At 66.5% G+C, this 225445-nt stretch carries 219 protein-coding genes, 2 tRNA genes, 3 pseudogenes and 1 riboswitch (2 of these 225 running past the window's edge); of the genes and pseudogenes, 103 read left to right on the plus strand and 121 right to left on the minus strand.

The window, feature by feature from the left end; genetic code table 11:
- Positions 1-817, plus strand: the 3' end of a protein-coding gene (gene ilvD / locus CKJ85_RS00260; protein WP_095553063.1) for a dihydroxy-acid dehydratase. 1022 nt of this gene lie to the left of the window's left edge; the window shows 817 of its 1839 coding nt (coding positions 1023-1839); its start codon lies off the left edge, out of view; its stop codon occupies positions 815-817.
- On the opposite strand, the gene CKJ85_RS00265 is transcribed toward ilvD, so the two are convergent.
- Positions 814-1590, minus strand: coding sequence for a DoxX family protein (locus tag CKJ85_RS00265; RefSeq protein WP_095553064.1), 777 nt, complete (start codon positions 1588-1590; stop codon positions 814-816). The two genes, ilvD and CKJ85_RS00265, sit on opposite strands and share 4 nt — an antisense overlap.
- A 105-nt stretch (positions 1591-1695) precedes the next feature.
- On the opposite strand from CKJ85_RS00265, the gene CKJ85_RS00270 reads away from it, so the two are divergent.
- Positions 1696-2757, plus strand: a complete 1062-nt coding sequence (locus CKJ85_RS00270) for a glutathione S-transferase C-terminal domain-containing protein (protein ID WP_095553065.1) — start codon at positions 1696-1698, stop codon at positions 2755-2757.
- On the opposite strand, the gene CKJ85_RS00275 is transcribed toward CKJ85_RS00270, so the two are convergent.
- Positions 2754-3236: a GNAT family N-acetyltransferase gene (locus tag CKJ85_RS00275; protein WP_095553066.1), complete on the minus strand. Its 483-nt coding sequence runs from the start codon at positions 3234-3236 to the stop codon at positions 2754-2756. The two genes, CKJ85_RS00270 and CKJ85_RS00275, sit on opposite strands and share 4 nt — an antisense overlap.
- A 308-nt stretch (positions 3237-3544) precedes the next feature.
- Here CKJ85_RS00275 and CKJ85_RS00280 point away from each other — a divergent pair, with 308 nt between their 5' ends.
- Positions 3545-4999, plus strand: a complete 1455-nt coding sequence (locus tag CKJ85_RS00280; RefSeq protein ID WP_095553067.1) for a hypothetical protein — start codon at positions 3545-3547, stop codon at positions 4997-4999.
- A gap of 85 nt (positions 5000-5084) precedes the next feature.
- Here CKJ85_RS00280 and gatB read toward each other — a convergent pair whose 3' ends face one another.
- A complete protein-coding gene (gene gatB, locus CKJ85_RS00285; protein WP_095276239.1) occupies positions 5085-6584 on the minus strand; it encodes an Asp-tRNA(Asn)/Glu-tRNA(Gln) amidotransferase subunit GatB in 1500 nt (499 codons plus the stop codon).
- 85 nt (positions 6585-6669) lie between these two features.
- On the opposite strand from gatB, the gene CKJ85_RS00290 reads away from it, so the two are divergent.
- Both CKJ85_RS00290 and CKJ85_RS00295 read left to right on the plus strand, forming a co-directional pair.
- Entirely contained in the window at positions 6670-7203 is a 534-nt protein-coding gene (locus CKJ85_RS00290) for a hypothetical protein (protein WP_143340105.1), read from the plus strand.
- Positions 7200-8021, plus strand: coding sequence for a PrsW family intramembrane metalloprotease (locus CKJ85_RS00295; protein WP_095553069.1), 822 nt, complete (start codon positions 7200-7202; stop codon positions 8019-8021). The genes CKJ85_RS00290 and CKJ85_RS00295 overlap by 4 nt, the downstream gene beginning before the upstream one ends.
- On the opposite strand, the gene CKJ85_RS00300 is transcribed toward CKJ85_RS00295, so the two are convergent.
- The 6 genes from CKJ85_RS00300 to CKJ85_RS00325 all read right to left on the minus strand — a co-directional run bounded on the left by CKJ85_RS00300 (position 7961) and on the right by CKJ85_RS00325 (position 14070).
- Positions 7961-8503 carry a mismatch-specific DNA-glycosylase gene (locus CKJ85_RS00300; RefSeq protein WP_095553070.1) on the minus strand — a complete coding sequence of 181 codons (543 nt, stop codon included), beginning with the start codon at positions 8501-8503 and terminating at the stop codon, positions 7961-7963. The two genes, CKJ85_RS00295 and CKJ85_RS00300, sit on opposite strands and share 61 nt — an antisense overlap.
- Complete coding sequence (locus CKJ85_RS00305; RefSeq protein WP_095276080.1) at positions 8504-9535, minus strand: 6-phosphofructokinase; 1032 nt, start codon at positions 9533-9535, stop codon at positions 8504-8506.
- Between the two features lie 70 nt (positions 9536-9605).
- On the minus strand, positions 9606-10952 hold the full coding sequence (locus tag CKJ85_RS00310; RefSeq protein WP_233126883.1) for an MFS transporter: 1347 nt from the start codon (positions 10950-10952) through the stop codon (positions 9606-9608).
- Positions 10953-10997: 45 nt separating this feature from the next.
- Positions 10998-12500 carry an Asp-tRNA(Asn)/Glu-tRNA(Gln) amidotransferase subunit GatA gene (gatA, locus tag CKJ85_RS00315; RefSeq protein ID WP_095553071.1) on the minus strand — a complete coding sequence of 501 codons (1503 nt, stop codon included), beginning with the start codon at positions 12498-12500 and terminating at the stop codon, positions 10998-11000.
- On the minus strand, positions 12501-12803 hold the full coding sequence (gene gatC / locus CKJ85_RS00320) for an Asp-tRNA(Asn)/Glu-tRNA(Gln) amidotransferase subunit GatC (protein WP_095276076.1): 303 nt from the start codon (positions 12801-12803) through the stop codon (positions 12501-12503).
- Positions 12804-12918: 115 nt separating this feature from the next.
- Positions 12919-14070: a cytochrome P450 gene (locus CKJ85_RS00325; RefSeq protein WP_095553072.1), complete on the minus strand. Its 1152-nt coding sequence runs from the start codon at positions 14068-14070 to the stop codon at positions 12919-12921.
- A gap of 87 nt (positions 14071-14157) precedes the next feature.
- Between CKJ85_RS00325 and CKJ85_RS00330 the strand changes: the two genes are divergently transcribed.
- The 4 genes from CKJ85_RS00330 (at position 14158) to CKJ85_RS00345 (ending at position 16738) form a co-directional block, all read left to right on the plus strand.
- On the plus strand, positions 14158-14847 hold the full coding sequence (locus CKJ85_RS00330; RefSeq protein ID WP_095553073.1) for an amino acid-binding ACT domain protein: 690 nt from the start codon (positions 14158-14160) through the stop codon (positions 14845-14847).
- A 63-nt stretch (positions 14848-14910) separates the two neighbouring features.
- Positions 14911-15942, plus strand: a complete 1032-nt coding sequence (locus CKJ85_RS00335; RefSeq protein ID WP_095553074.1) for a serine hydrolase — start codon at positions 14911-14913, stop codon at positions 15940-15942.
- On the plus strand, positions 15939-16199 hold the full coding sequence (locus CKJ85_RS00340; RefSeq protein WP_095548275.1) for a hypothetical protein: 261 nt from the start codon (positions 15939-15941) through the stop codon (positions 16197-16199). Before CKJ85_RS00335 ends, CKJ85_RS00340 begins: the two co-directional genes overlap by 4 nt.
- A gap of 5 nt (positions 16200-16204) precedes the next feature.
- Positions 16205-16738, plus strand: coding sequence for a winged helix-turn-helix domain-containing protein (locus CKJ85_RS00345; RefSeq protein WP_095553075.1), 534 nt, complete (start codon positions 16205-16207; stop codon positions 16736-16738).
- On the opposite strand, the gene ligA is transcribed toward CKJ85_RS00345, so the two are convergent.
- Positions 16735-18798, minus strand: a complete 2064-nt coding sequence (gene ligA, locus CKJ85_RS00350) for an NAD-dependent DNA ligase LigA (protein WP_095553076.1) — start codon at positions 18796-18798, stop codon at positions 16735-16737. The two genes, CKJ85_RS00345 and ligA, sit on opposite strands and share 4 nt — an antisense overlap.
- Positions 18799-18859: 61 nt before the next feature.
- The gene (locus tag CKJ85_RS00355; RefSeq protein WP_095553077.1) at positions 18860-19600 is read right to left on the minus strand and encodes a cyclase family protein; all 741 of its coding nucleotides are present in this window, start codon (positions 19598-19600) and stop codon (positions 18860-18862) included.
- 144 nt (positions 19601-19744) lie between these two features.
- On the opposite strand from CKJ85_RS00355, the gene CKJ85_RS00360 reads away from it, so the two are divergent.
- Positions 19745-20440: a 3'-5' exonuclease gene (locus CKJ85_RS00360; RefSeq protein ID WP_198947114.1), complete on the plus strand. Its 696-nt coding sequence runs from the start codon at positions 19745-19747 to the stop codon at positions 20438-20440.
- On the opposite strand, the gene CKJ85_RS00365 is transcribed toward CKJ85_RS00360, so the two are convergent.
- The 3 genes from CKJ85_RS00365 to mnmA are packed head-to-tail and all read right to left on the minus strand — an operon-like array spanning position 20437 to position 22680.
- Positions 20437-20748 (minus strand): hypothetical protein, encoded by a 312-nt coding sequence (locus CKJ85_RS00365; RefSeq protein ID WP_095553078.1) that lies wholly within the window; start codon positions 20746-20748, stop codon positions 20437-20439. The two genes, CKJ85_RS00360 and CKJ85_RS00365, sit on opposite strands and share 4 nt — an antisense overlap.
- Positions 20745-21590 (minus strand): methionine synthase, encoded by an 846-nt coding sequence (locus tag CKJ85_RS00370; RefSeq protein WP_095553079.1) that lies wholly within the window; start codon positions 21588-21590, stop codon positions 20745-20747. The genes CKJ85_RS00365 and CKJ85_RS00370 overlap by 4 nt, the downstream gene beginning before the upstream one ends.
- Before the next feature lie 10 nt (positions 21591-21600).
- Positions 21601-22680 carry a tRNA 2-thiouridine(34) synthase MnmA gene (gene mnmA, locus CKJ85_RS00375; protein ID WP_095553080.1) on the minus strand — a complete coding sequence of 360 codons (1080 nt, stop codon included), beginning with the start codon at positions 22678-22680 and terminating at the stop codon, positions 21601-21603.
- A 122-nt stretch (positions 22681-22802) separates the two neighbouring features.
- On the opposite strand from mnmA, the gene CKJ85_RS00380 reads away from it, so the two are divergent.
- From CKJ85_RS00380 to CKJ85_RS00405, 6 genes are all read left to right on the plus strand, one after another.
- Positions 22803-23981 (plus strand): sensor histidine kinase, encoded by a 1179-nt coding sequence (locus tag CKJ85_RS00380; RefSeq protein ID WP_095553081.1) that lies wholly within the window; start codon positions 22803-22805, stop codon positions 23979-23981.
- Positions 23978-24679, plus strand: coding sequence for a response regulator transcription factor (locus CKJ85_RS00385; protein ID WP_198947115.1), 702 nt, complete (start codon positions 23978-23980; stop codon positions 24677-24679). Before CKJ85_RS00380 ends, CKJ85_RS00385 begins: the two co-directional genes overlap by 4 nt.
- An 83-nt stretch (positions 24680-24762) precedes the next feature.
- Entirely contained in the window at positions 24763-25677 is a 915-nt protein-coding gene (locus CKJ85_RS00390; RefSeq protein ID WP_095553250.1) for an ABC transporter ATP-binding protein, read from the plus strand.
- Positions 25674-26420, plus strand: a complete 747-nt coding sequence (locus CKJ85_RS00395) for an ABC transporter permease (RefSeq protein WP_095553082.1) — start codon at positions 25674-25676, stop codon at positions 26418-26420. Before CKJ85_RS00390 ends, CKJ85_RS00395 begins: the two co-directional genes overlap by 4 nt.
- A 2-nt stretch (positions 26421-26422) precedes the next feature.
- Positions 26423-27172: an ABC transporter permease gene (locus tag CKJ85_RS00400; RefSeq protein WP_095553083.1), complete on the plus strand. Its 750-nt coding sequence runs from the start codon at positions 26423-26425 to the stop codon at positions 27170-27172.
- Between the two features lie 31 nt (positions 27173-27203).
- The gene (locus tag CKJ85_RS00405) at positions 27204-28034 is read left to right on the plus strand and encodes a spermidine synthase (RefSeq protein WP_095553084.1); all 831 of its coding nucleotides are present in this window, start codon (positions 27204-27206) and stop codon (positions 28032-28034) included.
- Positions 28035-28047: 13 nt separating this feature from the next.
- Here CKJ85_RS00405 and CKJ85_RS00410 read toward each other — a convergent pair whose 3' ends face one another.
- From CKJ85_RS00410 to CKJ85_RS00430, 5 genes are all read right to left on the minus strand, one after another.
- Positions 28048-29151 (minus strand): glycoside hydrolase family 25 protein, encoded by a 1104-nt coding sequence (locus CKJ85_RS00410; RefSeq protein WP_233126884.1) that lies wholly within the window; start codon positions 29149-29151, stop codon positions 28048-28050.
- 101 nt (positions 29152-29252) lie between these two features.
- Entirely contained in the window at positions 29253-30389 is a 1137-nt protein-coding gene (locus CKJ85_RS00415) for a cysteine desulfurase family protein (RefSeq protein ID WP_095553085.1), read from the minus strand.
- Between the two features lie 21 nt (positions 30390-30410).
- Positions 30411-31580 carry an SAM-dependent methyltransferase gene (locus CKJ85_RS00420; RefSeq protein WP_095553086.1) on the minus strand — a complete coding sequence of 390 codons (1170 nt, stop codon included), beginning with the start codon at positions 31578-31580 and terminating at the stop codon, positions 30411-30413.
- On the minus strand, positions 31561-32433 hold the full coding sequence (locus CKJ85_RS00425; protein WP_095553087.1) for an NUDIX domain-containing protein: 873 nt from the start codon (positions 32431-32433) through the stop codon (positions 31561-31563). Before CKJ85_RS00425 ends, CKJ85_RS00420 begins: the two co-directional genes overlap by 20 nt.
- A 52-nt stretch (positions 32434-32485) precedes the next feature.
- A complete protein-coding gene (locus CKJ85_RS00430) occupies positions 32486-33343 on the minus strand; it encodes an ABC transporter ATP-binding protein (protein ID WP_095548263.1) in 858 nt (285 codons plus the stop codon).
- 188 nt (positions 33344-33531) lie between these two features.
- Here CKJ85_RS00430 and CKJ85_RS00435 point away from each other — a divergent pair, with 188 nt between their 5' ends.
- A complete protein-coding gene (locus CKJ85_RS00435; RefSeq protein ID WP_095553088.1) occupies positions 33532-35556 on the plus strand; it encodes a maltotransferase domain-containing protein in 2025 nt (674 codons plus the stop codon).
- A gap of 38 nt (positions 35557-35594) precedes the next feature.
- Positions 35595-37799 (plus strand): 1,4-alpha-glucan branching protein GlgB, encoded by a 2205-nt coding sequence (gene glgB, locus CKJ85_RS00440; RefSeq protein WP_095553089.1) that lies wholly within the window; start codon positions 35595-35597, stop codon positions 37797-37799.
- Here glgB and CKJ85_RS00445 read toward each other — a convergent pair.
- The 19 genes from CKJ85_RS00445 to rho form a co-directional block, all read right to left on the minus strand.
- Positions 37796-38668, minus strand: coding sequence for a tetratricopeptide repeat protein (locus CKJ85_RS00445; RefSeq protein WP_095548260.1), 873 nt, complete (start codon positions 38666-38668; stop codon positions 37796-37798). The genes glgB and CKJ85_RS00445 overlap by 4 nt on opposite strands.
- A complete protein-coding gene (locus CKJ85_RS00450; RefSeq protein WP_095553090.1) occupies positions 38669-39013 on the minus strand; it encodes a thiamine-binding protein in 345 nt (114 codons plus the stop codon).
- Between the two features lie 25 nt (positions 39014-39038).
- The gene (locus CKJ85_RS00455; RefSeq protein ID WP_095276028.1) at positions 39039-39326 is read right to left on the minus strand and encodes a hypothetical protein; all 288 of its coding nucleotides are present in this window, start codon (positions 39324-39326) and stop codon (positions 39039-39041) included.
- A 16-nt stretch (positions 39327-39342) separates the two neighbouring features.
- Complete coding sequence (gene nucS, locus CKJ85_RS00460; protein WP_095276025.1) at positions 39343-40035, minus strand: endonuclease NucS; 693 nt, start codon at positions 40033-40035, stop codon at positions 39343-39345.
- Positions 40036-40109: 74 nt separating this feature from the next.
- Positions 40110-40568: a DUF2550 domain-containing protein gene (locus tag CKJ85_RS00465; protein ID WP_095535050.1), complete on the minus strand. Its 459-nt coding sequence runs from the start codon at positions 40566-40568 to the stop codon at positions 40110-40112.
- Between the two features lie 219 nt (positions 40569-40787).
- The gene (locus CKJ85_RS00470; protein WP_095276021.1) at positions 40788-41159 is read right to left on the minus strand and encodes a F0F1 ATP synthase subunit epsilon; all 372 of its coding nucleotides are present in this window, start codon (positions 41157-41159) and stop codon (positions 40788-40790) included.
- Between the two features lie 9 nt (positions 41160-41168).
- Positions 41169-42677 (minus strand): F0F1 ATP synthase subunit beta, encoded by a 1509-nt coding sequence (atpD, locus tag CKJ85_RS00475; protein ID WP_233126885.1) that lies wholly within the window; start codon positions 42675-42677, stop codon positions 41169-41171.
- A 3-nt stretch (positions 42678-42680) separates the two neighbouring features.
- Entirely contained in the window at positions 42681-43655 is a 975-nt protein-coding gene (locus CKJ85_RS00480) for a F0F1 ATP synthase subunit gamma (RefSeq protein WP_095553091.1), read from the minus strand.
- Positions 43656-43711: 56 nt separating this feature from the next.
- Entirely contained in the window at positions 43712-45376 is a 1665-nt protein-coding gene (gene atpA / locus CKJ85_RS00485) for a F0F1 ATP synthase subunit alpha (protein WP_095276014.1), read from the minus strand.
- A 10-nt stretch (positions 45377-45386) separates the two neighbouring features.
- On the minus strand, positions 45387-46220 hold the full coding sequence (locus CKJ85_RS00490; RefSeq protein ID WP_095276012.1) for a F0F1 ATP synthase subunit delta: 834 nt from the start codon (positions 46218-46220) through the stop codon (positions 45387-45389).
- Positions 46221-46225: 5 nt separating this feature from the next.
- The gene (locus CKJ85_RS00495; RefSeq protein WP_095536947.1) at positions 46226-46798 is read right to left on the minus strand and encodes a F0F1 ATP synthase subunit B; all 573 of its coding nucleotides are present in this window, start codon (positions 46796-46798) and stop codon (positions 46226-46228) included.
- A gap of 54 nt (positions 46799-46852) precedes the next feature.
- Entirely contained in the window at positions 46853-47098 is a 246-nt protein-coding gene (locus tag CKJ85_RS00500) for an ATP synthase F0 subunit C (RefSeq protein WP_095276007.1), read from the minus strand.
- Between the two features lie 101 nt (positions 47099-47199).
- Complete coding sequence (gene atpB, locus CKJ85_RS00505; protein WP_095276005.1) at positions 47200-47994, minus strand: F0F1 ATP synthase subunit A; 795 nt, start codon at positions 47992-47994, stop codon at positions 47200-47202.
- Between the two features lie 440 nt (positions 47995-48434).
- Complete coding sequence (locus CKJ85_RS00510) at positions 48435-48902, minus strand: hypothetical protein (protein WP_369825011.1); 468 nt, start codon at positions 48900-48902, stop codon at positions 48435-48437.
- An 8-nt stretch (positions 48903-48910) separates the two neighbouring features.
- Positions 48911-50113: a glycosyltransferase family 4 protein gene (locus CKJ85_RS00515; protein WP_095553092.1), complete on the minus strand. Its 1203-nt coding sequence runs from the start codon at positions 50111-50113 to the stop codon at positions 48911-48913.
- Positions 50114-50773 carry an L-threonylcarbamoyladenylate synthase gene (locus tag CKJ85_RS00520; protein WP_095275998.1) on the minus strand — a complete coding sequence of 220 codons (660 nt, stop codon included), beginning with the start codon at positions 50771-50773 and terminating at the stop codon, positions 50114-50116. It lies immediately after the preceding gene.
- A 24-nt stretch (positions 50774-50797) separates the two neighbouring features.
- A complete protein-coding gene (gene prmC / locus CKJ85_RS00525) occupies positions 50798-51628 on the minus strand; it encodes a peptide chain release factor N(5)-glutamine methyltransferase (RefSeq protein WP_095553093.1) in 831 nt (276 codons plus the stop codon).
- 10 nt (positions 51629-51638) lie between these two features.
- Positions 51639-52712: a peptide chain release factor 1 gene (prfA, locus tag CKJ85_RS00530; protein WP_095553094.1), complete on the minus strand. Its 1074-nt coding sequence runs from the start codon at positions 52710-52712 to the stop codon at positions 51639-51641.
- Complete coding sequence (gene rho / locus CKJ85_RS00535) at positions 52712-54535, minus strand: transcription termination factor Rho (RefSeq protein ID WP_095553095.1); 1824 nt, start codon at positions 54533-54535, stop codon at positions 52712-52714. The genes prfA and rho overlap by 1 nt, the downstream gene beginning before the upstream one ends.
- 393 nt (positions 54536-54928) lie before the next feature.
- Here rho and CKJ85_RS00540 point away from each other — a divergent pair, with 393 nt between their 5' ends.
- The 5 genes from CKJ85_RS00540 to CKJ85_RS00560 are packed head-to-tail and all read left to right on the plus strand — an operon-like array spanning position 54929 to position 60101.
- Entirely contained in the window at positions 54929-56701 is a 1773-nt protein-coding gene (locus CKJ85_RS00540) for a long-chain fatty-acid--CoA ligase (protein WP_095553096.1), read from the plus strand.
- Positions 56698-57726 (plus strand): GTP 3',8-cyclase MoaA, encoded by a 1029-nt coding sequence (gene moaA / locus CKJ85_RS00545; protein ID WP_095553097.1) that lies wholly within the window; start codon positions 56698-56700, stop codon positions 57724-57726. The genes CKJ85_RS00540 and moaA overlap by 4 nt, the downstream gene beginning before the upstream one ends.
- A 3-nt stretch (positions 57727-57729) precedes the next feature.
- Complete coding sequence (locus CKJ85_RS00550; RefSeq protein ID WP_095553098.1) at positions 57730-58992, plus strand: molybdopterin molybdotransferase MoeA; 1263 nt, start codon at positions 57730-57732, stop codon at positions 58990-58992.
- 8 nt (positions 58993-59000) lie between these two features.
- Positions 59001-59498, plus strand: coding sequence for a cyclic pyranopterin monophosphate synthase MoaC (gene moaC / locus CKJ85_RS00555; RefSeq protein ID WP_095553253.1), 498 nt, complete (start codon positions 59001-59003; stop codon positions 59496-59498).
- Positions 59499-59501: 3 nt separating this feature from the next.
- Positions 59502-60101, plus strand: a complete 600-nt coding sequence (locus tag CKJ85_RS00560) for a molybdenum cofactor guanylyltransferase (RefSeq protein ID WP_255395986.1) — start codon at positions 59502-59504, stop codon at positions 60099-60101.
- On the opposite strand, the gene CKJ85_RS00565 is transcribed toward CKJ85_RS00560, so the two are convergent.
- Entirely contained in the window at positions 60065-61351 is a 1287-nt protein-coding gene (locus CKJ85_RS00565; RefSeq protein ID WP_095553099.1) for an HNH endonuclease signature motif containing protein, read from the minus strand. The genes CKJ85_RS00560 and CKJ85_RS00565 overlap by 37 nt on opposite strands.
- Before the next feature lie 263 nt (positions 61352-61614).
- Between CKJ85_RS00565 and modA the strand changes: the two genes are divergently transcribed.
- Both modA and CKJ85_RS00575 read left to right on the plus strand, forming a co-directional pair.
- Positions 61615-62358: a molybdate ABC transporter substrate-binding protein gene (gene modA / locus CKJ85_RS00570; protein ID WP_233126886.1), complete on the plus strand. Its 744-nt coding sequence runs from the start codon at positions 61615-61617 to the stop codon at positions 62356-62358.
- Complete coding sequence (locus tag CKJ85_RS00575; protein WP_095553100.1) at positions 62355-64139, plus strand: ATP-binding cassette domain-containing protein; 1785 nt, start codon at positions 62355-62357, stop codon at positions 64137-64139. Before modA ends, CKJ85_RS00575 begins: the two co-directional genes overlap by 4 nt.
- 29 nt (positions 64140-64168) lie before the next feature.
- Here the strand turns inward: CKJ85_RS00575 and CKJ85_RS00580 are convergent, their stop codons facing one another.
- Positions 64169-64423: a MoaD/ThiS family protein gene (locus tag CKJ85_RS00580; RefSeq protein WP_095275974.1), complete on the minus strand. Its 255-nt coding sequence runs from the start codon at positions 64421-64423 to the stop codon at positions 64169-64171.
- Positions 64424-64463: 40 nt separating this feature from the next.
- Here CKJ85_RS00580 and CKJ85_RS00585 point away from each other — a divergent pair, with 40 nt between their 5' ends.
- Genes CKJ85_RS00585 through CKJ85_RS00600 form a run of 4 tightly spaced genes read left to right on the plus strand, consistent with a single transcriptional unit; the run spans position 64464 to position 67601 of the window.
- On the plus strand, positions 64464-65627 hold the full coding sequence (locus tag CKJ85_RS00585; protein WP_095553256.1) for a molybdopterin molybdotransferase MoeA: 1164 nt from the start codon (positions 64464-64466) through the stop codon (positions 65625-65627).
- A gap of 25 nt (positions 65628-65652) precedes the next feature.
- Positions 65653-66126: a MogA/MoaB family molybdenum cofactor biosynthesis protein gene (locus CKJ85_RS00590; protein WP_095553101.1), complete on the plus strand. Its 474-nt coding sequence runs from the start codon at positions 65653-65655 to the stop codon at positions 66124-66126.
- The gene (locus tag CKJ85_RS00595) at positions 66116-66598 is read left to right on the plus strand and encodes a molybdenum cofactor biosynthesis protein MoaE (protein ID WP_095553102.1); all 483 of its coding nucleotides are present in this window, start codon (positions 66116-66118) and stop codon (positions 66596-66598) included. The genes CKJ85_RS00590 and CKJ85_RS00595 overlap by 11 nt, the downstream gene beginning before the upstream one ends.
- Entirely contained in the window at positions 66591-67601 is a 1011-nt protein-coding gene (locus CKJ85_RS00600; RefSeq protein WP_095553103.1) for a ThiF family adenylyltransferase, read from the plus strand. The genes CKJ85_RS00595 and CKJ85_RS00600 overlap by 8 nt, the downstream gene beginning before the upstream one ends.
- 10 nt (positions 67602-67611) lie before the next feature.
- Here CKJ85_RS00600 and thrB read toward each other — a convergent pair whose 3' ends face one another.
- The 4 genes from thrB to argS form a co-directional block, all read right to left on the minus strand.
- Positions 67612-68541, minus strand: a complete 930-nt coding sequence (gene thrB / locus CKJ85_RS00605; RefSeq protein WP_095275963.1) for a homoserine kinase — start codon at positions 68539-68541, stop codon at positions 67612-67614.
- Positions 68542-68558: 17 nt separating this feature from the next.
- Positions 68559-69911, minus strand: a complete 1353-nt coding sequence (locus tag CKJ85_RS00610) for a homoserine dehydrogenase (protein WP_095546172.1) — start codon at positions 69909-69911, stop codon at positions 68559-68561.
- A gap of 85 nt (positions 69912-69996) precedes the next feature.
- Entirely contained in the window at positions 69997-71352 is a 1356-nt protein-coding gene (lysA, locus tag CKJ85_RS00615; RefSeq protein ID WP_095553104.1) for a diaminopimelate decarboxylase, read from the minus strand.
- 17 nt (positions 71353-71369) lie between these two features.
- Entirely contained in the window at positions 71370-73022 is a 1653-nt protein-coding gene (argS, locus tag CKJ85_RS00620; protein ID WP_095553105.1) for an arginine--tRNA ligase, read from the minus strand.
- Positions 73023-73310: 288 nt separating this feature from the next.
- Between argS and CKJ85_RS00625 the strand changes: the two genes are divergently transcribed.
- The 5 genes from CKJ85_RS00625 to CKJ85_RS00645 all read left to right on the plus strand — a co-directional run bounded on the left by CKJ85_RS00625 (position 73311) and on the right by CKJ85_RS00645 (position 78438).
- Entirely contained in the window at positions 73311-74987 is a 1677-nt protein-coding gene (locus tag CKJ85_RS00625; RefSeq protein WP_095553106.1) for an L-lactate permease, read from the plus strand.
- A gap of 57 nt (positions 74988-75044) precedes the next feature.
- Positions 75045-75830 carry a (Fe-S)-binding protein gene (locus tag CKJ85_RS00630; RefSeq protein WP_095536967.1) on the plus strand — a complete coding sequence of 262 codons (786 nt, stop codon included), beginning with the start codon at positions 75045-75047 and terminating at the stop codon, positions 75828-75830.
- A complete protein-coding gene (locus CKJ85_RS00635; protein WP_198947116.1) occupies positions 75827-77395 on the plus strand; it encodes a LutB/LldF family L-lactate oxidation iron-sulfur protein in 1569 nt (522 codons plus the stop codon). The genes CKJ85_RS00630 and CKJ85_RS00635 overlap by 4 nt, the downstream gene beginning before the upstream one ends.
- Positions 77396-77397: 2 nt before the next feature.
- Positions 77398-78051, plus strand: a complete 654-nt coding sequence (locus tag CKJ85_RS00640) for an LUD domain-containing protein (RefSeq protein WP_095553107.1) — start codon at positions 77398-77400, stop codon at positions 78049-78051.
- Positions 78052-78364: 313 nt separating this feature from the next.
- Positions 78365-78438, plus strand: a tRNA-Arg gene (locus tag CKJ85_RS00645).
- Between the two features lie 321 nt (positions 78439-78759).
- Here CKJ85_RS00645 and CKJ85_RS00650 read toward each other — a convergent pair.
- Both CKJ85_RS00650 and CKJ85_RS00655 read right to left on the minus strand, forming a co-directional pair.
- Positions 78760-79362 carry a cadmium resistance transporter gene (locus tag CKJ85_RS00650; protein ID WP_095535075.1) on the minus strand — a complete coding sequence of 201 codons (603 nt, stop codon included), beginning with the start codon at positions 79360-79362 and terminating at the stop codon, positions 78760-78762.
- Positions 79359-79718: a helix-turn-helix transcriptional regulator gene (locus CKJ85_RS00655; protein WP_095275948.1), complete on the minus strand. Its 360-nt coding sequence runs from the start codon at positions 79716-79718 to the stop codon at positions 79359-79361. The genes CKJ85_RS00650 and CKJ85_RS00655 overlap by 4 nt, the downstream gene beginning before the upstream one ends.
- A gap of 58 nt (positions 79719-79776) precedes the next feature.
- On the opposite strand from CKJ85_RS00655, the gene CKJ85_RS11710 reads away from it, so the two are divergent.
- The 4 genes and pseudogenes from CKJ85_RS11710 (at position 79777) to CKJ85_RS12140 (ending at position 82773) form a co-directional block, all read left to right on the plus strand.
- Positions 79777-80181, plus strand: a complete 405-nt coding sequence (locus CKJ85_RS11710) for a hypothetical protein (protein ID WP_143340106.1) — start codon at positions 79777-79779, stop codon at positions 80179-80181.
- Between the two features lie 20 nt (positions 80182-80201).
- Positions 80202-80555: a Shedu anti-phage system protein SduA domain-containing protein gene (locus CKJ85_RS00665; protein ID WP_095535077.1), complete on the plus strand. Its 354-nt coding sequence runs from the start codon at positions 80202-80204 to the stop codon at positions 80553-80555.
- 74 nt (positions 80556-80629) lie between these two features.
- Positions 80630-80719: pseudogene (locus tag CKJ85_RS12280) on the plus strand (hypothetical protein); the annotation flags it as partial.
- A gap of 1118 nt (positions 80720-81837) precedes the next feature.
- Complete coding sequence (locus CKJ85_RS12140) at positions 81838-82773, plus strand: hypothetical protein (protein WP_233126887.1); 936 nt, start codon at positions 81838-81840, stop codon at positions 82771-82773.
- A gap of 84 nt (positions 82774-82857) precedes the next feature.
- On the opposite strand, the gene CKJ85_RS00680 is transcribed toward CKJ85_RS12140, so the two are convergent.
- From CKJ85_RS00680 to CKJ85_RS00705, 6 genes are all read right to left on the minus strand, one after another.
- Positions 82858-83076: a PspC domain-containing protein gene (locus CKJ85_RS00680; RefSeq protein ID WP_095275938.1), complete on the minus strand. Its 219-nt coding sequence runs from the start codon at positions 83074-83076 to the stop codon at positions 82858-82860.
- Between the two features lie 106 nt (positions 83077-83182).
- Positions 83183-83707, minus strand: coding sequence for a MarR family winged helix-turn-helix transcriptional regulator (locus tag CKJ85_RS00685; RefSeq protein ID WP_095275937.1), 525 nt, complete (start codon positions 83705-83707; stop codon positions 83183-83185).
- A gap of 79 nt (positions 83708-83786) precedes the next feature.
- Complete coding sequence (locus CKJ85_RS00690; RefSeq protein ID WP_095553110.1) at positions 83787-86456, minus strand: AAA family ATPase; 2670 nt, start codon at positions 86454-86456, stop codon at positions 83787-83789.
- A gap of 3 nt (positions 86457-86459) precedes the next feature.
- Complete coding sequence (locus tag CKJ85_RS00695) at positions 86460-87647, minus strand: exonuclease SbcCD subunit D (protein WP_095553111.1); 1188 nt, start codon at positions 87645-87647, stop codon at positions 86460-86462.
- Positions 87648-87731: 84 nt separating this feature from the next.
- The gene (locus CKJ85_RS00700; protein WP_095553112.1) at positions 87732-88553 is read right to left on the minus strand and encodes a hypothetical protein; all 822 of its coding nucleotides are present in this window, start codon (positions 88551-88553) and stop codon (positions 87732-87734) included.
- Entirely contained in the window at positions 88554-91667 is a 3114-nt protein-coding gene (locus CKJ85_RS00705; protein WP_095553113.1) for a DEAD/DEAH box helicase, read from the minus strand.
- 149 nt (positions 91668-91816) lie between these two features.
- Here CKJ85_RS00705 and putP point away from each other — a divergent pair, with 149 nt between their 5' ends.
- From putP to CKJ85_RS00720, 3 genes are read left to right on the plus strand one after another with little or no spacing between them, the layout of a single operon-like run.
- Positions 91817-93385: a sodium/proline symporter PutP gene (gene putP / locus CKJ85_RS00710; protein WP_095553114.1), complete on the plus strand. Its 1569-nt coding sequence runs from the start codon at positions 91817-91819 to the stop codon at positions 93383-93385.
- 49 nt (positions 93386-93434) lie between these two features.
- Positions 93435-94094 carry a DUF1524 domain-containing protein gene (locus CKJ85_RS00715; protein WP_095553115.1) on the plus strand — a complete coding sequence of 220 codons (660 nt, stop codon included), beginning with the start codon at positions 93435-93437 and terminating at the stop codon, positions 94092-94094.
- 33 nt (positions 94095-94127) lie between these two features.
- A complete protein-coding gene (locus tag CKJ85_RS00720; protein WP_095553116.1) occupies positions 94128-94610 on the plus strand; it encodes a DUF2269 domain-containing protein in 483 nt (160 codons plus the stop codon).
- A gap of 61 nt (positions 94611-94671) precedes the next feature.
- Here the strand turns inward: CKJ85_RS00720 and CKJ85_RS00725 are convergent, their stop codons facing one another.
- From CKJ85_RS00725 to CKJ85_RS00735, 3 genes are all read right to left on the minus strand, one after another.
- On the minus strand, positions 94672-95589 hold the full coding sequence (locus CKJ85_RS00725; protein WP_095553117.1) for a trypsin-like serine protease: 918 nt from the start codon (positions 95587-95589) through the stop codon (positions 94672-94674).
- 58 nt (positions 95590-95647) lie between these two features.
- Positions 95648-96460, minus strand: a complete 813-nt coding sequence (locus CKJ85_RS00730; RefSeq protein ID WP_095548410.1) for a hypothetical protein — start codon at positions 96458-96460, stop codon at positions 95648-95650.
- A gap of 202 nt (positions 96461-96662) precedes the next feature.
- Positions 96663-98702 (minus strand): DEAD/DEAH box helicase, encoded by a 2040-nt coding sequence (locus CKJ85_RS00735; RefSeq protein ID WP_095535089.1) that lies wholly within the window; start codon positions 98700-98702, stop codon positions 96663-96665.
- A gap of 152 nt (positions 98703-98854) precedes the next feature.
- On the opposite strand from CKJ85_RS00735, the pseudogene CKJ85_RS12320 reads away from it, so the two are divergent.
- Positions 98855-99289 (plus strand): annotated as a pseudogene (locus tag CKJ85_RS12320) (SLC13 family permease); the annotation flags it as partial.
- Positions 99290-99496: 207 nt separating this feature from the next.
- On the opposite strand, the gene CKJ85_RS12325 reads toward CKJ85_RS12320, so the two are convergent.
- Positions 99497-99697 (minus strand): hypothetical protein, encoded by a 201-nt coding sequence (locus CKJ85_RS12325; RefSeq protein ID WP_369825004.1) that lies wholly within the window; start codon positions 99695-99697, stop codon positions 99497-99499.
- On the opposite strand from CKJ85_RS12325, the gene CKJ85_RS12330 reads away from it, so the two are divergent.
- The 4 genes from CKJ85_RS12330 to CKJ85_RS00755 are packed head-to-tail and all read left to right on the plus strand — an operon-like array spanning position 99690 to position 103085.
- Positions 99690-100211 carry a hypothetical protein gene (locus CKJ85_RS12330; RefSeq protein ID WP_369825005.1) on the plus strand — a complete coding sequence of 174 codons (522 nt, stop codon included), beginning with the start codon at positions 99690-99692 and terminating at the stop codon, positions 100209-100211. The two genes, CKJ85_RS12325 and CKJ85_RS12330, sit on opposite strands and share 8 nt — an antisense overlap.
- 54 nt (positions 100212-100265) lie before the next feature.
- Positions 100266-100937 carry a hypothetical protein gene (locus tag CKJ85_RS00745; RefSeq protein WP_133063998.1) on the plus strand — a complete coding sequence of 224 codons (672 nt, stop codon included), beginning with the start codon at positions 100266-100268 and terminating at the stop codon, positions 100935-100937.
- A gap of 42 nt (positions 100938-100979) precedes the next feature.
- Entirely contained in the window at positions 100980-101978 is a 999-nt protein-coding gene (locus CKJ85_RS00750; RefSeq protein WP_143340107.1) for a hypothetical protein, read from the plus strand.
- Between the two features lie 57 nt (positions 101979-102035).
- A complete protein-coding gene (locus CKJ85_RS00755) occupies positions 102036-103085 on the plus strand; it encodes a hypothetical protein (RefSeq protein ID WP_143340108.1) in 1050 nt (349 codons plus the stop codon).
- Here CKJ85_RS00755 and CKJ85_RS00760 read toward each other — a convergent pair.
- A complete protein-coding gene (locus CKJ85_RS00760; protein WP_095553121.1) occupies positions 103082-104152 on the minus strand; it encodes a HAMP domain-containing sensor histidine kinase in 1071 nt (356 codons plus the stop codon). The two genes, CKJ85_RS00755 and CKJ85_RS00760, sit on opposite strands and share 4 nt — an antisense overlap.
- Positions 104149-104817, minus strand: coding sequence for a response regulator transcription factor (locus CKJ85_RS00765; RefSeq protein ID WP_095553122.1), 669 nt, complete (start codon positions 104815-104817; stop codon positions 104149-104151). Before CKJ85_RS00765 ends, CKJ85_RS00760 begins: the two co-directional genes overlap by 4 nt.
- Positions 104818-104898: 81 nt before the next feature.
- On the opposite strand from CKJ85_RS00765, the gene CKJ85_RS00770 reads away from it, so the two are divergent.
- The 5 genes from CKJ85_RS00770 to CKJ85_RS00790 all read left to right on the plus strand — a co-directional run bounded on the left by CKJ85_RS00770 (position 104899) and on the right by CKJ85_RS00790 (position 111126).
- Positions 104899-105843, plus strand: a complete 945-nt coding sequence (locus tag CKJ85_RS00770) for a DUF418 domain-containing protein (protein ID WP_143340109.1) — start codon at positions 104899-104901, stop codon at positions 105841-105843.
- A gap of 2 nt (positions 105844-105845) precedes the next feature.
- A complete protein-coding gene (locus tag CKJ85_RS00775) occupies positions 105846-106745 on the plus strand; it encodes a trypsin-like serine protease (RefSeq protein WP_095553124.1) in 900 nt (299 codons plus the stop codon).
- Positions 106746-106836: 91 nt separating this feature from the next.
- Entirely contained in the window at positions 106837-108240 is a 1404-nt protein-coding gene (locus tag CKJ85_RS00780) for an amino acid permease (RefSeq protein ID WP_095553125.1), read from the plus strand.
- Positions 108241-108408: 168 nt separating this feature from the next.
- Complete coding sequence (locus tag CKJ85_RS00785; protein ID WP_233126888.1) at positions 108409-109401, plus strand: L-lactate dehydrogenase; 993 nt, start codon at positions 108409-108411, stop codon at positions 109399-109401.
- Positions 109402-109872: 471 nt separating this feature from the next.
- Entirely contained in the window at positions 109873-111126 is a 1254-nt protein-coding gene (locus tag CKJ85_RS00790) for an ATP-binding protein (protein WP_095536988.1), read from the plus strand.
- 492 nt (positions 111127-111618) lie between these two features.
- Here CKJ85_RS00790 and CKJ85_RS00795 read toward each other — a convergent pair whose 3' ends face one another.
- From CKJ85_RS00795 to CKJ85_RS00815, 5 genes are all read right to left on the minus strand, one after another.
- Positions 111619-112755: an ATP-binding cassette domain-containing protein gene (locus CKJ85_RS00795; protein WP_095553127.1), complete on the minus strand. Its 1137-nt coding sequence runs from the start codon at positions 112753-112755 to the stop codon at positions 111619-111621.
- Entirely contained in the window at positions 112746-113426 is a 681-nt protein-coding gene (locus CKJ85_RS00800) for an energy-coupling factor transporter transmembrane component T (protein ID WP_233126889.1), read from the minus strand. The genes CKJ85_RS00795 and CKJ85_RS00800 overlap by 10 nt, the downstream gene beginning before the upstream one ends.
- On the minus strand, positions 113419-114195 hold the full coding sequence (locus CKJ85_RS00805; RefSeq protein WP_095537063.1) for a glycosyl transferase family 9: 777 nt from the start codon (positions 114193-114195) through the stop codon (positions 113419-113421). Before CKJ85_RS00805 ends, CKJ85_RS00800 begins: the two co-directional genes overlap by 8 nt.
- Positions 114196-114365: 170 nt before the next feature.
- Entirely contained in the window at positions 114366-115361 is a 996-nt protein-coding gene (locus tag CKJ85_RS00810) for a nucleoside hydrolase (protein WP_095553128.1), read from the minus strand.
- Position 115362: 1 nt separating this feature from the next.
- Positions 115363-116577, minus strand: a complete 1215-nt coding sequence (locus CKJ85_RS00815) for an MFS transporter (protein WP_095553129.1) — start codon at positions 116575-116577, stop codon at positions 115363-115365.
- 117 nt (positions 116578-116694) lie between these two features.
- Between CKJ85_RS00815 and CKJ85_RS00820 the strand changes: the two genes are divergently transcribed.
- Positions 116695-117213, plus strand: coding sequence for a hypothetical protein (locus CKJ85_RS00820; RefSeq protein WP_233126890.1), 519 nt, complete (start codon positions 116695-116697; stop codon positions 117211-117213).
- A gap of 10 nt (positions 117214-117223) precedes the next feature.
- On the opposite strand, the gene CKJ85_RS00825 is transcribed toward CKJ85_RS00820, so the two are convergent.
- On the minus strand, positions 117224-118048 hold the full coding sequence (locus tag CKJ85_RS00825) for a hypothetical protein (protein ID WP_095553130.1): 825 nt from the start codon (positions 118046-118048) through the stop codon (positions 117224-117226).
- Positions 118049-118194: 146 nt separating this feature from the next.
- A complete protein-coding gene (locus CKJ85_RS00830) occupies positions 118195-119766 on the minus strand; it encodes a carboxylesterase/lipase family protein (RefSeq protein ID WP_095553131.1) in 1572 nt (523 codons plus the stop codon).
- A 160-nt stretch (positions 119767-119926) separates the two neighbouring features.
- Here CKJ85_RS00830 and CKJ85_RS00835 point away from each other — a divergent pair, with 160 nt between their 5' ends.
- From CKJ85_RS00835 to CKJ85_RS00845, 3 genes are all read left to right on the plus strand, one after another.
- Positions 119927-120886: a hypothetical protein gene (locus tag CKJ85_RS00835; protein ID WP_143340111.1), complete on the plus strand. Its 960-nt coding sequence runs from the start codon at positions 119927-119929 to the stop codon at positions 120884-120886.
- 4 nt (positions 120887-120890) lie between these two features.
- Complete coding sequence (locus tag CKJ85_RS00840; protein ID WP_095553133.1) at positions 120891-124607, plus strand: ABC transporter ATP-binding protein; 3717 nt, start codon at positions 120891-120893, stop codon at positions 124605-124607.
- Positions 124608-124722: 115 nt separating this feature from the next.
- Positions 124723-128502 (plus strand): multifunctional oxoglutarate decarboxylase/oxoglutarate dehydrogenase thiamine pyrophosphate-binding subunit/dihydrolipoyllysine-residue succinyltransferase subunit, encoded by a 3780-nt coding sequence (locus CKJ85_RS00845; protein WP_095553134.1) that lies wholly within the window; start codon positions 124723-124725, stop codon positions 128500-128502.
- A 91-nt stretch (positions 128503-128593) separates the two neighbouring features.
- Here CKJ85_RS00845 and CKJ85_RS00850 read toward each other — a convergent pair whose 3' ends face one another.
- Together CKJ85_RS00850 and CKJ85_RS00855 are read right to left on the minus strand one after the other, a co-directional pair.
- Positions 128594-129379, minus strand: coding sequence for a hypothetical protein (locus CKJ85_RS00850; protein WP_095553135.1), 786 nt, complete (start codon positions 129377-129379; stop codon positions 128594-128596).
- A gap of 51 nt (positions 129380-129430) precedes the next feature.
- Positions 129431-130003 (minus strand): general stress protein, encoded by a 573-nt coding sequence (locus tag CKJ85_RS00855; protein ID WP_198947126.1) that lies wholly within the window; start codon positions 130001-130003, stop codon positions 129431-129433.
- A gap of 79 nt (positions 130004-130082) precedes the next feature.
- Between CKJ85_RS00855 and CKJ85_RS00860 the strand changes: the two genes are divergently transcribed.
- Positions 130083-131219, plus strand: coding sequence for an Mrp/NBP35 family ATP-binding protein (locus tag CKJ85_RS00860; RefSeq protein ID WP_095275865.1), 1137 nt, complete (start codon positions 130083-130085; stop codon positions 131217-131219).
- Between the two features lie 19 nt (positions 131220-131238).
- Here CKJ85_RS00860 and tatB read toward each other — a convergent pair whose 3' ends face one another.
- From tatB to sigE, 3 genes are all read right to left on the minus strand, one after another.
- Positions 131239-131703 carry a Sec-independent protein translocase protein TatB gene (gene tatB, locus CKJ85_RS00865; RefSeq protein ID WP_095553136.1) on the minus strand — a complete coding sequence of 155 codons (465 nt, stop codon included), beginning with the start codon at positions 131701-131703 and terminating at the stop codon, positions 131239-131241.
- Positions 131704-131715: 12 nt separating this feature from the next.
- Positions 131716-132102, minus strand: coding sequence for an anti-sigma factor (locus CKJ85_RS12305; protein ID WP_304441672.1), 387 nt, complete (start codon positions 132100-132102; stop codon positions 131716-131718).
- Positions 132103-132242: 140 nt separating this feature from the next.
- Entirely contained in the window at positions 132243-132857 is a 615-nt protein-coding gene (gene sigE / locus CKJ85_RS00875) for an RNA polymerase sigma factor SigE (protein WP_095553137.1), read from the minus strand.
- 109 nt (positions 132858-132966) lie between these two features.
- Between sigE and CKJ85_RS00880 the strand changes: the two genes are divergently transcribed.
- Positions 132967-133653: an O-methyltransferase gene (locus CKJ85_RS00880; RefSeq protein ID WP_095546204.1), complete on the plus strand. Its 687-nt coding sequence runs from the start codon at positions 132967-132969 to the stop codon at positions 133651-133653.
- Here the strand turns inward: CKJ85_RS00880 and glgC are convergent.
- On the minus strand, positions 133650-134867 hold the full coding sequence (gene glgC / locus CKJ85_RS00885; RefSeq protein ID WP_369825006.1) for a glucose-1-phosphate adenylyltransferase: 1218 nt from the start codon (positions 134865-134867) through the stop codon (positions 133650-133652). The two genes, CKJ85_RS00880 and glgC, sit on opposite strands and share 4 nt — an antisense overlap.
- Before the next feature lie 132 nt (positions 134868-134999).
- Here glgC and glgA point away from each other — a divergent pair, with 132 nt between their 5' ends.
- Positions 135000-136154 carry a glycogen synthase gene (gene glgA / locus CKJ85_RS00890; protein WP_198947118.1) on the plus strand — a complete coding sequence of 385 codons (1155 nt, stop codon included), beginning with the start codon at positions 135000-135002 and terminating at the stop codon, positions 136152-136154.
- 17 nt (positions 136155-136171) lie between these two features.
- Positions 136172-137602, plus strand: coding sequence for a GH32 C-terminal domain-containing protein (locus CKJ85_RS00895; protein WP_095553139.1), 1431 nt, complete (start codon positions 136172-136174; stop codon positions 137600-137602).
- A 14-nt stretch (positions 137603-137616) separates the two neighbouring features.
- On the opposite strand, the gene CKJ85_RS00900 is transcribed toward CKJ85_RS00895, so the two are convergent.
- From CKJ85_RS00900 to dapE, 7 genes are all read right to left on the minus strand, one after another.
- A complete protein-coding gene (locus CKJ85_RS00900) occupies positions 137617-138513 on the minus strand; it encodes a methyltransferase domain-containing protein (protein ID WP_095548389.1) in 897 nt (298 codons plus the stop codon).
- Between the two features lie 65 nt (positions 138514-138578).
- The gene (locus CKJ85_RS00905) at positions 138579-138749 is read right to left on the minus strand and encodes a DUF3117 domain-containing protein (RefSeq protein ID WP_095275850.1); all 171 of its coding nucleotides are present in this window, start codon (positions 138747-138749) and stop codon (positions 138579-138581) included.
- Between the two features lie 94 nt (positions 138750-138843).
- Complete coding sequence (locus CKJ85_RS12060; protein ID WP_198947119.1) at positions 138844-139263, minus strand: cell division protein DivIVA; 420 nt, start codon at positions 139261-139263, stop codon at positions 138844-138846.
- Positions 139264-139273: 10 nt separating this feature from the next.
- Positions 139274-140029 (minus strand): glucosyl-3-phosphoglycerate synthase, encoded by a 756-nt coding sequence (locus tag CKJ85_RS00915; protein WP_233126891.1) that lies wholly within the window; start codon positions 140027-140029, stop codon positions 139274-139276.
- Positions 140026-140865 (minus strand): dihydropteroate synthase, encoded by an 840-nt coding sequence (folP, locus tag CKJ85_RS00920; protein WP_233126892.1) that lies wholly within the window; start codon positions 140863-140865, stop codon positions 140026-140028. The genes CKJ85_RS00915 and folP overlap by 4 nt, the downstream gene beginning before the upstream one ends.
- Complete coding sequence (locus tag CKJ85_RS00925) at positions 140858-141664, minus strand: TIGR00730 family Rossman fold protein (RefSeq protein WP_095275845.1); 807 nt, start codon at positions 141662-141664, stop codon at positions 140858-140860. Before CKJ85_RS00925 ends, folP begins: the two co-directional genes overlap by 8 nt.
- A 30-nt stretch (positions 141665-141694) precedes the next feature.
- Positions 141695-142822, minus strand: coding sequence for a succinyl-diaminopimelate desuccinylase (gene dapE, locus CKJ85_RS00930; protein WP_095553140.1), 1128 nt, complete (start codon positions 142820-142822; stop codon positions 141695-141697).
- 32 nt (positions 142823-142854) lie between these two features.
- Here dapE and CKJ85_RS00935 point away from each other — a divergent pair, with 32 nt between their 5' ends.
- The 5 genes from CKJ85_RS00935 to CKJ85_RS00955 all read left to right on the plus strand — a co-directional run bounded on the left by CKJ85_RS00935 (position 142855) and on the right by CKJ85_RS00955 (position 148200).
- Positions 142855-143799, plus strand: a complete 945-nt coding sequence (locus tag CKJ85_RS00935) for a succinyltransferase (RefSeq protein WP_095553141.1) — start codon at positions 142855-142857, stop codon at positions 143797-143799.
- A 109-nt stretch (positions 143800-143908) separates the two neighbouring features.
- Positions 143909-145315, plus strand: coding sequence for an amino acid permease (locus CKJ85_RS00940; RefSeq protein WP_369825012.1), 1407 nt, complete (start codon positions 143909-143911; stop codon positions 145313-145315).
- On the plus strand, positions 145312-146727 hold the full coding sequence (locus tag CKJ85_RS00945) for an amino acid permease (RefSeq protein ID WP_095553143.1): 1416 nt from the start codon (positions 145312-145314) through the stop codon (positions 146725-146727). The genes CKJ85_RS00940 and CKJ85_RS00945 overlap by 4 nt, the downstream gene beginning before the upstream one ends.
- Before the next feature lie 5 nt (positions 146728-146732).
- Positions 146733-147698, plus strand: coding sequence for a 2,3,4,5-tetrahydropyridine-2,6-dicarboxylate N-succinyltransferase (gene dapD / locus CKJ85_RS00950; RefSeq protein WP_095553144.1), 966 nt, complete (start codon positions 146733-146735; stop codon positions 147696-147698).
- An 88-nt stretch (positions 147699-147786) separates the two neighbouring features.
- Positions 147787-148200 (plus strand): GNAT family N-acetyltransferase, encoded by a 414-nt coding sequence (locus tag CKJ85_RS00955; protein WP_143340112.1) that lies wholly within the window; start codon positions 147787-147789, stop codon positions 148198-148200.
- Here CKJ85_RS00955 and CKJ85_RS00960 read toward each other — a convergent pair.
- The 7 genes from CKJ85_RS00960 to typA form a co-directional block, all read right to left on the minus strand.
- Positions 148189-148770, minus strand: a complete 582-nt coding sequence (locus tag CKJ85_RS00960) for a GtrA family protein (protein ID WP_369825007.1) — start codon at positions 148768-148770, stop codon at positions 148189-148191. The two genes, CKJ85_RS00955 and CKJ85_RS00960, sit on opposite strands and share 12 nt — an antisense overlap.
- Before the next feature lie 104 nt (positions 148771-148874).
- Positions 148875-149978 (minus strand): succinyldiaminopimelate transaminase, encoded by a 1104-nt coding sequence (gene dapC, locus CKJ85_RS00965; RefSeq protein WP_095553146.1) that lies wholly within the window; start codon positions 149976-149978, stop codon positions 148875-148877.
- Between the two features lie 4 nt (positions 149979-149982).
- Positions 149983-150306 (minus strand): ferredoxin, encoded by a 324-nt coding sequence (gene fdxA / locus CKJ85_RS00970; RefSeq protein ID WP_095546214.1) that lies wholly within the window; start codon positions 150304-150306, stop codon positions 149983-149985.
- 13 nt (positions 150307-150319) lie between these two features.
- Entirely contained in the window at positions 150320-150700 is a 381-nt protein-coding gene (locus CKJ85_RS00975; protein WP_233125514.1) for a hypothetical protein, read from the minus strand.
- Positions 150697-151578 (minus strand): N-acetyl-1-D-myo-inositol-2-amino-2-deoxy-alpha-D-glucopyranoside deacetylase, encoded by an 882-nt coding sequence (gene mshB / locus CKJ85_RS00980; protein WP_095275823.1) that lies wholly within the window; start codon positions 151576-151578, stop codon positions 150697-150699. The genes CKJ85_RS00975 and mshB overlap by 4 nt, the downstream gene beginning before the upstream one ends.
- A gap of 50 nt (positions 151579-151628) precedes the next feature.
- On the minus strand, positions 151629-153275 hold the full coding sequence (locus CKJ85_RS00985; RefSeq protein WP_095553147.1) for an ABC transporter family substrate-binding protein: 1647 nt from the start codon (positions 153273-153275) through the stop codon (positions 151629-151631).
- Positions 153276-153286: 11 nt separating this feature from the next.
- Entirely contained in the window at positions 153287-155203 is a 1917-nt protein-coding gene (gene typA / locus CKJ85_RS00990; protein ID WP_095275818.1) for a translational GTPase TypA, read from the minus strand.
- 239 nt (positions 155204-155442) lie between these two features.
- Here typA and CKJ85_RS00995 point away from each other — a divergent pair, with 239 nt between their 5' ends.
- Together CKJ85_RS00995 and CKJ85_RS01000 are read left to right on the plus strand one after the other, a co-directional pair.
- Positions 155443-156129: a hypothetical protein gene (locus CKJ85_RS00995; protein WP_095553148.1), complete on the plus strand. Its 687-nt coding sequence runs from the start codon at positions 155443-155445 to the stop codon at positions 156127-156129.
- A gap of 5 nt (positions 156130-156134) precedes the next feature.
- Positions 156135-156671: a DUF402 domain-containing protein gene (locus CKJ85_RS01000; protein ID WP_095553149.1), complete on the plus strand. Its 537-nt coding sequence runs from the start codon at positions 156135-156137 to the stop codon at positions 156669-156671.
- Here CKJ85_RS01000 and CKJ85_RS01005 read toward each other — a convergent pair.
- The 4 genes from CKJ85_RS01005 to CKJ85_RS01020 all read right to left on the minus strand — a co-directional run bounded on the left by CKJ85_RS01005 (position 156668) and on the right by CKJ85_RS01020 (position 159843).
- Positions 156668-157135 carry a hypothetical protein gene (locus CKJ85_RS01005; RefSeq protein WP_095537014.1) on the minus strand — a complete coding sequence of 156 codons (468 nt, stop codon included), beginning with the start codon at positions 157133-157135 and terminating at the stop codon, positions 156668-156670. The two genes, CKJ85_RS01000 and CKJ85_RS01005, sit on opposite strands and share 4 nt — an antisense overlap.
- Complete coding sequence (locus CKJ85_RS01010) at positions 157136-157897, minus strand: energy-coupling factor transporter transmembrane protein EcfT (protein ID WP_095553150.1); 762 nt, start codon at positions 157895-157897, stop codon at positions 157136-157138.
- Entirely contained in the window at positions 157894-159219 is a 1326-nt protein-coding gene (locus CKJ85_RS01015) for an ABC transporter ATP-binding protein (RefSeq protein ID WP_095553151.1), read from the minus strand. The genes CKJ85_RS01010 and CKJ85_RS01015 overlap by 4 nt, the downstream gene beginning before the upstream one ends.
- A complete protein-coding gene (locus CKJ85_RS01020) occupies positions 159220-159843 on the minus strand; it encodes an ECF transporter S component (protein ID WP_095535184.1) in 624 nt (207 codons plus the stop codon).
- Positions 159838-159951: riboswitch (TPP riboswitch) on the minus strand. It overlaps the preceding gene by 6 nt.
- A 112-nt stretch (positions 159952-160063) precedes the next feature.
- Between CKJ85_RS01020 and CKJ85_RS01025 the strand changes: the two genes are divergently transcribed.
- Entirely contained in the window at positions 160064-161008 is a 945-nt protein-coding gene (locus CKJ85_RS01025; RefSeq protein ID WP_095546220.1) for a DUF808 domain-containing protein, read from the plus strand.
- Between the two features lie 60 nt (positions 161009-161068).
- Positions 161069-162259, plus strand: a complete 1191-nt coding sequence (locus tag CKJ85_RS01030) for a hypothetical protein (RefSeq protein ID WP_095553152.1) — start codon at positions 161069-161071, stop codon at positions 162257-162259.
- An 11-nt stretch (positions 162260-162270) separates the two neighbouring features.
- Here CKJ85_RS01030 and CKJ85_RS01035 read toward each other — a convergent pair whose 3' ends face one another.
- The 4 genes from CKJ85_RS01035 to CKJ85_RS01050 all read right to left on the minus strand — a co-directional run bounded on the left by CKJ85_RS01035 (position 162271) and on the right by CKJ85_RS01050 (position 166653).
- Positions 162271-163347: an HNH endonuclease gene (locus CKJ85_RS01035; protein WP_143340113.1), complete on the minus strand. Its 1077-nt coding sequence runs from the start codon at positions 163345-163347 to the stop codon at positions 162271-162273.
- A 117-nt stretch (positions 163348-163464) separates the two neighbouring features.
- Positions 163465-165243: a selenocysteine-specific translation elongation factor gene (gene selB, locus CKJ85_RS01040; protein WP_233126894.1), complete on the minus strand. Its 1779-nt coding sequence runs from the start codon at positions 165241-165243 to the stop codon at positions 163465-163467.
- Positions 165240-166535, minus strand: a complete 1296-nt coding sequence (gene selA, locus CKJ85_RS01045) for an L-seryl-tRNA(Sec) selenium transferase (protein WP_198947120.1) — start codon at positions 166533-166535, stop codon at positions 165240-165242. Before selA ends, selB begins: the two co-directional genes overlap by 4 nt.
- A 23-nt stretch (positions 166536-166558) precedes the next feature.
- Positions 166559-166653: transfer RNA gene (locus CKJ85_RS01050), tRNA-Sec, on the minus strand.
- A gap of 24 nt (positions 166654-166677) precedes the next feature.
- On the opposite strand from CKJ85_RS01050, the gene selD reads away from it, so the two are divergent.
- Positions 166678-167670 (plus strand): selenide, water dikinase SelD, encoded by a 993-nt coding sequence (gene selD, locus CKJ85_RS01055; RefSeq protein WP_095553156.1) that lies wholly within the window; start codon positions 166678-166680, stop codon positions 167668-167670.
- Here the strand turns inward: selD and nrfD are convergent, their stop codons facing one another.
- The 3 genes from nrfD to fdnG are packed head-to-tail and all read right to left on the minus strand — an operon-like array spanning position 167671 to position 173055.
- On the minus strand, positions 167671-168762 hold the full coding sequence (gene nrfD, locus CKJ85_RS01060; protein ID WP_095553157.1) for an NrfD/PsrC family molybdoenzyme membrane anchor subunit: 1092 nt from the start codon (positions 168760-168762) through the stop codon (positions 167671-167673).
- Entirely contained in the window at positions 168763-169779 is a 1017-nt protein-coding gene (locus CKJ85_RS01065; protein ID WP_198947121.1) for a 4Fe-4S dicluster domain-containing protein, read from the minus strand. It lies immediately after the preceding gene.
- 6 nt (positions 169780-169785) lie between these two features.
- The gene (gene fdnG / locus CKJ85_RS01070; protein ID WP_198947122.1) at positions 169786-173055 is read right to left on the minus strand and encodes a formate dehydrogenase-N subunit alpha; all 3270 of its coding nucleotides are present in this window, start codon (positions 173053-173055) and stop codon (positions 169786-169788) included.
- A 168-nt stretch (positions 173056-173223) separates the two neighbouring features.
- On the opposite strand from fdnG, the gene CKJ85_RS01080 reads away from it, so the two are divergent.
- A complete protein-coding gene (locus tag CKJ85_RS01080; protein ID WP_233126895.1) occupies positions 173224-174693 on the plus strand; it encodes a DUF4185 domain-containing protein in 1470 nt (489 codons plus the stop codon).
- A 24-nt stretch (positions 174694-174717) separates the two neighbouring features.
- Here CKJ85_RS01080 and CKJ85_RS01085 read toward each other — a convergent pair whose 3' ends face one another.
- From CKJ85_RS01085 to CKJ85_RS01095, 3 genes are read right to left on the minus strand one after another with little or no spacing between them, the layout of a single operon-like run.
- Positions 174718-175743: a Dyp-type peroxidase gene (locus tag CKJ85_RS01085; RefSeq protein WP_095553160.1), complete on the minus strand. Its 1026-nt coding sequence runs from the start codon at positions 175741-175743 to the stop codon at positions 174718-174720.
- Positions 175744-175768: 25 nt separating this feature from the next.
- Complete coding sequence (locus CKJ85_RS01090; RefSeq protein ID WP_095553161.1) at positions 175769-176530, minus strand: MerR family transcriptional regulator; 762 nt, start codon at positions 176528-176530, stop codon at positions 175769-175771.
- A gap of 34 nt (positions 176531-176564) precedes the next feature.
- Positions 176565-177302, minus strand: a complete 738-nt coding sequence (locus CKJ85_RS01095; RefSeq protein ID WP_095553162.1) for a DUF429 domain-containing protein — start codon at positions 177300-177302, stop codon at positions 176565-176567.
- 41 nt (positions 177303-177343) lie between these two features.
- On the opposite strand from CKJ85_RS01095, the gene CKJ85_RS01100 reads away from it, so the two are divergent.
- Positions 177344-178786, plus strand: a complete 1443-nt coding sequence (locus CKJ85_RS01100; protein ID WP_233126896.1) for a DHA2 family efflux MFS transporter permease subunit — start codon at positions 177344-177346, stop codon at positions 178784-178786.
- Between the two features lie 94 nt (positions 178787-178880).
- Here CKJ85_RS01100 and CKJ85_RS11715 read toward each other — a convergent pair whose 3' ends face one another.
- A complete protein-coding gene (locus CKJ85_RS11715) occupies positions 178881-179243 on the minus strand; it encodes a hypothetical protein (RefSeq protein WP_143340114.1) in 363 nt (120 codons plus the stop codon).
- A gap of 91 nt (positions 179244-179334) precedes the next feature.
- On the opposite strand from CKJ85_RS11715, the gene CKJ85_RS01110 reads away from it, so the two are divergent.
- The 5 genes from CKJ85_RS01110 to CKJ85_RS01130 all read left to right on the plus strand — a co-directional run bounded on the left by CKJ85_RS01110 (position 179335) and on the right by CKJ85_RS01130 (position 185079).
- Positions 179335-179865, plus strand: coding sequence for a DUF1707 domain-containing protein (locus CKJ85_RS01110; RefSeq protein WP_233126897.1), 531 nt, complete (start codon positions 179335-179337; stop codon positions 179863-179865).
- Positions 179866-179916: 51 nt separating this feature from the next.
- Complete coding sequence (locus CKJ85_RS01115; RefSeq protein WP_095553164.1) at positions 179917-181017, plus strand: hypothetical protein; 1101 nt, start codon at positions 179917-179919, stop codon at positions 181015-181017.
- A gap of 139 nt (positions 181018-181156) precedes the next feature.
- Positions 181157-183139, plus strand: a complete 1983-nt coding sequence (locus CKJ85_RS01120) for a bifunctional UDP-sugar hydrolase/5'-nucleotidase (RefSeq protein WP_095553165.1) — start codon at positions 181157-181159, stop codon at positions 183137-183139.
- 26 nt (positions 183140-183165) lie between these two features.
- Complete coding sequence (locus tag CKJ85_RS01125) at positions 183166-183918, plus strand: spermidine synthase (protein ID WP_233126898.1); 753 nt, start codon at positions 183166-183168, stop codon at positions 183916-183918.
- 45 nt (positions 183919-183963) lie between these two features.
- Positions 183964-185079 carry an FUSC family protein gene (locus tag CKJ85_RS01130; RefSeq protein ID WP_143340115.1) on the plus strand — a complete coding sequence of 372 codons (1116 nt, stop codon included), beginning with the start codon at positions 183964-183966 and terminating at the stop codon, positions 185077-185079.
- Here the strand turns inward: CKJ85_RS01130 and CKJ85_RS01135 are convergent.
- The 5 genes from CKJ85_RS01135 to CKJ85_RS01155 form a co-directional block, all read right to left on the minus strand.
- Positions 185012-185512 (minus strand): 2'-5' RNA ligase, encoded by a 501-nt coding sequence (locus CKJ85_RS01135; protein WP_095553167.1) that lies wholly within the window; start codon positions 185510-185512, stop codon positions 185012-185014. The two genes, CKJ85_RS01130 and CKJ85_RS01135, sit on opposite strands and share 68 nt — an antisense overlap.
- A gap of 21 nt (positions 185513-185533) precedes the next feature.
- Positions 185534-185998, minus strand: coding sequence for a hypothetical protein (locus CKJ85_RS01140; RefSeq protein ID WP_143340116.1), 465 nt, complete (start codon positions 185996-185998; stop codon positions 185534-185536).
- A gap of 32 nt (positions 185999-186030) precedes the next feature.
- Positions 186031-186318, minus strand: a complete 288-nt coding sequence (locus tag CKJ85_RS01145) for a GNAT family N-acetyltransferase (protein ID WP_095553169.1) — start codon at positions 186316-186318, stop codon at positions 186031-186033.
- 102 nt (positions 186319-186420) lie between these two features.
- The gene (locus tag CKJ85_RS01150) at positions 186421-186870 is read right to left on the minus strand and encodes a VOC family protein (RefSeq protein WP_095278913.1); all 450 of its coding nucleotides are present in this window, start codon (positions 186868-186870) and stop codon (positions 186421-186423) included.
- Positions 186871-186917: 47 nt separating this feature from the next.
- Entirely contained in the window at positions 186918-187655 is a 738-nt protein-coding gene (locus CKJ85_RS01155; protein ID WP_233126899.1) for a type II CAAX prenyl endopeptidase Rce1 family protein, read from the minus strand.
- Between the two features lie 290 nt (positions 187656-187945).
- Between CKJ85_RS01155 and CKJ85_RS01160 the strand changes: the two genes are divergently transcribed.
- From CKJ85_RS01160 to CKJ85_RS01170, 3 genes are read left to right on the plus strand one after another with little or no spacing between them, the layout of a single operon-like run.
- The gene (locus CKJ85_RS01160) at positions 187946-189151 is read left to right on the plus strand and encodes an ABC transporter substrate-binding protein (protein ID WP_095553171.1); all 1206 of its coding nucleotides are present in this window, start codon (positions 187946-187948) and stop codon (positions 189149-189151) included.
- A complete protein-coding gene (locus CKJ85_RS01165) occupies positions 189152-190276 on the plus strand; it encodes an iron ABC transporter permease (RefSeq protein WP_095553172.1) in 1125 nt (374 codons plus the stop codon).
- 4 nt (positions 190277-190280) lie between these two features.
- The gene (locus tag CKJ85_RS01170) at positions 190281-191033 is read left to right on the plus strand and encodes an ABC transporter ATP-binding protein (RefSeq protein ID WP_095278917.1); all 753 of its coding nucleotides are present in this window, start codon (positions 190281-190283) and stop codon (positions 191031-191033) included.
- A gap of 22 nt (positions 191034-191055) precedes the next feature.
- On the opposite strand, the gene CKJ85_RS01175 is transcribed toward CKJ85_RS01170, so the two are convergent.
- Positions 191056-191418 (minus strand): DUF2200 family protein, encoded by a 363-nt coding sequence (locus CKJ85_RS01175; protein WP_095553173.1) that lies wholly within the window; start codon positions 191416-191418, stop codon positions 191056-191058.
- 177 nt (positions 191419-191595) lie between these two features.
- On the opposite strand from CKJ85_RS01175, the gene relB reads away from it, so the two are divergent.
- From relB to CKJ85_RS01195, 4 genes and pseudogenes are all read left to right on the plus strand, one after another.
- Entirely contained in the window at positions 191596-191811 is a 216-nt protein-coding gene (relB, locus tag CKJ85_RS01180; protein ID WP_165765475.1) for a type II toxin-antitoxin system RelB family antitoxin, read from the plus strand.
- A gap of 8 nt (positions 191812-191819) precedes the next feature.
- Positions 191820-192104, plus strand: coding sequence for a type II toxin-antitoxin system RelE/ParE family toxin (locus CKJ85_RS01185; protein ID WP_095553174.1), 285 nt, complete (start codon positions 191820-191822; stop codon positions 192102-192104).
- Between the two features lie 61 nt (positions 192105-192165).
- Positions 192166-192609 carry an alternative ribosome rescue aminoacyl-tRNA hydrolase ArfB gene (arfB, locus tag CKJ85_RS01190; RefSeq protein ID WP_095278927.1) on the plus strand — a complete coding sequence of 148 codons (444 nt, stop codon included), beginning with the start codon at positions 192166-192168 and terminating at the stop codon, positions 192607-192609.
- Between the two features lie 21 nt (positions 192610-192630).
- Positions 192631-193421 (plus strand): annotated as a pseudogene (locus CKJ85_RS01195) (alpha/beta hydrolase).
- 3 nt (positions 193422-193424) lie between these two features.
- Here CKJ85_RS01195 and CKJ85_RS01200 read toward each other — a convergent pair.
- Both CKJ85_RS01200 and CKJ85_RS01205 read right to left on the minus strand, forming a co-directional pair.
- Entirely contained in the window at positions 193425-193730 is a 306-nt protein-coding gene (locus CKJ85_RS01200; RefSeq protein ID WP_095278919.1) for a HigA family addiction module antitoxin, read from the minus strand.
- Positions 193731-193738: 8 nt separating this feature from the next.
- Positions 193739-194020: a type II toxin-antitoxin system RelE/ParE family toxin gene (locus CKJ85_RS01205; RefSeq protein WP_095535158.1), complete on the minus strand. Its 282-nt coding sequence runs from the start codon at positions 194018-194020 to the stop codon at positions 193739-193741.
- A 328-nt stretch (positions 194021-194348) separates the two neighbouring features.
- Here CKJ85_RS01205 and CKJ85_RS01210 point away from each other — a divergent pair, with 328 nt between their 5' ends.
- From CKJ85_RS01210 to CKJ85_RS01225, 4 genes are all read left to right on the plus strand, one after another.
- On the plus strand, positions 194349-194699 hold the full coding sequence (locus CKJ85_RS01210) for a VOC family protein (protein ID WP_095278920.1): 351 nt from the start codon (positions 194349-194351) through the stop codon (positions 194697-194699).
- 145 nt (positions 194700-194844) lie between these two features.
- Positions 194845-194952: an alkane 1-monooxygenase gene (locus CKJ85_RS01215; RefSeq protein WP_233126900.1), complete on the plus strand. Its 108-nt coding sequence runs from the start codon at positions 194845-194847 to the stop codon at positions 194950-194952.
- A gap of 82 nt (positions 194953-195034) precedes the next feature.
- Positions 195035-195394, plus strand: a complete 360-nt coding sequence (locus CKJ85_RS01220; protein ID WP_070828718.1) for a helix-turn-helix transcriptional regulator — start codon at positions 195035-195037, stop codon at positions 195392-195394.
- Positions 195391-197283, plus strand: coding sequence for a cation-translocating P-type ATPase (locus tag CKJ85_RS01225; protein WP_095535159.1), 1893 nt, complete (start codon positions 195391-195393; stop codon positions 197281-197283). The genes CKJ85_RS01220 and CKJ85_RS01225 overlap by 4 nt, the downstream gene beginning before the upstream one ends.
- A 78-nt stretch (positions 197284-197361) precedes the next feature.
- On the opposite strand, the gene CKJ85_RS01230 is transcribed toward CKJ85_RS01225, so the two are convergent.
- From CKJ85_RS01230 to CKJ85_RS01235, 3 genes are all read right to left on the minus strand, one after another.
- Positions 197362-198369 carry an NAD(P)-binding domain-containing protein gene (locus tag CKJ85_RS01230; protein ID WP_095535160.1) on the minus strand — a complete coding sequence of 336 codons (1008 nt, stop codon included), beginning with the start codon at positions 198367-198369 and terminating at the stop codon, positions 197362-197364.
- Positions 198347-198472 (minus strand): hypothetical protein, encoded by a 126-nt coding sequence (locus CKJ85_RS12285; protein ID WP_255395988.1) that lies wholly within the window; start codon positions 198470-198472, stop codon positions 198347-198349. Before CKJ85_RS12285 ends, CKJ85_RS01230 begins: the two co-directional genes overlap by 23 nt.
- A 183-nt stretch (positions 198473-198655) precedes the next feature.
- Complete coding sequence (locus CKJ85_RS01235; RefSeq protein ID WP_143340117.1) at positions 198656-202342, minus strand: hypothetical protein; 3687 nt, start codon at positions 202340-202342, stop codon at positions 198656-198658.
- Positions 202343-202935: 593 nt separating this feature from the next.
- Here CKJ85_RS01235 and CKJ85_RS01240 point away from each other — a divergent pair.
- A complete protein-coding gene (locus CKJ85_RS01240; protein WP_095535162.1) occupies positions 202936-203247 on the plus strand; it encodes a helix-turn-helix domain-containing protein in 312 nt (103 codons plus the stop codon).
- 344 nt (positions 203248-203591) lie between these two features.
- Here the strand turns inward: CKJ85_RS01240 and ychF are convergent, their stop codons facing one another.
- Positions 203592-204677 carry a redox-regulated ATPase YchF gene (gene ychF, locus CKJ85_RS01245; protein WP_095553175.1) on the minus strand — a complete coding sequence of 362 codons (1086 nt, stop codon included), beginning with the start codon at positions 204675-204677 and terminating at the stop codon, positions 203592-203594.
- An 87-nt stretch (positions 204678-204764) separates the two neighbouring features.
- Here ychF and CKJ85_RS01250 point away from each other — a divergent pair, with 87 nt between their 5' ends.
- Genes CKJ85_RS01250 through CKJ85_RS01260 form a run of 3 tightly spaced genes read left to right on the plus strand, consistent with a single transcriptional unit; the run spans position 204765 to position 207871 of the window.
- Positions 204765-206156 (plus strand): AI-2E family transporter, encoded by a 1392-nt coding sequence (locus CKJ85_RS01250; RefSeq protein WP_369825008.1) that lies wholly within the window; start codon positions 204765-204767, stop codon positions 206154-206156.
- A gap of 30 nt (positions 206157-206186) precedes the next feature.
- The gene (locus CKJ85_RS01255) at positions 206187-207230 is read left to right on the plus strand and encodes a DNA recombination protein RmuC (protein WP_095553176.1); all 1044 of its coding nucleotides are present in this window, start codon (positions 206187-206189) and stop codon (positions 207228-207230) included.
- Positions 207231-207241: 11 nt separating this feature from the next.
- A complete protein-coding gene (locus tag CKJ85_RS01260; protein ID WP_186439381.1) occupies positions 207242-207871 on the plus strand; it encodes a DUF6542 domain-containing protein in 630 nt (209 codons plus the stop codon).
- Positions 207872-207874: 3 nt separating this feature from the next.
- On the opposite strand, the gene CKJ85_RS01265 is transcribed toward CKJ85_RS01260, so the two are convergent.
- The gene (locus CKJ85_RS01265) at positions 207875-208846 is read right to left on the minus strand and encodes a 4-hydroxy-3-methylbut-2-enyl diphosphate reductase (protein WP_095276810.1); all 972 of its coding nucleotides are present in this window, start codon (positions 208844-208846) and stop codon (positions 207875-207877) included.
- Positions 208847-209000: 154 nt separating this feature from the next.
- Between CKJ85_RS01265 and xseA the strand changes: the two genes are divergently transcribed.
- Together xseA and CKJ85_RS01275 are read left to right on the plus strand one after the other, a co-directional pair.
- On the plus strand, positions 209001-210251 hold the full coding sequence (gene xseA, locus CKJ85_RS01270; protein WP_095553177.1) for an exodeoxyribonuclease VII large subunit: 1251 nt from the start codon (positions 209001-209003) through the stop codon (positions 210249-210251).
- A gap of 10 nt (positions 210252-210261) precedes the next feature.
- Positions 210262-210537, plus strand: coding sequence for an exodeoxyribonuclease VII small subunit (locus tag CKJ85_RS01275; protein WP_095276814.1), 276 nt, complete (start codon positions 210262-210264; stop codon positions 210535-210537).
- On the opposite strand, the gene CKJ85_RS01280 is transcribed toward CKJ85_RS01275, so the two are convergent.
- Positions 210534-211109 (minus strand): DUF4245 domain-containing protein, encoded by a 576-nt coding sequence (locus tag CKJ85_RS01280; RefSeq protein ID WP_095545708.1) that lies wholly within the window; start codon positions 211107-211109, stop codon positions 210534-210536. The two genes, CKJ85_RS01275 and CKJ85_RS01280, sit on opposite strands and share 4 nt — an antisense overlap.
- Positions 211110-211340: 231 nt before the next feature.
- Here CKJ85_RS01280 and glpX point away from each other — a divergent pair, with 231 nt between their 5' ends.
- From glpX to CKJ85_RS01305, 5 genes are all read left to right on the plus strand, one after another.
- Positions 211341-212360: a class II fructose-bisphosphatase gene (glpX, locus tag CKJ85_RS01285; protein WP_095553178.1), complete on the plus strand. Its 1020-nt coding sequence runs from the start codon at positions 211341-211343 to the stop codon at positions 212358-212360.
- A 122-nt stretch (positions 212361-212482) separates the two neighbouring features.
- Complete coding sequence (locus CKJ85_RS01290) at positions 212483-213883, plus strand: class II fumarate hydratase (RefSeq protein ID WP_095553179.1); 1401 nt, start codon at positions 212483-212485, stop codon at positions 213881-213883.
- Positions 213884-213940: 57 nt separating this feature from the next.
- Complete coding sequence (locus CKJ85_RS01295; RefSeq protein ID WP_095553180.1) at positions 213941-214456, plus strand: hypothetical protein; 516 nt, start codon at positions 213941-213943, stop codon at positions 214454-214456.
- 45 nt (positions 214457-214501) lie between these two features.
- Positions 214502-215146, plus strand: a complete 645-nt coding sequence (locus tag CKJ85_RS01300; protein ID WP_133064045.1) for a TetR/AcrR family transcriptional regulator — start codon at positions 214502-214504, stop codon at positions 215144-215146.
- Positions 215119-216696, plus strand: a complete 1578-nt coding sequence (locus CKJ85_RS01305) for an MDR family MFS transporter (RefSeq protein WP_095276826.1) — start codon at positions 215119-215121, stop codon at positions 216694-216696. Before CKJ85_RS01300 ends, CKJ85_RS01305 begins: the two co-directional genes overlap by 28 nt.
- A 74-nt stretch (positions 216697-216770) precedes the next feature.
- On the opposite strand, the gene CKJ85_RS01310 is transcribed toward CKJ85_RS01305, so the two are convergent.
- From CKJ85_RS01310 to CKJ85_RS01320, 3 genes are all read right to left on the minus strand, one after another.
- Positions 216771-217301, minus strand: coding sequence for a GNAT family N-acetyltransferase (locus CKJ85_RS01310; RefSeq protein ID WP_095276829.1), 531 nt, complete (start codon positions 217299-217301; stop codon positions 216771-216773).
- A gap of 113 nt (positions 217302-217414) precedes the next feature.
- The gene (locus CKJ85_RS01315) at positions 217415-218011 is read right to left on the minus strand and encodes an LGFP repeat-containing protein (protein WP_095535676.1); all 597 of its coding nucleotides are present in this window, start codon (positions 218009-218011) and stop codon (positions 217415-217417) included.
- A gap of 164 nt (positions 218012-218175) precedes the next feature.
- Positions 218176-218841: a LysR family transcriptional regulator gene (locus tag CKJ85_RS01320; RefSeq protein ID WP_095276833.1), complete on the minus strand. Its 666-nt coding sequence runs from the start codon at positions 218839-218841 to the stop codon at positions 218176-218178.
- Positions 218842-218865: 24 nt separating this feature from the next.
- On the opposite strand from CKJ85_RS01320, the gene CKJ85_RS01325 reads away from it, so the two are divergent.
- Positions 218866-219216, plus strand: a complete 351-nt coding sequence (locus CKJ85_RS01325; protein ID WP_095276835.1) for a DUF5997 family protein — start codon at positions 218866-218868, stop codon at positions 219214-219216.
- Between the two features lie 4 nt (positions 219217-219220).
- Here CKJ85_RS01325 and glyA read toward each other — a convergent pair whose 3' ends face one another.
- Positions 219221-220513, minus strand: a complete 1293-nt coding sequence (gene glyA, locus CKJ85_RS01330; RefSeq protein ID WP_095276837.1) for a serine hydroxymethyltransferase — start codon at positions 220511-220513, stop codon at positions 219221-219223.
- A 179-nt stretch (positions 220514-220692) separates the two neighbouring features.
- Between glyA and coaA the strand changes: the two genes are divergently transcribed.
- Entirely contained in the window at positions 220693-221628 is a 936-nt protein-coding gene (gene coaA / locus CKJ85_RS01335) for a type I pantothenate kinase (protein WP_095276839.1), read from the plus strand.
- A gap of 16 nt (positions 221629-221644) precedes the next feature.
- Here coaA and CKJ85_RS01340 read toward each other — a convergent pair whose 3' ends face one another.
- From CKJ85_RS01340 to mca, 3 genes are read right to left on the minus strand one after another with little or no spacing between them, the layout of a single operon-like run.
- A complete protein-coding gene (locus tag CKJ85_RS01340) occupies positions 221645-222433 on the minus strand; it encodes an isoprenyl transferase (RefSeq protein ID WP_186439380.1) in 789 nt (262 codons plus the stop codon).
- Between the two features lie 15 nt (positions 222434-222448).
- Complete coding sequence (locus CKJ85_RS01345) at positions 222449-222763, minus strand: hypothetical protein (protein WP_095535680.1); 315 nt, start codon at positions 222761-222763, stop codon at positions 222449-222451.
- Entirely contained in the window at positions 222760-223620 is an 861-nt protein-coding gene (gene mca, locus CKJ85_RS01350; protein ID WP_095553181.1) for a mycothiol conjugate amidase Mca, read from the minus strand. The genes CKJ85_RS01345 and mca overlap by 4 nt, the downstream gene beginning before the upstream one ends.
- A 133-nt stretch (positions 223621-223753) precedes the next feature.
- Between mca and CKJ85_RS01355 the strand changes: the two genes are divergently transcribed.
- The 3 genes from CKJ85_RS01355 to CKJ85_RS11950 form a co-directional block, all read left to right on the plus strand.
- Positions 223754-224239, plus strand: coding sequence for a DUF4307 domain-containing protein (locus tag CKJ85_RS01355; protein WP_233126902.1), 486 nt, complete (start codon positions 223754-223756; stop codon positions 224237-224239).
- 126 nt (positions 224240-224365) lie between these two features.
- A complete protein-coding gene (gene greA, locus CKJ85_RS01360; RefSeq protein ID WP_095276849.1) occupies positions 224366-224884 on the plus strand; it encodes a transcription elongation factor GreA in 519 nt (172 codons plus the stop codon).
- Positions 224885-224952: 68 nt separating this feature from the next.
- Positions 224953-225445, plus strand: the 5' portion of a protein-coding gene (locus CKJ85_RS11950) for a hypothetical protein (protein ID WP_095553182.1). The gene runs 23 nt beyond the window's last position; only the first 493 of its 516 coding nucleotides appear in the window; it begins with the start codon at positions 224953-224955; its stop codon lies beyond the right edge, outside the window.

Genomic DNA, 225445 nt, shown 5'->3' on the forward strand with positions numbered 1-225445 from the left:
CCGCGGGGGCCTGTTGCTTGACGACGTCCACTCGGTCGCCTACAACTCCCTCACCGATTGGCTCAGCGACTGGGACATTCGCGGCGACCACCCGCTCGACGAGGCCGTCGAGCTCTACCACGCAGCCCCGGGCGGCAACCGCACCACCGAGGCGTTCTCGCAGTCGGCCCGCTGGGACTGCCTTGACACCGACTCCGCCAACGGCGTGATCCACGACCTGGAGCACCCCATCACCTCCGACGGCGGCCTGGTCGTCCTGCGCGGCAACCTCGCCCCGGACGGCGCGATCCTCAAGACCGCGGGCGTCGAGGAAGGGCTCTGGGAGTTCACCGGCCCGGCTCGCGTGGTCGACTCGCAGGAGCAGGCGGTATCTATGATTCTGAACCGCGAGGTGCTCGAGGGCGAGGTCGTCGTGATCCGCTACGAGGGCCCGTCGGGCGGCCCGGGTATGCAGGAGATGCTGCACCCGACGTCCTTCCTCAAGGGCGCTGGCCTGGGGAAAAAGTGCGCGCTGATCACCGACGGCCGCTTCTCCGGCGGCACTTCCGGCCTGTCCATCGGCCACATCTCCCCCGAGGCTGCGCACGGCGGCCTGATCGGCCTGATCGAGAACGGCGACACCATCGCCATTTCGGTGGCGAACCGCGAGCTGAAGCTGGACGTGCCGGAGGAGGAGTTGCGGAAGCGTCGAGAAGCGATGGAGGCCTCAGAGCGCCCCTGGACGCCGAACCGCGTCCGAGAGGTGTCGAAGGCGCTGCGCGCCTACGCAAAGATGGCGACCAGCGCCGACAAGGGCGCGGTCCGCCAGGTGGATTAGTTCGCGAGCGGGTTCACGCCGGTGCCGAACCACCAGATCAACCCGGCGGCGACCACGCCGAGCAGCGCGCAGATCCAGCTCCACGCGATGGGGCGGCGCGCCCACGAACGGGTGGCGTCCACCCCGTAGAAGCCCGGGCCGGTGAATTGCAGGCCCAGTGCCAGGCCGAACAGGATGATCGGCAGCCACGCCTCGGCACCCCAGGCGAAGACGTTCCAAGAGTCGGTGGCGTCGACGATGCCGTGCACCGCCATGAACCCGGTCACGGCGACCGCCACCATCGACGCGATCGGCGAGAGCAGCCCGAGCACGAGGAAGACGCCGGCGGCGAGCTGCAGGATCGGCACCACGATGGCCAGGCCGTCGCCGTACGCGTAGTCGCCAAACGCGTCACGCAGCTCGGAGATGCCGTCGGAGCCGCCGAGGCGGAAGAGCGTGGTCACGGACGCGACGATGAGCCAGCCGCCGAGCAGGAGGCGCAGCAGCAGCAGCCCAAAGTCAATGGTGCCGCGCTTCGCCCGCGGCTCCTCGACGCGCACCGGCTCCGGTTCGGCCACGGCTGGGGTCGGGTCGAGGTGTACGGTCTCGGTCGGTGATTCGGGGAACACCTCGGTCGGTGCAGCCTTGCCGGTCAGTGTCGCGGGCTGTTCGCTTGTCGACGCCCCCACCGCCGTACTCCCGGCAGTGTCCTCATTGCCGAGCGGCGCGTACGGCAGGCCGTCGAGCGGATCGAAATCATCAGGAGTGACGTCGCGTGCGTTCTTCTTGTCCATGCCTGTAAATCTATGCCACGCGCCCCACGGCCGCTGGCAATCTCCTCGGCGCGCCCCCGCAAAACTTGGTTGACACGTCACTGTCTCGCGTGGATACTCGAGTCTATGAGCTCCAACCCAGCACGCAACGCGTCCCCGGACGGCGAGTTTGTCCGCGACACCACCTACATCGCCGACTCCTTCAGCGCCGACCTCGCCCCGGGCAGCGCCCCGCAGCCCGCCGACGACGGCACCTGCGCCTGGCCCATCGAGCCGGGCCGCTACCGGCTCATGGCGGCGCGCGCCTGCCCATGGGCGCACCGCGCGATCATCGTCCGCCGCCTCCTCGGCCTCGAAGACGCCATCTCACTCGGCCTGGCGGGCCCGACCCATGACGCCCGCTCGTGGACCTTCGACCTCGACCCGGACGGCAAGGACCCCGAGACGGGCCTGCACTTCCTCAAAGGCGCGTATGAGGCGCGTTTCCCGGGCTATCCGCGTGGGATTACGGTGCCGGTGATCGTCGAGAAGCAAACGCGCGCCGCGGTCACGAACGACTTCCGCCGCATCCCCGTCGATTTCCAGGACGCCTGGGCGGCCCACCACCGCGACGGCGCCCCCGACCTCTACCCGCGCGAGCTGCGCGCCGAGATCGACGAGGGCGCGGACCGCGTCTACCGCCACATCAACAACGGCGTGTACCGTGCAGGATTCTCCGGCTCGCAGGACGCGTACGAGGAGGCCTACGCCGACCTCTGGGAGCACATGGACTGGCTGGAGGACCACCTCTCGCGGCACCGCTTCCTCGTGGGCGAGCACATCACGCTTGCCGACGTCTACCTCTACCCCACCCTCGTCCGCTTCGACCCCGTCTACGTCGGCCACTTCAAGGCGTCACGCAACCGCATCGCGGAGATGCCCAACCTGCGCGGTTACCTCCAGGAGCTCTTCCAGCTCCCGGGCTTCGGCGACACCACCGACTTCCAAGAAATCAAGGAGCACTATTACATCACCCACGCGGAGATCAACCCCACCGGCGTCGTCCCCGCGGGCCCCGACATGCGCTGGCTTATCGACGCCCACGAGCGCCACCTCCTCCCCGGCTCCCCCTTCGCCGACGGGGTCACCCCGCCGCGCCCCGTCCGCGCCGGCGAGGAGGTTAAGCACCCCGCGCCGTTCCAGCGCTAGTCGCGCGTGCCGCCGAGGACGCGCAGCGCCGCCCCGTCGAGGCGCATCGTCGACCAGTCGCCCATGTCGTCGGCGCCCATCGCGTTGTAGAAGCCGATGGACGGCGTGTTCCACTTCAGCACGGACCACTCGACGCGGCGGTAGTCGTTCTTGACCGCGATGCGCGCGAGCTCCTGCAGCAGCGCCGTGCCGATCCCCCTGCCGCGGCACTCCTCGCGGACGTAGAGATCCTCCAGCCAGATGCCGTGGCGGCCCTCCCAGGTGGAGTAGCTCAAGAACCACAGGGCCACCCCCTCGAGTTCGCCGTCGTTGTCCGCCACCAGCGCGAACACACTCGGGTTCTCGCCGAAGAGGTGGTCGCGGACGTCCTGCTCGGTCGACGTCACCGCGTCGGGCTCCTTCTCGTAGAGCGCGAGCTCGTTGATCATGGCGTAGATGGCGGCAGCATCGGCGTCGGTGGCCTGGCGGATTGTCGTCATGGGTCGTTAGCTTAGGCGAGAGCGGGCGGATTCCAGAATTGGGAGACACCAACGACCCGGCTGCGCCCATAATGTCACGAGAAGGTCACGTTTTACTGTGCGAAACGATCCCGCGGCCGAGGCGGCGCTGTGCGCACGCTGGGCGCGCGTGCGGGGCGATACGCTGGCGTTTCTTGGGGTGGGTGGTGGCGTCGAGAAGCGAAAAATGCCCGTACACACGCAAAATGGCCATTCGCGGGGGCGAGCGTGCTTTGTTAATATCGCCCCGGTTCATTTTTATCGTACGACTATTTTTCTAGGATCATTCCATGAAACAGACAATTCAGGTGGCCATGGCGCTCGTCGGCCTGCTCGTCGGCGCCGGCTTCGCCTCCGGCCAGGAAGTCATCCAGTACTTCCTCGCCTTCGGCTACATCGGCATCGTCGGTGCCGTGATCTCCGGCATCATCATCTTCGTCGTCGGCACCACCATCTTCCAGCTCGGCTCGTACTACCTTGCCGACGACCACTCCGTGGTGTTCAACCGCGTATCCAGCCCGATCGTGTCCAAGTACATGGACTACGCCACCATGTTCAGCCTCTTCGCGTTCGGCTTCGTCATGGTCGCCGGCGCCGGCTCCAACCTCAACCAGCAGTTCGGCTTCGCCCCGTGGATCGGCGCGACCATCATGACGGTCCTGCTCGTCCTCTCCGGCTTCCTCGACGTGGACCGCATCACGCAGGTCATCTCCGTCATCACGCCGTTCCTCATCGTCGCCGTCTTCGTGGCGTTCGGCATCACCATCATGCACATGCCCGACAGCCTGCACGCGATGAACGACATCGCCCTGCAACAGTCCCCCGCCGACGGCGTGTTCAACAACTGGCTGCTCTCTGCCGTCAACTACGGCACCCTGGTCAACATCATGGCGGTGTCGATGATGCTGGTCATCGCCGGCTCGCAGATGAACCCGCGCACCGCCGGCGTCGGCGGCCTGCTCGGCGGCCTCATCTTCGCCATCATGCTGGTCATCCTGAACTTCATCCTGTTCTTCAACATGGACAAAGTCGCGGGCAAGGACATGCCGCTGCTCGCCGTGTTTGACTCGATGCACCCGGTTGTCGGCGTCATCGTCTCCATCATCATCTACATGATGATCTACAACACCGCCGTCGGCATGTTCTACGCCATGGCCCGCCGCTTGACCAACAAGCACCCGGAGCGCTTCCGCATGGTGTACTTCATCGTGGTCGGCATCGGCTTCCTGCTGTCCTTCGTCGGCTTCGCTGACCTGATCAGCTGGGTCTACCCGGCGATCGGCTACCTGGGCATCATCCTGACCATCGCCATCATCGTCGGCTGGTTCAACGACCGCGACAACATCAAGGAGGAGACCAGCCGCCGCGAGCGTCTCGCTGAGCTCGCCGAGACCGCGCTCGACCCGTCCGAGGACGAGCTGACCGCCAAGGAGCGCAAGGAAGTGGAGAAGCTCGCGTCCGAGTCCCACGTCGAGGACTCCAACCTGTGGCACTCCGTCCAGGAGGAGGTCGCGGCCAACCTCGACGCTGACGAGGAGAACAAGTTCAACCTCGAGGACGCCCCCTCCCTCGACCCGGATCACGACGACTACGAGGGCGCGCCGGAGTCCGACGGCGACGGCATCGACTGGGACGCCTACAAGGAGGTCTACGAGACTGGGAGCTTCCCCGCCGTCGACCCGAACTCACCCAACGGCGTCAAGGGCAACGACGACACCCCGGGCGGCAGCACCGCGGTGAAGTAGCAGCTTCTCGACGCCCCCGCGCACGCAAAAAGGCGCTCCTGGTCCAAGACCGGGAGCGCCTTTCGTCGTGAAGCGCGAACTGCGCCTAGGCGAGCTTCGCGGCGATCATCTTGTTGACCTCGCCCGGGTCAGCCTTGCCCTGGGTGGCCTTCATGACAGCGCCCACGATCGCGCCGGTGACCTTCTTGTTGCCCGCGCGGTACTTCTCCACGATGTCCGGGTTCGCAGCCAGCGCGTCGTCGATCGCCTTCTCGATGGCGCCGTCGTCGCGCACGACCTCGAGGCCGCGGGCAGCGACCACCTCGTCCACGGTGCCCTCGCCGGCGATGACGCCGTCGATCGCCTGGCGGCCGAGCTTGGTGGTCAGCTTGCCTTCCTTGACCAGCTCAACCACACGCGCGACGTCGGCGGGGGCGACGCCGATCGCGTCGAGGTCCTTGCCCGCCTCGTTCGCCTTCGCCTGGATGTAGGAGACCCACCAGGCGCGGGCCTCGTCCGGCGTCGTGCCGGCCTCGACGGTGTCCACCACCAGGTCGAGCGCACCGGCGTTGACCAGGTCGCGGAACTCCTTCTCCGGCAGCTGCCATTCCTCCTGGATGCGCGCGCGGCGCACCCACGGCAGCTCCGGCAGCGTCTGGCGGATCTCCTCAACCCACTCCGGCTTCGCAATCACCGGCGGCAGGTCCGGGTCGTTGAAGTAGCGGTACTCGCTCGCTTCCTCCTTCGGGCGCCCCTTGGAGGTGGAGCCGTCCTTCTCTTGGTAGTGGCGGGTTTCTTGGACGATCTCGCCGCCGTCGTCAAGCACCTGGGCCTGGCGCTGCATCTCGAAGCGCACCGCCTGTTCGACGGACTTCAGCGAGTTGATGTTCTTCGTCTCGGTGCGCGTGCCGAACTTCTCCTGGCCGATGGGGCGCAGGGACAGGTTGGCGTCGCAGCGCATCGAGCCCTGGTCCATGCGCGCGTCGGACACGCCGAGGGCCTTGACCAGCTCGCGGAGCGCCCCAACGTACGCCTTGGCCACCTCGGGGGCGCGCTCGCCGGCGCCAATGATCGGTTTGGTCACGATCTCAATGAGCGGGATGCCGGCGCGGTTGCAGTCCACCAGCGAGGCGGTCGCGCCCGTGATGCGGCCGGACGAGGAGCCGAGGTGTGTGAGCTTGCCGGTGTCCTCCTCCATGTGGGCGCGCTCGATCTCAACGCGCCACTCAGTGCCGTCCTCCAGCTGCACGTCGAGGTAGCCGTCGTGCGCGATCGGCTCGTCGTACTGCGAGATCTGGTAGTTCTTCGGCTGGTCCGGGTAGAAGTAGTTCTTGCGCGCGAAGCGGGAGCTCTCCGCGATCTCGCAGTTGAGCGCCAGGCCGATCTTGATCGCCCACTCGACGCCCTTCGCGTTGACCACGGGCAGCGCGCCCGGCAGGCCGAGCGAAACCGGGTCAATATTGGTGTTGGGTTCAGCGCCGAAGTGCGCGGAGGCGGTGGAGAACATTTTCGTCTCCGTGGCCAGCTCCACGTGCACCTCAAGGCCCATCACGGGGTCGTACTTTTCCAGTACTTCGTCGTAATCCATCAAGTCGTAGGCAGTCATGCGCCCCATTCTACTAATCCACGCGCACGTTCTCCCCGCCAGTGCACCATTGCGAGCGAACATACGCTTCCTTATCATCGTCGCCGTGCGTTACCCCGATTTCTCAGATTCCCCAACCAGAACGGGCGTGGTGATCGTAGTGCTCGTGGGCCTCCTCGTACTCGCGGCACCATTCGCCGCCCGCGCCGTGGTGAGCACCCCCGCCCCGCAGGCAGAACCGGTTTCCGCAGGCAGTGTCACGCTTGTCGACGCCCACGGCACCCCACTCGTCTGCCCGCGCACCGAGAACCGCCCGGCGCAGGACGACACCGGCGTCGGCGGTATGTGGACGTGGAACTGCGCCAATGACGTGAAGGCGAGCGCCCGCGTCGAGCTCTCCCCCGCCGACGGCGAGGCGCCCGCGGCCCTGACACGCTACTTCTGGCAGATGACCAGCGGCGAGGACCTCCGCCCGGACGACATCACCCACCCCGCTCCCCACGTCGCGGTGGGCCAGCGCGGTGACATCGCTGCCGCTTCCGTCCAACGCGGCAACACCACCACCTACTTCAGTGCGAGCGGTGGCGATGGCGTCGACCTCATTTCCCGGCTCGCCGCGGAGGAGGCGATGCACGAGTGAGTGGTTTCCGCCTCCCCCAAGTACTCGTCGGGCTGATCTTCACCGCCCTGCTGGCCTACTCCGGCTACAGCTACGCGCAGATCCCGTGGCGCCCCGTGTTCGCCGGTATTTCGGTGGCAATTGTCCTCGCGCTGCTGCTCATCGCATGGGTGTTGTTGCGCCGCCACCCCGGCCGCCCGGATTCGCGCTGGTGCCTCCCCGCAGCCGTACTCGTGGGCATGGCGCTCACCGGCCCCATGGGCCCGGTCAACTCCGCATTCCAGGAGGCTGCGGCGAGCCTGCCGAGCGTGGTCTTCTACGCCGTCTCGCCGTTCCCGGAAGAAACGGCGAAGCTGCTGCTGGTGCTTGCCACCGTGTCGGCGTTCGCGCCGGTGGCCCGCCGGATCGAGGTGGCGGTCGTCGGCATGGCCGTCGGAGCCGGCTTCTTTATCGCAGAAACCATGTCGTTTGCCGCAATTGCCGCCGCGACCGACCTGCAGTCTGATTTCGCCGACGGCACGTTGACCTACGCGGTACGGCTCATCATGTCGCCGTTCGCCCACGCGCTGTACACGGGGCTCGCCACGTGGGGCCTTGGCGCGTTGCTGTGCCGGACTGACCGCCCGCTGTCGTGGAGGCTGCAGCGCGTCGCTGGCTGGTTCCTCCTCGCGGTGTGCGTCCACGGCGCCTTCAACGCGTCGTCAGAACTCCCCGGGGCCGCGGGACTCATCGCGATGGTGGTCACCGTTGTGGCCAGCTGGTGCTTGCTGGTTTGGTGCTACCGACGCTCACGGGCAGTCGGCGCCGACGCGGCGACTGAGTCCCACACTTCGCGGTAGCTCTCGGCCAGACTGTCCACTGTTTCGTGGGCGTTGAGCCCGCTCGGGTTGCCCACCACCCACACGGGTACCCCGGCAAGGCGTTCGGGCTGCAGTCCGCGCTTGGCTTTCGGAGCACGGTAGGCGTCGCGAAAAGCACCGATGCCCACGACCATAACCACGTCAGGACGATGCCGCGCGACGCACGCTCGTACTTTGTCGCCACCCGCAATGAGCTCCTCGCGCGTCAGTGCTGAGGCTCGCGGCGTCATGCGGTCAACAAAGTTGGTAAAACCGATGCCCATTCCGGCGAGCATGGCGGCGTCTTCATCTGCGAGCCCTCGCTCGGCGTGCACCCGGTACGGCGTGATGCCGGCGCGCTCGAGCGCGGGCCAGAACCGGTTTCCGGGGTGGGCGAACGGGGCGTCGACCTCTTCCGTCAGCCGACCGGGGTTAATCCCCACCACCAGCAGGCGGCAGGGGTCCGGGATCCGATCCCGCATCTAGCCAAACATCGCCTTCGCCGTGGTGTAGCGGTGCTCCGGCACGCTCTTCAGGTGCGCAACCGCGTTCTCCAGCGGGACGAGGTCGATGTCCTCGCCGTGCAGCGCCACGCAGGTGTCAAAGTTGCCCTCGTGCGCCGCGCGCGCCGCGTGGACGCCGTAGCGGGTAGCCAGGACGCGGTCGTACGCGGTGGGCGTACCGCCGCGCTGGATGTGGCCCAACACGGTGGTGCGCACGTCGTAGCCCAGGCGCTTCTTGATCTCGTCAGCGACGATCTGGCCCATGCCGTTGAAGGTGATGTGGCCGAACTCGTCCTCCTCGCCCAGGCTGCCGTCCATGGTGCCTTCCTTCGGGGTGGCGCCCTCTGCGACGACGACAATGCCGTACTTCTCGCCCATCTGGAAGCGGCGCTCCATCGCCTTGCAGATCTCGGCGATGTCAAACGGCTCCTCGGGGATCACGGTGTAGTGCGCGCCGCCGGCCATGCCGGCGTGCAGCGCGATCCAGCCGACGTGGCGGCCCATCACCTCGACGATAAGGATGCGGTTGTGCGATTCTGCGGTGGTGTGCAGGCGGTCGATCGCGTCGGTGGCGACGGAGACGGCGGTGTCGAAGCCGAAGGTGTAGTCGGTCGCCGCGACATCGTTATCAATGGTCTTCGGCACGCCCACAACGGGGATGCCGTTGTCCGCCAGCCACTTCGCGCCCTTGAGGGTGCCCTCGCCGCCGATGGCAATCAGCGCGTCGATCTCCGCGTCGGCCAGGTTTTCCTTGATGGTGTCAATCCCGGCTTTGAACTTGTCCGGGTGCAGGCGGCCGGTGCCCAGGATCGTGCCGCCGCGCAGCAGGATCGAGTCGATGAACGCGTCGTCGTACAGGTCGACGCGGCGATCCTCCATGAGGCCGACCCAACCGTCCTGGTAGCCGACGACGGTCGAGCCGTACTCGGCGCTGGCAGTGCGGACAATTCCACGGATGACGGCGTTGAGCCCTGGGCAGTCGCCGCCGGAAGTTAGTGTCGCAAGTCGCATAACTGCCACCTTAGCGCGTTTGCCAGGAAGCTGGCCGACCGAGCTGGTGGCGTGGGCGTCGAAAAGCGAATTAGCGGTCGCTCTTGAGGAAAAACGAGCTGACCGCACCGATGAGCATCGCCGCGAGCGGGATGAGCACAGCCCAGCGCACCGACACTGCGATGTCGCCGGAGACGAGCACGGCGCCGACGAGCGCTACGCCGAGCACGCTGCCCACCTGGCGCAACGTGTTGTACAGCCCGGAGGCCGCGCCCGAGTCCTCCTCGGGCACCGAGCGCATCGTGGTCGTGGCATTCGGCGCCCACGTGAACGCGCTGCCCACGCCGAAGACCGCGGCGAGCAGCGCGACCCAGAGCGGGTTCGCACCGGTGCGCACGACGGCGTACGTGGCGAGCAGAGCGATGCTCATCGTGCCGAAGCCGAACACGCACAGCACCTTGGGGCGCATCTTGTCCGACAGCACGCCGGCCACCGGCGTGAGCACGAGCGCGACGATAGACATCGGGGCGGTGAGCAGGCCCGCGCGTGCCGACGACACCTCCATGACGGTTTGCAGCCAGTACATCATCGGGATGAACATCGACGCTGCCGTGAAGCCCAGGGCGGCGACCCCGAGGGTGCCCAGGGCGAAGTTGCTGTCGCGGAACAGCCCGACGGGCAGGAACCCGTGGTCGCGCCCGCTCACGCCGCGCCAGATGATGAGCGCGACGCCGCACAGGCCGAGCACGATGGCGACCACGTTGCCGTACTGAATGCCGTAGATGAGCAAACCCAGGCCGGCGAAGGAGAGCGCGACCGACGCCAGGTCTATCTGCGCGGGCGACGACGGCAGCCGCGGCACCCACGCGAACGCCGCGCACAGCGCGACGACGCCCAGGACAGCTTGGGCGATGAATCCGGCGCGCCACCCGCCGGCGTCGATGATCGCGCCACCGACCACCGGGCCGGTGAGCGAGGCGATGGAACCGATGACGCCCCACGCGGCGAACGCGCGGCCGCGCTTGTGCTGCGGGAAGACGCGGTTGATCATCCCGAAAGCCTGCGGGAGGAAAATCGCGGAGCCGACACCCTGGATGGCGCGCGCGAGGACGAGCCCCCACAGGTGCGAGGAGCCCGCGGCGATCGCGAGCGCCGCGACGTAGATGCTCAGGCCGGTAAGGAAGACGGGGCGTTGCCCGTACTTGTCACCAAGCCGCCCGGTCACCGGCATGGGCACGACGGTGCACAGCAGGTAAACGCTGGTGAGCCAGACCGCGTCGCCGACCTCGTAGGGCAGCCGCGGGGTGATCACCGGCATAAGGCCTTGGTCCACAAGGATGAGGAAGTAGCCCGCGGCGAGCGCCGCGAGCGTCACCCAGGGGTTGGGGCCAGAGTGGGGTGCCACCGAGCGCCCCGCCGACGTCACAGAAGTTGTCACGAAAGGGGTCCTCTCAGGGTCTCGGGGGTTGGGATGGGCGACGCGTTACTTGTCTGCGTCGCGGCCGGTCTCGTAGGCGGCGCCGACGCGGTAGAGGCGCGCGTCCTCGAACGCCGGGGCGATGAGCTGCAGGCCGACCGGCAGACCCGTGTCGTCCGCCTTGCCGGCGGGCACGGACATGCCCGGCAGGCCGGCGAGGTTCAGCGGCAGGGTGAACAGGTCGAAGTTGTACATGGCCAGCGGGTCGTCGACCTTTTCGCCGAGCTTGAAGGCGGTGGACGGCACGGCGGGGGCCGCGATGACGTCGCAAAGCTCGAATGCTCGGGCGAAGTCCTGCGCAATCAGGGTGCGCACGCGCTGCGCCTGCAGGTAGTAGGCGTCGTAGTAGCCCACCGACAGGGCGTAGGTGCCGAGGATGATGCGGCGCTTGACCTCGGAGCCGAAGCCGGCGCCACGGGAGGCGGCCATGACCTGCTCGGCGGAGTGCTCGCCGTCGTCGCCCTCGCGCAGGCCGTAGCGCATGCCGTCGAAGCGCGCGAGGTTGGAGGACATTTCGGACATCTGGATGATGTAGTAGGCGCCCATCACGTCGTCGAAGTGCGGGCAGTCCACCTCCACGATCTCCGCGCCCTGGGCCTCGAGCTGGGCAAAGGCTGCGTCGATGCGCGCGTTGACCCCGTCCTGGGTGCCGGGGCGCTGGAACTGCTTGACCTTGCCCACCTTGACGCCGGTGAGGTCGCCGCTGGCGCCTTCGCGGGCGGCGTCCGCAAGCGGTGCCACCGGGCGGTCCACGCTGGTCGCGTCGAACTCGTCGTGGCCGCCGATGATCTCGTGCAGCAGCGCGGTGTCCAGCACGTTGTTGGCGCAGGGGCCGACCTGGTCCAGCGAGGACGCGCAGGCTACGACGCCGTAGCGGGAGACGCCGCCGTAGGTCGGCTTCACGCCGACGGTGCCGGTCAGCGACGCCGGCTGGCGGATCGAGCCGCCCGTGTCCGTGCCGATGCCCAGCGGAGCCTGGCCCGCCGCGAGCGCCGCCGCGGTGCCGCCGCCGGAGCCGCCCGGCACGCGCTCGGTGTCGTGCGGGTTGCGGGTGACCTTGTAGGCGGAGTTCTCGGTCGAGGAGCCCATGGCGAACTCGTCCAGGTTCGTCTTGCCCAGGATCGGGATGCCGGCCTCGCGCAAGTGCTTCACGACGGTCGCGTCATACGGGCTCATGTAGCCCTCAAGCATCTTCGACGCGGCGGTCGTCGGCGCGTCGGTGGTCACGAGCAGGTCCTTCAGCGCCAGCGGCACGCCAGAGAGCGGAGACGCGGGCTCCTCCCCCGCCTTGACCTGCGCGTCCACGGCGTCGGCCGCGGCGAGCGCTTCTTCCGCGCCCACGTGCAGGAACGCGCCGAGGGTCTCGTCGGTTTCGGCGATGCGGTCCAAGAACGCCTGGGTGACCTCGCGGGAGGTGACCTCGCCGGCCTGGATCATGCGCGCCAGCTCGTGGGCGGGCGTGGCGATGAGGCCGTCACTGGGCATGGTGAAGCTGGTGTTCTCGCTCATTTACTCGTCTCCCTCCCCGAGGATCTGCGGCACGACGAAGCGGTCGTCTTCCACCTCCGGCGCCTGGTCCAGCGCCTGCGCCTGCGTCAGTGTCTTCTTCTCAACGTCCGGTCGCATGCCCGCCTCGATGGAGTGCGGGTGGCTCATCGGCTCAACGCCCTCGGTGTCCACGCTCTGCACCTTCGAGACAGCGTCGACGATCTGGTCGAGCTGTTGCGAAATCTGATCGAGCTCGTCGTCCTGCAGCGCAACGCGGGCGAGCCGGGCGATGCGGGCGACCTCCTCGCGTGAAATCTCAGCCAAAACGGTTCCAATCTTTTCGTGCTTGAGTTATCTAACGTTATCCAACAAGGTCAGTAAACCGACCCTCATCTTACGTCACGGCCCTCGCTTGCCGACGAGCACCGCCCGCGCCCCGCTAGCGCCGCGGGGTCAGCGTGACGGGCAGGCTCGCCCACCCGCCGACCGGGAACTGCTCGCGGCGGCCCGCGTCCGCGGCGACCTCACCCACGGTGAACGCTTGCAGCAACTCCTCGGTGAGGCACCGCAGCTCTAGCATGGACAGGTACTTGCCCGGGCAGGCGTGGGGGCCGGCTCCCCACACCAGGTTGCTCGGGTGTTCCGGGTCCCGGTTCGCGGCGGTCCAGTGGATCCGCACGCGCTGCCCCTCGTCGAGCTCGACGCCGTCGAGGTCCACCGGGCAGGTGGTCACGCGCCGGTTGCTCACAAAGGGCGAGTCCTGGCGCAGGATCTCGTCGGCGATCGCGGTGAACTCCCGCTCGGACACTCCGCTGCGCAGACGGTCCTGCAGCGCCGCGTCGTTGCCCAGCGCGTAGAGCAGGACGCCGACGCAGTAGGCCATCGAGCTCAGGTCGCCCGCGGTCCAGTTGCGCAGGACGGAGACCAGCTCGTCGAATTCGAGGTGGCGGCCGATGCTCGTGTCGTTGAGCAGCTGCAGGGTCACGCTCGGCTGGCCTGCGGCGTCTGCAGTCTTCGCAGTCTGCGACTCCTTCGCGGCATCGACGGCCTCGTGGATCATGGCGTCGAACGCCTCCGCCACCGCGGCGGTGCGCTCGAGCTGGCCGGAGCGGGTGGCGGCGTTGTTCTCCGCGACCCAGTCGACCAGGCGGTCCTCCATGTCTGCGGGCCAGCCGAGCCACGCGAGCATGGCGCGCACGGCGTAGCGAGCGCCGATCGTGGCCACCGCGTCCACCTCTCCCCCGTCAGCGTCCAATTGCGCCCCCTGCACGTCAGCGATGACGCTGCGCGCGGCCTCCCGGAACGCCGGGGCGTAGGGGGTGAGTGCGTCGGGGGTGAGGTAGGCGTCGATAAGCGCGCGGAAGCGCTCGTGCTCCTCCCCATCGAGGCCGTTGGGCAGCTGCATGAAGCGCGAGACCGCGGACGAGAAGCGGGCGGGGTCCTCCGCCACGGCGCGGGCCTGGGTGTTGCCGAGCACGACGACCTCGTTACCGCTGCGCACGATGCGCTCCCCGCGGCTGAGGTGCGCGTCGCCGTACGCGCGCGGTTCGGTATTGGCGGTGGGGGCGTCTGGAAGCTCGCGTGCGTGCACGGTGCATGGTCCTTTCTGCGTAAAGATTCGCCAGCCTATCACCGTTTTCACGGTCAGTTGTACGGGCTGACTGATATAACTAGGTGCATGTCTTACCTTATTCGCGTCTCTCTCCCTGATGTCCCGGGCAGCCTTGGCGAGCTGGCCGCGGCGTTCGGCATGGTCGACGCAAATATCCAATCCGTGGACATCGTGGACAGCGTTGCCGCAGGCAAAACGGGGGATTCGGCGAGCGGCCACGTGACCGACGACATTGTCGTCGAGCTCCCCACCGGCACGATGGTGGACACGCTGATTACCGCCGCGGCCTCGGTGGAGGGCGCGGAGGTGGATTCGATCCGCCCGTTCACGGGGCGCGTGGATCGCCGCGGCCAGATCCAGATGCTACAGCGCATCGTCGCGGCGTCCGGCGACGAGCAGCGCGCGATGGACGAACTGGTGGGCGCGATTCCGCGGTCGATGACCTCGTCCTGGGCGGTGGTGCTGCGAGCGACCGACCACGGCCTGGACCGCGTCGCCGCGTCGCAGGCGGCGCCGGAGGACGACGGCTCTCACCCCACAATGCAGGACGTGGACGCCGCGCGCATCCTCCTGCCCGACGCGGATACCTGGGTCCCCGAGTCGTGGTGGCTGTTGGACACCGCCCTGTCCATCACCCGCCTGCCCGGCACCGAGTTGGTCCTGGTGGTCGGCCGCGTCGGCGGGCCGGACTTCTTGGCCTCCGAGGTATCGCAAATCGGCGACCTAGGCAGCATCATCGGGGCGATCCTGAGCTAGTTGGCTTATCGACGCCACCGCCCCCCCTTTACAACTTTCTAGATTTTTGGAATTCTAGAAGGTATGAAACACGCATGCTCCCGACCTATTGCCGGTGCCATTGGCGCCGTCACCGCCGCCGCGACGGCTGCCCTCCTGCTCACCTTCGGCCCACAGCGCATCAGCCTGGCTACCGCGCACACCGGCGACGCGCAGCTCGCGGCCGCGCTCGAGCGCAGCGCCGCCGCCGAGCCGGGGCACCGCGCGCTCTCGGCGCTGGTGTACGACCAGGGCCGAGTCACGTTCGGCGGCCTCGGCGCCGACGAGCACACCGAGTTTGAGATCGGCTCGATCACCAAGACGTTCAACGCGGAGCTGGTGCGCCAGCTTATCGACGAGGACGTGCTCGCCCTCGACACCACCGTCGGTGACATCCTCGGCGCGTCCGGGGTGCCTATCGATACGGTGACCATCGAGGAGCTTCTCAACCACACCGCTGGGCTCCCGGCAATGGGCCACCTCGGGCTGCCGGACATCCTGAAGGCCAACGTCACCCAGGGCGGCAACGCGTACCGCACCGACTCCCCCGACGACATCCTTGCCGCCGCCCGGACCATGGAGCTCCACGGCCGCGGCGAATACGCATACTCCAACTACGGGCACGCGCTGCTCGGGCAACTGCTCGCGGTGAAAACTGGCACGCCGTACGAAGAACTTGTGCGAACGCGGATCTTCTTGCCTGCGGGCATGGACGAATCGTTCGTGGCGGGCCCCGGCGGGGTGGATACGCACGTGCTCGGGCGCGGCCTGCGCAGTAACGGGCGCGAGGCGGAGCCCTGGGACATGGACGGCTGGGCACCGGCGGGCGCGATCCGCTCGACCGCGTCCGACATGGCGCGATTCATCGAGTGGGTCGACGAGCACGGTCGGCCCGACTACGGCTGGGCCACGGCCGATCAATACACCTTCCACAACGGTGGGACCGGTGGGTTTCGCACGATGCTCGTGTGGGATCCGGACAACCCGCACCGCGCCGTGTACGTCGCCGGCGACACCGAAGCCTGGGTCGACGACCTAGGCATCAACCTCCTCGACACCACCAAGGAGCTCGCATGATCCCGCTCATCACCTTCGTTACCGCCCTCCTGGCGTGGGAGACGTTCCGCGCCGCGCGTCGCCCGCAGCGCGCGGGCCTCGCGCTTATCAACGCCACCCTCACCGCGCTCGTGGTGTGGTGGATCGCCACTCCACTTGATTGGAACGCAACGCTCCCCATCTGGCTGTGGTGGACCCTCGCGGTGTGGGCGGCGGTGCTCGTGGGCTTGAGCGCCGCGCGACTCGCTTTACAGCGTTCCACGGTTTTGGAACGCTAGAACGCATGACATCTGCTGACTCCTTCGCCGCCCCCTTTACCGCTGCGCGCCTGGACGCCCTCGAGGCGCGCGTCGCGGCGCTCGAAGCCGCGCGCTCCGGTGCGTCGGCAGCGCCCACCGCGGTCCCGCACGGAACCGACCTTCCCGACCTCCCCGCCGTGTTGCGCGCCCTGGAGGGCTGCGACGACGGCGCGGTCGCGTTCGGCGGCTCGGTCACCACGGACGGCGGCACCTACGAATACCAGTGGGCCCGGCCGACGGAGGTGGTGACCGAGCACGCCTGGTCGGACCAGATCGAGCGCCTGGCCGCGCTCGCCCACCCCGTGCGCGCCGAGATGCTGCGGCACCTGCTTTCCGGCCCCGCGACCCCGGCAGACCTGGTCGCCGCCGAGGTGGTCACCTCAACAGGGACGGCCTACCACCACCTCAACGCACTGCAGGCCGCGGGGTGGGTTGCCAAGGAAGCCGGCGCGTATGCCATCCGCCCGGCGCGCGTCGTGCCGCTGATGGCAATCATCATTGCCGCGGAGGCACACTAGCGTGACAGCGCGTCCGGCCCTTCCTCCAGCAAGGTCACGAACTGCTCCTCGGTGAGGATCGGGCGGCCCAGGTCGCGGGCTTTTTGTTCCTTGGACCCGGCATTCTCCCCCACGACGACATAGTCGGTCTTCTTGGACACCGAGCCGGAGGCCTTGCCGCCGCGGGTGAGGATCGCTTCCTTGGCGGAGTCTCGGCTAAAGCCTTCGAGGGTGCCGGTGACGACGACGGTGAGGCCCTCGAGGGTGTGCGGGGTGGCGTCGGCGTCGTGGTCGTCTTCCATGCGTACCCCCGCTTTCGTCCAGGAGTCCACGATGGCCTGGTGCCAGTCCACGGTGAACCAGTCCTTGAAAGATTCGGCGATGATCTGCCCGACGCCATCGGTTTCGGCAAGGTCGGACAAGGGGGCGTCGAGAAGCGCTTGCATGCTCTTGTAGCGGGCGGCGAGCGCGCGGGCGGCGGTGGGCCCGACGTGGCGGATGGACAGGGCGACGAGCACGCGCCAGAAGTCGACCTGCTTGGCGGTTTCGAGGTTAGCCAGCAGTTTCTTGCCGGCGGCGTTGACGTGGCCGTCCTTGCGCGTGTAGGCGTTGGACTTCTTCAGGTCGTCTTCGGTGAGGTCGAAGAGTGCGGCTTCGTCGATGAGCACGCCCGAGGCGATGAGGTCCTGGGCGCCCTTCTCGCCGAGCGCCTCGATGTCGAATGCGCCGCGCGAGGCGAGGTACTCCAGGCGTGCCGACAGCTGCGCCGGGCACGAGCGGGTATTCGGGCAGCGCCAGTCCGCGTCACCCTCCTTCGCCGGCGCGAGTTTGGTGCCGCATACCGGGCAGTCCTGGGGGTAGACGAACTCGCGCTCTGAACCGTCGCGAAGATCCGCGACGGGCCCGAGCACCTCGGGGATGATCTCGCCGGCCTTGCGCACTACGACCGTGTCGCCGATGAGCACGCCTTTACGCTTGACCTCGTGCTGGTTGTGCAGGGTGGCCATGGACACCGTGGAGCCTGAGACGAAGACCGGCTCGAGGACCGCGTACGGGGTCGCGCGCCCGGTACGGCCGACCGAGACCTGGATGTCTTTGAGCGTGGTGGTGACTTCTTCCGGCGGGTACTTGTACGCGATGGCCCAGCGCGGCGCGCGGGAGGTGGAGCCGAGCTGGCGCTGCGCTGCCACGCTATCGACCTTGATCACCAGACCGTCCATCTCGTGGATGGCATCGTGGCGGTGGTCCGCCCAGTACTTCACCGCGTCCTGGACGTCCTTGGCAGTCTTGGCGGGCTTGGTGTACTCGGACACCGGCAGGCCCCACTCCGCGAGCTTGAGGTAGGCATCGTGCTGCGTCTCCGGTGCGAAGCCGTCGCGGGCGCCGATGCCGTGGCAGATCATGTGGAGCTTGCGCTTCTTCACATCGTCCGGGTTTTTCTGGCGCAGGCCGCCGGCCGCGGTGTTGCGCGGGTTGGCAAAGGGCTTGCCGCCTTCCTTGATGCGCTGCTCGTTGAGCTCCGGGAAGTCCTCGGGGCGGATGAACACCTCGCCGCGGACCTCCAGCAGCGCGGGGGCGTCGCCGGCAAGCTCGTGCGGGATGTCTTCGATGACGCGGGCGTTGGCGGTGATGTCCTCTCCGACCGTGCCGTCGCCGCGGGTGGCGGCGCGCTCGAGGACGCCGTCGCGGTAGACCAGGTCGATGGAGAGCCCATCGATCTTCAGCTCGGTGAGGTACGGGCCGGGGGTCTTGTCCAGCCACTCAGCGAGCTCTTCGGCCGAGAACACGTTGTCCAGGCTGTACATGCGCTCCAGGTGCGTCACGTCCGCGAACGCGGAGGACGCGGCCGTGGGCGCGCCGACTTCCTTGGTCGGCGAGTCCGGCACGGCAAGCTCGGGGTGCTCCTCCTCGAGCTCCTGCAGCCTGCGGAACAGGGCGTCGAACTCCGCGTCGGAGATGACGGGCTGCCCGTTGTAGTACAGGTCGCGGTGGTGACGGACCTCGTCCGCCATCTCGCTCCACGTGCGCTGCAGGTCCTCGAGGCGCTCGGGCGACGGTACGTCTGGCTCAGGTGTAGTCATGCCGTTGGATTCTAGTTGCCCGCGGCGCCGACCGGGGTGCGCCGACTCTGTGGCGTGCTGGCTACTCCTGGAAGAGCGCATACACGCGCGAGGTAATGCTTGGGGCGCCCTTGATATTCGCCGGGCCGACCACGATCACGGCACCGGTGGCGGGCACCTGCGCGAGGTTGTCCAGCACCTCGATTTGGTAGATGTCCTGCTCCAGCACGTACAGCTCGCCGTAAAGGAAGCCGCTTTCCGCCACCGCGACACCGGGGTCGGTGTCCAGGGTTTCGTGGCCGATGGCTGCGACGCGGCGATCGTCGATAAGCACATGCAGCGCCTCGAGCGACCAGCCGGGGGTGTGCTGCACCCCGTCCTCGTCCAGGTTCACAAACGCGTCTGGGTCCTCCCAACGTGTGGACCAGCCGCTGGAGAAGGCGACGAAGCTGCCGGGCTCGATCGTGCCGTGCTCGGCCTCGAATGCGACGATGTCGTCGGCGGTCACGGCGTAGTCCGGGTCGGCCTCCACCTTGTCCTCCAGGTGCAGCACGTTGAGCGGCAGAATCAGCTCATCGACGCCGATGCCGGAGACGAGCCGCTTGCCCGCTACGAAGTGGCCGGGGGCGTCGACGTGGGTGCCGTAGGGCGTGGCGAAGGTGTACTCCTTGGCCCAGAAACGGTCCTTTTCGATGGTGCGGACGTCGCGCTCCTGCATCGGCTCGAATGCCGCGAAGCGCGGGATGTCGGGGTGGACCTCGTGGGTGAGGTCGACGCGCTTCGCGCCGAGGATCTGTTGCTGCCAGTCGGTGAGTCGTGCCATGGTGGGCCGCCTTTCGTCGGGATAGATCGGGGTGATGTGAGTCGACTATTCGCCACTAGACAGCTCGGTTCAATACTTCTATTCACCGCAACGACCCCCGAGCGTTCGAACGGAAAACCATCCCGTGTTGGGGGCGCGGATACAATGACGGGCATGGCTTCCGCACCCGCCGCTTTTGACGCGTCCCGCATGCTCTCCTTCGACCTCGAAACCACCTCCGTAAACCCGCTCGAGGCTCGCATTGTCACCTCAGCCCTCGTGCGTATCGACGGCCGCGAGGTCACCGCCAACGAGACCCTCGCTGACCCCGGCGTGGAGATCCCAGAGGCCGCGGCAGCGGTCCACGGCATCAGCACCGAGAAGGCGCGCGCCGAGGGCCGCGACCACGACGAGGTCCTGCGCGAGACCGTCGACGCCATCAAGCAGGGCTGGGAGGACGGGCTCACGCTCATCGTCTTCAACGCCCCCTACGACTTAAGCGTGTTGCGCGCGCTGACCGGCGACTTCACCGTGACCGGCCCGGTGTTCGACCCGCTGCTCATCGACCGGGCGCGCGACCGCTACCGCAAGGGCAAGCGAAACCTGGGCGCGCTGTGCGAGCACTACGGCGTGCGCCTGGACAACGCCCACGAGGCGACTTCGGACGCGATGGCGGCCGCGCGTATCGCGTGGAAGCAGGTGCGCAAGGTCTGGCCCGAGCTCGCGGAGATGGACACCGACGAGCTCATGGAGTACCAGGCGGTAGAAAACTACCGCATCCAGACCGACCTGAAGAAGTGGCTGGAGTCGCGTGGGCGCGACGCGTCCAACGTGAACATGGGCTGGCCGATGGTGGGCTAAACCTCCGTGAGCTCCGCGAGCTCCGCGCGCAGCTTGTCGACGAACTCACGCAACCCTTCGTCATCAGACCCCAGGGCGTGTTCCTCCCCGTTCTTCGTCCGGACAATCATGTCGCCGTCAGTCAGGTCCACAGACTCGATGTCTTCTGCGAGCAAACCCGAGAACACAACGAACCACAGCACACCGAGGGCGGTACCCAAAATAAGGTCGTCCAACACCAGACCGAAGACGACAAAGAACATCGCGCCAAAGGTGACACCCGTCGCGTAGTCAGCGGTTTTCTTGCTCCAGTGCAGTGGCTCGCTCATACCTCCATGCTAAGCTCTTCGGCCATCTCGCGGGCCGCGCGATAGTTCGCGGCGGTGCCCACCAACGTCTCCGCGGGTTCGGCGTATACGTCGACGCGGGTCTGCGCCGGGTCGATCTGCAGATCATCGAAGACACGGTAGAGCTCGCGCGGTGCCATGGTCGGAATCGCGATGCGAGTACCCTGGTCCAGCAGCCTGGCCAGCGCGTCCTTGTCACAGGTGCGCGGGTCGGGGGTGATCCACGGGGTGGCGTCGAGAAGCTGCGGCGTATGTAGCAAGTGCTCCCCGAAACGCTGCAAGGTTTCCTGCGGCTCAGGGATGGCCCGGATCGTCTCGTAGTCTGTGGTGCCGCGGAGCGTACCGGCGGTGACCTCGGGCAGCAGCGGCTCGTCGAGCTGGAGAACGACGTCGCCGAAGCGTGCTGCGACATCGCGGCGGTGCTCGGTGCATGCCTCGAGCAGCGCGTCCGTGAGGTCGCGCAGCGCGCCGGCGTCGGTGATCATGCGGTGTCCGTTGGGCATCTCGACCTCGGCGGCGAGCGTAAACGGCCCGACCAGCTGCGCCTTGACGGTGTCAACCTTGCCGTGCCAGGCCTCCTCGAGCCCGTCGAGGTCGCGGGCCATGCGGTCGGCGTCACCGCGCTTGCGGGCGGCGACGCGCCAACCGCGCGGACCGCGACCAATCGGGATCTCCAGCAGCGCGGCCGTGCGCCCGATCGCGTCCGCACCCACGCCGCGCTCCGGCAGCTGCGGGATGTGCGGCAGGACCGTTTCCGAAAGCACCACGTCGGCGGCCTGCGCCAAGTCCGTGCCGGGCATCGGCCCGAGTCCAAAGGCGGTCATCGCAGCTCCCCTACGCCGTCGCGCAGATCGTGCCCGAGCCGAGAACCACATCGCCCAGCCCGTCCGGGTCAGGCAGGTAGAGCACCGCGGCCTGGCCGCGCGCCACGCCCTCGAGCGGGGTGTGCAGGTCAAGGGTCATTGAGTCGTCACCGATGCGCGCGGTGCACTTGACGACGCCACCGTGCGCCCGAATCTGCACATTCGCCTCAAACTCGCCCTCCATGGCCGGGTGAAGCACCTTCAGCCGGTCCGCGGTGATCTGGTTGATCTTCAGCGCCTCGCGCGGGCCCACCGTCACGGTGCCGGTCTCGGCGTCCACGTCGGTGACGTATCGCGGCTTGCCGTCGGCGGCGGGCACGCGCAGGTTCAGCCCGCGGCGCTGGCCGATCGTGTACTGGAACGCGCCGTCGTGCTCTTTCAGCTCGGTGCCGTCCTGGTCCTTGATCAGCCCGGGGCGCATGCCGATCGAGCGACCGAGAAACGCCTGCGTGTTGCCATCCGGGATGAAGCAGATGTCGTAGGAATCCGGCTTGTTCGCCGTGGAGAACCCGTAGGCCGCGGCCTCCTCGCGGATCTGCGGCTTCTCCGTATCGCCGACTGGGAACAGGCAGCGGTCCAGCTCATCGCGGGTGAGCACGCCCAGGACGTAGGACTGGTCCTTGTGAGGATCAGCGCTACGTCGTAAATTGCCCTCCGCATCCACAATGGCGTAGTGGCCGGTGGCCACCGCGTCGAAGCCGAGGGTGACCGCGCGCTCGAGCAGCGCCGCGAACTTGATCTTCTCGTTACAGCGCAGGCAGGGGTTGGGGGTCTCGCCGTGCTCGTAGGACCAAACGAAGTTGTCAATCACGTCCTCTTTGAAACGGTCCGAGAAGTCCCACACGTAAAACGGGATGCCCAGCTTGTCGCACACCCGGCGCGCGTCCGCGGAATCCTCGAGCGAGCAGCAGCCGCGGGCTGACTCACGAGTTTGCTGCGCGTCCTTGGACAGCGCGAGGTGGACGCCGATGACGTCGTGGCCCTGTTCAACCAGGCGCGCAGCCGCCACCGAGCTGTCCACGCCCCCGCTCATCGCTGCTAATACTCGCATGTGGCGGAAGTGTACCCGTCAACAGGAGCCGGGGAAAACCCGTCGGCGCTGGGCTCTCAACAGGCCGGAGGGTCATACCGTGGCATGACGATTCAGGTGCGCGGGTTGGCTAGGTTGAGGGTATGCCACGCACAACTCCCCCGTCGCCGATTCGTGTGCGAGACGTCGTCATTTCCATTGTGCTTGCGGCGTGTGCTGCGCTCGGTGTCGTCAGTGCCTCGCAACCCGTCTGGGCAACCGCCATGCTCGTCGTGTGGACGGCCGCTGCGCCATTCACGCGGTGGCGGTGGCCGATCACGACGGCGCTCTCCGCGTGTGCGCTGTTGGGCATCCGCGCCTGCAGCACGGAGCTCACCATCGCCGAGATCGTCGTCGCGGTCTTCACCGCGTACATCGCCCGCCGCAACCTGCGCCCCGTGCTTCGCGACGTCGCCGCCGCAGCGCTGGTCGTCGGCGACCTTGTCGCGCTCTCCCTGGTGTCGCCCGTGCTGCGGAGCATGCCTCTCGACGAACGCCTCCCCTACCTGGCGTGGAGCGCCACGCTCCTCGTCGCAGCTGGGCTTTTCGGCGAGCTCCGCAGGCGCGCGGAGGAGACCGCGGCCCGCGAACTGGAGCAGGCGCTACAGCAGCAACGGATAGCACTCGAGCACGCCATGTCGGAGGAGCGCGCCTTCCTCGCCCGCGAGATCCACGACGTGGTCACGCACTCGCTGGCCGTGATGGTCGCGCAGGCCGACGGCGGCCGATATTGCGGGGACGGCGACTCCGCGCTCGCGGCCAAGGACGAGGCGCTACGCACGATCGGCGAGGTCGGCCGGGAGTCGCTCACCCAGATGCGCGAGGTAGTCACGTTACTACGCGCGCCAGAAACGCGGCCGGTCGCACCGTCACCCCATTCACTTGACCTGGACGAGCTGGTGCGCACGAGCCGACTCGGCGGCCTGGACGTGGACTACACGGAGGCCGGCACCCCGCCTGAGCAACTGCCGCTGGCCACGGCGATCGCGACCCGGCGCATGGTCCAGGAGACGCTCACGAATGCGCTCAAGCACGGCGACGGCCGGGCATCGCTCGACGTGACGTGGCAGGACGAACTCGTGGTGATCAAGGTGGTCAACGCCATCGCAGCCCCGCCGTCCGGCCCCTCGGACGGTCACGGTTTGCGGGGGATGCGCGAGCGAGCTTCGCTTATCGACGCCACCGTGCACACCGGCCCCGCGCACTCCAACATTGGAGCGCAGCAGTGGGTGACTGAGCTGCGCGTCCCCTACGCTGACCCTCACCCGAAGGAGCAAGCATGAGCACAATTCACGTCGGCATCGTCGACGACCAGGCGCTCTTCCTCCACGGAATTCGCCGCGTTATCGATTCCCAACCGGACATGTCGGTGCAGTGGCTTGCCGCCAACGGCGCCGGGGCCCTCGAGCAGCGCGAGGCGCGCCCGGTCGACCTGATACTTATGGACGTGCAGATGCCGGTCCTCGACGGCATTGCCGCCACCGCCGAGGTCGCCCGCCGGTTCCCGGCGACGAAGGTGGTCATCTTGACCACATTCGATGACGAAGACTACGTGGTCAACGCGCTTTCCGCCGGCGCGAGTGGCTTCCTACTCAAGGACGCACAGCCAGAAATGCTGCTCGACGCCATCCGCACCGTGGCCGCCGGCGACGCCGTCATCTCCCCGCGAGCCACCAAACGCATCCTCGCGCGATTCTCCAAGCGCCCATCTCCTGCCGAGCACCACGACACCCCGCCGCTATCGGACGGGGATCGCGTGGCGCTCGAGGAGCTCACTGCCCGCGAGCGCGAGGTCCTCGTTGCTATCGGCCGCGGCTGGTCGAATGCGGAGATTGCCGAGCACATGTTCATTTCCATGCCGACGGTGAAGACCCACGTCGGCCGGATTCTGTCCAAGACGCAGTCGCGCGACCGCGTGCACGCGGCGCTGTTTGCCTACCGCACCGGCCTGGTCAGTCGCGCCGATCTGCTCGCTCCCTAAGGTGCGCTCATCCCCGGGTATGACGCGAAAAATGGTACCCCGCTCCGATGTTTTCGCAGCTCCGCGCGGCAAGAGTGGAAGCCATGGACACACCAATCATTTCAACGAAGGGTCTGACTAAGACCTACGGGAAACACGCAGTCGTCGATAAGCTCGATCTCGAAGTGCCCAAGGGTGCGGTACATGGCCTGCTGGGGCCGAACGGCTCGGGCAAGTCGACCACGATGAAGATGCTGCTCGGACTGACCACCCCGACCTCTGGCGAGATCACCGTATTGGGCCGGCCGATGACGCGCGGGACCCGCGGCGAGGTACTCACCGGTATTGGTTCGCTCATCGAGTCGCCTGCCGCGTACCCGCACCTCACCGGCGCCGAGAACATGCGCATTGTCACCCGCCTGTTTAAGGCCGATCCCGCAAACGCGCAACGCGCGGTACGACTCGTACGTCTCGAACAGCACATGGACAAGCAGGTCAAGCACTATTCGCTCGGGATGAAGCAGCGCCTCGGGATCGCCATCGCGCTTGTGCGCGACCCGCAGCTGCTCATTCTGGACGAGCCCACCAACGGCCTTGACCCAGCCGGCATCGAGGAGATCCGCGAGCTCATCATCAGCCTCGCACGCGACGAGGGCCGCACCGTCCTCGTCTCAAGCCACCTCCTCTCCGAGATTGAGAAGATGTCCACCAGCCTAAGCATCATCAACCAGGGCAAGCTCGTCTTTCAGGGCTCGCAGCAGCAGCTTTTCGACGCACACCTCCCCGACCTCTTCATTCAAACCCCAGCAGGCGACGTGGCCGCGGAGGTCCTGCGGGCATCGCGCCCCCGCACCGTGACGGGCGGAATAGAACTGGCCGGGCTTGCCGACGACGACGTCGCCGCCGCGTGCGCACACCTTGTCAGCCACGGCGTGCCGATCCACCAGGTCGTGCGCAAACGCCGCAGCCTCGAAGAGATTTTCATTGGCATGACGGGACGAGAGGGGCTCAGCGCATGAGCGTCGAACTGTTAAAACTGCGCCGCACGCATGTCCTCCTTCTGGGCGGGGCGCTCTCGCTCGGCATCGTACTGATCGCGTGCATGAACATCTTTGCAGGCGACCAGATCGAGCAATTCGCCTCCGACCCGCACGACTCCTGGGCCAGCCACCTCATCGGTGTCGCGATCGCGCTCGCGTTCCTTACGCCCCTGCAGGCCGCGATCATTGCCAGCCGCACCGTGGATAACGAGCACGCCAACGGCGGGTGGCTGCTCAACGCCGTGGCCGGCATCCGGCAGGGCACGCTTTTGCGCCGCAAGCTTCGCGTTGTCGCACCGCTGGTTGTCGCGCTGAAGCTTATAGAAGTCGGCGCAAGCGTCGCCTTGCCCGCTGCCATGGGAGCGCCGCTCCCCGCGGGCTCGGTCGCAACCGCCTGGGTGGCATACGGCGCCGCAGCGGTGGTGACCAGCCTTGCCATTACGGGCATCATGCTCGTCCTCGCCGCCGTGACGGATTCCCAGATTGGCGTGCTCTCCTTGGGCGTGGTGGGCGGGTTCCTCGGGATCGCCTCGCTGCTCTCCCCCGCGTGGCTCGCCGCGATCAACCCGTTCGGCTCCTTCGCGGTGGTGCTTCCCTACACCTTTGCAGACGACGGCATCGCGCTCACCCAGCCTCATTGGGTGTTGTGGGCCGCCTACGCCATCTGCCTCGCCGCCGCCTTCGCCGTGGCGACCCGGTACCTCAACAGGAAGGAAATTTAGCCATGGACCTGCTTGTCAACGACCTTGCTAAGCTCCGCCGCACCCACATCGCAGCGGTCCTGTGCGGTGTCCCTCTCATCGCGGTCGCGTTTGGTGCAGCCAACTATTCGGCAAACTCCGGAACGCTCAGCGCGGGGTGGCAAAGCTACTGGTCACAGGCCACCCTGTTCTACGGCATGCTCTTCATGGTGGTGGGCATTGCCATCATCGCCGCAGCGGCCTGGCGCGTCGAGCACCGCGGCGGGAACTGGCACACGCTGCTTACTTCCTCCCGGTCCGCGGGCGTCATCACCGCCGCGAAGCTGGGGGCGATCGCCACCCTCACGCTGCTCATGCAGCTCATCTTCATCGTGTGCAGTCTTGCCGGCGGGTGGATGAGCGGACTCAGCGGCATGCCGCCGTGGACGCTGCCCGCGTCGTCGCTCATTGCGGTGCTCCCGGCGGTGGCGGTCGCGGCGTGGCAAAGCTTTTTGTCCATGGTCATCCGCAACTTTGCTATGCCGATCGCGCTCGGCGCGGTCACGGGCGTCATTTCCTTCGGGTCGACCGCTGCCAGGGCACACGCGATGCAGTTCGTGCTCCCGCCCGTCGGATTGTCCAAGGCGCTGTGGATGGGCAGCTCTGCTGTCGCGGACGCCAACGCACTCGACCCGAAAACGGTCGCCAGCATCGTCCTCACAGCCGCGGTACTCGCCGTGGCAGGGTGGCTCGCGTCAACGATGTACCTGCGCCGCGTCGACGTGAACGCTTAAGTCCCCGGGGCTGCCGGGTACCCTGCCAGGCATGGCTGCGAAACAGGAGACGTACCAGATCGACACCGGCGAGGCCGAGGTCCACCACGAGCCTGACGGGTCGATGGTGCTGCTGGTCAACGGGGTCCCCAGCTCGCACATCGTCCCCGGCGAGCCGCAGCGCCTGGATTTTGAGTACATGCGCTGGATCGCGGACTTCCTGGACTCGGTCCAGCGCAGCGGCGGGAGCGACCAGGCCCGCTGGCCCAAGCCTCGCCTGACGCATTTGGGCGGCGCGGCCTGCTCGCTGCCGCGGTACTTCGCGGATGCGTGGCCGGGTTCGCGCAACACCGTCGTGGAAATCGACGGCAGGCTCGCCGAGCTCGCGCGCGAGCTGTTCGACGTCCCCCGCGCCCCGGCCGTGAAGATCCGGGTGGGCGATGCGCGCGATGTCACCGACTCGTTCAAGCCAGCGACCCGGGACGTCATCATCCGCGACGTGTTCGCCAACGCCGTGACTCCGCGGGAGCTGACGACGGTGGAGTTTTATGGGAGCGTGTGGGCGTCGATAAGCGAAACCGGCGTCTACGTGGCCAACTGTGGCTCGCGCGCGGATCTCAAGGAGGCCAAGGAGGAGCTGGCCGGTATGTTCGAGGTGTTCCCGCACGTTGCGGCGATCGCGGACCCGCCGATGCTCAAGGGGCGGCGCTACGGCAATATCGTGCTCATCGGCGCCAACACCCCCATCGAGGCGAGCCCGCAGCTCACGCGCAACCTGCTCAAGGGCGCGGTGCCGGCGCAGTTCAAGGGCGAGCAGTGGGCACGGAGCTTAGCGACGACTCCGCGCCACGACCCCGAGCCGACACCCCCTGCCGGCGAGTGAGGAACTCCCGGGGCTACTTGGTGGCGTTATCCAACAGGATGAGCAGGTCGCCGACCTGGTAGTCGCCGATCATCATGCTGCGCAGGTCATCGACCGGCAGCTCGCCGTTGGAGGCGAGCTTGGCCACCAGGTCGGCGATGTTGCGCGCGTCCTCGTCGTCGAAGCCTGCCTGGTCGGCGGCCTCGGCGAGCCCGGCGATGCCGAGGGCGCCGCCCGCCAGCGCGAGGATCGCGACGACCAGCGCGGTGTTGTCCTGCTCCAGGACCTGCAGCTCGCCGGAGTCGGGTGCCTGGAACTGCTCGAGCAGGCCGCCGGCTGCGTCCAGGTTGCCGGCCGCGAACGCGTTGTACTGGGCGCCGGTGCCGTTGAACAGGTTCATGTCCACCGGGGTGTTGATGCCGGCAACGCGGCCGGCATCGGAGCGCTGCCAGAAGCTCAGCGTGCGCCAGCCACCAACCGGGGCCGGGGGCTGGTTCTGGTACGCGGCCAGCCAGAGCGGGTAGCTGGTGAACGCATTGGTGTTGTTCATGTGCTCGTACCAGAAGTAGCGGTAGGTGTACACGATGGGCTTGCGGCCGGTGCGCGCTTCAACCTCGCCCAGGAAGAGCTGGGTCCAGGCTGCGAGCTGGACCGGGCCGAGCCCCTCGTCGACCTCCAGGTCCAGCACCGGCGGCAGGTCTGTCTTGGGGCCCGCGTTGATGACGTCGGCGAAGTAGCGGGCCTGCGCCAGCGCGTCCTCGGTGGGCCGTGCGTAGTGGTACGCGCCGGCCTGCATGCCCGCATCCGCGGCGGCCTGGGCGTCCTGGTCGTAGAAGTCATTTTTGAATCCGACGCCCTCGGTGGCCTTGATAAACGCGAACTTCTGACCGCCCGGGCCAGAAACGGTCTTCCAATCAATCGGGCCACCGCCCGGGTGCTGGTGGCCGGCAACGTCGACGCCGGAGATCAAGCCGGGTAGCGACTGCGCGTCCGCGGTCTTCTGACCGAACGGGCTCACGACGAGCAAGGTGAACACCATCGCGGCGGAGACCACCGCGGCAATGAGGGCTTTGGGGTGGCTGAGCAGGGCGTGCGGGCGCGAGGCGCGCGCGGGGGAAAGCGTCCAGGGTGCGTGCATACCCGGCACTCTAGCGCACTCAATTCACAACTTTCACACGAGACACACCATTGGAGGCGGAAAGTTTGGGAGCAAAAGAGGCGTCGACAAGCGCCCGTCCCTTACAGCGAGCCAGCCGCGCGGGCGCGCTCGATAACCTCGGCGATGTGGGCCACGAATGTATCGATGTCCTCCTCGGTGGTGGTTCGCCCCAGCGTGAGGCGCAGCGCGCCCATGCCATCGCGAGCGTCCACCCCCATGGCCTCGAGCACGTGCGAGACTCGATGCACGCCTGCCGAGCAGGCCGAGCCCGCCGACGCCTCGACGCCGAGCGAGTCCAGCAGCATGAGCATGGACTCCGCCTCCGCCCCCGGGAAGAGCAGGTGCGCGTGGCCGGCCAGGCGGGGTTCGGTCGCGGTCACCTTCGTCCCCGGGACCGCGGCGACGACACGCTCGATGAGCCGGTCGCGCAGGCCCGCGATCCGCGCGTTCTCCGCCTTGCGCTCGTCCAGCGCTTCGCGCAAGGCAGCCGCGGTGGCCGCCGCCGCGGCGACGTCGACGGTGCCGGGGCGCAGCCCTCGCTCCTGGCCGCCGCCGAGCACCACCGGCAGAGGGACCGGGGAACGCTTGGCCAGCAGGATGCCGGAGCCGCGAGGTCCGCCGAACTTGTGTGCGCTGGCGGCCAGCGTCGTCGCTCCCGACGCGTGGAAGTCCACCTCCACCTTGCCCACCGCCTGCACCGCGTCGACGTGCAACGGCGTGCCGGCGGCGTTCGCGCGCTCGGCGGCCTCGCGGACCGGCTGGATCGCGCCAGTCTCGTTGTTTGCCCACATGAGCGTCGCCACCGCGGCGGGATCGTCGAGCGCCGAAAGTTCGCGGACGTGGCCACCCCGGTCTGGCTCCAGCCACGCCACCTCCGCCCCTTCGGTCTGTGCCAGAGACTTGACCGTCTCCAGGACCGCGGAGTGCTCGATCGTGCTCGCGACGACCCGGCGCGGCGCACCCTCCTTCGTCCGGGCACGGTACAGGCCGCGCACCGCGATGTTGTCCGCCTCGGTGCCGGAGCCGGTGAACACGACCTCGACCGGGTCCGCGCCAAGCAGCTCAGCGATGTCCTCGCGCGCCTGCGCGAGAACAGCGTTCGCCGCTCGACCGGAGCCGTACTGCCCGCCCGGGTTGACGGCGTGTGCGTGCTCCACCCAGGCGTCGATAGCCACTTGCCGCATGGGGGTTGTTGCTGCGTGATCCAGATACACCATGCTGCTCATCGTAGCCGTCGCTTACGCCGCGGGGCGGTGCTCCCTCGCGTCGCAGATGTAGGCGAGCGCGTCGTCGCCGACCCGGGCTACAATCACGGCTCGCTGCTGCGTACCTTTGAGTTTGAGCTTCTTGCGCAGCGCGTCGGGGTCCACGTCCACGCCGCGCACGAGGATCTCAACCGACCCGGCGTCGTGGGCGCGGAGGGCCGCCTTCAGCGTCTTCAGCTGCACCACCTCGCGCAGGCGGAACCCGCTGTACCCCGGCGGCACGTCCCGACCGGTCAAAAACGCGATGTGCGGATCGAGCATCCGCAACCCGTGGCGGCGTGCCCACTCCTGCACCAGCCCGGCGCGAATGACGGCGCCGTCGGGTTCGACGATCCACTCCCCCGGCCCGTCGGTGCACTGATCCCCCTCGCCCACGACGTCGCCCGCGCCGCGCACCACGTCCACGAACCCGTCGGCGCGGAGCACGACCGCCTCGCGTCCGGTGCCTATACCGGGGGTGTAGAGGCAGGTCTCCTTCACACCGCCATCCAACGAGACAACGCTGACCAACCCGTCCCACTCCGAGTAGTCAATGCCCGGCGCGCACTTGATCGCCAGCTCCGTACCCCGGTAGGCGTCCACGAGCGCCGGCAGGGGCGGCTCCAGGTCGGCGGGGTCTGTGATGCGACGCCCGTTTTTCCGCCGCGCCGGGTCTGCGACGACCACGCCCCCGGCCCCCGGCACGGACACCGGGTACAGCGCGTCGGCGCGGACGAGCCAGGCGCCGCGGCCGAGGTTGTAGCGCGCCATGCGCAGCCGCGCCTCGTCCAGGTCGGAGCCCAGCCAGGTGAGCCCCGCGTCCACCATGTGCGGGGCCTCGGACCCCACCGAACACGTCACGTCGTGCACGAGCGTCGCGCCCGCGCCGGCGAGCGTGCGCGCGCGGTGCGCGGCCACGAGCGCCGGAGTCGCCTGCTGCGCGGCGTCGGAGTCGGTGAGCCACCAGCCGGGGAACTTCCCGTCCGCCTGCCGCTGCGCGGCGATGAGCGCGGACACGGCGCGGGCGTGCTGCCCAAACTCCGCGTCTAGCCGTGCCCGGTCCGCAAACACGCTCACCTTCGTCAGGGCGATTTCCGGGGCGAGCGCCTCGATCCGCGTGGCGTGCTCCGCCAAGTAGGCGACCTCACTCGGGATGAATGCCATAACGGCCTCCGATCCGGTCCTTGGGTTTGAAAGTGAAAAACTCGGTGAAGCGCTCGTCGTCCACCGGGTCGCCGATCACCGGCGTGATGGTCGCATGCTTTGCCGCGGCCAAGACCTCGTCGACGGTGCCGTACTGCTCGATCAGCCTCAGCTGCGCCCAGGTCGCGGGGGCGAAACGGACCAGCCCGTGGCGCCAGCCCTCCAGCAGAAGGGAGGGCGGGAACCAGTTCGCGTCGTCCGCTTCCCCCGTGTTGCCGTCCGGCTCCTGCCCCGTCGGGTTGGCCGCGATAAAGCTAAACGTGTCGAACCAGTCGCCGCGACCGGATTGCCCCACCCAGCGCGCGAACGGTTTGAGCAGGTCGGCGCACACGTTGAGGTCGTTATCGCGCAGCACGTCCGTCAGCGATATTTCGTGCGACTCCAGTTGGAGGCGCTGGTGGTGGAACGGGCGGGCGTCGGCAAGCAGCTGCCCCTCCTCGTCGACGGCGAGCAGCGTGCCGGATTCCTCGAAGAGCTCGCGCACTGCCGCGAACACCAGCGCGTGTGCCTTGTACTTGGTCACGCCCAGCTGGCGGGCCATGGAGATCGCGCTGCGGCCAAGCCACAGGTCACCGTCGTTCCACGAGCGGCCTGGAAAGTCGCGGCTGTCCACCCCGCCGCCGGGAAACACCGTCACCCCGGGGTAGTTTTTCATGCTCAGCACGCGTTCCTGCATCCAGACTTCCAGCCCCGCTGCGGTGTCGCGCAGCAGGATCACGGTGGCGGACATGCGCGCACCATGGAACCCGCTGACCTCGGTGACGTCGATCTCGTCGCCGCGGTCGGTGGAAAACGCCCCCACGCTGCGCTGCATGCCTCGTCTCATGGTTCCGAAGGGCCCCGAGTGCTTCTCGACGCCCCCGCACTCACTTCCTGTGCGCCCCAGCGCGGGAGGAACGCGCCCGGCGCGCGAAGTAGCGCCCGTCGGCGCGGGTTACCTCGATCGGCTGGTGGTAGGCCTTGGACACGTTCTCGCTGTTCAGCACGTCATCGATGAGCCCTTGCGCGATCACCTCGCCCTCGTCCAGCAGCATGGCGTGCGTGAAGCCGTAGGGAATCTCCTCGAGGTGGTGGGTGATCATCACCATCGCCGGCGCGTCCGGGTCGAGCGCGAGCTCGCCCAGGTAGGCCATGAGGTCCTCGCGGCCGCCCAGGTCCATGCCCGCGGCCGGCTCGTCCATAATGAGCAGCTCCGGGTTGATCATCACCGCGCGCGCCACCATGACCCGCTTCTTCTCACCGTCGGACAGCGTGCCCCAGCGGCGGTCGATGAGGTGCATCGCGCCGACCTGCTCGAGCACGTCCATGGCCTGCTCGTAGTCCATCTCGTCGTAGTCCTCGCGCCACCGGCCCACGATGGCGTAGCCGGCGGAGACAACCAGGTCCCCCACTTTCTCGTCCTCCGGGACGCGCTGCGCGAGCGCCGAGGAGGTCAGCCCGATCGCGGCGCGCAGGTCGCGCATGTCGGTGCGCCCGAGCTGCTCGCCGAGCACGAACGCCGTGCCCTTGGACGGGAACTCCAGGGCCGATGCCATCCGGATCAGCGTGGTCTTGCCGGCGCCGTTCGGGCCCACGATCACCCAGCGCTCATCCAGTTCCACTTGCCAATCCACGGGGCCGACGAGTGTATTGCCGCCGCGGACGAACTCCACGTCGCGGAAGTCGAGCAGGAGGTCTGGGTCGGTCACTGGTTCGGTTGCTTGTGCGTCATTCACGCCTCCCATTCTGTCCTATTTTCCGGCGCATGTGGGGAGGTTGGGGTGCGCGTCGCGCCAGCGCGAAAGTTAGGAGCAACTTAGGCCGGTGCGGTCCTTGCAGTTTCGCTACTGTGGCTAGTGTTACTGACCGGCTCGCGGTTGGCGCAGCACGCGCGTCGCGGGATCCCTACGCCACGTTCGAGGTAGATGACGCCATGGTTGCAAGATTCGGAATTGATGATGTCCGGCCCCAGGTCTCTGGCCGCACGCTGCCATCGAAGGCGGTCGTCGGCGAGGTCGTTCCCGTCTCCGCCCTGGTGTGGCGCGAGGGCCACGACGCGGTGGCCGCAACCCTGGTGATCACCTCCCCCGACGGCGAGCAGTACTCCGTGCACATGCACCCGGAGCCCTACCGCCCCGACTACGTCCACTCCGTCTTCGTGCCCGACGAGCAGGGCCTGTGGCAGTTCCGCGTAGACGCCTGGTCCGACGTCATGGCGACCTGGCGCAACGCGGTGACGAAGAAGCTGGCGGCCGGCCAGTCCGCCGCCGAGCTGGCCAATGACCTCGCCCACGGCATCGAGCTGTTCACCGCCGCCGCCGAGCAAACCCCCGCCCCCGACGCCGCTGTGCTCAGCGACGCAGCATCGGCGCTTGCCGACGATTCCCTCCCCCTCCAGGAGCGCATCGAAGCCGGCCTGAGCGAGGACGTCCTGGACGTGCTCGCCGCCTACCCACTGCGCGACCTGGTTTCCCACGGCCCGGTGTGCGACGTGCTCGTGGAGCGTCGCGAAGCGCTCGTGAACTCCTGGTACGAGCTCTTCCCGCGCTCCACCGGCGGCCGCGACGAGAGCGGCGCACCGGTCCACGGCACGTGGGCGACGACCGCTCAGGCGCTCGACCGCGTGGCGGCGATGGGCTTTGACACCGTCTACTTCCCGCCGATCCACCCGATCGGCGAGGTCAACCGCAAGGGCCGCAACAACTCCGTGACCGCGGCGCCCGGCGACGTGGGCTCCCCCTGGGCCATCGGCTCCAAGGACGGCGGCCACGACGCATTCCACCCGGAGCTCGGCGGCGAGGAAGAATTCCTCGACATGCTCCACCACGCCGACCAGCTCGGCCTGGAGATCGCCCTCGACTTCGCCCTGCAGGCCGCGCCCGACCACCCGTGGGCCGACGACCACCCCGAGTTCTTCACCGTGCTCGCGGACGGCACCATCGCCTACGCGGAGAACCCGCCGAAGAAGTACCAGGACATCTACCCCATCAACTTTGATAATGACCCGGAGACCCTCTACGACGAGGTCTACCGCGTCATCATGTACTGGGTCGAGCTGGGCATCTCTACCTTCCGCGTGGACAACCCGCACACCAAGCCGGTGAACTTCTGGCACTGGCTCATTGCCAAGGTGCACGAGACCCACCCGGACGTCATCTTCCTCGCCGAGGCGTTTACCCGCCCGCCGCGCATGTACGGGCTGTCCAAGGCCGGTTTCTCGCAGTCTTACACCCACTTCACCTGGAAGGTGAGCAAGGAAGAGCTCACCGACTTCACCCAGCTGCTCATCGACGTCGCCGACGTCTCCCGCCCCAACCTGTTTGTCAACACCCCCGACATCCTGCATGCCTCGCTGCAGCAGGGCGGCCCCGCCGCCTTCGCGCTCCGCGCCACACTCGCCGCGACGATGAGCCCGCTGTGGGGTGTCTACTCCGGCTACGAGCTCTACGAGTCCATCCCCGTGCACGGCGGCTCCGAGGAGTACATGGATTCTGAGAAGTACCAGCTGCGCCCCCGCGACTTCGAGGCGGCCCTCGAGCGCGGCCAGTCCCTCGAGCCCTACCTCACCCTGCTCAACCGCATCCGCCGCGAACAGCCGGCCCTGCAGCAGCTACGCCAGATCCGCTTCCACGAGGTGACCAACGACCAGATCATCGCCTACTCCAAGGTCGACGCGGTCACGGGCAACGCCGTCCTCGTTGTGGTCAACCTGGACCCCTGGCACATGCAAGAGGGCATGGTGCATATCGACGCCGCCTCGCTCGGCCTGGACCACGGCGAACCCTTCCCGGTCCACGACCTCATCACCGGCGACCGCTACACCTGGAACGAGCACAACTACGTCCAGCTCGTGCCGCAGCAAAACGTTGCCCATATCTTCCGCCTGCCCGAGGTTGCTCCGGAGCGTCGTGAAGCGCTCGCGTACCGTCAGATCTCGGACCACGACTACCGCCCGTAACCAGCACCTTCTCCATTCGCTTTACTAGAAAGACGATGATGACCGGCCACGAACTTTCCCCCGCAGCGCTCATCCCGGAGCACGACCGCCAACGCCTCCTCGAGTGCAAGCACCACGCACCGCACGACTTCTACGGCCGCCACGCCGTGGCCGGAAACACCGTCGTGCGCACCCGCCTGCTCGGCGCGACCGACGTGCAGCTGCTCATTCACAACGACGCCGTGCAAATGCACCACACCGGCGACGACATCTGGATCGCCGAGCTCGAGGGCGAGCACGCGAGCGACTACCGCCTCAAGGTCACCTACCCGGACGCGGAGCCGCAGATCATCGCGGACCCCTACTTCTTCCTGCCCACCGTCGGCTCACTGGACCTGCACCTGATCGCCGAGGGGCGCCACGAGCGTCTCTGGGAGGTCCTCGGCGCGAACGTCCACACCTACACCACCGACCTCGGCCAGGTCACCGGCACCGCCTTCGCGGTCTGGGCCCCGAACGCCAAGGGTGTGGCGGTCGTCGGCGACTTCTGCAACTGGAACCCAAACCAGTACCCGATGCGCACCCTGGGCTCGACGGGCGTGTGGGAGATCTTCATCCCCGGAATCGCGCCCGGCGCCCACTACAAGTTCGCGGTCCAAACCTCCGAAGGCTACCGCGTGGACAAGGCGGACCCGCTGGCCAAGGCCACCCTCGCCCCGCCGGAGACGGTCTCCGTTGTCGCCGACACCACCGCGTACGAGTGGCGCGACGCCGAGTGGATGCAGCACCGCCAGGGTATGGACCCGGCGAACTCCCCCATGAGCGTCTACGAGTGCCACATCGGCTCCTGGAAGCAGGGCTCGAACTACAACACGCTGCGCGAAGAGCTCGTCCCGTACCTGGTCGAGCACGGCTTCACCCACGTGGAGTTCCTCCCGGTTGCCGAGCACCCCTTCGGTGGCTCCTGGGGCTACCAGGTCAGCGGCTACTACGCACCCACCGCGCGCTGGGGCACGCCAGACGAGTTCCGCGCGCTTGTCGACGAGCTCCACGCGCACAACATCGGCGTCCTCGTCGACTGGGTCCCCGCACACTTCCCCAAGGACGCCTGGGCGCTCGCGCGCTTCGACGGCACCGCGCTCTACGAGCACCCCGACTGGCGCCGCGGCGAGCAGAAGGACTGGGGCACTTACGTCTTCGACTTCGGCCGCAACGAGGTCCGCAACTTCCTCGTGGCGAACGCGCTCTACTGGTGCGAAGAGTTCCACCTCGACGGCCTGCGCGTGGACGCCGTGGCCTCCATGCTCTACCTGGACTACTCGCGCGAACCCGGCGAGTGGCTGCCCAACCAGTTCGGCGGCCGCGAGCACTGGGACGCGGTCCAGTTCCTGCAGGAGATGAACGCCACGGTCCACCGCACCCACCCGGGCGTGATCACCGTAGCCGAGGAGTCCACCGCGTGGCCCGGCGTGACCGCGCCCACCGAGTCCGACGGCCTCGGGTTCTCCCTGAAGTGGAACATGGGCTGGATGAACGACTCGCTGGAGTACTTCTCCCTCGACCCCATCCACCGCTCCTACCACCACAACGAGATCACGTTCTCCCTGGTCTACGCGTTCAGCGAGAAGTACGTCCTGCCGTTTAGCCACGACGAGGTCGTGCACGGCAAGGGCTCGCTGTGGACCCGCATGCCGGGCGATGACTGGAACAAGGCCGCGGGACTGCGCGCGCTCTACGGCTACATGTTCTCGCACCCGGGCAAGCAGCTCATGTTTATGGGCTGCGAGTGGGGGCAGACCACCGAATGGGACGAAGCCCACTCCGTCAACTGGGACAACCTTGCCGACGACTGGGGCCACGACTACCACAAGGGCATCCGTCGCCTCGTGCGCGACCTCAACCTGGTCTACCGCGACACCCCGGCGCTGTTCTCCCAGGACAACACGCCCATGGGCTTCCAGTGGATCAAGGGCGACGACGCGCAAAACAACATCCTCGCCTACATCCGCTGGGGCGCGGACGGATCGGCCGTCCTCGCGGTGGTGAACCTCTCCGGCGCATCGCAGCCGAATTACCGCCTGGGCTCACCCAAGGCGGGCACGTGGGAGCTGCTCATCAACACCGATGACGCTGTCTACGGCGGAGCAGGCAACGAGCTCCTCCCCACCGTGGACACCGAGCCCACCACCTGGGACCAGTTCGACCAGTCCCTCAACCTGCACATCCCGGCGATGAGCGTGCAGCTGTACACGCTGCGTGGCTAGAACAGTGCGCTGGCCAGGGCGGTCCGCGCGTTGATCACGCGCGGATCGCCCGGCTCGAACAAGGTGAAGAGCTCGAGCAGGCGCTCCTTCGCCTTCGGCTCGGCCTTGACGTAGCGCAGCAAACGCTCGAACGCCTTCTCCGGCGCGCCAGCGACAACCTCAGCGTCCGCCGCAACGAGCTGCTTGTCCACGTCCTGCGGGTCCTGCTCCGCCTCCGCGATCGGGTCGGTGGTGCGGCGCTGGGGGTCGAGGCGCTGCAGGACTGCCACCGTCGCCTTCGCCTGCTTGACGGGCTGATTGTCGGGCTCGTCGGCCAAGATGGCGTTATAAAGCGCGGTGGCCCCCTCGAAATCGCTCCTATTCAGCGCGGCGGTTGCCTGGGCCAGTCGCGGGTCTTCCGGCTCGGGGGCATCCGTCTCCGGCTCGTCGTCCAGACCCTGCAGCTGCGGGCCGACGTTGTTCACCAGCGCGTCGACCCACTGCTTGAGCTGGTCGGCGGGCTGGTTGCCCTCAAAGTTAGTCACCGGTTGGCCGGCTGCCAGCGCCACCACCGTCGGCAGGGCGCGAAGACCGAACATCTGCGCCACCTGCGGCGTGGCGTCCGCGTCGACGTACGCGACGAGGAACTTGCGCTGCCCCGCCGCCAACTGCTGCAGCGTCGCCTTGAGCGACTCCGAATCCTCCGACCGGGAAGTGCCAATCATCAGCACCACCGGCACCTGCACGGAGCGCTGGAAGGCGCGGGCCTCGATGTCCTTCTCGGTGACCGTGATAAACGGCTCGAATCCGCCCTCCTTGAGCTGCTGCTGCGCCTCCTTCTGCTCCACCAGCTTGTTCAGGTCAACTGCGCCTGGTCCGAAATCCGGCATTTAGTTCGCTCCTTCGTCATTGGCGTCATTGACGTCATTGGCGTCATTGGAAAAGTGCTTCTCTAGCGACGCGACTTTTTGGTGCATCATGTCGGTGTAGCCCGGCCTGATGTCAGCTTTGATCACCAACGATACCCGTGGGGACACCGCCTCCACCGCTTGCGTGGCACGCTTGATCACGTCCATGACCTCGTCCCACTCCCCCTCGATCGTGGTAAACATCGCGGTCGTCTCGTGCGGCAGCCCGGATTCGCGCACGACGCGCACGGCGCGCGACACGGCTTCCGACATCTCTGCAGTAGCGCTATTGGTCACCGTTGGGGCGACAGAAAATGCAGCAATCATGCGGCCCAGCCTACCCGGACGGACGCTACCGCTTCTCCCAGCAGTGCTTGTGCCAGTGGCGGCGATCGTCGCCACGCCCGCCTGTGTCGCGCGGCCACGCCACCACGTGCGCCACGCCCGGCGGAATGTTCTGGTTGCATCGCGGGCACACGTAGAACTTATTCGCCGCTGCGGCGCCGATCTGGCGCACGAGGTAGATCTCCCCGTTCGCCCAACTTGGGCCCTCGACCTCCTGGGTCCCAATGAATGTGGACCCGTCGCGCGGCAGCACGTAGGACGGGGTGACGTTGTGTCTCCGGTTCCGTCTCGGCATCGTTTCCCCTTCGCGCCTAGAAGAGCCGCAGCTCGTCGGACTCGATGCCGCGGAGCTCGTCGTAGTCCAGGGTGAGGCAGCGGAAGCCGCGGTCCTCGGCGAGCGTGCGCGCCTGCGGCTTGATCTCTTGCGCCGCGAACACCCCGCGCACCGGCTTGAGCACCTCGTCGCGGTTGAGCAGCTCAACGTAGCGAGTGAGCTGCTCAACGCCGTCGATCCCGCCGCGCCGCTTGATCTCTACCGCCACGGTCTGTCCGTCTGCATCCCTGGCGAGGATGTCCACCGGACCGATCGCCGTGGGGTATTCGCGGCGCACCAGGCTGTAGCCCTCGCCGAGGGTGCCGATGTGCTCCGCCAGCAGCTCCTGCAGGTGCGCCTCGACGCCATCCTTGACCAGCCCCGGGTCCTCGCCCAGCTCGTAGGAGGAGTCCGACAGGATCTCTTCCACCGTGATGCGCAGCTGCTCCCCCTTCGGGTTCTCCACGATCCAGAGTTGCTCGCCGGTATCCTCGCCGTCGATGTCGACCACCGCTTCCTCCTTCAGGGTGCACGGCGGCGTCATCCAGTTCAGGGGCTTGTAGGCACGGTCGTCCGCGTGGACGGACACCGAGCCGTCGGATTTCAGCAAGATGAGGCGCAGCGCGGACGGAAGGTGCGCCGCGAGGCGACCAACGTAGTCAACGGAGCAACGAGCTATGACGAGACGCATGCACCACAGGGTACCGGGCGCGCAGCGGGGAACAGAAACGGGTCGGGTGGGTGCGCGGTGGCGTCGAGAAGCACTTAGGCGCGGCCCCGCTGCACGCGCTGTGCCAGCGAGCGAACGTCCACGCGCTGCTGGCGACGATCCGGCGCAGACTCCACCCAGGAAATGAGCGCCATCTCCACGTGGCGATCCGCCGCAAACTCGAGTTGCCCGCGCGGGCTGGTCATTTCCAGGACCGTCGACACCCCCGGCATAATCTCCTGCTCATCCGCAGTCAGGTCGCGCACCCCGTTGATAGTCAGGTCGCGGCGGTCCAGCGCGTAATCGTAGTTTGACGACAGCGACCGCAGCTTATAAAACTGCAGCTCTTCCCCCGTGTATCGCAGAATACCGTGCCGCCAGCCGTGCAGCCCCTGGGCCGGCAGCTTGCGGATCAGCGCGCGCCCGCCGGAATTCCGGAACATGGCAAACCGCCAGATCGCAATACCCGTGACCCCGATGACCACAAGCAGCACCACAGAGACGATGATCTCCATCGACACCTCCCTGCGAGATTCCGTTGTTGCCAGGCCCCCGCACATCGTGGAAGCACGCTTATGCGATAATCCTACTTTGCTGCGCAGACAATGCAAGCATCATCGGGGCAGCCGCTTAACGACGTCGCGCCCCCACCTACTTCACGGCAGGTGGGGGCGCGAAACGTACAAGGAAGGAGCGTGCGTTGCCCTCCTCCCGGGCGCTGACGCAAACTCGGTCTAGCGCGAGCTGTTGCGGCGAACCGCGGCAAGCTCGGCCTCCGAGCGGGCCTTCACGAGCGAGTCGTCGGCGCGCAGGCCGGACTCTGCCTCGGTGGTGTCAACCTCGTCCGCGAGCTTCGCGAAGTCAGCGAGGATGGTCACCTTGTCGCCCTGGACGGAGAGGAACCCGCCCTGCACAGCGGCGACGATGCGGTCGCCGCTGGTGGGACGGATGGTCACCACACCGTTCTCCTTGAGCTGGCCAAGGAACGGCTCGTGACCGGGCAGCACGCCGATCTCACCTTCGATGGTCTGGGCGGTGACGATGCTGGCCTGACCCGACCAAAGCATGCGGTCCACCGACACCAATTGCGCGGTAAGTTCAGCCATGTCTGCCTCCTAGCCCTGCAGCTTCTGGTACGCGGCCTCGACGTCGTCGAGACCACCGAGGTTGCTGAAGGCCTGCTCCGGGTAGGCGTCGAACTCGCCTTCGCAGAGCTTGTCGAAGGCCTCGATCGTCTCCTCGAGCGGGACGTAGGAGCCCTCGTCGCCCGTGAACTTCTTCGCCACGAAGAAGTTCTGGCCGAGGAAGCGCTGCAGCTTACGAGCACGCATAACGGTGATCTTGTCCTCTTCGGACAGCTCGTCCATACCAAGAATGGCGATGATGTCCTGCAGCTCCTTGTTCTTCTGCAGAATACCGATCACCTTCTGCGCGACAGCGTAGTGACGCTCGCCGACGATGCCCGGCTCCAGGATGCGGGAGGTCGAGGTCAGCGGGTCCACAGCCGGGTAAATACCCTTGGAGGCAATGGAACGCGACAGCTCGGTCGTCGCATCCAGGTGGGCGAAGGTGGTCGCCGGTGCCGGGTCGGTGTAGTCATCGGCCGGCACGTAGACCGCCTGCAGCGAGGTAATGGAGCGACCCTTCGTGGAGGTAATGCGCTCCTGCAGCACGCCCATCTCATCAGCCAGGGTGGGCTGGTAGCCCACGGCGGAAGGCATACGACCCAGCAGGGTCGAGACCTCGGAACCGGCCTGGGTGAAACGGAAGATGTTGTCGATGAAGAGCAGCACGTCCTGGTTCTGCACATCGCGGAAGTACTCCGCCATGGTCAGGCCGGACAGGGCCACGCGCATACGAACCCCTGGCGGCTCATCCATCTGGCCGAAAACAAGGGCCGTATCTGGGAGCACGCCCATCTCTTCCATTTCGAGGAAGAGGTCGGTGCCCTCACGGGTACGCTCGCCGACGCCGGCGAAGACCGACGTACCAGAGAACTCGCGGGCGATACGGGTAATCATCTCCTGGATGAGGACCGTCTTGCCCACACCTGCGCCGCCGAAAAGGCCGATCTTGCCGCCCTTCACGTACGGGGTGAGCAGGTCGATGACCTTAATACCCGTTTCCAGGATCTCGGTCTTACCCTCGAGGTCCTTGAAGGCCGGCGGCTGGCGGTGGATGCCCCAGCGCTCGCCGCCCTCGCCGACGCTCGGGTCATCCAGGCACTGGCCGAGTGCGTTGAACACGTGGCCCTTGACCTGGTCGCCGACCGGGACGGAGATCGGGTTGCCGGTGTCGAGCACCTTCGCGCCACGCACAAGACCGTCGGTCGGGGCCATGGCGATGGTACGCAGCAGGTTGTCGCCCAGGAACTGGGCGACCTCGAGCACGATGGTGCGGGACATGCCCTCGAGCTCGATGTCGACCTCGAGTGCGTTGTACAGAGCGGGCAGCTCGCCGCGCGGGAACTCCACGTCGACGACTGCGCCGATTACGCGAACGACGCGTCCGTTGTCAGAACCCTGCGGGTTCTGCGCGGACTGTGCCTCGTGGGCTGCAGCCTTGGTCTCGGCCTCGCCCACCGGCTCATCGTTGCGCTCATCAAATGATTGAGCAGTAGTCATGATTTAGTCACTTTCTCCACTACCGGACAGCGCGCCAGCGCCGCCGATAATCTCGGTGATTTCCTGGGTGATTTTTGCCTGACGGGCTTGGTTAGCCTCACGGGACAGATTGTTCGCCAGGTCGGTGGCGTTATCCGTCGCGTTCTTCATCGCCGTACGGCGAGAAGCGGATTCCGAAGCCGATGCTTCCAAGAAGATCGAGTAGAGCGACCTGGAAACATATGTCGGAAGCAGCGAGGTCAGCAGCGTGTCCGGATCGGGCTCGAAGCTCATATCCGGGTTCACGGAGCCGTCCTGCTCCAGCATGCTCTTCTGCTCGTACTCGAATTCCTCGAGGACGGGCTCGATGGGCAGCAGCTGGTGCACGCGCGCTTCCTGCGAGAGCATAGACACGAATTCGGTGTAGACAACGTGCACTTGGTCGAAACCGCGCACGCCCTGGCCCTCCGTGCCGTTGACGCCTTCGCGCCATTTGGCGGTGTCCTCGGAACCAGCCATGAAACCGTCGATGATGTGGCGACGCACGTTGTGCGTATCCTCCCACGACGGCTTCTGGGACCAGCCGGTCCACGCGCCAGCGACGTCCATGCCACGGAACCGGAAGTGGGTAACTCCCTTGTTACCGGTGACGTAGCGAACCACCTCGTAGCCTGCGTCGCTCAGCATGCGCTCAAGCTCGGCGGCCTTCTTCAGCACGTTGTGGTTGTAGCCGCCAGCCATACCGCGGTCAGAGGTGACCACGAGGATCGCCGCGACTCGCCCACCATCACGCTCCCGGAGCATGGGGTGGTCGAGGGAGCTCGCGGCGGCGAGGCGTTCCATGACGTCTTGCATCTCGTCCGCGTACGGCTTCGCCGCAGCGACGCGAGCCTGGGCCTTGGTGATCTGCGACGTAGCGATCAGCTCTTGGGCCTTCGTGATCTTCTTCGTTGAGTTGACGGACCGGATGCGGTCACGCAATTCGCGAAGTGTTGCCATGGTGCTGTTTCCTCCCTTCCTTTATGTAGGTCCTAAAATCCTGCGCGCTGCAGAACCTAGGAGCGGCTGACGTTGAGCTTGTTCTTGGACACTTCGCCGGCGTCCAGGGCCTGCGCCTCCGGCTCGCGCACGACACGCTCGCCCGAGGAAGCCTGGAAGGTGCGAGCGAACTCTTCGTTGACGCGCTTGATGGCGTCCTTCGAAGCGTCGTCAAGCTGCTTGCCGCCCTCGATCTGGCTAAAGACCTCGGGTGCGGAGGACTGGATGGCCTCCTGCAGCTCGGACTCGTAACGGCGGACATCCTCGACGGGAACGACGTCGAAGAGGCCCTCGTTCGCTGCCCAGATGGACACGATCTGGTACTCAACCGGTTGCGGTGCGTTCTCGGACTGCTTCAGCAGCTCGACCAGACGCTGACCGCGCTCAAGCTGCTTCTTGGAAGCAGCGTCGAGGTCGGAAGCGAAGGCCGCGAACGCCTCGAGGTCGCGGTATGCGGCGAGGTCCAGACGCAGGTTACCTGCGACCTTCTTCATGCCCTTGGTCTGCGCAGCGCCACCGACACGGGAGACAGAGATACCCACGTCGATAGCCGGGCGCACGCCCTGGTTGAACAGGTCGGACTGAAGGAAGACCTGGCCGTCCGTAATGGAAATGACGTTGGTCGGAATGAACGCGCCCACGTCGTTTGCCTTGGTCTCGATGATCGGCAGTGCGGTCAGGGAGCCAGCGCCGAGCTCGTCGTTCAGCTTCGCTGCACGCTCCAGGAGACGGGAGTGCAGGTAGAAGACGTCGCCCGGGTATGCCTCGCGGCCCGGCGGGCGGCGCAGCAGCAGCGAGATCGCACGGTAGGCCTCGGCCTGCTTGGTCAGATCATCGTAGATGACCAGGACGTGCTTGCCCTGGTACATCCAGTGCTGGCCGAGTGCAGCGCCGGAGAACGGTGCCAGCCACTTGAAGCCTGCGGAGTCGGACGCCGGAGCCGCCACGATGGTGGTGTACTCCAGCGCACCGTGATCCTCCAGGGTCTTGCGCACACCAGCGATGGTGGAGCCCTTCTGGCCCACAGCCACGTAGATGCAGCGCACCTGCTTCGACGGGTCACCGGTCTCCCAGAAAGCCTTCTGGTTGAGGATGGTGTCGATGCAGACCGCGGTCTTACCGGTCTTGCGGTCACCAATGATGAGCTGACGCTGGCCGCGGCCGATCGGGGTCATGGCGTCAATCGCCTTCATGCCCGTCTGCAGCGGCTCCTCGACCGGCTGGCGGTCGAGAACGCCTGCGGCCTGGAGCTCCAGGGCGCGCTCTTCTTTGGACTCAATCGGGCCAAGGCCGTCAATCGGCTGACCCAGGGGGTTGATTACTCGGCCAAGGAAGTCTTCCCCAACGGGGATGGACAGGACTTCGCCCGTCCGCTTGACTTCGTCGCCTTCGGTCAGGGACTCAAAGTTACCCAGCACCACGACACCGATGGAATCGGTCTCGAGGTTCTGTGCGACGCCAATGACGCCGTTCGGGAACTCGAGCAGCTCGTTCGTCATGCACCCTGGCAGCCCGGAAACCTGGGCAATACCATCTGCAGCCGAAGTCACCACGCCGACCTCCTCACGGGAGGCCTCCGCGGAGTAGCTCGAGGTGTAGTTCGCTATCGCGCTACGGATCTCATCGGAGGAGATCGTCAGCTCCGCCATGTTCTTCCTGCTCTCGGTAGTTTGTTCCAGCATTATCTTCGTTCTAAAGGGCCGCGTTGGCAGCGACGTCGGTGCGCAGGCGCGTGAGCTTGCCACGCGTCGAACCGTCAATCACTTCGTCACCAACGCGGATAACCACACCACCGAGGAGGCTGGGGTCAACCTCGGAGTGGATGGCCATCTCGCGGCCGTAAATCTTCTCAAGCTTCTGCGCCAGGACGCCGCGCTGGGAGTCGGACAACTCCTCCGCGGTGGCGACACGTGCCACGGTCTTGCCACGCATACCGGCAAACTCGGAGGACAGCTCCACCAAGTCATCTACCGGGTTGTGGCGCGGGCGACCGATGACCTGCAAAGCCAAAGCCTCGGTGAACATCGTCACCTTGCCGTAAATCACGTTTGCCAGCAGTCCTCGCTTCTTCTCGGAGGCCGCCGTGCGGTCGGACAACAGCTGGGTCAGATCCTTTTCGCGCTCCAGCACGTTGGCGAGCTGGTACAGCTCAGTTTCAACCTGCTCGAGCTTGCCGTCTTTCTCGGCACCGCGCGCGATTGCGCGGCGGCCGAGGTTGACCAGCCCGGTGCGGAACTCGCGGGGCGTGGACCACTCCTGCTCGGCTGCTGCCAGCAGGACCTCAAGCGTCGGATCTGCGACCTTGGCGCTGAACACGTCGCGCATAATGCCGGTGCGCTGGGAGCTTTCCACCGAGTTATCAGCAACGGCGATGCGCAGTGCGCGCTCGCCGTCGAGCTGGTTCACGATGAGGAAGAGCTCAGCACCGACGTTCATCGCCACGGCGACGGCATTGTCGGAATTCTGGATCAGCTGATCAAGCTTCTCCGAGACCTTTGCTTGTGCTTCGCGACTCGCTGCCTTCATCTCGCCTACTTTCTCGTCGAGACGTTGTCGAGCTCAGAGAGGAAGGAGTCGATCGTGTTCGAGCGGCGGGTGGAGTCCGACAGCTCGGTGCCAAGCAGACGCTCGGCGAGGTTGATCGAGTTCTGGCCCAAATCGTTGCGCAGCTCTGCGACGACCTGCTCACGGGATGCCAGAAGCTGCTTCTCTCCAGCTTCCACAATGCGCTTGGACTCTGCCTCCGCGCGCTCGCGGGACTCCGCCTCGATCTCCTTACCCTTGGTGCGGGCAGCTTCGCGGATCGCGGCGGCCTCGGCGCGTGCCTCGGCAAGCTCAGCATTGTTCTTTTCCAGGGCAGCCGATGCTTCAGCCTGGGCAGCCTGAGCGCGCTCAATGCCACCCTTGATTTGGTCTTCGCGCTCCGCCAGCACTTCCCGGAACTTCGGAAGCACGTACTTCCAGAAGAGGAGGAAGATGATGATGAAGACGACAAGCGACCAAACCACGTCGTACGGGGCAGGCAGAAGCACGGAGGGCTCCGAAGTCATCGGAATCTCCTCGGTCCCTTCTGCCGCCACGAGAAATTCGTTGACGTTAGTCATTGGTTGCTCCTGTTCTAGAAATGAAATCTGTTCGCTAGGTGGTGCGAGCTTTTCTTAGAACAGGAAGCCGGCAACGAGGCCGATGAGGGCAAGGGCCTCAACGAAGGCGATACCCAGGAACATGGTGGTACGCAGCTGACCAGCCATCTCGGGCTGGCGAGCCATGCCCTCAACGGTCTTGCCAACCAGCATGCCGATACCGATGCCGGGGCCGATGGTGGCGATGCCGTAGCCGATGGATTGGAGGCCGTCGAACGCGGTGACAGACTCGTTTGCCTGGGCGAGGATGATGTCGTTCATGTGAAAGTCGTTCCCTTTCTAGGTGCTCCCCCGCTCCTAGTGCGGGAGGGCGAGTGACAATGTGGAGGGGTTATTCAGTTTGACCGGTTGGTCGCGCTTTGTTAGTGCGCATCCGCATGCAGCGATAGTTCGATGTACACCGCCGTCAGCAGGGCAAAAATGTATGCCTGCAGGAAAATAACGATGAGCTCGTAGAGCGTGAACAGAATCGCAGCAATGATGGTCAGGCCACTGAATGCGGTCCACCCGTTGAGCTGCCAGAAGAAGAAGTTCGTAGCAGAGTACAGCAGGACCAAAATGATGTGGCCGGCCAGGAAGTTCGCCATCAGACGAATTGCCAGGGTGACCGGACGCAGGATGAAGGTTGAGAAGATCTCAATCGGCACCACGAGGAAGTGGAGGAAGAAAGGCAGTCCAGGAATGACGGTGGAGTGCTTGAAAAACGCCACACCGTAGCGCTGGACGCCCGCGTAGATCATCGCGATGTAGGCAACAACCGCCAGCACGGCCGGCATGCCGATACGTGCATTTGGTGAGATGTTGAGGAACGGAATGATCGTCGCGGCATTCATGAACAGCACGGTGAAGAAGATGGTGGCAATGACCGGCAGGAACCGGTTTCCGTCCTTCTTCCCCAACGTATCTTCTGCAATGTTGACGCGGACGAAGTCCACGCCCATCTCTGCGAAGTTTTGCAGCCCCTTAGGAACCAGCTTCGGCTTCCTAAAGGCAATAACAAAGAGGACCACAAGGATTGCCGCGACAAGAAGTCGGACAAGCATAATGCGGTCGAGCGCGAACCATCCATTGGCAAAGTCTTCACCAATGAACTGGTCGTACGTGTGCCCCGGGAAAATTTCTGGACCAAGTTCGGGTGCGTGGAATGAACCCTTCATGGCCAAAGTTGTAACGCTCAGCGTTCTCTCCCGTTCTCGGGCCGCATCCTCAAAGAATGCGGTGCGATGGACGTCTTCATCAAGGCTGTCTCCCGCGGCGGACTCCGTCGCACATCTGCTTCCGCGGGGACAGGGGAGTCTCTTCAGGCAGCGAGACCCAGCGGCGCTGGGCAGTCCCCTGCCTCAAGTAAGCCCAGCGGATACTTTAACAGGTCGTCATGAGTTTCCTGGACTTTGGGGGGACTCGGACACTATGCACCCTCAACCTGGGAAGTTTGCGCCCAACTTTGACTCAACAGCCTGCAGATTTGCCCTCCTGTAACATCAATCACACACACGCGAAAAGGGGTGGAATTTTCCCCTTCTTTGGCCAAGGCGTGGGCCTGGCTACCCCCGGTTGCGCACCTCCGGGGGCAGGCCGGATCGGGGATAGCTCGGGGCTAGCTCAGGTACGACGTCCTCGTCGTAATAACGCCCCACGCCTCGGCGGCCAGCGCGACGACGAGCGCCGCGAGCGTGGTGACACCGAACGCCGTCGAATCATAAAAGTTGAAGTTACGCAACCAGACGAAGAGTAAAATCAAGACCACCATCTTGACCAGCCACCCGCCGAGGACGACCGCCATCGTGGTGCTGGGCGAGGATTCGGAGGTCACCAGGACGGTGACCGCGGTAGCCAGCACGAACCCACCGCCAATGGCCACGCCCAAGAGCACGGCCCAGATCCCGGGGAGATCGCGCGTGGCGCCCCATGCCATCAGGCTGATCAACGTGAGCGCGACGAGCGCTCCCCCGGCAACCTTGAGGGCTCGGATGATTGGCCGACGCTGGTCCGTGTATTCGGAAGCGTCGCGGACGTTAAGGTCGCGGGGCTGGGATTCCGGATTCGGGCTGGAAGTAGTCACGATGGGTAAGTTTACCTACGCGCGTGCTCGATCTCCCCGCGCCCTCTCCCCTCGCCGGACCCCAGCGGGGCCTCGACCGGTTTCGGCCCAATCTTTCCGGCCATCAACGGGACGAGAGTGAGCAGAAAGGCGCCGAGCAAGAGTACAGCGGTGAACACCGCTGCCACCCGCACCGGGACGATCGAGAAGCTCACCGCGCCAAACGCCACTGCGGCCACCCAAAAGTACAGCACAAGCACGGTGCGTCGGTGCGTATGACCCAAGCGCAACAGCCTGTGGTGGATGTGCCCGGCGTCCGCAGCAAAGGGGCTTTGCCCCCTCGCGGTGCGTCGAATCACCGCCCAAACCAGGTCCACCACCGGAAGCGCAATCGCAGCAGCGACCACGATGATCGGACTGATCAACGCCACCAGGTCTGCGGTCCCGTACAGCGACATGTTGATTTTGCCCGACGCCGAGATCGACGCCGCAGCCAGCAACAATCCGATCAGCATCGCGCCCGAGTCGCCCATAAAGATGCGCGCCGGCTCAAAGTTGTGCGGAAGGAAACCCGCGCAGATACCCACGAGGGCCGCGCAGATGATCGCAGGCGGATACGCGGACACGGCGCCGCCCTGCTCGTGCAGGACGGTGAGCGAAAACACCAGGATCGCTGCGCCGGCGATGACGCCGATCCCCGCGGCGAGCCCGTCGATGCCGTCAACGAAGTTCACGGCGTTGACCAGCAGCACCGTAAACACGGCAGCGATCACCATCCCCTGCATCTGGTCCAGAATCAGCGTGGTGCCCTCACCGAAGGGCACGTAGAACACGGTGAACGCGATGCCCATCAGGCACATAATGATGGCGGCCAAGAACTGCCCCAGCAGCTTCGTCATCGCGCCGAGCTCGTAGAGGTCGTCCACGATACCCACGATGACGATCGCAAACGCGCCCGCCAGCACCGCCGTCATCTCCGGGGTGATCGGCGCAAACCCGCGGGTCAGCGCGGGAAGCTGCTGTGCGAGGAACACGGCGCAAACGAAGCCGGTGAACATAGCAAGCCCGCCCACGGACGGCGTCGGCTGCGTGTGCACGTCTCGTTTGCGGACCTCCGCGACACGCCCGGTGCGCACGAGCAATGAGCGCACCGGGCCGGTGGCTAGGTACGTGATTGCGGCGGCTACGAGCAGGACGAGGCCGAGCTCGCGCAGCGGGACGCCAGCTCCCGTCATCTACTTCCTCCGCAAGCTCTCCGGGTCAAGGTTCAGGACTTCACCGAGCCGCTCGGCGCTGATCGCTGCCTCGCGCAAGATCTGCGGGTGGCGGCCGGAAATGTCGATGATCGTGGAAGGCTCTCCCACCTGCGCGTCGCCACCGTCGAGGTACACGCCGATCGCGTCGCCAAACTGCTGCTTCGCGTTCGCTGCGTTGAGCGCCGGCGGATTACCCGAGATGTTGGCGGACGACACCGCCATCGGCCCCGTCCGCTGAAGCAGCTCCAGCGCGAGCGGCTGGTTGGGCATGCGCAGCAGCACGGTGCCGCGCGTATCGCCCAGGTTCCACGGCAGGCTCGGCGCCTCCGGGACGACGATGGAGAGCCCACCCGGCCAAAACGCCTCGACCAGCGTCTTCGCCGTGTCGGAGAACTCCCGCACGAGCCCCTGAATGGTGGTCCAGGAGCCGACGAGCACCGGCACCGGCATGTCCGGCCCGCGGCGCTTGGTGGCCAGGAGGCTCGCCACGGCGTCGTTATTAAAGGCGTCAGCGCCGATCCCGTAGACCGTGTCCGTGGGCAGCACGACGCAGCGACCCGCCTGCACCTGTTCGACCGCAGCGGTCAGCCCCGCCTCGCGCCCGCTCGGCTCGAGGCAGTTGTAGATCATGCTCCCCATATCGCTCCTTCGGTTCCGTTTCGGCTACAGCTTACTCGCGCACACAAACCGGTTCCGCCCGGCCAGGTCGCGCAGTACCGTCGGCGGACCGAAACCGCCGCAGGCCTCAATCACGGAGCAGGTGCTTGTCGACGTCACGTCGTCATGCTCCACGCCCAACCAGCCCCCGGGGCGCAGTAGTCGCTGGGCCACCGGTACGAGCCCGCGGATTGCGTCCATGCCGTCGGCGCCGGAGAAGACGGCCTCGGGCGGGTCGCAGTACACCTCCGGCTCGAGGTTCGGGGTGTCCGGGACGTACGGCGGGTTGGCCACCACGAGGTCCACCGCGCCGTCGAGGTCGCGGAGGAGCTGGGGGTCGGTCATGGAGGCGTCGACAAGCGTGATGCCCACCCCGTTCGAGGCGGCGTTGCGCGCCGCGTACTCACGCGCGGTGGCGGAGAGCTCGACGGCGTACACGCGCGCTTCGGGGATATGGCTGGCAACGTAGATAGCCAGCGCCCCCGAGCCGGTGCCCATGTCCACCACGGTGGGTGCCAGCGTGCCGGCGAGGGTGCGCACGGCCCAATCGGCCAGGACTTCCGTTTCCGGGCGCGGGATGAACACGCCAGGGCCGACGGCGAGGTCGAGCGGCCCGAAGGGGGCCGTGCCCGTGATGTGCTGGAGCGGCTCACGCTGCGCACGACGCTTGACCACGCCAGCGAAACGCTCAGCAAACGTCTCGTCCACATCTGCAAACATAACCGCCATCGGGCTCATGCCCAGCACGTGGGCGGCGAGCAGGCGGGCGTCGACGTCCGGGGTGGGGACGCCGGCGTCGGCGAGGATCGAGGTGGCGTCGAGAAGCTGCTCCCGCATCGTGGTGCGCCTACTCGGCTTCAAGTCGCTCCTGGCGCTCGTGGGTCTGCAGCGCGGTGATCAGATCCTCCATGTTGCCGTCGAGGACCGAATCCAGGTTGTTCGCCTTGAAGTTGATGCGGTGATCCGAGATGCGGTTCTCCGGCCAATTGTAGGTGCGGATGCGCTCCGAACGGTCCATCGTGCGGACCTGGGAGGCGCGGCCTTCGGCCTCGGCGGCCTCGGCCTTCTCGCGCTCCAGCTGGTCCAAGCGGGCCTGCAGGACCTGCATCGCGCGGGCGCGGTTCTGGATCTGGGAGCGCTCGTTCTGGCAGGTCACCACGATGTTGGTGGGCAGGTGTGTGATGCGCACCGCGGAGTCCGTGGTGTTCACGCCCTGGCCACCCTTACCGGAGGAGCGGTAGACGTCGACGCGGATGTCCTTCTCGTCGATGTGGACGGACTCGACCTCGTCGGCCTCCGGGAAGACGTAGACGCCTGCCGCGGAGGTCTGGATGCGGCCCTGGGACTCGGTGACGGGCACGCGCTGCACGCGGTGGACGCCGCCCTCGAACTTCAGCTTGGACCAGGCGCCGTCGCGCGACGGGTTCTTCGCCTTGACGGACACCGTCATGTCCTTGATGCCGCCGAGGTCGGTCTCCGCGGCGTCGAGGACGTCCCACTTCAGGCCGTTCTTCTCGCAGTACTTCTGGTACATGCGCGCCAGGTCGCCCGCGAACAGGGCGGCCTCTTCGCCGCCCGCACCGGCTTTGAGCTCCATGATGACGTCGTCGCCATCGTGCTCGTCGCGCGGGGCGAGGAGGTCTGCGAGCTCCTCCTCCAGGCGGACGATCTCGCCCTCGAGGCGCTCCGCCTCCTCCGCGAACTCCTTGTCCTCGCTGGCCATCTCGGCTGCCGCCTCGTGGTCGTCCTTGGCCTGCTGGAGCGCGTCGTTCGCTTTGATGATCGGCTGCAACTCGGCGTAGCGCTTGGACAGCTTGCGGAACAGGTTCTGGTCCGAGGTTACCTCCGGGTCACTCATCTGAGCCTGGATGCCCTGGTACTCGGAGACATAGTCGTCTACAAGTGAGACTTCATTCGCCATTACTTGTACTCCTCTTCGTCTTTGTCCGCGACCATGGGAGCGGAGTTGGCCACGCCCATGAGGAACTCGCCGTTCGACTTCGTCTTCTTCAGCTGCTTAATCAGCATATCGATGGACTGCTGCGGATCCAGCGCCGAGAGGATGCGGCGCAGCTTGTGCATAATGCGCGTCTCCTCCGGGCTCATGAGCAGATCATCCTTACGCGTACCGGACGGGTTGACGTCCACCGCCGGGAACACGCGACGCTCCGCGATCTTCCGGTCCAGCTTGAGCTCCGCGTTACCGGTGCCCTTGAACTCCTCGAAGATGACGGTGTCGCCGGCGGAACCGGTCTCCACCATGGCGGTCGCGATGATGGTCAGCGAGCCGCCCTCCTCAATGTTTCGGGCTGCGCCCAGGAAGCGCTTCGGCGGGTACAGGGCGTTGGAGTCCACACCACCGGAAAGGATGCGGCCCGACGCCGGCGAGGAGTTGTTGTACGCGCGGCCCAGGCGGGTGATGGAGTCGAGCAGCACGACGACGTCCTGCCCCATCTCCACCAGACGCTTCGCACGCTCGATCGCGAGCTCCGCGACGGCAGTGTGCTCTGACGGCGGGCGATCGAAGGTCGACGCGATAACCTCGCCCTTCACGCTGCGCTGCATGTCCGTGACCTCTTCCGGGCGCTCGTCGACGAGAACGACCATGAGGTAGCACTCCGGGTTGTTAGTGGCGATCGCGTTGGCGATGTTCTGCAGGATCGTCGTCTTACCAGCCTTCGGCGGGGAGACGATCAGCGCGCGCTGCCCCTTACCAATCGGCATGACCAGGTCGATCACGCGGGTGGTGAGGATCTTCGGCTCGGTCTCCAGGCGGAGGCGCTTGTTCGGGTACAGCGGGGTGAGCTTGTGGAACTCGGCGCGCTGCTTCGCCTCCTCCGTGGTCATCCCGTTGACGGAGTCGACGCGGACGAGCTGGTTGTAGCGCTGGCGGTTGCGGCCGTTGCCGTGGGAATGGCTTTGCCCGTTCTGGCGAACCTGGCCGATCACGGCGTCGCCCGCGCGCAGGCCGTTCTGGCGCACCAGCTTCTGGTTCACGTACACGTCTGCGCTGTTCTTGCGGTAACCGGTGGTGCGAACAAACGCGGCGTTGTTGTCCACGATGTCCACGATGCCGGCAACTTCCTGCAGCTCCTCCGGGTCGAACTGCTGGTTGTTGTCGTTCTGATTGTGCTGGTTGTCGCGGTTGTCACGGTTTCGGTTCCGGTTGCGGCGGTTCCGGCGGCCGCGGCGCCCGCCGCCGCCCTGGTTGCCGTCGTCGTTGTTGTTGTTCCGGCCACCGCGATTGTTGTGCTTGCCGCCGCGGCCGTTGTTGTCGTTGTTGTTGTCGCGATTGTCGTGATCATTGTTGTCACGCTTCTCATCGCGCTTGTCGTCGCGATTGTTGTTGTCGTCCTGGTCCTGGCGTGCGCGGTTGCGGCGCGCCCGACGCGCGGCCGAGCGCGATTCGTACTTCTGCCCCTCGTTCTCAGCCTGCTCGCCCTGCTGCGGCTGTTCCGCTTGCGTGTCCTGCGCTGCGTGCTCACCGTCCGCGGGACCAGCGGAGCGTCGAGAAGCGCGGCGGTGATGCCCTTCGTTGGTGTGTTCCTCGGCTGCTGCCTCGGCCGCCGCGGCGCGTGCCTTGCGCGGAACCTCCCCGGTCACAATCGCCTGGATCAGGTCGCCCTTCCGCAAACCGGAGACGCCCTTCAGGCCCTTTTCCGCCGCCATCTTGCGCAGCTCGGGGATCTTGAGTGCGGAAAGATCGGCGTTGCCGCCTGCTGCCGCGTTACCCGTGTCGGTCACGAATGTCCTTTCGTCGCTTGACCAGTTGTGGTGTCCCCCGCCAAGGAGCCGGCGGGCGCTCCGGAAGCGATCGCGTTTCCGTGCGCAATATGTGGGACGTTCATCGCCTAAACCGGCGTGTCAATCTCTATGCGGCACTTGCTCGCCGCGAGTGTTCCCCTCAAAGGCCTCGAGGTCGTGGTGGCCAAGGCATCACTGGCCTCGCACCATTCGTGCGCCGCCTGCGTGCGCGACGCGACGAGTGCGGAGGGTTGGTGGGAACTACCTGGAACCCCGACTGCGCGTCAAGCGCCCAGGCACTATGTCGAACCCGCGAACAGTGTAACGCATAGCGCAACACGTGTACTTCCTGCCCTTGTTTTCCGGCGAGTCGGACTGGCTAGACTAGACCGCATGCTTTCAACGATGCAGGAAGTGCCGTTCTCAGTCGCGCAGATTTTGCACTACGGGCAGCACACCCACGGGTCCACCAAGTGCACCACCTGGCGCGCGACCGGCGCAGAGGAATGCACGTTTGCGGACATTGGCGCGCGCGCCGGGGCGTTCGCCAACGCACTGCACGATGACCTGGGGATCGACGGCGACCAGCGCGTGGCCACCTTCATGTACAACTGCGCCGAGCACCTCGAGGTGATGTTCGCCGTCGCCGCGAAGGGCGCGGTCTTCACGCCGCTGAACATCCAGCTCATGGAGGACCAGATCGCCTACATTGTCAACCACTCCGAGGCGAAGGTCGTGGTCGCCGACCCGCGCCTCGCGCCCAAGCTCGGCCGCCTGCTCGCACAGTGCCCGCTGGTGGAGACGGTCGTGTTCACCGGCCTCTACCCCATCGCGGAACCCTCGGAGGAGATTCCGGAGGGGGTTCGCACGGCGAGCTATGAGCAGCTTCTCGACGGCCGCAGCACCGTCTTCCCCTGGCCCACCCTCCCCGAAAACACGGCCGCCGCCCTGGTGTACTCCACCGCGACGACCGGCGCGCCGAAGGGCGTGGCGTACTCGCACCGCTCGCTGTGGCTCGAGGCGACGAGCCTGCGCGCCATGGACTCGCTCGCCGTGACCCATGGCGAATCTTTCCTCTGCTGCATCCCCATCTACCACGTGCTGAGCTGGGGTGTGCCCTTCGCCGCGTTTCTCGCCGGCGCGCCCCTGGTCCTGCCCGACTCGGATATGTCCGCGCCGACGCTGGCCAAGCTCATTGCCACCACGCACCCGCGCGTCGCCCACGGCGTGCCCACACTCTGGATCCAGCTGATGGTCCACTACCTGCACAATCCCCCGGAGCGCATGAGCCTGCAGGAGCTCTACGTCGGCGGCTCCCCCGCCCCGCCGGCGCTGATCAAGATGTGGGAGGAGCGCTACGGCGTCGACGTCGTCCACGTGTGGGGCATGACCGAGACGTCCACGGTTGGCACGGTTGCGCGCCCGCCGTCGGGCGCGTCCGGCGAGGCTCGCTGGGCGTACCGCATCTCCCAGGGCCGGTTCTCGCCGTCACTGGAGTACCGGGTGGTCAACGACGGCCAGATCATGGCCTCGACGGACCTGACCCAGGGCGAGATCCAGGTCCGCGGCAACCTCGTGGCCAAGGGCTACTACCACTCCCCGACCCAGGAGCCCGGAAAAATCGCCTCCGAGTTCCGCGGGGAGCAGATTACCGACGCCCGCAAGCACTTCACCGCCGACGGCTGGCTCCGCACCGGTGACGTTGGCACCGTGACCAACGATGGGTTCATGACGCTCTACGACCGCGCCCGCGACGTCATCCGCTCCGGCGGCGAGTGGATTTATTCCGCACAGGTGGAAAATCTCATCATGGAGTCCGACGTCGTCGTCGAGTGCGCCGTCATCGGCATCCCCGACAAGAAGTGGGGCGAGCGCCCGCTCGCGGTGACGAAGCTGCTCAAAGGCATCGAGGCGTCCCCCGCCACCGCCGAGCGACTGCGCGCCGGGCTGGAATCGGTGCTGCCGAAGTGGATGACGCCGGAATACTGGACGTTTGTGGATTCCATCGACAAAACCTCCGTGGGAAAGTTTGACAAGAAAGACCTGCGCAAGCACCTCGCCCGCGACGAGTTCGACATCATCGCGCTACCCGGCCCCGGCAACCGGTCGCACGGCAACCCGTCGACGGCGGAGGTGGAGGCTGCGCACGAAGAGGAGCGAAAGTGACAGGAGCCCGCACGCTTGATGACCGCTACGGACGCACCGCCCGAGACCTCCGTGTCAGCCTGACCGACCGCTGCAACCTGCGCTGCACGTACTGCATGCCGGCAGACGGCCTCGAGTGGATGCCCACCGAGCAAGCACTCACGGACGAGGAAACCATCCGCCTCATCCGTCTCGCCGTCGAGTCGCTGGGCATCCGCCAGGTCCGCTTCACCGGTGGCGAGCCGCTCCTGCGCAAGTCGCTCGAGCAGATTGTCGCCGCGACGAAGCGCATGCGTATCGACGCCACGCCCACCCCTCCCACCACCGCCCTCACCACCAACGCGCTCGGCCTGGCGCGCCGCGCCTCCGCGCTCGCCGATGCGGGGCTGGACCGCATCAACGTGTCCCTAGACACCACGAGCCCGGACCTGTTCACGCGCCTGACGCGCCGCGACCGCATCCACGACGTTTTCGCGGGCATCGACGCCGCCCTCGCCGCCGGCCTGACCCCCGTCAAGGTCAACGCGGTGGTCATGCCGGGGGTGAACGAGGACGGGATCCTCGACCTCGTCGACTTCGCCCTGGACAAGGGACTCCAGCTGCGCTTCATCGAGCAGATGCCACTGGGGCCGCGGGAAAACTGGCGACGCAGCGACATGGTGACGGCCACCGACATCCTCGCCCGGGTCGAGGAACGCTACGCGCTCTCGCCCGCCGAATCACCGCGCGGCTCGGCACCCGCCGCCCTGTGGAACATCACGGACGGCACCCGCTCGGGCACCCTGGGGGTCATCGCATCGGTGACGCACCCGTTCTGTGGTGCCTGCGACCGCACGCGCCTCACCACAGATGGCGCGGTCCGCTCTTGCCTATTCTCTTCAACCGCGGACGAGGTGTCGCTGCGCGACCTCATGCGCGCAGGAGCCTCGGACGACGAACTCGCCGACGCCTGGACCCAAGCCATGTGGCTGAAAAAGCCAGGTCACGGCATTGACGACGAAGGCTTCCTCCAGCCCGAACGCCTCATGAGCGAGATCGGCGGCTAACCCATGCGCGCCCACCACCCCGGAGAAGGCCAGGGCCCACGGCCGAGCATTACCGAACACCTCGAGCGCGTGCTCTCGCTCGCCCACCCGCGCGTCGAACGCGAGGTCCCGCTCGACGCCGCGGCCGGTCTCGTGCTCGCCTCCGACGTCATCGCAGCGCTCGCCGTTCCCCCGTTCGACAACTCCGCCGTCGACGGGTTCGCCGTCCACGCGACAGACCTCCCCGCCCCCGGCCCGTGGACGCTCCCGGTCGCGGGCGACGTCCCCGCCGGCTCGCCCGCACTCGCCTGCCCCGCGGGCCACGCCATCCGGGTCATGACGGGCGCCCCCGTCGACGGAGCCGACTCCGACCTGATTGTCGTCCCGGTCGAGCAGACCAGCATCCCCCGCGGCCCGCACCCGCTCCCGCAGCACGTGACCATCAACGAAGCCGACACCTCGCGCAGCCACATCCGGCGCGCCGGCGAGAACGTCCGCCCCGGCACGCGGATAGCCAGCCGCGGCACGCTTTGCGACGCCCCCACGCTCGCCGCGTGCGTCTCCACCGGCATTCGCACCGTCGACGTCTTCGCGGCGCCTCGCATCGCCGTCGTGTCCACGGGGAGCGAACTCGTGCCCTGGCCCGGCGCGGTCAGCGGCCCGCAGATCCCCGACTCGAACCTGCCAATGCTCGCAGAACTGGCCGCCGCAGCGACCGGGCACCGCGGGACCGTCCAGCGCTTCCACGCCAACGACGCCGCCACCGACGCCGCGGACCTCCTTACCCGCGCCGCCGCGTCCTCAGACCTGGTCATTACTTCCGGCGGCGTCAGCGCCGGAGCGTTCGATGTGGTCCGCGCGGTGGCGGAAGATGAGGCGAGCGGGTCGATGTGGTTCGGTCACGTTGCGCAACGCCCCGGCAGCCCGCAGGGGGCCGGCACGTTTCGCGGCACCCCAATGGTGTGCCTGCCGGGCAATCCGGTTGCCGCTTACGTGTCGTTTGTGCTGTACGCCGCGCCGATGATTGCAGCCCACACCGGACGCACCGACCGACTGCGTCTCGCCGAGCGTCCGCGGGTTGTGGCCGAGCGCGCACCCGGGTTCCCGTCGACATCGAAGCCGGACACGACGTTCGCGGTTCCCGTCCGGCTGCGGTACGACGGCGACCGGGCGGTGGCGGAGCCGTTTTCGGCGGCGACGAGCTCGAGTTTCGTGGCATCGTTGGCGGGTGTGGACGGGCTCGCTGTCGTCGATAAGCACTCTGGCCCAATACACGTATATCTCTAAGGAGCATGATGGAATTCACCCACTTGAACGGCGCTGGCGAGGCCTACATGGTCGACGTCACGGAGAAGCGGCCGACCGTGCGCACGGCGACGGCGCAGGGCGAGGTCGCGTGCTCGCCCGAGGTGATGGCGGCGCTGGCGAACGGAACCGTGCCGAAGGGCGACGTGCTCGCGGTGGCGCGCGTCGCCGGGATCGCCGCTGCGACGCGCGTGCCAGAGTTGCTGCCGCTGGCGCACACGATTGGCGTGCACGGCTGCGCGGTCGAGATTGCGCTGCGCGAGGACCACGTGTTTATCCAGGCGACGGTGCGCACTGCTGACCGTACCGGCGTGGAGATGGAGGCGCTCACAGCGGTGAACGTCGCCGCGCTGTCGATCGTAGACATGGTGAAGGGCGTGGACCGGTCCGCGTACATCCGCCGCTGCGGCATCACGGCGAAGTCGGGTGGGCGCTCCGGTGACTGGTCGCGCGAACTGCCCACGCTGCGCGAGCAGCCGGAGGCGTAGCACGTGTCGCTCGGCGTCATCGTCCTCGCTGGCGGCAGGTCCACGCGCATGGGCGCGGAGAAGGCGCAGGTCAAACTCGACGGCCAGCGGCTGGTCGACCACGTCATTGCGTCGCTTCCCCACGGTGCGGACGTCGTGGTGGTGTCCCCATTCCCGCTGGGACTGCACGGCGTCAGCCAAGTCGCAGAGGATCCGCCCTTCGGCGGCCCCGTCGCGGGGATTGCCGCGGGTCTGGGCGCGCTCGAGACCGACCTCGTCGGCGTGCTCGCCGTGGACGCTCCCCGGTCCGGCGCGCTGCTGCCCTGCCTGGTGCGCACCCTCACCGACGAGGAGACCGAAGTCGCTGCGGTCGAAGCCGAAGACGGCTACTTGCAGCCGTTGTGCGCCGTCTGGCACCGCGCAGCGCTGCTCCGGGCGCTCGAGCGCGCGGGAGCAAGCGGCGTCGCCGCAAAGCGACTTTTCGACGCTCCCACGCAGGTGACGCGCGTACCCGGCGACGGCCGCGAGCAGGACTACGACACCCCAGAGGAACTGGGTGCCCTTGGGGTGGTCGAATTCGGCCCCACTCATGCGTCCAACCAATCGTCGAAGCATTCGCCGTAATCTGGCAGTTCCGCGATGACGCGGGCATCGTCGTCGCGCAACGGGGTGCGTCGGTCCCGCGAGACCCACCGCGCGCCGTCGAGACCGACGAAGTGGATGTCGTCGCCCTGCCGCAGAATTCGTATTTCCCCGTCGGAGACCATGGAGTGGCACGAACTGCACAGCGGGAGGAGGTTGTCCAGGTCGGTCAGCCCACCGTTGGCCCAGTCGTCGATGTGGTGCGCCTCGATGAAGTGGTCATGCGTGCATCCAGGCATGGCGCATTGGCTTCCCCACATCGCGGAGAGCGCCTGCATCTGGGTTTTGCTCGCCAACCTGCGCTTTCTCCCGTAATTGAGTATCAACCCGTGGGTGTCCGCGAGCACGCCGCGCGCCTCTGCGTTCGCCGCGATGTTTGCCAGCCTGAACGCCGGCACCGAAGTGTTGTTGGGCAAATATCCCCGCCCCTGGGTGTCCATCATGATGGTCACCTGCGCCGCCGGGGCGAGCTTGGTCGACCTGGCCATCCCCGAGCGGACCAGCTGCACCATCCCCATCAGCGACGCGAGCAGCAGCCGCTGCGGAGGCAGACCCGTCCCCGATTTCAGCAGGTCAGCCTGCGCGGCGTCCGGGAGGTCGGCGACCTTGTCCAGCGCCGCGTCCAGCTTGGCGTGGTCCAGCATGCCGTCCGCGTCCAGGTAGTCGCGCATGTCGCTCATCCCGGCGTGGTACGCCAGCGCCCCTGCCTTCAGCGCCGCTTTGAACTGCGCTCCGTCGACAGCGCTCATCGTGCCCCAGATTCGAGTCTTCTCCCCATCCTCCCTCAGCTGCAACCCATTGGCGGAGTGCGTGGATCCGCCCGAATCGTTCTCCATGCTGCCCGCCAGCGCCTGCTTGAGCCCGTGGTAACCCAGCTCAACCGCCTGCTCAACAAGCACCGCCTCGTTGTCCGGCGTGATGTACTTCAGGACAAGCCTGACCGTCGAATAATCAAGCTCCCCACCAGCAAACGCCTCACGAAGCAGCTCGTATGGGCGCAGCTTGCGGGCAACATCAGCGTATTCGTAGGCGCGGGACTTCTTCATCCTGCAATAACGGATGAGCCACGCCGCGGTGCTGCGGCACCCGGTTTCGCCGGCGTAGTCTGCCTCATCAAACTGCCCTATCGCATCCAGCACCGCAGCGTGGCTCTGGCTCAGCGCGTGGCTCGCTTTCACTATCTCCGCCGAGAGCGCTTTGAGGCTCTTCGGCCGCTCCAAGGTGGTAGTCACTGTCCTGTCTCCGAATCATCGATCTCATGTTTGTGCGAACACTAACACCCCCACCGAACACGGAGTCAGAACATTTCGAACATAGCAGGTAAAGGCGCATACTCCGGCCGAACATTCTCCTCTTAGAACCCGCCACATTTACGCACACACATGCATTCGGTTTTCCGCCTGTGCGGAAAAATCGGCTCATTGCACCGCGCCGTTGCGCCCACCCCTGCGTGGTAGATTCTCTCCGTACAACTCGCCGCCACAAAGGAGCCGCCGTGCGCGCCGTTCACGCCGCCATCGCCGCGACCGCGCTCGCATCCCTCCTCGTCTCGTGCGCAAGCGACCCCGTTCCCGGCGCCAGCGAGGCGGTGGTCGTCCTCGGCGCAGCGTCGACAAGAGTCCTCAACGACGAGATGCGCACGCTTATCGACGCCCCACTCACCTTCAACAACGCAGGCTCCTCCACCCTCGTGCAGCAGCTGCGCGACGGCGCACCCGGCGACGTGCTCATCACCGCCGACGAGAAAAACATGGACGACGCGGTGCGCGCGGGCGTAGCGCACGATCCCGAGGTCGTGGCGACGAATTCGATGGTGCTCGTGGTGCCGAAGGGAAACCCGGCGGGCGTGCGCAGCGTCGATGACCTGGAGCGCGGCGACGTGAACTTCGTCATGTGCGACGCCCAAGTCCCCTGCGGCGCGGTGTCGCAGCAGCTTCTCCGCGCCAACTCGCTCGACGTTCACCCCGTCTCGCTGGAGCACAACGTGGCAGACACGCTGGGCAAAGTGGTCTCGGGCGAAGCCGACGCCGCGTTCGTGTACCGCACCGACGCGGCTGCGGCGGGCGGCGACGTGGACACCGTCGACATTCCGCACGCCGCCGAGTTCCCGAATTCCCTGGTCGCGGGCGTCGTCACGAGCTCCGAGCACCCGGGCGAGGCCGGCGAACTGGTGCACCGACTCCACAGCCCGCAGGCGCGCGAGATGTGGGAGCAGTCCGGCTTCACCCCGGCAGCATGATGCGCGCTCGGCCGACCCCTACCCCGCCAGCTGTTTCGGCGCTGGCGGCGGTCACGCTCGCGCTCATCGTCCTGCCCGTGTTTGCGCTCGGAGCGCGCGTGCCGTGGGCCGACCTCGGCGCCGTGCTCCGGACACCGGAAACGCACGAACTGCTGCGGGTAACGGTTGCGTCGGCCACGCTTGCCACGGTCATCGCAGTCGCGCTCGGCACGCCGCTGGCGCTGTGGCTCCAGCGGGTCCGCCGCGGGTCATCGCTGGCGCGGCTCCTCGTCCTCCTGCCACTGGCAATGCCGCCGGTGGTCGCGGGCCTTGCGCTCTCGGCGCTCATCGGCAGGCGGGGCGTCGCCGCCCCGCTCCTCGACGCGCTGCACTGGCAATTCGCCTTCGCCTTCCCCGGCGTTGTCGCCGCTCACGTGTACGTTGCCCTGCCCTTCGTGGTCATCACGCTCGATTCCGCGCTGCGCCAGCTGGGGCCGGAGGTGGCCGCTTCGGCGGAGGCGGTCGGGATCCCGCCGGGACGGATCGTTCGCCGGATTATCCTGCCCGCCATCGCCCCGGCTCTCGTCACCGCCGCTGGGCTCGCATTCGCCCGCTCGCTGGGCGAGTTCGGCACCACCCTCACCTTTGCCGGCTCCATGCCTGGCACCACACGAACCATGCCGCTGGGGATCTACCTGGCGCGCGAGGTCGACCAGTCACTCGCCTACGGGCTTTCCGCCATTCTGGTGGGGTTCGCGGTCCTCGCGCTTGTGACAACCGCCCTGCCAGCCGCGCTCGCGCAGTGGCGCGGCCGACACCGGCCCGCGGAACAACCGCGGGAAACCGGCACGATCGACGCCGCGAAACTCAGTCAGTTGACCCGTCCCGCCGCGAGCGGCGAGGAAGTCCGTGCCGGCGCCACCCGCTTCCCCGCCAACGCAACGACGGCGCTCATCGGGCCGAATGGCGCGGGGAAGACGACGCTGGCCAGGGGCGTTGCAAAGCAACGGGGCGTAGTGCTGCTCACGCAGGACCCCGCACTGCCGCCGACCGCGACGCCGCGCACCGCGCTCGCTATGGTCACCCGCAGCGCCGAGCAGCTGCTGCGCGCGGCCGGGCTCGCATCGCTGGCAGACGTCCCCGTCCCCGCGCTGTCCGGCGGGCAGGCCGCCCAGGTCGCGCTGGTCCGCGCGCTCGCCGCCCGCCCCCGCGTGCTCATCCTCGACGAGCCGCTCGCCGCCATCGACGCCGCCACCACCGCCCAGTGGCGCCGCCTGCTGCAGGCCACGGCCCGCGAACGCACCACGATCGTGGTCACGCACGACGCCATCGACGTCGCGACGCTTGCGGACCACGTCGCCGTCATGCGCTGCGGCAGCGTCGTCAGCCTGCGCCCCGCCGCCGACGAGCTCGCCGCCCCCGCCACCGCATTTTCCGCACGCCTACTGGGCATGAATCTGCTTGCGGACCTCAGCCTGCTCGAGGGGCCACCGCTTACCGACACCACCGTGCCCCGCCCCCTCCGCGCCTCCTTCCCCCCGGACGCGCTCTCTGTGATTCGCACCCCACAGCCCGTGGGCTCCCACCTGCTCCGCGGGCGCGTCAGCGCGGTCGACCTGCTCCCGGGAGGCGGCGCCGCCGTTGAGCTGGCCGTGGGCGGGGACGCCGAGCACACCGAGCACTACGTTTCGCTGCTCGTGGACCGCGAGGCGGTGCTGCGGCAAGATCTCGCGCCCGGAACGCAGGTGACCTGCACGTTAGACGTGCGGAAGGTCAAGCTCATCCCGGCGGAACACGGGTGAAGTTTTTCCGCACGTGCGGAAAAACTTCACTACCCACCCGCGAACGGTGGAAGCACGTCGACGCGCGACGCGCCGGCCAGCGGCGTGGAAGGATCCGACCGGGTGCCGTCGACGAGGAACGTGCAGCGCGCCACGATGTCCGCGAGCGTCTGGCCGGAATCGGTGGTGCCGGTGTGGCGCGACGTGGCGTCGATAAGCAACTGCTCGAGCGTTGAGAACTCGCCGACGTCCTCGCACGGCGTGCCGGTGGCCGCGCGGGCTGCGGCGAAGTAGTGGATCTGCATGCTCACACGATACCTGCGTGCTGCGCCGTACGATGGCCCCATGAGCCGAACCCCCGAAACGCATTTCGCCGCGGTGGCTGCAGCGCTGGGCGAGCGCCGCACCGAGCTGACCACGCCGCTTGACGCTGCCGTGCGCGGGGCGTCGCTTGCCGGCGCCGTCGTGGCGCCGCGCCAGCAACCGCCCTTTACAAACTCGCAGATGGACGGGTACGCGGTGGGTGAGGTGGGCGCTCGCGAGGCGGTAGTCGGCCCCACCGTTGCCGCGGGCGCGGACCCGGACACCGCGTACCCGGTGGGGCTCGGTGCGCTGGCGGCGCCGGTGATGACGGGGGCGAAGCTGCCGCGCGGGACGCGGGCGGTCGTGCCTGTGGAGGCGTGCGACCCGGCCAGGTTCGTCGGCGAGGGCGAACGCGTGCGCCTGCCGGCAACGGAAGAAGGCGCCTTCGTGCGGCGGGCGGGCTCCGACATCGCCGCGGGCGAGGAGCTCGCTCCGGCGGGCGCGCCGGTTACCCCGGCGCTCGTCGGCGCGCTGGCAAGCCAGGGCATCGGCGAGGTCGAGGTCGAGCAGGCGGCGCGGATTGTCATCGTCACCGGGGGCGCCGAAGTCACCGCTAGGCCTGCCGGCCCCGCGACGATCCCCGACGCGAACGGGCCGATGCTGCGGGCGTTGGCGGCGCGGTACGGCATCGGGGTCGCAGCGCACGTACGCACCAGCGATGATCCGGACGAGCTGGAGGCGCAGGTACGGGAGGCAATCGCGGAGCACGCGCCGGACGCGGTGGTCACCTCCGGCGGGATCAGCCACGGCAAGTTCGAGGTGGTCCGCCAGGTCTTCCGCCAGGGCTGGTACGGGCACGTGGCCCAGCAACCGGGAGGTCCGCAAGGACTCAGCCGCTTCGCCGAGACGCCCGTGATCAGCCTGCCCGGCAACCCGATCTCCACGCTGGTCAGCTTCCGCACCTACGTGGCGCCGCTGCTCGGGCATGCGCCCGAGCCGATTCTGGCGCCGCTTGCTTGCGACGTCGCGGGGTTGGAGGACAAGGAGCAGTTTTTGCGTGGCGCGGTCAAGCACGGGGCGATTCGGCCGATCGGCGGCCCCGGCTCACACCTCCTCGCGCAGGGGGCGCAGGCAACGCACCTCATCCGGATTCCCGCGGGTGCCACACTGCGGGCCGGCGAGCTCGCCGCCGCGTACCCGCTGTAGCGCCCGGCGGTACGATGGGGACGCTATGAGAAACGCAGAGGTCATCGTCGCGTCCACGCGGGCGTCGCAAGGCATCTACCAGGATAAATCCGGGCCGATCGCGGTCGAGTTCCTGCGCGGAATGGGCCTGCGCACCCCGGACGCCACCGTGGTCGCGGACGCCGCCATCGACACCGCTGTACGCGACGCCATCGCCCGCCGGCCCAGCGTCGTCCTCATCTCCGGCGGTACGGGCGTCAGCCCCGACGACCGCACGGTCGAGGCCGTCGCCGCGCACGTGGACCGCGAGCTCCCGGGGATCGCGCACGCCTTCTACCATCAAGGTCTCGCCTCCACCCCGACCGCTATCCTCTCGCGCACCGTCGCCGGCATCACCCAGCGCGGCACCTTCATCATGGCGCTGCCCGGGTCGCGCGGCGGCGTGCAGGACGGCTGCGCGGTGCTCGCCCCGATCCTGTCCCACCTCCTCGACCAGCTGGAAGGCAACCATGCACACTAGCCGCCCCGACCCCGACACCGATCCCGCCTACGTCGCCGCGCAGACGGGCCAGGTCATCGGCGCCGTCGTCACGGACCAACCGCTCGAGCTGCTCGCGCAGCAGGCCACCACTGACACGCTCACCGACGCGATGGGCGCGCTCGTCCGCTTCGACGGGATTGTCCGCGACCACGACGGCGGCCAGCGCGTGCGCGCCCTCGCCTACGAGGCGCACCCCAGCGCCACCGATGAGCTGCGGCGCGTCGCCGCGGAGGTCGCGGCCGCCCACCCCGTCCGCCTCTTCACCGCGCACCGCACGGGCGAGGTGCCCATCGGCAAGCTCGCCTTCCTCGTCCTCGCCGCCAGCGCGCACCGCGGCGACGCCTTCGACGCGTGCGAGACAACCGCCGACCGCGTCAAGTCCGAGGTGCCGATCTGGAAACGGCAGGTCATGGCCAGCGGCGAGACCCAGTGGGTGGGCATCGATGGATAGCCGCTACGTGCGCCAAACCGCGCTCATCGGCGAGGCCGCCCAGCAGAAACTCCGCGGCGCGCGCATCGCCGTCGTCGGCGCGGGCGGCCTCGGCTCCCCCGCCCTCCTCTACCTCGCGGGCGCGGGCGTCGGGAGCATCGTGCTTATCGACGACGACGCGGTCGCCCTCTCCAACCTGCACCGCCAAGTCATCCACACCACCGGCACCGTCGGCGACGCTAAAGTGCTCTCCGCCATGGACGCGCTCGAGGCCCTCAACCCCGACACGGAGGTCGACCCGGTCCGCACGCGCCTGACATGGGACAACGCCGTGGCGCAGCTCGCCAGCGCAGACATGGTCCTCGACGGCTCCGACAACTTTGACACCCGCCACGTCATCTCTCACGCGGCGGCACGCCTGGGCATCCCGCACATCTGGGGCTCCATCCTCGGTGTCGAGGCGCAGCTCTCCGTCTTCTGGGCCGGCCACGGCCCCGTCTACGAGGACCTCTTCCCCGCCCCGCCGCCGCCCGGCTCGGTCCCGTCGTGCTCGCAGGCGGGCGTGCTTGGGCCGCTCGTCGGCGTCGTCGGCTCCGCGATGGCGATGGAGGCGCTCAAGCTCGCCACCGGTATCGGCACGCCGCTCGTGGGCACGCTCGGCTACTTCGACGGCCTCGCCGGCACTTGGGAATACGTCCCGCTTAATGCGGACCCAGCCGTGACCGAGCGTGTCCGCGAGCTTGACCCACCGCACGGGCCCGCGGAAGTAGGCAGCATACCGCCGGGGGCAGTGCTTATCGACGTCCGCGAGCCCTCCGAATACGCCACCGACCACATCCGGGGCGCGATCAACGTGCCGCTGGGCAGGGTCCTCGACGGCTGCACCCCGCCGGAGTTAGCAGGCGGCGGGGTGCTCATCTGCGCCTCGGGCGCCCGCTCCGCGCGGGCGGTCGCCGCGCTCGAGGCCCGCGGCGTGCGCGGGGTGGCGAGCCTACGCGGCGGGATGGACGGCCTGCGGCGTTAGGCGCTCGCCCCTAGTCGCTCGTCAGCTCGGCTTTGACCGGGCCGGCGACCTCGAGGTCCAGCACGCGCAGGCCGGCGGCGCGGGCCTCGTCCAGGATCGCTTCGTCGACGGGCTCGGTGCACAGCACCATCGCGGTCGGGCCGGCGCCGGACAGGTACGCGGCGTAGCCGCGGTTGCGCAGGCGGTTGACCCACTCCGCCGTCACCGGGAGTACGTCGGACCGGTACGGCTGGTGCAGGCGGTCGCGGGTGCCCTCCCAGAGCAGCTCCGGGTGGTTCTGAATCGCTACCGTCATCACCGCGGTGCGCGACACGTTGAAGCGCGCGTCCGTGTGCGTGACGTGGCTGGGCAGCACCTTGCGCACCGCGTTGGTGGAGGCGTGGAAGTCCGGCACCAGTGCGTACGCCCGGATCCGCGGGTCCACGTCTACGCCCACAGCCCGGTACTCGGGCAGTGAGCGCCCGTCCACCGGGATTTCCGTCCAGGACACGACTGCCGCGCCGAGTACGGACGCACCGGCGTTGTCGGGGTGCCCCTCGAATTCGCTGGACAGCTGGACGATTTCGTCGGTGCTCAGCGGACCGCCCGCGAGTGTGTTCGCGGCGACAACGCCCGCTACCGCGGCGGCCGCGGAGGACCCGAGGCCGCGCGACTGCGGGATGTTGTTGTTGCAGGTCACTTTCAGCCCCGGCGCCTCGACGTCAGCCGCCTTGAGCCCCGAGCGGATCGCTTTGACCACCAGGTGGGAGTTGTCACGCGGCAGCTCGTCGGCGCCCTCGCCAAAGATCTGTACGTCCAGACCGGAGGCGGTGACCTCGACCTCCACCGTGTCGTAGATGCTCACGGCGATGCCCAGGGTGTCAAACCCCGGGCCCAGGTTCGCGGAGGAACCCGGGACGGTCACGGTGGCCTTGAGGCCTACTTGCAGGTCGGTGGGCATTGCGTTCCCTTTCTGCCTTAGGAGTCGAGACGGATGACGGAGTTCACCGCCTGGACGGCGTCGTGCTCGGAGAGCCTCTGCACAATCGCGCGCAAGTCCTTCTCCAACGCCTTGTGGGTGACCACGATGAGGTGGGCCTCGTTCCCGGACTCTTCCTGGCGCACCGCGGAGAGCGAGACGCCGTCGTCAGCAAAGTGCCGAGCGAGGTCGGCCAGCACGCCGACGCGGTCGGAGACCGTCATGTTGATGTGGTAGCGCGTGGGGACCTCGTCGAAGGCCACGACGTCGTAGTCGGCGTAGGGGTTCTCCGCGGGGGCGCGGCCGCCGTGCACCTTGTTGCGGGCGGCGCCGACCAGGTCGCCGAGCACCGCCGACGCCGTGGGCGCACCGCCGGCGCCGTTGCCGTAGAACATGAGGCGGCCGGCCGCCTCCGCCTCCACGAAGATGGCGTTGTAGGACTTATCCACCGTGGCCAGCGGGTGCTCGTTGGGCACCAGGGTCGGGTGGACGCGGGCGTTGACGGCGGTGGTGTTGCCCGCGTCGTCGTACAGCCGCTCGCAGATGGCCAGCAGCTTGATCGTCTGGTTCGACTTCTTCGCCGCCGCGATGTCATCCGCAGTGATCTTGGAGATCCCCTCGCAGTACACATCGTCAAAGGTCACGCGGGTGTGGAAGCCCATGGACGCAAGGATCGCGGCTTTCGACGCCGCGTCGTGGCCCTCCACATCCGCGGTCGGGTCGGCCTCGGCGTAGCCCAGGCGGGTCGCCTCCGCCAGGGCGTCCTCGTAGCTCGCGCCAGTTGACGCCATCGCGTCCAGGATGAAGTTGGTGGTGCCGTTGACGATGCCGGAGATCCGCTCCACCTTGTCGCCCGCCAGCGAGCGACGCAGCATGCCGACCACGGGGATGGCCGCGGCGACGGCCGCCTCGTAGTAGAGGTCCACGCCGGCCTCGTTGGCGGCGTCCGCGAGCTCGGAGCCGTGCGCCGCCACCAGCGCCTTGTTCGCGGTCACGACGGACTTCCCCGCGTGCAGCGCCTTGAGCACCAGCTCGCGCGGGTAATCGATGCCGCCGATCAGCTCCACGACGACGTCGACGTCGTCGCGCGTGACCAGCTCCGAGGCATCATCGGTCAGGTACACGTCCTGGACTTCCGGTGCGTCCTTGTGCTTGTCCAGGTTGGACACGGCGACGCCGCGGACCTCGAGCGGACCGCCGACGCGCTGCTCCAGGCTGTCAGAAAACTCCTTGAGCAGGCGCAGCACCTCGGTGCCCACGGTGCCCTTGCCCAGCACGGCCACGCCCACGGCGTGCCCAATCCCCTTGCCCGGGTAGTTGCCGTTGTGGCCTTCGGCGCTTGCGACGGTCATGCGTGTTCCCTCTCCTCAAGTAACGGGTCTGCGTACCCGGCACAGTGTACCGCTTGGTCTACTTTTTCGGGGCCGGGTACCGGTGTTAATATTCGCGGGCCAAAATGTCCTCGACCGTTTCGCGCCTGACCATGGGTTTTACCTGCCCCGCGCGCACGGCAACCACGGCCGGGCGCCCGAATGAGTTGTAGTTCGAGCTCATGGAGTAGCAGTACGCGCCCGTCGCCGCGATGGCGATAAGGTCGTCGGACGCAATGTCGTCGGGCCACGCGGCGTTTTCCACCAGGATGTCGCCAGACTCGCAATGCGAGCCGACCAGGCGCGTCGGCACCGGGGTGCCTTCGGTGAAGCGGTTGGCCACGCGGGCGTCGTAAAGCGATGCGTAGAGCGCTGGCCTGATGTTATCGCTCATGCCGCCGTCGACCGCGATGTAGCGGCGCGTTGCGGTGTACGAGGTGTGGACGTCCTTGACGATGCCGGCGCGGTACACCGTTACCGTGGACGGGCCCGCGATGGCGCGGCCGGGCTCGACCACCACCGTGGGGGCCTCGATGCCCAGGTCGTCGGCGACGTGCTGGACCTCGCGCAGGAGGTCCTTCGCCACCGCCTCGACGTCCAGCGGCTCCTCGCCGTTCATGTATGCAATGCCGTAGCCGCCGCCCAGGTCGAGGAACTTAAGCGCGACGCCCTGCTCCTTCCAGATCTGGGCGTAGAGGCCAAGGACGCGCTGGGCGGCGAGCTTGAAGCCCTCCGCGTCGAAGACCTGGGAGCCGACGTGGCAGTGCAGGCCGGTGAGCTCGAGGTGCGGCGAGCGGATCGCGGCGGCCGCGGCCTCATACGCCGAGCCGGAGGCGAGCGACAGGCCGAACTTCTGGTCCTCGTGGCTGGTGGCGATGAACTCGTGCGTGTGCGCGTCTACGCCCGGCTTGGCGCGGACGAAGACGTCCTGCACCTTGCCATACTCTTCCGCCAGCGCCGCGAGTTCGGTGAGTTCCTGGCGGGAGTCGATCACCACGTGGCCCACGCCGGCGTCCAGGCACAGGCGCAGGAAGCTGGCGGACTTGTTGTTGCCGTGGACCGTGATCCGCTCCGGCGGGAAATCGGCGGCCAGCGCGATGCGCAGCTCGTTCTCGCTCGCTACGTCAAGGGCCAGGCCTTCTTCGTCGACCCAGCGGGCGATGTGGCGGGTCAAAAACGCCTTCGACGCGTAGTGCACGTTGCGGGCGGAGCCGAACGCCTCTGCCATGTCGCGGCACCGCGAACGGAAATCGTCCTCGTCCACCACCATGACGGGCGTGCCGTACTCCGCGGCGATCTCGGGCAGCGGCACACCCGCGATGGTGATCACGCCATCCTCCTGGCGCGCCGCGTTGCGGGGCCAGACGTGCGCGGGGAGCTCATTAAACTGCTGCGCAGACGGGGTTTCTACAGCATTATCCATGGTGCGCTAGCCCCCCCCTACATCCGCTCCGGAGCGGACACGCCGACCATGCGCAGCGAGTTTTCCAGCACCTGGCGAGTGGCCATAGACAGCGCGAAGCGCGCGCTGTGGATCGGGGCGGTGTCCTCGCCGGCCTTCGGCAGGACCTGGCAGGAGTCGTAGAACTTGTGGAAGGAGCTCGCCAGCTCCTCGGCGTAGCGGGCGATGCGGTGCGGCTCGCGCAGCTCGGCGGCGGCCTTGACCACCGCAGGGAACTCGCCAAGCGTGCGGATCAGGTCACCCTCCTTCTCGTGTGTGAGCAGCGCGAAGTCCGCGCCCTCGGCGCTCACGCCGACGTCCTGCGCGTTGCGCGCCAGCGAGCACAGGCGCGCGTGGCCGTATTGCACGTAGTAGACCGGGTTGTCGCTGGACTGCTTCGTCCACAAGTCCAGATCGATGTCCAAGCTGGAGTCGACGGAGGAGCGGACCAGCGAGTAGCGCGCGCCGTCCACACCGATGGCGTCCACAAGATCATCCAGCGTGATGATCGTACCCGCGCGCTTGGACATCTTCACCGGCTTGCCGTCGCGCACCAGGTTCACCATCTGGCCAATGAGCACCTCGACGGCCTCCGGGTTGTAGCCCAGCGCCTGCGCTGCGGCCCGCAGTCGCGCGATGTAGCCGTGGTGGTCCGCGCCGAGCATGTAGATGGCCAGGTCGTGGCCGCGATCAAACTTATCCGCCACGTAGGCAATATCGCCCGCAATGTAGGCGGCGTTGCCGTCGGACTTCAGCACCACGCGGTCCTTGTCGTCGCCGAAGTCGCTCGAGCGCAGCCACCAGGCCCCCTCAGCCTCGTAGAGGTTGCCGTTGTCCTTCAGCGTCTGGATCGCCTTGTCCACCGCGCCCGACTCGAACAGTGAATTCTCGTGGAAGAACACGTCGAAGTCCACGCCAAACTCGTGCAGCGACTCCTTGATCTGCGCAAACATCATCTCCACGCCAGCCGCGCGGAAGTTTTCCTGCACCTGCGCGTCATCGCCGTCGAGTGCATCGGCATGCTTATCGACGACAGCGCCCGCAATCTCCTTGATGTAGTCCCCGCCGTAACCGTCCTCGGGGGTCGGCTCCCCCTTCGCCGCGGCCACGAGTGAGCGGGCAAAACGGTCGATCTGCCCGCCGTGGTCGTTGAAGTAGTACTCGCGGGTCACCTCGGCGCCGGAGGCCTCCAGCACGCGCCCCAGCGAATCGCCCACAGCAGCCCAGCGGGTGCCGCCCAGGTGGATCGGGCCGGTCGGGTTTGCAGAGACGAACTCGAGGTTGATCTTCTCACCCTCGTACAGGGTCGAGCCGCCGAAGCCCTCTCCCGCGTCCAGGATCTGGCCAACCAGGCGCCCCTGCGCGGCGGATGCCAGGCGCAGGTTGAGGAACCCGGGGCCCGCGACCTCGGCGGTGTCCACTGCATCGTCCGACGACAGCGCCTCGACCAGCCAGGTGGCGAGCTCGCGCGGGTTGGTCCCCGCCTTCTTGGCCACCTGCAGCGCGATGTTGGTGGCGTAGTCGCCGTGCTCCGGGTTGCGCGGGCGCTCCACGGTGACGTTGTCCGGCACTACGGATGCGTCGAGGTCGTGCTGCGTGAGCACGGAAACGGTCGTCGTCCTGATGAGCTGAGAAAGGTCTGCTGGCGTCATGGGGTGCAAGTCTAATTCACCCCTACCGCATTCTCTCCATGGCCCGCGTGCGCACCACGTTTCCCGGTTCGCATGGTGGTACCTCCTCCCCCATCTCACCACCTTTTATACCCCCGCCTCCGGCGTCGGCCCAGCTCAGAATAGTTTCGCGTTGAATGTACTTTTCTCAAAATTCTCCTGCGAATACGTTTACTCGCGTGTCATAATTCCGTGAGAATGTCGGCGCACACACAGGGGAACGCCCCGCGTGGCATTTCATACATTTCCTTCCAACCAAGGAGCGCAAACATGGACCAGTTCCAGGTCTTCACCGACGCAGTCGGGGGCAGCGTCGGACTTTCCGCATTGGTGTCGGCGATCCCTCTGCTCACCTTCTTCATCATGCTGCTGGGCGTGAAAGCCAGCGCGCACCTCTCCGGCCTCGTCGCCCTCGTCGCCGCCCTGCTGGTCGCCATCTTTGGCTTCAACATGCCCGCGGGAATGGCCATCTCCTCCGCCTTCCGTGGCGGCCTGTTCGGCCTGCTCCCCATCGTCTTTGTCATCATGGCGGCGATCTGGTTCTACCAAATCACGGTCGCCTCGGGCCGCTTCGAAGATTTGCGCCTCGTATTTGACAAGATGGGCCACGGTGACGTGCGCATCCAGGCCATGCTCATCGCGTTCTGCTTCGGCGGACTGCTCGAGGCCCTCGCAGGCTTCGGCGCCCCCGTCGCCATTACCGCGACCATGATTCTCGCCCTGGGCATCAAGCCGCTGCGCGCCGCAACGATCGTGCTGATTGCCAACACCGCACCGGTTGCGTTCGGCGCCGTCGCCATCCCGATTACCACCGCCGGCGAGGTCGGTGGCCGCACCCTCGAGCAGACCGAGAACATCGCCGCCATCGTTGGCCACCAGACCCCGTTCCTGGCGTTCTTCGTCCCCTTCATCATCGCCGGCATTATCGACGGCATGCGCGGCGTCCGCGAGACCGCACCCGCAGCCCTGGTCATCGGCCTCTCCTTCGGTATCGCGCAGTGGTTCACCTCGAACTTCTTCGCCTACCAGCTCACTGACGTCGTCGCCTGTATCGTCGCGCTCGGCGCAGCCTTCCTGTTGCTCCGCTTCTGGCAGCCGAAGGGCATCGCCGACATGCGCGAACGCCTTGAGCTCCCGCGCTCGGAGAACCCCGACGAGGTCGAGCTGCCCGGCAACCGCATCTGGATGGCACTCATGCCCTACGCCGTCGTCGTGCTCATCTTCGGCCTGGCCAACCTGGGCTCCACCATCCCCGAGTGGCTGAGCTCCTTCAAAGTCACCTTCCCCTGGCCGGGCCTGCCGCAGGGCTCGCTTCTCGACGCCAACGGCGCCGACGTCAAGGCCGACTACTCCTTCGCCTACCTCAACAACCCGGGCACGCTACTGGTCATCTCCGGCCTCATCGTCGCCCTGGCCTACATCATGTTCAACGAGAACGGCCGCTACTCGCTGACCTGGGGCCAGGTGGGCAAGGAGCTGACGGACACCATGTACCGCATGCGCTGGTCCGCCGCCACCATCGTGCTCGTGCTGGCACTCGCCTACGTGATGAACTACTCCGGCCAGACGGTGACCATCGGCGAGTTCTTTGCCAACCTGGGTGGGTTCTTCGCCTTCGCTGCCCCCATATTGGGTTGGGTGGGTGTCGCCGTGACCGGGTCCGATACTTCTGCCAACGCACTCTTTGCCAAACTGCAGGTCACAGCCGCTGATCAGCTGAATCTCAACCCGGATCTCATGCTCGCCGCCAACACCACCGGTGGTGTTGTGGGCAAGATGGTTTCGCCTCAGTCGCTCGCGATCGCCGCAACAGCGGTAGATATGGAGGGCAAGGAATCGGAGATTTTCAAGAAGGTTGTCGGCTACTCGTTTATCTTCTTGCTCGCCGTCTGCGTGATGGTCTTCCTCCAGACCAATATTCTCAGCTTCCTGGCACCTGCCGTATAATGCACCCGCCCGGCTGTCGGATGAACCGACAGCAGCAATTCTTCTAAGGAGTCCACTTTGCGAGTAGCACTGTTTTCTACTTGTATCGGCGACGCTCTGTTCCCGGACGCACACAAGGCAACCGCCCTCGTGCTGTCCCGTCTGGGCTACGAGGTCGTCTTCCCAGAAGGCCAAACGTGTTGCGGTCAGATGCACGTCAACACCGGTTACCAGAAGGAAGCCGTCCCGATCGTCGAGTCCTATGTCGACGCATTCGCCGACCCGTCCATTGACTACGTCGTGGCACCCTCCGGCTCCTGCGCTGGCGCTGTCCGCGAGCAGCACGTCTTCCTGGCCGACCGCTACGGCAGCTCCGCGCTGGTTGACGGCGCGAAGAAGGCCTCCAAGAAGACCTACGAGCTCTCCGAGTTCCTCATTGACGTCGCAGGGACCGAGGACGTCGGAGCGTTCTTCCCCCACCGCGTCACCTACCACGAGTCCTGCCACTCCCGCCGCTTCCTGGAAGTTGGCGATCGCCCCTACAAGCTGCTGCGCGCAGTCGAGGGCCTCGAGCTGGTGGAGCTGCCCAACCGCGAGGAGTGCTGCGGCTTCGGCGGCACCTTCGCGGTGAAGATGTCTGAGGTGTCCGCCGCGATGGTCTCTGACAAGACCCGCCACATCAAGGAGACCCAGGCCGAGTTCGTCACCGCCGGTGACTCCTCCTGCCTCATGAACATCGCCGGCTCAATGAGCCGCCAGCACTCGGGCGTCCGCGCCCTGCACATGGCCGAGATCCTCGCCTCCACGAAGGAGCACCCGTGGACTCCCAAGTCGGCCGCTTACTCGAAGGAGACCATGCTGTGAAAGTTGCACTTGGCAAACCCCAGATGCCGCCCCACGCGGCTGGCCCCAACCACCTGCGTGGCACCGAGAAGTTCCAGAAGGCTGCGCACCACGAGCTGGACAACGTCACCAAGCGCCGCAACCTGAACTACGCCACCACCGCGATTCGCGTGAAGCGCCAGGAGGTTGTCGACGAGCTGGATGACTGGCAGGAGCTGCGCACCGCAGGTTCCACCATTAAGCAGGATGTCGGCGCGCGCCTGCCGGAGCTGCTCGAAGAGTTCGAGCGCAACGTGACCGCCCGCGGCGGCCACATCCACTGGGCGCGCGACGCCGCCGAGGCCAACGACATCATCGAGGGTCTCATCCGCGAAACCGGCGAGACCGACGTGGTCAAGATCAAGTCCATGGCCACCCAGGAGATCGCCCTCAACGAGGAGCTGGAAAAGCGCGGCATCACCGCGCAGGAGACCGACCTTGCGGAGCTGATCGTGCAGCTCGGCGAGGACTTCCCCTCCCACATCCTGGTGCCGGCGATTCACCGCAACCGCGCTGAGATCCGCAACATCTTCGTCGATAAGATGCCCAACACGGACGAGTCCCTCACTTCGGACCCGGCCGAACTGGCAGAGGCTGCCCGCCAGTACCTGCGCGAGCAGTTCATGAAGGCGAAGGTCGCCATCTCCGGCGTGAACTTTGGTGTTGCTGAGACCGGCACCGTCTCCATCGTGGAATCCGAGGGCAACGGCCGCATGTGCCTGACCATGCCGGAGACCCTCATCTCCGTAATGGGCATTGAGAAGCTCGTGCCGAAGTTCCAGGACCTGGAGGTCTTCCTGCAGCTCCTGCCGCGCTCCTCCACCGGTGAGCGCATGAACCCGTACACCTCCCTCTGGTCCGGCGTGACCGAGGGCGACGGCCCGCAGAACTTCCACATCGTGCTGTTGGACAACGGCCGCACCGCGGCGCTGTCCAACGAAATCGGCCGCGAGGCCCTCAAGTGCATCCGTTGCTCCGCCTGCCTGAACGTATGCCCGGTCTACGAGCGCGCGGGTGGACACTCCTACGGTTCCACCTACCCGGGCCCGATCGGCGCCATCCTTACCCCGCAGCTGACCGGCATGGAGGACCTAGATGATCCGAACTCCTCCCTGCCGTACGCGTCGTCCCTGTGCGGCCGCTGCAACGAGGTCTGCCCGGTGAAGATCCCGATCACGGACATCCTGCTGGAGATGCGCCACCAGAAGGTGGAGCAGCACCGTCCGTTCATGGAGTCCAAGGCCTTCGGCCTCATCGGCACCATGTGGGGCAACCCGAAGCTGTGGGACAAGGCAGTGCGCATGGTCGCGCTCGGCCGCATCCTCGGCGGCTTCAAGGGCGAAATCTCGTCCATGCCCGCGCCGCTGTCCGGATGGACGGAGTACCGCGACGTGGCCGTGCCGCCGAAGAAGTCCTTCCGCCAGTGGTGGGAGACGGACGAGGCGCGCGACCTGCTCGCCGCCGAGCGCAAGCGCGGTGTCCCGGGGCGCGACTCCGAGGCGCAGGCCACCAACTTTGTCGACCCGAACACCGGAGAGGATAAGTAAGCATGGCACCGAACGTTTCCTCCCATAACGAGGACGCAAAGAAGGAGATCCTCAAGCGCGTCCGCGATGCGCAGCAACTCTCCGAGGCCCCGTCCCACGTCGAGGCAGTGCGCGAGTACCGCACCACCTCCGATCACACCCCGGAGCAGCTCCGTGAGATCCTCATCGACCGCCTGCTGGACTATAAGGCCAGCGTCGTTGAGACGTCCGAGGCGGACCTCGCGTCCAACATCGCCAAGATCCTCGCCGAGCGCGGCGCGAAGGACATCGTCTACGCCCCGGGCCTGGACGCCTCCCTGTTCGCTGAGTTCGACGGCGAGGCCCGCGCGGACGACCCCGCGTCCGACCCGCGCCAGCTTGGCGACATCGGCGCCGCAGTGACCGACTCCCAGGTCACCTCCGCGCAGACGGGTTCCATCGTGCTCGAGTCCGGCGACCTATGTGGCCGCCGCGCGCTCTCGCTCGTGCCCGACCGCCACGTGGTCATCGTGCGCCCGGACTCGCTGGTCTACGGCGTCCCGGAGATGATGAGCCGCATCGACCCGGAGAAGCCGGCCACCATGATTTCCGGTGGCTCCGCAACCTCCGACATCGAGCTGGTCCGCGTCGAGGGTGTGCACGGCCCCCGCGACCTGATCGTGATGGTCGTTCACTAGAGCGCCAGGACCGCTAAGGCTTCGCCCTCCAGCGGTCCACACACAGAACGGCCGGTACCTTTCGGTACCGGCCGTTCTGCTGTCATTGTATCCCGTGTCACGCCTCCTCAAAGGCGCACAATCATCATGCGACACCACCCCTGCAAATCCGTGAAAACTCCCTGGCCCATTCCATAGACGTGCTTAGGAAATTCCGGACTCCGTCGCATTCGCTTGTCGACGCCACCGACCAGGCCGATTACTCCCCCGCCCACTCCAAGTGCTAACCTTTACCGTATTGCTTTTCCGCGCACGTGTGCGCTGGTGAAGCACTGTCTCCGTAGCTCAGTGGATGAGAGCATCGGTTTCCGGTACCGAAGGTCGCAGGTTCGAATCCTGTCGGGGACACGCTGTGAAGTGGGGGTTTCACGAAACCTCCTGTCGACCGAAGGAATACGGCCGCGAACACAAAAATGACCCGCTCCGTTCGTTCGGAGGGGTCATTTTTCTTTGTCTGAACGCCGTTCCTGCTCGGGTTATAGCGCGGATTGTTTATGAGCGCGGACCGAGCCGCGGAAGAGTTTCCGTACTCATCTGGTGGCGCGGTTTTTGCAGCCCGTCATAGCGGTCTTGTTGCTGTGATCACGCAGGACTGGCTGCGGGTAGTTGTTGGGGTCTGAACCGAGAGGGGTGCGCCCGGTCAGGACCGTTTGGAACGCTGCCGCTACGTCAGAGCCCGAAGGCTCCGCCACTGACGAGGATCACGATGCCGAGGCCGATGAGAACGACGGGAAAGAGGATGCCCTCCCAGCGTTCGAGCACTTCCGCGATCGGGGGGCGGGTGGCGACGAACTTTGCCAGGGCCACCAGGACCGCAACGAGCGCGAGGAAGATAACACAGTAGGCGACTACTGCGAGAGGTTCCACGCTGAGGAATACAGGGGTGTAGACGCCAATGTTGTCGCCACCGTTGGCAAACGTGACGCCTGCGACTGTCCAAACGCCGACCTTCTTGCCGGCAACCTTGGCCTCGTCGTCATCGTCGTCATCGTCTCCGCGCCAAGCCTCCCATGCGGCCCAGAGGCCGATGCCCAGAGGGATGAGACCAAAGTATGGAATAGCTGCCGGGGGCAGAAATGCTCCGGCGCCGATGGTCACAAGGATCGCGGCGACGAGGATGCCGGCAAATCCGAGGTACTGGCCGGCCATAATGCGCGCGGTTGTGCCGCGCTGGCCTGCCCCTCGCGCGAAGAAGAGAGAGAGCACGATGATGTCGTCGATGTTGGTAGCTGCGAACAGGCCTATCGCCTGCAAGACTGCGGTGAGGATCATGCGCCCTCCCCAGCTGTGTAGCACCCGGGAAGCGAGCAGGCGGGATCGATGCACGGGGCGTCTTCGTCTACTGCCAAGGAGGCATCGACCAATGCAGTCAGCGCCTGCGCCAAGTGCGGATCGGCGATCTCATATCGCGTCCGACGCCCCTCGGGCTCGGAGACGACAATCCCGCAATCGCGCAGACATGCCAGGTGGTTGGACACATTCGGGCGTGTCAGATTCAAAGCTCGAGCCAGTTCCGCCGGGTAAGCGGGATGGTCGAGCAAGGTCAAGATGATCCGCGATCGAGTGGGGTCGGCCAGTGCACGACCCAGGCGGTTCATCACGTCGAGACGTGAAGCAATAGTCAGCATGCACTGAACTATACAGCGAGCACTGAACTAGTCAAATTCCGGGTAGCGGTGCAGCTGTGTGCGCTACTCAAAGGACAGTGGAAGTGGCAGAGATTCCGGCAAGTTGCGAAAACAGCGTCGCCAGATCAAGGTTCATGTCGTTCGTGAACTGGGCGTAGTTCGGGAAATCCGAATTCAAGCGCGAAGAAAAGACCCGAACGACCCGAAACTTGATGACCTGATCATCTTGAACCGGGAAGGCTCGAACAAACTTATCGACCTGACCCGCAACCTCGATTCGATTCCCGTTAACGGCGAGAAAACCTCCAGGGTTGATGATGACGTTCTCAACCGCATCATCGCCGACCAAAGCGAACTTCAACGGCTGTACAAGCGAGACCCTAAGGCGCTCCAGGCACTCGTAGAAACCGAGACCTCGGCCGCTGAGATCAAGGGAACTGAAGAACCATCGCGACGTCGTTAACACTATGCAATCGTGGCTCGATGACCACGAAGCGTTTGCCGAAGCGAAAAACGCGGCGGGTGGCGATGAGAAGGCGTGGCAGAACCTTCTCGAAGCCAACCCATGGGTCCTCGGCATTGGTCTCGGAGATAGGGCTCTACACCACTTGGGACGAGGGAAAACTTGAGCAAACAGTTCGCGGAGCAAACCTGCACACTTCCGGGAAACGCGCCGACGCCTTCTTAGTGTCCAACGGCCTGCTGCGTTCAGTGGCGCTGGCAGAGATTAAACACCCGGACACGCCTTTGCTGACACGGGACCAATACCGCAGTGATGTTTACGGGATCAGCCGCGAGTTCTTCGGCGCAGTAGCCCAGGCCAAGAAACGGTTCTAGTCGCTAAAGAGAGCCACGCTAGCTGGATTCCCGAGAGGGACACCGAGGGCGGCAGCACTGGCGACGGTGCGAATTTGGTCGAGCCACGCTCGTTTTTGGTGATCGGCTCCATGAGCGACTTGTGTAGCTCGCAAGGAAACCGGATTGACGCGAAGTTCCGTAGCTTTGAAAGTTTCCGCTCGAACCTTAAGTCACCGGAGGTGCTTACCTTTGACGAACTTGTCGAGCGGGCGCGGTGGGATGTGGAGCTTGCCGAGAAGCGAGAAGGCACGGAGACGGAAGTTCCTGACTTTGAGTTCTAAGACGAAGTTCCTGCTCGCGGCATTTGCTTGACTACTGTCGTGTAACCGGAGGAGGAACCCGGTGTAACCGGGGTGTAGCCGCGGATCTGATATAACTGGTCAGGCTGTTTCGTGAAAGCCCCGAAGTCTCGAGACATCGTTCCGGTTATGTCTCGGGGCTTCTTTCTTTTTGTTGCCGCTATCGCCGGGCCCCTTCGTAGGCGTTTGGCCCCCTGTACTGCATTCTCGCCATGCCGGTATCGGTATCTGGCGAAGCGGGGCGCACCGGCTTCATTGGCGGTAGTGATCCTGGAATCCATCACCCCTCCGGCACATTCATCGTGCGAGGGTCAGCAGGGTAGTCCCCACCCCAGCGCACCTCTGAGCACCCGCTCCATGACCCCACCGAAGTCGTATACGGACATGCCTGCGTGCGGACCAGCACGAAGGAGGTAGCGCGACACGTGCACGCCGAGCAGCACCGTTGAGAGGTCGATGACGGCCTCATACGCGCTTGCGGTGGTGGGGCGGGGTGCCGCGCCTTGATTTTTCCGCCTCAGCGAGAATCTCCCTCTCGATGTATCCGGTGACAGGGGCTCGGGTGTCCTTGTCGTTGAAGACGAGACGGAGGAGAGCGAGCACCTGCTCTTTGTGGATGAGGGACGCGTCGAGCACGCAACCCGCGACGAAGTACTGGAACGCACCGGAGCGGATTCGATGGAAGACGCATTTTGAGCGGTGTTGGGACGATGAGGGTGACGTTAGCCGTCGCTAAGCGAGTGCTCACGCAGCTGCATCGGGACCCGCGGACCTTGATGCTGGTCTTCGTGGTGCCTTCGCTGCCGTATTGGATGCTCATTGATACGCCAACGTTCGGGGGTTCGCGCACGCGATCTTTGCGCTGTCCCCGTTCCAGGTGATGTTCCTCGTCGCGTCCATCACGACGCTACGCGAACGCCGACGAGGCACACTCGAGCGCACACTCACCATGCCCGTATCGCGTGGCTCATTCATCCGCCGGATATGTGTTGGCGTTCGCGCTGCTCTCATTCGTGCAGGTGCTGATTACGGTCGGAGTGTGCGTGGCGTGGCTCGGCGTTGAGGTCGAAGGCTCACTGTGGGCCTTCGGAGGGATGACGGAGCACAGCGCGTTCCCGCAGAGCAGCATCGCCATCGACGCGGTCTGCTTGCTGGCGTTCAGCGCGGTGCTGATCGGCGTGGCGTCGCTGAGCCTGGGCCGCCGGACAACAAACGTGTCCACAGAGGTAGACCACCCGACCACACGTCAACGCTGCCTGACAGAGTACTGCAACCTTACTCAAAGTTCGGTTACACTCACCAACATGAAACGAGGACTCGCCAGCACGCTCCTGCTCGCCTCCGGCCTTGTCATCAGCGCATGTGGCGCCCCGAATGCGGCACAAGATTCGCCCGAAACCGTGACGGTGAAACAGACCGTCACTGAGTACGAGGATCCGACGCCCGCCGAGACGGCACCACCGGCCGGGGAGGCGGCCCCGGAAGCCCAGCCGGAGCAGCCCGCGCCCGAGGCTGCGCCGGCACCTCCGGCGGGGAATCACAACATCAATGTCGGCCAGGTCGGCGGCGATTGCGGAACAACCGATTCCGGAATTCCGATCAAGGCAGGCTCGGCGACCTCGTGCGAATTCGCCGCCGCGATGTTCGATGCCGCACTGCAAGCCACATTCACTGTTACCCACGTGGCGTCCTCAGAGGTTACCCAGGTGCCGCATGCAGCGGTCACGGTCGCAAGCCCCGTCACCAAGGAGACGTACAACCTTGACTGCCGTCTGGGCAGCGACTGGGCAACGGTGACCTGCGAAAAACCCGAAGACCGGACCGTGAGCGCTTGGTTCACCCCCGAACTCCCAGACCGGATGAGCAACTACGTCGACATTGTCGAGAACTACGGATAGCGCCCCCCGGGAGACCGGCGGGGGTCCGGGGCGGCCGTGCCGGATCGTATACGTCGAGGCCGCAGGGGCGCCGATAAGCTGCCGCTAGAACTCAGCCGGCATGATGATCCAGGCGGCGAGGTAGGCCAAGAACATCGGGAAGATGCCAAACAGGAGCAGGATGACGGCCAGCACACGGATGACGGTGGCGTCCATGTCGAAGTAGTCGGCGAATCCGCCGCACACGCCACCGATCATCTTGTTGGTCATGGAGCGGGTCAGGCGCTTCGGGGCCTGGTTGGGGTTGTAGCTCTGGTAGGTCATGATCGGTCCTTTCTCTCAAATCCTTGTCGGTACACCACCCATTAAACGTGCCTGGGAGGCGGCCGACAACGGGGTTTCCCCGGAGATACACCCCGATCTTTGACCCCTAGGGGGTGTTGTACGGGCGAGCGCGCTCCGTCATCGGCTGCGCACCGCGGTAGTCAGCGTAGCCTGGGACGTTGGTGACGTCCATGATTCCTTGGAAGAACTGCTTCAGCGCGCCAACGGTGCTGGGGTCCATGTGGTCAAACACCACTCGGCGGACACTTTCCACGTGCTCGGGGGCGGCCGACTCGAGGCGGCTCATGCCCTCCGATGTCAGGCACACCAGCACTCCCCTGGCATCTCCGGGGCTCTTCTCCTTGGTCACCAAACCACGCTTTGCCATCCGCGTGACCTGGTGGGAGGTCCTGGAGCGGTCCCACTCCAGCTCGCTGCATAGGTCCCGCAAACGGAGCGCCTGGTTTTCCGCCTCCGAGAGTGTGACCAGCACCGAAAACTCGGACGAGGAAAGGTCAGACTCCGCCTGCAACGTGTCGTCCAGCACGCGGGTGACCTTTCGCGACGCAGCGAGCATGAGGCGCCAGAGTTCCTGCTCTTCGTCGTTCAGCCAGCGGGCATCGTGTTTCATACTCTGCACCATAGCGGATGTGACTACCCTAACAAAATAAGTGAATTCAGTTCGGGTGCTCCCGCTCCTCTCCTTCCCGCTAGTCCGCGTCCCCGCCCGCGAATGCGCTCCCGGCCTGTTTGAGCTCGTCGATGTGGACGGTCCGCGCAGCGGCGACGCGGTCGAAGCGCTGCGGGAAGCACGTGAGCACGAGCACCTGCGCGGTCCTCCCCACCTGAGAAAACAGCGTGTTCATCAGGGCCAGGCGCTCCGGGTCGGTCGCACCGAGTGCATCGTCCACCACGACCGGCACCGGCGCGGAATCCCCCTCGGCGGACACGAGGTCCGCAATGGCAAACCGTGTCAGCAGCGCCAGCTGTTCCTTCGCGCCGCCAGACAGGGAGCTCAGCGGCACGGTCTGCTCGCCGATGGAGCGGTCCGTAATCTGCAGGTCGTCGCCGAAGTTGAACGCAACGTCCTTGCCGTAGATGATGCTGGCCCGCTTGCGCACCGCGTCACTGAAAGGCTTGGTGTACTTGGCGCGCGCCGCGTCGCGGTGCGCGTGCAGCGTCTCCCGCAACAGGCGGATCGCGTCCGCGCGACGGGTCGCCTTGGCAAGCGCGGTCTCCGCCTTCTCCAACACGGCTTCGGCCTTGTCCGCCTTCTCCGCGGCGCCCGCCGCCTGTTCGATCCGGCCGCGCAGCTCGGTGATGCGAATGGTGGCCTCGTGCTTCCGCTTCTGCATATTGGCAACCCTGGACTGCTCGCCCTCAAGCAACGTCTGGGCGAGCTCCACGTCCGCCTCGGCCGCGGCGGCGGCGAGTTCGTCGGCGTCCTGCTTTGCCGATTGCAGCGCCGCGGTCGCAGCCGCGAGCGCCTCGTCGAGTGTCTGCTGCGTCTGTGCGGTTTCTGCCGCCTGGAACTCCTTGTCGGCGTTGGCTGTCTCGTTCGCCTTCGCCTCGAGGCGGGCTTCAAGCACCGCGAGTTCCTTCGCTGCCTTTTGTTCCGCGTAGGGCTTCAGCGCTGCCTCGGCGTGGTCCGCTTCCTGCTCGGCCTTCGCCAGCGCGGCGCTGGCCTCCTTCACGGCCGCCTCCGCGTCGGGCTCGCTGATCTCACTCCTCGCGCTGTCTGCCGCGTCGGCCAGTTCTTCCAGTACCGTCACGAGGCGGTCGCGCTCCGCGACGAGGGTATCGCGGTCCGTGCCCGCAAGCACGTCCTCGCGCCGCCGGCGCGCGGCCTCCACTTTGGACTCATGCGCCTTGTACGCGTCGCGCGCGCCGCGCATCGCGTCGACGGACTCGCACCCGGCGTTTTCCAGCAGGCCGGCGAGCGCCTCCTCCGCGTCCCGGACCGCCTCGCGGGGGTCCTTCGCCCCCTGGGCTGCGCGGTAGGTGAGGTCGTAGCCGCCGATGGCCAGCTGCGTGCCGTCGAAAAGCTGCACCTCGGTGCCCTCGTCAACGCGCACCTCCCGCCCATCAACGTCTATGGTGCCCTGCTTGCCCGCGATGGCAAGCTTTGCCGACGCCGCGTCGCGGAGCTTCCGCTGCAGCGCCACCTCGTTTTCTGCCGCCTCCGCAGCGCGCACCGCCTTCTCCGTGATCTCCTTGCTCGGCGCCTGCTCCAGCAGTTCCTTGTATGCCTGCTCCACCTCGTCAACGCGCGCGAGGTGCGCCTTGAGCGTCTCGAAGCGGTGCGTCGCGCGGACGACGTCGCGGCGCTGCTCCGCCTCCTTCACCGCGGCCCGGGCGCCGACGAGCGCTTCGCGGGCCGTCGCGGAGGCGGTGCGAAGCTGCTCCAGCTTGGCGGCTTCCTCCTCGCTCGCGGTTCGTGCCGGCTCGAGGGATCGTTCCAGCTCGGCGTGCTCCGTGCGCAGGGTATCGACGCGCTCGGCCAGCGCGGCACGCCCGGCCAGGTCCTTCTCGGCGCGCTGCACCTCAATTGCCGCCTGCGTGTACTTCTTCTGCGCGTCCGCCACCTTTTCGGCGAGTTCCTTCGCCTTGGTCGCGTCCTCTTCGCGCTCGGCCAGGTCGGCCTGCGCCCCCGGGAGCTCCGCGTCGACCTGCGCGATCTCCTCCTCGCGGCGCGACACCTCGTCCACAAACGCGCTGAGGCGCTCCACTTCGGCGACGCACGCATCGCGCGCTTCCGCAGCGGCCTCCACGTCCTTTTCCAGCTGCTTCACCGCCTTCTTCGGCTTCGGCGGCGTGCTGTTGGACCAGTACTTGGCGTACTCATCCTCCACGGCCTGCATGAGCTGCGTGTCCTCGGTGGCGGAGTCGCCCTGCTCGTCGCTGCCGTCGAGCGCCCTGGTGATCGAGGGCACGCCCGCGGCCGCAACGGCTGGGTCCAGGTCTCCCTGGCGGAGGAAGAGCGTGTCCATAAGCGAGCGGTCCAGGTGCTCGTCCAGGATTCGGAACAGCTCGTCGTCGGCCTTCCTGCCGGAGAAGTTTTCCCGGCGCGGCGCGCGGACGGTCAACTCCGCCTTCTTCGACTTCACCCAGCGCTTGTGCACCACAAAGGACACTTCGCCCACGGTGGCGTCGAGCCAGACCTCGGGCCCCACATCCTTGCCCACGGGCGCATACTTTTCCACCTTGTTGCCGCCGGCGGTATAGCGCTCGCGCAGCACCAGGTCGAGCGCGTCCAGGATGGTCGACTTGCCCGCCTCGTTCGGCCCGTGGACGATCACCACGCCCGTATCGGGCAGGTTCTCCAGCTTCAGGTGGTCGATGGCGCGGAAATTCTTGATTGTCAGGGAGCGGATTCGCATTGGCTACTTCACCTCCTGGGAGAATCGGAACAGCAGGTTGACGGCGTCGCGCGCGGTTGGATCGCCCTGCGCGGCCGCGCCGACGAGCTGGTGCATCGCTTGGCTGGCGTAGCCGGTCAGCGGGAGGTTGTCCAGCTCCTCCTCCCCCGGCTCGAGGTGCAAGTCCATGAGCCGGTCCCGCTCGTACAACGCGGCGAACACCGGCTCGAGCGCTGCCAGTTCGCGCTCCAACGTGCGGGTCGCTTCGAGCCCCAACGTTCCGGTGAGCGCGTACTTAATCACCGTGCGGTCCTTGTCGGGGTACGCCCGCAGCTGGTCGATGACCTCGGCGACGTCGTCGGCGTCGGTCACCTCCCAGCCGAGCGCGTCGAACGTCCATATCCCGGTGCGTACCTTGTCCACGGACACCTCGGAGGCACCGCCGTCCTTGGTCACCGTGACCACCAGAGCGTTGCCGGAGTCGGACTCGCCGCCAGCCGCAGCGCCCGAGAAGCCCGAGGAGCCCGCGGGGCCCGAAGTGCCCGAGCGCTCCGCGTAATCGGTGGTTTCCGGGGCTCCGGAGAACCACACCTTGCCGGAGGAGCCCAGCGAGGCCGTCGAGTGCGAGTCACCCAGGGCGACGTAATCAATCACTCCGCGCGAGAGAGCATCTTCGAGGGGGTCGAGGTGGATCAAGGCTTCGTCATCATCCGTGCCAAAGCCCTCCACCTGGCCATGGCCGACGAGGATGCGGACCCGGTCCGAAGGCTCGAGGGCGCGGACCGCCTGCGCGCACAGGTCGTCCGAGGGGTATTTGGTCAGTAGCGGCGCGCCGACAATGTCGACCCCGTCCACCGCCTCTACCGGCTCCGAGGATGAGAGGACGGTGACGTTGTCGATGTCCTCCGTGCGGCTAAAAATTGAATCCGCAACGAGCGGATCGTGGTTGCCAGGGAGTAAGAAGACCGGGACCGGCAGGCGGCGCAGCGCCTCGAGCGCGCGGCCAAGCGTGCGTTCCTCCAGCGAATTGTGTTCGAAGACGTCGCCGGCAATCACAATAAAGTCCGCGCCGCGGTCGCGCGCCAGGCTACCCAGCGCATCGATGGACCGCTCCCGAGATTCGTCAAAACGAGCCTGGGCCTCGGGGCTTAAGAACTTTCGGGTCATACCGATCTGCAAATCGGAGCTATGGATAAATGTTGTGTGCGTCATGCTTTACACAACTACCAGGCCGACCGGACACCCGCCCTACCAGCATAGAATATACATTCCAAAACACCATGCTGAGCAGGCAGTTTAATCGGTGGTGAGGTCATCGTACAGCTCGGTGATGTCAGAGACCGCGCGCAGCTGATCGATGTTGGTAAAAGACACCGTCTGCATCGCCCGGTGCAGCAGCCCCGTGTCCGAATCATCAATCATCGGGGCCACCTTCGGGTGCGGCAGCGGCGGCAGGTCCCGCCCAGCCCAGAAGTACTTGGATCCCGGCTCGGTGTTCTCCCGCGCGATGGACGTCGCCTCCTCGCGCACCGCCTGCTCCACCGACGCCATGCTCAGGTCGCGCAGCGTAAACACCAGCGACGGCGTGGTGTGCACGCGCGACGCCGCCACCTGGGCCAGCGCCACCGCGTGCTTGCACACGGACGCGCTGTCCGGGCACGTGCAGGAGAAATACACCTCGTTTGGGCTGGAGAAAAGCATCACGTCGAGCACTGTGTCCGGGAAGTCGCCTTGCATCGCGCGCTCGAGCGCTCCCGGGTTGCGCGCCAGCTCGCCGACCGCAACGCGCACCTCGCGCGGCGCGCGGAACGGCAGCATCATCGAGACCTCGAACGGGTAGTTTTGGCTGCCTACCACGGAGGCGTTGATCCGCGCGTTGTTGAACTCCAGGTTCACCACGTGGCCCTTGGAAGCGTAGTCGCGCCCGCGGTTCGCCCGGCCCAGGTCCGTCTTGCGCAGCGCCGCGTTGACCACGCGCTGCGCGGGCGCCGACATCGTAGATACAGCGCGCGCGGACAGCACCTTTTCGCCGGTCTCCTCCGCGGACGAGACGCGCCGGCGCTCGCCAAAGTTGGCGTAGATGACGTTGTCCTCGCTCGGACGCTTCTTCCCTGCCACTTACTCGGTCCTCCCTCGGAAGCTGATCAGGCGGGCCAGATCCTCGGTGTCCAGCTCCGTGATCCACCCCTCGCCCTCGCCGACCACCGCGCCGGCCAGGTGCATCTTGCCGTCCAGGACGTCCTGAATGGACTCCTCCATCGTGCCCTTGGTGATCATTTTGTACACGGTCACGTCCCGGCGCTGCCCGATGCGGAACGCGCGGTCCGTCGCCTGGTTCTCCACCGCCGGGTTCCACCACCTGTCCATGTGAATCACCACGGAGGCGGCGGTGAGGTTCAGCCCGGTACCGCCGGCCTTCAAGCTGAGCAGCATCGCCCGCGGCCCGTCGTCGCGCTGGAACTGTTCCACCATCGCGTCGCGGGCGCTCTTGCCCACCCCGCCGTGCAGGAACGGCACCTGCTCGCCCAGCTGGTCCGACAGGTACGGCTGCAGCAAGTCGCCGAACGCCTTGTACTGGGTAAAGATCAGGACGCGCTCGTCGCGCTCCACCGCCTGATGCAGGAGCTCCATGAGCTTGGTTACCTTGCCCGAGCGGTGTGCGCCCCGGATGGTCACCGGCGAGCCATCGCCGAGAAAGTGGGCCGGGTGGTTGCAGATCTGCTTGATGCGCGTGATCGTGGCCAGCACCAGCCCGCGGCGCGCCATCCCTTTGCGCTGCTCGAGCTGCTGCTTCATCTCGTTCACCAGCGCCGTGTACAGGGCCGCTTGCTCCTGCGTCATCTCCACGGCGACGACGTGCTCGCTCTTTTCCGGCAGATCGTCGATAATCGCGGCGTCCGTCTTCACGCGCCGGAGGATAAACGGCGCCGTGAGCCGCTGCAGCCGCTCGCCCATCTCATCGGCCAAGCCTTCGTCGCGCCGGGACTCGATCGCCTTGGCAAAGTGGTTGCGGAAAAACGCCTGCGAGCCCAGCATCCCCGGGTTCACAAAGTCCAGCAGGCTGCGCAGCTCGGACAGCTTATTTTCAATCGGGGTACCCGTCAGCGCAATGCGGTGTCGCGCGGGGATCGCCCGCACGCTTTTCGACGCCTGCGTCCCCGAATTCTTAATCGCCTGGGCCTCATCGCACACCACGTGATCCCACTGCACCCGGGCCAAATCCGTGAAGTCTCGCCCGACCACGCCGTAGGAGGTAATCACCAGATCCGCCTCGTCTGCCTTGGCAAACAGCTCGTCGCCCTTGGACCGGTTCGCGCCGTGGTGGACCACCACCTTCATCCCCGGGACGAAGCGGGCGGCCTCGCGCGCCCAGTTGCCCACGACCGAGGTCGGGGCAACCACCAGCGTCGGCCCGGTGCGGCGGCCCGCCGCCTCCTCTACCGCGAGCAGGGCGAGGAGCTGCAGCGTCTTGCCCAGCCCCATGTCGTCGGCAAGCACTGCCCCGAGGTTGTTGCGCGACATGTAGTAGAGCCAGTCCACGCCGCGACGCTGGTATTCGCGCAGCTCCGCGTGCACTGCCTCGGGGATGTCCACGCGCTCCGGGGCGGGCCGGTCCTGGCCGCCGACGAGCGAGGTAAACCACGTCGAGCCGGAGAACTCCACGGGCGATTCCGTCGCCGTCTCGAGCGCGAGTTGGCGCAACTCGGCGGCGGACACCTGCCCCTTGGTCTCGTCGTCAGCGAGCTCCTCGTAGCGCGCGCGGGCCTCGTCCGCCAGCTTGCGCAGCTCCGCGGCGTCGTCCGAACCGGCGGCCTCGGCCAGCTTGGCGCGCGTCTCAGCGGCCTCCGCCTCCAGGCGCGCCTTGTCGGCCGAGCTGCGCTGCAGCCGCTTCATGTACTGCTTGGTGCGCGACAGGTCCTTGCCGTCTGCAAGCACCCACTCGCCGCGCAGCTTGACCAGGCCGGACTTGGAGCGAACCAGCTTTTCCATCTCCTCGTCGGTCAGCTCCATATCGCCGAGGGAGACGTGCCAGTCGTATGAGACGAGCGTGTCAAAGCCCATCATGGTCACGGTGGAGGAATCGTACGGGTTCTCCGGGCGGGTCACGTGCAGCTTCGCCGAGGTCTCCGCCGTGGACCACGCCTTGGGCAGCATGACGGCAAACCCGGCCTGGCGCAGCTTCGACGCCTCTGTCTCCACGAACCGGACAATCTCCTCGGTGGAGAGGAAGCTATCCCAGTCGCCCCGATTCCGGTCTCGGATCGCCGACCCCTTGCGCGGGTGCCGGCGGTAGTCCACCAACTCCGTGACGTCGATCGCCGCCTCGATGGACTCGCGCAGCGTCTGCGCGGTCTGGGCATCGAAGTCGGACAGACGCGCGGGCCGCGGGGCGTCCGTCCCGGCGCGCACCTGCACGCGCACGGGCCACTGCAGGTCCTCCGCATCCTCCGCGGCGTCGGCGTCCTCCGGCTCGTCCTCAGGGGCCTCCACGAGGAACACCAGCTGCAGGTTGACCGCGGTAATGGACCCGCCCCACTCGTTGATCTGCTGCACCAGCGACGCATTCCCGCGGCGCAGCGGGGTGCCAAAGACCAGCGATGCCACGAAGTCGTGCCACGGGTAGGGGCGGACTCTCGACGGCACGCCCACCGACTGCAGCCGCGCTGTGGCGATCCAGTGCGTCAGGGTCTGCGCGAGATCCTCGCTAAGGTTGGGGTTGTTCAGCGACAGCACGCCGGGGGCGGCGGCGATCATCTCCGCCAACCAACCGCGCTCCTGCACCCCGGTACCCAGCTGCCACTGCGCATACCAGTTCCCGTCGCGCCGGGGCACGTGGATGGTCACCCGGCCCGCGCGCACGAATTGGTTCAGCCCCAAGTACGCGCGGACCAGCCAGCGCAGGTCCGGGGCGATCGTCTCGCGCTGCGCCCCGGTGCTGAGCATCGAGCTTTCGTCCAGCTGCGCCAGCGCGGCGAGGAACTCGATTGCGGTGCTCGGGGAAAACGTCGCCGTCGGTGCGCGCAGAATCGCCTCTTTGCCCTTCGGCGTTTGCAGCTGCAGCCGCTGGCGGCCGCGAAAGTGGTTCTTGCTCAGCAACGATTGCACGTGTGACGGGAATGTCCCGTCGCGGACGGCATCAATCGTGACAACTCTGTGGCCAGAGACCTGCTCAATCCAAATATTGAGCCCGGACTCCGGCAGCCAAAGTCCGTGGAGCAGGTATTCAGGCATACCCACCCTTATACCACTCCGGGGAATATGCCGGGCTCGCAGGTTCGCTCGCAGGCGCGGACGACCACGCGTTTCGTCCAATCCCCCACATTGCACATCTGTGCTGCGTTACGCTTTTTCCAACTCATTACCTAGTTACCCCCAAGGAGATGCACGTGACTGAGAGTTTCTGGCTCGTCATGGCCATTGTGATCTACTTCGGTGTCATGGTAGCAATCGGGTTCTACTCGTGGCTCCAGACGCAGAAGTACGACGACTATGTCCTCGGCGACCGCGGACTCAACCCCTTCGTTGCCGGCCTTTCGGCTGGCGCATCAGACATGTCCGGCTGGCTGCTCATGGGACTTCCCGGCGCGCTCTTTGTCTCCGGCATGAGCGAGCTCTGGATTGTCATCGGCCTGTTCCTGGGCTCGTGGGCCAACTGGAAGTGGGTCGCGCCGCGCCTGCGCGCCTACTCCGAAGTATCCAACAACTCGATCACGCTGCCCAGCTTTTTTGAAAACCGCACCCGCGACACCTCGCGCGTCCTGCGCATCGTCGCGGCCGTGATCATCATCTTCTTTTTCACCTTCTACGTCTCCTCCGGCATGGTCTCGGGCGGGCGCTACTACGAGTCCACCTTCGGCGGCAACTACCTGGTCGGCATGCTCATCGTCGGCTCGATCACGGTCCTCTACACCTTCATCGGCGGGTTCCTTGCGGTTTCCTACACCGACGTGGTCCAGGGCGGACTCATGTTCCTCGCCCTGCTGGCCGTGCCCATTATGGCGCTGGTCGCCGTGGACAACCCGGGCGAGATCTTCTCCTACGCCGCGGACCACGCCTACGGCCCGTGGCCGGAGGGCAACCCCGACTACTTCAACCTGGTCGCCGGGGTGTCCGCCGCGACCATCATCGGCAACATCGCTTGGGGCCTCGGCTACTTCGGCCAGCCCCACATTGTCACCCGATTCATGGCGCTGAAGTCCCCCGCGCAGGCGACATCGGCGCGCCGCACGGGCATGATCTGGGTGGCCATCTGCTACGCCGGCGCGGTCTTCACCGCAATGGTGGGCACCATGTTCTTCTCCCAAACCACGCACTCGGTGACGGACCAGTCCGGCTACGAGACCGTCTTCTTGGACCTCGCCCGCATCCTTTTCCACCCGCTGCTCGCCGGCTTGGTGCTCACGGCCGTGCTGGCCGCCATCATGTCCACCATGTCCTCGCAGCTGCTCATCACTTCGTCGGCGCTGGTGGAAGACCTGTTCCGCATCTTCCGCAAGGATCCCAGCCACACCACGCTGCTCGTCGCGTCGCGCACCATGGTCGTCCTCATTGCCATCGTCGCCATGATCATGGCCGCCCGCCCCTCCGACACCATCCTCGGCCTCGTCGGATTCGCGTGGGCCGGGTTCGGTGCGGCCTTCGGGCCGGTTGTTTTCGCGTCTCTCTACTGGCGCCGCCTCACCGCGCCCGGCGCGATCGCCGGCATGATCGTCGGCGCCGTCACCGTGTTCGTGTGGGGCTCGACTGAGGTGCTCGCCGACACCATCTACGAGATCGTCCCGGGCGTCATCCTCGCCACCGCAGCGATGGTGATCGTCTCGCTGGCCACGAAGCCGAAGCCGGGCGTGGAGTCTGAGTTCGACCAGGCCATCGCCGTCACCGAGTACGCCGTGCGCCACCCCGAGGCCACGTTCGAGGACGCGCTCGGCGCCACGCAGCGCGCGAAATAATTTCCGCGGCGGTGGGAACCGGTGCCGCCCCGCGCGCGTCTAACAAGGTATGCGCTATTACCTTGCCCTCCTCACCGTTGCCACACTGTTCATCGCCCCGTTTCCCACCCCGCGCTCGCACATTGCGGCCGGTTCCGGGCCGCCGCGGGCCACCGTGCTCGGCTACTCGCGCGAGGAGTTCGGGCAGGGCTGGGCGGACACCGGCAACGGGTGCACCACCCGCACGGAGGCGTTGGCGGTGGCGTTCGGCGGGGATGGTGTGGCGTCGATAAGCTGCTCGACCCCGTACACGAGCTGGGGCGCCGCGCCGATCGACGACCCCTACACGGGCACCGCGATCACTCCCGCGGACGTCGAGCTCGACCACCTCATCCCGCTGTCCGCCGCGTGGGATCTCGGCGCGCACGCGTGGCCGCGTCGCACACGCATCGCCTTTGCCAACGACCCGCGCAACCTCGTCGTCGTGTCCGCCGCGGCGAACCAGGAGAAGTCGGACCAGCTGCCCAGCGAGTGGATGCCGCCCGCACGGAGGAAGCGGTGCGCGTACTCGCACCGGCTCGCGGACGTGGCGCAGGCGTATCACCTCGCGCTTCCCGCCGAGGATGTGCGCGCTATGCGACGCTCATGTGCAGGGTTTTCCGGCCTCACCGGCGCCCGCTCGCTGAATGGCTCCCAAGTCCATGTCCAAAACGCTGGCCGCGAACTGTGACGATCGTGCACGTGTCCATTACAGTAAGTCACCATGGTTACCTTTTTCACCGCCCTGCACGTCGTGGCCGCGATCATTCTGCTCGGCCCCGTCGTTGTCTCTACGTCCATGTTCCCCAAGCAAGCCGCAGAATCGCGCAACGGCGGCGAGGAAGCAACCGGCCGCGCATCCGTCCTGCACAAGGTGACGACCACCTACGGCATGCTCTCCGTCCTGGTCCCGCTGCTCGGCGCGGTCGTCATGGCCTCCGACTGGGGCGCCTACAAGACCAACTACTTCCTGCACACCGCGATCATCCTGTCCGTGATCGCGTGGGGCCTGCTGTTCTTCCTGGTCATCCCGCAGCAGCGCAAGATGATGGGCTCGCTCGGCGCGCTCTCCCCTGCGGAAGGCGACGCCTCGGACGTTGCGCCGAACTTTGAGAAGGCCAAGGCCACTGCCACCGCTGGCTCCGGCATCTTCAACCTGCTCTGGCTGCTCACCTTCGTGCTGATGTTCCTGCCGGCGCCGGTCTAACCCACCCGGAACGCATCTGCCCCGCCTCGCGCGGGGCTTTTTCGTGCCCCTGAACGCGCGGCTACTTCATAAAGGCCTGGGCAAGCTGGGCGAGCAGCGGCACCACGACAGCGAGGATGGGCACCACGATGGCCAGGATCTCGCCCGGCGACTTCTCCGAGCTGGACGCAGCGCCGGACTCAGCACTAGACCCGTTCTCCGAGGATCCGGACGAACCGGCAGTGCTCTTATCAATGACGCCGTCGTACAGCCCGGCCTCGTCCAGGCCGGCGGCGGCGAAGAACTCTCGGCTGGCCTGCTCGGAGGTGATCGCGCGGCCGTCGCGAGGCGCTGCTCCCCATCCCATCGGCTTCCCCTTCACGTGCACCGGGCCAAGCCAGGCCTCGCCGACGCTGTTCGAGTCCGCCGGGCCGACCGATGTCACGCCCAAGAAGCCCTGGCCCTCCACCCAGATCGGGCCACCGGAATCGCCCTGCTGCCACGTAGACCCGCGCAGCGTGAAACTCTCGTTCACCGCGCGGTAGAAGGTGCCGCAGCTGAATTCATCGGTGCCCAGGTGGGACGTTTCGCCGTGGTAGCACACCTTCGCCCCGCGCTTTACCGCGGACGGAGCCACGATCGTATCCCCTGAGTAGACGTTGTCGCCCAAGCGCACGTCGCGGTCCCACTCGATATAGCCCCAGTCGTTAGAGAAGGCCCCGTCGTACTTGGTCGACGGCCGGAACGTGCCCATGTCCTTGGACTGCTTCCCGGTGGCGCGGTCCACGAGGTGGACGCGGTCGCCCTCCTTGCCGCAGTGCGCGGCGGTGTAGCTGATGTGCTGGTCCTTGTCGTTGTAGCCCAGGGTGCACCATCCGATGCTCGTCCCGATGGCCATGCCCTGAACGGGCGAGTCGAGCTGCGCGGCCCCTGCCGGGGCGGGCACGAGCAGGGTTGAGGTGAGGAGCGCGGCGGCGAGCAGGGAACGGGAAGAAGACATGGGGTCCACCTAGCATTGGAGAAAACTGGAAGCGAACTGCAATTCGCCCGAATATCTCCTAAGTGTAGTGCACAGAGGCCGGTTCCGGCAGGCCGAAGCGGGAAAATACCCCAAACACAGTACTGACCGCCCGGCGGAGCAGCTCCCCCGCCGGACCGACCGAGGACCCGCCGCGCGACACCGGGGCAGCCAGGTTCTCCATATACAGCCCCATCAGCTGCGTTTGCGACACCGCCGGGCCGTCGCTTGGCACAACGCCAACGACGAAGTTGGCGCCACCGACCACGGGGAGCTGGCGAGCCGCCCACTGGCTGGAAATCACGCCGACGAAGCCGCGCCCCGGCACCCACACGGGCCCGCCGGAGTCGCCGGCGCGGGTGAGCGGGGCATCCACAAAGAACGTGTTCCCCACCGAACCCGCGAACTTTCCGCAGGTCTCGCCCCCGCCGCCGTGGCTGGTGTTGCCGTGGTAGCACACCGGCTCGCCGAGCGCGATGTCGTTCGGGTGCACCCAGCCGTTCCCCGAGTACCCATTTCCCCCGATCGCCACGCCCGGGTCCCACTGGATCGCCGCCCAGTCATTGCCCAGGCGCGAGTCGAACGCCTTCGAGCGGAAGAACGTTCCGACGGGGCCGCTCGACGCGCCGGTCGCGGGGTCCACGATGGCCACCCGGCCGCCCTCGCGCCCGCAGTGCGCCGCAATCAGGCTGCGTTGGTGCGCGGGATCGCTGAAGCCCACCGTGCACTTTCCCCCGCCCTCAACGACCACCACGGAGCCCTGCGCCACCACCGGCTGGGCAGCGGCGGGCTGCACGCTTATCGACGCCACCGCCATCGCCCCGAGCACGCACCCCACAACGGCTCGCGCCACCCGGCTTCCTGACGGCGCTGACAGTCCTGTCAGCGCGCGATGCGTTCCCCGGTGAAGTCCGAACATGGCACCCTTTCGCAGTGGAGGCAGTGAAGTCCATCTCACTCTACTGTGCGGGTGTGGCCTGCATTGAAACCACCCCGGAAAGCGCAACGGGGCCGGCGAGCGCTGTGCTCACCGGCCCCGTTTCCGCAGCAAGGGCCTAGTCCCAGTGACGCTTACCGCGCCCGCCCCTGTCGCGGCGATCGCCGCGGAACTTGTCCCGGCGATCCTTGTGGTCGCCGAAGCCACCGCGGCGCCCGCGACCGCCTCGGTCGCGCGGGGGTGCGCCGTGATCGCGCTGGATGTTAATCAGCTGACCGGAAATCCGGGTGTCGGAGAGCCGGTCCAGGACCTTCTTGTCCAGCTGCTTCGGCAGCTCCACCAGGGTGAAGTCTCCACCGATGGTGATGCGGCCGAAGTCCTTGGAATTGAGGCCACCCTCGTTCGCCAGCGCGCCGACGATGGCACCCGGCCGGACGTGCTGGCGCTTGCCCACATCCAGACGGTAGGTGTCAAAGTTCTCGCTGTCGTTGTGGCGGCGCTTGCCGCGCCCGCGATCGTCACGGTCGTCACGTCCGCGACGGCCGCGCCCACCACGGTCGTCGCGATCCCAACGGTCGCGATCGCGCCGGTCGCGCTTGTCCTTCGGCGGCTCCTTCATGAGGAACTCGTCGCCCGCAAGCGCCTGCGTGGCGAGCGCTGCGGCGATGTCATCCATCGGCACGTTGTTCGCCGCCGAGTACTCGCGCACCATGGATTTGAAGATCTGCAGGTCGGACGCCTCGAGGGATTCGGTGATGGAGTCCATGAACTTCGCCTTGCGGCTCTCGTTGACCTCGTCCACGGTGGGCAGGTCCATCTCTTCGATCTTCGCGTTGGTCACGCGCTCGATGGAGCGCAGCATGCGACGCTCGCGCGGGGTGACAAAGAGGATCGCCTCGCCGGACCGACCCGCGCGGCCGGTGCGGCCGATGCGGTGGACGTACGACTCGGTATCGTTCGGGATGTCAAAGTTGAGCACGTGCGAGATGCGCTCGACGTCGAGGCCGCGGGCGGCGACGTCGGTGGCCACAAGGATGTCCAGGCGGCCGTCGCGCAGTTGATCCACCGTGCGCTCGCGCTGCTGCTGCGCAATGTCGCCGTTGATGGCGGCGGCGGAGAATCCGCGGGCGCGCAGCTTCTCGGCCAGCTCCTCGGTCTCGTTCTTCGTGCGGACGAAGACGATCATCGCCTCAAACTCGGTCACCTCAAGGATGCGGGTGATCGCGTCGAGCTTGTTGCGGTGCGCCGTGAACAGGTAGCGCTGCGTGATGTTGGTGTTCGTTCGGGTCTCCGACTTGACGGTGACCTCTTCGGGGTCGTTGAGGTAGTCGCGGGAAATCCGGCGGATCGCCTTCGGCATTGTCGCGGAGAACAAGGCCACCTGTTTCTCGTCCGGCGTGTCCTCCAGGATGCGCTCGACGTCCTCCTGGAAGCCCATGTTGAGCATCTCGTCGGCCTCGTCCAGCACCAGGAAGCGCAGGCTGGAGATGTCCAGCGAGCCCTTCTCCAGGTGGTCGATGACGCGGCCCGGGGTGCCCACGATGATCTGCGCGCCGCGGCGCAGGCCAGACAGCTGGATGCCGTACGCCTGCCCGCCGTAAATCGGCAGGATGTGCACGCCGCCCAGGTGGTCAGCGAAGGACTGGAAGGAATCGGACACCTGCAGCGCCAACTCGCGCGTCGGCGCGAGGATGAGTGCCTGCGGGTACCGCTTGCTCGTGTCGATGCGGCTCAGGATCGGCAGCGCAAACGCTGCGGTCTTGCCCGTACCGGTCTGCGCCAGGCCGACGACGTCGCGGCCCTGCATCAGCAGCGGAATCGTCTCCGCCTGGATTGCGGACGGCTTTTCAAAGCCGACCTTCTTCACTGCCGCGATCACGTTGTCCGGCAGGCTCAGCGTGGTGAAGCCGTTTTCCGGCTCTGCATTCTCCTCGCTGGACTCGTTCGGCGTCGTTGCTTCAGTATTTACGTTCTCGGTGGCTTCTGCAGTCTTCTGCACAGAAGCGCCGGTGTGCTCAGAGGAACCCGCATCCCTGGTGTCTTCTGCAGCGGCAGGCTCAACTGCGTCCGCTGCGACATCCTGCGGGGTGTTCTGAGTTTCCGACAAGTTCATATCCGGCCCATTTTCGCTGCCGGTCGCGTTTTCGGAATTGCTCATTGCTTCACCAGCGTACGCCACATGGAGCCCCAGGACTATTCCGCAAGTTGGCCATCCGCACCCCGCGCTGGCGTTTCCACCCCCGTTTGGCTGCAACTCACTACACCCACCCAATGTGACATGTCCCACAATAGCGCAGTAGTGTTTCCCGCATGACTTCACCGCTCGCGCTGACCCTGGTCGGGTTGGCCATCATCCTCGTCACCGTCGGCGTGCTCCTCAAAGGCAAAATGCACCCGATTATCGCCATGACCCTCATCCCGATCATCGGCGCGCTCATCACCGGCTTCGGCATCGGTGACATCACCGACTTCTACGGCGAAGGCCTCGAGCGGGTCATGGGGGTGGTCGTGATGTTTATCTTCGCGATCATCTTCTTCGGCATCCTTTCCGATGTCGGCCTCTTTGACCCCGTCATCACCGCGCTCATCCGCGCCACCCGCGGCCAGGTCATGCTGGTCACCCTCGGCACCGCCGCGATCGCGATCGTCGCGCACCTCGACGGCTCCGGCTCGACCACCTTCCTGCTCACCATCCCGGCGCTCCTCCCCCTGTACAAGGCGATGCGGATGTCCAGATACGTGCTGCTCACCCTCGTCGCGCTGTCCGCGTCCGTGATGAACATGATCCCGTGGGGCGGCCCCGTCGGCCGCGCCGCCAGCGTCATCGAGGCCACCCCCCAACGAGATCTGGGCCCACCTCCTCCCCGCCCAGGGCATCGCCATCGTCCTCGTCTTTCTTGTCGCCGCAGGCTTCGGCCTATCCGAGAAGCGCCGTATCTCGAAGCGATCGCTTCACGACGCCACCGCCACCGTCGACGTCAACGCCATCGCCGAAGAGTTCCGCCGCTCCCAGGCGGAGGAGCGCGCCAAATTCAACCTCACCCCGCGTACCGGCACCTGGGTCACCGCGATCAACGTCATCGTCACCCTCGCGCTGATCGGCGTCCTCGTCTCCGGCATCACCTCGCCCGGGCCGGCGTTTTTGGTGGGCACGGCGCTGCTGCTCATCGTCAACTTCGCCACCCTGGACGACCAGAACGACGTGCTGCGCCGCCACGCCCCGACCGCGCTATCCATGGCCGGCGTGATCCTCGCCGCCGCGATGTTCCTCGGTGTGCTCGACGGCACCGGGATGCTCGAGCAGATCGCGCTCTCGCTCATCTCGGTCCTGCCCGCGTCCGTCGGCGCCTACATCCACGTCATTGTCGGCTTGCTGGGCGTGCCCCTCGACCTGGCCACCTCCACGGACGCCTACTACTTCTCGGTCCTGCCCATCGTGCAGGAAACCTCCGCGGCGTTCGGCGTTTCCGGCATGGGCGCGGCCACCGCCATGATCGTCGGCAACGTCATCGGCACGTTTGTCAGCCCGTTCTCCCCCGCCCTGTGGCTGGGCCTCGGGCTGGCCGGTGCGAACATGGGCAAGTACATCCGCGTCGCGTTCCCGCTGTGCTGGGGCTTCTCGGTCGTCCTCGTGCTCGGCGCGTTTGCGACCGGGATGATGGCGTAAGAGGCCCTTCCGATCACCCGCCGCAAAACAGGAACATTGCCGTACTATGTGCGCATGCGTAAAACTTCTTCCCTACTAGCTTCAGTCCTTCTGCTCGCCCTCCCGCTGTCCGCCTGCGGCAGCGGCGACAGCGACAGCAACGCATCCCAGGATGCGTCGAGCACCACGAGTTCCCGGTCCGATGAAGAGGTGATCGCCGCGTCGCAGGCGGCGCGATCGTCGTCAAGCGCTGCGAAGTCCGCGTCCTCCGCCGCGGCCGCCTCCTCCTCTGCCGCTGCCAAGACCGAGCCGACGACCTACAAGGCGATTGCCACCGACGACCCCCAGCCGATCGGCACCAAGTGCGGCGAGATTGTCAACGCGTACGGCGAGCGCCTCGAGGTGATCGTGGTGAAGGACGGGACGTCCTGTAGCGCTGGCCAGCACGTCATGGAGGAATACAAGGCCGACGATTACGGCGCGGACGCGGACCGCTTCCACAACTGGACCTCCGAAGAGGGCTGGCACTGCTCCATGGACTGGCTGCTCCCCCGCGAGCTGGACACGCACTCGCAGGGCCGCATGACCTGCCAGGACGCCGACCTGCTCGACCCGTCCGACGACCCAGACAACACCGACGAGACCTCGACGCGCGGCAACGCGGCGCGCTTCGGCGAGCCGCGCCACCAGGTCGTGGCCATGTACCCGCAGGAGGCCACCGAGGCCGTCGACGAGATTCCGCGCTAAAAAACGCCGCGGGAACACACAGCCCGCTTTATAGTTTTTCGTATGCACGCACGTCGTTGGGCCACGTCCGTTCTCCTGGTGTCCGCTTCCCTCGCACTCGCCGCCTGCGGAGGGGGCGGCGGGGAACCTGGCGCCGACGGCACGACCTCTGCGACCTCTGCGACCGCGGCGAGCACGGAAGCCGTGACCAGCGATGCACCCAGCGCGGATTCCGAGGCACCAGACACGAGTGCCGCGGAGGCGGAGCAGGCCGACCTCTACACCGTCGTCGACCCGGAGCGGTTCCTGCTCGGTACCGCATACGTCATCGGCGGCGACGGCGACCGCTGGTTCCACGACTGTTTCATCAAGACAGCGGAGCTCAACTCCGAATCTGATTCGGGGACCTATTGCCACGCGGACTTCGCCGACCCCGTGCCCCCGACCGAGGAGGACTACGGCGTTCCCAATCCGCCGGCTCCGAACGTGATCAACTGGGACGAGGACGGCGGGCGTTTCAGCACGGCGTATTCCCCCGGCGCCGAGCTCCACCCCGGCACCCAGCGCCTCAGGCAGGGCGAGCAGGTGACGGTCGACGGCCTCACCGTCACCCACCTCCACGGCGGCGGCTACCGGGTGACCAAAGGCGACGCCACTTTTGAAATGCACGACGGCGTCTACACCACCACCGATCCCGGCTCGCCCGCCGAGGCGGAGGCGGCCGGCGGCGCTGCCGGCAATGTCTGCGGCACCGTCGAGAGTTCGATGGGTGGCTCGTACCAAATCATCGCCTTGGAGGACGGCACGACCTGTGAGAGCGCCCTTGCGGCGATGCGCGGCTACGTCGACGCGTACAGAAACGGCGAGGTCGAGGGCCAAGCCGGGTTCTGGACCGCGCCGAACGGCTGGGGCTGCGTGAACGGGTGGTTCCTCCCCGGCGACGAGCAGATCCGCGCCAATGCCAAGAACACGTGCAGCGCGTCGGACTGCGGCGGCAACCCCACCCAGGAGGGATCCGGCGCGGTGGTCGCTCTGCGACCTGACGACGTCGCCCGCTTCTAGCCGGCCCGCCCCAGAAATCTCGTGCGTGTTACCCAGGCCACAGTTACACTGAGAGCCGTGACACACTCACTGACACGCAAGGCCCTTCCCCTCTGTGCTGCGGCGGCGTTGACGTTGGCGTCGTGTAGCGCTGCGCCAGACGACGCCCCCGAGACCGAAACCACCACCACAGAACCCACCGCATCCAGCGAGACCACCGACTCACGTCCACCCGAATCCACGACCAGCACCAAACCCACCACGACGGAGGTCCGCGAGGTCTCGTCCGAGGAGCTCGCCGGCCTCACTGAGGTCCCCGCGGACACGTTCAAGGCCACGCCGGTGACCTTCGCCGTCGGCTTCCCTGGGGTCGGGACCAAGGGCTGCATGGTCCCCACCGAGCGCATGGCGCCCAGCTACACGCAGGGCAAGGACGAGATGTTCCAATTCAACTGCGACATCGGCATCGAAGACCCCGCAAACCCGGCGCGCGAATACGACACCCCGCCTGGATCCAGCAATCGGGCACTGTCCATGCAGTACGAGCCGACGGTCGGCTTTTACACCTTCAGCAGCCAGGAGCCGATCCACAAAGACGAGTACACGAAGGATTACCCGGAGCTGCAGGTCGGGCAGAAGGTTGCGCTGAGCGGGTTTACGCTCGCCCGCCCGGCAGAAGACACCGTCGTTATCCAGCGTGGCGTGCACAGCCTCACCATTTCCAACGGCAACACCGCAGTGCACAGCCCGCCGGTGGAAAGCGTGCAGCAGGGCGAGCCGAACCCGGACTTGTTCGACCTCTCCAACACCGCCGCGCCCGAGGGCACGCCATGCAACGTGGTCAGCGCCTCGGACACCGAGACCGGCGAGACCCACCACTTCTCCCTCATCGCGCACGCCGACAACACGGACTGCACCACCACGTTTGATGTGGCCCAGCGTTTCATCACTGCCTTGCAGGCCGGCGAGGTGCAGCCGCCGACGATGGAGTGGTCCTCGCCCGACGGCTGGTCGTGCAGCATGGACTATATGCTGCCGGGCACGCACACCGACGTGCTCAACGCGGCCCCGCTGTGCCGGAACGAAGGCGGCGGCGCCTTCGTCATCGCCGGTACCGAGATGCTCTAGCGCTGTGTCGCTTCTCGACGCCACCGCTCAAGCTTCAGCCGCGCGGCCAGCCCACCGCCGGAACGCGGCTTGAGGTCGAGGTGTCCGCCGTGGGCGCGCGCGATGGCGTCGGCAAGCGAAAGCCCCAACCCGTGCGAACCCGCGACGCGCCCGGCTCCCCTCACGAACGGCTCTTTGAGCCGCTCAACCTCGCGTTCGCCCAGCTCGGGGCCACCATTATCGACGCCCACCTCAACGGCCCCATCCGTAACCCTCACCACCACCGCGGCGGTGCCCGGCGCGCCGTGCTCGACCGCGTTGGCGACGAGGTTGCCCACGGCCTGGCGCAGCAGCACCGCGTCGCCGGCAACCGTCGCCGCGGCGGGATCGACGCGCAGCGCGACGCCGTACTGCGCGCACACCTCCTCGCACAGCGCGGCCACGTCCACCTGCTCGCCGCGCACGCTGCCGGGCTGCGCCGCCTCGGCGCGCGCGAACGCAAGCAACCGCTCGACCGTTTCCCCGGCGCGGGCGTTGACCTCGCGAATCCGGCGCAGCGCGGTGGCGCTCTGGTCCCCCTGCATGAGCGCGACGTCCGCAACGGTCTGAATCGTGGCGATCGGGGTCTTCAGCTCGTGCGAAGCGTTGGCGGCGAAGCGGCGCTGCGCGTCGAGCGAGGCTTCCAGCGAGTCCAGCATCTGGTCGAAGGCGCGGGCCAGGTCGCCGACGTCATCGGCAGGCCCCTCGTAGTGCATGCGCTGGCCGACCTCGCCGTCGGAGACCCGGCGCGCCACCGTGGCGAGCCGGCGCACGGGCGTGAGCACATACCCGGCAACAAACCAGCCCACCGCCCCCGCAAGCGCGGTGAGCAGGGCAAGCGCGATCAGCATGGTGACCAGGACGACGGTGATGATGTCGGTAGGGATGGGCATGGCGGCGTCGATAAGCACTCCCTCCGGCCCTGGCAGAGAGACGTGTAGCGGCACCGGGGTGAGCGCGAGGTAGGCGCACACGAGCGCGGTGAGCGCCGCGCCGGCGGAAAAGACGGTGGCGACGAACACAAGGGTCAGGCGCAGGCGCAGCGTCACGGGCGCGCCTCCTCCGCGGCGTAGTATCCCGCGCCGGGCTGGGTGTGGATAATCCACGGTTGGCCCAGCTTGCGGCGCAGGTGCGAGATGGTCACGCGCGGCGAGTTGGTAAATGGGTCGGCGAACGCGTCCCACGCCTCCTCGAGCAGCGCCTCGGCGGACAGGACCGCGCCGTCGGCGGCGAGCAGCGTCTCCAGCACCGCGAATTCCTTCGGACTCAGCGCGATCGGCGCGCCCGCGCGGGTCACGGTGCGGCGCGCGGTGTCCATGCGCACGTCCGCGCAGCGCAGCACGTCGGCCTGCGGCGGGGTGTGGCGGCGCATGAGCGCGTCCACGCGCGCGAGCAGCTCGGGCACCTCGAAGGGTTTGGTGAGGTAGTCGTCGGCGCCAAGCGCGAAGCCGTCGAGCCGCTCGTCGAGGGCGCTGGCCGCGGTGAGCATGAGCACGCGGATGTGCGGGTAGTCGGCGCGGATGCGGGCGCAGACCTCGTCGCCGTGAACGCGCGGGAGGTCCCGATCGAGGACCACCACGTCAGCGGATTCGAGCATCTTGAGCGCCTGCGCGCCGTCGTAAGCAACCTGGGTCTGCAGGCCGTGCGCGGCGCAGGCGGCGGCGATGGCGTCGGCGAGGTAGGCCTCGTCTTCCACAACTAACACGTTGGACATGCGGGTCAGTCTAGCGCTGGTGAGCGCGGGTGGAGCGCGCGTTAACGCTCTCGCAACACGGCAGTTTTTAGCGTGTGCACCATGACAATTGCTTCCAGACTTCCCCCACCAGCGACACGCATCGCTGGCCTCGACGCCGCCCGCGCCGTCGCACTCGCCGCGATGATGTGCGCGCACCTGACCGACTCGACCTCGCCGTGGCTCTACGGCTTCCCGTCGGCGCTGTTCGCGGTGCTCGCTGGCGTGTCGATGCAGGTCTCGTCGCGCGCGACGGGCGGGGTGGCGCTGGCGCGTCAGCGCCACCAGGCGATGCTGCGTGGCGCGGCCCTGCTCACCCTGCACGTCGTGCTCACCCCGCTCTCGGGCTCGATCACGGTGGTCCTCGGCGCGTTCGGCGCCTGCTACCTCACACTCGCCCCGGCGCCGCGCTGGCGCACGCGCACGCTCGCGGCCCTGTTCGCAGCCCTCACGCTCGCCTCGGCGCTGCGCCTCCCGCTCGCGGTCACCGCCCCGCCGTACCCACTGTTCGAGTGGGCCGCGCTCATGGTCGCCGGCCTCATCGCGGCGCGCCTGCGCCCGCGCGTGTGGCTCGCAGCGCTCGGCTTCGCGCTCGCCGTCGGCGGCGTATGGGCCCGCTCGCTTATCGACGCCCACCTCCACCCCTTCCTCAACCCCAATGGCCACACCGGCGGCCTCATCGCCATCCTCAGCGAGGTCGGCTGCTCCCTGGGCGTCCTCACCGTCTGCCTCATCGTGTTCCGGCGCTTCTGCCCGTACCCGCTGCAGGCCCTGGGCCGGATGCCGCTGACGGTGTACTGCCTGCACGTGACCACTGCGGACCTTGTGCCGTCCGGCGCGGCATCCGCGGCCGTGAGCATCGCCGCCGCGTGCGCGCTGGCGTCGGTGTGGCAGCTGCGCTTCCCGCGCGGCCCGCTCGAAGAAGCCCTGCGCGCGTTCACCCGGTCGCTCTCGCGCCAGGACCTCCCCCAGCGACCACTTCCCACCACACTTACCAAAGGAGCATAACCATGCGAATCTCCACCTCCACGATCCCCGCCGCCGCTGCGCTCGTCGCAGCGCTCACGGCGCTGGCCGCCACGCCCGCCGGGGCGCTCGAATCCGACACGTTCGCCGCCGATTCCCCCGACACCGCGTCCGAGGGCGCGAGCGTCGTTTCCGTGCGCACCGCCAACGACGACCCTGCCGACGGCGTGTGCACTGGCACCGCAGTCGCGCCGCACTGGGTGGTCACGGCGCGCCACTGCATGGACCACCTGCCCACCGCCGGCGGGTCGGTGCGGACCGGCGAGGGTAACGCGCAGCGGACGGTGGCCGTGGATCGGTGGCTCACCGCGCCCCAGGGCGACATCGCGCTGCTGCACACCGCCGATGACCTCGGCCTGGACCGCTACGCCACCGTGGACACCGAGGTCCCCGGCCCCGACACCGCCGCGCGCGTCTATGGCTGGTCCTCCGACGGCTCGGGCGCCACGACCCGCCTGCCCGTCACCGACGCGACCGTCGAGGGCGCAAGCCCCATGGCGCTTTTCGACGCCCACCAAGCCCTCACCGTCGCGCTCGCCCAAGGAGCCGGCATCCAGGGCGGCGACTCCGGCGGCCCCGTTTTCCGCGACGGCAAGCTCACCGGCGTGCTCAGCGCCGGACTGTTCGTGAACCCGGACGACCCGGAGGAAGTCGCCATGGACACCAACGCGGCCGCCTCCGCCGCCCCGCTCGGCGACGCTGCCGCATGGATCAACGACGCAATCGCCGACGACCTGCGCGACACCGACGCCGCGGCAGGCCCCGGCGCCGGCGAAGCGTCCGCGGCGCCGTACCTCATCGCCATCGCGGTGCTGCTCGCCGTGGCGGCCGGTGCGTCGGTGGTTGCGCGGCGGAGGGGGCACGGAGGCGTCGATAAGCAATAGGCCGAACCCCACATTTGGCGAGGCTCAATGTGGCAATATGCTGTAAAAGCCCATTGTTTCGGACAATTTTATGGAAGGTGGCTCAGCGCCGATGTCCACGAGCTCCCCAACACCTGCGAAGCCCGCACGCAAAGCTCGAGGCCTCAGCCACCGACACATCCACTTCATCGCGCTCGGCTCCGCCATCGGCACCGGCTTGTTCTACGGCTCGGCCGGCGCGATCCAGGCCGCTGGGCCGTCCGTCCTGCTGGTGTACCTGCTCGGCGGCGCGGTGGTGTACTTCATGCTCCGCGCGCTCGGCGAGATGAGCGTGCGCCACCCCGTCCGCGGCTCCTTCGCCGTGTACGCGCGAGAGCACCTCGGCGGGCTGGGCGGCTACATCACCGGCTGGATGTTCGCCTTCGAGATGATCATCGTGTGCCTGGCGGACCTCACCGCCATCGGCATCTACATGAAGTTCTGGTTCCCCGGCACGCCCGCCTGGGTGTGGATCACCGCGACCCTGTTGGTCATCGGCGCCGCCAACCTGGCCAGCGTGCGGTGGTTCGGCGAGCTGGAGTTCGCGTTCACGCTGATCAAGGTTGTCGCCGTGGTGGCCATGATCGTCGGCGGCGCGGCCGTCCTCGCCTTCGGGCTGGGCACGCACCCCGAAACCACCGGGCTTGTCAACCTGTGGAACGACGGCGGTTTCTTCCCCAACGGTCCCGAGGGCATGATTGCCGCGTTCATCCTCGTCCTCTTCGCGTTCGGCGGCACCGAGATCATCGGCGTGGCCGGCACCGAGGCCGACGACCCGGACCGCTCCATCCCCAAGGCCGTGAACACGGTGCCGGTGCGCATCCTCCTGTTCTACGTGCTGGCCATCCTCATCATCCTCATGCTCAACCCGTGGCGCAGCATTACCGGCGACGAGTCCCCGTTCGTGCAGATCTTCTCCACCCTCGGTGTGAACTGGGCGGCGGGCCTGCTCAACCTGGTGGTCATCACCGCGGCGCTTTCCGCCATCAACGCGGACCTCTTCGGCACCGGCCGTGTGCTCACGGGCCTGGCACGCGAGGGACTCGCGCCCCGCGTGATGGCGCGCACGGTTCGCGACATCCCCGTCATGACCACCGTGACCCTGCTCATCGTCCTGGTCGTGGGCGTTGTCCTCAACGCGCAGTTCCCCAACGTCTTCGAGACGATCGCCGCGCTCGCCACCTTCGCCACCGTCTTCGTCTGGCTGATGATCCTCATCGCCCACCTCGCCTCGCGCCGCCGCATGACGGCCGCCGAGCAGCGCGCGCTGCACTTCCCGGTCCCGTTCTGGCCTTACGGCCAGTGGTTCGCCGTGGCGTTCATCCTGTTCACGTTCGGCATCATGGTGTGGCTGCCACAGTACCACGTCGCCCTCGCCGCCGGCGTCATCTTCCTCGTCGTCATGACGGGCATGTACTTCGTCACCGGCCGCCCGAAGGCGATCGCTGCGGCGCACACGGAGGAGGACTTCAAGTAGGGCTGGCTTCTCGACGCCACCGTGCCCGCTTTCGCCCGAATACGTCCGACTTTACGGGAAATTCCGTTGTTTTCTGACCGGCTCCGCGGCACCGGCCCCAACGTTGTGCAATGATGGATGCCGGAAACAACGTCTACCGGTCACGGTATCGGAAAGAGGAGAACCACAGTGAGCATCACGAACCCGTCCACCCCGAAGAACAACATCACCCCCGGCAACAAGGTCGTGCTCATCGGCGCCGGCGCCGTAGGTGTCGCCTACGCCTACGCCCTGATCAACCAGGGCCTGTGTGACCAGCTCGCCATCATCGACCTCGCTGAGGAAAAGACTCGCGGCGAGGTCGAGGACCTGAACCACGCTGTCCCCTACTCCGGCCACAACACCAAGGTCACCTTCGGCACCTACGAGGACTGCCGCGACGCGGCACTGGTGGTCAACTGCGCGGGCGTCGCTCAGCGCGAAGGCGAAACCCGCCTGGACCTGGTGGGCCGCAACGTGAAGATCTTCGAGTCCATTAACAAGGAGGTCATGGCAAACGGCTTCAACGGCATCTACCTGGTCGCCACCAACCCGGTCGACATTCTGACCTACGCCACCCAGAAGCAGACCGGCCTGCCCGCCTCCCAGGTGCTCGGCTCCGGCACCGTCCTGGACACCGCCCGCTGGCGCTACAACCTGTCCCAGAAGTACAACGTGTCTGCATCGTCGGTGCACTCCTACATCATCGGCGAGCACGGCGACACCGAGCTCCCGGTCATCTCCACCGGCTCCATCGCAGGTATCGCGCTGCGCAACCGCCTCGCCGAGGAAGCCGAGAGCAACCCGGACGTGTACAAGGAGGTCGACGAGATGTTCGTAGCAACTCGCGACGCCGCGTACCACATCATCCAGGCAAAGGGCTCGACCGACTTTGGCATCGGCAGCTGCCTCGCCCGCATCACCCGCGCCGTCTTCGCCAACGAGGACGTCGTCCTGCCGATCTCGGCCAAGCTGGACGGCCAGTACGGCCACAACGACATCTACATCGGCACCCCGGCCGTGGTGAACCGCAACGGTGTGCGCGAGGCCGTCGAACTCCGCCTCAACGATGAGGAGAAGGAGAAGTTCGACCACTCCGCAACCACCCTGCGCAAGGTCATGGAGGACGCTGGCCTGGTCTAAACCCGGTCTAGCTCTCTCAAGCGTCAAGGCACCGCAGATCTGCGGTGCCTTTCCCATGCGGGGAGACATACACCCCCCGTGCCGACGCTCGGTATGCCCACGAGTGCCACGCGCAGCCTGCGAATTGTGATACTGACACGGCCACTCAAGATTATGCGGCACAGTCTCCCCACCATGGCGATGCTCGATCATATGATGTGCAGGCACCGCGCGACAGGCTGCGTCCACCCCGAACCCGATTACTCGGTATGCACTAAGCACTGGGTGAAAGCTCGTAGGCTTCGTACCCTACACGCACCCCATTACGACCGTCCGTCCACAGCCCGCATATTCATGTAACACGTAGCAGAGGAGCGAAGCCTCCCATCATCCACAAATTGCAAAAGCGGGCATAAAACCGTTGCAGGATCGGGTATAAAACTGTTGCAAAAGCGGGTATAAAATCGTTGCATAATTGGGTACAATGCCGGTGTGCAGTACTTTTCCCGCTTTGCAGATCAGGTTTTGGAGGACTCTCTCCAGTTCATGGGAGGTGTCCTCCTTGAGGGGCCACGCGCTTGCGGGAAAACCTCTACTGCCCTCCAAAAGGCTGCAAGTTCTGTACGCCTCGACCGATCCCCCGAGCTGATCACGCTCGCCGAATTGAACCCCGCAATTTTACTCAACGGCCCAACGCCTCGCCTCATTGATGAGTGGCAACTCGCGCCTTCCATATGGAACACGATCCGCCATGAGATTGACGATCGCCAAGGACGCGGGGAGTTCATCCTTTCAGGGTCAGCGGCACCAGCCGATGACACCACGCGCCACTCAGGTGCGGGACGCTTTGCAAGATTGAGGATGCGTCCAATGTCGCTCGCGGAAAGTGGGGCGTCGACAAACCAGGTAAGCCTCGCAGAGCTACAACCGGGCGTTGGTGTGAGCGGAGTTTCCAAGCTCACCTATAAGGGCATGGCCGAACAAGCTGTACGTGGCGGATGGCCAGGCCTACTCGGCGCCAACACCCAGCAGGCGGTCATGTTTAATCGCTCGTACCTGGACAATGTCTTCGACGTGGAAGTACCAGAAAGCGTTGGCACACGTCACAACCAGCTAAACATTCGTCGGACCTTGGAATCCATCGCTCGGAACATTTCTGGCGAAGCAACGTTGAAAACACTCGCTGCAGACGTGTCTTCCGATGCCACAACAGTCGATCCGAAAACGGTCTCCACTTACCTCCAGGCACTTACCAGAATATTCATCCTCGACGAATTGCAGCCTTGGAGCGTCGCGCTCCGATCCAAATCACGGCTGCGCACCTCACCGAAGCTCCACCTCGCTGACCCCAGCCTGGCTTGCGCCGCCTTAGGTATCGGCGTTGACCGTCTCGCGAAAGACCCAGAGTTTTTCGGCCAGATCTTCGAGTCCATGGTCATCCGAGACCTGCGTGCTGCATCCGCCCTCCAGCACGGTCACGTCTACCACTACCGCGACAACACGGGCCTTGAAGTTGACGCCATCATCGAATACCCCGAGGACGGAAAATGGGGTGCCTGCGAAGTCAAACTCGGGGCGTCGCAGATCCCACAAGCCGAAGCAAACCTCATCAAACTCCGTGACGAACGTGTCGACACCAACAGGGTCGGGTCGCCTGCATACTTAGCCATTATCACCGCTACGGAGTATGCATACACGCTTCCTAGCGGAGTACACGTGATTCCTTTGGGCACCCTCACCGCTTAGCGGTCACAGAAACGAGTCAAACCATTCTCCCGGAATTGCAAAAGCATGTATAAACTCCGTGCACTGCAGGTTTACGCAACACCAGGAACGCATCCATCGCCCTGCTGCGCGCCTAAACCAGCGGCGCGGACCCCGAAGTTTCAAACTGTAGTACGCGGAATGTAATAATCCTCGAAATGATGAGCGAAGACGCCGGGCGAGCGGGTTTTTCAAAAGCCCAGGTCGCGCAGAGCCCCACACCAGGTACTGCGCCTTCAGGCACCTATCACCGTGTCATCCAACCACACCATTTTTCGCCGCATCAAATACGCCTGCACATCCGCAGCCGGCCCAGGCAACCGCACGGTGGCATACCCATCCCATGATGAGTCACCCCCACGCGCGGGGTGCTCGGCTCGGTCGCCGGCAACTGAACACGCTCGGGTCCTGCTGCTGCGAGAACGAACTCGAAACCGCAGCGGTCAACCCAAAAAGCGCATCCAAAACACACGTCTAATAAGACTTATGCCCTTGTGCCTTGAGCACGACCGGTTCCACCTCCGCGTAGGCGACGACCTCGTCGACGAAGCCCTCGTCATGACAGGTCAAAATCACTGCCTGTCCGGCACGCAGGCCCTCGGCGATTACCGCATGCGCCTCGGTGCGGCCGGTGGCGTCGAGTGAGGTATCGGGTTCGTCGATAAGCACAAGCTCCCGGCCCTGGGCGAAGACCTGGCGCAACTGGGCAACCCGGAGCTGCGCCTGCGGAAGGTCGAGCGGATGCGTCTCATCGTCGCCGCCGGCGAACTCCGCGAGCGTGGTCTCCACGACCTGCTCAGCCACGCGCTGCAACGCGAGCGAGACGCCGACCGGCTGGGGAGGATTACCGTCGAGGCCGGCAAGCGCGCGCAACAACGTCGTCTTGCCCGACCCATTGTGGCCGCGCAGCCACACCACCCCACCGCGGCGTGGCGCGAGCTCGACCGGGCCCACCTCGAAGTGCTCGCCGCGCTTTTCCCGAAAATGCCACCACTTGCGCTGCGGTGCCTGGCGGCCTGCGGTCACGGCGCCGAGGTCGATTCGGTCGGGCTGCGGTTCGACGGGACCGGGAAGCGAAACTGCGGTGAGGTGCGGATTCGGGGTGAGCGTGGCGTCGATAATGCCGAGCTGCGCGCCACCAATCTCGCGTGGTTGATAGCCAAGCACCAGCGCGCGGGAGGAGGCGACGAGCTGCTCAATCAAGCGCGCGGATTCCGTATCAAGGCCCGCGAACGGGCAATCCAGCACAAGCAGCTCCGGCTCGAGCACCGCAACACACGCGATGGCCAGGCGACGCGTCTCGCCACCAGACAACGTCGCCGGATGGCGCTCCGCCAAATGCGCAAGTCCCGTGCGCGCAAGAATGCGCTCGCAGCGCGCCTGCATCTCCGCGCGCTCGACGCCGCGCTGCTCCAGGCCGATCGCCACCTCCTCGATCACCGTCTCGCGCAGGTACGTCACGTGCGCCGCAGCGTCCTGGCCCACGACACCGACGTTCGGCCACTCCTCGTGGAGCTGGTTTGCCAGCTGCGACATCCCGGAGCCGGACGCGCCGACAACCTGCACGCGGTCGTGCGTGCTCAGCGCGCGCTGCAGCAGCGTCAGATCCATACGACCACCACCACGCACGCGATCGGGGCGACGAGCCGCAGCGCCTTCTGCACCGCGGAGTCCGGCACCGGCCGTAGCACCGTGCGCTTCCCCTGCAAGTCATAGCCGGCGGTTTCCAACGCCGCGCCGCGGCTCGCGCCCTGGCTGAGCAGCGCGGTGAGCACCGGCATGATCAGGCGCGTCACCACGTTTCGCGCGTGCACCGGCGCGCGCTTGAGCGCCTGCGCGTCGCGCACCACCTTCACCTGCGCGCTGCCGTGCGGGACGAGCTGCAGCGTCGCGCCCGCGATGTACGCCAGCTTGTTTCCGCCGGGCAGCACCTGCAGCGCCTTGACCAGCTCGGGGATGCGGACGTACGCGACGGCGGCGAGCATGCACGCCATCAACGCGCAGAATCGCGCCGCCAGCGCCGCGCCCACCGCCAGGCCGTCCGCGGTGAGCAGTGGGGCGATGCGCTCGCTGCCGTACGGCGCGTGGATGAGCAGCATGGACAGCCCGACGGGCACGGCGAGTGCCACCGTCGTCGCCGGCACCGAGGCGTTGCGCGTGCGCCACACCCCGAGCACGCACGCGACAGCCGTCATGGCCAGCGACACCACGGGCGAATTCAGTCCGAGGACCAGGATCCACCCGCACGCCCCCGCCGCCAGCGCCGTGAGCGGATTAATCACGCTGCGCGGAGTGCGCTTTTCGACGCGGCGCGAACGCCTGAACTGTCTTCCGCGGCAACGCCCGCACCGTCACGTAGGCGATCGCGAGGACGATCACCTTGTCCAGCGGGTCCGAGAGGAATGCCTGCGTGGTCACCGACGCGATGAGCGATCCGCCCATCTCGCGGAAGAGCGACACGAGCGCACCGGTGCCTACGCCCGCGGTGCCACCGAACACGAACGCGGCCACCGGCGCGGCGACGGCGCCGCCGACCAGGCCCAGCAGCATGCCGTAGCCAACCACCGTGAATATCGAGTGCAGCGCGTGCAGCCGGTGGATGAACACGCCCGCGAGGTACCCGACGAGCGCGGAACCCGCCGCGAACGGGAGCGCCACCGGGTTGAGCAGCCCCCAGACGACGTTGTTGAGCGCGCCGGTGGTCAGGCCGGCGATCGGCCCGGCGAGCGCGGCGACGAGCACGGTGCCGATCGTGTCCAGGTAGAGCGGCAGCCCGATCGAGCCGACGATCTGCCCCACGACGGAGTTGATGAGGATGGCCAGCGGGATCAGGCCCAGCGTGCGCGCCGGAAGCATGGGCAGCGTCGCCGCGAGCAGCAGGACGGTGCCCAGCCCGTAACCGCACAGGGTGATGATCGCTTCGGTGGATCCGCCGACGCTGTCCCAGCTGCTCGGGCGGACCAGCACGAGGTACGCCCAGGTTGCGGCGATGCACAGGGCGCCGGCGATGACGAGGAGGCGCTGTGGCAGGGTCCAGTCTCCAAGCGCCATGTCGGTCGGGGGCTTCACCGGCCCTTTGGGCGGAAACGGCAGGCGGTCGTCGGTATCGTGCGACATGGGGGTTCTCCAGGGGTAATACGCGGAAAAGGGGAAACTAGTCCTGTGGTCGACAGGGTTTCGCCTATGTCACCTCGGCGAAGCAGACGGCGAAAGTGTACCAGCTATTCCTCCGCCTTGAGGTGATACCCCGCCTTGAGCTGCTCATCTCCTGCGGTGAATCGTGCGTGGAGGGAGAACGCGGCGTCGACAAGCGCCCAAGCGCTGGGAATGTCCGCCGAGGTGACCACGCGCGCGTTGGGCTCGCGCTCCCACATGCCGCGCAGGTCGGCGGCGACGGTGCCGCGCATGAGCTCGCTTGCGGCTTCGACGTCAATGGTGGCCTCGGCGACGGCGGTGTCGACGCGACCAAGCGCGATGAGGACGGTGAGCAGGTCGTGGAGCTGGGCGCGGTAGCCTTCGCCGACGTCCTCGTGGAACTCGAAGTAGAAGCGCGTGATTTCCGGCAGCGCGGACGCGATCGGCGTCTCCCCCAGCGCCGCGACGAGCCGTTCGAGGCGCGGCGGGTCCAGGAGCATCTGCTCGGTCACGCCCAGCGAGCACAGCGTGATGGGCACCGGCGTGCGCGCGAAAACCTCCTGCGCGGCGTGCGGGTCGACCCAGAAGTTCCACTCGGCGGTCGGCGTGGTGTTACCTGGGTAGTTCACGGCCCCGCCCATCACCGTGATGTGGCGCAGCTGCGCGAAGTGGCGCGGGTGGCGGCGTGCGAACACAGCCATGTTCGTCATGGGGCCGGTGACGATGAGGTGGAGGTCCTCGGTGCCGCGCTCGATGGCGTCGCACCAGAGCATGTCCCAGTCTGTCGCCACGTGGCGCGCGGGCGCGTGCGCGTAGCCCAAGCCCGTCTCGCCGTGGGTTTCCGGGGTGGTGGTCAGCGCAAGCTCGAGTGGCTGCGGCTCGCCTGCGGCCACGGGGATCGCTGGCAGGTTGCACTGCGCAAGCACCCACGCGGCATTCTGCGCGCATTGCTCGGCCTCAACGTTGCCCGCGGTCGTGGTCACGCAGTCCAGCTCCAGCTCGCCAGCGTGGTGCGCGGCGGTGAGGTAGGTCAGCGCGAACGTGTCGTCGATGCCGGGGTCGCAGTCCAGCAGCACTCTCATCCTAAGTCTCCTTCGTCTCAGTTCCGCGCGTGAGCCAGACGCCTATCGACGCCACCGCAATCCCCGCGCAGGCCACAAACGCTACGCCAAACCCAAAGGCCTGGGCGAGCAGCCCCACCACAATCGGCGCGAAAATCTGGCCCGCGTCTTGCGCCATCTGGAACGTGGAGAGCACCTTGCCGCCGGAGCGGTTATTCCCAATGATGTCCGCGAGCGACGCCTGCTGCGCCGGGCCGATCAACCCGCTGCCCACGCCCGCAAGTGCGGACAGGACGAGCAGCGGCACGACGCTGGTGGCCAGCCCCATCGAGCCGGTGAACGCGGCGGTAGTGATCAAGCCGGCAACGATAAGTGGCTTGCGCCCGTGCTTATCCGCGAGCCTGCCGGAGAACTGCAGCGTGACCGCGGTGCCGAACGCGAAGGCGGTGAGCGCAAACCCTGCGGCCGCCCCACCGTTGGCAAACACCGCTGCGGCGAACAACGGCAGGATGGACACGCGGGTGCCAAAGTTGACCCAGCCGTGTGCAAATGCCGAGGACAGCAGGCTCTGGTACGTGGGCATGCGCAGCGCGCTGGACAGCTGCATCGGCGGCAGCGGCGGCGGCAACTGCGCCCTCCCCTGCGGGTTGTGCGTAGCCACCCACACGAACAGCGCGGCAACGCCCACCATCAGCCCGTAGACCGCGAACGGGATGCGGAAGCCCAGGAACGACAGGGCCGCGCCGATGATGGGTCCGATAATGTTGCCCAGCAGGAACGCTGACGAATAGATCGCGTTGGCGCGGCCGCGTATCGAGGGGTGCGTCACCCGCACAATGAGCGCCTGCGCCGACAACGTAAACATGGTTGAGCCGAACCCCGCGATGAAGCGCAGCACAAAGATCTGCCAGTACGCGGTGGCAAACGCCACGAAAAACGTCGCGGCCGCCACCACGCTCACGCCGGTGATGTAGACGGGCCGCGAGCCGAGCTTGTCCACGAGCATGCCCGCACCGGGCGCGCCGATGAGCCTCGCAGCAGCAAACACGGAGACGACCGCGCCTGCCGCGGCCATAGACACGCCGAAGCTCGCGGTGAACTGCGGCAGGATCGGGGCGATAAATCCGTACCCGAGCGCGATGAGAAACGCGGCCCCCACGAGCACCCAGATGGTGCGCGGGATGGCCGGCCGTGGCGGCGTGTGCGGCTGCTGCTGAGGTTCGGGCGTAGGGGTCATCGGGAAACAGCCTAAACCCACGCGCCAAGCGAGCAAACTGCAAGAACAACCACACGTTCGCCACTGTGTTCTAATTTGTGCGGTGCCGTGTTCACCTCTCCTCTTAGAGTGCCAGGCATGTTGAACTTCACAAGCAAAACGCACACCGCCCCCGCCCAGCCTTCCGACTACTGCGCCCCGCTGCCCACTGAGTACGCCGCGCACATCCGCGAGCGCGAACCGGACACGCTCCAGCAGCTCACGGCGATGATCCACCACCCGCGCTCGCTCGCGCGGCCCACTGCGCGGTGGCGCCCACCGACAAAACGGCTCCCCCGCCTCGGTCACACCGCCGACCTCACCATCGCCATCTCGCGGCGCCGCGTCGGCCCACGCGCGCAGGCAAGAGTCCGCGGGTACGGCGAGGACCGAGTGCCCGCGTTTCTCATCGAGGTCCGCGTCACCGACCCCTCCGGACTCCCCACGGACCGCCGCGTCGCCGAAGGGTGGGTGCGCGCGCTTTTGCCTATCGACGCCGCGGGCGCCGTCCACGAGCTTCCGTCACCCCGCGCGGCCAGCTACGTCTGGCTCACCGACGGCGACTTCGTCCCGGTACTGTCACCGTCCTCCATGTTTGAGGGTCTCGCGGCGGCGTAGCCCGCCCGGGCTAGTCCTCGTCGTCTCCGTCGTCCTCGTCGTCTCCGTCGTCCTCGTCGTCTTCATCATCGAAGTCGTCGTCTTCATCATCTTCGACGTCGTCGCGGCCGAAGATGTCGTAGATGTCGGGCTCGTCCTCGTCGTCTTCCAGCGGGAGGAGCTGGCCTTCCCACTCCTCCGCCTGGTCAGCGGCAAGCGACAGGACGTCGAAGAGCCGGTCGAAGTCGGTGAACGTGCCGAGGCTGAGCATTTCCGCCTCGGACACCGCTTCGCTGTGGATGGTCTCGAACAGGCGCAGTCGATCCTCCTCGGTCAGCTCTGCGTCGCCGTCGGACTCCCAGAGTTCGCCGATCGCGTCGTCCATGAGGTCGTCGTAGTTGTCCGACAGCGCGATGAACTCGACCGTCGCGGTGGCGGTCCCCTGCACCACCTCGACCTGGACCTGCAGCTCGGCGCTTTCGCCGACCTCGGCGCGCACCAGCTGGCTGTTGACGCGATCCGGGAAGAACTCCAGGTCCTCAATACGCTCGTCCGTAGCCTCGAGGAGGTCGCGCAGCACGGTAATCACCTGGTCGGTGGCCATGTGCTCTGCCACGGTCTCCACGGCGCTTTCCACGGAGAAGACGACGGCGACGAGCGCGGCCTCAAATTCTTCATCGTCCTCGTCCACGTCCGCGGCGGCAATGTACACATTGGCGGCAGGCAGGAGCGGGTCGATTTCTACAAACTGGATTTCCACCTCGGACGTGATGGGCACGAACATGGTGTCGTCGTGTACCCGGGATTCAATCCCTTCACGGTCAAGGCTGGCTGCAATGTCCTCGAAAAAGCTCATGGCGGCGGTTTCCTTCCACTCTCCAGTCCAGGCCTGCCCCAGCCTAGCCAGGAATTCGCCGCGCCGTCGGCCGACGCGCACAAAGCCCGGGTGCATGCGCGGTGAAAATTGCTGGGAGGTGTGTAGAGGGGGTGGCGGTGGCGTCGCTAAGCGTTGCCCTCGTCGGCGATGGAATCGGTGAGCGTTTCCACCAGGTCCTGCCTGTGCATGCCCCATTCGCGCATGTCAAAGCCCTCCCACGCGCGGCGCTGCGCCGCCTTGGGGTCGTACTCCACGGAGGACTTCGCCGCGAAGATCGCGGTCGCGCGGCCGGGCTCCGTGTCGCTGCGGAAACCGTAGACCGGCCACTTCTCGCCCGGATGCGCGTTGTGGAAGAAGGAGCCCCAGTGGAACTGCATGGCGGCGCTGACCTCGTCGAATTCCTCGCGCGGCTGGAACGGGTCGAACTTGGAAGCGCGGGTTGCCTTCGCATCGCCGAACACCGCCGCCAGGTCCGAGGTGTGCATGGCGCCGAGCCCGATCCGGCGCATCGTGGTCGACGCGTAGTCAAAGCGGTACATCCAGGTCGGGGCCGTGCGACGATGCTCGGTTGCCAGCATCACCGACGGCGCCCAGAAGACCGCGTCCGCGATGAGGGCGGCAAACTTCCGGCGATCGTCCACAAAATCGTACGTCTCCAGCACCGCCTCGGCGTTGTCGGGGTCGTAGACGCTCAGCGCCCGGCGCGCCGCCCGCAGGCGCGACTTGTTCGTCTGGTACAGCGCCTTGGCAAAACTGGCCTCATCCGCGTTCGTGCCGATGATCAGCGGGACCGGCGCCTGGGCACCGGATTGGAACACGTCGATCGGGTGCGCGGGAAGCGTGTGCGTATCCACGGTGGGCATGAAGCTGGTGTTGAACTGGACGAGCTCTTTGCGGTTGAGCAGCATCGATTGCCCGACCCGCACCAGTGCCTCGGCGTCAGCCTCGCGCAGCGCCTCCAACGTGGTCTGGCTGGGCAAGCCCATATCCTTGATCAGCTTGCGCACCCACATCGCCGCCTGCACGCGGGAGTGCACGCTGGCAACGGGCGGCGACTGCGCAATCGCGCGGTGGAACAGCCCCCGCGCAGCCGGGGCGCACATCAGGTGGATCACCGCCGCGCCACCCGCGGACTCGCCCATGATGGTGACGCGGCCGGGGTCGCCGCCGAACCCGGCCGCGTTGTCGTGGACCCAGCGCAGGGCGAGGATCTGGTCCAAGAGCGCCGGGTTGGCCACGCAGTCCTCGCCGAGCGTGCGGTAGTCCAAGTACCCGAACACGCCCAGGCGAAAGTTGACCGAGATGTAGACGATGTCCGTCGTCTTCGTCAGGTAGTGCCCCTGGAGAACCTTCTCGTGGCTCGACCCCGTGACAAAGGTTCCGCCGTGGAAGTACACCACCACCGGCAACTCCTCGTCGTTGTCGGGGCGCACGATGTCCAACGTGAGGCAGTCCTCCGTGCCGATGACGTTGTCCGTCCAGCCGAAGAACCCCTGCATGGCCGGGGGCGAAAAGGCGCTCGCGTCGCGCACCCCGGTCCACGGCTCAACCGGGCGGGGCGCACGGAATCGCCCCGCGCCCTCGGTGGTCGCGCCGTACGGCACGCCGCGCCAGGTGCGGACCCCCGTGTCCGGGTCGACAATTCCGCGCACGCGACCGGCAGTTGTGGTCACCACCGGTTGATCAGCGCTCGACATAGCCCCCACCCTAGACGCGAACGCGGTCGCGCACAGCGACGCTCAACGGCAACGGGAATGGAAACCGCACGCGCAACGCTATACCGTGCGGAACTCGGTCCGACCGCCCAGGTGAGCACGAGCAATCACCGAGCGTTCGGCCGAAACGTGCACAATAGGTTTGCAACATCACACAATCGGGCTCGCCCCGGAGGAGGAAAGCATGGGACTGTTTGGCCGCAACAACGACAAGGACAGCACGAACCGCGAAGGCAATGCCAGCGATACCAGCGACGTCACTGCCGCCAACGGTGCGCAGCTGGCCGAAGGCGCCGGCCCGATCGCCCGCGCCTTCATCAGCTCCGTGGACAAGGCCGTCTCGCTCCAGACCGGCACCATCCGCGCGTACGTGGACTGGCTGCGTCGCCAGGACACGGACGCAACCCCGCAGGACGTGCAGAAACGCATGGACGCGCACTTCCGCAACACCGTCTCCGCTACCGGCGCTGGCGTCGGTGCCGCCGCCGCGGTCCCGGGCGTCGGCCTGATCTCCGGCAGCGCGGCAGTAGCCGGCGAGTCCGTCCTGTTCCTGGACCTGGCCGCCTTCTACACCGTCGCGTCCGCGTACCTGCGTGGCGACGATCCGGCCGACCCTGAGCAGCGCCGCGCAATGGTGCTCACCACCCTGGTGTGCACCGAGGGCCTCGCAATCGTGGACACGTTCGTCGGCGAGAACGCCTCGCGCCTGCCGTCCAAGTCCACGCTCGCACGCTTCTCCGGCCCGGGCCTGGCTGAGGCAAACAACATGCTCACCAAGGCCGCACTGAAGCAGGTGCGAAAGAAGATGCGCCGCGCCTGGATTGGCAAACTCCTCCCGCTGGGTCTCGGCGCGGTCGCTGGCACCACGGCAAACCGCAAGCTTGCGGATGAGGTGATCAAGCGCGTCGGCCAGTCGCTCGACCCGGTGCCGGACGCGTTCGCTACCCCGCTCCCGCCGAAGAAGGACGACGGGCAGGACTCTCAGGGCCTGAGCATCGACCCGAAGCGCTTCGCGCAGTGGATCCTCAACATCTTCGGCCGCGGCAAAAACGACGCGGAGGAGCGCGCGCAGGTCGACGCCGCCATCGAAGCGACCAAGTAGCGCCGTGCCCCACGGCTTCCCCCTATTCCGCCGCTCGCTGACCGCCACCCCGGTCACGGCGGCGCTCGCGTTTTCCACCGCTGCGGCCGCCGCGGTGTTGCAGGTCCTCCTCCCCGCGCTGACGGGGCGCGCGGTGGACATCGCCACGGGCAATGCCACCGGCTCGGTCTCGCGCACCGCGTGGACGATGGTTGGCGTCGCGCTGGTCACGTACGCGCTGGGCGCGGTGCGCCGCTGGGCGTCGGGCCGGCTCTCCGCCACCTCCCAGCACTGGCTTCGCGTGGAACTGCTGCGCACGATGCACCGGCTGGATGGCAACGGGCAGGACGCGATTGTCACCGGCCAGATCGTGGCCCGCTCGATTTCGGACCTCAACCAGTACGCCATGGTCCTGGGCCAAACGCCCATGTTCTTCACCCGCGCAATGCAGCTGGTCGGCACGCTCGTCGTCATGGTGGGTATGAATCTGTCGCTGACGGCGATGGCGCTGTGCCTGCTGCCGCTGATTTTGTGGGAGGCGAACCGCTCCCGGAAGGCGCTCTACGCCGCCACGTGGGTGAACCAGCAGGCCACGGCGGATTTGGCGGAGCACGTGGAAGAGACCGTCTCCGGGGTGCGGGTGGTCAAGGCGTTCGGCGGGGAGCGAAGGAGCGTCGATAAGCTTGATGCGCTTGGCCGCGAGCTGTACGCGGTGAAGATGCGCGCGGCGAAACTGACTGCCCGCTTCCAGCCGCTGTTGTCGCAGCTGCCCAAGATTGCGCTGGTCATCACGATCGTCGCGGCGGGGCTAATTGTGATGCGCGGCGGCATCACCATCGGCGCGTTCGTGGCGTTCACCACGTATCTGACGTCGCTGACCTCGTCGATGTCCATGCTGACCAACCAGTACGTGCGCCTGCAGATGGGTATGAGCAGCTTCGACCGCCTCGACGAGGTCCTCGCCCTCGCCCCGCACTCGCCGGAGCCCGCGCGCAGCAGCGCCCCGGAGGGCCCCGTGGGTCTCGCGTTCGACCGCGTGCGTTTCTCCAACGGCGGGACCACAGTGCTTGACGGCGTCAGCTTCACCGTCTCCCCGGGCGAAACCCTCGCGGTCGTCGGCCCACCCGGTGCCGGCAAGACCATGGCCGTGCAACTTGCCGGCGGCTTTTACACCCCCGATTCCGGGCAGTGCGGGCTTGTCGACACCTCCCTGGCCACGACCCCCTACTCCGACCTTGCGCAGGAGGACCTCCGCGACCGGGTGACCTGCGTCTTCGACGACGCCTTCCTCTTCTCCTTTTCCGTCTTTGACAACATCGCCCTCGGCGCGCCCGCGGCGCTATCGGGCGAGGCGCTCACGGAGGCGGTGCACCGCGCGGCCAGGCTGGCGCGCGCGGACGAGTTCATCGAGCGCCTCGACGACGGCTACGACACGCTCGTCGGCGAGCGCGGGCTCACCCTGTCCGGCGGGCAGCGCCAGCGTGTCGCCCTCGCCCGCGCGCTCCTCTCGCAGCCGCGGGTGCTCGTGCTTGACGACGCCACCAGCGCCATCGACGCCATCACCGAAGCCGAGATCCTGCACAACCTTCGCACCGAGCTCGGCGACGTCGCCGTCCTCACAGTGGCCCACCGCCAATCCACGGTCGATCATGCCGACACCGTCCTCATCCTCGACGCCGGCCGCGTCACCGAGCACGGCCCCCGCGCGGACGTCATCGCCACGCCCGCCTACCGCGCACTCATGACCCCCGAGGCGACGCAGGCCCCCGCGAGCGCGGAGGCGCCCGAGCACCTGCTCTGGCCGGACGAGCACTCCACATCCGCGAACCCCGACCTGGCCGCGGCATCCGCCGCCCGCGCGACCAGCAGCGGGGGCGGTCGGCATACCATCATGGCTGATGCTGGGTTGCTGGCTGACGTCGCAAAGCTCCCGCCCGCGCGAGAGCAGCCGAACCTCAACGAGGCGACGCTTGCGCGGCTGCGCACCCCGACGGGCAGCGGCAACGAGTTCAAGGTTTCGCAGCTCTTCCGCGCGGTGCGCTGGCTGATCGCAGGCAGCGTCGCGCTCCTCATCGTCGGCGTGCTCGCCGACCTCGCGTTTCCCACGCTCATCCGTGCATCGATCGACCGCGGCATCGCACCGAACGACTTCCGCGCGCTGTGTGCAATCGCGGGCGCGACGCTCGCCGTCGTCCTCATCGGCTGGGCCGCCGACGCGTGCCTGACCGTCCTGTCGTCCCGCTCCGGCGAGCGGCTTCTCTATGGCCTGCGTCTGCGCACCTACGCGCACCTCCAACAGCTGGGGCTGAGCTTTTTCGAGCGGCACCTGTCCGGGCGCATCATCACCCGCCTGACCACGGACATTGACACCCTCTCCAGCTTCCTCCAGACCGGGCTGGCGCAGGCGATCGTGGCGGCAGGCAGCCTCGTCGGCGTCTCCGCCATGCTGCTTGCCACGGACGGCCAGCTCACGCTCACCGCGATGAGCGCGGTGCCCGTCATCGTCGCCGCCACACTCATCTTCCGCCGCCTCTCGCGCCGCTACTTCACGGCCGCCCGCGCCCAGATCTCGGTGGTCAACGGCGATTTCGCCGAGCTCATCGGCGGAATCCGCGTCACGCAGATGTACAACGTGGAGCGCCGCGCCGAGGCGGCGTTCACAGACGCTTCGCTCGCCTATCGACGCCTCCGTATGCGCTCCGTGACGCTCCTCGCCGCCTACTTCCCGGGCATGCAGGCCATCTCGCAAATCATGACGGCCGCCGTCGTCGGCGTGGGCGCGACGCGCGTGTCCGAGGGCGACCTCTCCGTCGGCGTACTCGTCGCCTTCACCATGTACCTCGGACAGCTCTACGGGCCGATTCAGCAACTGGGCCAGATCTTTGACTCCTGGCAGCAGGCAACCGTCAGCTTCGACCGCATCACGGAGCTTCTGGCGGAGCGCACAACCGTGCCCGATACCGGCACCAACCCGCGCGCCGCCGACGCCGCCCGCGGTCCGCTTGCTCTCGAGGGCGTGAGCTTCGGCTACGGGGGCGTCGACAAGCGCGACACCCCAACCCTGGTGGTGAAAGACCTGGACCTCGACCTTCGGCCCGGCGAGACCGTTGCCCTGGTGGGGCCGACGGGCGCGGGCAAGTCGACCGTGGTCAAGCTGCTGGCTCGCTTCTACGACCCGACCGCCGGGCGGATCACCGCCTCGGGCACGAACATCACCGAGTTCCCGCTGCCCGCGTGGCGGCGCGCGCTCGCGCAGGTGCCGCAGGAGTCCTACCTCTTCCCCGGCACCGTGGCCGACAACATCGCGTACGGCGCGCCGGGCGCCTCGCGGGCTGAGATCGAAGACGCGGTGCGCCGGCTCGGTGCCCTCGGCGTCATCGCGGCGATCCCCGGCGGGTTCTGCGCCTCGGTCGGCGAGCGCGGCCGCGGGCTCAGCTCCGGGCAACGGCAAATTATTGCGCTGGCGCGGGCGGAACTGCTCCACCCAGATGTGGTGTTGCTGGACGAGGCGACCGCGACGCTTGACCCGGCCACCGAGCACGCCGTCCTCAACGCTGCTGGTCGTACCACTGCTGGGAGAACCTCCATCATCGTCGCGCACCGTTTGCTCACCGCGCAACGGGCCGACCGCATAGTTGTCGTTGAAGGAGGACGTATCATAGAAGATGGTTCCCACGAGACCCTCCTGAAATCGGACGGAAAATATGCCCGGATGTGGGCAGTCAACCGAAATCGGGGGTAGGCCATGGTGGCGTCGTGGAAGAATGCGAGAGAGTTTTAACGCTCTGGCTATCAAGCGAATTACAGTCAAGATTTAGTTCGAGTAAAGACCCGACAGAAAGAGGCGAGGACCTGCCGTGAGCAGCGATAACACGTTCGGCCAGAACAGCTGGCTGGTTGACGAGATGTTCCAGCAGTACCAGGAGAACCCGGATTCCGTTGATCCGGAATGGCGCAAGCTCTTCGATGCAGAGGGTGCTCCCAAGGCACCGAAGGCTCAGCAGGCGTCGAAGGCTCAGCAGGCGCCCAAGGCCGCCAAGGCCTCCGCTGCGCCGGCTGCGAAGCAGGAGACGGCGAAGACCGACCCGAAGGTTTCCTCCTCCACCGCCGCGCCGAGCCAGGACGGCCGCGAGACCCAGATCGACCGCGCCGCCACCGCCGCGAAGGCCACCGCGTCCAAGGAGAAGGCAACGCTGCCGAAGCCGAAGAAGTCCCCGCTGGACAACATCAACAACATTGAGGTTGAGCCCGGCGAGTTCCAGCTCAAGGGCGCGTTCAAGGCGATTGCTAAGAACATGAACGAGTCCCTCGAAGTCCCGACGGCGACGACCGTGCGAGACATGCCGGTCAAGCTCATGTTTGAGAACCGCGCGCTGGTGAACGACCACCTCAAGCGCACCCGCGGCGGCAAGATCTCCTTCACCCACATCATCGGCTACGCCATCGTCCAGGCAGCCAAGCTGCACCCGGACATGAATAAGAACTACAAGGAGGACGGCAACAAGTTCTTCGCCGTCCAGCCGGAGCACATCAACCTCGGCCTGGCGATCGACCTGCCGGGCAAGGATGGCTCCCGCTCCCTCGTCGTCGCCGCCATCAAGGAGACCGAGAAGCTCGCGTTCAACGAGTTCATCGACGCGTACGAGGACATCGTCAAGCGCGCCCGCGACGGCAAGTTGACCATGGATGACTTCTCCGGTGTGACCATCCAGCTGACCAACCCGGGCGGCATTGGCACCCGCCACTCCATCCCGCGCCTGACCAAGGGCCAGGGCACCATCGTCGGTGTCGGCGCCATGGACTACCCGGCTGAGTTTGCCGGCGCGTCCGAGGACCGCCTCGCCGAGCTCGGCGTGGGCAAGCTGGTCACGCTGACCTCCACCTACGACCACCGCGTTATCCAGGGCGCGGAATCCGGCGAGTTCCTCCGCGACATCTCGCAGCTGCTTATCGACGACAAGTTCTGGGACGACATCTTCACCGCCCTGGAAATCCCGTTCTCCCCGATGCGCTGGGCACAGGACCAGCCCAACACCGGTGTGAACAAGGACACCCGCGTGATGCAGCTGATCCAGGCGTACCGCTCCCGCGGCCACCTCATCGCGGATACCAACCCGCTGCGCTGGCACCAGCCGGGCCTGCCCATGCCGGACTCCCGCGACCTGCTCATGGAGTCCCACGGCCTGACCATCTGGGACCTGGACCGCACCTTCCACGTCGGCGGGTTCGGCGGCAAGGAGACCATGACGCTGCGTGAGGTCATGTCTCGCCTGCGCGCGGCCTACACCCTGCACATCGGCGCGGAGTTCACCCACATCATGGACCGCGACGAGCGCGAGTGGCTGCGCGACCGCCTCGAGGTCGGTATGCCGAAGCCCACCAACGCCGAGCAGAAGTACATCCTGCAGAAGCTCAACGCCGCAGAGGCCTTTGAGAACTTCCTGCAGACCAAGTACCTCGGCCAGAAGCGCTTCTCGCTCGAGGGCGCCGAGACCCTTATCCCGCTCATGGACGCGGTCATTGACACCGCCGCTGGCCAGGGCCTGGACGAGGTCGTCATCGGCATGCCGCACCGCGGCCGCCTCAACGTGCTGTTCAACATCGTGGGCAAGCCGGTTGCCACCATCTTCAACGAGTTTGAGGGCAACGTCCAGTCCGCACAGCAGGGCGGCTCCGGCGACGTGAAGTACCACCTCGGCTTCCAGGGCGAGCACATCCAGATGTTCGGCGACGGCGAGATCAAGGTCTCCCTGGCCGCTAACCCGTCGCACCTCGAGGCCGTCGACCCGGTCCTCGTCGGTATGGCCCGCGCAAAGGCAGACATCCTCAAGGAAGCCGGCGTGCGCGAGGACCACCCGGTCGTGCCCATCATGCTGCACGGCGACGCCTCCTTCACCGGCCTGGGCGTGGTTCAGGAGACCCTGAACCTGTCCCGCCTGCCCGGCTACACCGTCGGCGGCACCGTCCACATCGTGGTGAACAACCAGATCGGCTTCACCACCACCCCGGACTCCGGCCGTTCCTCCTTCTACGCCACCGACCTGGCCAAGGGCTTCGACTGCCCGGTCTTCCACGTCAACGGCGACGACCCGGAGGCGGCAGCGTGGGTTGCCCAGCTGGCTACCGAATACCGCCGCGAGTTTGGCAAGGACGTCTTTATCGACCTCATCTGCTACCGCCTGCGTGGCCACAACGAGGCCGACGACCCGACCGTGACCCAGCCGGTGATGTACGACCGCATCCACAGCCACGATTCGGTCCGTACCCGCTACACCAAGGACCTCGTCGGCCGCGGCGACATCAACGCCGACGAGGCCGAGAAGGCGGCCCAGGACTTCCACGACCAGCTGGACTCCGTGTTCGCCGACGTCAAGGAGCACGAGGGCCACCCGAGCGAGCAGACCGGCATCACCGATTCCCAGGAGCTCACCCACGGCCTGGATACCTCCATCGACGAGGCGACCTTCAAGCGCCTCGCTGGCGCGTTCGTGGACCTGCCGGAGGACTTCACCTCCAACAAGCGCCTGAAGTCCGTGATGAAGAAGCGCGGCGGTTCCTTTGAGGACGGCAACATCGACTGGGGCTGGGGCGAGCTGCTCGCCTTCGGCTCCCTGGCCGAGGAAGGCAAGTTCATCCGCCTGGCGGGCGAGGACTCCCAGCGCGGCACCTTCACCCAGCGCCACGCGGTCCTGTACAACCCGGAGAACGGCGAGGCGTACAACCCGCTCGACCACAACGCGATCGAGTCCGGCAACGGCGGCCGCTTCGAGGTCTTCAACTCCGCCCTCACCGAGTTCGCGGGCATGGGCTTCGAGTACGGCTACACCCTGGGCAACCAGGACGCCATGGTCGCGTGGGAGGCGCAGTTCGGCGACTTTGCCAACGGCGCGCAGACCATCATCGACGAGTACGTCTCCTCCAGCGAGACCAAGTGGGGCCAGCTGTCGTCGCTCACCCTGCTGCTCCCGCACGGCTACGAGGGCCAGGGCCCGGACCACTCCTCCGCCCGCATCGAGCGCTACCTGCAGCTCGTCGCGGAGGGCTCCATGACCATCGCGCAGCCGTCCACCCCGGCAAACCACTTCCACCTCCTGCGCCGCCAGGCGATGGGTAAGATGAAGCGTCCGCTCATCGTCTTCAGCCCGAAGTCGATGCTGCGTAACAAGGCGGCGGTGTCCCAGCCGGCTGACTTCATCGAGGTCAACCGCTTCCAGTCCGTCATCGACGACCCGAACTTTGTCCAGCGCGGCAACAAGAAGATCGCCGACACGGACAAGGTCACCACTATCATGCTCTGCTCCGGCAAGATCTATTGGGAGCTGGAGAAGAAGCGCGAGAAGGACGGCCGCGACGACATCGCGATCATCCGTGTGGAGATGCTCCACCCGATCCCGTTCAACCGCCTCCGCGACGCGTTTGCCAACTACCCGAATGCGAAGGAGATCCGCTGGGTCCAGGACGAGCCCGCCAACCAGGGCGCTTGGCCGTTCTACAACGAGCACCTGCGCGAGCTGATCCCGGACATGCCGAAGATGGTTCGCGTCTCCCGCCGTGCACAGTCCACCACCGCCACCGGTGTGGCCAAGGTGCACCAGCAGGAGGAGAAGGCGCTGCTCGAGGAGGCATTCGCCAAGTAACGCCTCGCAGCACATCGGCCCTCGGGACGCAACGTCCTGGGGGCCTTTCTTCTTGGTCGCACCTAGGGCGCGCGCTTCTCGACGCCTCCCGCTACGCCGCGCGCTGCGTCCCGTCCTTCTCGTCCTCGTCCTTGGTTTTCGGGGCGTTGATGTTGATGCTCGCGTACTCCATCAACCATTCTGCCACCGCAGAACGCACAGTCTCCCCCTCTTCCACGCGCTCCGTCATCTCCTCGATGTCCTTGGTGGACATCACGCGCGTAATAAAGTTCAACCGGGTCGACTCGGTGCGGGTGAGCCTGCCGTCTTTGATGATGGGGACGATGTTCTCCGGCAGACCCTGCTTCGCGGCCTCGCTGTCCTGGCAGGCCTGCGCGGGCGAAGGATCCACCGAGCGAACGTTTGCGGGGAACGTGGCGACCATGGCGGCATACACCTCATCTTGGCGCTCGGCCTCGGACGCGCTACTCGTCGTGTTCTCGTCCGCGGCTCCGGCCGCCTCGTCGCTCGGCTGCGTGAAGCTTGCCGCGGTCTGCGGATCCAGCTGCGTGAGGACCTGGCCCGTGCAGCCGACCACGATGTCGACGTTGTCTTCCTTCAGGATGTCCAACGGGCTGCGCGACGCAAACGACGAGTTCGCCGCGAGGCCGACCGGGCGGCCGTACGCGGCGAGGACCTGGTTGTAGATCTCTCCGATGACCAGCTGCTCCGGCGACGCCGGGTCGACGGCGATAGCGAGCGTCCCCTCTGCTCCGACGTTGAGTACGGTGGCAATCTCCGGCCGCTCAAACGGCGTGCAGGACGCGAGGGACAGCGCGCTCGCTGTCACTATCGCCGCGGTGGCGACGCGTCGCCACCGCTGATTCACCTTGCCCACACAGATCCCGTCCTCTCGGTCAGTACGTTCGGCCGTTTGGTCCTCTTGATCCTAACGCTCGTCGCCGTCGGCCCCCGGTAACGGGCGCTGCGGCTGCCCCATCGCGGCGATCATGTCGCGGGCGCGAGTGGCCACGTCCTGCTCCGCGAGCACGTCGTAGCGGCCCGCCACGATCGTGGTCGCGGAGGCGAAGTCGCGCTTGCCGCCGGTGAACCCGTACGCAAACGCCGCGGAGATCAGCCCAAACACGGCACCGCCGATGACGCACATAGACACCAGCAGCCAAGTGCTGCCCTCGGACGCGAACATCCCCATAATGAGGCCGATGAACAGCCCGAACCACATGCCGGAGAGCGCACCGCCGCCGAGCACGCGCGGCCAGGTCAGCCGCCCCGTGATGTTTTCCACCTGCATCAGGTCGACGCCGACGATCGTGAGCTTTTCCACCGGGAACTCGTTGTCGGACAGGTTGTCCACGGCCGATTGCGCCTCCTGGTAGGTGCCAAAGCTGCCCACCGGCCAGCCGGTTGGGATCTCGCGGTTTTGCGGGCTTCGGAGCGAGGGGGATGTCATGGTCGGTGTCCTTTCCGGGGAGTCAGCGGCCTGCGCGTGCAACGTCCACATCTTACCGCCCGCGCTCATGGCTGGACCGCGCTACGCCGTTTCTGCCACGTCGCGCGCCACCCTATACTTGGTAGGCGTTATGACTGACACTTCCCCGATTACTAAAGACGCCGTCTACGAGGCCCTCTCGCGCGTCGAGGACCCCGAGATTGGCAAGCCGATCACGCAGCTCAACATGGTCGAGTCCGTGTCCATTGACGGCAACGATGTCGCCGTGGGCGTATACCTGACCATCGCCGGCTGCCCGATGCGAGACACCATCGAGTCCAACACGCGCGCGGTGCTCGAGGACCTCGAGGGCATAGGCGAAGTCTCGGTCACCTTGCACACGATGAGCGACGAGCAGCGGCGCGAGCTCGCACAGTCCCTCCGCGGCCAGCAGAGCGGCCCCGCGATCCCGTTCGCCGACCCGAACTCGCGGACTCGCGTCTTCGCGGTCGCTTCGGGCAAGGGGGGCGTGGGCAAGAGCTCCATGACCGTCAATCTCGCCACGTCGCTGGCCAAGCAGGGGCTTTCCGTGGGCATTATCGACGCCGACATCTACGGCCACTCCATCCCCGGCCTCATGGGCTCCGCGGGGCAGGGCCCGACTGTGGTGGACGAGATGCTCATGCCGCCGATCGCGCACGGCGTCCGCCACATCTCCGTCGGCCAGTTCGTGGAGGGCAACGCCCCGATCGTGTGGCGCGGCCCGATGCTCACCCGCGCCATCCAGCAGTTCCTCGCGGACGTGTACTGGGGCGACCTCGACGTCCTGTTCATGGACCTGCCGCCGGGGACCGGCGACGTCGCCATCACCGTGGCGCAGCTGGTGCCCAACGCCGAGCTGCTCATCGTCACCACCCCGCAGGCCGCGGCCGCGGAGGTGGCGGAGCGCGCGGGCACTATTTCGCAGCAGACGGATCAGCCGATCGCGGGCGTGATTGAGAACATGGCGGGCATGGTCATGCCGGACGGCTCCACCATGCACATCTTCGGCGAGGGCGGCGGCGAGCAGGTCGCCGAGCGCCTCACCGCGCTGACGGATAATGAGGTCCCGCTGCTCGGGTCGATCCCGCTGGACCCGAAGCTGCGCGAGCACGGGGACACGGGCACGCCGGTCGTGCTCGATGAGCCCGACTCCCCCGCCGCCAAGGCCATCACGGAGGTTGCAAACAAACTAAAGATCCGCCGCACCTCGCTGGCGGGCAAGAGCTTGAACCTCGGCGTGAAGTAGCCCCTGGCGCTGCCTGCGCCTAGGTGATGTCGGCCCAGGAGAATCCGCCGCCGGATGCGTCCGGCTTGCGCTTTCCTTGGGCGTCGCGCCGCGCCACCTGGCGGGTGGAGCCCCCGCCGGGCTCGCCCGGGTTGACGGGCGGCTTGGGGGTCCGGGCCTGCGGGTCGTCGCTAAGCGCCTCGCGCGGGTCGGTGTGTCCGGGGGCGTTCGCGTCCTTAACGTCATCGTCGAAAAGCATCTGCGCCATCGCACGCTTAGGGCCCATGGCGGCGTACTTGCTTACCTTCTGCATGGGCGCGCGGAACTCCTCAAACTCCTCAAATTCGCCGTTGAGCTCCGCTTTCGCATTGTTGATGGCTTTGCGGGCCGCATAAATGGCTGCGCGGACGTCCTGGATCACGCCCGGCAGACGCTCGGGGCCGATGACGATGAGGCCGATGATGAGGATGAAGAAAATCTCGCCCCAGCCGATGTTGGAAAACACTGCCTGCTCCCTCTACCCGCGGCGCCTCAGCGTACGGAAAACTACTTCCATCTTGTCCAACATGCTGCCGTGAGACTGCGCGGAGGGATCCGCCCCCGGACGGTCGGCGACGTCGTAGCTGCACAATTGCGCCAGCCGCTCGACCAGCGAGTCCGGGGCGTGCAAGTCATCGTCGTTGCAACGGCGCACCCGCTGGGAGGTGACGCGTTGCGCCTGCACCTCGGCGAAGCATTCCGCGCACTGCATCAGGTGCGAACGGGCGCGACGCGCCGCCGTGGCGCTGAGCTCGTTGTCGGTGAACGCGGCGATGGCCTCGGGGCTGAGGTGCTCGGTGGAGGAAAACTGCTTGCGCCGGGGTGCGCCGGAGGCCGACGCAGCCGACGGCATCTTCTTGCTCACCCTGCTCACCTCGCCCACTCAGTGCGCTCCTTTACTCCTCGTGCTCGCTCGATCGCATGTTGAGGCCACTGGCCCAATTTGCACCTAGCGTACGCCCGTCCGGCGCCGAATGCGCTGACCGCCCCGCGCAGCAGGTAAGACTACCGCGCCCGGATCAGGTCCTTCGCCGCTTGATCGTGTGTTGCCTGCGCCTCCAGCGACGCGCGCAGCTGCTGACGGCCGCGGTGGATGCGCGAGCGGACCGTGCCCATCTTCACGCCGAGGGTGTCGGCGATCTCCTCGTAGGTCATCCCGACGACGTCACAAAGCACCACGGCGACGCGGAAGTCCGGGCCGAGCTCGTCCAGCGCGTGCTGGAGCGCGGGATCGAGGTTGGCCACCGTGTACGCCTGCTCCGGCGTCATGTCGGTGCCTGGGACGCGCTCGTAGTCCTCCGGCAGCGCCTCCATCCGGATGGTGGCGCGGTGGCGCACCATGTCCAGGAACAAATTGGTGGTGATGCGGTGCAGCCAGCCCTCGAATGTGCCGGGCTTGTAGCTCTTCAGGTTGCGGAAGACGCGCATGAACGTCTCCTGCGTGAGGTCCTCCGCGTCCTGTTGGTTGCCGGAGAGGCGGAACGCAAGGCAGTAGACGCTGTCCGCGTGCTCCGCAACCAACTCGGCCCAGGTGGGCATCCCGCCCTGGCCAGCGTCAAACGCCGCAGTGCCCGTCAGCGTGTCGGCGTTCGGGGTGGGCTGCTCGCGCGGTGAAGTCATTGCTCTATTGTGGCAGAGATAACTGAGACTGGGCAACACTTTGCCCGGCACTTTGCCTGGTGGCGGGTAACAATCCGCTCACGATCCGCAGCTCGCTATGATATGCGGTGTGAGTGAGACAGCTTTTTCCCAAATGATCGCCTACATCGACCAGCGCGCGAACCACGCGAAGGGCGCGGCGGACGCGGACCCGTTCAGCCAAGGGCTCGAGGTCGCCCGCGTTGAGGCCGAGGAGAACGGCGTGAGCCTGCCCTCCCCGACCGTGGGCACGCTGCTGACAACCCTCGCCGCGGCGGGCGCGCGCGCAGACGCCGCGCAGGGCGCCGTCGCCGTCACCCCGGCCGCGGGCACCGTGGGCCTGCACCTGCTGCGCGGCCTGCCGGAAAAGTCCACCCTGACCTGCATCGAGCCCGAGGCCGCGCTGCAGTCCGGCACGAAGGCCGCAGTGCGCGCCGCGGGGTACGCGCCCTCGCGGGTCCGCTTCCTCACCGCCCGTCCGCTCGATGTGATGGGACGCCTGGCCAATGACGCCTACCAGGTCATCTACGCGGACGTCTCGCCCGTTGAGCTCGGGGCGATCATCGACGCCGCGTGGCCCCTCCTCACCCCCGGCGGCACCCTCGTGCTCGCCGGCTCACTGCTGGACGGCACGGTCGCCGACGCCACCCGCCGCGACCGCGAGACCGCGGCCGCCCGCGAAGCGGACGACTACGCGGAGACGTTCGCAGCGGAGCACGGTGGCGTCGTCACGCGTCTGCCCCTCGACGGGGGACTGACGCTTGTGACGAAGCGCTAGATCACTTCGTTCTTGCCAACGGCGACCACGCCGTTGTCGGAGACCTTGTAGCGCTCGCGATCGCGCTGCGGGTCCACGCCGATGATCTCACCATCGGACACGTAGACGTTCTTGTCCAGAATGCAGTGGCGCACCACTGCCCCCTTGCCCACGCGCACGCCCGGCATGAGCACGGACCCCTCCACGGTCGCGCCCTCTTCCACGCGCACGTCCGTGGACAGGACGGAATTGCGCACCGTCGCGCCGGAGATGATGGAACCGGAGGCCACGATGGACTCCTGTGCGATGCCGCCCATGACGAACTTGGCGGGCGGGAGGTTGCCGTCCTCGGTGGAGTGGATCGGCCACGCGTTGTTGTAGAGGTTGAAGATCGGGTGCGAGGAGATCAGGTCCATGTGCGCCTCGTAGAACGAGTCGATGGTGCCGACGTCGCGCCAGTACCCCTTGTCGCGCTCGGTCGCGCCCGGCACGTGGTTCTCGGAGAAGTCGTAGACGTTCGCCTCGCCCTGGTTCACAAAGTACGGGATGATGTCCCCGCCCATGTCGTGGGCGGAGTCCTCGTTCTGCTCATCCTCCAGCAGGGCCTGCACGAGCGCCTCGGTGGAAAAGACGTAGTTGCCCATGGACGCGAACGTCACGTTCGGGTCATCCGGGGTACCCGGCGGGTTGGCCGGCTTTTCCAGGAACTCGGTGATCGTGCCGTTTTCGTCGGACTGAATGCAGCCGAACGCGGTGGCCTCCGCACGCGGCACGCGGATGCCGGCGACGGTGGCTGACTTACCCGAGGCGATGTGGTTTTCCACCATCTGCGACGGGTCCATGCGGTAGACGTGGTCCGCGCCGAAGACGAGGACGTAGTCCGGTTTGTCGTCATAAATGAGGTTGAGCGACTGCACGATCGCGTCCGCCGAGCCGTTGTACCAGCGCTTGCCGCGGCGCTGCTGCGCGGGCACGGACGCGATGTACTGCGGGGTTGGGCCGGACACGTTCCACGCGGTGGCGACGTGGCGGTCGAGCGAGTGGGACTTGTACTGCGTCAACACGGCGATGCGCATGTACCCCGCGTTGACCAGGTTGGACAGGACGAAGTCGATGAGGCGGTAGTTACCGCCAAACGGGACTGCAGGCTTGGCGCGGTCGGCGGTCAGGGGGAACAGTCGCTTCCCTTCGCCGCCCGCGAGGACGATGGCGAGGACTCTTGGCTGGCTTTTCACGCCCACCAGAGTATTGAAAAGCAACGTCTCCCGCAGTGGCTATGTACACATTTTCACCACTTTAGGGGTACACACCACACCTCCCGTTCGGGTTCCTGCAGCGCCGCGCATTCCTCACTACTGTTGGGGCTCATGAGAGTCGGAATGATGACCAGAGAGTACCCACCGGAGATCTACGGTGGTGCCGGCGTGCACGTCACTGAGCTGACGCGCTTTATGCGCGAGCTTATCGACGTCGACGTGCACTGCATGGGGAAGCCGCGCGAGATGGACAACGTCTACGTCCACGGCGTAGACCCGGAGCTCGCCGACGCGAACGGCGCGATCAAGACGCTGTCCACTGGCCTGCGCATGGCCAACGCGGCGAGCGGGCTGGACCTGGTGCACTCCCACACCTGGTACGCGGGCCTGGGCGGCCACCTGGCATCCCAGCTCCACGAAATCCCGCACGTGGTCACCGCGCACTCGCTGGAGCCGGACCGCCCGTGGAAGCGCGAGCAGCTCGGCGGAGGCTACAACGTCTCCTCCTGGAGCGAGCGGAATGCCATGGAGTATGCCGACGCGGTCATCGCGGTGTCCTCCGGCATGAAAGACGCGATCCTGCGGGCGTACCCGCGCATTGAGCCGGACAAGGTCCACGTGGTGCTCAACGGGATCGACACCGATAACTGGTACCCCGGCCAGGCGACGATTCTAGAGGAGCTCGGGGTGGACCCGGCGAAGCCGGTCGTCTCGTTCGTCGGCCGAATCACCCGCCAGAAGGGTGTGCCCCACCTGCTCAAGGCGGCGCAGCAGTTCGACGAGGATGTGCAACTGATCCTCTGCGCCGGCGCCCCGGACACCCCGGAGATTGCGGCGGAGACGCAGGGGCTCGTCGAGAAGCTGCGCGCGCAGCGCGACGGCATCTTCTGGGTGCAGGACATGCTGCCGCCGGAGAAGATCCGCGAGGTCTACGCTTCGTCGGACGTGTTCGTCTGCCCGTCGATCTACGAGCCGCTGGGCATCGTCAACCTGGAGGCCATGGCGTGCGAGACCGCCGTGGTGGCGTCGCGAGTCGGCGGCATCCCGGAGGTCGTGGTTGACGGCGAGACCGGCACCCTCGTTGATTACGACGAGCACGATCCGGAGGCCTTTGAGCACGCCCTCGCCGAGGCAGTCAACGCGCTGGCCGGGGACCCGGAGACGGCGAAGCGCATGGGTGCCGCGGGCCTGGCGCGCGCCCGCGACACGTTCTCCTGGTCTACTATCGCGCAGGAAACCGTGGACGTATACAAGAAGCTGCTGTAGAGGAAACAGAACTAAGTATGAGCGTTTACAGACCCGAACTGCACGTGACCGCCGAGCGCGGCATCCTCGAGGGCCCCGCAGGTGTCATTCGCGCCGGCGAGCGCGGCGAGCGCGTGTGGCACATGTTCTACCAGTACAAGCTCACCCCGGACTCCCCGAGCGCGTGGGGGCACGACATGAGCGAGCAGGACCCGTTCAGCTGGCTCGAGTGCAACGACGCCCTCGTCGCCATCGGCGGTGAGCTCAACGTCCGCGCCGGTGCGGTCGTCGCCACCGATGACGGCGCGGACCTATACTTCACCTCCAACACCTCTGCGGGCGACACCGTGCAGCGCGCGCACGCCGACGACCTGGCCGCACTCTGCGAGGAGCTGGAGGAATCCGAAACCGGCGAACTGCTCCCCTCCGCCGGCGTCAAGCGCCTCGGCGCGGTGGTCCAGGACACGGAGGTCGACGGCCAGGTCTACACCAACTTCCGCTCCCCCTGCGTCGTCCCTGACTGGGAGGAAGACGACAACCGCGAGCGCGGCCACGACGGCTGGCTCATGCTCGCGGTCACCGGCTCGCTCGAGGCACCCGTGCCCGTCGTCCTTTCCTCGCACGACGGCCAGAGCTGGCTTGTCGACGGCGCGCTGACCTTCGACGGCGACCCCGGCCTCGATGTGACCAAGCCGCTCGTCGCCCCGCGCATCTCCCGCCTGCGCGACGAGGTGGACGGCGAGATCTACGACGTCCTCTTCCTCACCGCCGAGATCGACGGCAAGGACCGCACCGTGTACCTCGTCGGCGTGCTCAAGGGCAGCGTCTTCACCGTGACATCCCAGGCGAAGCCGCTAGACTACGGCCACGACTTCACCCGCCCCCGCAACTCCGCCTACACCCTGGAGCCGTCGAACGCCGAGGACCGCTACGAGCGGACCTACCTGTTCGGTTTCATGACGGACTCCGGCCGCCACGGCGACCCCACGAAGGAACCAAACTGGGAGTCCGAGGGCTGGGCGAACACGCTGACGCTGCCGCGCCGCGCGACCCTGCAGCACGGGCAGCTCTACCAGGTCCCCGCCGGCGGGCTGCCGGAGGCGGTGCAGTCGTCGCGCCACGCACTGATGTGGACGGCGCTGTGCGACATCCCTGCGGGCTCGTCCGTGGAGGCCGAGGTGCTGGACGGCAACGGCGAGCCGGTGGCTGTGATCAGCCACAACGGGGAGACCCTCACCGTCGACCGTCTCGACGGCAACCCCGCCGTCGCGGAGGTGCACGACGACGATGAGGACAACATCACCGTCATCGTCGACGGCTCCACCCTCGAGGTCTACGCGGGCGGCGGCAGCGTCGTCACCGCATCCCGCATCTGGTCCTCCACCGGCTACAGCGGAATCCGCTCCCGCGCGGCGGGCGACGCCGAGATCTACAACGAGTGGCGCCGGGGGTTCCCCAGCGCCCGGTAGGCGCCCGCTCCGGCCTACGCCTTGCGCAGCCGGACCAGCTGGCCGCGCGCCGTCACGTCCATGTGCTCCGGCAGCGCCGCGAGGCGCTCCTGCAGCACGTCCGGCGCCACGTGGCGCGCCGACGGGCTCATCCCTACCTGCGCGGCAATCGCGTCGCGCTCCAGGCGCATCGTGTACTCGATGAGCTGCGGCTCCGCGGCCAACTCCAGGTGGCCCTTGGCCTGCTCCACCATGCGCTCGAGTTTGCCCGCCTCAACGCCGAGGATGCCCAGCGGTTCGCGCAGCTCGTCCAGGTGCCCCTGGTGCGCGATGAGCGCTACGACCTCACCGCCGGGCGCAAGGACGCGGGCGAACTCCGCCGGGTTCCGGGGCGCGAAGACGTCCATGATGGCGTGAACGCTGCCGTCGCGAACCGGTAGCTGGCTCCACACGTCGGCCACCACGGCGCCGACGCGCGGGTGGGACTTTGCCAGGTGCTTCGCGGCGGGCACAGAAATATCCAGCCCAATGCCGCGCGCGCCGCCGACACTGTCCAGCGTGTGCGCCAGGTAGTAGCCGGTGCCGGCCCCCACCTCCAGCACGGCAGGTTCGGCCACGCCGTGGGCCTCCTCCGCTGACGGGTCGCCCGGCTCGGGCGCGCTGTGCTCCAGCACGTCCTGCACCTGCTGCGTCACGGCCTCGACGAACGGCGCGAAGTGCCCCTGCGAGAGGAAGGCTTCGCGGGCGTGGATCATCTCGATCGAGTCGCCCTCGTGGTTCAGGCCCTTTCCGCTGGCCAGCGTAACGTAGCCCTGCTTGGCCACGTCATAAGAATGCCCCGTCTCGGAGACGAGGCGCGAAAAGTCGTCCTCGCCCCGCAACGGGGAAAGATCTGCCGGGTCTGCAAGCACGTCCACGATGTCTTTGAGCATGTGGAAAGCTTACCGCACCGCCGGCCAGGCCAAGCGGTGCAGGGTGAATGCGGTGACGGCGTGGGTTACTGCCCCGCGGCGTCGATAAGCAGCTGGCCCAGCTCGGCTGCCTCTTCCTTGCTCATCTCCACGACGAGCCGCCCGCCGCCGTCGGATGGAATGCGCATCACAATCTTTCGGCTCTCTTCTACAGCTTCCATCGGGCCGCTACCAGTGCGCGGCTTCATTGCTGCCATGCGTATTCTCTCCTTTGAACTCAATGACGTATGGAGTCAATGATACGCCTGTATGGGCTCAACCATCCGGGCCAAGCAGCATTTCGGTAGCTAACTATGCCTTTCCGTACGGATTTTCCCCAGCTTTCGGTGCCGGCTCCAGCGTCGCGGGCGCCTCAAACTCCGCCGCGCTCACGCCCTCGGTGAGCGAGTGCGAGTCCACCTTCTGCGGGTTGCGGGGTTGCGCCGGGCGAGCCTCAGCGGCCTCGTCGTCGCGCCACTCCGCGGTGTCCTGGCCGGTCAGCTGCGCGATGAGTTCGTCGACCTGGTCCATCCGGTACCCGCGGTGGACAACCTCCAGCTGAATGTCGTCAAAGTTGCCGTCCTCAACCGCGCGGCGATTCGCCGCCTTCACATCTTCCGTATCAGGCATCGGCGGCTGCGTCTCACCGCGCCCAAAAATCGACGACGCCAGCAGCGTCCCCAGCACGCTGAACAGCGCCAAGACAAGAATCAGGATAATCCAAGAGAGCATGGGCGCTATTCTACTTCCCGCCCCACGCAACGCGCTGCTGTACCTCGCCCAGCGCGCCGCGCCCCGCGGCCCGATCCAGGATCGTCGCCACGATCACATCCGCCATCGGCGCGAGCTCCTCCAGCGGACGGTTCCGGTGTCGCCGCGCGCTGAGCTGCACTTCGGTGACGGCGGCGGGGGTGTGGGAGGACGCGACATCGAGGAGCAAGCCCACCTCGACCCCGTAGCCGGCGACAAACGGCAGGCTCAGCGCGGTGCTGCGACGGATGGCGTACTCGCCGGCGAGCGGCTGGGAGATGTGGCCGAGCTCGGGGAACAGCGCGCGCAGCAGCGGCTTCGCCGTGAGCTCGGTGACGCGGCCGCCGCCGGGGCCGCCGTTGAGCTCGCGGGTGTAGGCGGCCTTGACCAGGTGGATCGCCGGGTCCGCAAACGGCGCCGCGAGCGCATCGACCCAGCCGGGTCGCAGCGAGGTCACGTCCGCGTCGACGAAGACGACGACGTCGCCGCTCGCGGCGCGCACCCCGCGCCACAGCGCCTCGCCCTTGCCGGGAACGGTCTTGGCGGGACCGACATCGCGCCAGTTCACCACGCGGGCGCCCGCCGCTGCGGCCTCGCTGGCGGTGGCGTCGGTGGAGTCGGAGTCGATGACCAGCACCTCCCCGCCATCGCGCGCGGCGCGCGACTCGAGGCAGGTGCGCACCACGCCGGCGACGGTGCGCTCCTCATTCAGCGCCGGGATGACCACGCTCACGCGCGGGCTGCTCACGCGAGCCCCCGGACGGTGGCAAGCGGCGCGGCGGTACCCTGGATCGCCGCGGTCATGCGGATCACGTCCACGGTTTCCGCGACGTTGTGGACGCGGAAGGCGGCGACGCCGCGGGCGGCTGACCAGGCGGTGGCAGCGAGCGTGCCCGCGACGCGTTGCGCTGGGTCGGTGCGGCCAACCGTCTCGCCCACGAAGTCCTTGTTGGACAGCGCCATGAGCACCGGCCAGCCGGTGGCAACGAGCTCGTCGATCCGGCGCAGGATTTCCAGGCCGTGGAACGTGTTCTTGCCAAAGTCGTGGGTGGGATCGATGAACACGCGCTCGGCGGGCACGCCGCAGTCCACGGCGCGCTCGGCCAGCGCTGAAGTTTCGCGGATCACGTCGGCGACGACGTCATCAAAATGCACGCGGTGCGGGCGGGTGCGCGGCACGACCCCGCCGGTATGGGAGCAGACGTAGCCGACCGCGTGGTGGCCCGCCACCTCGACGAGCTCGGGGTCCCAGCCAGCCCAGGTGTCATTGATCAGATCCGCGCCGGCGTCGATAGCTGCTTCGGCGACGCTCGCTCGCCATGTGTCCACGCTGATGGACACCTCCGGGTGGCGCGCGCGGACCTCGGCAATCAGCGGGACGACGCGGTCGATCTCTTCGTCGACGTCCACCTCATCGCCCGGCCCGGCCTTGACGCCGCCGACGTCCACGATGGACGCGCCCGCCGCGATGACCTCGTCCGCGCGCTGAGCTGCCTTTTCAATGGCAAAGGTCGCGCCCTTGTCGTAAAAGGAGTCCGGGGTGCGGTTCACAATGGCCATCACCCGCGCGAGCGAGTTACTCATGTCCACCAGCGCGTTGCGCGTCGCCGAGGCGCTCGTCCGTCATCACTTGGTGCGTCTCCACGATGTGCGCGATGGCCTCCTCAACCGAGTCAGTGACCAGGAACAGTTTTTCGTCGCCAGGCGAAATGAGCCCGCGCTCGAGCTGCTGGTTGACCATCCAATCGACCAGGCCGGACCAGAAGTCGGTGCCGATGAGCACGATCGGGAAGTTGGTCACCTTGCCGGTCTGCACCATGCACAGCACCTCGAAGACCTCGTCCATCGTGCCGAAGCCACCGGGCAGCGCGATAAACGCCTGCGAGTACTTCAGGAACATGGTCTTGCGGGCGAAGAAGTAGCGGAAGTTCAGGCCGAGGTCGACCCAGTCGTTCAGCCCCTGCTCGAACGGCAGCTCGATGCCCAGGCCGACCGACATGCCGCCGGCGTTATGCGCACCGCGGTTCGGCCCCTCCATCAGGCCCGGGCCGCCGCCGGTGATCACGGCGTAGCCGGCCTCGACCAGCCCGTGGCCAACCTGGTACGCCTGCTCGTATTCCGGCGTGCCCTCGCCCAGCCGCGCGGAACCGAAGACAGTCACGGCCTTCGGCAGCTCGCTGAGTGCGTCGAAGCCGGCCACGAACTCGGACTGGATGCGCATGACGCGCCACGGGTCTGCGTGCTTCCAGTCGTGGTCGGAGGAGCCGAGCGATTCGAGCAGGCGGCGGTCGTGCGTGGACGCCTGCTCGTTGTCGCTGCGCAGCATGAGCGGGCCGCGGAGCTTGCGGTCACGGTCGGGGCGGGGTGTGGTGTGCGGTGCCATAGTTATTGTGTAAGGAAAGTTTTTCTATGTTCAGTGAAGAGACAGGTAGTCCATGAGCTGTGCGAACACCTCACGGATCTGGCTGATCGGGCACTGCTCGTCCTTCTTGTGAGCAAAGCCCGGATCGCCGGGGCCGAAGTTGACGGCCGGAACACCAAGGTTAGAGAACCTGGACACGTCCGTCCATCCGAACTTCGCACGGAAGTTCCCGCCCACGGCCTTCACCAGGTTGGCCGCCACCGGGTGGTCCAGCCCCGGTAGCGCGGCCGGCGCCACGTCGTCGTACGCAAGCGTCAACCCGTCTTCCAGGGCGAGCACCTCCTCGAGGTGCGCCTTCGCGTTCTCCACGTCACGGTCCGGCCCGTAGCGGAAGTTGACAATCAGACGGGCGTGGTCCGGGATCGTATTGGTGGCCACGAACCCCTCCATGCCGACGACGTTGATGCCCTCGCGGTACTCGCACCCGGCGATGGCGACACGGCGCGGTTCGTAGGCGGCGATGCGGGTCAGCACACCAGCGAGGTCGTGGGCCGCGTTGTGACCCAGCCACGAGCGCGCGGAGTGCGCTCGGGTGCCGTGCGCGTCTACGAAGACGCGGATCGTGCCCTGGCAGCCGGCCTCGATCACCCCGCCGGACGGCTCGCCAAGCAGCGCGATGTCGCCCGCAAGCAGCTCCGGGTGGTCCCGCTCGAGGTGGAACAGCCCGTTGTATTCCTGGGCGACCTCCTCGGCCTCGTAGGCAATGACTGTCATATCAAACGCCGCGCGCTCCCCCGGTGCCTCGGCCTCGCCACGCACGAGCCGCGCGAACGCCCCGAGGTAGCACGCCATGCCACTTTTCATGTCCACGGTCCCGCAGCCAAACATGGTGTCGCCCTCAATGCGGTGCGGTGTGTTGTCTGCCAGCGGCACCGTGTCGATGTGCCCCGCCAGCACGACGCGCTGCTCGCGCCCGAAGTGCGTGCGGGCGACGACGGTGTTGCCAATCCGCTGCACGTCGACTGCGCCGTCCCCGGAGGCGTCGGCAAGCGCCCGAAGCGCCCCCTCGACGGCGTCGGCGATCGCCTCCTCGTGGTGGGACGGCGACTCGATGTCCACGAGCGCGGCGGTGAGATCGACTGGGTCTGCAAAGAGGTCTAGCGTGTTCACCTCACTCATCCTACGGGCGGCAATCCGCCTAGGATGAGGACATGCCCATTGGAGCGGAAGCAACCGGAATTGCCAACATCGCTATGGACGGGACCGTCTTGGACACCTGGTACCCGAGCCCAGCGCTTATCGACGCCACACCGTCCGAGCCACCCGCTACCGCAAGCACCGAGCGCGTCAGCGCGAACGAGCTTTCCGACCGGTTCCTCAACCTCGTCGGCCTGGACCGCGACCGGCTGGTGGAGCTCGTTCCGGTGCGCACCCGCATCCCGGACCTGTCACAGCCGCCGGTGGACGCGCACGACGTCTACCTGCGGCTGCACCTGCTCTCCCACCGCCTGGTCAAGCCGCTCGAGTTGAACATGGAGGACTGCCTCAGCCACCTCGTGCCCGTGGTGTGGACCAACAAGGGCCCGTGCCTGACGGACAACTTCGAGTTCATCCGCACCAACCTGCGCTCCCGCGGCACGATCCACGTCTGGGGCATCGAGCGGGTGCCGCGCATGGTGGACTACGTCGTTCCCTCGGGCGTGTCCATCGCGCAGGCCGAGCGCGTCCGCCTCGGCGCCTACCTCGCGCCGGGCACGTCGGTCCTGCGCGAGGGCTACGTCTCCTTTAACGCGGGCACGCTCGGCCCCTCGCGGGTGGAGGGGCGCCTGTCCTCGTCTGTGGTGGTCGGCGAGGGCGCGGACCTGGCGTTGTCATCCGTGCTCATGGCGTCGCGCGCCACGCAACGCACCCGCGGCCCAATGCGGGTGGGCAAGCACTGCACGATGCACCCCTCAGCCGGCGTGTTCGGCGTGGACCTGGGCGATAACTGCACCGTCGGCGTCAACGTCATGATCGAGCCGGAATCAGTGGTGTACGACGCCCGCCTGGACCGCGAGATCCCCGCCAAAGAGATCGCCGGGCAGGACAATTTGCTCATCCGGCGCGAGGCGATGAGCAATTGTCCGGTTGTGAGGGATCAGGGAAGCGTCGATTAGCATTCAAGCCCCCAGCTGGGACGATGCGAGCCTTATTGGCCCGCGTCGCGGTGCCAACGATTAGAGTAAGACCATGTCTTCTCAGGATTCCCCTGGCAGCGCGTCGGTCATCGCACCGACTTCTGCCTCCGTCTCGCTTGAGCGTGGCCTCAAAACCCGCCACCTGACCATGATGGGGCTCGGTTCCGCAATCGGCGCCGGGCTCTTCCTCGGTACCGGCGTGGGCATCGCCGCTGCCGGGCCAGCGGTGATCATCGCCTACCTCATCGCCGGCGCGATCACCGTGTGCATCATGCAGATGCTTGCAGAGATGGTGGCGGCGCGGCCGTCCTCCGGCACCTTTTCCACCTACGCGGAGCAGGCACTCGGCCCCTGGGCCGGGTTTGCCATCGGCTGGCTGTACTGGTTCATGATGATCATGATCATGGCCGTGGAGATCACCGGCGCCTCCGCCATCATCGCCGCCTGGTTTGGCATCTCGCCGTGGATCCCGGCGCTCGTGGCCATCGTGGTGTTTACCGTGATCAACTTCGCCGCGGTGAAGAATTTCGGGGAATTCGAGTTCTGGTTCGCCCTCATCAAGGTCTCCGTCATCATCGCGTTCCTGGTCCTGGGCGTGGCCCTGTGGCTTGGTCTGCTGCCCGGCACCAGTTTCGTCGGCACAAGCAACATCGCCGAGGTCGGGTTCATGCCCAACGGCTGGGGCGGCGTGGCCACCGCCATGCTCGCCGTCGCATTCGCCTTCGGCGGCATCGAGCTGGTCACCATCGCCGCCGCCGAGTCGGAAGACCCCGAGGTGGCGGTCCACGCCGCGATCCGCTCCATCATCTGGCGCATCGGGTTTTTCTACATCGGCTCGGTCCTCCTCATCGTCATGCTGCTGCCGTTCGGGCAGATCGGCGGAGCCGAGGACGCCTCCGAGTCCCCCTTCACCGCCGTCCTCCACCTGGCCAACGTCCCGGGCGCGGTGGGCATCATGGAGGCCGTCATCGTGGTCGCGCTCCTGTCGGCGTGCAACACGCAGATCTACGGCTCCTCCCGCTTCCTGCACAACCTGGCGCTGCGCGGCGACGCCCCGCAGATGTTTGCCACCACGGACACGCGCGGGGTGCCCATGCGCGCGGTCATCGTCTCCGTCTGCTTCGGGTTCGGCGCCGTCGCCCTGCAGTACTGGAACCCGCCGGGGCTGCTCGCGTTCCTGCTCAACGCGGTCGGCGGCTGCCTGATCGTGATCTGGTTTGCCATCAGCTTCTCCTTCCTGCGCCTCCACCCGCGACTCGTGGCCACGGGCGAGGTCACGCAGGTGCGCATGTGGGCGCCGTCCGTGCTGCCCTGGGCGACCATCGCGCTCGCTGCAGCGCTCGTCGTCCTCATGCTCACCACACCCGACGGGCGCACGCAGCTACTCGCGGTGGCCGTCGTCGTCGGCGTGGCCGCCATTGCAGGTGTGCTGTGGACGCGCACCGACTCCTTCCGCATCAACGCCGCGAAGGCGGCCGAAAGGAACATCCGATGAGCAGCACCACAGGAACCGGCCCCGATCACAACCCTGAGCAGGGCACTGAGCTTGGCTCCGGCCTGAAGTCCCGCCACCTCACCCTGATGGGGCTGGGCATGGCGGTCGGCGCCGGCCTCTTCCTGGGCGTCGGCGAGGGCATCCGCGCCGCCGGGCCCGCGATCCTGATCGCCTACTTCATCGCCGGTCTTATCGTCATCGCTGTGATGCGCATGCTCGGCGAGATGGCGGCGTCGCGCCCCTCCTCCGGCTCGTTTGCCACATACGGGCGCCAGGCGTTCGGCCACTGGGCCGGGTTCCTGCTCGGCTGGCTGTACTGGTTCCTGCTCATCATGGTCGGTGGTGCCGAAATCACGGGCGCGGCCGCCATCATGGCCGGCTGGTTCGGCATCCCGCAGTGGATCCCGGCACTGGTCGCCGTGGTGTTTTTCGCCGTGGTCAACCTCGCCCAGGTCAAGGGCTTCGGCGAGTTTGAGTACTGGTTTGCCATGATCAAGATCGTGGTCATCATGGGCTTTTTGGTCATTGGTGCCCTCCTCTTCTTGGGCGTGCTGCCGGGCAGCGACTTTGTCGGGCTCACCCACGTGAAGGAATCCGGCTTTGCGCCGAACGGCATCCCGGGTATCGCCGCCGGCTTGCTCGCCGTCGCCTTCGCATTCGGCGGCATCGAGGTCGTCACCATCGCGGCGGCTGAGTCCGAAAACCCCGCCCAGGCCGTGAAGAACGCGGTCAACTCCATTATCTGGCGTATCGCGCTGTTCTACGTCGGCTCCGTCGTGGTGATCATCCTCCTACTGCCCTACGCGCAGATCGACGCCGCCGATTCCGCCGCGGACTCGCCGTTTACCCAGGTCTTGTCCATGGCAAACCTGCCCGGTGTTGTCGGTTTCATGGAAGTCGTGATCGTGCTCGCGCTGCTCTCGGCGTTCAACGCGCAGATCTTCGGCACCTCTCGCCTGGCGTATCAGCAAGCGCTCGAGGGCGACGCCCCGAAGTGGCTTGCCAAGACCAACGCGAGTGGCGTCCCCTTCAACTCGGTGCTGGTTTCCATGTTCTTCGCGTTCGTCGCGGTCGGTCTGCAGTGGTGGAACCCGCCGGGGCTGCTCAGCTTCCTCATGAACGCGGTCGGCGGCTGCCTCATCGTCACCTGGATCATGATCACGCTGAGCTACATCCGCCTGCGCCCGGAAATGCGCGCGGGCGAAGGCCATTCCGCCGTCGAGGTACAAGGTGGGATGTTCGTGCCGTGGGCTACGCTCGCCGCCCTGCTCGCGCTCGTGGGGCTCATGCTTATCGACGCCTCCGCGCGCGGTCAGATCCTCGCCGTCCTTATCGTTTCCGCAGCACTTGTTGTCGCGTCCCTATTCACACGGGGCAGGGCTGCAGCGCTCCGACAGGATGATCTAAGCTAACAGGCATGACTTCAGCGATTGCCCGTGGAATTGCCACGGTGACCCATGATGGCACTGTCCTCGACGTCTGGTACCCCGCCCCCAAGCTGGGCGAGCCCGTGACGGAAACCGGCACCACCCGCCTGGAGGAGGAAGACCCGCGCTTCTCCCACCTGGTCGGCCCCGACGAGGACCGCGGCGTGGCACGCGTCCCCGTCGAGACCCAGATCGCTGACATCAACGAGCCGGCGATCGACGCCTACGATGTCTACCTCCGCCTGCACCTGCTCTCCCACCGCCTGGTCAAGCCGCACGGCGCGAACATGGACGGCGTGTTCGGTCTGCTCGCCAACGTGGTGTGGACCAACTACGGCCCCTGCGAGGTCTCCGACTTCCAGATGACCCGCGGCCGCCTCGCCGCCCGCGGCCCCGTCATCGTCTACTCCGTGGACAAGTTCCCCCGCATGGTCGACTACGTCGTCCCCGCCGGTGTGCGCATCGGCGACGCCGACCGCATCCGCCTCGGCGCCCACCTCGCCGAGGGCACCACCGTGATGCACGAGGGCTTTGTCAACTTCAACGCCGGCACGCTCGGCGCCTCCATGGTCGAGGGCCGCATCTCCGCCGGCGTGACCGTCGGCGACGGCACCGACATCGGCGGCGGCGCCTCCATCATGGGCACCCTGTCCGGCGGTGGCAAGGAAACCATCACCCTCGGCGAGCGCTGCCTGCTCGGCGCGAACGCGGGTATTGGCATCTCGCTTGGCGACGACTGCGTGGTCGAAGCCGGCCTCTACGTCACCGCAGGCGCGAAGGTCGTGCTCACCGCCGAGGTTGCCGAGGCGCTGGGCAAGGAGCCAGGCACCGAGATCAAGGCGCTTGAGCTCTCCGGCGCCAACGGCCTACAGTTCCGCCGCAACTCCACCTCCGGAGCCATCGAGGTCGTTGCCGCAAAGGGCATCGAGCTCAACGAGGCGCTGCACGCCAACTAGCACTTCCTGGTGGCCGCCGCGCGACGACGCACTCGTCGACGGCGGCCTTACCCTTTTGCCGTGGTCCCATGTACACACTGTCCCTGGTGTGCGCGAGGACCTCTTCGCTGCCTCCACTGATGATCGAATGGTTGAGTGGACCACTGTGCCTTCGCCGTTCACCGAGGAGATGCTCGACGAATTCCTCACCCACGTTCCAGATGGCGTGTTTCGGTGGGCGTTAGTGGTGGACGCTCGATACGCGGGCAACATCGAACTGCGCCTCGAGCCAGACGGCGCGGCGAACTTTGGTTACAACACCGCACCATGGGCACGCGGTCGTGGCCTCATGACGCACGCGGTGCGCCTCGTGACTGATCATGCCTTTGCGCGCGGGGCCGAGACGCTCAAGATCGAGATGCTTCCGGGCAACTCCGCCTCTCGCCACGTCGCGGAAAGCAACGGCTACACGTTCGCGGTTGAACATGGCCGCCACCTGCAATACCGCAGGTCACGCAGCTGAGATCTCCTTCGGCTTCCTGAAAGCCCAGACCTTGTTGATGATGAAGTTCACCGGCATCGCGATCAAGGTGGACAACGCCTGCGCCCAATACGACTTGGTGCGCAAGCCTGTGGAGTCGTCGAGGATGTGATCCGGCAGCGCGATCGGCGAGTTCGGGTTCATGAACAGCGTTATAAACGTCAGCGACACCAAAAACGCAATACCACCGGTCGCGAGGAACGGAAAGAAGCCGGCAAACCAGTTGCGCTGCTCGAGCTTGCGGAAGGTCCAGGAACGGTTGAGTTGGTAATTCCACACGTTCGCCAGCAGGAACGCGATGGTGGACATGACGTGGTACCAGCGCACATTAAATCGCGTGCCCGGGATCGCCACCAGTGCGTCTGCCTCGTGCAGATCCCAGCCGGCGTCGAGCGCCTTCTTCGCAAGGTAGAACACCACCAGGTTGACCACAACGCCGGAGCCGCCGACCACACCGAACTTGAAAAACTCCCGCAGCCCGGTGGCCACGCGTTGCCCTTTGGTCGGTGGGGTGGCTCGCTGCTCCCCCGGGGTGATGTGCGACTTCGACACGCGCGCATGCCTCCTTCAACTACGCCAACGGCCACGTACTAACCTGTCCAGTCTAGTACGTGGCCGTCTGTGAAAGAAAAACGCGAAAACTGCGTCGCGCGCTATTAGTCCTGCAGGCGCGCCACCGCAGCGTCGATACGCGCGTCCGGGGCAGTGAGCCCAATGCGCACGTGCTGCTCCCCCGCCGGTCCGTAGAAGTCGCCCGGAGCGGCCAGGATCCCGCGCTCAGCGAGCCAGTCGAGTGTGTCGCGCGCACCCATGCCCTCGCGGCACGACCACAGGTACAGGCCGGCCTCAGAATGGTCGACGGTGAAACCGCTGTCCACGAGCGCAGCGAGCAACGTGGCGCGTCGCTTCGCGTAGGTGGCGGCTTGGAGCTGCTCATGCGCGTCGTCGATAAGCGCGGCCCGCATGGCGTGCTGCACGGGCCCGGGCACCATGAGCCCGGAATGCTTGCGCACGAACAGGAGCTCCTGCACCAAGTCTGTATCGCCCGCGATCCAGCCCGCGCGATACGATGCCAAATTCGACGTCTTCGACAGCGAGTGCAGTGCCAGCAGGTTGGTCATGTCCTCGCCGCACACGCGCGGGTCGAGCACGCTCAGCGGCTCCGCAGACCACGGCAGGCCGAGGTAGCACTCGTCGGACGCGATGATCGCGCCAGTATCGCGCGAAAACTCAACCCACTCGCGCATCTCGGACTCGCTGAGCACACGCCCCGAGGGGTTCGACGGCGAGTTAATAAACACCAGCGCGGCGCCCTCGACGGGTGCGTCGGAACGCACGGGCTCAGCGCCGGCGAGCAGCGCGCCGACCTCGTACGTCGGGTACGCGAGCTCCGGGATGACCACCTTCTGCCCCTGCAGGCCAAGCAGCGTGGGCAGCCACGCGATGGCTTCCTTGGTGCCAATCACCGGCAGGACGGAGCGCTCATCCAACCCGGTGACGGCGAAGCGGCGCGCCATCGCGCTCACGATAGCCTCGCGCAGCTCCGGGAGCCCAACGGTTTGCGGGTACCCCGGCTCCGCCGCGTGCTCGACGAGCGCCAGCTGGATGGACGGCGCGACGTCGTCGACCGGGGTGCCCACAGAGAGGTCGATAATACCGTCGGGGTGCGCGGCCGCCTTCGCCTTGACCTCGGCGATGGTGTCCCAAGGAAACTCCGGCAGGCGCTGACCAAGGGGCTGACGCTTAGGCGTAACCGGCATACGCCTAGTCCTGGTTCTGCGGCGGCAGGGCTGCTACAAACGGGTGGTCGTAGCCGGTCGGGCCGGTCTTCGCAGCGCCGCCCGGGGAGCCGAGCTTGTCAAAGAAGCTGACGTTGACGTCGTAGTACTCCGCCCACTCGTCCGGGGTGTCGTCCTCGTAGAAGATGGCTTCGACAGGGCAAGCCGGCTCGCAGGCGCCGCAGTCGACGCACTCGTCCGGGTGGATGTAGAGCATGCGCTTGCCTTCGTAGATGCAGTCGACGGGGCACTCCTCGACGCAGCTGCGATCCAGCACGTCCACGCATGGTTGAGCAATCACGTAAGTCATGCCGTCCAGTATGTCACTTCGCTCGGAGCATCGGGAAAACGCCACCCAAAATTCCGGCGAACAGCAGGAGCAACGTCAGAATATTATCCGGCACGAGCTGCGGGCCGCCAGCTGGAAGCACGAACATGAGGGCGAAGAACCCGCCCAGCCACACCGCCAGGGGTACGAAGGCGATCCACGCTCCACCGCGCGCCCACAACCGGGCGGTCCTGGTCAGCACCACATTGAACGCGAGCGCCACCAGCACCGTTGCGGGCACGGGGACGTTGCCCACGCGCGCGCCCAGGTAGACCACCTCAAGCAGCAGTGACACTAGCGCGCCGATGCCCAGCCACACCATCGCGGCGACGACCTCGCCGCGCGAGTAGTCCGTGCGCACGGCCGGCTCCGTCACCGAGCCAGACCCCCGAGCACCCCGTCCTCCGGGCGCTCAATCGGCACGCCCGCGCCAAGCTGGAAGTGCTCGTACGGCTGAATCGGCTGCACGATGAGGTTGGACAACGCGTAGTACACCACCGGCCCCTGCCCCACGACCGAGTGCGGGTTGGTGGCGCTGGTGCGCCCGTCCGCGATCCACAGCTGGGTGGCGTGCGCGCGCATCGCCGCCACCTTCGCGCTGTACGCGGTGTGGGAAAGCCGCACCGCGACGTCGGAATGCGCAACGCCGTCGAGCTCGCCGTCCTCCGGCAGCCGCCAGCCTTCCGGAGCCTCGGCGGGAAGCAGCGCGTTGGTCTCCTCTTCCAGCCGCACTGCCCACAGGATGCGCGGCACGCCAACCTGCTCGGCGGCCGCGTGCGCAATCTCGTGCGCGCGGATGTGGTCGGGGTGCCCGTACCCACCGTCCGGTCCGTAGGTCAGCACCAGGTGCGGCCGCTCGGCCTCGAGCAGGGCAGCAAGCTTATCGACGCTCCCCTGCCCCCCATGCACAAACGCCCGCGGATTCTCGTGCGCCTTGGACCCGGCCATCCCGCTGTCCCGGTAGCAGCCCGCGCCGCCGAGGAACGCGCCGCGCACGCCCATCGCCGCGAGCGACTCCTGCAGCTCCCGGATCCGGAAGCCCCCGAGCTGGTCGGCGTGGTCCACGGTGAGCTGCTGGTAGGGCTCGCCGATGACCTCGCCTTCCTCCCCCAGCGTGCAGGTCACCACAAGCACGTCCGCCCCGCGGGCCGCCAGGTCCGCGAGCGTGCCGCCCATCGTGATCGCCTCGTCGTCCGGGTGTGCGTGGACCGCCACCACGCGGTAGCCGGCGAGGTCCCTGTTGGTGGTGTGCATTGTCTACTCCTTGCGTTGAATTGGTTTGGGCGGCGTGCGATGCTCGGCTGCTACTCACTGCCGGTGAGCGTCCACTGCGCGGCGCTCGACAGGCCTTGGTTCCATCGTTGCAGGTCCGCGTCGGGGCCGTCGATTGTAGTCCCGAGCGCCAGGATGCGGCGCTCCCGCACCACCGGCACCCAGAGCACCTCCTGCTGCTCGATGTCGGCGACGCGCCGCGCCGCCTCGCCTTGGCCCACCTCGCCGGAAAGGATGGCGCTGGCCAGTAGCTGGTTTTCCTGCGTGCACAGCCCGGAAACGTTCTCCTCCAGGTACTTGCCTGTAGGGCAGGCCACGCGCCCGGCCAGCTGGGTGGTGGTCCCCGCGTCGTACCGCCACCCCACCAGCACGTCAACGTTGCCATCGGGCATGCTGCTGGACAGCAGCGACGCGGTATCGGTGGACACGACGCTCGCGCGCACTCCGCGGCCGTTGAGGATGTCCGCGAGCGAGCGCGCCGCGGCGGACGCGGCCGTGTCGGAGGCGTCCACGCCGATGCGCAGCGGCCGGTACTTCTCCACGAACTGTTGCAGCCGCACAGGCTCGCCTTCCAGGGGCGGGGTAGGCTCGGCTGGGTCCAGGTCCGCGGAGCGGCCGGCGCTGATGGGGGCGAGCAGTGGAACGTCGATAAGCGAGCGAAGCTCCTCGCGCATCCCGCGGGACAGGCCCGAGTTCACTGACACGTTCACGCCGAGCGTGCGCGGGGTGCTGATCAGGCGCGTCTGCGTTGATGGCAGCAGGTCGAGCACTCGCGACGACGTCTCTTGCGGCGTCTTGTCCAGGAACGCGAGCTGGCCCGCGCGCAGCTGGTCCGCAACCTGGGTGGTCGTGCGCACCTCCTGGAGGTTAATGATGTCAATCTGCGCGGGCGACTCGCCCCAAAACCTGTCGTTGCGGTTGAGCGTGACCGTGCCGCGGCCGCGGTCCACCTCACGCACCATGTAGCGGCCGGCCGACGCCGGGATCGTGTCGTGCAGCGCCGCGCGGAAGTCCGACGCGTCCGCCGCGAAGAGGTGCGCGGGAAGCAGGTGCTGGAACAGGCTCTGCCACTGCCCCACCGGGCGGGCGAAGTCCACGTCGACGACCTTTCCGCCGTCGCCGCTGACGCGCACGCCCACGATCGCGCCGTAGCCTTCCGCGTCGATCGCGCCCGGGGTGTGCGACATCCCGCGCCACAGGTAGGCGAAGTCAGCGCCGGTAATCGGCGTGCCGTCGGACCACTGCGCCTCCGGCGCGATGACGTAGCGCACCGTCATGGCGTAGCTCGAGGTGGGCAGCCGCGTCGCCGCGACGAGCAGCTCGTCGTTGCGGACGCCGTCCACAAACGCGCTGGGCAGCACGAGGTTGGCAATGCTGCGCACCATCGCGGACTCGTCGGCGCGCAGGTGCGGGTTCAGGCCGTTGCGCAGCGTGTCCGTGCCGACCGTGATCTGGGTCCGCTCGGGGCCTTGCGTGGGCTTGCTTGTCGACGTCTCCTCGTCCGGCTCCGCGGCGCTGTCACCAGCATCGTTGGCGCTGGTGTCGCCGCCGAGGGCGTCCTGCACCTCGGCGGGGTCCACCAGTGGCGGCGGACCTGGGTTGGCGGCGCACCCGGCACTCCCCGCGAGCAGCAGCGCTGCGCCGAACGCGGCACACCACCTGCGTGCGGGGACGTACATGGGGAGACCGCTTACTTGTTCTTTGCCTTCGCGCGGGAACGTGCGCGGCCGCGCTCGGTGGCGTCGAGGATGATCTTGCGCACGCGCATGGCCTCCGGGGCAACCTCGACGCACTCGTCGTCGTCACAGAACTCGATGGCCTCGTCCAGGGACAGGGTGCGCGCCTTCGCCAGGGTGACGGTCGCGTCCGCGGTGGCGGAGCGCATGTTGGTCAGTTTCTTTTCCTTGGTGATGTTGACATCCATGTCCTCGTCGCGGTTGTTCGCGCCGACGACCATGCCCTCGTACGCCTCGGCGCCCGGCTCGACGAAGAAGTCGCCACGGTCTGCGAGGTTCTGCAGCGCGTACGCGGTGACCTGGCCGGAGCGGTCGGCCACGAGCGAGCCGGTCGGGCGGCCCTTGATCTCGCCGGCCCACTGGCGGTGCTCGATGGAGTACGAGTTGGCAATGCCAGCGCCGCGGGTCTCGGTGAGGAAGGTGGTGCGGAAGCCGATGAGGCCGCGCGACGGCACGTCGAACTCCATGCGGACCCAGTCGCCGGAACCGGCGTTGCCCATGGTCGTCATCTGGCCCTTGCGGTTGGCCATGAGCTGGGTGACGGCACCCTGGTGCTCGGACGGGACGTCAATGATCATGTGGTCGTACGGCTCGTAGGTCTTGCCGTCGACCTCCTTGGTCACCACCTGCGGCTTGCCCACGGTGAGCTCGAAGCCCTCGCGGCGCATCGTCTCAATGAGCACGGTCAGCGCCATCTCGCCACGGCCCTGGACCTCCCAGGCGTCCGGGCGCTCGGTCGGCAGCACCTTAATGGAGACGTTACCGATGAGCTCCTGGTCGAGTCGGGCCTTGACCATACGCGCGGTGAGCTTGTCGCCGCCGTTACGGCCGGCCATCGGGGAGGTGTTCACGCCGATGGTCATGGAGATCGCCGGGTCATCGATCTTGATGCGCGGCAGCGGCTCGACGTGCTCCGGGTCGCACAGCGTATCGCCGATCATGATCTCGTCGATACCGGAGACCGCGGCGATGTCGCCGGCAACCACGTCGTCGGTCGCCGGGACGCGGTCGAGCCCCTCGGTGACCAGCAGCTCGGCGATCTTCACGTTCTTCACGTGCTGCTCGCCCTCGGCGTCGTAGTGCACCCACGCGACGGTGTCGCCCTTCTTCACGGTGCCCTTGTACACGCGGATCAGCGCGATACGGCCGAGGAAGGAGGAGGAGTCCAGGTTGGTCACCTGGGCCTGCAGCGGCGCGTCGATCTCGGCGGACGGCTCCGGCAGGGTGTCGTAAATGACGTCGAAGAGCGGCTGGAGGTCCTCATTCTCCGGGACATTGCCGTTGCCCGGGTTCTCCAGCGACGCGCGGCCCTCGCGGCCGGAGGCGTAGAGCACCGGCAGCTCGAGCAGGTTCTCGGCGGCCTCTGCGGCCTCCGGGTCTTCCAGGGACGCGCCGAGCTCGAGGAGAAGGTCCTGTGCTTCCTCCACGACTTCGTCGATACGCGCGTCCGGGCGGTCGGTCTTGTTCACGCAGATGATCACCGGCTTCTTGGCCTCGAGGGCCTTGCCAAGGACGAAGCGGGTCTGCGGGAGGGGGCCCTCGGAGGCGTCGATAAGCAGCACCACGCCGTCCACCATGGACAGGCCGCGCTCGACCTCGCCGCCGAAGTCGGCGTGGCCCGGGGTGTCGATAACGTTGATGACCAGGTCGCGGCCGTCCTTGCCCTTGCCCTTACGGCGAATCGCCGTGTTCTTGGCCAGGATGGTGATGCCACGCTCGGATTCAAGCTCGCCGGAGTCCATCACACGGTCGCCGTGCTCGCCGTGGTCGCCGAACACACCGGACTGCTCCAGCATGCCGTTCACCAGGGTGGTCTTGCCGTGGTCAACGTGGGCGACGATGGCGACGTTACGAAATTCAGGATGCGACACTGATCCGGTGCTCCTTATACATAGGCGGTAGAACGCTTAAACCTTACCCCTGCCGCGCCCAACTCGCACGTTTGGAGCATTTCGCTTATCGACGCCCCTCCACCCCACCTTGACAGTGTGACAAAAGTGACTACTGTTGCTGTAGTTGCGCAAGGTGCGGGTGTGTTGCGCGCGTTCGTGCGCGCCAGACCCCGCGTCGAGCCCCCAGCCCCGAGACCCCGAAGGAAGACGTCACCGCCGTGCGAACCACCGCCATCGCCGCTGCTAGCGCACTTGCCGCCGCCACGCTCGCCGTCGCCCCGGCCGCGCACGCCGCTCCCTCCGCGGGGCCCGTCACCGTCGGCTCCACGACGTCCTCCAACCCGCTCGACACGCTGGGCCGCCCGAACGACGAGACCATTGCGCGCGTCGAGGCGTTTGCCAGCCAGCCGTTCGTCCCCGCTGACGCGGCAAACCTGCTGCGCACCGCCCTCGCCTTCTACGCCGGGCAGGACGAGCTCGGCGGCCCCGAGCTGCCGCAGGACGCGCCCGCGTTCACGCAGTTCGCCTGGCCGACCGTCTCCTCCAACTGCATCGGCCCTGGTATGCACTCCACTGCTTCCGCGCTCGTGGTCCCCGGCCCCGCCACGAGCCCCCAGCCTGGCGCCGCCGCGGGCGAGGCCACATTCGTCTTCACGGCGCTCGGCACGCCGGCGGCAGCGCAGGACCAGGGCCTCATGAATGCGTATTGGATCAACCTCGACAATTTCCGCACCGGTGTAACGCCGTTGGGCAACCACGGGATAAACCCGACAGGACCGACCACCTTGTCCGGCACCGCCGCGACAGGCGCCGGCCGCGTCCTGGCAGTCATTGACGGCAGTGCCCGCACCGCCGACAACGTCTGCAAGTTCGCCCCGACCGCAGCTAGTTTCCACGTGAGGTAGTAACCATGAGCGCCGACCTTCACCCCGTGAAGCAGGAAAGCTTCGACACCACGTCGAACACCAACACCGACCCGAAGGGCTTCCTCCGCGAGGTGGACACGTACAAGGTGACGGACTTCGGCCTCTACATGGCCCGCGGCGCGAACCACCCCCGCTTCGGCTACCTGGAGAGCTGGCTGCTGCCCGAGCTTGGTCTGCGCGCCAACATCTTCCACTTCCGCGAGGGCGCGGAAAAGGAGCAGGACTTCTACTTCGACGTCGCGGACATTGACGTTGACGGCGACGTCTGGCGCACCCGCGACCTCTACGTCGACCTTGTGTCGCTGACCGGCAACCCGATCGATGTGCTTGACATCGACGAGCTCGCCGCCGCCTGCTCCGCCGGCCTCATCACCGCCGAAGAAGCCGAAAAGGCGATCGACGTCACCCTTCGCGCGGTCGAGGGCATCACTCGCCACGACGACGACGCGATGGAGTGGCTCCGCGCCCTCGGCATCGAGCTCACCTGGGCCGACGAGGTCGAGCTCACCCCGGCCGGCTAAACGCGCCGCACCTCCACGTCCACCGGAACGCAGGCGAGCTGCGCCTCCTGCGCGGCCCACATGTCCCAATACTCGGCGTAGTACGGGTCGCGTGCAAGCGCCCGCCGCTTGCGCAAGCTATCGTCGGCGCTCACCCGCAGCGTATCCACGTTCCCTCGCGCCCGGGCCTTGCCTATCGACGCCCACGTGACCGCCCCCACCCCCTCCACAATCACATCCGCGCGCGGGTCGAGGGGCACCCACTCCCCTCGCCTGTCGCGCTCCCAGTCCCACCGCCAGTACCCGGGTGCGACCGGGTCGAGCACGTCGCGGGCCACCATCGCCGCCCCCTCCGCGAGACCCGACCAGCCGGGATAAAAGTCGTCCAGGTGCACCACGCGGATGCCGAGCGCGGCGCCAATCTGGTTGGCCAGCGAGGTCTTTCCGGCGCCGGAGGGGCCGTCGATAAGCAGCGTGTACGGCACTTAGCCCACCGCCCACACCGGGCGAAACTCCCCCGTCGCCCAAGCCGCGCCGAGCGCGACGGCGGCGAGCGCCACGCACACCGCCAGCACCACCCAGTCGCGCGCGTGCATCTTCGACTCTCGAGCCCACGTGCGCGTCCCCGACCGCCCAAACGCACGCGCCTCCATGGCGGTGGCGAGCTTGCCGGCGCGGCGCAGCGACATGACCAGCAGGCCAAAGGCCAGCGAAAACGCGTAGCGAACCCGGTTCATGTCCGCGATCCCGCGCGAGCGCCGCGCGCGTCGCATCGCCTCCACGTCCTCGCGCAGCAGCGTGAGCATGCGCAGCGCGGCGACCGACCCCAGCACAAACCGCGCCGGCAGGCGCAGCACCTGGGCAAGCCCGTCGCCAAGATCCGTCGGATCCACGTCGGCGGAGAGCACCACCACCGGCAGCGCCACCGCCAGCACGCGCAACGTAATCGCCCACGCCAGCGACACCGACAGCTCCGAGACCTGGATTAGCCCGTAGTCCAGGTAGACCTCGCCGCCCGACTGGCCGTACAGCGCCATCGGGATGCCGGCGAGCGGCGCCAGCAACAGAAGCGGCCAGGCGCGGCGAACGAACCTGCCGTAGCCCACCCCGCACAGCGGCGCGAGCAGGAGCGTCGCCACGATGGCGACGGTCGCGGAGACCCAGTCGATGCTCACCAACAGCGGCGTTGTCAGCAGCGCAAGGCCCAGGATGCGCGTGACCGGGTTCATCCCCTCGAGCAGGTTCACGATGCAGTCTCCAACCGGATGATGTGGTCGCCGAGCGAGTCGATGAACACCTCGTCGTGCGTAATCGACACCACCGTCACACCCACCTCGGTGAGCTCGCGGATCAGGCGCGCCAGCTCGGCGAAGGTGCGGTCGTCTTGGCCGAACGTGGGCTCGTCGAAAAGCACGAGGCTCGGCGCGTTGACCAGCGCGGTCGCCACCGACAGCCGGCGCTTCTCGCCGCCCGAGAGGGTAAACGGGTTCGCGCCGACGAGGTGCTCGAGGCGCAGCCGCCGCAACAGCTCGTCGATGCGCGCCTGCGACGCGCCGGACAGCGCCATCTCCTCGCGCACCGTCGAGGTGACAAATTGGTGCTCCGGTTCCTGGAAGACGAAGCCGATGCGCTCTGCGAGCTGCGCCGACTTCCACCGGATCGCGGGCGTGGTCAGCCCGCGGGTGATCGACTCCGCGTAGGCGATCTCGCCAGCCTTCGGCGCGTCCAGGCCCGCCAGCACGTGCGCGAGCGTCGTCTTGCCCGCGCCGTTCGGCCCCGTGATCACGGTCGACGCACCCTCGGGGATGGTCAGGTCGCGCGGCGGCCCCACGCGCGTTTGCACACCGCGCGTCGTCAGCGCCGCGGGGGTTCCGCTCGGCACACCGCGCGCAGGCGGCAGCTGCGGGGCGCCGGGCAGCTTCTCGACGCCCACCTCATCCACCCCCTCCGCGCCCAGCCGCACCGCGCGCGTCGCCAGGTGGGCCCACGGACGCGGGCGGTGCTCCACGACGATGAGCGTGGCGCCGGTGTCGTTGCACACGCGCTCCACCGCCGCGATGACCTCGTCGCGGCCCGCGGGGTCCAGGTTGGCGGTCGGCTCGTCGAGGATGAGGATGTCCGCCCCCATCGCGAGCACGCCGGCGAGCGCGAGCCGCTGCTTCTGCCCGCCGGAGAGGTGCGCGGTGTTGTGATCCAGCGGCACGTCGAGGCCCACGGCGTCGAGGGAGGCGCGCACGCGCTGCCAGATCTCCTCGCGCGGCACGCCAAGGTTCTCCGCGCCGAAGGCGACGTCGTCACCCACACGGGTGAGGATGGTCTGCGCCTCCGGGTCCTGCATCACCATGCCGACCGTACCGTCGACGCTGAGCGTGCCGGTGCTGTGGCCGTCCTCGTCGTCGCCGCCCGCCAGACCGGCGAGCACGGCAAGCAGCGTGGACTTCCCGGAGCCGGAATCGCCGGTGAGGATGACGCGCTCACCGCGCTCGACGCGCAGGTCCACGCCGGTAAACGCGGGCTCGGCGCGGGTGGCGTACTGGTAGCTCAGGCCCTCGGCCAGGATCGCGGGCATCTAGCGGCCCGGGTTCGGCGTGCCTGCCTGTGCGCGCAGCCGTTCACGGCCCGCACCGAAGCGGTCCAGCGCACCGGTCTTCGCCAGCGCCTTGACCAGGACGAAGCCGAGCAGGCCCGCGAGCACCGCGCCGGAGATGGCCGTGCACACGAGGTAGATCAGGTTGTAGCTCAGGCTCATCGCCAGGTTCCCGGAGGTGAACAGCTCGAGCACGAACGCGCCCACGCCCGCACCGATGCCGGAGAGCACCGCGACGTCCAGCGAGAAGCGCTTGTACATAAAGATGAGGAAGATGAGCTCCGCGCCGAGGCCCTGGGCCAGGCCGGAGTAAACGGTCTCGATCGCCCACTGGCTGCCCAGCAGCGCGGAGACCGACGCCGCGAGCACCTCCACAAACACTGCCGCGCCCGGCTTGCGGATGATAAGCCCGCCCAGCACGCCGCCGATCAGCCAGATGCCGGTAAACAGGCCGCCGAGGCCGGGGGTGACGGCGTCGATAGCCTTGTAGCCCGCGTAACCCACGCCGTTCCACAGCACGAACAGCAGGCCGCAGGCCACGCCGAGGACGGCGGCGGTGACAATGTCGATCACGCGCCAGGAGTTGGATTTCGGTGCCGCAGTCATGCGAATCTTCCTTCCTTATCGCCGGTATTACCCGGATCAGGTTCGACGGTTTACCGCGTATCGCGGAATCTCAGCCAGGCGCTCGCGCCCAGCTCCCGTGTAGTGCATCATCAGCGTACCCGAGCGCATCGGGGCCGCCGGAACCGCCCGAATCGTGCGGAGTGGGCGGGGCGGGTGATCGTCGATAAGCTTGGAGCGCTGTCAACAGAAAGGTAAGAAGATGGCTGGTGGACTCCTCGCACTGCTTGACGACGTCGCGCTGATCGCGCGCACCGCCGCGGCATCAACAGACGACGTGGCCGCGATGACCGCGAAAACCTCGAGCAAGGCGGTCGGCGTCATCATCGACGACGCCGCCGTGACCCCGCAGTACGTCTCCGGCGTCACGCCCGCGCGCGAGCTGCCAATGATCTGGAAGATCACCAAGGGCTCGCTGCGCAACAAGCTGCTCATCATCCTGCCGATCGCGCTGCTGCTCAACGCGGTCGCGCCGTGGGCGCTCGTGCCGCTGCTCATGGTCGGCGGCACCTACCTCTGCTTCGAGGGCGCCGAAAAGATCGTGCACAAGCTCACCGCCGACGACAAGGCCGAGCAGGAGCGCGCCGCGAACAAGTCGGCTGCGGACGAAGACTCGCTGGTGAAGTCCGCCATTACGACAGACCTCATCCTCAGCGCCGAGATCATGATCATCTCGCTCGATGAGGTCGCCGACCAGCCGATCTGGATGGAAGCCGCCGTCCTCATCGCGGTGGGCATCTTCCTCACCGTGCTGGTCTACGGTGCCGTTGCGCTGCTGGTGAAAGTCGACGACATCGGCCACGGCATGATCGAACGCGGCCGCACGCCAGGACTCGGCCGCGCGCTGGTCAAGGGCATGCCGTACGTGCTCACCGCAATCGGCGTCATCGGCACCGTCGCCATGCTGTGGGTCGGCGGCCACCTCATCATCCGCGGCTTCCACGAGGTCTTCGGCTGGCACTGGCCGCACGACCTCATCGAGCGCGGCGTCGAGGCCGTGGGCGGCGGCGCGCTCGGCTGGCTCGTCGACACCGGCATCTCCCTGGTCACCGGCCTCATCGTGGGTCTCATCGTGCTGGCCATTGTCTCCGGCGTGAAGAAGGTGCTGCCGTCTCGCGACAAGGAAGCGGGGCACCAGGCCGCGTAGTGTGTCGGAGCGCCTAAAGTAAACGGCAACGAACGACACAAGCCGAAGGAGGCCAAGGCCGTGGGACTCCAGCGCTACCCCCTCTCCCCCGCTATCTGGGGCGCGGGCGAAGAGATCCGGCTCACCCACGTGGTGCAGGCCGCGCTCTTCACCGACTTCGAAGCCAACCGCGCCACCTCGTACATCGACGTCGACCTCGAGGCGAACCCGCTGACCGGGTCGTGGCGCGTCCGCTACAACGGCGCGGTGATCGGCACCGTCCCCGCCGAGGACCGCGCCCGCTTCCCCGACATCGAACGCGTGCACAAGTCGCTGCTCCGCCCGGGCACGACCGCGGAGCTGCGGTTCAACGCCGCCACCGGCCAGTTCGACGTGGCCGTGATCCTGCCGCCGACCCAGCTCGCCGTGCCACGCAACGACACCCCGGCCGGCGCGTGGGTCCTCCCGCCCGGCGACATGATGGTTATCGACACCGCCGCGGGCGAGTTCTCCGCCGAGGAGCTGGAGATGCTCTCCCCCGGCCAGTGGCTCGTGGCCCTGCACCGCATCGCCGACACCGTCGTCGCGGTCTACGACGGCCGCGTGCTCGGCGGCTTCACCGGCGACGACGCGCTCGACCTCGTCGAGTTCGTCGAAGAAGCCACGGCCCTCGGCGCCCCAGAGGTCTACGCCAGGGCAGTGCTTATCGACGCCATGGCCGCCCTCGATGTCGCTTCACCGGGCGAAGGGCCCGTACTCGTCCCCGCGCTGAGCGTCCCCGACACGCGCCCGCGCCGCCCCTGGTCCGTGGTCGACTTCCCCGACGGATCGTGGGCTGTCACCGTGGAACACGACTACGCGACCGACCCCGACGAGGAGGTCAAGCCACTGCACACGGCGCGCTACGTCTCGCTCACCGGCGGCGACCGTCCGGCCGAGATGGCCGCGCCGACGGAGATTTTCGGCATCGTCGACGACACTCCCGCCCCCGACCCGGACCCGGAACCAGCACCAGCGCCAGCACCGGAACCGGATCCCACGCCAACCGAATCGTTCGCGGACCTGCACAGCGCGCGCCTCGCGGGGTTCGCGCCCCAGCACTCGTGGAGCGGCGCGGGCGACTATCTCACCGAAGTGGAGAAGGTGCAGCTGCGCCGCCGGCAACGCGCGCAGGCGGCGTCGGGCCTCGAGGCCGAGGGGCACCACCGCGCCCCCGACCGCACGCTGCAGCATTTCATAGCAGAGCGCGACGGAGTCACGCCGGCCGACTAGGCGGGCGTGTGTCAGATGTGGGCGAGGCGTTGTTCGCGTCTGTCGGGGTCTGTGTGATCAACCCCGCCGGGTATTCGATACCCACTCGGGCTCTGCCACGTGACGCGCCCGCGGTGCCGGTGCATCCTGCCGCGGGAGGGCCTGCCGTTTTGCCGATTATGATACGTACACAACCAACACAGGTTCCCAATCTCCGTCCCACCCCCGCTCGCCCACTCAATGAGATGGTGCGCCTCGGAGACATCCGCCGGCTGGTGGCAATCCGCCCAGGCGCACGTCGGCCCGTCCGCACTCATCAACAGCCGCAGCTCCCGGGTCGCCCGCCTCGGGTTGGCCGGGTCATCCCCAGCAAGGGTGGTCGCATACAGGTTGACCGGCCCGTCAGTCGGCGAGATCAACGCGATATAGCCCGCCTTGTCGAGCTTCCGGTTGACCAACTCGGCACCGTTGAGCCACTCACCGTTGGTTAACTGGACTTGGATCTCGGCGGTGTTGTCGGGGTGGGTGCGCCAGACGGCGAACTCGCCGATGTCCATGTTGAGCACCGTGGTGACCTGCGGTGCGGCAGCACGGGCGGTGGCATTACCGGTCAGCCAGGCTGCCGGGTCGGGGCGTGCTGCGTGGTAGGCGGCGAGCACGTCGCTGGTGCGCCCCGTGACGTGCAGGGTGGACAGTCCCTTGTCGTGGTAGGTGATGTGTGCTTTCGGTGCCCGCGGTGTCGGTGGGGCGAGTTTCTTTTTGAGTTTCTTCGCAGCGCGCATGATGGTGCGCAAGTCGCCGTGGGTCTCGCAGAGGGCGCGGCGGTATTTCCAGCGATCCGCATCCTTGGTCAGGCTGCGAGACGAGCGGGCGATAAAAGCGAGGGTGTCTATCCGGTGGCCGCGGTCGCGTGCGGCGTCGACGCAGGCGGTCTGCGCCCGGCGGTTGCGCACCGGGGCGAAGAAGACCTCGGCGGCGGTGGCAAGTTGGGCGGCGCGGTCGGGGTCCATGCCGCGGGAGATCAGGGTCTCGGCGCTTGACGACGCGGCCGCGGCAACAAGGTCGATGCCGCAGCTGTCGAGGGTGATCAGGTCGTCGAGAAGCGTCATGCCACACAGCATAAACCTGCTTGACCTGCGGGTTCAATGGTTTGTGAGAAGGATTCCACTTTCGGCCGAGCAGGGAACCGGCGGGGTGGTTTCAACGTCTAATAAGGTTTCGGGGTTTCAACGCAGCGCGCGGAGGTTGCCGTCGAGGCGGCGGGTGATGCCGTGGGCGTCGAGAAGCTCGAGCAGCGGAATCGCCACGCGGCGGGTCGTGTCCCACGCGCGGCGCGCCTGCGAGGCGGTGAAGGGTGAGTCGAGGTCGCGCAACAGCTCCGCGGCGCGGGCGGGGGCCGAGGCGAGCAGCACGACGCCGTCGCCGAGGCGCACGATGCGGCCCGCGCGCTCCGCCGCCGCCAACTCCTTCTCGCCCACGTTCCAGCGCGCGAGGTCCGCCGCCTCCGGCGCGCGGAACGGCTGGGCGCGCAGGTGCTCCTCCAGGCGGGCCACGCCTGGCCCCAGGTCCCGCTGCGCGCCGCTGGCCACCACCCCGCCGGCGAGCGTGAGCTTGGCCGCCGCGGCCGCCAGCGCGAGCAGCTTCGGGTCGGGCAGCCCAAGCAGGTCGGACGCCGCGCCGGCCGAGAGGCCCGCGGAGAGCGGGTTGTCGCGCTCGTGCTCCGCCACCGCCGCCGCCAGCTCGCGCTTCCACACCATCACCTGGCTCGCGCGGACCCAGTACCCGGCGAACGCCACCGTGCCCGCCGGCGGCGCCGCCGGCACGTCAAAGCCGAGCCGAGCCAGGTGCGCGGGCGTGACCGCCACGCGCCGCGCGATCTCCGCATCCAACGACGGCAGCGCAGGCAGCTGCTCGGAGCGGCGTCTGCCGTCGCCGCGGCGCCGCAGCTCCGGCGGGTCCGCGTCGACCACGCGCACGCCCGCCAGGATGTGCTGGGCGCCGGGGCCGCGGAGCACGAGCGCGTCGCCGAGCGTCAGGGGCAGCGGCCGGTCGAGCACCAGCCGCACGTAGTCGGCGCCGAACGGCCGCACCTTCGCCTGGACCTGCGCGGTGCCGACGTGCGCGACCAGTTCGTGCGGGAGGTTGGTGGCTGGTTGGCCGGTGGTGATGTGGGCGTCGATAAGCGAGGTCTGCTCCCACGCGCCCGGGGTGCACAGCGCGTCGCCGCGGCCGAGTTCCTCGGCGCTGACCCCGCGCAGGTTGAGCGCGACGCGCATCGCGGGGGCAGCCGCGCCGATCGGCGTGTCCTCGGACTGGATGCCGCGCACCTGCACGTCCCGCGCGCCGAGCCGCAGCGTGTCGCCGGGGCGGATCGTGCCCGCTGTGAGGGTGCCGGTGACCACGGTGCCCGCCCCCTTGATGGTGAATGCGCGGTCGACCCACAGTCGCACGCGCGCGTCAGGGTCGGGCCGCGGCGCATTTCGCAGCTTATCGACGCACACGCGCCCCAACTCCACCATCCCCTCACCCGTGTGCGCGGAGACCTCGACGACCGGCGCGCCCTCCAGCGTGGTGCCGGCGACGTGGCGCGCGATCTCGGCGCGCACCTCGTCTCGGCGCGCGCGGCCGGCGCGATCGGCCCTGGTCATCGCGATGACTGCGTCGGTGATGCCGAAGGCGTCGATGGCGGCGGCGTGGTCGGTGGACTGCGCCATCCACCCCTCGTCGGCCGCGACGACGAAGAGGACGGCGGGCGCGGGGCCGACGCCGGCGAGCATGTTGGCGATGAAGCGCTCGTGGCCAGGCACGTCGACGAAGGCCACGTCGACGGGGTCGCCGGCTCCCTGCGGCAGGCGCGCCCAGACGAAGCCGAGGTCGATGGTGAGCCCGCGCTGCTTCTCCTCTTCCCAGCGGTCCGGCTCCATCCCGGTGAGCGCCTTGACCAGGGTGGACTTGCCGTGGTCGACGTGGCCCGCGGTTGCCATGACGTACGTCGGGGGCGTCATTGCTGCCCCGCTTCGGCGACGGCGCGGGCGAGCTCGGCGTCCCGCGCGGGTGGGATGCAGCGCAGGTCGAGCAGCAGCGCGCCGTCGTGGACGCGGCCGAGGACGGCGGGGCGTTGGAGGCGGAGTGGCTCGGCGAGCGACTGGTCAACCGCCACCGCCCAGCCGGCGAGCGGGACGCCGGGTGCTCCCCCGCCGCCGACGCGGCCGTCGTGCGGCACGACGCACGCCTCCGTGCCGCGCTCCTGCAGCGCCGCGGCGAGCGCGTCGGCGCGGGTGCGCAGCTTGTCGGGGTCGGCGTGCAGCGCCGCTGAGGTGGGCGTCTGTCGCAGCCGGACGGTCGCTTCGAGCGCGGCGAGGCGCAGCTTGTCCACGCGCACCGCGCGCGCCAGCGGGTGCCGCCGCAGCCGCTCGACGGCGTCCTTGCGCCCCAGGATCACGCCCGCCTGCGGCCCACCGAGCAGCTTGTCGCCGGAGAAGAGGACGATGTCGGCGCCGGCGCGCAGCGCGGTGGTGGCGTCGGGCTCGTCGGGAAGCGCCGGGTCCGGGCGCAGCAGCCCGGAGCCCGTGTCCACGATGAGGGAAAGCTCGTGCGCGTCGGCGATGTGGCGCAGCTGCGCCACGCCCGCCTCGGCGGTGAAGCCGTGGACTCGGTAGTTGGACGGGTGCACCTTGAGGATGGCGCTCGCGCCCGCGGCGGCGCGCTCGTAGTCGTGCGGGTGCGTCCGATTCGTTGCGCCCACCTCGACGAGCTCGACGCGGGCCGACTCGATGAGCTCCGGCAGGCGGAACCCCGCCCCGATCTCGATGAGCTCGCCCCGCGAAATGAGCACGCGGCCGTGCTCCGCCAGCGCCGCGTTGGCCAGCAGGAGCGCGCCCGCGCCGTTGTTGACCACCAGCGCATCGTCCGCCGCCGGGCACGCCGCGAGCAGCGCGTCGCGCGCGCCCGCCCCGCGGTTGCGCGACCTGCGGCCGGTCGCGAGGTCCATCTCCACGTCCACGTAGCCCGCGGCGTCGACGAGAGAGTCGACGGCCTCCGGCGCGAGCGCCGCGCGCCCCACGTTGGTGTGCACCACCACGCCCGTCGCGTTGAGCACCGGCGTCATGGAGGCGACGCCCTTGCCAACCAGGGCGAGGAAGTAGGCCTCGGCGGCGTGGGGTGGGATAAGGTGGCGTCGACAAGCGTCCTGCGTAGTGCGCGCGAGGGACTTGAGCGCGTGCGCGGCGAGCGGCGTGTCCTGCGCCAACGCCAGCAGCGCGTCGGTGCGGGGGATGTGGCGGCGCGGGTCGGTCAAGCTCGTGTCCTCCTCAAAAAGCGTGGCGGAGACGGACAGGAATCGAACCTGCCAGGTCGAGCTGCTCGGCCTCACCAGTTTTGAAGACTGGGGCGCCCACCAGGACACGTACGCCTCCGCGCAAAACGCTACCATAGGCCACATGAGCACCACGAACCCCAAGATTCGCCTCACCCAATTCGCCGCCGGCGGCGGCTGTGCCTGCAAGATCCCGCCCGGCGAGCTGGAAGACGCCGTCAAGGGCCTCGTCGGCGTGCGCGACCCGAGCGTGATCGTCGGCCTGGACGACGGCGATGACGCCTCCGCGATCCGCGTGCGCGATGACCTTGCCGTCATTTCCACCGCCGACTTCTTCACCCCCGTCGTGGACGACGCGTACACCTGGGGAAAGATCGCCGCGGTCAACGCGCTTTCCGACGTCTACGCCATGGGCGGCACCCCCATCACCGCCATCAACCTGCTCGGCTGGCCGCGCGACGTCCTGCCACAGGAGCTCATCCGCGAGATCCTCCACGGCGGGCTCGACGGCGCGAGCGCGGCTGGCATTTCCGTCACCGGCGGGCACTCCATCTCCGCACCCGAGCCGATCTACGGCATGTCCGCCACCGGCACGATCGACCCCGCACGCCTTATGCGCAACGACGCCGCCACCCCCGGCCTGCCCATCACGCTGACCAAGCCGATCGGCTCGGGCCTGCTGAACAACCGCCACAAGGCCACCGGCGAGTGGTTCGACCAGGCCGTCGAGGTCATGACCACGCTCAACCGCGACGCCTCCCGCGCCGCCGTCGACGCCGGTGTGCGCGCCGCTACCGACGTCACCGGCTTTGGCCTACTCGGCCACCTGTACAAGATGGCGCGCGCCTCCGGCGTCGACGCGGTCATCGACCACACGAAGGTGCCGCTTATCGACGGCGCACGCGACACCCTTGCCCAAGGCTTCATCCCGGGCGGTTCGCAGCGCAACTTGGACTGGGTGCGCCCGCACGTTGATGCGGATGGGGTCAACGAAGAGGAATTGCTCCTGCTCGCCGACGCGCAGACCTCCGGCGGCCTCCTGGTTATCGGCGAGGTGCCCGGCTACCCCATCATCGGCGAAACGACTGGGGGCACCGGGCGCGTGCGCGTGCGCTAGCTAGGACGCGGTGGTGATGGAGTCGCCGACCTGTCCGGCCTCCTGCCGGGCGCGCAACCTGGCGCGCTGCGGCTCCACCACGTATTTCGGGTCCTCGGTGGAGCGCTTGCCCGCGGCGATGATGCCGAAACGGGTCAGGCACGACGCCGCCGCCAGCGCGACACCGCTCGCCGCCGCGACCGCGCGGCGCTTCCCACCGAACACCGCCCCGAGCCCGCCGACGATGACCAACGCTTCCGCGGCCTTGAGGAACTTCCCCGCCTTGCCGTGCTCCACCGTCTCTTCCAACGGTTCGGTCAGCCTGCGGGTGAGCACTGACGACGCCACCACGTCCGCCACCGCACCAACCCCGGCCAGCGCGCGGGCCGGGCCGTTGTTCGCGGTGGAAGTCGTCACCAGCGCAGCACCCGCGGACGCGCACGCCGCCGAGGAGACGAACAGGTTGGGCAGCTCCTTGTGCGCGTCCTGCCACATGGGCACTGACGTGTTACCAAGCAGCACCGCGGTGTAGACGGCCAGCGGCGCGCCCATCAGCCCGGAGGCGACGCCGGCCGGGGTGGCCAGCGCGTGCAGGAGCTTCCGTGTCGGCCCAGGCAGCGGGACCCGCTCGCCGGTGAGCGCGTCCGCCTCCGCCGCCGCGGCGACCATCGCGCCGCCGGAAAAAGCCCCGAGGATCCAGGATCCCACCGACATCGGCGAGGACAGCTTGAACACGCGGAACATGTTGAGCAGGCGCTCGGGGCGCCCGAGGTCGATGACCAGGCAGCCGGACCCCACCGCCGCGGCAACCGCCGCGGTCAGGCGCGTGTTGCGCTGCAGCTCCCTGTTGCCGGTCGCGCCAGCGCCCACGGCCAGCAGCGAGGACCCGCCCGCCATGCCGCCCAGGAATAGGTAGACGCCGATCGGCCATTCCCACGGCGGGAATTTCACAATCGGGCGGCCGTAGTAGGAGTCGTACTGCTCAAAGTCCGCGCGCGGCACCATGAGCTCCTCGCCGCGCCGCCGCTTCTTGCCGCCGTAGCGGGTCGAGCCGCTCCGTCGCTTCGGTCCGCGCGGCGGCTCCGGTGGGCGGAAGGAGTCGAACTCTGCCATCTACTTTCCTCCGATCACGAATGCCGCCGCGGCGGCGCCGACGAGCCCCGCGGCCGCGACGACGGCCCGCTTGGCCATCTCGGGCAGGTTTGCGGTGGGCACCTCGGGGTCCGGCGGCAGGCCGTAGACCTCGGGGGCGTCGAGAAGCAGGAAGATCGAGCCGGTGCCGCCGACGCCATCGTCGCTGTTCGCACCGTAGAGTCGCGCCTCGGTCATGCCCTGTGCGTGGAGCTCGGCCACGCGGGCCTTCGCGGCGGCGAGCATCTCGGTGTAGGTGCCGTACTGGATGGAGTTGGTCGGGCACGTCTTCGCGCACGCCGGCCCCTCGCCGACCTGTTGGCGGTCGAAGCACATTGTGCACTTCTGCGCCACGCCGACGTTCTTGATTGGCGCGACCTCGCCGACGGTGAAGTCCTCCCCCACCTTCGCGCGCTCGTTGCGCTTTTGCACTCCGCCGTCGGCGCGCCGTTCGATCACTCCGAACGGGCAGCCGGCCACGCACGTTCCGCAGCCGTTGCACACGTCGTCCTGCACCACCACGGTGCCGTGCTCGGTGCGAAACAGCGCGCCCGTCGGGCACACATCCAGGCAGCCCGCGTTGGTGCAGTGCTTGCACACGTCCGAGGACATCAGCCAGCGGAAGTCCGGGGTATCTGGCAGCTGGGGCTCATGCTTATCGACGCCACCGTCACCCTCCCCCGATGCACCCGGCATGCCTGGCATCCCAAGCGTGACCAGCTTCTTGCCTTCCTCGCGGGCGTTGGCAATCTGCTCCTCGCTCTGCTCAATGAACGCCACGTGGCGCCACGTGTTCGCCCCGAGGGAGCCGGTGTTGTCGTACGACATGCCCGAGAGGGCGTAGTCGCCGTCCTGCGGGTTGCGGTTCCACTCCTTGCAGGCCACCTCGCAGGCCTTGCAGCCGATGCAGATTGAGGTGTCGGTGAAGAACGCTTTGCGCTGCTCACCGTCGTAGCCCACGTGGGAGGGCGATTCCGTGATCCGGTTCTTCGTCTGCAACTGGTCTTACCCTTCCTGGTTCGACATGTTGTCCTTCGTGGGGTCGTCCTTGGCTGCCGAGGCGTCGCCTTCTCCCTGGCGAACGGCGGCCTGCGACGTGGCGTCGTGAAGCACTGTGCCCGTGTTCTCGTCCAGGCCGGCGCGCTGCTGGTACTCGCGCACCAGCTCGACGCGCGCAGCGCCGCGGGGCCGGCGGCCGGGGCGGATGTCCACGGCCGAGACCTTGGAGGCCTGGATGTTCACGTTCGGGTCCAGCATGATGCCCAGCAGGTCGTTCGGCCCGTCGCCAGCCACCTCAGCGTAGTTGCCGCGGCCGTAGTGGAACGGCATGCCGATCTGCTCAAACGCGCGGTCGCCGACGGTGAGCGTCTTGATGCGGTCGGTGACCAGGACGCGCGCCTCGATGGCGTTACGCGGCGAGATGATCGTCGCCCACTCGCCGTTGCTCAGCCCGACGCGCTCCGCCAGCTCCGGCGAGACCTCGCAGAACAGCTCCGGCTGCAGCTCCGCCAAAAACGGCAGCGTGCGCGTCATCGCGCCGGAGGTGTACATCTCGGTCAACCGGTAGGTGTTGAGCATGTACGGGTAGACGTCCGTGCCCGGCTCGCCGTAGTTCGGCGCCGACAGGTTGTGCTCCCCGCGCATCACGATGCGCGACGGCGACTGCTGCTGGCCGTAGAGCACGTTGGGGAACGGTGACTCCTGCGGCTCGTAGTGCGTGGGCATCGGGCCGTCCACCATGCCGGTGGGCGCGAAGAGCCACGCGCGGCCGTCGTCTTGCATGATGAAGGCGTCGTTGCCCGCGATGGCGGCGGGCCCCACGGCGTCGCGCTCCGGCTTGTAACCGGGGGCGCGGTCCACGGGGAAGTCCACGATGTCCTTGGAGACCCACCGCTCCTCATCTTCATCCCACCAGGCGAGGCGCTTGCGCTCGGACCAGGGCTTACCGTCCTCGTCCGCCGAGGCGCGGTTGTACAGCACGCGGCGGTTCATCGGCCACGCCCAGCCCCAGTCCAGGGCCATCTCGTCCTGCTCCTGGCCGGGGCGCTTCTTCGCCGAACGGTTCACGTCGCCGGCGAACACGCCGCAGTAGATCCAGCAGCCGGACGCCGTCGAGCCGTCCGCCTTGAGGTCTGCGAATTTGTCCACCATCTGGCCCTTGCGCGGGCCGTCGATGTAGTAGCCGTTGATCTCGCGCAGCACGGACTCGGGATCGATCTCGCCCTCGGCATCCGTCTCGTAGTCCCACGTGATCAGCTGCAGCGGGATGTCGCGCGGGTCCGTCGAGTCCTTCACGCGCTCCTTGATGCGCTGCCCCAGCTCGTAGAAGAACTGCAGGTCACTGTCCGCATCCCCCGGCGCGTCCTTCGCCTTGAAGCGCCACTGCAGGAGGCGCTGGGTCTGGGTAAACGTGCCCGCCTTCTCCACGTGGTTTGCCGCCGGGAAGAGGAACACCTCCGTGTCGATCTCCTCGGTGACCAGCTCGCCGGACTTGATCTCGGGCGAGTCCTTCCAAAACGTCGCGGTCTCAATCTCCTGGAAGTCGCGCACGACCATCCACTTGAGCTTGGACATGGCCAGTCGCTGCATCCGCCCGTTCGACTGCGCAACGGCGGGGTTCTGGCCGAAGACGAAGTAGCCGTCGATAAGCCCCTGGTCCATGAGCTGCAGGGTGTGGTAGGTGGAGTGCGCGCCCGTCAAGCGCGGCATGAGGTCCATGCCCCAGTTGTTGTCCTCGGTGGCGGCATCGCCCCAGTAGGCCTTCATCAGCGAGACCGCGTAGTTCTCGCCTTGCTGCCAGAAGCCCTTCTGGTCGCGCTTGGACACGGCGTCGAGGTACTGGTCCCACGTCTGCACCGTGGACTGCGGCATGGGCAGGTAGCCGGGCAGTAGGTGGAACAGCGTGGGCACGTCCGTGGAGCCTTGGATGGAGGCGTGCCCGCGCAGCGCCATGATGCCGGATCCGGGGCGGCCCACGTTGCCCATGAGCAGCTGCAGGATCGCGCAGGTGCGGATGAACTGCGCGCCCATGGTGTGCTGGGTCCAGCCGAGTGCGTACGCAAAGCAGGTGGTGCGCTCGCGCCCGGAGTTCTCCACGATGGAGTCCGCCAGGTAGAAGAAGTCCTCCTGCGAGATACCGCAGGCCTGCTCCACCACCTCGGGCGTGTAGCGCGAGTAATGGCGCTTGAGAATCTGGAAGACCGTGTTGGGGTCCTCCAGCGTCGGGTCCGTCTTGTTGTCCCACGACACCTTCGCGTCCCACGACTTCTGCGGCTGCCACGTCGCGTTGTCGTACGCACCCGTCTCCGGGTCGTACCCGGAGAACAGCCCGTCGAGGTCCTCGGTGTCCTGGAATTCCTCGCTGATCAGCGTCGAGGCGTTCGTGAACGCGGTGACGTAGTCGCGGAAGAACAGGTCGTTCTGCAGCACGTAGTTGATCACCGCGCCGAGCAGCACGACGTCCGAGCCGCCGCGGATGGGCACGTGCTTGTGAGCGATTGCCGACGTCCGCGTAAACCGCGGATCAACGTGAATGATCCTGGCGCCGCGCGCCTTCGCCTCAATGACCCACTGGAACCCGACCGGGTGTGCCTCGGCCATGTTCGAGCCTTGGATCACAATGCAGTCCGCATTGGCCATGTCCTGCAGCGGCTGGGTTGCGCCGCCGCGTCCAAACGAGGATCCCAAACTGGGAACCGTGGACGAGTGTCATATGCGGGCCTGGTTCTCAATCTGCACCGCGCCGGAGGCGGTCCAGAGCTTTTTGATCAGGTAGTTTTCCTCGTTATCCATGGCCGCGCCGCCGAGCCCGGCGATGCCCATGGTGCGGCGCAGCGGCCGCTCTTCCTCGTCAAAATCCTGCCACCCGTTCTTGCGCGCCTCCATAAAGCGGTCGGTGACCATGTCCAGCGCGGTGTCGCGGTCCAGCGTCTGCCATTCCGTGGCACCGGGGGCGCGGTAGAGAATCTCGGTGAGGCGCCCCGGCGCGTTCACCAGCTGCTCGGAGGCAGCACCCTTGGGGCAGAGACGCCCGCGGGAGTGCGGCGAATCCGGGTCGCCCTCGATCTGGATGACTTTCTCATCCTTGACGTACACGCGCTGACCACAGCCGACGGCGCAGTACGGGCACACGCTCTTGACCACCCGGTCCGCATCTTCAATGCGGCCCTTCAGGTCTTTGCTTTTCGACGATTCCGTATTCGCTCCACGAGCGAAAAGGTCACCGTCCCGCACCTGGCGCACCACCGGCCAGTTCAAGGGGCTGAAACGAGACATGCCCTTCAGACTAGTCAAGTTTCGCGCCTTCGACGAGTTTCACACCCGATACACAGACACGTGGTACCCCCGTTTCACAATACCCCTACGCAATCGCAGCTGCTTTGATACATTCATTGTGCTTCTTGTAAGTGCCCTTACTCACCCCCAAGTTTGAACAGAGACAGCATGCACTCTTCTTCCCGCCGCCGCGCACTGCTGTGCGCCGCCGTCGCAAGTTCCATCGCCCTCTCCTCAGTCGCCGCCCCGCAGGCAGCGCAGGCGCAGAAGATTCAGCTTGAAGGCCCGGCTGACTTCCTGGATACCCTGGACAATGCAGAGGAGACGAGCGATGCGATCAGCTCCGACCCTGAATCCGCGGCGGAACTGCACGTCGAGAACTTTGCCGGCCAGGCGGCCGTGAACGCCTCGCGCCCGGTGGCGATGCCGAACGGCACGACTGTCCAGGTCAAGGGCGACATCCTCGGCCCCTGGACGGAGGGCATCGGGATGGGCGCGACCGACCTCGGTGTGATGGCGCCGCTGGATGACCGCGAGTACGCGATGGTCTTCGGCGATTCCTTCACCGGCAAGGCGTTTGGCAAGGGCACCTGGATGAGCCCCACCGGCGTCATCGCCGAAACCGACAACAACGGTTTCGTTACTGTTCAGCGCCCGATGAACAGCGGCAGCAAGGTGGAAAAGCTGATCAGCTACTACCAGGAGGGCAACCTCACGCTCATCCCGTCGGACATCATCAATATCGACGGCACGCTGTACATGCAGGCGATGTGGAACAACGGCATCGGCAACGTGAGCAACACCCAGATCTGGAAGTCCACGTCCCGCGGCCGCGAGTGGACGTCGATCGGCTACACCGGCAACGGTCACATGAACGGCATGGGAGACCTGATCAGCTGGGAGGAGGGCGACGACGGCTACATCTACGCCGTCTCCTCCTCCTTCAAGCGCGCCGACCCGGTCTACCTGTCCCGCTTCAAGCTGGAGGACATCGACGATCGCACGAAGTGGGAGCTCTACGACCCGGACACGGACAACTGGACCGATGAGGCCGCCCCGATCCTGTCCAAGAATGTCGAGGCCGGCGAGATGAACCTGCGCTACATCCAGGGGTACTGGGTGCTGGTGATGTTCAATGACGCGACCGACGCGATCGAGGTGCGCATCTCGGACACGCTGGAGCGCGACTGGAACGACGTGCCGGTCTCCACCATTGCCAAGGCGGGCAGCTGGAGCGACAAGCAGTCCCCCACCAACTGGTCGCAGCCCTACGGCGGCTACATCGTTCCGGGCTCCACCATCGACAACTTGGACGTCGTCGTCTCGCAGTGGAACACCGACACCAACAAGCGCTACATGTCCACGCAGTTCAACGTGCGCGGGCTGGACACGTTCTACGGCATCGACTCGAGCGAGCTGCCGCCGCTGCGCGAGGTAGTCCCGGCAAAGGACGAGCCGACTGGCCGCGGTAATGGTGGCGGCGGTGGCGCGTCCCTGAGCGCCAACATGGATGAAGAGACGGAGCGCATCGTCACCATCGTCGGCGTGCTTGCCGGCATCGCCGCGCTCGCCGCGATGTCCTTCCCGTACTGGCGCGGGGCGCTCCCGCCGCAGCTGCGCGAGTTCCTGCACATCTAGCTGCGCCGGGCGACGCGCCCCGGTTTACTCGCCGTAGATGACCTTGCCCTGAGAGGCCGTGGTGGCGGGCTGGGGCGCGGCCGGGGTCTCCTCCTCCGGGAGGAACTCCTGCTTGGCGTGGCTGGCAGCCTCCTCCAGGAACTTCGCGGAGGGGGCGAAGAAGTTCACGCCGGTGAGCGCCTCGGAGAAGTCCAGGATGCGGTCGTAGTTGCCTTCCGGCTCGCCGATGAACATGCGGCGCAGCATGAGCTCGGTGATGCGCACGTCCTTGGCGTAGCTCATGAAGTAGGTGCCCTGGTTGCCCATGGCGTCGCCGAAGCTCAGGTTGTTGCGCACGATCTCCAACGACTCGCCGTTCTCGTCCTTCACGGAGTTCAGCGCCACGTGGGAGTTGGCGGGCTTGACATCTTCGCCCATCTCCACGTCCGAGTGCTTGGTGCGACCGATGACCTTCTCCTGCTCCTCTACCGGCAGGTCGTTCCACGCCTTGAGGTTGTGGATGTACTTCTGCGCCACAATGTAGGAACCGCCGGCCCAGTCGCCGTCCTTGATCAGCGCGGTTTCCACGCCGGCCTGCCCGCGCGGAGACTCGGTGCCGTCGACAAAACCGAGCGGGTCACGGAAGTCCTGATACTGGAACGCGTGGACCTCGTCGTACTCGGCCACCGCGCCCTCCAACTGCGCGTTGATACGCCGGGCGAGCTCGAACGCGACGTCGTACTCGTCGGCGCGAATGTGGAAGAAAAGGTCGCCGGGGGTGGACGGCGCGTGGTGCTTCGCCCCCTGCAGCTCGCGGAAGGGGTGCAGGCCCTCCGGCTTCGGGGTGGTGAACAGGCGGTCCCACAGGTTCGCGCCGATGCCCACCACGGCGCTCAGCTGTGCCTCGGGCCAGCGGAACCCAACGCCGTTGACCAGGCCCTTCAGACCGGTGATGACCTCGAGCGCCTGCTTCTCGGTGCCCTCGTTGAGCGTGACGGTGAGGAAGATCGCGTCCTTGGACTGGGGAAGGATGACAGTTTGCGAAACGTCTGCTGAGTACTTTTCGTTCATGGCCCCTACCCTACGCGGTGGGTGCCTACCACTGCGGAGCGTCCAGATCCACGCCCGCGGCCTCGGCGTGCGTGGTGATGAGCTCGAGGAGGTAGTCCTGCGCGCCGTCGTATGCCTTGTGGAAGCGCTCGTCGCAGACGTACATGCGGGCGAGGATCAGCTGGCGCGCCGGGGTGACCTCGTACCACTGCGCGATCGAGTCGCGGTGTTTCGCCACAATGCGTTCTGCCTCCTCCGAACCAGGTACGACGCCTGCGTCGCGGGCGTCGACCAGCTCGGCGGCCAGCTCCTCTTGCTCGCGCTTGAGCTGTTCCGCCTTCGATGCATCCATGTTGGCCAGCGCGTCCTGGGACTGCTGCCACTCCGCGGTGTCGCCCCAGCGCTGCTGCGCCTCCTCCTGGTGGGCAGCGAACTCCTCGCCGAAATAGTGCTTCATGTCAGACATGCTGAGCGTTCCTTTCTTGTGTTTGCGGATCAACGTCTCGACCGCGTCCAGCTGCGCCTCGAGGGAGTCGCGCTGGTGCACCAGGGCCTCGCGGTGGGCGCTGAGGGCGCGTGCGAGGTGGGACGGGGAGGCGTCGAGAAGCGCTGCGACCTGCGCGAGCGGAACCCCGATTCCCTGGTAGAGGGCAATCGCGGCGCCCCGCTCGAGGTCGGATGCGCGGTATAGGCGGTAGCCGGTGCTGGTGCGCTCCGGCTGTATGAGTCCGAGCGCCTCCCAGTGGCGCAGAGCTTTCGGCGTGACGCCGAGGATCTCGGCGGCCTCTCCGATGGTGGTTGCGGTCATGGTGATCAGTGAACAGGTTGCCGTAGGGACAAGGTCAAGCGGACGGGCGCGGCACCCAGACCCAGCCCTCTTCCGCGACGAGTTCCGCCTGGTCAGACAGCGGTGCTATGCATCGTCCGGCACGCACCTCTCGCGCGACGAGCGCGGCAATGACCGCGTCGAGGCAGTCCGCATTATCGGTGACACCCGCCTCCCGCCCAGCCCAATCCAGCTCGAAGCGCTCGGTGAGTCCCGCCGCAATCTCCTCGCGAGCACCGCGCCCCGCGGCGTCCGCTCCCTTGTACCCGCGGTGGCGCAGCCCCCACTGCTTCAGCGCAGCCGCCGGATAGACCTCGGCGACCCGGCCGCGCCCGGCGCGGTCCACGTTGGCGCCCGCCGCGCGCAACCGCGACTCCACGCCGGCCCAGCGCAGCGCCGGGTGCGCGATGCGCTCGGCGGCCACCGGCAGCGGGGTCACCCCGGCGTTGCGGCGCACCTCCAGGTCGGTGAAGCGGTTGACCAGGCGGCGGCGCTCGTCCGGGCCGTAGGTCGCTGGGGCAGCCATGCGCTGGTCCGCGTGCGCACTCACGAACTCCCGAAACGCGCGCGGCCATCCGACGGGCACGTCCACGCCGGTGAGCTCGGCGCCGGTCACGAGTGCGATGAGGGTGGCGTCGGTGGCGGAGGCGGTGGCGTCGATAAGCGTGAGCCCGGCGGGCGTTTCCTGGATGATTGCGGTGCCGGTCTTGGCCGGGTCGGCGGCGAGGTCAATGCCGGAGAAGGTGCGGTTCATGCGAGAAAGCATATTGCGCGCTGCGGGGTAGAGTGTCCGAGGTGACGCAACAACGATCCCCCTGGCCCGCGTTGTGGTCCATGATGCTGGGCTTTTTCATGATCCTGGTCGATTCGACCATCGTTTCCGTAGCGATCCCCGCGATCACCGCCGGGCTCGGCGCGAGCTACAGCTCGGTGATCTGGGTCAACAGCGCGTACCTGCTCGCATACGCGGTGCCGCTGCTGATCACCGGCAGGCTTGGCGACCGCTTCGGCCCCCGCGCCCTCTACATCTCCGGCCTCGCACTCTTCACGCTGTCCTCGCTGGCGTGCGGGCTGGCCGGCACAATCGAGGCGCTCATCGTCGCCCGCATCTTCCAAGGCCTCGGCGGCGCGATGGTCACCCCGCAGACGATGGCGGTGATGATCCGTACCTTCAGCCCCCGCGAGCGCGGCAGCGCCATGGGTGTCTGGGGCGCGACCGCGGGTGTCGCCACCATCGTCGGCCCGCTGTTGGGCGGGCTGCTTGTCGACGCTTCCGGCTGGCCCTGGATCTTCTTTGTCAACGTCCCCATCGGCGTGATCGGCCTGGTGCTCGCGTGGATCTACGTCCCGCGCCTCGAGCTCACCTCCCGCAGCCTCGACTGGCTCGGCGTGGTGCTGAGCGCAGCGGGCATGTTCTGCCTCATCCTGGGTATCCAGGAGGGCGAGCGCTTCAACTGGGACTGGCGCGCGCTCGGTCTCATCGCCGGCGGCCTGGTCCTGCTCGGTACGTTCGTTGCGTGGCAGTCGCGCACTCGTCGCGACGCGCTTGTGCCGCTCGCCCTCTTTGCGGACCGCAACTTCTCGCTCTCCGCGGTCACGATCGCCACGGTGGGCTTTACCGTGTCCACGTACATGATCCCGTGGATGATCTACATCCAGTCCGTCCAAGGCTTCTCCCCCACCTGCGCCGCGCTCCTTCTCGTGCCCGCGGGGCTGGTCTCGGGTGTACTGTCGCCCTGGATTGGCAAGCTCACCAATACCCACCAGCCCAAGCCATTCGCCATCGCGGGCCTGACCATGTTGGGCCTTTCGGTGGCGATGACCGCCTGGATCGCCGACCCCACGATCAGCCCGTACTGGCTGCTCGCCATCTCCGTGCTCAACGGCGTGGCGAACTCGATGGTGTGGGGACCGCTGTCCATGATTGCCACGCGCAACCTCGAGCCCGCGCTCGCCGGCGCCGGCTCCAGCGTGTACAACACGCTGCGCCAGGTGGGCGCCGTCATTGGCTCCGCCGCGATCGCCGCGCTCATGGACGCGCAGCTCAACGCCCAGCTCGGCCCCGGCGCGGGCGAGGCGACCGTCGGCGGCGCCGGTGCCAGCAGCGGGATGCCGGCGGCGCTCCACTCCCCGTTCGCACTCGCCATGTCACACTCGCTGCTCCTCCCGGCCGCAGTCTCGCTGCTGGGTGCCGTGATGGCCTGCTTCTTCGCACGAACGAAGAGCTGGAACGACTAGGCGCCCTCCGGCTGCTGCCACATCCAACCACCCCACGTTCGCACGCTCGTACGAATCATTGTTGGAATGTCGGTCCTGATGTTCACCCCTCCCGCTAGTCTCCACCCCGAGATGCACACCGCACCGCAACGGAAGGAAACACCATGACCGAACATCCCAGCATTCGCGTTGGCGACCGCGAGCGATCCTGCGCCCTGTCCCGGTTGAGCATCCATACTCTGCCCTTCGCCTTACATTCGGCCTCGGTACCGCATTGTTTTCCCTGCTCAATTTCGGGTTCGGCAAAAGTTTCGCCTGGCTGTCGTGGCCAATCATCGGCCTCGCGTGCATTGCGGTTGTTGCATTCGCTGGCCCAACCCGAGAGAAAGATGCAATCAACAAAGAATTGCAGCAGCTGGTAGACCTCGAACACGCTGAAAAGGCCGAGAGACTCCGCATCACATACGATCGCCAGCACAAACTCGGCCTCTAGGGAGGCTGCCTTACAGTGACGTATCCAGCCTTAAGTTAGGGTGTCGGAAGCAGTCCCCGAACGAAAGGATGTCCCCGTGGCCGAGAGTCCCGAGATGCGTATCGGCGACCCAGAGCGTACCTCCGCCCTCGACCGCCTCGGCGAGCACTTCGCCGACGGCTACCTCGACGTCGCCGAGTTCGACGCCCGCACCGCCCGCGCCGCGTCCGCAACTACTCGCGGTGAGCTCGCTGCGCTTTTCAGCGACCTCCCGCACCCCTCCAGCGGCGGCATCCTCGAGCAGCGCGACGATTCCCCCTCGGTAAACGCAGCGCGCGAGGCGGAGCTCGAGCGAAAGCTGAAGGTGAAGCGCAACTGCGATATTGCTGCAGGCGCCATCGTCAGCTGCGGTGCGGCCGTGTTTTTCCTGCTGCAGTTCGCCTTCCACGTGTCGTTGGCCTGGGTCGCCTGGCCGGTCGCGGCCATTGCGGCACTCGCGGTTTACACCATCGCCGGAATCTCCGATGAAGAGTACGACGTGCTCGAAGAGATAGAGAAGAAGGATAAGTCGGAGCGGGCGGAGCGACTCCGCATCGCCTACGAGCGCCGCAAGGAGCTGGGCAAGTAGACTCCCCTCAACGCACCAACATGTGTACAGGCTGCTTGTACACTGTGGCGTGTGAACCTTCGACGCCTTCCTGCCCCCACGAGCGCGCTTCTCGTTGCTGCGCTCACCGCCGTCTCCCTTACCGCCTGCAGCTCCGGCGACGGGGAGCGCGAAACCGTCGTGGTGAAGTCCACGACCTTTGTGAACCCGGACGGGTCCGAGGTCGATCCCGAGGACTTCCCCGAGTGGGCGAAGGAACCCAGCTCTTCGCAGCAGTCCGGCGAGGGCGATTGGAAGAGCGAGTACGAGAACGTCATCGCGCACCCGGACGAGTACGCATTTGACACCGACGCGCTGGTAGAGCCCACGGGTAAGTACAGCTACGCCCTGATCGAAGCAACCGGCGACGGGACGCCCGAGCTGCTGCTGAAGAAGGACTCGCGCGAGTTCGCGCCCGTGTTGGTCTTTCACCTGGATGAGGAGGGCAAGGCCCGCCCCTCGTCCCCGGTGTTGTTGGATGGGGTGCGCTCCGCTGGCGGCAGCCGCGCTGCGGTGTACGCGTCCGCGTCGCAAAACGGCCTTTACCAGGAGGACCACTACTCCACCCAACCGGAAGCGAACTTCCAGCTTTACTCCGTCGACGGCGAGACGCTGACCAAGAGCGGCGAGCCGGAAGTCGCTCGCCTCGATGCCATTCCGGACAAGTACCGGGAAGTCGAATGGACGCCGACCACTGACCCGTCCGCACTCGCGCAGGGAGCGCCGGCCGCCGCGGCCCAGGCAGAGGACGCGCCAGTGGAAGACGATGGCGGCCTCACCGGCACGGTGCGGATGATCACCGCCGCAGAGCTTCCTGAAATCAGGGGCCAGGCAAACCCGAACAATGAGGACCCGGACAGCCAGTACTTCGTGCTCTGGTTCGATTCACCGCGAGAGATCTCGGCGTTGCTCGCCGGCTCAGGCACCGACACCCGAACGGTGGACAAATACGTTTCGCTGGGCGCACGGGAGTCGATCAACGGGCACGACTTTGAGCGGGGCGTGGAGTGGGAAGCGTACGTGGGCAAGCGCGTCCGCATCGACGCGGATCCGAGCATGCTGTCCTGGACCACAGACACCAGCCTGCCGGGGTCGGCGTGGGTGAATGACTACAACGACGTCACCGAGTTGTAGACGCGAGCGTCGATAAGCACCAAGCCCCTAACGGTCACCCGAAATTTACCGGCATGTCACCCTGCGGAAAGCAAGGCTTTCTAAGTTTTATGGCAGCGTTTTGTGCTGCTCCCACCAGTTCGTCAGAAAGGCCCGACCCGTGCGCTTCCGCCGCAACGTCCAACTCCTCGCCACCACCACAGCCGCCGCGCTCGCCGTCTCACTGGCGCCCGCTGCGCTCGCTGCCGATGACACCGCAGAGTTCACCATCTCCAACATCACCGACTTCCACGGTTATTGGAAGCCCACCGACAAGGTGCCCGGCGCGGCGGCGCTGAAGTGCTCCGTGGACAAGGTCGCCGAAGGCAAGACCCACATCTTCACCTCCGCGGGCGACAACATCGGCGCCTCTCCCTTCGAGTCGATGCTGCTGGATGACCAGCCGACGCTGGACCTGCTCAATCTCATGGGGCTAAAAGTCTCCGCGATTGGTAACCACGAGTTTGACCACGGCGCATCGGACGTCGAGGAGCGCGTGGTCAAGCAGGCCGACTTTGACTACCTGGGCGCGAACGCCCACACCATCGACGGCGTCAAGGACTACACGGTCGAGGAGCTCGACGGCGTGAAGGTCGCCTTCGTGGGTACCGTGACCGACGACATGCCGAACTTGGTCTCCCCCGACAACATCAAGGGCATTACCTGGGATAACCCGGTCGAGACCACCAACGCGCTGGCGAAAAAGCTGAAGGACTCCGGCGAGGCAGACGTTGTCGTCGCGCTCGTGCACGAGGGCAACCTCGGGCCGGACGACTTCAGCAAAGACGTCGACCTCGCGTTCCTCGGCCACACCCACCAGGTCATCGAGCCTGGTCAGACCAGTCCCGTGGTTATCCAGGCCGGCGAGTACGGCAAGCACCTGGCCAACGTCGATCTTTCCTTCGATCGCGCGACCAAGAAGGCGACCGTCAAGCACGCAGAGCTTCTCGACGCCGACGCTATCCGCGCCTGCGACACCCCCGAACCGGAGGTCGACGCCATCATGCAGCAGGCCGAGGAGAAAGCTGGCGCGGAGGGCGAGCGCATCGTGGGCAACGCGGGCACGGATTTCTACCGCGGCGCGAAGGAGGGCAAGGAATCCGGCTCCTCCGTGGGCGTGGAATCCCAACTGAACAACTTCGTCGCGGAGATCACCCGCTGGGGTGTGGACCAGAACTCCGCCATCACCCCCGACATCGGTGTGATGAACGCGGGCGGCGTGCGCTCGGACCTGGAGCAGGGCGACGTGACCTACGCCGAGGCCTTTGCGGTCCAGCCGTTCGGCGGCGAGAACACCTACGTGGAGATCAGCGGCAAGGACTTCGTCGACGCGCTCGAGCAGCAGTGGCGCGACGGCGACTCCATGCCGTTCGCCGCGCTCGGTGTGTCCGACAACGTCACCTACACCTACGATCCGGAGGCGCCGCAGGGCTCGCGCATCACCTCGGTCACCGTCGATGGCGCGCCGATCGACCCGGCGAAGAAGTACGTCATCGCCGGCTCCACCTTCATCCTGGGCGGCGGCGACCACTTTGAGGCGTTCACTCGCGGCACCGCACCCGCCAGCCTGGGCTACTTGGACCTCAACGCCCTAGTCGAGGCGCTCGGAGCAGGCAAGGCGAAGGCCCCGCGCGGCGGCCAGTCCAACGTCGGCGTGCACCTGGACGCCCCGCTGACCGCGGGCACGCCCGCGACGATCAACCTCTCCTCGCTGCAGTACACACTTGGCGAGACCGCGAAGCAGGTCACCGTGTCGCTCGGTGATGCGACGGCAACCGCAGACATCGACCCGGCCTACGGCCCGGAGGGGATGAACGAAAAGGGCAAGGCGACCGTGGCTCTCGACGTCCCGGCCGACATGTCCGGTACCCAGGAACTGCACGTCACCACCGACGCGGGCACCGACGCGACCGTCCCGGTCGAGGTCGCACCGGCGCGGGACGCCGACGAGCCGGGCACCCCGGCCCCCGCAGGCAGCTCCGCCGCCGACTTCGCCTGGATCCTGCCGGTTGCGCTCGCCGGCCTCGCCGGCCTGGGCAGCCTCATCGCGCTGCTTCTGCCACAGCAGGTCGACCAGGTGCTCGGACCGATTGCCAAGCGTTAAGGCCACTCCGCTCATGACTGCCGGTGATGCACATGGGCCGCGGTAAGCCGCGCGCCGAGAAACGGCACATCACCGGCACCTATTCCATCGACACGGGCACCGCCGCGATCGTGGCGGACCCGTCCCGCGACGGTGGCTACACCCTCGAGGTCAACAACGTCCCGTCTTCCTACGTGGTCCCCGGCGCGCCCGAGGTGCTGGAGTACGACTACATTCGCTGGTTCACCCAGCTCATCAGCGCGCACGAGGCGGCCGGCAACCTCCCACGCCCGTTCACCGCCGTGCACCTCGGCGCCGCGGGCTGCACGTTCGCATCGTATCTCCAACAGCGCTACCCGGATTCCACCAACATTGCCGTCGAGCTGGACAGCGCACTCGCCGACCTCGTGCGCTGGGCGTTCGACCCGCCGGTACAGCTCGCGGTTGCGGAAGCCCGGACGTTCACGCACGCGCTCGCGCCCGGCTCCGTCGACGTGATCGTCCGCGACGTCTTCGCGGGGCCGGACACGCCCCGCGCGCTGACCACCGTCGAGTTCTTCACCGCCGCGCGGCGCGCCCTGCGCCCAGGCGGGCTGTTCCTGGCCAATATCGGCGACACGGAGGGGTTGCCGCGCACCCGCGCCGAGCTCGCCGGTCTGGAACTCGTCTTCGGCCACACCGCCGCTCGCTCCGAGGGTCGGGGGTACGGGAATGTGGTCGTGGGGGCGTCGACAAGCAGCATTGCGCTCGACGGGGCCTTGCTTATCGACGCCAACGAGTGCGCCCCACTCCGCGACTGATTACAGTGTTGCGAGTTCCCGAAGCGAAGCGACAAGAGGCCAACGTTGCACCATTTCAGCCCGCTGTTTCAGATGGGGCCTGCGAAGCGCGACCATATTCCCGCGTTCCGCACCGCGCTCGGCGTGGCGATCCCGATGTTTACACTGCTGGCGCTTGGACGACTTGACCTGGCAATTTACGCAAACTTCGGCGCGTTCACCGGCGTGTACGGCCGCCACGCCACCCCGCAGGTGCGGCGCAAGCACCATCTGCTGGCCGGGAGCGCGCTGACCCTGTCGGTGACGATCGGCGCAACAATAGCCTGGTTGGGCCTCAGCCCCTGGATCTTGTTGCTGGTCAGCTCGCTGGTGTCCTCGGTGTGGGCAACGATTGCGCTCGCGGCCGATATGAAGCCGACCGGTTCCGTCTTTGTGATCTTCTCGGTCGCCGCGGTCGGCTCGCTGCGCGACCCGGTGCACCCGCTCATGGCGTTCGGCATCGCGGGCAGCTCGGCGCTGCTCTGCCTGGCGCTCGGCCAGTGTTCCCAGTACATCGGCGAGGGTCCCGGCGGCAACGCGAAGGCCCCCGAGCGCCCGTCGCGCGCCCCCGACGCCGGCCCCGTGCCCCGCAAGCGGCTGCGCGTTGAGGCCGCTCGTTTCTTCTTCTCCCCGCTCCTCGCGGGCGTGATCGGCCTGCTCTCGGTGATGCTCATCGACCCCCTCTCGCACTTCTACTGGGCGATGGTGGCCGCGGTCGCGCCGCTGGTGAACTCGCGGTTCAAGGTGCAGTACTTCCGCGCGATCGAGCGCGTGCTGGGCACGCTGTCGGGCATCCTGGTCGCGGGCTTCCTGCTCTCGCACCCGATGCAGGGGTGGCAGGTCGTGGTGTGGATCATCGTGCTGCAGTACCTCACCGAGATGTACGTGACCCGCAACTACACCATCGCCGGCAGCTTCATCACCCCAACCGCGCTGCTGATGATCCAGACGGTGCAGGCTGCCCCCGTCGCGCCGATGCTGCTTGCCCGCACGGCTGAGACGATCCTGGGCGCGGCCGCGGCGCTGGTCATCATCGCGATCGGCTACGTACGCAAGTACCCGACCGTGGTGCTCCCTAAAGCTGCAGGTCTTGGCCAACAGTCGGACGGTAGTACACAGCCCGGTCCGCAGTCAACGCCCTGAGGTGCGGATCCGTCACCTCAGCGAGCGCTCCGATGTACCCGGGCACCATTGCCTTTGGTAGGCGCAGCCCCAGCGTCAGGTGCGGTACCCACCGCTCCCCCCGCCCATCAGGGTTCTCTGCGCTGAGCTGCCGGGCGGCGCGCTCCAGTGCTTCCGGCGCCTCGAGTAACCACGCGACCGTCTGCTTGGACTTGGTGCCAAAGACGACGGTGCCCACCCGATCCAGTCTCGCGGGGAGCAGCGGCGGCAGGAGCGCCGCCGCGCTTTCTACCACGCTCTGGCGCATCCGCGGCGCAAACGTCACCGAGATATGGGGGCGCTGGTGCTGACGCGGGAATCCCCGCTGCTCCAGCGCGTCAAAGATCCCGCGGACCTGCTCTTCCTCCGTGTCGGGGAGGCGCAAAAGGATGTTTTCCGGCGAGCGCGAGGACATTCCAGTCGGTCGTTTCCCGAGTTAGACAAACTCGACCGAGTCGAGCAGTTGCTGAAATTCCGGGGCGAGCTCCTGGATCCGGCCCACGTCCGCGGTGAGCGCGAGCATGACCACCCACCGTTGCGCGCCGCCCTGCTCGCGCAAGATGAGGTAGTTCTGCAGCTGCGCCACCTCGCCGCGCGTGCCGTCCTCCGCCGAGGCGGACAGCGTCACCTGCTGCAGGCCCGCATTACCGTCGGGGCTAACCTCCCCCTGCTCCACGCGCGGATTCTGCCCCGCCTGCTCGAGCCGGGCGAGGTTGTCCTTCATGACCGCCCGCATGTCGGCGTCCTCCGCCAGCGCCGCGGTCAGCCCGCTGATGGTCGGCGGCATGAACACGGACTGCTCCGCCTCGGCCGCACGGGCGAGGAGGAAGTCCATGTTCGCGGGCGTGGTCGCCTGGACCCAGTTGCTATTCGGAAGGGAGAATTTGTACTTCGTGGCCATGGTGCCCAAGGGTACGGCACGCCCGCGAAGCGCTACGCAGTGCCGGCAGGCGAGCCAAACTCCCGGATGTAGCACAGCATGGCCACGTCCTGGCCCGCCTCAATGTTGGTGTATCTGCGCCGCTCGTAGAAGCGGCGGGCACCGACATCAACGGCGTCCACGTTGATCTGCACCTCGCCCACGTGTCGTGCGCGCGCCTCAGCCTCCGCGCAGTCCATGCGGCGGGTGCCAATGCCCCTTCCCCGGAGTTCGGGCCGCACGTAGAGCTCATCGAGCGTTGCGATCGGGCCGTCGTAATACGGGCTCGGGCGACTCCGCAAGCACTACGTACCCGCGGTCCCCTGCGATGAGCTTTGCGACGCTCCCCGCCCGGTCAACCCCCGCGACGGCAACCCCCGCCCCGCTGTCCAATCGCAACCGCGCTACGCCTGCGCAGCGTTGGCGCCGTTGTCGCCGCCCGGGGCGGTGACGTTCCACGCGACGTTAAAACGGTCGACCACCATGCCGAAGTGCTCGCCCCACGGCGCCTGGGCGAACGGCATGCGCGCCTCGCCGCCGTCTGCAGCGAGGGCGTCGTAAAGCTTCTTTGCCTCCTCGGGCGAGTCCGCTTCGACGGTGAAGCCGTACTCGCTGGCGCTGAGTTGCTCGCGGTCGTGCTCGAGGTCGTCGCCGCCGGAGATGGTGAACGGGCCGCGCAGCAACGCGTGCGCGACCTTGTCACGGGGCGGTTCGAACGGGAACTGCACGCCGTTGTCCAGCTGCTCGCCGTAGGTGAGGATGCGGAGCTCGCCACCGAAGACGGAGTGGTAGAACTCAAGCATCGCGCGAGCGTTGCCGGGGAATGCGATATAGGTGCATGTGTGAATTGCCATGCGGCCAAGCGTAGACGCACAGCGCCGGTGTTGCCCGGCGGAGGAGGTTACGGGCGCAGGGGGCGCCGTGCTCGACGGAACGCAACGGTGAGCACGACCACCGCGAGCGCCGCCGCGACGAACTGCGTTGCGGTCCCGCCCAGCGACAACGGCACCCCGTAGTCCTGCAGGCTTGCCGCAGTATTCCACGCCGCGTGTGCCGCGACGGCGATGCCGATACCGTTGAAATACCAGGCGAGCCAGGCGTAGAGCAGGCCGTCGAGGAAGAAGTGCGCAAACGCGAGGGGTTCGCTCCAAGCTGCGGGGTGCACGGCAACGAACAGGAGCGCAGCGGCGATCGCGCCGACGAGCGGGTGCCGCGTCCACGCGGTAAAGGCCTGGAAGACAAGCCCGCGGAACAGCATTTCCTCGGCAAGCGCGGCAAGCAGAATCGCCACGAGCTCGAGCGGGAACGTACTGGAAAAGCCTGCGAACGCCTTGTCCCACGACGAGCCGAACGCGTAGACGCTGATCAGTCCCAGCGTGACGGCTATGACGGCAAACGCCAACAGATATGCCGCGACGAGCGTGAGCGGCCGCAGCGCTTTCCCACTCCACAGCACCGAAGCCGCGGAGCGCCGCCCCACCAGTTTGACTGCCACGAGCACCGCAATGATCTCGACGATCACGGTGGCGTAGGTAAACCAGCCGTCGACGTCCGGAGACGACGTGTCGAGCCCTGCCGCCTCGAGCGAGAGCCCGACGACCACTGTCATCGCGATCACCATGACGATCACGGTGAGCATTTCGGCCAACGGTTTCCACCAGGAGTAGTTCGATTGCCGTCTGGCGCCGAACGCGAAATCACGCACGCGATCCACTTGAGTTTCTTCTCCTCTTCTTTCGGGTTTCATACAGCCGGCACAACGCTACATCCGCGGATCGCCGGTCACCTGTTGGGCACCGCTCAGGCCGGTGAGAAGGATTGGATTGCACAATGAAAACCAGGGGGGGGTTGACCTAAAGAAAGGTTTGCCTTACTTTAGAAGGAGTGCTCGCAAAGGCGAGCCTTACCTAAAGCAAGAAAGGCCTGCAGTTGAAACTTTTCCATCGCGCCGGAGCACTCCTTGTCTCCGCAGCCACGGTCCTCGGGCTCGCCGCCTGCTCCGGAAGTGATGACGACACCGCCGCGGTGACCGAGACGCAGAACGCCTCCTCGTCCGCCGCGCGGAGCGCGGACGCCGTCCACATCACCGACGCCGCCGGACGCACGCTCGACTTCGAGGCGCGCCCCGAGCGAATCGTGCTCGCCGAGGGCCGCGCGGTGTACGCCACCGCGGCCCTGCAGGACAACCCATTCAACAACGTGGTCGCGTACGGCGACGACCTCAACAAGGCGGCCCCGGCACTGCAGGAAAGGCTGCTCGAAGACTACCCCGAAGCCGAGGATATGCCGATGATCGGCTCCATCCAGAAGGGCGACGTCACCGCTGAGAACCTCCTCGCCCAAAAGCCGGACGTCATCATCATGACGCTCGACCAAAAGAAGGCAAGCGAGGAGAACGGCTTCCTCTCCAACCTCGACGCGCTGGGGATCAAGTACGCGTTCATCGACTTCCGCCAGAAGCCGCTGGAAAATACCACCGTATCGATGACCATGCTGGGCGAGCTCTTGGGCCAGCAGGAGCGCGCGGAGAAGTTCAACGCCTTCTACGACGAGAAGGTGAAGACGATTACAGACCGCGTAGCCAACATCGAGGACCGCCCAGACACGCTGGTGTGGACCGCGGCCGGCTTCCAAGACTGCTGCTCTGTCGCTGGCGACGTCCACCTCGGCACCCTGGTCACGGCCGCGGGCGGCCACAACCTCGGCCCGGAGGTGCTCGGCACGGATTCCACCCAGCTGACGCCAGAAAAGCTCGTAGAGATCAACCCCGAGAAGCTCATCGTCACCGGTGGCGAGTGGGCAAGCGACCCGTCGAAGTCCGAGTCCTACCACCACGTCGAGCTGGGCTACCAAGCGGACGAACAGACCGCGATCGAGTCCTGCTCCGGCCCGCTGAAGATCCCGGGCATTGACCTGCTTGACGCGCCGAAGAACGGTAATTACTTTGCCGTGTACCACCAGTTCTACGACAACCCCTTCAACGTGTTCGCACTCGAGGCCTTTGCCAAGTGGCTCCACCCGGAGGAGTTCGAGGACATGGACCCGGCCGCAGACTTCGAGCAGTTCCACAAGGACTTCCTCCCCTTCGAATACAGTGGCGCGTTTTTCGCAGACCCCAACAGTGAAACCTCTTAAATGAACACTTCAACAGCCCTTCGACAGATCGACCCCAACGGCGCAGAGCGCACCGGGGCAGACGCCCAGGCCTCGGCGGGAACCGCCCGGAACGACGCGATTCGTTCGTACCGGAAGCGTGGGCGTCGAAAAGCACTTGCGATCGTGGGCCTGATTATCGCGGCGGCGGTGAGCTTCCTCATCGCCATCATCGTCGGCCCGCTGAACCTGTCGCTTGCCGACGTCTGGAACGCCGTCTTCAACCCGGAAAGCGTCGACGACCAGACGCGGACCGTCATCCGGACGCTGCGGCTGCCCGCGGCCGTGATGGCCGTCCTCGTGGGCGCCGCGCTGGGCCTCGCGGGCGGGCAGATGCAGACCATTCTGGATAACCCGCTGGCCGAGCCGTTCACCCTCGGTATCTCTGCGGCGGCCGCATTCGGCGCCGCGGTGTCGATCGTCATGGGCTGGGCCCTCATCCCCAACCCACAGTTCAACCTGGCGACCATGGCCGCGCTCACCGCACTGATCGCGGCGCTTATTGTCGCAGCGGCGTCCGTGTGGAAGGGCGCGAACGCGCAGTCAATGATCCTGCTCGGCATCGCGCTGTCCTTCCTCTTCCAGGCGCTCCTCTCACTCCTGCAGTACGGCGCGAACACCGAGGCGCTGCAACAGATCGTCTTCTGGACCATGGGCTCGCTGCAGCGCGCCAACTGGACCGCCAACATCATCCTCGCCGCCGTCATCGTCTGCGCGATCCCCTTCTGCATCGTCAACGCGTGGCGGCTCACCGCGCTGCGCCTGGGAGAGGACCGCGCCGCCGCGCTCGGCGTCGACGTGCAGCGCCTGCGCATCACCACCCTCATCGTCGCCTCTGTGCTGGCCGCAGCCTCGGTTGCGTTCACCGGCATCATCGGTTTCATCGGGCTGGTCGGCCCGCACGTCGCCCGCATGCTCGTCGGCGAGGACCAGAAGTTCTTCCTCCCCGCCGCGGCAGCTGCCGGGTCGATGCTGCTCAGCATCGCGTACGCGGTCTCGCTGTCCATCATCCCCGGGGTGGCCATTCCGATCGGCATCATCACCGCGCTCGTCGGCGTCCCGTTCTTCGTCTTCCTGATTTTCACCCGCGCCCAGCGGAAAGGATAACGCCATGACTATTCAGGCTGATGACCTCACCGTCCAGTACGGCCGCAACACCATCATCGACGCCATGAGTTTCGCCCCGCTCGACGGCGGCAAAGTCGTCGGGCTGCTGGGGCCCAACGCTGCCGGCAAGTCCACCCTGGTGAAGACACTCGCCGGCGTAAAGAAAGCCGCCTCCGGCTCCTGCACCGTCACCATCGACGGCCAGGAAGTCAAGGACAAGGACCGCCCGAACCACGTCGGTTACGTCCCCCAAGACCTCCTCTCCGGCGCGTCGCTCACGGCGTTTGAATCCATCATGATCTCCGCCAACCACGGCGGCAGCACAAGCGGTGACCCCGTCGACGCCACCGCGCGCGTCATGCACCGCCTCAACATCTCACACCTCTCCGACCGCATGATCACCGCGATGTCCGGCGGCCAGCGTCAGCTCGTCGGCATTGCGCAGATGCTCGTGCGCGAACCGAGCATTTTGCTTCTCGACGAGCCCACCTCCGCCCTCGACCTCCGCCACCAAGTGGAAGTCCTGCGACTGATCCGCGAGGAGATCGCCGGTACCAACAAGCTGGCAATTGTGGCAATCCACGACCTCAACCTCGCGGCCCGCTACTGCGACGAGCTCCTCGTCATGAAGGCCGGGCAGCGCGTCACGCAGGGTCCACCGACCGAGGTGCTCACCCCGGACCTGCTCGATGAGGTCTACGGCATCCGCGCCAAGATCCTCAGCGACTCCGGCGTCCCCGTCATCTGCCCCGTCTAAGCGGGTCAGGTCCTTTATTCACCTACTCGCCGCGCTTGATGTTTTCCATCTTCTTGCCGCGGGCGAGCTCGTCGACCAGCAAGTCCATCATGCGGATCTGGCGCATGAGCTCATCCTCGACCTCCTCCACGCGCACCCCGCACACCTTGCCGGTGATCAGGTCAGCATTCGGGGTGAGCGTGAGATCGGCGAAGAATTCGCGCAGCGTCTTTCCCGAGTCCGCGGCGGCCCGCAGCTCGTTCGGTTCAAGGAGCGTGAACCAGCCGAGGACGTCATCGAGTTCCTCGCGTGTGTGGCCCTTGCACTCCACCTTTGCAACGTAGTTGCCGTAGATGTCGCCGAACGGGTAGGCGAAGACTCGCTCTAACTTTGCCTGTTCGTTCATGCGCGTTTCCCTCTTGCTCCTTAGTGGTTCTGTGTGTTCATGTCCGAGCATCCCACGCTAGGCGGATGTGGCGAGGTATGACGTGTGCTGCTCGTCTTGCGCAGTTCGAGCACTCCAACCATTGCGCGATGCTCAACTACTGAATACACTGTATTCAAACTCACCAAGGGGGCAACCATGGCAACGATGACGATCCGGATGGATGACAACGATGCGGAGCTCGTGCGCAAGTACGCACGCTTCGAAGGAGTCACTCTTTCCGACTTCGCCCGCACTGCGATCTTGGAGAAAATCGAAGACGCGCACGATGTACAGGAGCTTCGCGACGCTCTCGCTCACGACACCGGTGAGCGGTTCAGCCTTGATGACATCCTGGCCGACCTCGATCAGTAGCGCTCCCGATGACCACACCGTCCGGCCACTACAAAGTCGAATTCACGGCCCGCGCACGCAAGCAACTCAAAAAGATGGACCGCTTTGATGCACGACTCATCGCCTCCTGGATCAAAGACAACTTGGAGGGCTGCACCGACCCACGAGCATTCGGGAAAGGGCTCTCCGCGAATCACACCGGAGAGTGGCGCTATCGCGTCGGCGCGTACCGAATCCTCGCCCTCATCAACGAAGGCACAATCACAATCGAGGTGCTTTCAATAGGCCATCGCCGCGAGATCTACCGCGATTAATCGTGCTCACGGCAGGCTCACCATTCTTCATAGACGCCAGTGCAAACGTAGGGTGGGTGACATGAACGACCTGACTATCGCCCCCGGCCCGGGGATCCCCGGTGGCGCGGTCATCGCTGCCACCGATCTAACGGAGCGGTTTGCACGATCATCGGGGCCGGGCGGCCAGGGCGTCAACACCACCGACAGCAAGGTCCAGCTTTCCCTCGACATTGCTGCGTGCGCATCGCTTACCGACGCCCAACGTCACCGCATCTTGCGCAACCTCGAACACCGTCTTGACGGCACCGTGCTTACCGTGAGCGCGTCGACGCAACGATCGCAGATTCGTAACCGCAGTGAGGCACGTCGCCGCCTGGCTGCGCTCTTGCGCGAGGCGCTCGCCCCGCCGCCTCCCCCGCGTCGCACAACGAAGCCAACGCGGGGCTCGGTGCGGCGCCATCGAGAGGCGAAGATGCGGCGCTCAGAACTCAAGTCCACGAGGCGGCGCCCCCAGATTCCCTAGCGCTCGCCATAGACTCGCGTTATGCCAAGAACCGACGTGCCCTTCCCCTCCGGGGGCGGCTCCTGCGCCGCGTGGCTGTCTGTCCCCGACTCGGCTCGCCGATGCCTGTGATGGCGCACGGCCTCGGCGGGGTGCGCCAGATGCGTCTCGACGCCTTCGCCGAACGCTTCAGCAGCGCCGGCTACCGCTGCCTGGTGTTCGACTACAGGCACTTCGGTGCCAGCGCAGGCGAGCCGCGGCAGCTGCTTTAGGTGCGCCGCCAACTGGAGGATTGGCGCAACGCAATTACATACGCACGGCAGCTCGACGGCGTCGATCCGGACCGGATCGTCCTGTGGGGCACCTCGTTCGCCGGCGGGCACGCCATCCGCACCGCCGCACGCGACCCGCGGGTTGCGGCCGTGATTTCCCAGTGCCCGTTCACCAACGGGTTCGCATCGACATTTGCGCTCCCGCCGAAGGTGTTGGCCAAGATCGCCGCGCTCGCCGGCATCGAAGCACTGATCCCACCTGGAGACCAGACGCCGTCGGGCATCACCGCCCGCTTCGGCGCCGACATCGTGCGCTACTTCCCCGGCCGCGACGCCCGCAAAATCCAGTGCCCCGCGCACCTCGCGGTGTGCGAGGACGATTCGCTGGCGCCGCCGCGCCCCACCCTGCGGCACGTGCGGAAGGCCCCGAGGGGAGAGGTTCGCATGCAGCCCGGCGGGCACTTCGACATCTACGTCGGCGACGCCTTCGAGCGCAACGTGGCGCAGCAGCTGGATTCCCTCGCGCGATACGTCCCGATAGGCTCCGGGGACGTGGATTAGGCGCTACGCCGAGACAGCTTGGATCGGTTGAATCTGCTCGATCTCGGCGAGGGCCTTATCTTCCGCCAGCTCAATCTCATACTGGTTCTGCAGATTCATCCAGAATATCGGCTCCACCCCAAAATATTTTCCGAGCCTAAGAGCGGTGTCAGCCGTGATTCCACGTTTGCCGTGCACAATCTCGTTAATACGACGGGGCGGAACCCCGATAGACACAGCAAGCTTGTGCTGAGTGATTCCGAATCCCTCAATGAAGTCATCTAAGAGAATCTCCCCAGGATGAATCGGCGGGTACAGCTTGTTCGACATGGCATTCCTTAGTGGTAGTCCTCAATGGTCACATGTTCGGGCCCTGCGCCCTTCCAGCGGAATGTAATTCTCCACTGGTCATTCACTCGGATACTAAACGTCCCTTTCCTATCTCCCTTGAGAGCCTCTAGGCGATTCCCGGGCGGTACGCGAAGAGCGTCAAGGGATACAGCAGCGTCGAGCTGGTGGAGCTTCTTGTTCGCCGACTTATGGATCCGAGGATCCAGTTTCGGAACTGGTTCACGCAGGAATACCAGCTCGGTCTCTCGGTTCCCGAACGACTGGATCATGCCTTACCCTACCCCCCCCATAACGCAAAGCGTCAATAACGCACAACGTTAAGCTTTAGCGTACCCGAATGCAAGTACACTCCCACCCCACGCAACAACACCGTTTCCGCATTACGGTGACTACCGTGAAGACAATACAAGGGAAGCCGATCAGTGAAGATCAGGTTGATACTTGGGGCACCGAAGCCGAAAATGGCTACGAGATCGAGTTCCTACTTTCTCGCGGGAGAAAACCTCGCGATACAAAACACTCCATTAGGCCGGAAGGCTCTAACTCCGCTCGTACACCAGACAGCGCATTTTAAGCCCCGCCCCTAAAATGATGCTCATGAGCGATCCCAATTTCACGATCCGGCAGATCACCTTCGACTGCAACGATCCCTCAAAGCTCGCCGAGTTTTGGTCCGCCGCAACCGGTTGCGAAATCGCCGCGGATTACGGCGATTTTGTGATGGTTGATTCCACCCCGGCGCTGGGATTTCAGCGCGTTAAGGATCCGACACCTGGGAAAAACCGCATGCACATCGACGTTGGCGGGGCGGAGCGCGAAACTTTTATCGAACGCCTCAAAGACCTAGGCGCTACCGAACTCACTACCCACGAGGCGCCGGGATTGGTGTGGACTGTCATGCAGGATCCCGAAGGCAACGAATTCTGCGTGGGCAACCCCGAAGCCTAGCTACACGTTAAATTTGAACTCCACGGTATGTCGTTGCAAAGTTACTTTCTCGTTAGCCTGCAACAATCAAAAAACAGTAATTTGCGTCAGTACACAGAGAACATATGGGGCGCACGGAAACACGCATTGGTTTTGCGGGATGGGCGTGGACGCCAACGTGAAGATTCTGGAGAACTTCGCCACCCGCGTCACCCCCGTCTTGGGGTGCCAGCCAAACCGCAAAGGACTAGTCATCGGCTACCCCATCGACTAATTCTTGCAGGTCACATGACCTTCGCGTAACTGTCAGTACAGTCTACGTTGAATAGTTCAGCGTACCGTGTATTGTTCAGCACATGCTGACTATTGCTTCACGCCTCGACGTCATGAACCGGCTCGGCCGGGCCATGGCGGATCCGACGCGTTCCAGAATCCTGATGACCCTACTTGACGGCCCGAGCTACCCGGCCGTGCTTTCGCGCGACCTGGACCTAACCCGCTCGAACGTCTCGAACCACCTGACCTGCCTGCGCGACTGCGGCATCGTCGTCGCCGAGCCAGAGGGCCGCAAGACCCGCTACGAAATCGCCGATCCGCACCTCGCGGCAGCGCTCGACGCGCTGGTGAACGCGACGTTGGCTGTCGATGAAAACGCCCCCTGCATCGACCCTGAGTGCTCCGTGCCCGGCTGCGGCGAGAAGGGAGCGGACGCATGAGCTCGGCGTGTGGGTGCGAACACGAACCCGCCAAGGAGATCGAAGAGCTCGATCGGCCATGGTGGAAGGACCCCGAATTGCTACTGCCAATCTTCTCCGGCGTAGCCCTCTGCATAGGCCTGGCGCTGGACTGGTCCGGGCTAGAGACACCCGCAACAGTACTGTTCTGGGTCGGCCTGCTGCTAGGGGCGTATACCTTCGCGCCCGGCGCAATACGGAACCTGGTCATGAAGCGCAAGCTCGGCATTGGCTTGCTGATGACGATCAGCGCGGTCGGCGCGGTGATCCTCGGCTTCGTCGGAGAGGCCGCGGCGCTAGCGTTCCTATACTCGATCGCCGAGGCACTGGAAGACAAGGCGATGGACCGGGCCCAGGGCGGACTGCGGGCACTGTTGAAGTTGGTACCGCAGACCGCGACAGTGCTACGCGACGGCACGGCGGTCGAGGTCGCAGCGAAGGACCTCGTGGCTCGCGAGCTGATGCTCGTGCGCCCCGGGGAGCGGATCGCCACGGACGGCATCATTCGGTCTGGGCGCTCCAGCCTTGACACCTCAGCGATCACCGGAGAATCCATTCCGGAGGAGGTCGCGCCCGGTGACGAGGTCCCCGCGGGAGCGATCAACTCCGCCGGTGTGCTGGAGGTCGAGACGACCGCAGCTGGAACGGACAACTCGCTGACCACACTCGTGGACCTGGTCGAGCAGGCGCAGGCGGAAAAGGGCGACCGCGCCCGGATCGCCGACCGGATTGCCCAACCTCTAGTTCCCGGGGTGATGATCCTGGCGGTGCTGGTCGGCGTGATCGGCTCGCTGCTGGGCGACCCCGAGACGTGGATCACCCGTGCGTTGGTAGTCCTGGTCGCAGCGTCACCGTGCGCGCTGGCAATCTCCGTGCCGCTGACGGTCGTGGCCGCGATCGGCGCGGCCAGCCAGTTTGGCGTGGTCATCAAGTCCGGCGCGGCGTTCGAGCGGCTCGGCGGCATCCGTCACTTGGCGGTGGACAAGACCGGAACCCTGACCCGCAACCAGCCCGAAGTTACCGGCGTAGTCCCGGCAGGGGGATTCGATCAGGCGCAGGTGCTTGCCTTCGCGGCGGCAATTGAGCAGCAATCGACGCACCCCCTCGCCGCGGCGATCGCGGCAGCGGGGCCCGAAGCGCCCGCCGCCCTGGACATCAGCGAGGAAGCCGGGCACGGCATCAGCGGCACCGTCGAAGGTCGACGGGTGCTGGTGGGCAGCCCCCGGTGGATCGACGCCGGGCCGTTGAAGGCAGACGTTGAGCGCATGGAGTCCGAGGGCCAGACCTGCGTCCTGGTCACCGTCGATGACGCTCTCGCTGGGGCGATCGGGGTCCGCGACGAGTTGCGGCCCGAGGTGCCCGAAGCCGTGCAGGCCCTGCACGCCAACGACGTGGAAGTAAGCATGCTCACCGGTGACAACACTCGCACCGCCCGGGCGCTGGCTGAAATCGCCGGAATCGACGACGTGCGCGCCGAGCTGCGACCCGAGGACAAGGCGAGCATTGTCGCCGAACTCTCCTCCAAGACGCCGACGGCGATGATCGGCGACGGCATCAACGACGCACCGGCACTGGCGGGCGCGACGGTGGGCATCGCGATGGGAGCGACCGGCTCTGACGCCGCGATCGAGTCCGCTGACGTCGCCTTCACCGGCCACGACCTCCGGCTGATCCCGCAAGCGCTGCAGCACGCCCGCCGAGGCAGCAGGATCATCAACCAAAACATCGTGCTGTCTCTGGCCATCATCATCGTGTTGATGCCGCTGGCGATCAGCGGCGTGCTGGGCCTGGCCGCCGTCGTGTTGGTTCACGAGGTCGCCGAAGTCATCGTGATTTTGAACGGCCTGCGGGCTGCGCAAGCGAAGCGCTGAGACACGCCTTCGCCCAGCGCGCTGGCTCTCCAACGCGGATCTTGGAAGGATCGAGCTGCTCAGGGACCAAGCGTCATCTCAGAACTTTTGGTGCCGAGCTTCATCGACACGGCCCGCGACCGCCTGGGCAGTGTGTTTGGCAAAGGGCCCCACACCCATTAGAGTTGCCGAGCCCTCGCCGGTCCAGTTGCCGTAACCAACTAGATGCAGATTCTTCACCGCGGTTTCGCGGCCGCGCATGAGGTGGCGGAATGGGCCGAGAGCCGGACGGAAACCCGTGCACCAAATCAGGTGGTCGTGGTCGAGCTCGCTCAGGTTATCGAAGATGGGGGTAGCGGTGAGCTGACCGGAGTTGCGGAGCTCACGTAGATGAGGAAGCGCGACAATATCCCCGAGGGTCGGGCCGGAATCACCGCCGAGAATCCGACGGCGGCTGCGTAAGAAAAGATCACGGCCATCGACATCATCAGGCATCCAGCGAGGCTCCTCAAGCGTGAACCATGTGACCTCCGACGTCCCGATGAGGTCGGCAGCGATCTGGGCACCCGAGTTCGCCCCACCGACCACCGCGACCTTCGCGCCGCGGAATGGTTCGGGACCGGGGTAGTTCGACGAGTGCCACTGGCGTCCGCGGAAGGTGCCGGGATAGTGGGGCACGAAGGGCGCGGACCACGTGCCTGTGGCCGCGACAACGTGCTCTGCTGTGAACTGACCGGCAGACGTGTCCAGATGGAACACCCCACCATCAAGAGAAACGCTGCGAACGTGCACTGGGCGCCTAACCGGGAGGTCGTACCGTCGTTCGTAGCTTTCCAGATAGTCGATGACATGGCGTGCCGGCGGATACCCCGGGTATCGCGGCATAGGCCAGCCAGGCAGATTGGAGAACTCCGCGGCCGAGAAAAGCGTCAGTGAAGGCCACGTGTGCAACCACGCTCCGCCGGGTTCCTCTTGATTGTCCAAGATCAAGAAGTCCGCTTTGAAGCGCCGCAGGTAGTATGCCGTAGCTAGGCCGGACTGGCCACCACCGACGACGATGGCCGTGTGATGCTCAGCCAATCGATCATCCCTCCATAAACTCCCCATCGAGAATGGTCAGCTTCACGCGCATGCCGCCCGCGAGCTTATCCTCATCCAGCAGGCCAGCTAGCTGGATCGACTCGAACCTGTTGTCGGCCACGGGGCTCAATGACTGCGATCGAAAGGTCAGCAGTTTCAGAAGTAACGTGCAGGGGGAGCTTCTCCACCCCGCGTTACACGTTGAACTTGGACTCGACCACATTCCATATTCTTATAACGTCTCGAGCGATGTGCATACACACTCCAGCTCACAGTGTCCTGCAAACTCGCTGTGTGACGCGATTTATGCCGCTCAGTGCAGCCCGCGCCGGAAACGTTCTGCGTCCTCCTCGTTCCGTCGTGCGTCGTTTTCGTACGAGGCAGCGATTCTCCTAAACAAACCAGCCACTCGAGGCGCGATGTCGGCGAATGCTTGGGCCTTGACTCGATAGTCCGCAGCAAGCCTGAGCTCCTGCTCGCCGCCGTCTTCCAAGCCGCGACTAGTAACTCCACGACTATTAAGGATATAGAGGCACAAACCGGTCTCAATGTGATCAAGCTGCACTTCTTCAATGAGATCCCGCACGACGTTGCCCGGCCAGGTGCCGTCAGCGTCTGGTGGGGTGTGGCCGAGAACCTGGCCAATCTGCTGCAGGCCGACCTCGGTCCGGCCTCGTTCAGCCAGGAGCTCCATAGCTCGATCAAGCCAGGCTCGAAGCACCTCGGCATTCATGACGCCATCGACGAGGCCGGGCGGTGTGTCCCATGCATTGAGTAAGCGGTACGCATTGGTTGCCAGGGAAGCGTCGTGTTGTTCTTCGCCAGCCGGGTCCTCGGCGCCTTCTTCGTCCTCGCCGCTCGGCCGGGCACGGTAAACAGTGCACACGATCTCGACGAATTTTGCAGGGTCGGCAGCTAAGCTTTCGGATAGCGCTGGGACTCTCGCGTCATAGCCGAGCGCCGGAAGGTACGACCACTGTAGTCGAACAAGGCAGCCAGGCTCAAGGTGCTCGCGCATAGCTTCGAGGTAGGCGAAGAGCCGCTGAAAATCATAGGACGATAGATCACGAGCAGCGGCAGATGGAGTTTGATCTGCCAGGAGCCCGTCCAGTGCTCGCACAATGAGTTTCGCTACCTGGGGACGCGGACCGTCCTTGTCGATGTGGGTGTACATGCTCATGAGATGTACAACGTCGGCGTGGCGGCCAACTTGGATCAAGTGCTCAGCAATCTCGTCGATCTTGTCAATGTCTTGCCCCAAGCCGATTGTCTGGAATGCCCTCCAGTACCGGGCCTCAAGATCCGGGTCCGTATCAACCAGAGCCCATACCTCCGCGAGGTTGTCGCGCGCGACAAGCAGGAGTCGAACACGTTGATCGACCGTAAGATCGCTCTGTTCAAGGAAGTCTGTGATCAGAGCGAAACCTTCTAGGGAATAGCGAGTCGAGAAATACGACATCGCGGTGCTGGCGAGATCCTGGTCGGCAGACGTCAACCAACCGAGCAACTCATCATCGTGCGACGAGCCGATTTTCGCCAAGGCGATACCAACGGCCCCCGGCACCGACGCGTCTCGTGCCAGTCTCGTGATGGCGTCAAAACCGCCCTCGGCCTCGATCTTCTCTACGGCTTGGACGCGTCGGCGCCCGAGCTCACGTTCAAAGGCTTCATAATCATCTTGTTTGTGAGCGCCGATATACGGAGTCCATGATTGAAAGAGTCCGATCAGTCGGACATACGCAGACCTCGGCTGGTAGCGCGCTGCCAGTGCGTCGAGCTTGCCGAGTTCCTCGTCGGGAAGTGTCCAGGCAGCATCCGGAAACTTGCGATGACGGCCGATGAGGTCCACCAGGGTTCGCCACACCGCTTCTCGAAAGTCAGCCGTAAACCGCGGCTGGTCGGCCATCGATTCGAGAGCATCCACCACTCGCGCTCGGTCTGCTGGTGGTAACTCTGCCGTGTGAGAAAGGATCGTTGACCAGCGCTGCGCATCCTGACCAGCATCTTCGATGCAACGCTCTACCGCGGCGGTCGTCATCTTCCAGAATTCGCCGTATGTCACAGATAGTTTGTCCGGCCTCCAAGTTCGGAACGCAGGTGTACTAATCGGGAAATGTGTCCCGTGCCCCTCAGGAAGCATGCTGCACTCCAACTTCCAGGCGACGCCAGGGCGTCTTCGGCGCAACGTGTCGAGGACAATAAGTCGCCGGTCAGGATCGACAGAGCTATCTGGATGCCACGGGCGGAACATTGCAGCCAAAGAGGCCGCGGGACGGTTAGCCAGCCGACCACCCGGATCGATCTCGTCAAGGCGTGCCAGGAGATCGACAGCACGTCCGAAATGATCAGAGGACCAGGACACGCACTCGAGCGCCCACAGCAGATTGCTGTGGGGAGTTCCGCCCGAGAAGATTCCCGATTCGTCGGCGTTGTCCTGGAACATGGTGGCCAATAGAGGGGCATCGCCCGCTGTTGCTGCACTGACCGCATCGAGGAAGGCGTCCGGCCCGGCCTCAGCGAGGAGGGGCAAGATGTCAGCTAATGATTGCCACGCTCGCCCGGTATCATCTGTCGACGCCCATTCGAGTAGCTTCCCAACCAGATAGTTTGCGAAATCTGACCCTGATACTCCACCCGACAAGACGACAGTTTCGCCGTACATTCCCAATAGAGCGAGCGACTGAGCGAGGCCGCGGCGGAGGTCACCGGAGTAGCGACGGGTTTTGCCATCAATCGATGCTCTCCACCGTTGATCCCGCGGTAGGTCGAGGGCCGGATCATCCTCTGCGAAGACCCTCTCGACGATGGTCTCGAACCGCTTCATGTCATCGTGAGTCAGCTTCGGCACCAACAGCATCCAAGCATCCACCGGTGAGACAAGATGCCAAGCTTCGCCAGTGCGGATTACCAGAGGATCGGTAGGATTGTCGGCTGTTCCTGTGATCGCCTCTCTAAACGACTCGTAGTCGGTTCCCGTGAGCGCCTCGAGGATCGAACGATCCCCTTCTGCATTGTCTCCCCAGGAGCCAACCAACAGGATTGATCGGAAGTTTCGGGACGGACTCGCATCAGCCCAGGTCGGTCGATGCAGGACGGCCTTTACAGCCAAGTTTCGCCGCAGACCGGTCAAGCTTCGCCGTGCGAGCCTACCGAGCTCATCGGCCCTATCTCTATCTGTGACTCCGGCGCTCGTCAGCGCGACTGCTGCCTCAGCAGCATCCAACGCTGGAAGTGTGACGTCGGCACCTTCGTTGGAGACAACCGGCACACAAAAGTTGTGCACAGTACCTGCGGGGATCTCGCTTGCCAACTCGGGCCTGCGAGGGACCAAGACGAGCGGTTGGGACGAGGTTGTCAACTGCCTCCATGTGGATATGTCGTCGACGAATGCGAGCCGTGCGAGCATCTGGCCGCTGCCCTGGTCATCAAGGTTGACGGCGATCGCAGCGATGAAGGCGCATACTTCCTCCATCGAGGCGCCAGCAATCGTAGTGACGGAGCCGGATGAACCAAGCCGGTCTTCAAGATCCTTGGCAGTGTCAGTTCGACCGGCGAGCACAACTTTCGGTATCAATGTTGGATTCGTTTGTGCTGCCCAATCTCGCCACCAGGTCAGACCGGTGCGAAGTCCGTATGGAGAAAGCCCCAGTTCTTCCGACAGCCACGCCCATGTAATTGGGGCGGCCTCAAGCCAGGTCTCGATATCATCAAGCCCGAAAGCCTTGACGTCTCTCCAGACCTGGTTGTTTCGCTTATTTGTAGCCCACTTGTCCCGTGCCGTCCAAGTGCGCAGGATCACTTCGATATAGGTGCATTCAGCGGTCCGTGTGCCGTCTGGAGTGTCTGTTCGCTTAGAATAGTCCTCATCGGCCTTCTTGTTAGGGCTGGAATTAACCGACAACTCCCATACCGACAAACCATCTGGAACCCAAGCCGTCGCTTCGGTTGCCCGAACAGAACCGTCCCAATCCCCTGCTGCCACGCCGTCGCCTGCGGGCATCCCTAGCTGGACCAACCCCGGTGTCGTTTCAAGGATGAGACGACGAACCAGACGCGGGAGTTCAGACTCCGAATTACGAGTATCGGCCCAGTTCTTCAGCTTACTTCGGTCAATGTAGCCTGCTCTAGTCCTCACGGGACACGCCTCCAGTCGCGCAAGTTACTCCCCATAAACAAGGTCGCTCCAGATCCAGCTTTAGAGAGTTTAATGGATAACCGATTCCTTATACCTGAACGCGCAGCCCCAAATTGATCAATATCAGAAGAGTAATTACGGCAGAGCACTATATGTTGAACTGGACCACCACGTTTCACATAACTACAACTTCACAGCGCTCAGTCACGCTCTGGGCCGCTCATCCGTGTTATTCTGGTGTCACGTTGTGCTGGTGTGACTATCCTTCATCTGCAGCATGACGGGAGTAATTGCCTGGGGCGTCATTGGATTGGACGTCTGGCGACAATGGTCGCCACTGGCCCGCGCGACGGAACGGGCTCGCCGAATACGCCTGAGGGGATGGACCCCGGGCCGGAGCGCCGATTGGCTCCGGTAGCGCCTTCTTGACGGAAGGAGAAACGCTACCGGGAGTTTCCATGGGCGCATTCGCCTTACCGTCACTAGAAGACGAGATAACACTTCTTACCCTGCAGGATGCGGTGGCCGAAGGTTTCGGCGGCTACTCCACCCTCCGCAAGTACATCTCCGAGGGGCATCTGCGCGCCAGGAAAATCGGTGGGCGCATCAAGATCGAGAGGGCTGACCTCGAGGCCCTCAAACGCCCCACCGGCCGCCAGCCGACATTTGAGGATATCGAGTCGGCCGTGAGCCGCATCGCCGCTGCTCCCCCGCTGAGTGATCAGCAGATCCACCGTCTCGCTCGGCTCCTGGGCGGTGGCCAGCAATGAGCAGAAGTAAAAACCCCGCCAGCCTGGGGTGAACTGCACCCCATTAGTTGGACTGAGAAATCAGTTACCGACTAGTGGGGAGCAGTTTTCATTGAGAGCACGAAGTTCGCTAAAAGGGCCTGACCCCGATGCAGTATCAGAATCAGACCCTTGAACCCCTCACAGCCTAGAATTAAACCAGTCCAACTTTCGGGGGCTAGTTCATGTATAGGGGGAGCTTGGCAGTGGTAGTCAAAATCTCCACCTCGCTCTCGATTCCACAATCGTTCAGCGTCCTTGTCGGTGAACTACTGAGCTATGCTTCAAACTACCCCAATAACGCGAAGCGTCATTAACACCCCGCGTTACACGTTGAACTTGAACTCGACGACGTCACCGTCAACCATGACGTAATCCTTGCCCTCCTGGCGCACCTTGCCGTGAGCACGCGCCTCGGCCATGGAGCCGAGTTCGTCCAGGTCCTCGAAGGCGACGATCTCGGCCTTGATGAAGCCCTTCTCAAAGTCGGAGTGGATCACGCCGGCCGCCTGCGGGGCGGTGTCACCCTTGTGGATGGTCCAGGCGCGCGCCTCCTTCGGACCGGCCGTGAGGTAGGTCTGCAAACCGAGGGTGTCAAAACCGGCCTTCGCCAGCGTCTGCAGGCCCGGCTCGTCCTGGCCGACGGCGGCGAGGAGTTCGGACGCGTCTTCGTCGTCAAGCTCCAAAAGCTCGGTCTCTGTCTGGGCGTCGAGGAAGACTGCGTCGGCGGGGGCAACGACGTCGCGCAGCTCCTGCTTGCGGGCGTCGTCGGTCAGCACGTCCTCGTCAGAGTTGAATACGTAAAGGAAGGGTTTGGCCGTCATCAGGTGCAGGTGGTGCAGCAGGGAGAGATCGATTTCGCCGGTCTTGGAGGCGGCGAACAGCGTGCGGTCGCTTTCGAGCACGGCCTGGGCCTTCTTCGTCTCCTCGGCCTGCGCGGCGATGTCCTTGTCCTTGCGGCCGTCCTTTTCCAGGCGCGGCAGGGCCTTCTCAATGGTCTGCAGGTCAGCGAGGATCAGCTCGGTGTTGATCACGGCAATGTCGCTCGCGGGGTCGATCTTGCCGTCGACGTGGATCACGTTGTCGTCGCTAAACGCCCTGACCACCTGGCAGATCGCGTCCGCCTCGCGGATGTTGGCCAAGAAGGCGTTGCCCATCCCCTCGCCCTCGGAGGCACCCTTCACAATGCCGGCAATGTCCACGAAGGACACGGTGGCGGGCAGGATCCGCTCAGATTCAAAGATCTCGGCCAGGCGGTCCAGGCGCGGGTCCGGCAGCTCCACCAGACCCACGTTGGGCTCGATGGTGGCAAACGGGTAGTTGGCAGCAAGCACCTCGTTGCGCGTCAGTGCGTTGAAGAGGGTTGACTTACCAACGTTGGGCAGTCCGACGATTCCAAGTGTAAGGCTCACGTCGGCCTATCCTAGCCCACTTCGCCTCCTCCCCCGACACGCAGGGGGTGCGAGCGCTTTGGATGCGAGTGGGGCACAATAGTGCGGGTGAGTAGCAGCAAGGCAAACACCGAAACCGTCACCGACCCCCAGGACACCGCTGCGGTCGAACGGGAGGATCGCGTGGACCGCGGCGTGGTCATCAACTCGTGGGTCAAGGGCGCCGCGATGTTGACGCTGCGCCTGCTCATCATCGCCGTGTTCCTGTTCGCGTTGGGCAACCTCATCGGCGCATTCTGGGCCGGCGTCCTGCCGATCGTGCTGGCGCTGATCATCTGTACGGTCTTGGCCCCCATCGCGTCGTGGATGCGCAACGCGGGCCTGCCGTCCGGCCTCGCCGCGACGATCACCCTGCTGGGCTTTTTCGGCCTGCTCAGCGCAATTGCCCTGCTCATCGCCCCGGACATCGTCTCGCATTCCCGTGTCCTCTACCTGCAAGCCCTCGAAGGCATCCAGCGCATGCAGCTGTGGCTGCAGGGTCCGCCGCTCAACATGGACCCCGACGACCTCAGCCAGGCGATCAACGAGGTCGCCCAGTGGATGCAAAACCAGGCGGGCGCGATCGCCGGCGGCGTCTTCTCCGGCCTGGGCACCGCGGCGAGCCTCATGGTCTCGCTCATGGTCCTCCTTGTGCTGACCTTCTTCTTTCTCAAGGACGGGCACCGCTTCCTGCCGTGGGTACGCTCCGCCACGGGCGGCCGTACCGGCCTCCACGCCACCGAGCTACTCACGCGCGCCTGGAAGACGCTGAGCGGTTTCATCGTCGCGCAGGCCATCGTCTCGCTCGTTGACTCCGTCTTTATCGGCCTCGGCATCGCCATCGTCGGCGTACCGATGGCGTTCACGCTGGCCGTCATCACCTTCATCGCCGGCTTCATCCCGATCATCGGCGCCGTCACCGCAGGCGCCCTCGCCGTCCTCGTCGCCCTCGTCTCCCTGGGGTTCACCGAGGCTCTCATCGTCCTAGCCATCGTCTGCGCGGTCCAGCAGCTCGAGGGCAACATCCTCTCCCCCATGCTGCAGTCGCGCGCTATGAACCTGCACCCGGTCATCGTCCTGGTCTCCGTCACCGTCGGTGGCGGCCTGTTCGGCCTCATCGGCGGCTTCCTCGCCGTGCCCGCGGCCGCGATGATCGCGGTGTGCTACCGCTACGTCCTGGACATCCTGCGCATTCACTCCGGCGAGAAGTTCGCAGCCGAGCTCGACTTTGTCACCGAGGAAGGCCGCACCATCGCCGAGATCGAGGAGAAGGAGTCCGTCCACGAGCGCGCGGAGTGGCGCAAGGAACGCCAGTGGACCGCCCCGCCGGTCGTCGAGGAGCTCGAGGCCGACGAGCCCCAGGGGTCGTCGAGCTGGAAGAAGCTTATCGACGCCCACGAAAACTCCCGATTCGCCAAAATGTTCGGAAATTCCGACTCGGAGGACGAAACCAAGGATTAGGTGTTCGGTGCATGTGGTTAACTCGGGCGCATGTCTACCGCCACCGCATTTCTCATCCTGGCCACAGGCCTCCTCCTCGGCTTCATCGCGGGACTGTTCACCGGTATGAGCTGGCTCAGGCGCAACACCCCCACGCCCGCGCCGCCGACGGACCTGGCGCCCGTCGCCCGTGCACTCACCCAGCTCCAGGACCAGCTGGACGAGCTGGACAAGGACCAGGCCGTCGGCCGCAACGCGCTGGCCAGCCAGGTCCAGGCGATCGGACGGACCTCTGCCCGGTTGGGCGACCGCACCGATCAGCTCATTAACGCCCTGCGCAGCCCGCAAACACGCGGGCGGTGGGGCGAGATCCAGCTCCAGCGCGTCGTCGAGCTCGGCGGGATGGTGGAGCACGTCGACTTTGACGTGCAGGCCCACCTGCGCGGCGGCGTCGACACCCCTGGCGTCCGCCCCGACATGGTGATCCGGCTCTCGCAGGGCCGCAACGTCGTGGTGGACGCGAAGGTGCCGTTCTCCTCGTACCTAGACGCACTGAACACGGAGGACCCGGAGGAGAAGCAGGCGTACATGCGTCGGCACGCGCACTTGCTGCGCCGCCACGTGGACACGCTCTCATCCAAGTCCTATATCCAGGCGTTCCAACCCACTCCGGAGTTTGTGGTCATGTTCGTGCCCGCGGACCCGTTCCTCGACGCAGGCCTGACCATCGACCCGGAGCTCCTCGACTACGCGCTTGCGCGCGACGTGGTCATCGCCACCCCCACCACCCTGTTCGCGCTGCTGCGCACGGTAGCGCTCGGCTGGCGGCAGGACTCGGTCAATGAGAAGGCGAAAGAGATCCAACGGCTCGGCGCGGAGCTACACACTCGCCTGCGCGTGATGGGCGAGCACTACAACAAGGTGGGAGCCTCGCTGGACAAGGCCGTGGAAGCATACAACGCCACGCTGGCGTCGATGGACTCGCGCGTCATGGTGACCGCCCGGCGGCTGGAGGATATGGAGGTGCCCACGGGCCGCGCACACGCCGCGCCGCTCACGCCTGCCACATCGCGTCCGCGGCACGCTGCCGGGTAAACTGTGTCACCGTGTCTCACGTGATCCGGAATACCAACGCCCCGTCTGCACCCTTCCAGGGCCTGCCGACAGGCTCTGCCATTGGCATCCAGTTCGCAGCCCTCGTGACCGGAGCACTGCTGTGTACCATGATCGGCCAAATCGGTTGGCCGTTGCTGGCATGCTTTGCCGTCGGGGTCATCCTGGTCACCACCGTCGTCGAGCCGAAGGGGCTCTTCCTCACCGTCGCGTCCGCGCCGATCATGTTTGTCATCGCCGTGTTGGCTACGGGGTACGTGCTCTCGCGCAGCCAGATCGCCAACGGAGGCACCTCCTCGCGCGCCGCACTACTCACGGTGTTTTACCCGCTCACGGAAGTGTTTCCCGCGCTGATCACCATCACCATCGGCGCAATCATCATCGCGGTGGTCCGCTACAAATTGGTCGAGCGGCAAAACCGTGCGCGCGCTCGCTCCGAGAGTGCGGAGCGTCACCGCGTCGCAGAGAGCAACCAGCGCACCTCCGTGCAGAGCCGCCGCGCGCGCGAGCGCACCTCGAGCGTGTCCGTGCAGGAGCTGCTCAACCGCGCGAAGACCGAGCGCGAGAAAAACCCGCGCCCGCAGCGAACGCGGGGCGGGTTGAACGACAACCTCTACGACTAGCGTCTAGCTCGCGGAGTTTTCCTTCGTGCGCCGCGCGCGCAGATCGCGGGGCAGCGCGAACGTGATGGTTTCCACCGTGGTGGTGACCTCTTCGACGTCGGTGTAGCCGCGCTCCGCGAGGAAGTCCACGACCTGGCCCACCAGGATCTCGGGGACGGACGCACCGGACGTGACACCGACGGTGTTCACGCCCTCGAGCCACGCCTCGTCAATCTGCGAGGCGTAATCCACCAGGTGTGAGTCTTTCGCACCGGCCTCCAGCGCCACCTCGACCAGGCGCTTGGAATTCGACGAGTTCTGCGAGCCGACCACCACAACCAGGTCTGAGTCCGCCGCGATCTTCTTCACTGCAGCCTGCCGGTTCTGGGTGGCGTAGCAAATGTCATCGCTCGGCGGGTCCTGCAGGTGCGGGAAGCGCTCCTTGAGCTTGGTCACGATCTCCATCGTCTCGTCCACGGACAGCGTGGTCTGGGAGAGCCACACCAGCTTCTGGTCCTGCAACGACTCCGGCAGGCTCTGCACACCCTCGACGCCGTCGACCAGGTGCGTCACCTCCGGTGCCTCACCAGCGGTGCCCTCGACCTCCTCGTGGCCCTCGTGGCCGACGAGCAGGATGTGGAAGCCGTCGCGGGCGAAGCGCTTCGCCTCGTTGTGCACCTTGGTCACCAGCGGGCACGACGCGTCAAGCGTGCGCAGGTTCAGGTTCGCGGCGGACTCACGCACCGCCGGCGAAATCCCGTGCGCGGAAAAGACAAGGTGTGCGCCCTCCGGCACCTCGTCGGTCTCATCAACAAAAATTACGCCGCGCTGCTCAAGGGTCTCCACAACGTACTTGTTGTGCACGATCTGTTTGCGCACGTAGACGGGCGCGCCGTACTTTTCCAGCGCCTTCTCCACCGTCTCTACCGCGCGATCCACCCCGGCGCAGTAGCCGCGAGGCGCAGCAAGAAGAACTTTTTTACCCTGATCAGTCATGGAACCGACAGTACCCAATCTGCGTCTAAAAGAATAGGCGGCTTCGCACGGCCCGGGGCGCTGCGTACGTGGCGGCGGTGGCGTCGAGAAGCGCTCTGCCCGTGTGCCGTGCGAGTGCGCTGTGTAAGTTCGGCTTTGGAAGAAAGGAGAAAAGGTGGCAGAAACCGCGAAAGAGAAGACCACGCCCGAGGCGCCATGGTCAGTCTCCAAGCTCAACACCACCGTGAAGGGGTGGATCGAGCGGCTCGGGTGGCTGTGGGTTGAGGGGCAGCTGGCCCAGATCAACGCGAAGCCAACCTGGAAGCTGTCCTACCTGGTGCTGCGCGACACGCAGGAACAGGTCAGCGTACAGCTCACCGTCAACTCGGGCATGTTGCGCGACATGCCGACCCCGCTGAAGGAAGGCGACCGCGTTGTCGTGCGCGGCAAGCCCGCGTTCTACGCCGGGCGCGGCACGTTTTCTATGTGGGTCACGGAGATTCGCCACGTCGGTGAGGGTGAGCTGCTCGCGCGCATCGAGCAGCTGCGCAAGCAGCTCGCCGCGGAGGGGCTGTTCGACCCGGCTCGGAAGCAGCGGCTGCCGTACCTGCCCACCACGATCGGGCTGATCACCGGCAAGGGCTCGGCCGCGGAGCGCGACGTGCAGTCCGTGGCGCAGCAGCGCTGGCCTGCAGTGCAGTTCCGCACCATCAATACCCCGGTGCAAGGCGCACTCGCGGTGCCGGCCATTATCGAGGCACTCGAGCAGCTCGACCGCAACCCGAACGTGGACGTCATCATCATCGCCCGCGGCGGCGGCTCGGTGGAGGACCTGCTGCCCTTTTCGGAGGAGGCGCTCCAGCGCGCGGTCGCGGCCGCGCGCACTCCGGTGGTTTCCGCCATCGGCCACGAGCCGGACACGCCGGTGCTGGACAACGTCGCGGACCTGCGCGCGGCAACGCCCACCGATGCGGCCAAGCGCGTCGTGCCCGACGTGGCGCAGGAGCGCGCGCTTATCGCGGAGGCGCGCCAGCGCTCCGCGGCGGCGCTGCGCGGCTGGGTGCGGCGCGAGCGGGACAGCCTCGCTGCGGTGCGGAGTCGCCCCGCGCTCGCGGACCCCATGTCCCCCATCACCAGGCGGCGCGACGAGCTCGAGCGCGCTCGCACGCAGATTCGCCGCGATGTGACGTACCTGCTGCAGCAGGAGCGCGGCGGCGTGGCGTCGTTACGCGCGCAGGTTGCGGCGCTCGGCCCCTCCGCGACACTCGCGCGCGGGTACTCGATTGTCCAGGTCCTGCCCCGCGACGGCAGCGGGCCGGACGTGGTCACCAGCATTGAACAGGCACCGCCCGGGGCGCAGCTGCGCATCCGCGTGGGCGACGGCTCTATTACCGCGGCCTCGATGGCCAACACACCAGCAGATTAAAGGAGACACTATGGCAGACAACACTTTCGGCGCGGGCGAGGCCGGCGAGAACGCGTTCCCGGACCCGCAGGACCTCAGCTACGAGCAGGCCCGCGACGAGCTCATTGAGACGGTAAAGATCCTGGAGCTCGGCCAGATGAGCCTCGACGAGTCACTTAAGTACTGGGAGCGCGGCGAGGCGCTTGCCAAGCGGTGCGAGGTGCTTCTCGACGGAGCGTCGCAGCGCGTCGAAGCCGCCATCCAATCCCGCTCCGGGGACGGCGACGACGGCAACGCGTCCAATTAACTCTGCGCCGGCAGCGGTGCCGCGGTGAGCGCCGCCTCAATCAGCGCGCGGAACTCCTCCTCGGTGCCGGCGCCCGTGACGAGGAACCGCGACTGCCCGGCGTCGACGGCCCACAGGTCGCGCACGTCGTCGGACGCAGAGGTGTACACCTGCGCTTCCGTGCCGCCCACGTCAACGGAGCGCTGCAGCTCGCGCGGTTTCTGGTCGGCCCCTCGCACCGCCTTGTCCAGCGGGGCGCCCGTCTGCGTCAGCTGGAGGTAGCCCCCGTCGGCCGTGACCCAGCCGACGGTCGGCGCAGGCGCCTGCTCGATCATCGCGCGGCGGGCGGAGTTGGTCACCCAGCCCGCTGGCGCCTCGGGGTACACCACCGGGAAGTCCACGGAGCGGGCCTCCATGTCCAGGAACGTACGCGCGTCGACCTCCTGCACCGGCCCCTGCTCCGGCTTGCCGGGGTTGAACGTGCACAGACCGGTCGCGCCGACCGCCACGAGCATGATCACCACGATCAGCACCATGTTGAGCGCGATGTTTCGTCCGTCCTGAAAGATGCGGGTGCTGCTGTTACTTGCCACGTAGGCCAGTATGGCACGCGGCGTGGTCCACCCCCGAATTTGTCAGCCGCCGCGGCCGCACCGACGCGCGGGCCACGCATCCGCCCTGCTGGGGTGCGTCGTCCCCCGAATTGGTGGGATTCGGTGCCGAAACCGGGCGCAAAAGTGCGACAATGAGACGGTGCGGTGCGGTGTCGGTTCACCCCCGTTGATGTTCGATGCATGTATTTACGCCCAGGAGGCCACATTTCGATGTCTGAATCGAAGTCCACAGAGTACGTCCCCGACCGCAATCTTGCGATGGAGCTCGTCCGCGTCACGGAGGCCGCAGCGCTGGCCTCCGGTCGCTGGGTTGGCCGCGGGAAGAAGAACGAGGGCGACGGCGCGGCCGTCGACGCGATGCGCAAAATGATCAACTCCGTGAGCATGGACGGCGTCATCGTCATCGGCGAGGGCGAGAAGGACGAGGCCCCCATGCTCTTCAACGGCGAGCAGGTGGGCAACGGCGAGGGCGCCCGCGTCGACCTGGCGGTGGACCCGGTCGACGGGACCCGCCTCATGGCGGAGGGCCGCCCGAACGCTATTTCCGTCATCGCCGCTGCGGACCGCGGGGCAATGTACAACCCGAAGGACGCGTTCTACATGAACAAGATTGCGGTCGGCCCGGAGGCCGCCGGCCACATCGACATCACCGCGTCTGTCGCCGACAACGTTCAGGCCGTCGCGAAGGCAAAGGGCGTGCGCCCGAACGAGGTCACCGTGGTCGTGCTGGACCGACCGCGCCACAAGCAGCTTGTCGACGAAATCCGCGCCGCCGGCGCTAAAGTCCGCTTCATCATGGACGGCGACGTCGCTGGCGCCATCGCCGCCGCGCAGGACACCAACTCCATCGACATGGCCATGGGCGTCGGCGGCACCCCGGAGGGCGTCATCACCGCGTGCGCGCTGAAGTGCCTGGGCGGCGACATCCAGGGCATGCTGGCTCCGCAGTCCGAGGAGGAGCGCGAGAAGGTGCTCGCCGCGGGCCACGACCTCGACCACGTTCTGACCATCGACGAGCTGGTCACCTCCGATAACTGCTACTTCGCCGCCACCGGCGTGACCAACGGCGACATGCTGCGCGGCGTGTCCTACCGCAAAAACGGCGCCACCACCCGCTCCCTGGTGATGCGCTCCAAGTCCGGCACGGTCCGCTACGTGGAGTCCCTGCACAAGCTGGCCAAGCTGCAGCAGTACTCCGTCGTCGACTACTCGGACCCCACCCACGAGTAGCGCCCCTCCCCCACATCGGGCGGTCGCGAACTGGGACGACCGCGCCCGGCGGGAAAAAGGGGCATAATCGTGAACTCAAGAATATTGTGACCAACCACGCAAGTAAGTAAAGGACGTTAGTTATGACAGAACAGCAGTACCGCATCGAGCATGACACTATGGGCGAGGTCAAGGTGCCTGTCGACGCCCTCTGGCGTGCCCAGACCCAGCGCGCCGTAGAGAACTTCCCCATCTCCGGCCGCGGCCTGGAAGACCAGCAGATCCGCGCTCTCGGCCTGCTCAAGGCTGCCTGCGCTCAGGTGAACAAGGACCTGGGCAAGCTGGACGCTGAGAAGGCGGACGCAATCATTGCCGCTGCGCAGGAAATCGCGGACGGCAAGCACAACGACCAGTTCCCCATCGACGTGTTCCAGACCGGCTCTGGCACCTCGTCCAACATGAATACCAACGAGGTCATCGCCTCCATCGCGAAGGCGAACGGCGTTGAGGTCCACCCGAACGACGACGTCAACATGGGCCAGTCCTCCAACGACACCTTCCCCACCGCGACCCACGTGGCGGCGACGGAAGCCGCGGTCCAGGACCTGGTTCCGGGCCTCGAGGTCCTGCAGAAGTCCCTGGCCGCAAAGGCCGACGAATGGCACGAGGTCGTCAAGTCCGGCCGCACCCACCTCATGGACGCCACCCCGGTGACCCTGGGCCAGGAGTTCTCCGGCTACGCCCGCCAGATCGAGCTGGGCATCCAGCGCGTCCAGGGCACTGTCGAGCGCCTCGGCGAGCTGGCCATCGGCGGCACGGCCGTCGGCACCGGCATCAACACGCCGGCCGAGTTCGGCGGCAAGGTCACCGAGGAGCTGAAGAAGCTCACCGGTGTTGACGCCCTGTCCGAGGCGGCCAACCACTTCGAGGCCCAGGCGAACCGCGATGCGCTCGTCGAGTTCTCCGGTGCGATGCGCTCCGTGGCCGTTTCCTTCTACAAGATCGCTAATGACATCCGTCTGATGGGCTCCGGCCCGCTCGCCGGCTTCGGCGAGATCCACCTCCCGGACCTGCAGCCGGGCTCCTCCATCATGCCGGGCAAGGTCAACCCGGTGCTGTGCGAGACCGCCACCCAGGTCTCCGCCCAGGTCATCGGCAACGACGCCGCGATCGCCTTCGGCGGCACCCAGGGCCAGTTCGAGCTCAACGTCTTCATCCCGATGATGGCGCGCAACGTCCTCGAGTCCTCGCGTCTGCTGGCCAACACGGCCCGCCAGTTTGCCACCAAGCTTGTCGACGGGATCGAGCCCGACGTCGAGCGCATGCGCGGCCTTGCCGAGTCCTCCCCGTCCATCGTGACCCCGCTGAACTCCGCGATTGGTTACGAAAACGCGGCGAAGGTGGCCAAGCACGCGATCAAGGAGGGCATCACCATCCGCCAGGCCGTGATCGACCTCGGCTTCGTCGATGGCGAGAAGCTCACCGAAGAGGAGCTGGACAAGCGCCTCGACGTGCTCTCGATGGCCAACACCGATCGCAACTAATCGGCCCCGCCGGTTAGGATAAGTCCCCAGTATCACTACCGAGCTGGGGACTTTTTCATGCCTGATTCCTTTTCCGAGCTGCGCCACGCGGGCGGCTCCAACAAGCCGTGGGTCGCCGGCGGCGTCTTCGCGCTCGCGCTCGCCCTCATCGGCGTCGCGCTCGCCGCCGCGTACTGGTCAAGCAACCCGCACAGCAATTCCCTCCCGGCCACGGTTACCGTCACCGCGCAGCCGTCCGCGCCCGGCCCGGACCTCGCCCCGGCGGGCACCTACTCCGGCACCTTCGTCCGCCTCGCGGAGACCACCGATGGTGCGAATACGCTATCGTGGCCGGTCGTTGCCACGTTCGGCGGCGGCACGGCGACCGTCACCTACCCAAACAGCGGGTGCAGTGCGCTTATCGACGCCACGCTCCACCATCACCCACTCACCGACAAGTGCGAGACCGCGAACGGCGCCGACGCGCGCTGGGAGGTTGCCGTGCCCGACAGCGGGCTCGTCGAGCTCACCTACCTTGAGGACGACCAGCGGATCGCCGGCGGCACCCTCTCAATCGGGTTTGACCGGGCATAAACAGATGATTTGCCAAACTTTGCACTGAGTGTAAGATTGCACTCCGTGCAAAATTCACAGTCTTCCGCAAACGCGTGGGAGGTGAAGCGACAGCGCACCAGGCGGCGCATCTTTGAAGCGGCTATGGACCTGGTCGAGGCACACGGAATCGACAACACGACCGTCGAGGACATCTGCCAAGCCGCCGACATCTCCCGGCGCACCTTTTTCAACTACATGGACTCCAAGGACCACGCAATCCTTGGAGCATTCCCCTTCGATCTCACCGAAGACGGACTCGAGGCCATCGCGTCAACGCCCTCGGACAACCTTGTCGCGCTCATCATCGAGTCGCTCGAGGAGCACCCCGAGGCCGCAGACCAAGAGCACCTCGCCCGTCGGCGCAAGCTACTCCACCAGCACGTGGAGCTTGAGAGCGCCGCGATGGTTCGCAAAAGGGAGGCGATGAAGGCATTGTGGCGTGCCGTCGATAAGCACTTTGCACAACATCCGCAAGACCGAAAGCTCGACGGACCGGTCGAGGAAGAAATCCACGCAGTTGTGGAGATCTTCTTCTTCGCCGTCTCCCGCTATCTCCACCTTCCGGAACGACCGGAAGGCACCCTGAAAGCCAACCTGCTGCGCGCAGGCGCCATGTTTACTGAGTTTACAAAGGAACTGAAATGGAACAATCCGGTAACTCCGGCGTAACAACCGGGAGCACCGTCGTTGAAGGCGGTGCAAAGCAACACATTGGACTGATTTTCACGGCCCTCCTGCTCACCATGCTGATGAGCTCCATGGGCCAGATGATCTTCTCCACCGCCCTGCCGACCATCGTCGGCGAACTCGGCGGCGTTGACCACATGAGCTGGGTCATCTCCGCGTTCCTCATCACCATGACCATCGCGATGCCGATCAACGGCAAGTTTGGCGACGGCCTGGGACGCAAGTGGTTTTACGTCGGCTCGATCGGCCTCTTCGTCATCGGCTCCGCCCTGGGCGGCTTCGCGCACACCATGACGCTGCTTATCATCGGCCGCGCCGTGCAGGGCCTTGGTGCCGGCGGCATGATGGTGAACTCGCAATCCATCATCGCCGAGGTCGTCCCCGCCCGCGAACGCGGCAAGTACATGGGCGTTATGGGCGCCATGTTCGGCGTCGCCTCCGTGCTCGGCCCTGTCCTGGGCGGCTGGTTCACCGACGGCCCGGGCTGGCGCTGGGGCCTGTGGATGAACATCCCGCTCGGCATTCTGGCCATGCTGGTTTCTGCCTCCGTCCTTCGCCTGCGCAAGGGTTCCGAGGGCCCGCTTAACGCCGACTGGCTCGGCATGGTGCTGATGATTATCGGCACCACCAGCCTGATCCTCACCACCACATGGGGCGGTACCCAGTACGAGTGGGGCAGCACGACCATCCTAACCACGATCGCTATCGCCGTGGTTGCCATCGTCGCATTCGTCTTCGTTGAGCTGCGTGCGAAGAACCCGATGATCCCGATGGGCCTGTTCAAGAACCGGAACATGGCGCTCACCACCGCCGCCGGCACGGTGCTCGGGATGGCAATGGTCGGCGCACTCGCCTACCTGCCCACCTACCTGCAGATGGTGCACGAGATGACCCCGACGAACGCGGGTCTCATGATGATTCCGATGGTGCTGGGCATGCTGGGCACCGGCATGACCGTCGGCTTTGTCATCTCTCGCACCGGCCGCTACAAGATGTACCCGCTGGTGGGTATGGCCATCACCGCCGTCGGCATGTTCCTCTTCTCCCGCCTCACCGTCGAGACCTCGCTGGTCATGCTGGGCATCTACATGTTCATCTTCGGCTTCGGCCTCGGCCTGGTCATGCAGGTGCTGGTCCTGATCGTGCAGAACTCCTTCCCGGTTGCCATGGTCGGCACCGCGACGGCGACGAACAACTTCTTCCGCCAGCTCGGTTCCTCCATCGGCGCCTCCCTGGTTGGCTCGCTGTTCATCCACAACATGCGCACCCACATGGAGGAGCGCATGCCTGAGGCGATGGCACAGCTGCCGCCCGAGCAGGCGCAGGCGATCGGCCAGCAGTTCAGCGGCGGCAGCAGCAACCTCACGCCGCACCAGGTGGCGCAGCTGCCCGACGCGATCCGCGAGGTCGTGCTGACCAGCTACAACGACGGCCTCACCCCGGTCTTCCTGATGATCGTGCCGCTCGCCGTCATCGCCTTCCTCCTGCTCATCCCGATCACTGAGGATCCGCTGAAGGAAACTGTGGACTAGGAAGAGCCACTGACCAACACAAAGGAGCCACCCTGGCACTCGCCAGGGTGGCTCCTTTTCTGCGTTCTTCGGACCTACTTTTCGTCGGGCTTTGGCAGCAGCAGCTCGTATATGTCGGAGTCGCGCCACTCGCCGGCGCGCTCGCCGTACGTCATCTTCGCCATGTGGTGGAAGGTGCCGATCTTTTCAAACCCGCGGGAGATGTGCAGGCCCGCGGAGCCGGTGTTCTCCGGGAAGATCCACGAGTGAATCGACCACTTGTCCAGCGCAACGCAGGTCTCGATCAGCTTGTCCAGCAGCGCGCCGGACACGCCCATGCCGCGCGAATCGGGGTGCGTGTAGATCGAATCCTCAACCACGCCATGGAACACGCTTCGCGACGACGCCTTCGCCGCGGCAACCCAACCGAGCACCTTGTCGTCGTCAAGCGCATCAACGGCGACGAAAACGGTCTCGATGATCTTACCGCGGGAGAACGCCTCCCACGTCTGCCCCTTCGTCTCGTAGGTGGCGTTTCCAGTGCTCAAGCCCATCTCATAGATCTCACGGACCTGCGGGTAGTCCTCAGGGCGGATCGGACGAATATTAAAACCGTTTTTGGCCATGCGCACTATTGTCATGGCCTTCGAAGTAGCGCGCAAACCGCGCACGAAAAACGCCCCACCACCAGGGTTTTCCTGGTAATGGGGCGCGAGCTATAGCGTAACGCTACGCCAGACTAGTGCTGGTTGATGATCGGGCCGAACTCGCCGTTGTCGCCGCGGGTCCACTCGATGGTGCCGTGCTCGAACTCCTGGATCCAGCCAGACTCGGACGGCAGCGGGGTCTCCGCCTCGAGCGGGAAGCCGAGGGTCTCGGCGTGGTTGCCGTTGATCCACTCGTTCGCAATCTCGCCCCAGATCGGCGCGCCGCCGGTGTTCTCGTTCCAGGTGACGTAGTGCTCGCCGTCGTAGGAGACGATCCAGCCGTTCGCGGTCTCCTCGATGGAAGCCGGCTCGCCCCATGCCGGGTCGGCGTACTTATCGATGGCCGCCGCCAGATCGTTCGGGACCATCGCGGTCTCGCCGTCCGCGGTAGCGATTTCGGTGGTGTCACCCTCAGCGCCGGCAGCAGCGCCCGCGCCTGCAGCGCCCTCGGCACCCTCAGCGCCGTCCTCGGCACCAGCGGTCTCGGTGGCGGTAGCGGTCTCGGTCGCGGTCTCCTCGACCACGGTGGTGCCGTTCTCGCTGTCGCCCTCGTCGGAGGAGCAAGCGACCAGGCCGGTGGCCAGGGTCAGCGCAGCTGCGGAAGCGACGATCTTGCGGGAGATGCTCATAAACAAAACCTTTCGTTGTGTCGTTTACGTGACGTGACCATTATGCAAGCTATACATTCCCACGCCGTTTTACCCCACCCGAACGGGGGTAAAATATCCCGCTCCCCTTGCAGAATCCTGCACTATCCCCATGGATAGCAAACAAAAAGTGTGCACATCCCGCACTAGTTCCGTCCGCGCCGCCTCCCCCGTCCACGCGGCTGGATCGCTTTCCCCTTCTTCCGCTTCTTGTGGCTCTTGTGGCTCTTCTGGGCCGCGTTGGCGCGCGAGGACCGCACCGAGCGCCCCTTGGTGATCCCCACGAAGTCCTGGATCGCGTCGCAGTCGTCGTCCTTGCGCCACACCAGCGCGATCGGCGTCGGCGCGACCGATGGTCCCGCCACCTCGAGCGGCACGACCTGCTTCTTTGACAGGTGCTTGAGCAACGGCAGCGGTCCGTACGCCACTCCGACGTTCGCAGCGACGACCTGCAGCGCTTCGCGCAGCGCGTCCACGTCGGGCCGGTGCGAAAACGGCAGGTTTACGTACTCGTCGGCGAGGTCCGATTCCGCGACCTGCTCCCCCACCTCCGCGTACACGGAGTCCTTGGGCACGGCGACCCCGGGGGCTTCCTCGTAGAGGCGGACCATGTGGAAGTCCTCGCTCGCGGCGTCGAGGCGCGGGTCCGGGAGGCGGAGCAGGGCGACGGTGGGTGGGGAAGAGGGGGCGTCGATAAGCACTGCCCAGGGGTCGGCGGCATCGATGGCCTCGACGGAGTCCCCCGTGGCCTCCTGATAGCGCCGGATCCATTTGCTGGGCGCGGAACCTGTGACGAAGACGAGGGAGAGCATGCCCAGAATGCTACCGTGTGCAGCATGAGCAATGAGACGCCGTCCAGCACGGCCATGAAGCCGGAAACCGCCGCGAAGAAGCTCGGTGTGTATCTGCCCGCCACCCCGCAGGAGTTTCAGGACGGGTCGGTTACCCACGCTGAGCTGCGAGAGCTCCAGCAGAATCCACCCGAGTGGCTGCAGGAGCTGCGCCACAACGGGCCGCACCCCCGCCCCGAGGTCGCCCGCAAGCTGGGCATTTCCATCACCGCGCTGAAGAAGCACGAGATGGACCGCTCGCTGACCTCCAAGGAGATCAGCGAGCTGCTGGCAGACCAGCCGGAGTGGCTGCGCGAGGCCCGCGCGGCGCACGCCGAGCAGCGCAGCGACAACTAGCGCCCTAGAGCATCTTCCAGTCTTCGAGGCCCGGGTAGAGCGGGTACTTCTCCGCCAGCGCGTCGACGCGCGCGTGCAGGGCCTCGGTGTCGGCGGCCTCGCCCTTGATCAGGGCCTCCGCAATAATCTCTGCGACCTCGGTGAAGTCCTCCTTCCCAAAGCCGCGGGTGGCCAGCGCGGACGTGCCGATGCGCAGGCCGGAGGTGACCTTCGGCGGGCGCGGGTCGAACGGCACGGCGTTGCGGTTCACGGTGATGCCCGCGCTGTGCAGCAGGTCCTCCGCCTGCTGGCCGTCCATCTTGGAGTTGCGCAGGTCCACGAGGACCAGGTGCACGTCGGTGCCGCCGGAGACGACGTCCACGCCGGCCTCCTTCGCATCCGGTTGGGTGAGGCGGTCGGCGAGGATGCGCGCGCCCTCGATGGTGCGCTCCTGACGGTCCTTGAACTCCGGCATGCCGGCGATCTTGAACGCGGTCGCCTTGGCCGCCACCACGTGCATCAGCGGGCCGCCCTGCTGGCCGGGGAAGACCGCGGAGTTGAGCTTCTTGTTCAGGTCCTCGTCGTTGGTGAGGATGAAGCCGGAGCGCGGGCCGCCGATGGTCTTGTGCACCGTGGAGGACACGACGTGGGCGTGCGGCACCGGCGACGGGTGCAGCCCGGCGGCAACCAGGCCCGCAAAGTGCGCCATGTCGACCCACAGGTACGCGCCGACTTCGTCCGCGATGGAGCGGAACTCGGCGAAATCCTCGTGGCGCGGGTAGGCGGACCAGCCGGCGATGATCACCTTCGGCTTGACCTCGCGCGCCTGCTCGCGCAGCTTCGCCATGTCGATGGTGTGGGTGTCCTGCTCCACCTCGTAGGCCGCGACGTTGTAAAGACGGCCGGAGAAGTTGATCTTCATGCCGTGGGTGAGGTGGCCGCCGTGCGCCAGGCTCAGGCCCAAGATCGTGTCGCCCGGCTCCGCCAGCGCCATGAGGACAGCGGCGTTAGCCTGCGCGCCGGAGTGCGGCTGCACGTTGGCAAACTTCGCGCCGAAGACCTGCTTTGCGCGCTCCTGGGCCAGTTCCTCCACCACGTCGACGTGCTCGCAGCCGCCGTAGTAGCGCTTGCCCGGGTAGCCCTCGGCGTACTTGTTGGTCAGCACAGAGCCCTGTGCCTGCAGGACGGCGCGCGGCACGAAGTTCTCGGACGCGATCATCTCCAGGGTGTTGCGCTGCCGGCTCAGCTCGTTGACGATGGCCTCGTGTACTTCGGGGTCGAAGGTGGCGAGGTCCTGGTAACGGAAGTCTTCAGACACGTGCTCCGGGTCCTTTCAATGGTTCAAGATTCGATGGCAAAATCCCCGCAGCGCGGTGACTTTCTAGCAGTATAAACGCCACCCCACACCCACGGGGGCAATTTCCAGCCCTCTTCAAGCCCTCTTCAATCCCTGCCCTGAGCGCGAGCATTGCTCCAGCGAGTGGAACAATGGACCCCATGGCTCAAGGTGTACGGGGAGCGGACTCAAGCCCCTATCTGGACTTCCACCGCCAGGATTGGCGCGAGCGCCGCGCGGCGATGCCGCAGGTGCTCACCGCCGAGGAGGCGGAGAAGCTCAGCGGTATCGGCGAAAACCTTGACTTGCAGGAGGTCGAGGACATCTACCTCCCCTTATCGCGTCTCATCCACCTCCAGGTCCGCGCCCGCCAGAAGCTCACCAACGCCACCGAGACCTTCATCGGCGGCGACCCCGGCCACGTCCCATTCATCATCGGCCTGGCCGGTTCGGTGGCCGTGGGCAAGTCGACCACTGCGCGCGTGCTCCAACTCCTGCTGCAGCGCTGGGAGTCGCATCCCCGCGTGGACCTGATCACCACGGACGGGTTCCTCTACCCCACCGAGGTGCTCCAGGAGCGCAACCTCATGTCGCGCAAGGGCTTCCCGGAATCCTACGATCGCCGCAACCTCATGCGCTTCGTCACCGAGGTCAAGTCCGGCCAGCCCGTGGTCAAGGCGCCCATCTACTCGCACACGGCGTACAACATCCTGCCCGGTGAGTACATCGAGGTCCGCCAGCCCGACATCCTCATCCTCGAGGGCCTCAACGTCCTCCAGACCGGCCCCACGCTCATGGTCTCGGATCTGTTCGACTTCTCCATCTACGTGGATGCCTCGGTCGAGCACATCGAGCACTGGTACATCTCGCGCTTTCTCAAGCTGCGCCACACCGCGTTCCGCGAGCCGGGCGCCCACTTCGCCGACTACGCCCAGCTTGATGATGCCCAGGCGACCCACCGCGCCCGCGAAATCTGGCAGACCATCAACCTGCCGAACCTGGTGGAAAACATCTTGCCCACGCGCCCCCGCGCCTCGCTTGTGCTGCGCAAGGGCTTCGACCATACGGTACAGCGCGTGCGCATGCGCAAGCTGTAGCGCTTGTCAGCGCCCCCTACTTCCCGAACCGACGCGACCGCTGGGAGTACTCGCGCAGCGCGCGCAGAAAGTCGATCTTGCGGAACGCGGGCCAGTAGGTATCCGTAAACCAGATTTCGGAGTAGGCGGCCTGCCAGAGCAGGAACCCGGACAGCCGCTGCTCGCCCGAGGTGCGGATGACCAGGTCGGGGTCCGGCTGACCCGAGGTATAGAGGTGCTCCCCGATCGAGTCCACCGTGACCGCCTCGGCCAGCGCGTCTGTCGTGGTGCCGCGGGCGGCTTCGTCCCGGATGAGGGAACGCACCGCGTCCACGATTTCCTGGCGCCCGCCGTAGCCGACGGCGATGTTGACGGTCAGCCCCGCCTTCCCCGTGGTTGACTCCGCGGAGCGCTGCATGCGCTCCACCACGTCCGGCGGCAGCAGGTCAAGGTGGCCGACGAGGCGCACGCGGCACGAATAGTGTTCCGTCGCGAGGTCCTCGATCACGTCAGAAATGATGTCAAAGAGCAGCTCCACCTCTTCGGAGGTGCGCTGGAGGTTCTCCGTGGAGAGCAGGTAGAGCGTGACCACGTCAACGTCCATTTCCGCGGACCAGCGCACCAGCTCGCCGATCTTCGCGCCGCCCGCCCGGTGCCCCTGGGAGATGTCGGTCAGCCCGGCCTCGCGCGCCCACCGACGGTTCCCGTCCGCCATCACAGCGATATGCTTGGGCCGCTTCTTGCCGCGCAGCTCGCGCTTCAAGCGCAGCTCGTACAGCGGGTACAGCACCTTCTCCAGCAACGTCACAGTCCTCACTCTACTCATGTGGCGCGCTCGCGCTTAGAAAATACGCTTCTTCCCGAGGTCCAGCACGCCGGCCTCGCGCATCGCGGCGTCCAGCGCCTCCTGGTCGAACGGGTCAATCCCGTGCGCCTCGGCAAACTGCTGGCGGCGCCGGAACCGCGAGTAGCGGCGGTGGAAGGCAAACCCGAGCGAGAGGATCACCACGGCCAGCACCACCAGGATGAGCAGGCCGATTGGCGATGCCTTGCCAAAGTCCGGCCCCACCGGGGTCTCCGCGGGCGCCTGCGCGAGCACGTAGCTCGACGCGTTCACCGCGGACGCGGTCAACGATGCTGTGAACCCAATGCTCATTTCGCGGCCTCCTCTTCGATGCCGGCGAACAGGTCGTCCTCCGGCAAGTGCGTTTTCACCCTGGTCTGCGCGAGCTCGAACTCCTCGGTGGGCCAGGCGTCTCGCTGGTCCTGCACCGAGCTGGCCATAAACGCGCCGGCCGGGTCAATCTGGGTGGCGTGCGCGGTGAGCGCCGCCTCGCGCTGCGCGAAGTACTCGCCGCACTCCACCTGCGTGGTCACGCGGCTCATCACGTCGGCCTGGTTCTGCTCCCAGCGCGCAATCATCAGCTCGTACGGGCTCGGCTTGCCCTGCGCGTAGAGTCGCTCCTGCAGCAGACGCATCCGCTGCAGGATAAACCCGTGGCTGTAATACAGCTTCAGCGGCGTCCACGGCTCACCCGCCTCGGGCGCAAACTCCGGATCGCCCGCTTTTTCCCAGGCCAGCATTGATACGGTGTGCACCATGATGTGGTCCGGGTGCGGGTAGCCACCGTTTTCGTCGTAGGTGATAATGATGTGCGGCCGGAATGCGCGTATCGACGCCACCAGCTTGGCCGCCACCGCCACCGGATCCTGCACGGCGAACGAACCCTCTGGCAACGGGGGCAGCGGGTCCCCTTCCGGCAGCCCAGAGTCCTGGTAGCCCATCCACTCGTGCTCGACGCCGAGTGCTTCAACCGCGCGGGCCATCTCCTGCTCGCGGACCTGGATGAGGTTGTCCATCACCCCCGGGCGATCCATGGCTGGGTTCAAAATGTCGCCCCGGCGGCCGTCAGTGCAGGTGACCACCTTGACGCGATTGCCTTCTGCCGCGTATTTCGCCATCGTCGCCGCGCCCTTAGACGATTCGTCGTCCGGGTGTGCGTGGATTGCCATCAGCCGCAAACCAGTCACGAGAACTCCAACTTTTGTAGGGGGCAGTGCTTCAACTCCGGCCCATCTTAGTACCATCAAGTGCGAAGCAATCGTTCGCTCCCGCGCCGCTAACCCAGAAGGAGAGGTCGCCGCCGTGTCCACTACCTCGAATGCACCCGCAGCACCAGGCAACGGCGGTACTTCGCGGACGCGGTACGGAGGGGGCACGGGGGCGTCGACAAGCAAACTGCCCGGGCGCATCATGGCGATCGCTGCGGTGCTGCTGGTGGGTTTTGCCATTTTTGCCGTGGCACGCGTGATGAGCGAGCGGTCCGCGCAGCCGATCAGCGCAGATTTCATTTCGCAGGAGAAGGTCGATGACTCGACCTCGCGGCTGTGGATCGACGTGACCCGCGAAGATACTGACGTGCCGTCCTATTGCATCGTCACCGCGGTGGACTACCACCACGCGGAGATCGGTCGCCGTGAAGTGGTCATCCCCGCGGGGGGCGAGGAAATGGAGCGACTCGCCGTTGACATGCCGGTGCGCGGCGATCTCGCGTCGGGGCGCGTCTACGGGTGCTCGGAGAAGATTCCGGACTATATGGATGCGGAAAGCGCCTACTACGCGGCCCGGTAGCCTGCGGGCGGTGTGTTAAGATCCGCCTGTATATTTGTACGAGTATGACCACGTAATCCGTCGGACTGGGCCCGGCCTGGGAAACAGGCGGGCTCGTTTTTGACGTATGAGGGAAGGGTTTTCCGCATGGCTGAGACGCAAAAGCAGTACATCACCCCGGAAATGAAGGACAAGCTCGAGGCAGAGCTGCAGCAGCTGATTGATAACCGCCCGGTGATCGCTGCTGAGATCAACGAGCGCCGCGAGGAGGGCGACCTCAAGGAGAACGCGGGCTACGACGCGGCTCGTGAGCAGCAGGACCAGGAAGAGGCCCGCATCAAGCAGATCTCCGAACTGCTGGCCAACTCCACCACCGAGCGCACCGGCGTCATCGAGGGCGTCGCGCACGTCGGTTCCGTCGTGCACGTGTACTACAACGGCGACGAGAACGATAAGGAGACCTTCCTCATCGGTACCCGCGCTGCATCCACCGACAACAAGGACCTGGAGACCTACTCCGAGAACTCCCCGCTTGGCGCAGCCGTCGTCGGCGCCTCCGAGGGCGATACGCGCAAGTACACCGCGCCGAACGGCCGCGAGATTTCGGTGACGATTCTCTCCGCGGAGCCGTATGATTCTGTTAAGGCTTCCACGCCGCGCGACTAGTACCACTAGCACGCAGCCTCATCCCCGCTTTATTGCACGCTCTTAGAACTAACTGAAGGATCAAACCTGTGATTTCCGTTTCCCGTAAGGCCGCGGCCGGCATGCTCGCCGTGGCAGCAGTTTCCCTCTCCGCCTGCCACCCGCCGCACCAGGTTGACTCCGCCGAGAAGGTCGACACGGCGAAGAGCCAGGACCCGGATTCGCTGGCTTCCTACGGCGCGACCCCGTCCGGCACCGCAGCTGCATCCGGCACCGCTACCGCGTCTGGCACCGCATCCGCGCAGCCGACCACTATCACGGCCTCTGACGGCACCCCCACCATCGCCAACTGCGGCGCCGTCGAGCTGGAGCGCCCGACCGAGCTGGTGCTGGATTGCACCGACCAGGGCAACTTGCTGCGCGACATCGTCTGGGATTCCTGGGAGGCCGACGCCGCTACCGGCACCGGCACCCGCGTGGCCCCGGGCCAGGAGCCGGAGGACATCGCCGTCTCCCTGTCCGAACCGGAGATTGTCAACGGCGTGCTGGCCTACACCACGATCACCGTGGACGGCGCCCAGG

Origin of the sequence: Corynebacterium sp. NML 150383, assembly GCF_002285085.1 — a bacterium.
Lineage (GTDB): Bacteria > Actinomycetota > Actinomycetes > Mycobacteriales > Mycobacteriaceae > Corynebacterium > Corynebacterium gottingense.

What these genes read in the sequence shown, in the direction of transcription:
- CKJ85_RS00705 (WP_095553113.1), bottom strand. Translation starts at nt 91,667, where the DNA reads ATGCCTGAATACCTGCTCCACGGACTTTGGCTGCCGGAGTCCGGGCTC.
- CKJ85_RS01135 (WP_095553167.1), bottom strand. Translation starts at nt 185,512, where the DNA reads ATGTCCTCGCGCTCGCCGGAAAACATCCTTTTGCGCCTCCCCGACACG.
- CKJ85_RS00805 (WP_095537063.1), bottom strand. Translation starts at nt 114,195, where the DNA reads ATGGCGCTTGGAGACTGGACCCTGCCACAGCGCCTCCTCGTCATCGCC.
- CKJ85_RS00515 (WP_095553092.1), bottom strand. Translation starts at nt 50,113, where the DNA reads ATGACGGGAGCTGGCGTCCCGCTGCGCGAGCTCGGCCTCGTCCTGCTC.
- CKJ85_RS00470 (WP_095276021.1), bottom strand. Translation starts at nt 41,159, where the DNA reads ATGGCTGAACTTACCGCGCAATTGGTGTCGGTGGACCGCATGCTTTGG.
- CKJ85_RS00770 (WP_143340109.1), top strand. Translation starts at nt 104,899, where the DNA reads ATGACAATTGCTTCCAGACTTCCCCCACCAGCGACACGCATCGCTGGC.
- dapD (WP_095553144.1), top strand. Translation starts at nt 146,733, where the DNA reads ATGACTTCAGCGATTGCCCGTGGAATTGCCACGGTGACCCATGATGGC.
- atpB (WP_095276005.1), bottom strand. Translation starts at nt 47,994, where the DNA reads ATGAAGGGTTCATTCCACGCACCCGAACTTGGTCCAGAAATTTTCCCG.
- CKJ85_RS00985 (WP_095553147.1), bottom strand. Translation starts at nt 153,275, where the DNA reads ATGTACGTCCCCGCACGCAGGTGGTGTGCCGCGTTCGGCGCAGCGCTG.
- CKJ85_RS00820 (WP_233126890.1), top strand. Translation starts at nt 116,695, where the DNA reads ATGTTGAACTTCACAAGCAAAACGCACACCGCCCCCGCCCAGCCTTCC.
- lysA (WP_095553104.1), bottom strand. Translation starts at nt 71,352, where the DNA reads ATGGATAATGCTGTAGAAACCCCGTCTGCGCAGCAGTTTAATGAGCTC.
- CKJ85_RS00540 (WP_095553096.1), top strand. Translation starts at nt 54,929, where the DNA reads ATGCTTTCAACGATGCAGGAAGTGCCGTTCTCAGTCGCGCAGATTTTG.
- CKJ85_RS01155 (WP_233126899.1), bottom strand. Translation starts at nt 187,655, where the DNA reads ATGCTCACCGTGATCGTCATGGTGATCGCGATGACAGTGGTCGTCGGG.
- CKJ85_RS00330 (WP_095553073.1), top strand. Translation starts at nt 14,158, where the DNA reads ATGTCTTACCTTATTCGCGTCTCTCTCCCTGATGTCCCGGGCAGCCTT.
- CKJ85_RS00275 (WP_095553066.1), bottom strand. Translation starts at nt 3,236, where the DNA reads ATGACGACAATCCGCCAGGCCACCGACGCCGATGCTGCCGCCATCTAC.
- CKJ85_RS00270 (WP_095553065.1), top strand. Translation starts at nt 1,696, where the DNA reads ATGAGCTCCAACCCAGCACGCAACGCGTCCCCGGACGGCGAGTTTGTC.
- CKJ85_RS01035 (WP_143340113.1), bottom strand. Translation starts at nt 163,347, where the DNA reads ATGACGCTTCTCGACGACCTGATCACCCTCGACAGCTGCGGCATCGAC.
- CKJ85_RS00435 (WP_095553088.1), top strand. Translation starts at nt 33,532, where the DNA reads ATGGTTGCAAGATTCGGAATTGATGATGTCCGGCCCCAGGTCTCTGGC.
- atpD (WP_233126885.1), bottom strand. Translation starts at nt 42,677, where the DNA reads ATGACTACTGCTCAATCATTTGATGAGCGCAACGATGAGCCGGTGGGC.
- CKJ85_RS00480 (WP_095553091.1), bottom strand. Translation starts at nt 43,655, where the DNA reads ATGGCAACACTTCGCGAATTGCGTGACCGCATCCGGTCCGTCAACTCA.
- CKJ85_RS00400 (WP_095553083.1), top strand. Translation starts at nt 26,423, where the DNA reads ATGGACCTGCTTGTCAACGACCTTGCTAAGCTCCGCCGCACCCACATC.
- CKJ85_RS00610 (WP_095546172.1), bottom strand. Translation starts at nt 69,911, where the DNA reads ATGACCGTCGCAAGCGCCGAAGGCCACAACGGCAACTACCCGGGCAAG.
- CKJ85_RS00680 (WP_095275938.1), bottom strand. Translation starts at nt 83,076, where the DNA reads ATGACCTACCAGAGCTACAACCCCAACCAGGCCCCGAAGCGCCTGACC.
- CKJ85_RS00665 (WP_095535077.1), top strand. Translation starts at nt 80,202, where the DNA reads ATGACCACGAAGCGTTTGCCGAAGCGAAAAACGCGGCGGGTGGCGATG.
- CKJ85_RS00490 (WP_095276012.1), bottom strand. Translation starts at nt 46,220, where the DNA reads ATGAAGGCAGCGAGTCGCGAAGCACAAGCAAAGGTCTCGGAGAAGCTT.
- CKJ85_RS01325 (WP_095276835.1), top strand. Translation starts at nt 218,866, where the DNA reads ATGAGCAATGAGACGCCGTCCAGCACGGCCATGAAGCCGGAAACCGCC.
- CKJ85_RS00935 (WP_095553141.1), top strand. Translation starts at nt 142,855, where the DNA reads ATGCCCATTGGAGCGGAAGCAACCGGAATTGCCAACATCGCTATGGAC.
- CKJ85_RS01170 (WP_095278917.1), top strand. Translation starts at nt 190,281, where the DNA reads ATGACTATTCAGGCTGATGACCTCACCGTCCAGTACGGCCGCAACACC.
- glgA (WP_198947118.1), top strand. Translation starts at nt 135,000, where the DNA reads ATGAGAGTCGGAATGATGACCAGAGAGTACCCACCGGAGATCTACGGT.
- CKJ85_RS00465 (WP_095535050.1), bottom strand. Translation starts at nt 40,568, where the DNA reads ATGGAGATCATCGTCTCTGTGGTGCTGCTTGTGGTCATCGGGGTCACG.
- CKJ85_RS01340 (WP_186439380.1), bottom strand. Translation starts at nt 222,433, where the DNA reads ATGAGTAGAGTGAGGACTGTGACGTTGCTGGAGAAGGTGCTGTACCCG.
- CKJ85_RS01345 (WP_095535680.1), bottom strand. Translation starts at nt 222,763, where the DNA reads ATGAGCATTGGGTTCACAGCATCGTTGACCGCGTCCGCGGTGAACGCG.
- CKJ85_RS01220 (WP_070828718.1), top strand. Translation starts at nt 195,035, where the DNA reads ATGCTGACTATTGCTTCACGCCTCGACGTCATGAACCGGCTCGGCCGG.
- CKJ85_RS01255 (WP_095553176.1), top strand. Translation starts at nt 206,187, where the DNA reads ATGTCTACCGCCACCGCATTTCTCATCCTGGCCACAGGCCTCCTCCTC.
- CKJ85_RS01290 (WP_095553179.1), top strand. Translation starts at nt 212,483, where the DNA reads ATGACAGAACAGCAGTACCGCATCGAGCATGACACTATGGGCGAGGTC.
- CKJ85_RS00685 (WP_095275937.1), bottom strand. Translation starts at nt 83,707, where the DNA reads ATGAAACACGATGCCCGCTGGCTGAACGACGAAGAGCAGGAACTCTGG.
- argS (WP_095553105.1), bottom strand. Translation starts at nt 73,022, where the DNA reads ATGACGCCAGCAGACCTTTCTCAGCTCATCAGGACGACGACCGTTTCC.
- CKJ85_RS01090 (WP_095553161.1), bottom strand. Translation starts at nt 176,530, where the DNA reads ATGACCGCAACCACCATCGGAGAGGCCGCCGAGATCCTCGGCGTCACG.
- CKJ85_RS01200 (WP_095278919.1), bottom strand. Translation starts at nt 193,730, where the DNA reads ATGTCGAACAAGCTGTACCCGCCGATTCATCCTGGGGAGATTCTCTTA.
- nucS (WP_095276025.1), bottom strand. Translation starts at nt 40,035, where the DNA reads ATGCGTCTCGTCATAGCTCGTTGCTCCGTTGACTACGTTGGTCGCCTC.
- CKJ85_RS00925 (WP_095275845.1), bottom strand. Translation starts at nt 141,664, where the DNA reads ATGGCACCGCACACCACACCCCGCCCCGACCGTGACCGCAAGCTCCGC.
- CKJ85_RS00445 (WP_095548260.1), bottom strand. Translation starts at nt 38,668, where the DNA reads ATGCCGGATTTCGGACCAGGCGCAGTTGACCTGAACAAGCTGGTGGAG.
- selB (WP_233126894.1), bottom strand. Translation starts at nt 165,243, where the DNA reads ATGACGCCCCCGACGTACGTCATGGCAACCGCGGGCCACGTCGACCAC.
- CKJ85_RS00280 (WP_095553067.1), top strand. Translation starts at nt 3,545, where the DNA reads ATGAAACAGACAATTCAGGTGGCCATGGCGCTCGTCGGCCTGCTCGTC.
- CKJ85_RS00695 (WP_095553111.1), bottom strand. Translation starts at nt 87,647, where the DNA reads ATGACGCACACAACATTTATCCATAGCTCCGATTTGCAGATCGGTATG.
- CKJ85_RS01150 (WP_095278913.1), bottom strand. Translation starts at nt 186,870, where the DNA reads ATGGCAATTCACACATGCACCTATATCGCATTCCCCGGCAACGCTCGC.
- CKJ85_RS00780 (WP_095553125.1), top strand. Translation starts at nt 106,837, where the DNA reads ATGTCCACGAGCTCCCCAACACCTGCGAAGCCCGCACGCAAAGCTCGA.
- CKJ85_RS00355 (WP_095553077.1), bottom strand. Translation starts at nt 19,600, where the DNA reads ATGGCACGACTCACCGACTGGCAGCAACAGATCCTCGGCGCGAAGCGC.
- CKJ85_RS01205 (WP_095535158.1), bottom strand. Translation starts at nt 194,020, where the DNA reads ATGATCCAGTCGTTCGGGAACCGAGAGACCGAGCTGGTATTCCTGCGT.
- CKJ85_RS01095 (WP_095553162.1), bottom strand. Translation starts at nt 177,302, where the DNA reads ATGAACCGCACCTTCTCCGGCATTGACCTCGCCGCCGACCCGGCCAAG.
- mnmA (WP_095553080.1), bottom strand. Translation starts at nt 22,680, where the DNA reads ATGCGAGTATTAGCAGCGATGAGCGGGGGCGTGGACAGCTCGGTGGCG.
- thrB (WP_095275963.1), bottom strand. Translation starts at nt 68,541, where the DNA reads ATGCCCACCGACCTGCAAGTAGGCCTCAAGGCCACCGTGACCGTCCCG.
- CKJ85_RS00550 (WP_095553098.1), top strand. Translation starts at nt 57,730, where the DNA reads ATGCGCGCCCACCACCCCGGAGAAGGCCAGGGCCCACGGCCGAGCATT.
- CKJ85_RS01310 (WP_095276829.1), bottom strand. Translation starts at nt 217,301, where the DNA reads ATGGCCAAAAACGGTTTTAATATTCGTCCGATCCGCCCTGAGGACTAC.
- CKJ85_RS00425 (WP_095553087.1), bottom strand. Translation starts at nt 32,433, where the DNA reads ATGCAGCGCAGCGTGGGGGCGTTTTCCACCGACCGCGGCGACGAGATC.
- sigE (WP_095553137.1), bottom strand. Translation starts at nt 132,857, where the DNA reads ATGACTTCACCGCGCGAGCAGCCCACCCCGAACGCCGACACGCTGACG.
- coaA (WP_095276839.1), top strand. Translation starts at nt 220,693, where the DNA reads ATGGCTCAAGGTGTACGGGGAGCGGACTCAAGCCCCTATCTGGACTTC.
- CKJ85_RS00860 (WP_095275865.1), top strand. Translation starts at nt 130,083, where the DNA reads ATGACTGACACTTCCCCGATTACTAAAGACGCCGTCTACGAGGCCCTC.
- selD (WP_095553156.1), top strand. Translation starts at nt 166,678, where the DNA reads ATGAGCACCACGAACCCCAAGATTCGCCTCACCCAATTCGCCGCCGGC.
- CKJ85_RS00640 (WP_095553107.1), top strand. Translation starts at nt 77,398, where the DNA reads ATGGCACCGAACGTTTCCTCCCATAACGAGGACGCAAAGAAGGAGATC.
- gatA (WP_095553071.1), bottom strand. Translation starts at nt 12,500, where the DNA reads ATGAGCGAGAACACCAGCTTCACCATGCCCAGTGACGGCCTCATCGCC.
- nrfD (WP_095553157.1), bottom strand. Translation starts at nt 168,762, where the DNA reads ATGGCAGAGTTCGACTCCTTCCGCCCACCGGAGCCGCCGCGCGGACCG.
- CKJ85_RS01015 (WP_095553151.1), bottom strand. Translation starts at nt 159,219, where the DNA reads ATGCCCGCGATCCTGGCCGAGGGCCTGAGCTACCAGTACGCCACCCGC.
- CKJ85_RS01000 (WP_095553149.1), top strand. Translation starts at nt 156,135, where the DNA reads ATGAGCGCCGACCTTCACCCCGTGAAGCAGGAAAGCTTCGACACCACG.
- CKJ85_RS00415 (WP_095553085.1), bottom strand. Translation starts at nt 30,389, where the DNA reads ATGGTGTATCTGGATCACGCAGCAACAACCCCCATGCGGCAAGTGGCT.
- CKJ85_RS00775 (WP_095553124.1), top strand. Translation starts at nt 105,846, where the DNA reads ATGCGAATCTCCACCTCCACGATCCCCGCCGCCGCTGCGCTCGTCGCA.
- CKJ85_RS01305 (WP_095276826.1), top strand. Translation starts at nt 215,119, where the DNA reads ATGGAACAATCCGGTAACTCCGGCGTAACAACCGGGAGCACCGTCGTT.
- CKJ85_RS00385 (WP_198947115.1), top strand. Translation starts at nt 23,978, where the DNA reads ATGAGCACAATTCACGTCGGCATCGTCGACGACCAGGCGCTCTTCCTC.
- CKJ85_RS00395 (WP_095553082.1), top strand. Translation starts at nt 25,674, where the DNA reads ATGAGCGTCGAACTGTTAAAACTGCGCCGCACGCATGTCCTCCTTCTG.
- CKJ85_RS00305 (WP_095276080.1), bottom strand. Translation starts at nt 9,535, where the DNA reads ATGCGACTTGCGACACTAACTTCCGGCGGCGACTGCCCAGGGCTCAAC.
- CKJ85_RS00580 (WP_095275974.1), bottom strand. Translation starts at nt 64,423, where the DNA reads ATGCAGATCCACTACTTCGCCGCAGCCCGCGCGGCCACCGGCACGCCG.
- CKJ85_RS01140 (WP_143340116.1), bottom strand. Translation starts at nt 185,998, where the DNA reads ATGGCCACGAAGTACAAATTCTCCCTTCCGAATAGCAACTGGGTCCAG.
- ligA (WP_095553076.1), bottom strand. Translation starts at nt 18,798, where the DNA reads ATGACTACACCTGAGCCAGACGTACCGTCGCCCGAGCGCCTCGAGGAC.
- CKJ85_RS00520 (WP_095275998.1), bottom strand. Translation starts at nt 50,773, where the DNA reads ATGGGGAGCATGATCTACAACTGCCTCGAGCCGAGCGGGCGCGAGGCG.
- glgB (WP_095553089.1), top strand. Translation starts at nt 35,595, where the DNA reads ATGACCGGCCACGAACTTTCCCCCGCAGCGCTCATCCCGGAGCACGAC.
- CKJ85_RS00650 (WP_095535075.1), bottom strand. Translation starts at nt 79,362, where the DNA reads ATGATCCTCACCGCAGTCTTGCAGGCGATAGGCCTGTTCGCAGCTACC.
- CKJ85_RS01275 (WP_095276814.1), top strand. Translation starts at nt 210,262, where the DNA reads ATGGCAGACAACACTTTCGGCGCGGGCGAGGCCGGCGAGAACGCGTTC.
- CKJ85_RS00300 (WP_095553070.1), bottom strand. Translation starts at nt 8,503, where the DNA reads ATGCGGGATCGGATCCCGGACCCCTGCCGCCTGCTGGTGGTGGGGATT.
- CKJ85_RS00365 (WP_095553078.1), bottom strand. Translation starts at nt 20,748, where the DNA reads ATGAGCGAGCCACTGCACTGGAGCAAGAAAACCGCTGACTACGCGACG.
- CKJ85_RS01085 (WP_095553160.1), bottom strand. Translation starts at nt 175,743, where the DNA reads ATGAACGAAAAGTACTCAGCAGACGTTTCGCAAACTGTCATCCTTCCC.
- CKJ85_RS01240 (WP_095535162.1), top strand. Translation starts at nt 202,936, where the DNA reads ATGGGCGCATTCGCCTTACCGTCACTAGAAGACGAGATAACACTTCTT.
- CKJ85_RS01265 (WP_095276810.1), bottom strand. Translation starts at nt 208,846, where the DNA reads ATGACTGATCAGGGTAAAAAAGTTCTTCTTGCTGCGCCTCGCGGCTAC.
- CKJ85_RS01315 (WP_095535676.1), bottom strand. Translation starts at nt 218,011, where the DNA reads ATGAGCATCTCCCGCAAGATCGTCGCTTCCGCAGCTGCGCTGACCCTG.
- CKJ85_RS00690 (WP_095553110.1), bottom strand. Translation starts at nt 86,456, where the DNA reads ATGCGAATCCGCTCCCTGACAATCAAGAATTTCCGCGCCATCGACCAC.
- CKJ85_RS00735 (WP_095535089.1), bottom strand. Translation starts at nt 98,702, where the DNA reads ATGAGCAATTCCGAAAACGCGACCGGCAGCGAAAATGGGCCGGATATG.
- CKJ85_RS00590 (WP_095553101.1), top strand. Translation starts at nt 65,653, where the DNA reads ATGAGAAACGCAGAGGTCATCGTCGCGTCCACGCGGGCGTCGCAAGGC.
- CKJ85_RS01230 (WP_095535160.1), bottom strand. Translation starts at nt 198,369, where the DNA reads ATGGGGAGTTTATGGAGGGATGATCGATTGGCTGAGCATCACACGGCC.
- CKJ85_RS00855 (WP_198947126.1), bottom strand. Translation starts at nt 130,003, where the DNA reads ATGTGGACGTTGCACGCGCAGGCCGCTGACTCCCCGGAAAGGACACCG.
- CKJ85_RS00815 (WP_095553129.1), bottom strand. Translation starts at nt 116,577, where the DNA reads ATGACCCCTACGCCCGAACCTCAGCAGCAGCCGCACACGCCGCCACGG.
- CKJ85_RS00335 (WP_095553074.1), top strand. Translation starts at nt 14,911, where the DNA reads ATGAAACACGCATGCTCCCGACCTATTGCCGGTGCCATTGGCGCCGTC.
- CKJ85_RS00600 (WP_095553103.1), top strand. Translation starts at nt 66,591, where the DNA reads ATGGATAGCCGCTACGTGCGCCAAACCGCGCTCATCGGCGAGGCCGCC.
- CKJ85_RS00810 (WP_095553128.1), bottom strand. Translation starts at nt 115,361, where the DNA reads ATGAGAGTGCTGCTGGACTGCGACCCCGGCATCGACGACACGTTCGCG.
- CKJ85_RS00340 (WP_095548275.1), top strand. Translation starts at nt 15,939, where the DNA reads ATGATCCCGCTCATCACCTTCGTTACCGCCCTCCTGGCGTGGGAGACG.
- CKJ85_RS00725 (WP_095553117.1), bottom strand. Translation starts at nt 95,589, where the DNA reads ATGTCTTCTTCCCGTTCCCTGCTCGCCGCCGCGCTCCTCACCTCAACC.
- CKJ85_RS00825 (WP_095553130.1), bottom strand. Translation starts at nt 118,048, where the DNA reads ATGAGCTTTTTCGAGGACATTGCAGCCAGCCTTGACCGTGAAGGGATT.
- CKJ85_RS01185 (WP_095553174.1), top strand. Translation starts at nt 191,820, where the DNA reads ATGACCACACCGTCCGGCCACTACAAAGTCGAATTCACGGCCCGCGCA.
- CKJ85_RS01235 (WP_143340117.1), bottom strand. Translation starts at nt 202,342, where the DNA reads ATGCCCGCAGGCGACGGCGTGGCAGCAGGGGATTGGGACGGTTCTGTT.
- CKJ85_RS00715 (WP_095553115.1), top strand. Translation starts at nt 93,435, where the DNA reads ATGCGCTATTACCTTGCCCTCCTCACCGTTGCCACACTGTTCATCGCC.
- CKJ85_RS01210 (WP_095278920.1), top strand. Translation starts at nt 194,349, where the DNA reads ATGAGCGATCCCAATTTCACGATCCGGCAGATCACCTTCGACTGCAAC.
- CKJ85_RS00830 (WP_095553131.1), bottom strand. Translation starts at nt 119,766, where the DNA reads ATGTCGAGCGCTGATCAACCGGTGGTGACCACAACTGCCGGTCGCGTG.
- CKJ85_RS00945 (WP_095553143.1), top strand. Translation starts at nt 145,312, where the DNA reads ATGAGCAGCACCACAGGAACCGGCCCCGATCACAACCCTGAGCAGGGC.
- greA (WP_095276849.1), top strand. Translation starts at nt 224,366, where the DNA reads ATGGCTGAGACGCAAAAGCAGTACATCACCCCGGAAATGAAGGACAAG.
- CKJ85_RS01080 (WP_233126895.1), top strand. Translation starts at nt 173,224, where the DNA reads ATGCACTCTTCTTCCCGCCGCCGCGCACTGCTGTGCGCCGCCGTCGCA.
- CKJ85_RS00795 (WP_095553127.1), bottom strand. Translation starts at nt 112,755, where the DNA reads ATGGATCTGACGCTGCTGCAGCGCGCGCTGAGCACGCACGACCGCGTG.
- putP (WP_095553114.1), top strand. Translation starts at nt 91,817, where the DNA reads ATGCACGTGACTGAGAGTTTCTGGCTCGTCATGGCCATTGTGATCTAC.
- CKJ85_RS00405 (WP_095553084.1), top strand. Translation starts at nt 27,204, where the DNA reads ATGGCTGCGAAACAGGAGACGTACCAGATCGACACCGGCGAGGCCGAG.
- CKJ85_RS01165 (WP_095553172.1), top strand. Translation starts at nt 189,152, where the DNA reads ATGAACACTTCAACAGCCCTTCGACAGATCGACCCCAACGGCGCAGAG.
- CKJ85_RS00745 (WP_133063998.1), top strand. Translation starts at nt 100,266, where the DNA reads ATGCGTAAAACTTCTTCCCTACTAGCTTCAGTCCTTCTGCTCGCCCTC.
- CKJ85_RS00495 (WP_095536947.1), bottom strand. Translation starts at nt 46,798, where the DNA reads ATGACTAACGTCAACGAATTTCTCGTGGCGGCAGAAGGGACCGAGGAG.
- CKJ85_RS00430 (WP_095548263.1), bottom strand. Translation starts at nt 33,343, where the DNA reads ATGGGAGGCGTGAATGACGCACAAGCAACCGAACCAGTGACCGACCCA.
- CKJ85_RS01320 (WP_095276833.1), bottom strand. Translation starts at nt 218,841, where the DNA reads ATGCTCTCCCTCGTCTTCGTCACAGGTTCCGCGCCCAGCAAATGGATC.
- fdxA (WP_095546214.1), bottom strand. Translation starts at nt 150,306, where the DNA reads ATGACTTACGTGATTGCTCAACCATGCGTGGACGTGCTGGATCGCAGC.
- CKJ85_RS00500 (WP_095276007.1), bottom strand. Translation starts at nt 47,098, where the DNA reads ATGAACGACATCATCCTCGCCCAGGCAAACGAGTCTGTCACCGCGTTC.
- atpA (WP_095276014.1), bottom strand. Translation starts at nt 45,376, where the DNA reads ATGCTGGAACAAACTACCGAGAGCAGGAAGAACATGGCGGAGCTGACG.
- dapC (WP_095553146.1), bottom strand. Translation starts at nt 149,978, where the DNA reads ATGCCGGTTACGCCTAAGCGTCAGCCCCTTGGTCAGCGCCTGCCGGAG.
- dapE (WP_095553140.1), bottom strand. Translation starts at nt 142,822, where the DNA reads ATGAGTGAGGTGAACACGCTAGACCTCTTTGCAGACCCAGTCGATCTC.
- CKJ85_RS00380 (WP_095553081.1), top strand. Translation starts at nt 22,803, where the DNA reads ATGCCACGCACAACTCCCCCGTCGCCGATTCGTGTGCGAGACGTCGTC.
- CKJ85_RS00420 (WP_095553086.1), bottom strand. Translation starts at nt 31,580, where the DNA reads ATGGCATTCATCCCGAGTGAGGTCGCCTACTTGGCGGAGCACGCCACG.
- prmC (WP_095553093.1), bottom strand. Translation starts at nt 51,628, where the DNA reads ATGCGGGAGCAGCTTCTCGACGCCACCTCGATCCTCGCCGACGCCGGC.
- CKJ85_RS00595 (WP_095553102.1), top strand. Translation starts at nt 66,116, where the DNA reads ATGCACACTAGCCGCCCCGACCCCGACACCGATCCCGCCTACGTCGCC.
- arfB (WP_095278927.1), top strand. Translation starts at nt 192,166, where the DNA reads ATGAACGACCTGACTATCGCCCCCGGCCCGGGGATCCCCGGTGGCGCG.
- CKJ85_RS00345 (WP_095553075.1), top strand. Translation starts at nt 16,205, where the DNA reads ATGACATCTGCTGACTCCTTCGCCGCCCCCTTTACCGCTGCGCGCCTG.
- CKJ85_RS00450 (WP_095553090.1), bottom strand. Translation starts at nt 39,013, where the DNA reads ATGATTGCTGCATTTTCTGTCGCCCCAACGGTGACCAATAGCGCTACT.
- CKJ85_RS00750 (WP_143340107.1), top strand. Translation starts at nt 100,980, where the DNA reads ATGCACGCACGTCGTTGGGCCACGTCCGTTCTCCTGGTGTCCGCTTCC.
- mshB (WP_095275823.1), bottom strand. Translation starts at nt 151,578, where the DNA reads ATGCACACCACCAACAGGGACCTCGCCGGCTACCGCGTGGTGGCGGTC.
- CKJ85_RS01025 (WP_095546220.1), top strand. Translation starts at nt 160,064, where the DNA reads ATGGCTGGTGGACTCCTCGCACTGCTTGACGACGTCGCGCTGATCGCG.
- CKJ85_RS00265 (WP_095553064.1), bottom strand. Translation starts at nt 1,590, where the DNA reads ATGGACAAGAAGAACGCACGCGACGTCACTCCTGATGATTTCGATCCG.
- mca (WP_095553181.1), bottom strand. Translation starts at nt 223,620, where the DNA reads ATGGCAATCCACGCACACCCGGACGACGAATCGTCTAAGGGCGCGGCG.
- folP (WP_233126892.1), bottom strand. Translation starts at nt 140,865, where the DNA reads ATGAGTAACTCGCTCGCGCGGGTGATGGCCATTGTGAACCGCACCCCG.
- CKJ85_RS00625 (WP_095553106.1), top strand. Translation starts at nt 73,311, where the DNA reads ATGGACCAGTTCCAGGTCTTCACCGACGCAGTCGGGGGCAGCGTCGGA.
- CKJ85_RS00455 (WP_095276028.1), bottom strand. Translation starts at nt 39,326, where the DNA reads ATGCCGAGACGGAACCGGAGACACAACGTCACCCCGTCCTACGTGCTG.
- CKJ85_RS01295 (WP_095553180.1), top strand. Translation starts at nt 213,941, where the DNA reads ATGCCTGATTCCTTTTCCGAGCTGCGCCACGCGGGCGGCTCCAACAAG.
- CKJ85_RS00575 (WP_095553100.1), top strand. Translation starts at nt 62,355, where the DNA reads ATGATGCGCGCTCGGCCGACCCCTACCCCGCCAGCTGTTTCGGCGCTG.
- CKJ85_RS00360 (WP_198947114.1), top strand. Translation starts at nt 19,745, where the DNA reads ATGACGGGCATGGCTTCCGCACCCGCCGCTTTTGACGCGTCCCGCATG.
- CKJ85_RS00720 (WP_095553116.1), top strand. Translation starts at nt 94,128, where the DNA reads ATGGTTACCTTTTTCACCGCCCTGCACGTCGTGGCCGCGATCATTCTG.
- prfA (WP_095553094.1), bottom strand. Translation starts at nt 52,712, where the DNA reads ATGGCGAATGAAGTCTCACTTGTAGACGACTATGTCTCCGAGTACCAG.
- CKJ85_RS01020 (WP_095535184.1), bottom strand. Translation starts at nt 159,843, where the DNA reads ATGACTGCGGCACCGAAATCCAACTCCTGGCGCGTGATCGACATTGTC.
- CKJ85_RS00900 (WP_095548389.1), bottom strand. Translation starts at nt 138,513, where the DNA reads ATGCTCAAAGACATCGTGGACGTGCTTGCAGACCCGGCAGATCTTTCC.
- CKJ85_RS01175 (WP_095553173.1), bottom strand. Translation starts at nt 191,418, where the DNA reads ATGAACGAACAGGCAAAGTTAGAGCGAGTCTTCGCCTACCCGTTCGGC.
- CKJ85_RS00585 (WP_095553256.1), top strand. Translation starts at nt 64,464, where the DNA reads ATGAGCCGAACCCCCGAAACGCATTTCGCCGCGGTGGCTGCAGCGCTG.
- CKJ85_RS00655 (WP_095275948.1), bottom strand. Translation starts at nt 79,718, where the DNA reads ATGCTGACTATTGCTTCACGTCTCGACGTGATGAACCGCCTGGGTCGT.
- CKJ85_RS00370 (WP_095553079.1), bottom strand. Translation starts at nt 21,590, where the DNA reads ATGACCGCCTTTGGACTCGGGCCGATGCCCGGCACGGACTTGGCGCAG.
- CKJ85_RS00390 (WP_095553250.1), top strand. Translation starts at nt 24,763, where the DNA reads ATGGACACACCAATCATTTCAACGAAGGGTCTGACTAAGACCTACGGG.
- glpX (WP_095553178.1), top strand. Translation starts at nt 211,341, where the DNA reads ATGTCTGAATCGAAGTCCACAGAGTACGTCCCCGACCGCAATCTTGCG.
- relB (WP_165765475.1), top strand. Translation starts at nt 191,596, where the DNA reads ATGGCAACGATGACGATCCGGATGGATGACAACGATGCGGAGCTCGTG.
- gatB (WP_095276239.1), bottom strand. Translation starts at nt 6,584, where the DNA reads ATGACTGCCTACGACTTGATGGATTACGACGAAGTACTGGAAAAGTAC.
- CKJ85_RS00765 (WP_095553122.1), bottom strand. Translation starts at nt 104,817, where the DNA reads ATGTCCAACGTGTTAGTTGTGGAAGACGAGGCCTACCTCGCCGACGCC.
- CKJ85_RS01125 (WP_233126898.1), top strand. Translation starts at nt 183,166, where the DNA reads ATGCACATGGGCCGCGGTAAGCCGCGCGCCGAGAAACGGCACATCACC.
- CKJ85_RS01225 (WP_095535159.1), top strand. Translation starts at nt 195,391, where the DNA reads ATGAGCTCGGCGTGTGGGTGCGAACACGAACCCGCCAAGGAGATCGAA.
- CKJ85_RS00895 (WP_095553139.1), top strand. Translation starts at nt 136,172, where the DNA reads ATGAGCGTTTACAGACCCGAACTGCACGTGACCGCCGAGCGCGGCATC.
- CKJ85_RS00410 (WP_233126884.1), bottom strand. Translation starts at nt 29,151, where the DNA reads ATGCACGCACCCTGGACGCTTTCCCCCGCGCGCGCCTCGCGCCCGCAC.
- CKJ85_RS00905 (WP_095275850.1), bottom strand. Translation starts at nt 138,749, where the DNA reads ATGGCAGCAATGAAGCCGCGCACTGGTAGCGGCCCGATGGAAGCTGTA.
- CKJ85_RS12060 (WP_198947119.1), bottom strand. Translation starts at nt 139,263, where the DNA reads ATGCTCTCTTGGATTATCCTGATTCTTGTCTTGGCGCTGTTCAGCGTG.
- moaC (WP_095553253.1), top strand. Translation starts at nt 59,001, where the DNA reads ATGGAATTCACCCACTTGAACGGCGCTGGCGAGGCCTACATGGTCGAC.